General features: G+C 63.0%; 199 protein-coding genes, 2 tRNA genes and 2 pseudogenes (1 of these 203 running past the window's edge). 85 read left to right on the forward strand and 118 right to left on the reverse strand.

The genetic code is table 11. From position 1 onward, the window contains the following. The 9 genes and pseudogenes from GGQ99_RS08175 to GGQ99_RS08215 all read right to left on the reverse strand — a co-directional run. On the reverse strand, nt 1-1,038 hold the 5' portion of the coding sequence (locus GGQ99_RS08175) for a site-specific DNA-methyltransferase (protein WP_183261907.1). 828 nt of this gene lie to the left of the window's left edge; the window shows 1,038 of its 1,866 coding nt (coding positions 1-1,038); the start codon lies at nt 1,036-1,038; its stop codon lies off the left edge, out of view. Between the two features lie 259 nt (nt 1,039-1,297). Beyond that, entirely contained in the window at nt 1,298-2,050 is a 753-nt protein-coding gene (locus GGQ99_RS08180) for a DUF4391 domain-containing protein (protein ID WP_183261909.1), read from the reverse strand. Continuing rightward, entirely contained in the window at nt 2,047-5,337 is a 3,291-nt protein-coding gene (locus GGQ99_RS08185; protein ID WP_183261910.1) for a helicase-related protein, read from the reverse strand. Before GGQ99_RS08185 ends, GGQ99_RS08180 begins: the two co-directional genes overlap by 4 nt. A gap of 178 nt (nt 5,338-5,515) precedes the next feature. Further along, on the reverse strand, nt 5,516-7,321 hold the full coding sequence (locus tag GGQ99_RS08190; RefSeq protein ID WP_183261912.1) for a site-specific integrase: 1,806 nt from the start codon (nt 7,319-7,321) through the stop codon (nt 5,516-5,518). 722 nt (nt 7,322-8,043) lie between these two features. Continuing rightward, complete coding sequence (locus GGQ99_RS08195) at nt 8,044-9,327, reverse strand: cystathionine gamma-synthase family protein (RefSeq protein ID WP_183261914.1); 1,284 nt, start codon at nt 9,325-9,327, stop codon at nt 8,044-8,046. Nucleotides 9,328-9,399: 72 nt separating this feature from the next. Beyond that, nucleotides 9,400-10,701, reverse strand: coding sequence for a phenylacetate--CoA ligase family protein (locus tag GGQ99_RS08200; RefSeq protein WP_108608517.1), 1,302 nt, complete (start codon nt 10,699-10,701; stop codon nt 9,400-9,402). 3 nt (nt 10,702-10,704) lie between these two features. Continuing rightward, nucleotides 10,705-11,493: a citryl-CoA lyase gene (locus tag GGQ99_RS08205; RefSeq protein WP_183261916.1), complete on the reverse strand. Its 789-nt coding sequence runs from the start codon at nt 11,491-11,493 to the stop codon at nt 10,705-10,707. Between the two features lie 120 nt (nt 11,494-11,613). Next, nucleotides 11,614-11,708 (reverse strand): annotated as a pseudogene (locus GGQ99_RS08210) (IS5/IS1182 family transposase); the annotation flags it as partial. 191 nt (nt 11,709-11,899) lie between these two features. Next, a complete protein-coding gene (locus GGQ99_RS08215; protein ID WP_183261918.1) occupies nt 11,900-12,547 on the reverse strand; it encodes a hypothetical protein in 648 nt (215 codons plus the stop codon). Here GGQ99_RS08215 and GGQ99_RS08220 point away from each other — a divergent pair. The 7 genes from GGQ99_RS08220 to GGQ99_RS08250 all read left to right on the forward strand — a co-directional run bounded on the left by GGQ99_RS08220 (nt 12,515) and on the right by GGQ99_RS08250 (nt 22,617). After that, complete coding sequence (locus tag GGQ99_RS08220) at nt 12,515-14,719, forward strand: LuxR C-terminal-related transcriptional regulator (protein ID WP_183261920.1); 2,205 nt, start codon at nt 12,515-12,517, stop codon at nt 14,717-14,719. The genes GGQ99_RS08215 and GGQ99_RS08220 overlap by 33 nt on opposite strands. A 137-nt stretch (nt 14,720-14,856) precedes the next feature. Further along, nucleotides 14,857-16,539, forward strand: a complete 1,683-nt coding sequence (locus GGQ99_RS08225; protein ID WP_425486781.1) for a hydantoinase B/oxoprolinase family protein — start codon at nt 14,857-14,859, stop codon at nt 16,537-16,539. Then, nucleotides 16,536-18,590 carry a hydantoinase/oxoprolinase family protein gene (locus GGQ99_RS08230; protein ID WP_183261924.1) on the forward strand — a complete coding sequence of 685 codons (2,055 nt, stop codon included), beginning with the start codon at nt 16,536-16,538 and terminating at the stop codon, nt 18,588-18,590. Before GGQ99_RS08225 ends, GGQ99_RS08230 begins: the two co-directional genes overlap by 4 nt. Before the next feature lie 3 nt (nt 18,591-18,593). Next, nucleotides 18,594-19,688, forward strand: coding sequence for an ABC transporter ATP-binding protein (locus tag GGQ99_RS08235; RefSeq protein ID WP_183261925.1), 1,095 nt, complete (start codon nt 18,594-18,596; stop codon nt 19,686-19,688). A gap of 39 nt (nt 19,689-19,727) precedes the next feature. After that, complete coding sequence (locus GGQ99_RS08240; protein WP_246389446.1) at nt 19,728-20,900, forward strand: ABC transporter substrate-binding protein; 1,173 nt, start codon at nt 19,728-19,730, stop codon at nt 20,898-20,900. Between the two features lie 59 nt (nt 20,901-20,959). Then, entirely contained in the window at nt 20,960-21,817 is an 858-nt protein-coding gene (locus GGQ99_RS08245; RefSeq protein ID WP_183261927.1) for an ABC transporter permease, read from the forward strand. Beyond that, nucleotides 21,811-22,617: an ABC transporter permease gene (locus GGQ99_RS08250; RefSeq protein WP_183261929.1), complete on the forward strand. Its 807-nt coding sequence runs from the start codon at nt 21,811-21,813 to the stop codon at nt 22,615-22,617. The genes GGQ99_RS08245 and GGQ99_RS08250 overlap by 7 nt, the downstream gene beginning before the upstream one ends. 495 nt (nt 22,618-23,112) lie before the next feature. On the opposite strand, the gene GGQ99_RS08255 is transcribed toward GGQ99_RS08250, so the two are convergent. The 6 genes from GGQ99_RS08255 to add (GGQ99_RS08280) form a co-directional block, all read right to left on the reverse strand. Next, nucleotides 23,113-23,787 carry a helix-turn-helix domain-containing protein gene (locus GGQ99_RS08255; RefSeq protein ID WP_343061706.1) on the reverse strand — a complete coding sequence of 225 codons (675 nt, stop codon included), beginning with the start codon at nt 23,785-23,787 and terminating at the stop codon, nt 23,113-23,115. 92 nt (nt 23,788-23,879) lie between these two features. Continuing rightward, a complete protein-coding gene (locus GGQ99_RS08260) occupies nt 23,880-24,812 on the reverse strand; it encodes an ABC transporter permease (RefSeq protein ID WP_108608527.1) in 933 nt (310 codons plus the stop codon). Then, entirely contained in the window at nt 24,809-25,873 is a 1,065-nt protein-coding gene (locus tag GGQ99_RS08265) for an ABC transporter permease (RefSeq protein ID WP_183261931.1), read from the reverse strand. Before GGQ99_RS08265 ends, GGQ99_RS08260 begins: the two co-directional genes overlap by 4 nt. Next, a complete protein-coding gene (locus tag GGQ99_RS08270) occupies nt 25,870-27,450 on the reverse strand; it encodes an ABC transporter ATP-binding protein (protein WP_108608529.1) in 1,581 nt (526 codons plus the stop codon). Before GGQ99_RS08270 ends, GGQ99_RS08265 begins: the two co-directional genes overlap by 4 nt. 63 nt (nt 27,451-27,513) lie before the next feature. Next, entirely contained in the window at nt 27,514-28,545 is a 1,032-nt protein-coding gene (locus GGQ99_RS08275) for a BMP family lipoprotein (protein WP_183261933.1), read from the reverse strand. Between the two features lie 59 nt (nt 28,546-28,604). Next, nucleotides 28,605-29,663, reverse strand: coding sequence for an adenosine deaminase (gene add / locus GGQ99_RS08280; RefSeq protein WP_183261934.1), 1,059 nt, complete (start codon nt 29,661-29,663; stop codon nt 28,605-28,607). Here add (GGQ99_RS08280) and GGQ99_RS08285 point away from each other — a divergent pair. Together GGQ99_RS08285 and GGQ99_RS26365 are read left to right on the forward strand one after the other, a co-directional pair. Next, nucleotides 29,644-29,877, forward strand: a complete 234-nt coding sequence (locus GGQ99_RS08285; protein WP_183261936.1) for a hypothetical protein — start codon at nt 29,644-29,646, stop codon at nt 29,875-29,877. The genes add (GGQ99_RS08280) and GGQ99_RS08285 overlap by 20 nt on opposite strands. Nucleotides 29,878-29,925: 48 nt before the next feature. Next, on the forward strand, nt 29,926-30,759 hold the full coding sequence (locus GGQ99_RS26365) for a helix-turn-helix domain-containing protein (protein WP_159091666.1): 834 nt from the start codon (nt 29,926-29,928) through the stop codon (nt 30,757-30,759). A gap of 59 nt (nt 30,760-30,818) precedes the next feature. On the opposite strand, the gene GGQ99_RS08295 is transcribed toward GGQ99_RS26365, so the two are convergent. The 3 genes from GGQ99_RS08295 to GGQ99_RS08305 all read right to left on the reverse strand — a co-directional run bounded on the left by GGQ99_RS08295 (nt 30,819) and on the right by GGQ99_RS08305 (nt 34,279). After that, nucleotides 30,819-31,850: a BMP family lipoprotein gene (locus GGQ99_RS08295; protein ID WP_183261938.1), complete on the reverse strand. Its 1,032-nt coding sequence runs from the start codon at nt 31,848-31,850 to the stop codon at nt 30,819-30,821. Between the two features lie 84 nt (nt 31,851-31,934). Further along, nucleotides 31,935-32,948, reverse strand: coding sequence for a PDR/VanB family oxidoreductase (locus GGQ99_RS08300; RefSeq protein WP_246389448.1), 1,014 nt, complete (start codon nt 32,946-32,948; stop codon nt 31,935-31,937). A 77-nt stretch (nt 32,949-33,025) separates the two neighbouring features. Next, nucleotides 33,026-34,279 carry a Rieske 2Fe-2S domain-containing protein gene (locus tag GGQ99_RS08305; protein ID WP_183261940.1) on the reverse strand — a complete coding sequence of 418 codons (1,254 nt, stop codon included), beginning with the start codon at nt 34,277-34,279 and terminating at the stop codon, nt 33,026-33,028. Between the two features lie 19 nt (nt 34,280-34,298). Between GGQ99_RS08305 and GGQ99_RS08310 the strand changes: the two genes are divergently transcribed. After that, nucleotides 34,299-35,123 carry a helix-turn-helix domain-containing protein gene (locus GGQ99_RS08310; protein WP_183261942.1) on the forward strand — a complete coding sequence of 275 codons (825 nt, stop codon included), beginning with the start codon at nt 34,299-34,301 and terminating at the stop codon, nt 35,121-35,123. Nucleotides 35,124-35,238: 115 nt separating this feature from the next. On the opposite strand, the gene add (GGQ99_RS08315) is transcribed toward GGQ99_RS08310, so the two are convergent. Continuing rightward, complete coding sequence (gene add, locus GGQ99_RS08315) at nt 35,239-36,273, reverse strand: adenosine deaminase (protein WP_183261944.1); 1,035 nt, start codon at nt 36,271-36,273, stop codon at nt 35,239-35,241. A 272-nt stretch (nt 36,274-36,545) separates the two neighbouring features. Here add (GGQ99_RS08315) and GGQ99_RS08320 point away from each other — a divergent pair, with 272 nt between their 5' ends. Continuing rightward, nucleotides 36,546-37,361: a helix-turn-helix domain-containing protein gene (locus GGQ99_RS08320; protein ID WP_183261946.1), complete on the forward strand. Its 816-nt coding sequence runs from the start codon at nt 36,546-36,548 to the stop codon at nt 37,359-37,361. 16 nt (nt 37,362-37,377) lie between these two features. Here GGQ99_RS08320 and GGQ99_RS08325 read toward each other — a convergent pair whose 3' ends face one another. From GGQ99_RS08325 to GGQ99_RS08380, 12 genes are all read right to left on the reverse strand, one after another. Beyond that, nucleotides 37,378-38,310: an ABC transporter permease gene (locus GGQ99_RS08325; RefSeq protein WP_183261948.1), complete on the reverse strand. Its 933-nt coding sequence runs from the start codon at nt 38,308-38,310 to the stop codon at nt 37,378-37,380. Further along, nucleotides 38,303-39,385, reverse strand: coding sequence for an ABC transporter permease (locus GGQ99_RS08330; RefSeq protein WP_108608540.1), 1,083 nt, complete (start codon nt 39,383-39,385; stop codon nt 38,303-38,305). Before GGQ99_RS08330 ends, GGQ99_RS08325 begins: the two co-directional genes overlap by 8 nt. Further along, nucleotides 39,382-40,941, reverse strand: coding sequence for an ABC transporter ATP-binding protein (locus GGQ99_RS08335; RefSeq protein WP_245439428.1), 1,560 nt, complete (start codon nt 40,939-40,941; stop codon nt 39,382-39,384). The genes GGQ99_RS08330 and GGQ99_RS08335 overlap by 4 nt, the downstream gene beginning before the upstream one ends. After that, nucleotides 40,938-41,957: a BMP family lipoprotein gene (locus GGQ99_RS08340; protein ID WP_183261949.1), complete on the reverse strand. Its 1,020-nt coding sequence runs from the start codon at nt 41,955-41,957 to the stop codon at nt 40,938-40,940. Before GGQ99_RS08340 ends, GGQ99_RS08335 begins: the two co-directional genes overlap by 4 nt. Nucleotides 41,958-42,198: 241 nt before the next feature. Then, complete coding sequence (locus GGQ99_RS08345; protein ID WP_183261951.1) at nt 42,199-43,068, reverse strand: aromatic ring-hydroxylating oxygenase subunit alpha; 870 nt, start codon at nt 43,066-43,068, stop codon at nt 42,199-42,201. A gap of 295 nt (nt 43,069-43,363) precedes the next feature. Further along, nucleotides 43,364-44,155 (reverse strand): helix-turn-helix domain-containing protein, encoded by a 792-nt coding sequence (locus tag GGQ99_RS08350; protein ID WP_183261953.1) that lies wholly within the window; start codon nt 44,153-44,155, stop codon nt 43,364-43,366. 129 nt (nt 44,156-44,284) lie between these two features. Beyond that, the gene (locus tag GGQ99_RS08355; RefSeq protein WP_183261955.1) at nt 44,285-45,325 is read right to left on the reverse strand and encodes a porin; all 1,041 of its coding nucleotides are present in this window, start codon (nt 45,323-45,325) and stop codon (nt 44,285-44,287) included. Between the two features lie 331 nt (nt 45,326-45,656). Then, nucleotides 45,657-46,931 carry a serine hydroxymethyltransferase gene (gene glyA / locus GGQ99_RS08360; RefSeq protein ID WP_183261956.1) on the reverse strand — a complete coding sequence of 425 codons (1,275 nt, stop codon included), beginning with the start codon at nt 46,929-46,931 and terminating at the stop codon, nt 45,657-45,659. 81 nt (nt 46,932-47,012) lie between these two features. Beyond that, nucleotides 47,013-47,972 (reverse strand): 2-hydroxyacid dehydrogenase, encoded by a 960-nt coding sequence (locus GGQ99_RS08365; RefSeq protein WP_183261958.1) that lies wholly within the window; start codon nt 47,970-47,972, stop codon nt 47,013-47,015. Nucleotides 47,973-47,981: 9 nt separating this feature from the next. After that, nucleotides 47,982-49,187, reverse strand: coding sequence for an aminotransferase class V-fold PLP-dependent enzyme (locus GGQ99_RS08370; RefSeq protein WP_183261960.1), 1,206 nt, complete (start codon nt 49,185-49,187; stop codon nt 47,982-47,984). Between the two features lie 285 nt (nt 49,188-49,472). Further along, nucleotides 49,473-50,357 (reverse strand): methylenetetrahydrofolate reductase, encoded by an 885-nt coding sequence (locus GGQ99_RS08375; RefSeq protein WP_183261962.1) that lies wholly within the window; start codon nt 50,355-50,357, stop codon nt 49,473-49,475. Nucleotides 50,358-50,486: 129 nt separating this feature from the next. Continuing rightward, a complete protein-coding gene (locus tag GGQ99_RS08380; protein WP_183261964.1) occupies nt 50,487-51,743 on the reverse strand; it encodes an aminomethyl transferase family protein in 1,257 nt (418 codons plus the stop codon). A gap of 501 nt (nt 51,744-52,244) precedes the next feature. Between GGQ99_RS08380 and GGQ99_RS26095 the strand changes: the two are divergent. The 8 genes and pseudogenes from GGQ99_RS26095 to GGQ99_RS08415 all read left to right on the forward strand — a co-directional run. Beyond that, nucleotides 52,245-52,406: pseudogene (locus tag GGQ99_RS26095) on the forward strand (oxidoreductase); the annotation flags it as partial. Nucleotides 52,407-52,709: 303 nt separating this feature from the next. Then, a complete protein-coding gene (locus GGQ99_RS08385) occupies nt 52,710-55,610 on the forward strand; it encodes a monovalent cation/H+ antiporter subunit A (protein ID WP_425486793.1) in 2,901 nt (966 codons plus the stop codon). Further along, a complete protein-coding gene (locus GGQ99_RS08390) occupies nt 55,610-55,948 on the forward strand; it encodes a Na+/H+ antiporter subunit C (RefSeq protein ID WP_183261967.1) in 339 nt (112 codons plus the stop codon). Before GGQ99_RS08385 ends, GGQ99_RS08390 begins: the two co-directional genes overlap by 1 nt. Then, nucleotides 55,945-57,588 carry a monovalent cation/H+ antiporter subunit D gene (locus GGQ99_RS08395; RefSeq protein WP_183261969.1) on the forward strand — a complete coding sequence of 548 codons (1,644 nt, stop codon included), beginning with the start codon at nt 55,945-55,947 and terminating at the stop codon, nt 57,586-57,588. The genes GGQ99_RS08390 and GGQ99_RS08395 overlap by 4 nt, the downstream gene beginning before the upstream one ends. Beyond that, entirely contained in the window at nt 57,585-58,070 is a 486-nt protein-coding gene (locus GGQ99_RS08400) for a Na+/H+ antiporter subunit E (protein WP_108608553.1), read from the forward strand. Before GGQ99_RS08395 ends, GGQ99_RS08400 begins: the two co-directional genes overlap by 4 nt. Then, nucleotides 58,067-58,348 carry a K+/H+ antiporter subunit F gene (locus tag GGQ99_RS08405; protein WP_183261971.1) on the forward strand — a complete coding sequence of 94 codons (282 nt, stop codon included), beginning with the start codon at nt 58,067-58,069 and terminating at the stop codon, nt 58,346-58,348. The genes GGQ99_RS08400 and GGQ99_RS08405 overlap by 4 nt, the downstream gene beginning before the upstream one ends. Next, complete coding sequence (mnhG, locus tag GGQ99_RS08410) at nt 58,345-58,713, forward strand: monovalent cation/H(+) antiporter subunit G (RefSeq protein WP_183261973.1); 369 nt, start codon at nt 58,345-58,347, stop codon at nt 58,711-58,713. Before GGQ99_RS08405 ends, mnhG begins: the two co-directional genes overlap by 4 nt. A gap of 113 nt (nt 58,714-58,826) precedes the next feature. Beyond that, nucleotides 58,827-60,158, forward strand: coding sequence for a sensor histidine kinase (locus tag GGQ99_RS08415; protein ID WP_183261975.1), 1,332 nt, complete (start codon nt 58,827-58,829; stop codon nt 60,156-60,158). Between the two features lie 43 nt (nt 60,159-60,201). Here the strand turns inward: GGQ99_RS08415 and nadE are convergent, their stop codons facing one another. From nadE to asnB, 4 genes are read right to left on the reverse strand one after another with little or no spacing between them, the layout of a single operon-like run. Next, entirely contained in the window at nt 60,202-61,203 is a 1,002-nt protein-coding gene (gene nadE / locus GGQ99_RS08420; RefSeq protein ID WP_183261977.1) for an NAD(+) synthase, read from the reverse strand. Next, on the reverse strand, nt 61,200-62,741 hold the full coding sequence (locus GGQ99_RS08425; RefSeq protein ID WP_183261979.1) for a class I adenylate-forming enzyme family protein: 1,542 nt from the start codon (nt 62,739-62,741) through the stop codon (nt 61,200-61,202). The genes nadE and GGQ99_RS08425 overlap by 4 nt, the downstream gene beginning before the upstream one ends. Nucleotides 62,742-62,759: 18 nt before the next feature. After that, nucleotides 62,760-63,047, reverse strand: a complete 288-nt coding sequence (locus tag GGQ99_RS08430; protein ID WP_183261981.1) for an acyl carrier protein — start codon at nt 63,045-63,047, stop codon at nt 62,760-62,762. Between the two features lie 22 nt (nt 63,048-63,069). Then, on the reverse strand, nt 63,070-65,013 hold the full coding sequence (gene asnB, locus GGQ99_RS08435) for an asparagine synthase (glutamine-hydrolyzing) (protein WP_183261983.1): 1,944 nt from the start codon (nt 65,011-65,013) through the stop codon (nt 63,070-63,072). Between the two features lie 278 nt (nt 65,014-65,291). Here asnB and GGQ99_RS08440 point away from each other — a divergent pair, with 278 nt between their 5' ends. Together GGQ99_RS08440 and GGQ99_RS08445 are read left to right on the forward strand one after the other, a co-directional pair. Continuing rightward, nucleotides 65,292-65,975, forward strand: coding sequence for a N5-glutamine methyltransferase family protein (locus tag GGQ99_RS08440; protein ID WP_246389450.1), 684 nt, complete (start codon nt 65,292-65,294; stop codon nt 65,973-65,975). Between the two features lie 81 nt (nt 65,976-66,056). After that, a complete protein-coding gene (locus tag GGQ99_RS08445; RefSeq protein WP_183261986.1) occupies nt 66,057-67,172 on the forward strand; it encodes a hypothetical protein in 1,116 nt (371 codons plus the stop codon). Nucleotides 67,173-67,181: 9 nt separating this feature from the next. Here GGQ99_RS08445 and GGQ99_RS08450 read toward each other — a convergent pair whose 3' ends face one another. From GGQ99_RS08450 to GGQ99_RS08470, 5 genes are all read right to left on the reverse strand, one after another. Next, entirely contained in the window at nt 67,182-69,527 is a 2,346-nt protein-coding gene (locus GGQ99_RS08450; protein WP_183261988.1) for an SEL1-like repeat protein, read from the reverse strand. A 32-nt stretch (nt 69,528-69,559) separates the two neighbouring features. Beyond that, nucleotides 69,560-71,728, reverse strand: coding sequence for a tetratricopeptide repeat protein (locus GGQ99_RS08455; protein ID WP_183261990.1), 2,169 nt, complete (start codon nt 71,726-71,728; stop codon nt 69,560-69,562). A 168-nt stretch (nt 71,729-71,896) separates the two neighbouring features. After that, the gene (locus GGQ99_RS08460; protein WP_183261992.1) at nt 71,897-73,795 is read right to left on the reverse strand and encodes a hypothetical protein; all 1,899 of its coding nucleotides are present in this window, start codon (nt 73,793-73,795) and stop codon (nt 71,897-71,899) included. Continuing rightward, the gene (locus tag GGQ99_RS08465; protein WP_183261994.1) at nt 73,792-76,260 is read right to left on the reverse strand and encodes a phosphotransferase; all 2,469 of its coding nucleotides are present in this window, start codon (nt 76,258-76,260) and stop codon (nt 73,792-73,794) included. Before GGQ99_RS08465 ends, GGQ99_RS08460 begins: the two co-directional genes overlap by 4 nt. Next, entirely contained in the window at nt 76,257-77,102 is an 846-nt protein-coding gene (locus GGQ99_RS08470) for a glycoside hydrolase family 16 protein (protein WP_183261996.1), read from the reverse strand. The genes GGQ99_RS08465 and GGQ99_RS08470 overlap by 4 nt, the downstream gene beginning before the upstream one ends. Before the next feature lie 508 nt (nt 77,103-77,610). On the opposite strand from GGQ99_RS08470, the gene GGQ99_RS08475 reads away from it, so the two are divergent. After that, nucleotides 77,611-78,693: a GNAT family N-acetyltransferase gene (locus GGQ99_RS08475; protein WP_183261998.1), complete on the forward strand. Its 1,083-nt coding sequence runs from the start codon at nt 77,611-77,613 to the stop codon at nt 78,691-78,693. 9 nt (nt 78,694-78,702) lie between these two features. On the opposite strand, the gene GGQ99_RS08480 is transcribed toward GGQ99_RS08475, so the two are convergent. Next, nucleotides 78,703-79,737, reverse strand: a complete 1,035-nt coding sequence (locus tag GGQ99_RS08480; RefSeq protein ID WP_183262001.1) for a BamA/TamA family outer membrane protein — start codon at nt 79,735-79,737, stop codon at nt 78,703-78,705. 272 nt (nt 79,738-80,009) lie between these two features. On the opposite strand from GGQ99_RS08480, the gene GGQ99_RS08485 reads away from it, so the two are divergent. Beyond that, complete coding sequence (locus tag GGQ99_RS08485) at nt 80,010-82,634, forward strand: DNA translocase FtsK (protein ID WP_183262003.1); 2,625 nt, start codon at nt 80,010-80,012, stop codon at nt 82,632-82,634. Nucleotides 82,635-82,736: 102 nt separating this feature from the next. Here GGQ99_RS08485 and GGQ99_RS08490 read toward each other — a convergent pair whose 3' ends face one another. Beyond that, entirely contained in the window at nt 82,737-83,954 is a 1,218-nt protein-coding gene (locus GGQ99_RS08490) for an ROK family protein (protein WP_183262006.1), read from the reverse strand. Between the two features lie 240 nt (nt 83,955-84,194). On the opposite strand from GGQ99_RS08490, the gene GGQ99_RS08495 reads away from it, so the two are divergent. From GGQ99_RS08495 to GGQ99_RS08525, 7 genes are all read left to right on the forward strand, one after another. After that, nucleotides 84,195-85,433 (forward strand): extracellular solute-binding protein, encoded by a 1,239-nt coding sequence (locus GGQ99_RS08495; RefSeq protein ID WP_183262010.1) that lies wholly within the window; start codon nt 84,195-84,197, stop codon nt 85,431-85,433. Nucleotides 85,434-85,504: 71 nt separating this feature from the next. Further along, entirely contained in the window at nt 85,505-86,389 is an 885-nt protein-coding gene (locus GGQ99_RS08500) for a carbohydrate ABC transporter permease (protein WP_183262012.1), read from the forward strand. Further along, nucleotides 86,389-87,234 (forward strand): carbohydrate ABC transporter permease, encoded by an 846-nt coding sequence (locus GGQ99_RS08505; protein ID WP_108608572.1) that lies wholly within the window; start codon nt 86,389-86,391, stop codon nt 87,232-87,234. Before GGQ99_RS08500 ends, GGQ99_RS08505 begins: the two co-directional genes overlap by 1 nt. Then, nucleotides 87,231-88,253, forward strand: coding sequence for an SIS domain-containing protein (locus GGQ99_RS08510; protein WP_108608573.1), 1,023 nt, complete (start codon nt 87,231-87,233; stop codon nt 88,251-88,253). The genes GGQ99_RS08505 and GGQ99_RS08510 overlap by 4 nt, the downstream gene beginning before the upstream one ends. Beyond that, nucleotides 88,254-89,183 (forward strand): carbohydrate kinase family protein, encoded by a 930-nt coding sequence (locus GGQ99_RS08515; protein WP_183262014.1) that lies wholly within the window; start codon nt 88,254-88,256, stop codon nt 89,181-89,183. After that, nucleotides 89,180-90,265 (forward strand): ABC transporter ATP-binding protein, encoded by a 1,086-nt coding sequence (locus tag GGQ99_RS08520; protein WP_183262016.1) that lies wholly within the window; start codon nt 89,180-89,182, stop codon nt 90,263-90,265. The genes GGQ99_RS08515 and GGQ99_RS08520 overlap by 4 nt, the downstream gene beginning before the upstream one ends. Nucleotides 90,266-90,591: 326 nt before the next feature. Further along, on the forward strand, nt 90,592-91,884 hold the full coding sequence (locus GGQ99_RS08525) for an NCS2 family permease (RefSeq protein ID WP_108608576.1): 1,293 nt from the start codon (nt 90,592-90,594) through the stop codon (nt 91,882-91,884). A gap of 81 nt (nt 91,885-91,965) precedes the next feature. Here GGQ99_RS08525 and GGQ99_RS08530 read toward each other — a convergent pair whose 3' ends face one another. After that, a complete protein-coding gene (locus tag GGQ99_RS08530) occupies nt 91,966-92,487 on the reverse strand; it encodes a c-type cytochrome (protein ID WP_108608577.1) in 522 nt (173 codons plus the stop codon). A 131-nt stretch (nt 92,488-92,618) separates the two neighbouring features. On the opposite strand from GGQ99_RS08530, the gene GGQ99_RS08535 reads away from it, so the two are divergent. From GGQ99_RS08535 to glpK, 9 genes are all read left to right on the forward strand, one after another. Beyond that, nucleotides 92,619-92,942 carry a hypothetical protein gene (locus GGQ99_RS08535; RefSeq protein ID WP_183262018.1) on the forward strand — a complete coding sequence of 108 codons (324 nt, stop codon included), beginning with the start codon at nt 92,619-92,621 and terminating at the stop codon, nt 92,940-92,942. Further along, the gene (glpD, locus tag GGQ99_RS08540; RefSeq protein WP_425486782.1) at nt 92,939-94,468 is read left to right on the forward strand and encodes a glycerol-3-phosphate dehydrogenase; all 1,530 of its coding nucleotides are present in this window, start codon (nt 92,939-92,941) and stop codon (nt 94,466-94,468) included. The genes GGQ99_RS08535 and glpD overlap by 4 nt, the downstream gene beginning before the upstream one ends. Before the next feature lie 38 nt (nt 94,469-94,506). After that, on the forward strand, nt 94,507-95,589 hold the full coding sequence (locus tag GGQ99_RS08545; RefSeq protein ID WP_183262022.1) for an ABC transporter ATP-binding protein: 1,083 nt from the start codon (nt 94,507-94,509) through the stop codon (nt 95,587-95,589). Between the two features lie 9 nt (nt 95,590-95,598). After that, nucleotides 95,599-96,666, forward strand: a complete 1,068-nt coding sequence (locus tag GGQ99_RS08550) for an ABC transporter ATP-binding protein (protein ID WP_108608581.1) — start codon at nt 95,599-95,601, stop codon at nt 96,664-96,666. A 2-nt stretch (nt 96,667-96,668) separates the two neighbouring features. Next, nucleotides 96,669-97,535: a carbohydrate ABC transporter permease gene (locus GGQ99_RS08555; protein ID WP_183262024.1), complete on the forward strand. Its 867-nt coding sequence runs from the start codon at nt 96,669-96,671 to the stop codon at nt 97,533-97,535. Nucleotides 97,536-97,653: 118 nt separating this feature from the next. Beyond that, nucleotides 97,654-98,472: a carbohydrate ABC transporter permease gene (locus GGQ99_RS08560; protein ID WP_183262396.1), complete on the forward strand. Its 819-nt coding sequence runs from the start codon at nt 97,654-97,656 to the stop codon at nt 98,470-98,472. Nucleotides 98,473-98,485: 13 nt separating this feature from the next. Then, complete coding sequence (locus tag GGQ99_RS08565) at nt 98,486-98,767, forward strand: DUF2160 domain-containing protein (RefSeq protein ID WP_055979040.1); 282 nt, start codon at nt 98,486-98,488, stop codon at nt 98,765-98,767. Between the two features lie 74 nt (nt 98,768-98,841). Further along, entirely contained in the window at nt 98,842-100,566 is a 1,725-nt protein-coding gene (locus GGQ99_RS08570) for an ABC transporter substrate-binding protein (RefSeq protein WP_108608582.1), read from the forward strand. A gap of 90 nt (nt 100,567-100,656) precedes the next feature. Next, nucleotides 100,657-102,150: a glycerol kinase GlpK gene (gene glpK, locus GGQ99_RS08575; RefSeq protein ID WP_183262026.1), complete on the forward strand. Its 1,494-nt coding sequence runs from the start codon at nt 100,657-100,659 to the stop codon at nt 102,148-102,150. Nucleotides 102,151-102,170: 20 nt separating this feature from the next. Here glpK and GGQ99_RS08580 read toward each other — a convergent pair whose 3' ends face one another. From GGQ99_RS08580 to hutI, 10 genes are all read right to left on the reverse strand, one after another. Further along, nucleotides 102,171-103,247 (reverse strand): NAD(P)H-dependent flavin oxidoreductase, encoded by a 1,077-nt coding sequence (locus tag GGQ99_RS08580; protein WP_183262028.1) that lies wholly within the window; start codon nt 103,245-103,247, stop codon nt 102,171-102,173. Nucleotides 103,248-103,274: 27 nt separating this feature from the next. Continuing rightward, on the reverse strand, nt 103,275-104,039 hold the full coding sequence (locus tag GGQ99_RS08585) for a heme ABC transporter permease (protein ID WP_108609954.1): 765 nt from the start codon (nt 104,037-104,039) through the stop codon (nt 103,275-103,277). Nucleotides 104,040-104,172: 133 nt separating this feature from the next. After that, nucleotides 104,173-105,939, reverse strand: a complete 1,767-nt coding sequence (locus GGQ99_RS08590) for a glucan ABC transporter ATP-binding protein/ permease (protein WP_108608585.1) — start codon at nt 105,937-105,939, stop codon at nt 104,173-104,175. A 243-nt stretch (nt 105,940-106,182) separates the two neighbouring features. After that, entirely contained in the window at nt 106,183-114,738 is an 8,556-nt protein-coding gene (locus tag GGQ99_RS08595; protein ID WP_183262030.1) for a glycoside hydrolase family 94 protein, read from the reverse strand. Nucleotides 114,739-115,111: 373 nt separating this feature from the next. Then, nucleotides 115,112-115,684 carry an NADPH-dependent FMN reductase gene (locus GGQ99_RS08600; RefSeq protein WP_183262032.1) on the reverse strand — a complete coding sequence of 191 codons (573 nt, stop codon included), beginning with the start codon at nt 115,682-115,684 and terminating at the stop codon, nt 115,112-115,114. A gap of 113 nt (nt 115,685-115,797) precedes the next feature. Further along, nucleotides 115,798-116,361, reverse strand: coding sequence for a HutD/Ves family protein (locus GGQ99_RS08605; protein WP_183262034.1), 564 nt, complete (start codon nt 116,359-116,361; stop codon nt 115,798-115,800). A 2-nt stretch (nt 116,362-116,363) separates the two neighbouring features. Continuing rightward, nucleotides 116,364-118,040 (reverse strand): urocanate hydratase, encoded by a 1,677-nt coding sequence (gene hutU / locus GGQ99_RS08610; RefSeq protein ID WP_183262038.1) that lies wholly within the window; start codon nt 118,038-118,040, stop codon nt 116,364-116,366. Nucleotides 118,041-118,051: 11 nt separating this feature from the next. After that, a complete protein-coding gene (gene hutG / locus GGQ99_RS08615; protein ID WP_183262040.1) occupies nt 118,052-118,879 on the reverse strand; it encodes an N-formylglutamate deformylase in 828 nt (275 codons plus the stop codon). Then, the gene (gene hutH / locus GGQ99_RS08620) at nt 118,876-120,420 is read right to left on the reverse strand and encodes a histidine ammonia-lyase (protein ID WP_108608591.1); all 1,545 of its coding nucleotides are present in this window, start codon (nt 120,418-120,420) and stop codon (nt 118,876-118,878) included. The genes hutG and hutH overlap by 4 nt, the downstream gene beginning before the upstream one ends. Further along, the gene (gene hutI, locus GGQ99_RS08625; RefSeq protein WP_183262042.1) at nt 120,417-121,646 is read right to left on the reverse strand and encodes an imidazolonepropionase; all 1,230 of its coding nucleotides are present in this window, start codon (nt 121,644-121,646) and stop codon (nt 120,417-120,419) included. Before hutI ends, hutH begins: the two co-directional genes overlap by 4 nt. Nucleotides 121,647-121,744: 98 nt before the next feature. Between hutI and GGQ99_RS08630 the strand changes: the two genes are divergently transcribed. After that, nucleotides 121,745-123,097 (forward strand): formimidoylglutamate deiminase, encoded by a 1,353-nt coding sequence (locus GGQ99_RS08630; protein WP_183262043.1) that lies wholly within the window; start codon nt 121,745-121,747, stop codon nt 123,095-123,097. 16 nt (nt 123,098-123,113) lie between these two features. Then, complete coding sequence (gene hutC / locus GGQ99_RS08635; RefSeq protein WP_343061696.1) at nt 123,114-123,872, forward strand: histidine utilization transcriptional repressor HutC; 759 nt, start codon at nt 123,114-123,116, stop codon at nt 123,870-123,872. A gap of 71 nt (nt 123,873-123,943) precedes the next feature. Here the strand turns inward: hutC and GGQ99_RS08640 are convergent, their stop codons facing one another. Next, entirely contained in the window at nt 123,944-124,288 is a 345-nt protein-coding gene (locus GGQ99_RS08640; RefSeq protein WP_055979001.1) for a RidA family protein, read from the reverse strand. Between the two features lie 205 nt (nt 124,289-124,493). Between GGQ99_RS08640 and aztA the strand changes: the two genes are divergently transcribed. From aztA to GGQ99_RS08675, 7 genes are all read left to right on the forward strand, one after another. Continuing rightward, nucleotides 124,494-125,327 (forward strand): zinc ABC transporter ATP-binding protein AztA, encoded by an 834-nt coding sequence (gene aztA / locus GGQ99_RS08645; RefSeq protein ID WP_183262045.1) that lies wholly within the window; start codon nt 124,494-124,496, stop codon nt 125,325-125,327. A 2-nt stretch (nt 125,328-125,329) separates the two neighbouring features. Next, a complete protein-coding gene (gene aztB, locus GGQ99_RS08650) occupies nt 125,330-126,196 on the forward strand; it encodes a zinc ABC transporter permease AztB (protein WP_183262047.1) in 867 nt (288 codons plus the stop codon). Nucleotides 126,197-126,219: 23 nt separating this feature from the next. Next, nucleotides 126,220-127,155, forward strand: a complete 936-nt coding sequence (aztC, locus tag GGQ99_RS08655; protein ID WP_183262049.1) for a zinc ABC transporter substrate-binding protein AztC — start codon at nt 126,220-126,222, stop codon at nt 127,153-127,155. A gap of 141 nt (nt 127,156-127,296) precedes the next feature. Beyond that, nucleotides 127,297-128,493 (forward strand): zinc metallochaperone AztD, encoded by a 1,197-nt coding sequence (aztD, locus tag GGQ99_RS08660; protein WP_183262051.1) that lies wholly within the window; start codon nt 127,297-127,299, stop codon nt 128,491-128,493. A gap of 138 nt (nt 128,494-128,631) precedes the next feature. Beyond that, nucleotides 128,632-128,970 carry a protein tyrosine phosphatase family protein gene (locus tag GGQ99_RS08665; RefSeq protein ID WP_108608596.1) on the forward strand — a complete coding sequence of 113 codons (339 nt, stop codon included), beginning with the start codon at nt 128,632-128,634 and terminating at the stop codon, nt 128,968-128,970. A 77-nt stretch (nt 128,971-129,047) separates the two neighbouring features. After that, entirely contained in the window at nt 129,048-129,275 is a 228-nt protein-coding gene (locus GGQ99_RS08670; RefSeq protein ID WP_183262052.1) for a type II toxin-antitoxin system Phd/YefM family antitoxin, read from the forward strand. Then, a complete protein-coding gene (locus GGQ99_RS08675) occupies nt 129,272-129,649 on the forward strand; it encodes a PIN domain-containing protein (protein ID WP_183262054.1) in 378 nt (125 codons plus the stop codon). Before GGQ99_RS08670 ends, GGQ99_RS08675 begins: the two co-directional genes overlap by 4 nt. Here GGQ99_RS08675 and GGQ99_RS08680 read toward each other — a convergent pair. The 7 genes from GGQ99_RS08680 to GGQ99_RS08710 all read right to left on the reverse strand — a co-directional run bounded on the left by GGQ99_RS08680 (nt 129,628) and on the right by GGQ99_RS08710 (nt 135,420). Continuing rightward, complete coding sequence (locus GGQ99_RS08680; protein ID WP_183262056.1) at nt 129,628-130,182, reverse strand: DinB family protein; 555 nt, start codon at nt 130,180-130,182, stop codon at nt 129,628-129,630. The two genes, GGQ99_RS08675 and GGQ99_RS08680, sit on opposite strands and share 22 nt — an antisense overlap. Nucleotides 130,183-130,189: 7 nt before the next feature. Further along, nucleotides 130,190-130,936, reverse strand: a complete 747-nt coding sequence (locus GGQ99_RS08685) for a fumarylacetoacetate hydrolase family protein (protein WP_108608600.1) — start codon at nt 130,934-130,936, stop codon at nt 130,190-130,192. Further along, nucleotides 130,902-131,819: an MBL fold metallo-hydrolase gene (locus GGQ99_RS08690; RefSeq protein ID WP_183262058.1), complete on the reverse strand. Its 918-nt coding sequence runs from the start codon at nt 131,817-131,819 to the stop codon at nt 130,902-130,904. Before GGQ99_RS08690 ends, GGQ99_RS08685 begins: the two co-directional genes overlap by 35 nt. A 110-nt stretch (nt 131,820-131,929) precedes the next feature. Next, nucleotides 131,930-132,463 carry an HPP family protein gene (locus GGQ99_RS08695; protein WP_318762060.1) on the reverse strand — a complete coding sequence of 178 codons (534 nt, stop codon included), beginning with the start codon at nt 132,461-132,463 and terminating at the stop codon, nt 131,930-131,932. Nucleotides 132,464-132,540: 77 nt separating this feature from the next. Further along, nucleotides 132,541-133,575 (reverse strand): L-threonine 3-dehydrogenase, encoded by a 1,035-nt coding sequence (gene tdh, locus GGQ99_RS08700; RefSeq protein WP_183262060.1) that lies wholly within the window; start codon nt 133,573-133,575, stop codon nt 132,541-132,543. 54 nt (nt 133,576-133,629) lie between these two features. After that, entirely contained in the window at nt 133,630-134,817 is a 1,188-nt protein-coding gene (locus tag GGQ99_RS08705) for a glycine C-acetyltransferase (protein WP_183262061.1), read from the reverse strand. Nucleotides 134,818-134,940: 123 nt separating this feature from the next. Beyond that, entirely contained in the window at nt 134,941-135,420 is a 480-nt protein-coding gene (locus GGQ99_RS08710; RefSeq protein WP_183262063.1) for a cupin domain-containing protein, read from the reverse strand. A 251-nt stretch (nt 135,421-135,671) separates the two neighbouring features. On the opposite strand from GGQ99_RS08710, the gene GGQ99_RS08715 reads away from it, so the two are divergent. Further along, the gene (locus GGQ99_RS08715; protein ID WP_183262065.1) at nt 135,672-136,787 is read left to right on the forward strand and encodes a mandelate racemase/muconate lactonizing enzyme family protein; all 1,116 of its coding nucleotides are present in this window, start codon (nt 135,672-135,674) and stop codon (nt 136,785-136,787) included. A gap of 51 nt (nt 136,788-136,838) precedes the next feature. Here GGQ99_RS08715 and GGQ99_RS08720 read toward each other — a convergent pair whose 3' ends face one another. Both GGQ99_RS08720 and GGQ99_RS08725 read right to left on the reverse strand, forming a co-directional pair. Beyond that, nucleotides 136,839-137,396 carry a cupin domain-containing protein gene (locus GGQ99_RS08720; protein WP_183262067.1) on the reverse strand — a complete coding sequence of 186 codons (558 nt, stop codon included), beginning with the start codon at nt 137,394-137,396 and terminating at the stop codon, nt 136,839-136,841. A 154-nt stretch (nt 137,397-137,550) separates the two neighbouring features. Next, the gene (locus GGQ99_RS08725; protein ID WP_183262069.1) at nt 137,551-138,753 is read right to left on the reverse strand and encodes an acyl-CoA dehydrogenase; all 1,203 of its coding nucleotides are present in this window, start codon (nt 138,751-138,753) and stop codon (nt 137,551-137,553) included. A 117-nt stretch (nt 138,754-138,870) separates the two neighbouring features. On the opposite strand from GGQ99_RS08725, the gene GGQ99_RS08730 reads away from it, so the two are divergent. Further along, on the forward strand, nt 138,871-139,776 hold the full coding sequence (locus GGQ99_RS08730) for a LysR family transcriptional regulator (RefSeq protein ID WP_183262071.1): 906 nt from the start codon (nt 138,871-138,873) through the stop codon (nt 139,774-139,776). On the opposite strand, the gene GGQ99_RS08735 is transcribed toward GGQ99_RS08730, so the two are convergent. Further along, on the reverse strand, nt 139,766-141,811 hold the full coding sequence (locus tag GGQ99_RS08735) for an oxidoreductase (protein WP_183262073.1): 2,046 nt from the start codon (nt 141,809-141,811) through the stop codon (nt 139,766-139,768). The two genes, GGQ99_RS08730 and GGQ99_RS08735, sit on opposite strands and share 11 nt — an antisense overlap. Before the next feature lie 123 nt (nt 141,812-141,934). On the opposite strand from GGQ99_RS08735, the gene queF reads away from it, so the two are divergent. Then, complete coding sequence (gene queF, locus GGQ99_RS08740) at nt 141,935-142,396, forward strand: preQ(1) synthase (protein WP_108608610.1); 462 nt, start codon at nt 141,935-141,937, stop codon at nt 142,394-142,396. 41 nt (nt 142,397-142,437) lie between these two features. Here the strand turns inward: queF and GGQ99_RS08745 are convergent, their stop codons facing one another. Genes GGQ99_RS08745 through GGQ99_RS08755 form a run of 3 tightly spaced genes read right to left on the reverse strand, consistent with a single transcriptional unit; the run spans nt 142,438 to nt 144,581 of the window. After that, nucleotides 142,438-142,737 carry a type II toxin-antitoxin system RelE/ParE family toxin gene (locus tag GGQ99_RS08745; RefSeq protein WP_108608611.1) on the reverse strand — a complete coding sequence of 100 codons (300 nt, stop codon included), beginning with the start codon at nt 142,735-142,737 and terminating at the stop codon, nt 142,438-142,440. After that, nucleotides 142,734-142,964 (reverse strand): hypothetical protein, encoded by a 231-nt coding sequence (locus GGQ99_RS08750; protein WP_108608612.1) that lies wholly within the window; start codon nt 142,962-142,964, stop codon nt 142,734-142,736. The genes GGQ99_RS08745 and GGQ99_RS08750 overlap by 4 nt, the downstream gene beginning before the upstream one ends. Before the next feature lie 51 nt (nt 142,965-143,015). Further along, complete coding sequence (locus GGQ99_RS08755; protein WP_183262075.1) at nt 143,016-144,581, reverse strand: trimethylamine methyltransferase family protein; 1,566 nt, start codon at nt 144,579-144,581, stop codon at nt 143,016-143,018. Between the two features lie 91 nt (nt 144,582-144,672). On the opposite strand from GGQ99_RS08755, the gene GGQ99_RS08760 reads away from it, so the two are divergent. From GGQ99_RS08760 to GGQ99_RS08770, 3 genes are all read left to right on the forward strand, one after another. Continuing rightward, nucleotides 144,673-145,575, forward strand: a complete 903-nt coding sequence (locus GGQ99_RS08760; RefSeq protein WP_183262077.1) for a LysR substrate-binding domain-containing protein — start codon at nt 144,673-144,675, stop codon at nt 145,573-145,575. Between the two features lie 86 nt (nt 145,576-145,661). Beyond that, nucleotides 145,662-147,506: a DNA mismatch repair endonuclease MutL gene (gene mutL / locus GGQ99_RS08765; protein ID WP_183262080.1), complete on the forward strand. Its 1,845-nt coding sequence runs from the start codon at nt 145,662-145,664 to the stop codon at nt 147,504-147,506. 91 nt (nt 147,507-147,597) lie between these two features. Continuing rightward, complete coding sequence (locus GGQ99_RS08770) at nt 147,598-147,831, forward strand: DUF2093 domain-containing protein (RefSeq protein ID WP_108608616.1); 234 nt, start codon at nt 147,598-147,600, stop codon at nt 147,829-147,831. 6 nt (nt 147,832-147,837) lie between these two features. Here the strand turns inward: GGQ99_RS08770 and lpxK are convergent, their stop codons facing one another. The 6 genes from lpxK to GGQ99_RS08800 form a co-directional block, all read right to left on the reverse strand. After that, the gene (gene lpxK / locus GGQ99_RS08775; RefSeq protein ID WP_183262398.1) at nt 147,838-148,863 is read right to left on the reverse strand and encodes a tetraacyldisaccharide 4'-kinase; all 1,026 of its coding nucleotides are present in this window, start codon (nt 148,861-148,863) and stop codon (nt 147,838-147,840) included. A gap of 2 nt (nt 148,864-148,865) precedes the next feature. Continuing rightward, entirely contained in the window at nt 148,866-150,182 is a 1,317-nt protein-coding gene (gene waaA / locus GGQ99_RS08780; protein WP_183262082.1) for a lipid IV(A) 3-deoxy-D-manno-octulosonic acid transferase, read from the reverse strand. Continuing rightward, on the reverse strand, nt 150,179-150,970 hold the full coding sequence (locus GGQ99_RS08785; protein ID WP_108608619.1) for a lysophospholipid acyltransferase family protein: 792 nt from the start codon (nt 150,968-150,970) through the stop codon (nt 150,179-150,181). Before GGQ99_RS08785 ends, waaA begins: the two co-directional genes overlap by 4 nt. Then, nucleotides 150,970-151,221: a DUF4170 domain-containing protein gene (locus GGQ99_RS08790; protein WP_108608620.1), complete on the reverse strand. Its 252-nt coding sequence runs from the start codon at nt 151,219-151,221 to the stop codon at nt 150,970-150,972. Before GGQ99_RS08790 ends, GGQ99_RS08785 begins: the two co-directional genes overlap by 1 nt. A 77-nt stretch (nt 151,222-151,298) precedes the next feature. Next, the gene (locus tag GGQ99_RS08795) at nt 151,299-152,105 is read right to left on the reverse strand and encodes a 3'(2'),5'-bisphosphate nucleotidase CysQ (RefSeq protein ID WP_183262084.1); all 807 of its coding nucleotides are present in this window, start codon (nt 152,103-152,105) and stop codon (nt 151,299-151,301) included. Beyond that, a complete protein-coding gene (locus GGQ99_RS08800) occupies nt 152,092-153,435 on the reverse strand; it encodes a TldD/PmbA family protein (protein WP_183262086.1) in 1,344 nt (447 codons plus the stop codon). Before GGQ99_RS08800 ends, GGQ99_RS08795 begins: the two co-directional genes overlap by 14 nt. 140 nt (nt 153,436-153,575) lie before the next feature. On the opposite strand from GGQ99_RS08800, the gene GGQ99_RS08805 reads away from it, so the two are divergent. Then, entirely contained in the window at nt 153,576-155,000 is a 1,425-nt protein-coding gene (locus tag GGQ99_RS08805) for an MATE family efflux transporter (protein ID WP_108608623.1), read from the forward strand. Between the two features lie 19 nt (nt 155,001-155,019). Here the strand turns inward: GGQ99_RS08805 and GGQ99_RS08810 are convergent, their stop codons facing one another. The 3 genes from GGQ99_RS08810 to GGQ99_RS08820 are packed head-to-tail and all read right to left on the reverse strand — an operon-like array spanning nt 155,020 to nt 158,574. Beyond that, complete coding sequence (locus GGQ99_RS08810; protein WP_183262088.1) at nt 155,020-155,841, reverse strand: patatin-like phospholipase family protein; 822 nt, start codon at nt 155,839-155,841, stop codon at nt 155,020-155,022. Next, a complete protein-coding gene (locus GGQ99_RS08815) occupies nt 155,838-157,196 on the reverse strand; it encodes a M16 family metallopeptidase (RefSeq protein ID WP_183262090.1) in 1,359 nt (452 codons plus the stop codon). The genes GGQ99_RS08810 and GGQ99_RS08815 overlap by 4 nt, the downstream gene beginning before the upstream one ends. A 4-nt stretch (nt 157,197-157,200) precedes the next feature. After that, nucleotides 157,201-158,574 carry a M16 family metallopeptidase gene (locus GGQ99_RS08820; RefSeq protein ID WP_108608625.1) on the reverse strand — a complete coding sequence of 458 codons (1,374 nt, stop codon included), beginning with the start codon at nt 158,572-158,574 and terminating at the stop codon, nt 157,201-157,203. A 267-nt stretch (nt 158,575-158,841) separates the two neighbouring features. On the opposite strand from GGQ99_RS08820, the gene GGQ99_RS08825 reads away from it, so the two are divergent. Next, nucleotides 158,842-159,240: a cupin domain-containing protein gene (locus GGQ99_RS08825; RefSeq protein ID WP_183262092.1), complete on the forward strand. Its 399-nt coding sequence runs from the start codon at nt 158,842-158,844 to the stop codon at nt 159,238-159,240. Nucleotides 159,241-159,253: 13 nt separating this feature from the next. Here GGQ99_RS08825 and rsmD read toward each other — a convergent pair whose 3' ends face one another. Continuing rightward, entirely contained in the window at nt 159,254-159,808 is a 555-nt protein-coding gene (gene rsmD / locus GGQ99_RS08830) for a 16S rRNA (guanine(966)-N(2))-methyltransferase RsmD (protein WP_183262094.1), read from the reverse strand. Beyond that, complete coding sequence (locus tag GGQ99_RS08835) at nt 159,808-162,018, reverse strand: pseudouridine synthase (protein ID WP_183262096.1); 2,211 nt, start codon at nt 162,016-162,018, stop codon at nt 159,808-159,810. The genes rsmD and GGQ99_RS08835 overlap by 1 nt, the downstream gene beginning before the upstream one ends. 76 nt (nt 162,019-162,094) lie before the next feature. Here GGQ99_RS08835 and GGQ99_RS08840 point away from each other — a divergent pair, with 76 nt between their 5' ends. Beyond that, a complete protein-coding gene (locus tag GGQ99_RS08840) occupies nt 162,095-162,547 on the forward strand; it encodes a deaminase (RefSeq protein WP_183262098.1) in 453 nt (150 codons plus the stop codon). A 25-nt stretch (nt 162,548-162,572) separates the two neighbouring features. Here GGQ99_RS08840 and GGQ99_RS08845 read toward each other — a convergent pair whose 3' ends face one another. The 3 genes from GGQ99_RS08845 to GGQ99_RS08855 form a co-directional block, all read right to left on the reverse strand. After that, complete coding sequence (locus GGQ99_RS08845; protein ID WP_183262100.1) at nt 162,573-163,190, reverse strand: hypothetical protein; 618 nt, start codon at nt 163,188-163,190, stop codon at nt 162,573-162,575. A 189-nt stretch (nt 163,191-163,379) separates the two neighbouring features. Further along, nucleotides 163,380-166,301 (reverse strand): isoleucine--tRNA ligase, encoded by a 2,922-nt coding sequence (gene ileS / locus GGQ99_RS08850; RefSeq protein ID WP_108608630.1) that lies wholly within the window; start codon nt 166,299-166,301, stop codon nt 163,380-163,382. Nucleotides 166,302-166,533: 232 nt separating this feature from the next. Beyond that, nucleotides 166,534-167,337 carry a MipA/OmpV family protein gene (locus GGQ99_RS08855; RefSeq protein ID WP_183262103.1) on the reverse strand — a complete coding sequence of 268 codons (804 nt, stop codon included), beginning with the start codon at nt 167,335-167,337 and terminating at the stop codon, nt 166,534-166,536. A gap of 213 nt (nt 167,338-167,550) precedes the next feature. On the opposite strand from GGQ99_RS08855, the gene GGQ99_RS08860 reads away from it, so the two are divergent. Next, the gene (locus tag GGQ99_RS08860) at nt 167,551-168,114 is read left to right on the forward strand and encodes an HdeD family acid-resistance protein (RefSeq protein WP_183262105.1); all 564 of its coding nucleotides are present in this window, start codon (nt 167,551-167,553) and stop codon (nt 168,112-168,114) included. On the opposite strand, the gene GGQ99_RS08865 is transcribed toward GGQ99_RS08860, so the two are convergent. Then, nucleotides 168,111-169,094 carry a bifunctional riboflavin kinase/FAD synthetase gene (locus GGQ99_RS08865; RefSeq protein WP_183262107.1) on the reverse strand — a complete coding sequence of 328 codons (984 nt, stop codon included), beginning with the start codon at nt 169,092-169,094 and terminating at the stop codon, nt 168,111-168,113. The two genes, GGQ99_RS08860 and GGQ99_RS08865, sit on opposite strands and share 4 nt — an antisense overlap. Before the next feature lie 8 nt (nt 169,095-169,102). Beyond that, nucleotides 169,103-169,963, reverse strand: coding sequence for a TIGR01459 family HAD-type hydrolase (locus GGQ99_RS08870; RefSeq protein WP_183262109.1), 861 nt, complete (start codon nt 169,961-169,963; stop codon nt 169,103-169,105). Between the two features lie 254 nt (nt 169,964-170,217). Here GGQ99_RS08870 and GGQ99_RS08875 point away from each other — a divergent pair, with 254 nt between their 5' ends. After that, complete coding sequence (locus GGQ99_RS08875) at nt 170,218-172,185, forward strand: TadE/TadG family type IV pilus assembly protein (protein WP_108608635.1); 1,968 nt, start codon at nt 170,218-170,220, stop codon at nt 172,183-172,185. 60 nt (nt 172,186-172,245) lie between these two features. Here the strand turns inward: GGQ99_RS08875 and GGQ99_RS08880 are convergent, their stop codons facing one another. The 3 genes from GGQ99_RS08880 to GGQ99_RS08890 all read right to left on the reverse strand — a co-directional run bounded on the left by GGQ99_RS08880 (nt 172,246) and on the right by GGQ99_RS08890 (nt 175,501). Further along, complete coding sequence (locus GGQ99_RS08880; RefSeq protein WP_183262112.1) at nt 172,246-173,784, reverse strand: DHA2 family efflux MFS transporter permease subunit; 1,539 nt, start codon at nt 173,782-173,784, stop codon at nt 172,246-172,248. Nucleotides 173,785-173,897: 113 nt separating this feature from the next. After that, complete coding sequence (locus tag GGQ99_RS08885; protein WP_108608637.1) at nt 173,898-175,034, reverse strand: HlyD family secretion protein; 1,137 nt, start codon at nt 175,032-175,034, stop codon at nt 173,898-173,900. Beyond that, nucleotides 175,031-175,501, reverse strand: a complete 471-nt coding sequence (locus tag GGQ99_RS08890) for a MarR family winged helix-turn-helix transcriptional regulator (RefSeq protein WP_183262399.1) — start codon at nt 175,499-175,501, stop codon at nt 175,031-175,033. Before GGQ99_RS08890 ends, GGQ99_RS08885 begins: the two co-directional genes overlap by 4 nt. Nucleotides 175,502-175,642: 141 nt before the next feature. Between GGQ99_RS08890 and GGQ99_RS08895 the strand changes: the two genes are divergently transcribed. From GGQ99_RS08895 to groL, 3 genes are all read left to right on the forward strand, one after another. After that, nucleotides 175,643-176,257 carry a thioredoxin domain-containing protein gene (locus GGQ99_RS08895; RefSeq protein ID WP_108608639.1) on the forward strand — a complete coding sequence of 205 codons (615 nt, stop codon included), beginning with the start codon at nt 175,643-175,645 and terminating at the stop codon, nt 176,255-176,257. A 157-nt stretch (nt 176,258-176,414) separates the two neighbouring features. Next, entirely contained in the window at nt 176,415-176,711 is a 297-nt protein-coding gene (groES, locus tag GGQ99_RS08900; RefSeq protein WP_018427182.1) for a co-chaperone GroES, read from the forward strand. A 64-nt stretch (nt 176,712-176,775) separates the two neighbouring features. Beyond that, nucleotides 176,776-178,431 carry a chaperonin GroEL gene (groL, locus tag GGQ99_RS08905; protein ID WP_108608640.1) on the forward strand — a complete coding sequence of 552 codons (1,656 nt, stop codon included), beginning with the start codon at nt 176,776-176,778 and terminating at the stop codon, nt 178,429-178,431. Nucleotides 178,432-178,687: 256 nt separating this feature from the next. Here the strand turns inward: groL and GGQ99_RS08910 are convergent, their stop codons facing one another. Beyond that, nucleotides 178,688-180,136, reverse strand: coding sequence for a patatin-like phospholipase family protein (locus GGQ99_RS08910; RefSeq protein ID WP_108608641.1), 1,449 nt, complete (start codon nt 180,134-180,136; stop codon nt 178,688-178,690). Between the two features lie 129 nt (nt 180,137-180,265). Here GGQ99_RS08910 and GGQ99_RS08915 point away from each other — a divergent pair, with 129 nt between their 5' ends. The 4 genes from GGQ99_RS08915 (at nt 180,266) to GGQ99_RS08930 (ending at nt 183,111) form a co-directional block, all read left to right on the forward strand. Continuing rightward, the gene (locus GGQ99_RS08915) at nt 180,266-180,445 is read left to right on the forward strand and encodes a CsbD family protein (protein WP_183262114.1); all 180 of its coding nucleotides are present in this window, start codon (nt 180,266-180,268) and stop codon (nt 180,443-180,445) included. Between the two features lie 181 nt (nt 180,446-180,626). Next, a complete protein-coding gene (gene fumC / locus GGQ99_RS08920; protein WP_055978863.1) occupies nt 180,627-182,024 on the forward strand; it encodes a class II fumarate hydratase in 1,398 nt (465 codons plus the stop codon). A 117-nt stretch (nt 182,025-182,141) separates the two neighbouring features. Then, nucleotides 182,142-182,564 (forward strand): DoxX family protein, encoded by a 423-nt coding sequence (locus tag GGQ99_RS08925; RefSeq protein ID WP_108608643.1) that lies wholly within the window; start codon nt 182,142-182,144, stop codon nt 182,562-182,564. A gap of 133 nt (nt 182,565-182,697) precedes the next feature. Then, nucleotides 182,698-183,111 carry a DoxX family protein gene (locus GGQ99_RS08930; RefSeq protein WP_183262116.1) on the forward strand — a complete coding sequence of 138 codons (414 nt, stop codon included), beginning with the start codon at nt 182,698-182,700 and terminating at the stop codon, nt 183,109-183,111. Here GGQ99_RS08930 and ppx read toward each other — a convergent pair. Both ppx and GGQ99_RS08940 read right to left on the reverse strand, forming a co-directional pair. Then, the gene (gene ppx, locus GGQ99_RS08935) at nt 183,104-184,639 is read right to left on the reverse strand and encodes an exopolyphosphatase (RefSeq protein WP_183262117.1); all 1,536 of its coding nucleotides are present in this window, start codon (nt 184,637-184,639) and stop codon (nt 183,104-183,106) included. The genes GGQ99_RS08930 and ppx overlap by 8 nt on opposite strands. Further along, the gene (locus GGQ99_RS08940; protein WP_108608646.1) at nt 184,639-186,846 is read right to left on the reverse strand and encodes an RNA degradosome polyphosphate kinase; all 2,208 of its coding nucleotides are present in this window, start codon (nt 186,844-186,846) and stop codon (nt 184,639-184,641) included. Before GGQ99_RS08940 ends, ppx begins: the two co-directional genes overlap by 1 nt. Nucleotides 186,847-187,052: 206 nt before the next feature. Between GGQ99_RS08940 and GGQ99_RS08945 the strand changes: the two genes are divergently transcribed. Both GGQ99_RS08945 and GGQ99_RS08950 read left to right on the forward strand, forming a co-directional pair. Next, nucleotides 187,053-187,301, forward strand: coding sequence for a zinc-finger domain-containing protein (locus tag GGQ99_RS08945; protein WP_055978849.1), 249 nt, complete (start codon nt 187,053-187,055; stop codon nt 187,299-187,301). 16 nt (nt 187,302-187,317) lie between these two features. Then, complete coding sequence (locus tag GGQ99_RS08950) at nt 187,318-188,541, forward strand: FAD-dependent monooxygenase (protein ID WP_183262120.1); 1,224 nt, start codon at nt 187,318-187,320, stop codon at nt 188,539-188,541. Here GGQ99_RS08950 and GGQ99_RS08955 read toward each other — a convergent pair. The 6 genes from GGQ99_RS08955 to GGQ99_RS08980 form a co-directional block, all read right to left on the reverse strand. Beyond that, nucleotides 188,496-189,173 carry a TIGR02117 family protein gene (locus GGQ99_RS08955; protein ID WP_108608649.1) on the reverse strand — a complete coding sequence of 226 codons (678 nt, stop codon included), beginning with the start codon at nt 189,171-189,173 and terminating at the stop codon, nt 188,496-188,498. The genes GGQ99_RS08950 and GGQ99_RS08955 overlap by 46 nt on opposite strands. Nucleotides 189,174-189,289: 116 nt before the next feature. Further along, nucleotides 189,290-190,093: an amino acid ABC transporter ATP-binding protein gene (locus GGQ99_RS08960; RefSeq protein WP_055978835.1), complete on the reverse strand. Its 804-nt coding sequence runs from the start codon at nt 190,091-190,093 to the stop codon at nt 189,290-189,292. Nucleotides 190,094-190,116: 23 nt separating this feature from the next. Beyond that, a complete protein-coding gene (locus GGQ99_RS08965) occupies nt 190,117-191,271 on the reverse strand; it encodes an amino acid ABC transporter permease (protein WP_108608650.1) in 1,155 nt (384 codons plus the stop codon). 9 nt (nt 191,272-191,280) lie between these two features. After that, nucleotides 191,281-192,471, reverse strand: a complete 1,191-nt coding sequence (locus GGQ99_RS08970; protein ID WP_183262122.1) for an amino acid ABC transporter permease — start codon at nt 192,469-192,471, stop codon at nt 191,281-191,283. Between the two features lie 63 nt (nt 192,472-192,534). Then, nucleotides 192,535-193,563, reverse strand: coding sequence for an amino acid ABC transporter substrate-binding protein (locus GGQ99_RS08975; RefSeq protein WP_055979263.1), 1,029 nt, complete (start codon nt 193,561-193,563; stop codon nt 192,535-192,537). Nucleotides 193,564-193,820: 257 nt separating this feature from the next. Continuing rightward, on the reverse strand, nt 193,821-194,531 hold the full coding sequence (locus GGQ99_RS08980) for a phosphatase PAP2 family protein (protein ID WP_183262124.1): 711 nt from the start codon (nt 194,529-194,531) through the stop codon (nt 193,821-193,823). A 169-nt stretch (nt 194,532-194,700) separates the two neighbouring features. On the opposite strand from GGQ99_RS08980, the gene GGQ99_RS08985 reads away from it, so the two are divergent. Further along, nucleotides 194,701-195,873 (forward strand): cystathionine beta-lyase, encoded by a 1,173-nt coding sequence (locus GGQ99_RS08985; protein ID WP_183262127.1) that lies wholly within the window; start codon nt 194,701-194,703, stop codon nt 195,871-195,873. Between the two features lie 90 nt (nt 195,874-195,963). After that, complete coding sequence (locus tag GGQ99_RS08990) at nt 195,964-196,473, forward strand: cupin domain-containing protein (RefSeq protein ID WP_183262129.1); 510 nt, start codon at nt 195,964-195,966, stop codon at nt 196,471-196,473. 73 nt (nt 196,474-196,546) lie between these two features. On the opposite strand, the gene GGQ99_RS08995 is transcribed toward GGQ99_RS08990, so the two are convergent. From GGQ99_RS08995 to GGQ99_RS09015, 5 genes are all read right to left on the reverse strand, one after another. Beyond that, nucleotides 196,547-197,170, reverse strand: a complete 624-nt coding sequence (locus GGQ99_RS08995) for a helix-turn-helix domain-containing protein (RefSeq protein WP_183262130.1) — start codon at nt 197,168-197,170, stop codon at nt 196,547-196,549. 161 nt (nt 197,171-197,331) lie between these two features. Continuing rightward, nucleotides 197,332-197,571, reverse strand: coding sequence for a hypothetical protein (locus GGQ99_RS09000; RefSeq protein ID WP_108608656.1), 240 nt, complete (start codon nt 197,569-197,571; stop codon nt 197,332-197,334). A gap of 29 nt (nt 197,572-197,600) precedes the next feature. Further along, entirely contained in the window at nt 197,601-199,022 is a 1,422-nt protein-coding gene (locus tag GGQ99_RS09005) for an ammonium transporter (protein WP_108608657.1), read from the reverse strand. A 626-nt stretch (nt 199,023-199,648) separates the two neighbouring features. Next, nucleotides 199,649-199,725: transfer RNA gene (locus GGQ99_RS09010), tRNA-Arg, on the reverse strand. A 44-nt stretch (nt 199,726-199,769) separates the two neighbouring features. Then, nucleotides 199,770-200,075, reverse strand: coding sequence for an ETC complex I subunit (locus tag GGQ99_RS09015; RefSeq protein ID WP_183262132.1), 306 nt, complete (start codon nt 200,073-200,075; stop codon nt 199,770-199,772). Nucleotides 200,076-200,233: 158 nt separating this feature from the next. On the opposite strand from GGQ99_RS09015, the gene GGQ99_RS09020 reads away from it, so the two are divergent. Continuing rightward, a tRNA-Pro gene (locus tag GGQ99_RS09020) sits at nt 200,234-200,310 on the forward strand. A 173-nt stretch (nt 200,311-200,483) separates the two neighbouring features. Here GGQ99_RS09020 and GGQ99_RS09025 read toward each other — a convergent pair. From GGQ99_RS09025 to araD, 3 genes are all read right to left on the reverse strand, one after another. Next, on the reverse strand, nt 200,484-201,197 hold the full coding sequence (locus tag GGQ99_RS09025; protein ID WP_159091672.1) for a FadR/GntR family transcriptional regulator: 714 nt from the start codon (nt 201,195-201,197) through the stop codon (nt 200,484-200,486). A 115-nt stretch (nt 201,198-201,312) separates the two neighbouring features. Beyond that, complete coding sequence (locus tag GGQ99_RS09030) at nt 201,313-202,230, reverse strand: dihydrodipicolinate synthase family protein (RefSeq protein ID WP_183262134.1); 918 nt, start codon at nt 202,228-202,230, stop codon at nt 201,313-201,315. Between the two features lie 11 nt (nt 202,231-202,241). After that, nucleotides 202,242-204,023, reverse strand: coding sequence for an L-arabinonate dehydratase (araD, locus tag GGQ99_RS09035; RefSeq protein WP_183262136.1), 1,782 nt, complete (start codon nt 204,021-204,023; stop codon nt 202,242-202,244). A gap of 209 nt (nt 204,024-204,232) precedes the next feature. Between araD and GGQ99_RS09040 the strand changes: the two genes are divergently transcribed. The 8 genes from GGQ99_RS09040 (at nt 204,233) to GGQ99_RS09075 (ending at nt 210,711) form a co-directional block, all read left to right on the forward strand. After that, nucleotides 204,233-204,406: a hypothetical protein gene (locus GGQ99_RS09040; protein ID WP_183262138.1), complete on the forward strand. Its 174-nt coding sequence runs from the start codon at nt 204,233-204,235 to the stop codon at nt 204,404-204,406. 74 nt (nt 204,407-204,480) lie between these two features. Then, nucleotides 204,481-205,485: a TRAP transporter substrate-binding protein gene (locus GGQ99_RS09045; RefSeq protein ID WP_183262140.1), complete on the forward strand. Its 1,005-nt coding sequence runs from the start codon at nt 204,481-204,483 to the stop codon at nt 205,483-205,485. An 82-nt stretch (nt 205,486-205,567) separates the two neighbouring features. Beyond that, nucleotides 205,568-206,113: a TRAP transporter small permease gene (locus tag GGQ99_RS09050; RefSeq protein ID WP_108608662.1), complete on the forward strand. Its 546-nt coding sequence runs from the start codon at nt 205,568-205,570 to the stop codon at nt 206,111-206,113. Continuing rightward, on the forward strand, nt 206,110-207,390 hold the full coding sequence (locus GGQ99_RS09055) for a TRAP transporter large permease (RefSeq protein ID WP_108608663.1): 1,281 nt from the start codon (nt 206,110-206,112) through the stop codon (nt 207,388-207,390). Before GGQ99_RS09050 ends, GGQ99_RS09055 begins: the two co-directional genes overlap by 4 nt. A gap of 43 nt (nt 207,391-207,433) precedes the next feature. After that, a complete protein-coding gene (locus tag GGQ99_RS09060; protein WP_108608664.1) occupies nt 207,434-208,384 on the forward strand; it encodes a 2-dehydro-3-deoxygalactonokinase in 951 nt (316 codons plus the stop codon). 12 nt (nt 208,385-208,396) lie between these two features. After that, on the forward strand, nt 208,397-209,035 hold the full coding sequence (locus GGQ99_RS09065; RefSeq protein WP_108608665.1) for a 2-dehydro-3-deoxy-6-phosphogalactonate aldolase: 639 nt from the start codon (nt 208,397-208,399) through the stop codon (nt 209,033-209,035). 226 nt (nt 209,036-209,261) lie between these two features. After that, the gene (locus GGQ99_RS09070) at nt 209,262-210,371 is read left to right on the forward strand and encodes a helix-turn-helix transcriptional regulator (RefSeq protein WP_159097877.1); all 1,110 of its coding nucleotides are present in this window, start codon (nt 209,262-209,264) and stop codon (nt 210,369-210,371) included. 61 nt (nt 210,372-210,432) lie between these two features. Beyond that, nucleotides 210,433-210,711, forward strand: coding sequence for a hypothetical protein (locus GGQ99_RS09075; RefSeq protein WP_108608667.1), 279 nt, complete (start codon nt 210,433-210,435; stop codon nt 210,709-210,711). Between the two features lie 3 nt (nt 210,712-210,714). Here GGQ99_RS09075 and hdaA read toward each other — a convergent pair whose 3' ends face one another. Genes hdaA through GGQ99_RS09090 form a run of 3 tightly spaced genes read right to left on the reverse strand, consistent with a single transcriptional unit; the run spans nt 210,715 to nt 213,114 of the window. Continuing rightward, a complete protein-coding gene (gene hdaA / locus GGQ99_RS09080; RefSeq protein ID WP_245439440.1) occupies nt 210,715-211,416 on the reverse strand; it encodes a DnaA regulatory inactivator HdaA in 702 nt (233 codons plus the stop codon). 2 nt (nt 211,417-211,418) lie between these two features. After that, on the reverse strand, nt 211,419-212,585 hold the full coding sequence (locus GGQ99_RS09085) for an AI-2E family transporter (protein ID WP_108608669.1): 1,167 nt from the start codon (nt 212,583-212,585) through the stop codon (nt 211,419-211,421). Continuing rightward, the gene (locus GGQ99_RS09090; RefSeq protein WP_108609962.1) at nt 212,557-213,114 is read right to left on the reverse strand and encodes a CDP-alcohol phosphatidyltransferase family protein; all 558 of its coding nucleotides are present in this window, start codon (nt 213,112-213,114) and stop codon (nt 212,557-212,559) included. The genes GGQ99_RS09085 and GGQ99_RS09090 overlap by 29 nt, the downstream gene beginning before the upstream one ends. 181 nt (nt 213,115-213,295) lie before the next feature. Here GGQ99_RS09090 and purM point away from each other — a divergent pair, with 181 nt between their 5' ends. From purM to GGQ99_RS09105, 3 genes are read left to right on the forward strand one after another with little or no spacing between them, the layout of a single operon-like run. Next, nucleotides 213,296-214,360, forward strand: a complete 1,065-nt coding sequence (gene purM / locus GGQ99_RS09095; protein WP_108608670.1) for a phosphoribosylformylglycinamidine cyclo-ligase — start codon at nt 213,296-213,298, stop codon at nt 214,358-214,360. Then, nucleotides 214,357-215,064 (forward strand): phosphoribosylglycinamide formyltransferase, encoded by a 708-nt coding sequence (gene purN / locus GGQ99_RS09100; RefSeq protein ID WP_108608671.1) that lies wholly within the window; start codon nt 214,357-214,359, stop codon nt 215,062-215,064. The genes purM and purN overlap by 4 nt, the downstream gene beginning before the upstream one ends. A gap of 14 nt (nt 215,065-215,078) precedes the next feature. Continuing rightward, nucleotides 215,079-215,606 (forward strand): SixA phosphatase family protein, encoded by a 528-nt coding sequence (locus tag GGQ99_RS09105; protein ID WP_108608672.1) that lies wholly within the window; start codon nt 215,079-215,081, stop codon nt 215,604-215,606. Nucleotides 215,607-215,614: 8 nt separating this feature from the next. On the opposite strand, the gene GGQ99_RS09110 is transcribed toward GGQ99_RS09105, so the two are convergent. The 5 genes from GGQ99_RS09110 to GGQ99_RS09130 form a co-directional block, all read right to left on the reverse strand. Then, complete coding sequence (locus tag GGQ99_RS09110) at nt 215,615-216,508, reverse strand: cation diffusion facilitator family transporter (protein ID WP_108608673.1); 894 nt, start codon at nt 216,506-216,508, stop codon at nt 215,615-215,617. Between the two features lie 25 nt (nt 216,509-216,533). Beyond that, complete coding sequence (locus tag GGQ99_RS09115) at nt 216,534-218,642, reverse strand: molybdopterin-containing oxidoreductase family protein (protein WP_183262141.1); 2,109 nt, start codon at nt 218,640-218,642, stop codon at nt 216,534-216,536. Between the two features lie 195 nt (nt 218,643-218,837). Beyond that, the gene (locus tag GGQ99_RS09120; protein ID WP_183262143.1) at nt 218,838-220,715 is read right to left on the reverse strand and encodes an ABC-F family ATP-binding cassette domain-containing protein; all 1,878 of its coding nucleotides are present in this window, start codon (nt 220,713-220,715) and stop codon (nt 218,838-218,840) included. A gap of 258 nt (nt 220,716-220,973) precedes the next feature. Continuing rightward, nucleotides 220,974-221,603 carry a hypothetical protein gene (locus GGQ99_RS09125; RefSeq protein ID WP_183262145.1) on the reverse strand — a complete coding sequence of 210 codons (630 nt, stop codon included), beginning with the start codon at nt 221,601-221,603 and terminating at the stop codon, nt 220,974-220,976. 232 nt (nt 221,604-221,835) lie between these two features. Beyond that, nucleotides 221,836-222,348: a DinB family protein gene (locus tag GGQ99_RS09130; protein WP_183262401.1), complete on the reverse strand. Its 513-nt coding sequence runs from the start codon at nt 222,346-222,348 to the stop codon at nt 221,836-221,838. Between the two features lie 59 nt (nt 222,349-222,407). Between GGQ99_RS09130 and GGQ99_RS09135 the strand changes: the two genes are divergently transcribed. Next, nucleotides 222,408-223,100: a glutathione S-transferase family protein gene (locus tag GGQ99_RS09135; RefSeq protein WP_183262147.1), complete on the forward strand. Its 693-nt coding sequence runs from the start codon at nt 222,408-222,410 to the stop codon at nt 223,098-223,100. A gap of 73 nt (nt 223,101-223,173) precedes the next feature. Further along, nucleotides 223,174-223,596, forward strand: a complete 423-nt coding sequence (ndk, locus tag GGQ99_RS09140) for a nucleoside-diphosphate kinase (protein ID WP_018427138.1) — start codon at nt 223,174-223,176, stop codon at nt 223,594-223,596. A 146-nt stretch (nt 223,597-223,742) separates the two neighbouring features. On the opposite strand, the gene GGQ99_RS09145 is transcribed toward ndk, so the two are convergent. The 6 genes from GGQ99_RS09145 to GGQ99_RS09170 form a co-directional block, all read right to left on the reverse strand. Continuing rightward, nucleotides 223,743-224,507, reverse strand: a complete 765-nt coding sequence (locus GGQ99_RS09145) for a YbaY family lipoprotein (RefSeq protein ID WP_183262149.1) — start codon at nt 224,505-224,507, stop codon at nt 223,743-223,745. 122 nt (nt 224,508-224,629) lie between these two features. Beyond that, nucleotides 224,630-225,103, reverse strand: coding sequence for a molybdenum cofactor biosynthesis protein MoaE (locus GGQ99_RS09150; RefSeq protein WP_183262151.1), 474 nt, complete (start codon nt 225,101-225,103; stop codon nt 224,630-224,632). A gap of 3 nt (nt 225,104-225,106) precedes the next feature. Beyond that, the gene (gene moaD / locus GGQ99_RS09155) at nt 225,107-225,361 is read right to left on the reverse strand and encodes a molybdopterin converting factor subunit 1 (RefSeq protein WP_055978740.1); all 255 of its coding nucleotides are present in this window, start codon (nt 225,359-225,361) and stop codon (nt 225,107-225,109) included. A 5-nt stretch (nt 225,362-225,366) separates the two neighbouring features. Beyond that, nucleotides 225,367-225,963 (reverse strand): CDP-diacylglycerol--glycerol-3-phosphate 3-phosphatidyltransferase, encoded by a 597-nt coding sequence (gene pgsA, locus GGQ99_RS09160; RefSeq protein WP_108608681.1) that lies wholly within the window; start codon nt 225,961-225,963, stop codon nt 225,367-225,369. Between the two features lie 106 nt (nt 225,964-226,069). Next, complete coding sequence (gene uvrC / locus GGQ99_RS09165) at nt 226,070-228,133, reverse strand: excinuclease ABC subunit UvrC (RefSeq protein WP_183262153.1); 2,064 nt, start codon at nt 228,131-228,133, stop codon at nt 226,070-226,072. After that, nucleotides 228,130-228,894 carry an SDR family oxidoreductase gene (locus GGQ99_RS09170; protein WP_183262154.1) on the reverse strand — a complete coding sequence of 255 codons (765 nt, stop codon included), beginning with the start codon at nt 228,892-228,894 and terminating at the stop codon, nt 228,130-228,132. The genes uvrC and GGQ99_RS09170 overlap by 4 nt, the downstream gene beginning before the upstream one ends. A gap of 420 nt (nt 228,895-229,314) precedes the next feature. Here GGQ99_RS09170 and GGQ99_RS09175 point away from each other — a divergent pair, with 420 nt between their 5' ends. Next, nucleotides 229,315-229,974 (forward strand): outer membrane protein, encoded by a 660-nt coding sequence (locus GGQ99_RS09175; protein ID WP_183262156.1) that lies wholly within the window; start codon nt 229,315-229,317, stop codon nt 229,972-229,974. Between the two features lie 66 nt (nt 229,975-230,040). On the opposite strand, the gene GGQ99_RS09180 is transcribed toward GGQ99_RS09175, so the two are convergent. Beyond that, on the reverse strand, nt 230,041-230,640 hold the full coding sequence (locus GGQ99_RS09180) for a glutathione S-transferase (RefSeq protein WP_183262157.1): 600 nt from the start codon (nt 230,638-230,640) through the stop codon (nt 230,041-230,043). Nucleotides 230,641-230,686 lie beyond the last annotated feature (46 nt).

Here is a 230,686-nt window from a genome sequence, read left to right on the forward strand (position 1 = left end):
GGAGTTGCTTCCATCTTTTCCCCACCAAATTCGATTGTCTGCATCGAGCTCCAAGAATTTCTCTTTGCTGATGCGCCAGTAGGTTCCAGTTGGCGGTCCGGCAATTACCCTGCCGGATGGTGTTGTAAGAGAATAGACGCCCGCATCGTAAGGGTTGCGCGCGGTCATGTTCTCGGCCTTCCACGGCCCGCGAGGGTCGTTGTCCAAGTTCTTGTAGCGCGCCTCCATCTCGTCCGTGCGAGGTAGAGGGTTGGGGAACCAAACCTCCTTATTCTTCGCGAACACCAGGATGAAATCATGATCTTCTGAGAACCACTTCGCGGAGTTCTTCGGTGCATAGACCTTCTGCCAGATGATTGTAGCGACAAAATTCGAGTCGCCAAAAATCTCGCTTCCCATCTTCCTCAAGCTATCGACCTCGTTGTCGTCGATCGAGACAAAGACGACGCCGTCGTCTGCGAGAAGGTTCTTGGCCAAGCGCAACCTAGGATACAGCATGGAAAGCCAATCCGAATGGAAACGACCGTTTGCCTCGGTGTTGGCCACGAGCCGCCTGCCGCCCTCATCCGCCTGCCCAGACAGATTCAGGTAATCCCCTGTTCCCTGTGAGTAATCATCGTCGTAGATGAAATCTCTGCCGGTGTTGTAGGGTGGGTCGATGTAGATCAATTTCACTCGACCAAGAAGCGACTCTTGAATGACCTTTAGAACCTCAAGGTTGTCGCCTTCGATCAGAAGGTTGTTCGACGCATCGAAGTCAATGCTCTGGTCTCGGACGGGCCGCAATGTCTTGGCAATCGGCGAATTAGCGGCCAACGCGGCTTCCCGCTTCCCCGGCCAATCCAGCCTGTATCGCTCCTGCGGTCCCTCCACGATGCTGTCGCTCAATTCCTGCCGAAGCTGATCGAAATCCACGGCCAGACGCAGCTTGCCGGTCACCTCGTCGCGTGCCTCGGTCACGCAGCCGGGAAACAGGTCGCGGATCTTGGCGATGTTCTCCTGGCTCAGGTCAGGGCTGTGCATCTTCAGCTTTTCCATAAATCAATTCTTCCCAAGTTCTACGACGTCGTACTTCCAGCCTAAATAGCTATAGAGAAAGTCACCCGATCCTTCACGGTCGGTCAGCTTCGCGTGTATCTTAAATACCGTTCCCACGGGATAATTGCGGCTCTTCGAACATTCAACATGCATCGTGGTTTGAAAACCCTGTCCGGGGCGAGGGCGGATGTGGACGTCTCCATGCAGACCAGACGAGCTTTGGGGCCTATAACTCTCGACCAGCGCCATCTGATAAGGTTCATTCGACTTCCCCGTCACCACCCCCCATCAACCTTCTCAACTCTTCCCTTGCAGCGCGCAGCTCAGCATTAATCCCCACGCGCTTGTTGAATTGCTTCTCGCGGAACAGCCGAACCTTGATCCGTTCGACCTCGCGGGTCGCTGTCTTGATTGCCTCCGCCTGGGCGATCCTTTCCTCCAGTGACAGCGGATGCACCACTGGCGCCGCTGCGAACGAAGCCTGCGGGGCTTCCCCAAAGCCGGCTATGGCACCGGGCACCAGCCGGACGGTCTGCTCCTCGACCAGGGGGCCGAGAAGCTGTTCGTACAGCGCGCCCATCGTTAGCGCCACGGGGAGCGCTACACGCGGCGCATCATCTTTCAGCCATTCGCTATCGAAATAATCGCCCAACACCCATTTCGTGCTATCGGCTTCGCTTGGCCGTTTATAGGCCGCGGCGAGCTTGACCTTGCCGTCATGCGCCAGTTCGAACAGCAATGGAAACGGGATAGCACGATCGATAGCGCGCAGCGCGTCAATGCTAAGGGATTTTCCCCGTTGGGTTATCCGGAACACCTGGATTTCGGTCACCGCCTTCGTCGCGGGCAGATTGATCGTCTCCGGCGCCAGCTTGTGAGACCAGACGATCTGATCGACCTCCCGCACGAACAGGTCCTTGAGCGCGGCATTGGCGCCCGCATGCTCATAGATCTTGTTCTTGGGGATAACCCGCCCGAAGGCGCTGGCGCGCGGCCAGTCGTAGAGGGTCACGAGGCACCTCCGTCAACGCGCGGGCCTCCTTCGACGCGCAGGAAGGCGATCAGCTCGAAATCATCCAGCCCCTTGATCGTGTGCGTCAGCGCGGTCGTGCGGCCGCCGCTGAACAGGCTGTCGATGTCCTTTTCTTCCTTGACCTCGATCATCGAACGGATCGCCTGGCTGAGCAGATCGGAATAGCGCCCCATCTGGCGGCCGTCTTCGGTCCGCTCGTTGAACAGGCGGCAGACATCCGGGATCGGCTCGGCGCGCCCCTTGCAACTGCTGCGGATCAGATCAAGCAGCCGCTTCACCTCGGTATGGTCTGCGACGATCTCGCCTTCGTCATCGATATAGACTAGGTAGAAGGGATGCAGGCGGTTCTGCTGATTGATGTTGACGCTATGGTGCACGTTCTTCAGCGCGAAGATTACGCCGGGCCGCAGTCCAAGCTCGTCGGCCGCCGGCACGACAGCGTGCATGCCAAACGGCGCGGTTTCCAGGTCACCATGTTCCTTGACGTAGTTGAGCAGGTCCATACGAAAATCGTTAAGGCCAAGGTCGGTGATCGAGATGCCGGCCTTCACGTCTTCCAGCTCGATCACCTCTTCCTGCATCCGCTTGAGCTGTTCCTTGCGATAGGCAATGTCGCTGGACTTGGCGGTCAGCACATTGTCGTCGCCGGTCGCCGTGACGTCGGCGATCACCATGCGGTTTTCAACACGCTCCTTGAGATTGATATATTCGTCCAGCGTGATGTCCGGCCAGTAGTTGACGAGCTGGATCTGGTCATTGGGCGAACCGATACGGTCGATACGCCCGAAACGCTGAATGATCCTCACTGGGTTCCAGTGGATGTCGTAGTTGACCAGAAAGTCGCAGTCCTGCAGGTTCTGGCCTTCTGAGATGCAATCCGTACCGATCAGGATATCCAGCTCGGCCGTCTCGTGGGCCAGAACGACAGCCTTTTCCTTCGAGCGTGGCGAAAACAGCGTCAGCACGCTCTGAAAGTCGTAAGCCTTTTTGAGCGTGGTTTTCGGAGCACTCGAGCCTGTGACCTGGCCCACATGCAGCCCAAGACCATGGGCAAATGGCACTAGGTTCTCGTAGAGGTAATTGGCAGTGTCGGCAAAGGCCGTGAACACGATGACCTTGCGATTACCGGGATTGAGCGGTTCCGCGACCTTCTGCTCAAGAAGCGAGATCAGGTGCTGAAGTTTGGCGTCGTCTCCCGGCGCCACCTTGTCCATCGACGCGATCAGGGCTTCGATCAGGGCATGGTCCGCTGCGAGATCGTGCTTCCAGGACGGCAGGTCCATGTCGCCAAGGCTGATCTGCACCTTCTTGCCAACGGTAAACTCATCGAGCCCGGAGAGGTCATCATCCTCCGGGTCGAAATCGCCCATATCCTCCAGGTGGTCACTGATGCTGCCACCACGCCCGGTTGTCTCATACTCGGCAATGGCATCGAGCGCCCGCGCTATGTTGCCGTCCAAAGCTCGCAAGGTGAGGCGGAAGGCTTCCACGGAGCTTTCGAGGCGCTTGAGGAGGTTCGTCGTCATCAGCGCCTGGAGGCTGCGCTCGCGGTCGGCCTGCCGGAGTTTGCCACGGCCGCCTTCGACCTGGGTGTCGTAGATCTCCTCGTACTTCCGGAGCCGGCTTGGCAGGATGTAGCTGATCGGCGCATAGACCGCGAGCTTCAACACCGATAACTGGCCGAAGATCTCATTCAGACCCATCACATCCGGTCGCTGTGTGATCGGGCAATGGAACGACAGTGGCTTGCGGCGCTGGGGAAACTTGCCGATGTCCCTCGTGTCGTAGAAGGTCTCGATATGCTTGCGCGACCGGGCAATAGTCACGGCATCCAGTAGTTCGAAGAAGTCGAAGTCCAGCGTCTTTAGGATTGTGGCAGCGGTTCGCTCGTCTGGCGGCAGCGCCGACCATTCGTTAAATGCCTTCTGGGCGCGCCGAAAGATCTCCTCAATGCTGGTCTGCGATTTCAGGCTCTTGCTGAGTGTGTCCGACTGCCCTTCATAGGCGAGAGCGAGCTGATTACGTAGATCGTTGAAGCGGTTGTTCACCGGCGTCGCCGAGAGCATCAGCACCTTGGTCTTCACGCCCGCGCGGATGACCTTGTTCATCAGCTTCTGGTAACGGGTCTCGCGATCCTTGAAGACGTCGTTGTTCCGGAAATTGTGGGATTCATCGATCACCACGAGATCGTAATTGCCCCAGTTAACCCGGTTCAGCGGAATTCCGAACGATTCACCCGACGTGCGCGACAAATCGGTATGGCAGAGCACGTCATAATTGAAGCGATCCTTGGCGAAGATGTTGGTGGTGAGATTGGTGTTGTAGTTCCGCCAGTTGTCGGCCAGCTTCTTCGGGCAAAGCACCAGCACCGACTTGTTGCGTAGTTCGTAATATTTGACGACGGCAAGGGCTGTGAACGTCTTTCCAAGACCTACCGAGTCCGCCAGGATGCAACCGTTATAGGTCTCCAACTTGTTGATGATCCCCGTCGCCGCGTCCCGCTGGTAGTTGAACAGCTTGTTCCAGACGATGCTCTCCTGATAGCCGGTCAGGTCGTTCGGCAGGACGTCCTCGCTGATGTCCTCGAGGAACTCGCGGAAGATATTGTAGAGCATCAGAAAATAGACGCGTTCCGGAGCATTTTCCTGGTAGACAGCCTCGATGTGGTCGCGGATGTCGTCCGTGACGTCCTTCAGCTTGTCGGCGTCATTCCAGATTTGATTGAAAAGCTGAAGATAGACCCCGGCATGGACCGGCTCATCCATCCGGGTCACAAAGTTTGAGACAGCGTTGCCTTTCTGATAGCCAAGGTCGACGGCCGTGAATCCGCTGATCGGCATATAGGCAACGGCCGCAGCGCCGTTGTCCACATGGGCAAACGGCTGCATAGCTGCCTGCGTCGCGTTAGACTTAAACCGCGCCTTCTTCCGGATCCATTCCGCGCACTCCCGCGCCACAGCACGCTGGGTCAGTTTGTTGCGGAGTTTGATCTCGAACTCGGTGCCATATAGGCTGCTCTCCAGGCTGGCCTTCGGGATGAAGAACTCACGTTTCTCCTTCCGCAGTCGATCCGTTGCATCCGTCGCGACAAAAGTGGGCGACGTAAAAATGAACTGCAGACTATCTATCTTCGAAAGTTCAGACTTCAGCGCCTCGAAAGCGTAAATCGAGAAGCAGGACGCGGCAATTTTGACGCGCGAGCCGCGAGTAAGCGTTTCCTTCAGGTCATCACCAAGCAGTCGCGAAGTGTTGTCGAGAATCTTCATAAGGACCCGTATGGACGCTGTTAAAGCTCAAAAGTAATCAGGTATCATTGCCTAACTGCATCGACGATTTGTGTCTACATTGCCAGCTGATTAAGGTCTCCCTAAAAGCACTCCCGACCAACTCCAGGCCCTAAAGAAGATCGTTAACGGTGATAAGCGATAAAGAAAAAGGCACACGTCAACCTGCTCCGATTTCGGTCCTTAAATGATCCAGCGTTAATCCGGGATAGGCAATCGAGTTGATGAGTTCGACCCTTTGATCAAGCATGCCCTGCGGCAACGTACCGTAACGCTGGGTCATCGTGCCTGCGGTATGTCCTAGAATGAAGCCAAACTGCTCGTCCAAGTAGCCCGCGCGTCGCAGGGCGTCTGCTGCCCCGTGCCGAAAACTGTATAGGGAAAGACCGCGGCCTTCCTTTAACCCGATCTTCGTCAGATAACGGGGAAAATCGCGACTGAAATCAGCGATCATCTGCCCGCGCTCGTTGCGCCCGGCACTTGGGAAAAGCCGCATTTCTCCACCTTGCTTCATTTCAGCCTGGTAACGCAGGAAACCAAGCTGCACGAGCTCGGGGTGGATAGGAACCACTCGCATAGATCCATCAGTCTTGACGCTTTTGTCCCCATCCCCTTCGGTAGTGATGTGCATGATCCAGTGCCCATGTTCCTGACGTACATCATCAATGGCGAGCTGAGCGACCTCCCCCGGCCGAGCCCCGGAGAAGAGCATAACAAGCGGCACCCAGTAACGATGGTCGCGGATTTGCATGTTTCCGGACTTGCTCCAAAAGCGAGGGGCCTCATGCGATTGACACCCAGTAAAGAACGGGGATCTAAAAAGCGCGTTCATCTCTTCGACGGTGAACGGCTTCGTTGTCTTATCCTTCGATTTCTTCAAAAACATGTCTGACGCTGGATTCTGATTCAGATAGCCGTGATTCGTCATCCACGTGCAAAACGCGCTGAAACCGGAGAGGTAGCGATTGACGGTCGTGGAGCTGATCACAGGCTTTTTGATCGTCTTGTTATGCTCGACGATCTGCATAATCGTCATCCCCTGAAACGCTTTCGTTTCCGTCGCCTTAACAGGATACTGCAGCAGAAGAGCTTTCCACTCCCGAGCTGCCTTCTTGTCGATCCGGTGAGCGGGGAATGTGGAGCCGACGTACTCGACAAACAATCCAACGTCGCGGCGAGCCTGCGCCAGTGTGTCCTGCTTGATCTGGTTCGGGTTCTCACGAGCGTAAGATTCGAAGAGTTCCATGATCGTTTCTCCAGGAGGAGCGGCTTCATGGACCGGGCGGCTGACAGGCTTGACGATAGGATCCTTTGGCGCCCCGGAAAAATCTCCCTTATCGTGCTCAAGAGTTCGCTGCAAACCTTCGATCTCAGCGCGAGCCATCGATGCACACAGATCGCGGTATTGATCGGAGTCCGGTTCAACGAGAAGGTTGTTTTGCTTAAGGAAGCTCCCAACCGCCGGCTCGACGAGCCGAATGTCTCCCGAACCGACAGCTGCCTTAAGGGCAGTCAGGCGACGCGACCGTAGGTTCGCGTCGTCGTCACGCGCCCGGAGCATCAGCTCGTAGTCGACATAAGCATTGATCATGGCATAAGGATTGTCGCCAGTGATCTTTCCCCGGTCGATCAAGTCGTAGAGCCTCCGCAACTCCGCCTCTGTCTGGGCGCGTGTTGGCATGCTCTGTTGCTTTCGATCATACCGTTCGATCGTCTTCTCGTAATGCTGCCAAACAGCAAGCCCGCTATCGTCGGCGGTGATCTCGCGGCGGGCGCGAACCTCGTCAAACTCAGCACGCCAGCTCTCGATGACGGGCCAGAGCCGCTTCTTCGCCTCGTTCTCGTCCTTGGTGCGCAGAGACTTCTTGCGCGTCGTCGTGCCGTAATGGCTTACCAGGTCAAGCGGGACATCCAGTCTCGCGTAGTAGGTAGCGCCACGTCGTTCGAGATATGTAACCCTTGCCAATTTCGCCCATCCGTAACACAATTCCGGAACATAAAACCGGAACAGCTCTAGAAAATAAGCCTTTTATTTGCAATAGGTTGTTACGCATCAATGGCTTGAACAAAGTTGGATTACTGTCCAGGTTCCCCAGCCAACTCGCCTCCCAGAAGCTTTGAAATCCGCGGGATCCATGGCCGTTGATCAGGTCATCGTTTCACGTCGAATCGGCCTTCCACAAGTGGTGCCCACAACTGATGTCCAGAGCTGGTGTCCATCCGGCCTGGACGAGCGGAGCACGGGTGGATGGGGATTGCGCAGGCATCAGATCGAAAACTTCGTTCTCAGGGTCCCGTCTTCTATTGGCGGGCCCGCATTCCCGTCGGATTCGCGTCGGCGACAGGCAACGGCAGGCTTTCAGTGAGCCTTAGGCTCTCGGACCGTAAGAAGGCGTCTGTGGTGGCGCGGCGGCTCAATGCCCTGCTGTTGCATCTCGAACTGATGCCGATTGCGAGGATGGCGACGAAAGAACAGCTGACCAAGATCTTTGCGCTCGAGATCGACGCCATGCGCGACGAGATCGATGCGCTGGACCGCTCTGCCAAACGTAGGGGCACACTCCGCGATCCAGTGCTTCGGGCAGCAGTCCGGGGGAATAAGCGTCGAGCAAGTGCTGCTGTTACGCGCTGGCGCGGAGATTGGCGGCTTGCTTGTCCAGCGCGTCGATGCCGCGCTTTGGTAACACGTCAGGCGTCAGCTAACGCCTGCGCGAGGTCGGCGACAAGGTCGTCGGGATGCTCGACGCCGATCGACAGCCTTATTGTCGAGTCAAGAACGCCTATCCGTTCCCGGACGTCTCTGGGCACACCGGAATGGGTCATAGCGGCTGGGTGGCTCGCCAGCGATTCTGTGCCGCCGAGGCTGACCGCAAGCTTGAAAATCTGCAAGGCGTTGAGAAAGGCGAATGCTGCGGCCTGACCACCGACAATGTCGAACGAGAACGTCGACCCGGCGCCTGTGCATTGCGTTCTGAAGGCATGTGCAGCCGGGGTGTCTTCGCCGAGGAACGGCAGATAGGCCACCCTTGCGACCTTGGGATGCTCGGCCAGGAATTCGGCGGCGATGCGGGCGTTGGCGTTGGCCTTCTCCATGCGAATGCTCAGAGTTTCCAGCGAGCGGCCGAGCATCCAGCAAGAATGGGGATCAAGTTGTGTACCAATCGCTCCTCTGAGTGCCTTGATCGGTTTGGTGATGGCCTTGCTGCCGAGGGCCGCGCCGGCGATCAGATCGGAATGGCCGCCGACATATTTGGTCAGGGAATAGACCGAAATGTCGACACCGTGGTCGAGTGGACGCTGGAACACCGGTCCGAGCAACGTGTTGTCGCACACGATGACCGGGCGATGGCCCTGTTTGGCGGCGATCTCATCGGCGATGCGGCCGACAGCCAGAAAATCGACCAACGTGTTGGTCGGATTCGAGGGCGTTTCGATAAAGATCACTGAGACGCGGCCTCGCTCGCAGCCTTCATCGGCAGCAGCGCGAATGGCGGTTTCATCAACACCGTCGGAGAAACCCACAGAGCCAATGCCGAAATTGGCCAGCGTCTTGGCAAACAACGTTTCGGTGCCGCCATAAAGCGGCTGTGAATGCACGACGGCATCACCCGGGCGCGCGAAGGCAAGCAAAGTGGTCGCAATAGCCGACATGCCGGACGAGAACAGGATACAGGCCTCCGCACCTTCATAGATTGCCAGGCGATCCTCGACGATTTCGCTGTTGGGATGATTGAAGCGCGAGTAGACGAGTCCGGCTCCGGTTCCGCTTGGCGGCTCCTTGCGGCCGGAGACGAAATCGAAGAAATCGCGCCCCTCTTCGGCTGATTTGAACACGAAGGTCGAGGTGAGAAACACCGGCGGCTTCACCGCTCCTTCCGACAGTTGCGGATCAAAGCCGTAGCTCAGCATTAACGTTTCCGGATGCAGCCGATGGTTTCCGATGTGTGTCTTGGACGGTCTGGGCGCAGTCATGATGATCCCCCGGTTTGAGAGGCAATGTGGGTTTGCCGTATCCTTCGCGTCGATTCTCTTCCGCAGTTGCGTCTAGCGCTGAACTAGCTTTGACTTGTATTCGCTGCGCTGGAGCGTGCCCCACGGCACCAGATCGACCTGCGCGGTGAAGACGAGCATATCGCGGAACCGCTTCTGAATTCTCGCTGCAAGTTCCGGATCGGCAGCGGAATCCTTCGCCAGTTCGACCACCACCGGCACAGGTGGTTCTTGCCGTACGCCCGGGTCCTGCGGCTTGACCAGGATCATGCCACTCACCTCCGGCATGAACTGATTGACCACCTCGCGAATGGCCGATGGGAAAACATTGACGCCGCGCACGAGAAGCATGTCGTCAGTGCGGCCGATGCAGCGGACCCGAGGCGCGGTGCGGCCGCACCGGCAGGGCGAACTCCAGACCTGGACATGATCGCGCGTCCGGAACCGCAGCAGCGGCGCAGCCTGATGGCGCAGATGGGTCAATACAAGTTCGCCGCGCGCACCGTCCTCCATTGCAATCGGTGCGCCGCTTTCCGGATCGACCAGCTCGGGATGGACGAAGCCGCGGCCGCCGAGATGCATGCCGCATTGCTCTTCGCATTCGCCCCACAGCGAAACCCCGATGTCGCCGATCCCCATGGCCTCCGTCACCTTGGCGCGCCATGCCTCTTCGAGGCGCGCGCGCAGGGCCGGTTCGCCGCCGCCGGGCTCGCCAGCGACCAGAACGCGCTTCACGCTGGACCCCTTGAGGTCGAAGCGCCGCTCTTCCGCCCATTCTGCGAGGTAGGCCGCGTAGGAGGGCGTCATCACCACCGCCGCCGGCTTCAGGAGGCGGATGGCGGTTATCAAGCGCTCGGTATTGCCCGTACCCACGGGAACGTGGGTCATGCCGAGCCGATCGAAGGCGCCGAGCGCCGCGCCCGCCACGAAAGGTCCGGCATTGTAGGTCGAGACGATCGCTTCGCCCGGACTGATGCCCGAAGCCGAATAGCTCCGGGCTGAGGTCACGACCCAGTTTTCGAGATCCTGCGCCGTGAGAGGAATGTAACTGGGAGTACCGGTTGTGCCGCTTGTAGAGAAGATGCGCACGATCTCTTCCCTGCGGACCGCCAGATGCGTGCCGATCGGATGATTCTCGCTGCATGACGCCCTGATCTCGTCCTTCTCGGTGAACGGCAGCTTCTCGATCGAATCCAGACCGCCGATCTCTTCCGCGGTGGCAAAGCCGGCCTGCTTCAGCTTGCTGTGGTAGAAGGCCGAGTGGGCGAGGAGATATCCGACCTGCCGGCGGTACTGAGCGTCGTCCTGCCTGACCTGATCGCGCCAGGGGTTGGTTTCCACCTCCGGGTCGAACATGGCTCAGGTCCTGTTATTGGCACCGTAGGAAACGGCCGCTTCCGCATGGCCGGCGAGGACAAAGCCGATGGGGTTTTGCTGTTCTTCCGCAAGATGAGCAAGGAGGCCGCCGGTGCGGGCAAGCAGCGGGATCGCCTTGAGAAATGCGGGAGGGAAGTCGAGATCGAGCAGGACTGCGGCAATCGGCATCGAGACGTTCAAGACGAGCTGCTTCCCCCATACCTGCGCCACCGCTTCGCGCATGCGCCGCGCCAGATCGACATGCGGGCCGCTGACGCCGCGCTGGTCGGCAAGTTCCAGGATGCGCTCGGCGCGCGGGTCGAGCGGCCGATGCACGGGATGCCCGAAGCCCGGCGCCTTTCCGCCCGCTTCACGGATTTCGCGAGCCAACTCCAGGACGACCTCGTCGGCATCCCCGCCCTCGGTCACCCGGGCACGCGCCTTTAGGAGAAGCGCGCCGCAGAGTTCGGAGGTACCAAGGATTACGGGGCCGCAGCCGAGAACACCCGCGGCCAACGCGCCCTGTAGTGCATTGGGATCGGAGGCGAGAGTCATCCGCGCCGCCTGGACAGTGGGCATCATCCCGTGTTCGGCGATCGCAACGAGCAAGAGGTCCAGGAAGTAGCGCTGATCTTCAGTCGGCTCGCGCCCGGTCAAGAGCAGATAGAAATACGCAGTGAAGCTCAGCCGACCCATAAGATCGCCGCAGAGATCCCTGCCTCGCACTTCGACTGCGTCTGCTACCGCAATACAGATTTCAGTAGTGGCTGTGCGCGCTTTACCGATCTGCATGGGCTGCGTTTCCGTCGGAACGGTTCAGTATCTGTGGCACTCGGATGCTAGACTGACGATGGAGATCACACAACAGCGGACGGCGCACAGGCAGTGACGGCGGCGATCTTCGGAAAAGCAAAGCCTTCCGAGCATGAGGCGAATGGACGCCAGTTGAGGAAGGCGAGCGCGTTATGTGAGAGGTTCTCGAAGTCCTTGGCCAGCCTGCGGCATCGAGAGGACTACTGAGCGCGCCGCTGGCATCATCCACCGGCCCCGGCGTGGTTGGTGGCGTGCTGGGTGCCGCATTGTTTTGCGATGGTGAAGCGTTTTGAATGCGGTCGGCATGGGCGATAGTGGCAAGCCGGTGGGCGATGACAAGCGTGGTCAGGCGTCTTCACAGGCACGAAGCGCATGGTCGGCCGGGTCACCGCCTCGCAGATGGCCATCCGCAGCACATAGGCTGCCCCCGGATGGCCTCAAGGTGTACATGTTCGCGCGGCTCATGATATCGGCATGTTGATTGATCCTGGATTCTGACAGAATGGTGGCGCCCAAGCGCATCTCTGAAGGTGAGGCCGATGCGCGCATGGCGCAGGTCAGGCGCGTCCGGACGCTGAGGCTGCTCGACGATGCCGGCGACCGGCGCCTGACGTTGGTCATAGCACCTGCCGGCTTCGGCAAGTCCTCGTTGATGAACCAGCGTTACGAGGATCTGCGCAAGCAAGGCCACCAGGCAGCCTGGGCCGCGCTGGATGGCGACGATCGCGACGGCACCCACTTCCTCCTCGGACTGCTCGGAGTTCTCACCGCAGCACACGTCTTTCCCGCTGCGGCGCAGGATTATTCCAGTCTGTCGCAGCAGCATGTTCTGGGCGTCATCCTGACCCAGTTGCAACGGCTGCGCCGCCCCCTGTACCTGTTCCTCGACGACTATCATTTCGCCCAGAGCGATGAAAACGACGCGACGCTGGCGCGGCTCCTGTTTTCGCCGCAGGCACGAAACCTCAGGCTGCTGATCATCTCCAGGTCGGAGCCGAGGTTGGCGATCTCGGCGATGCAGCTGAATGGCCAACTCACCTATCTGAAGGCCAGCGATCTGCGTTTCTCGCCCGGAGAGGCTCAGAACCTGCTCGCCATGGCCGGGGTAAAGCTCGATAAATCGCAGATCGAAGCCCTGGTCCAGAAGACCCAGGGCTGGGCCGTGGCGCTGCAGCTTGCTCGGGTGCTGTTGCGTGACGGGGCCGTGACCGACAGGGACCTGCTTGAATTCAGCGGCACCCAGTTGGATATGGCACGCTACCTGTCCGAACAGGTCTTTTCGTCGCTCTCGGTCCATATGCAGTCGGCGCTGGTCGGCGTTGCGGCCCTGCCCTATTTCAGCGCCGAGCTGGCGAGCGCGGTCGTCAGCCCTGCCGCCGCCGCCGAACTGACCTCCGACATCGCAATCGGAGGCTTGCCGATCGAGGCGTTCGATGATGGGCACAAGCAGTTCAAACTGCATGCGGTGTTCCAGGAATACCTGATGCAGGAAGCCCTCGCGCGCGGGCTGGACATCAACCAGATCAGGCGCAGTGCCGCACACTGGTATGCAGCCCGGCGCGACTGGGCGAGTGCCATCCGCCACGCCTTGCATGCGGAAGACTTCCGCCTTGCCGGGGAATTCTCCGAAAACGCGGGGGGATGGCGACAGGTCTATGCCGGCGCCCGCGGGCTGCTGCAGCAGTTTCATGCGCTGGCGGCGGTGCTGCCCGAACCGGAAGCCGCAAAGTTTCCACGCAGCTTTCTCGGACTGGCCGTCGCCGCGGCCAAGGGCGGGAACCTGGCACTGGCGACTCATTATTTCGAGTTGGTCGATCGGACCATCGACCGTTCCGACAATATCCTGGTCAACGAGGTCCGCCTGATCGGCGCGCTCATGGCGCTGTACCGGGACGATCGCATCGAAGCCCTCGACCTGTCGCTTCTCGAGCGCGATCTGACGCTGCTTGAGCTGGTGGAACCCGTGCAGCGCGCACTGACCTACAATCTGCTGTGCTTCCAGTATCTGGAGCGCAGCGAGTTCGAGCGCGCCGAGCGCCACGGCAACCTGGCGATCCAGTCCTTTACCCAGGCAGGAGCGCTTTTCGGGGCGATGCATCTCCATGTCCATGTCGGGCAGGCACAGTTCTTTCGCGGCGACATGGAAGGCGCGAGTGCGGCCTACGAGCGCCTGGCCAGCGACGCGCAGAATGCCATTGGCAAGGGTTGCGACCTCGACGCGATCGCCCAGGTCCTGCTGGCCGAGACGCTGTCGGAGCGTGGTCTTCATGATGGCGCCGAGCGCATCCTTGAATGGTCGCTGCCGCATCTGGAGAAGAACGACTGTTGGTTCGACCTGTTGGCCGCAGCCTATCTGTCCCGCATTCGCGCAAGAATGGTCAGGAACGATTTTGACGGCGTGGACGCCGTGCTCGAACAGGCAAGGCGCACCGCACAGCGCCGTGGCTTTCCTCGCCTGCAAAGGCTGGTAGCACGAGAGCAGATGCGCTCTCTCATCCACTTCGGCGACATCCAGGGCGCAAAGCGTTTCGCCGACCGTTTCGATCTCGGCGCGGAAACGGCGTTCGACATCGAGCGCAACCGGCTTTCGTTCCGGCTACGCGGCGAGGTACCCGCAACGCTGTGGGTACGGATCTGGATACAGGAAGGCCAGACGGAGCGCGCACTCGACATGCTGCAGCGCCTGGAGGTGGCCCAGGAACGTCCCTTCAGTGTGCCGAGAATGCTCCGGATGCGCCTGCTGGCGGTGCTGGCCGGCATGAAGACCGGCAAGGTAGAACGCACCGCTTCCGTGCTAGACGAAATCCTACTGACCCTGCCCAGCGCAACCTATCGCGCGGCCTTTTTCGAGGAGGGTCCCGACATGCTCGCCTTGCTGCGCCGGCGCGCGCAGGAAGCCGGCCCTGACAGCCTTATCGCCCGGCGCGTCGGCCAGATCTTTGCGCCGGCAGATGCGTCAGTTCCAGGAGAAGGTTCGGCAGAAACGGCGGCGGATTCCTCGAGCGCACCGCATACGCTGACCCAGCAGGAACTGAAGGTCATTTCATTGATCTGCGGCGGCTTCTCCAACAAGGAGATAGCGAGGCATATGGACGTCAGCGAAAACACCGTGAAGTTTCACGTCCGAAATGTCTTCTCAAAGCTCAATGTCCACTCGCGCACTGCGGCCATCTCGGTCGCGCGAGAGCTAGGACTATTAGCCTAACCGTCATTTTGGGTAGGTACGCAATCAGCCTGCCCACCCGATCGGTCGGGTATGCAAGTCCCCTCCTCGATGCAACCTTTCCGCATGGGCAGCAGATACACGCGCTGCAGTCATAAAGGTGCGGAATGGAGCAGCAGGTGCGAACCGTCGATCCCGTGACCCAGGAGATCATCCAGGGCAAGCTACTGTCGATGGTCGACGAGATGGGCATCGTGATGGCGCGGACCAGCATGAGCCCCGTCATCTACGAGGTTCTGGATTTCGCCTGCGGCATCTGCACCCGCGACTGCGACCTGATCGCCCAGACCAACGGCATCACGCTGTTCACCGGCACCTTCGCCACCCAGGTTCGCAGCCTCGTCGAGCGGTTCGCCGACGACATGGCGCCGGGCGACGTGCTGGTGACCAACGACCCCTATGCCGGCGGTACGCATTCCTGCGACCTGGCGATCATGCGTCCGATCTTTGCCGAAGGCCGCATCATCGCATTTGCCATCAATGTCGCCCACTGGCTGGACGTCGGCGGTGCGGTGCCCGGCAGCCTGCCGCCGGACGCCAATTCGGTTTTCCAGGAGGGCCTTCGCCTGCCCTGCGTCCGCATTGCCCGCGACGACAAGCTGCTGCCTGACATGGTCCGTATCATCAGCGAGAATGTCCGCCTTCCGGAAGTGGCGTTGGGCGACCTCAATGCGCAGCTTGCCACTGTGCGCATCGCCGAGCGCCGCATCCTGGAGATGGTCGAAAAGTACGGTGCGGCCACGATCCAGGACGCCTTCGACCACCTCCTCGACGTCAGCGAGCGGCGTAGCCAGGACGTCATAGCGGCACTGCCGGACGGCATCTACGAGGCAACCGACATCATCGATGGCGATGGCATTACCACCGACCCCATCGAAGTGAAGGTCGCCATCCGGATCGAGGGCGGCCGCATGGAGGTGGATTTCACCGGCTGCCCACCAGCCGCGGCAGGCCCGATCAACTGCGCGCGCGGGGCACTCAGCTCGGCAGTGAAGACCATCTTCAAGGCGCTGGTGGCGCCACAGGAGCCGTCCAACGAAGGGTGGTTCCGGCCGCTTTCGGTGATCGCTCCCGATGGAACGGTCTTCACGGCGCAGAAACCCTCGCCGACAGGCTGGTACTACGAAGGCTCCGTCCATGCCTCCGAACTGGTATGGAAGGCGCTTGCACCGCTGATGCCGGAACGTTTCTCCGCCGGCTCCTATTCCAGCCTGTGCGTGACATACATCAATGGCCGGACCGCCGACGGCGAAGAGTTCATCCACATCGAGCCGCAGCATGGCGGCTGGGGTGGAACGCCCGGTCGCGACGGCGCCAGTGCGGTGATCGCCCTGACCGACGGCGATACCTACAATTACTCGGTGGAGCTGATCGAAGCCAAATTTCCGCTCCACGTTCGGCGCTACGCGCTCAATGTCGAGGGCGGAGCCGGCGCAGGCCAGTGGCGCGGCGGCTTCGGGGTCGTGCGCGAATACGAGATCCTGTCCGGAGAGGCCGACATCCACAGCGGCTTCGGCCGCTCGAGGACGCCGCCCTGGGGCATGGACGGCGGCGGCGCGGGCAGTCTCAACCGGCTCGATGTCGTGGACAAGGAGGCGGCGAACACCACCTCCTATGGGCGCCTGTCTCACCGCCGCGTCGTCAAAGGCGACTTGCTGCGTATCGCCACTGGCGGCGGCGGCGGCTGGGGCGATCCAACCAAGAGAAACAAGGATGCGATCGCCGAGGACATCAGCGCCGGCTACATCAGCGCGGAACGCGCGGCATCGGAATACAACCACCGGGGCACGACGACGAAATGATCAGACTTGCAACCGATGTCGGCGGCACCTTCACCGATCTCGTCGGATATGACGAGAAGACGGGCAAGGTATTCACCTCGAAGAGCCTGACCACACCCCAGGACCAGTCCATCGGCGTGCTCGACGTGATCGACCGCGCAGAGAGTGCCGGCGGCCTGGACCCCGACAAGGTCCGGTTCTTTGCCCATGGCGGAACGACGGTGATCAACGCGATCACCGAACGCAAGGGCGTCAGGACCGCCCTGGTGACCACTGCCGGGTTTCGCGACGTCCTCGAGATCGGCCGCGGCAACCGCCCCGACCTCTACAATCTCCAGTTCCACAGCCCCGAACCGTTCATCCCCAGGAAGCTGCGTACAGAGGTCCGCGAACGGGTCGGCGCGGACGGAAGGATCATCGAACCGCTCAACGAGGACGATGTTCGCCAGGCCGCGCGCCTGTTTCAGGACGAGGGAGTTGAGGCCGTAGCGGTCATCTTCCTGCACAGCTACGCCCATCCGGATCACGAGAAGCGCTGCGCAGCGCTGCTGCGCGACCTGCTGCCGGGCGTCACCGTCTGCGCCAGCTACGAGATCTCGCGCCAATGGCGCGAATATGAGCGCACCAACACCGTTGCCCTCAACGCCTATGTACAGCCGATCATCCAACGTTATTTCGCCAATCTCGAAAAGGCGCTTGCCGCCAAGGGCGTGTACTCAGCCTATTATGCGATGCTTTCGAATGGCGGAGTCGCGACGTTCTCGCAAGCCGTCGCCAGTCCGCTGACCCTTGTGGAATCCGGCCCTTCGGGCGGTGCGGCTGGTGCCGCCAGGATCGGCGCGATCCTCGGCGAAAAGGATGTCCTTTATCTCGACGTTGGCGGCACGACGGCAAAATGCACGCTCATTCGCGACGGCAAGCCAAATCTCGACGCCGAATACAAGTTGGAATGGGCCCGCACCTTCCCCGGCTATCCGGTCCAGGTGCCGGTGGTCGACATCGTCGAGATCGGCTCGGGCGGAGGTTCGATCGCATGGATCGACGCCGCCGGCGGCCTGCGGGTGGGACCGAAAAGTGCCGGGTCTTCGCCCGGACCGGCCTGCTACGGGCTTGGCGGAACCGAACCGACGGTCACTGACGCCAAGGTGGCCATCGGACTGCTTGATCCTGCCGCATTTGCCGAAGGCGCGATGACCCTCGACGTCGAACTCGCGCGCCAGGCCATCACCAGGCTGGCCGGACCGCTCGGTCTGTCCGTCGACGACGCTGCCCAGGCCATCATCGACGTCGCCGAATCCAACATGATCAACGCCCTGAAACTGGTCACCGTCCAGCGCGGCCACGATCCGCGCGACCTTGCGCTGATCGTAAGCGGCGGCGCCGGGCCGATGCTGGGCGCCCGCCTCGGCCGCGAACTCAACGCCAAGTCGATCATCATCCCACCGCATTCGGGCATCTTCTCGGCCTGGGGCATGCTGGCAGCCCATCCGCGCGCGGACATTCGCAAAACCTGGTTCTCGCCGCTGGCCGCCTCGTCGCTTGGCGAACTGGCCGACCTGTTCAGCGGCATGGAAGATGAGGCACTGTCCTATTTCGATCTCGACGGCAAGGGCGACATCGCCTTCAGCTACACCGTCGAAATGCGCTATCGCGGACAGGAGCATAGCGTGTCGACGCGGTTCTCGCCGTCGATGCAACTCGTCGATTTCGCCGAGGCCTTCCATCTTGCTCACGAGACCGCCTACTCGTTCCGCCTGCCCGATGCACGCATCGAGGTGACGAACCTGCATCTTCAGGCCGAGATTGCCGGCAATGTCATCGACTGCCCTCTGATCGACGATAATGGTCGTACTGTCGCCAAGGCGCGCAAGGGCGAACGCAAAGTCTATTTCGGCAACGATGGCGGCTGGAAATTCTGCGCCGTCTATGATCGTAACGGTCTGCCCTGCGGCGAGCGGCTAAGTGGCCCGCTGCTTGTCGAGGAGCCAACCACGACAACGCTTGTTCATGCAGGGCAAGTCCTGGAAATCACTGACCGGGGCATCATGGTAATCACGGAAGAGGTCCGCTAGCCCATGGCCATCGCGATTGGAATTGACAACGTAACCAGGACCTTTGGCACCGTCAAAGCCCTGGAGCGCGTGGGTATAAAGATCGGGGCCGGCGAATTCTTCACATTGCTCGGTTCGTCGGGCTCCGGAAAAAGTACGCTACTAAAGCTGATCGGCGGCTTTGACCGTCCCACCACCGGGCGGGTCCTGTTCGATGGCCAGGACGTCACCGACATGCCGGCAAACCGCCGCCCGTCAAACACCGTCTTCCAGGATCTCGCCCTGTTTCCTCACATGACAGTGGGAGAGAACGTCGCCTACGGACTGAAGGTGAAGGGCGTAGCCGCCTCTGAACGCAAGAAGCGCGTAGACAGCACGCTCGCTCTGGTCGATCTGGCAGGATTTGCCGAGCGCAACGTCAATGTTCTCTCTGGTGGACAGCGGCAACGGGTCGCCCTGGCGCGCGCACTTGTCATGGAGCCGGGCATCCTGCTTCTCGACGAGCCGTTGACCGGACTCGACGAAAGGCTGCGCCAGCAGATGCGCGACGAGTTCGGCAGGCTGCATCAGCGGACCGGGTCGACCTTCGTGCTGGTCACCCACAATCAGGACGAGGCGCTGAGCCTCAGCGACCGCATGGCCATCATGCACAAGGGCAGGATCGAGCAGGTGGGACGGCCGGCCGACTTCTTTGCCAATCCCGCCAATGATTTCGTCGCACGTTTCGTTGGCATGGAACGCGTCCTCAAGCCCGAAAGGCTGGAACGCAGCGGCGGCGACACGGTCGCCATCATAGCCGGTGAGCGGCTGGTTCTGCCAGGCGCTCGCGACGTTGGGGAAATGGGACTCCTGGCGGTTCGTCCCGACCGAATTTCGCTCGCGAACGGGCATGCAGCGCCCGGCAGTTCACTCAGAGCTACCGTGGCCGGGCGCCAGTTTCGAGGCCGGTTCTTCGACTTCTATCTCGAACTTGGCGACGGCCAGAAGCTCGACGCCGAGATCCCGGTCGAGTTCGCCGACGCCTGGCCCGAACCGGGCAATCCAGTGCGGCTCGAATTCGCCGGCGGCGCCTTGGTACCCGTGCCCGCATCGGGAACTGCGCCGAACCGTGACACCTGATCATCCTGAAGAAATCTCATAAAAAGAAGGGGTAACACGATGACAAATCACATTAATCCTTTGAACAATCCGATGGCGAGCAACTTCAACCGACGCCAGTTGCTCAAGACCCTCGGGGCCGGCGGTGCGGCACTGGCGGGCGGAACCCTGTTTCGGCCAATGGCGGCACTGGCTGCGAGCGATCTGGCATTCTGGGCGACCGGTACGCTCGACGTCGGCGATGCCTGGTCTCGGGCAGCCGACGACGCGGGCCTGAACGTTGCCTTCACCGACAATGGCAACGACCCGGGTCCGGCTGTCGCCCGCTTGGTCGCCGGCAACGCCAACGACCTCTTCGATATCGGTGGCCTGCAGGGCGGGGCCGAGAAGGAACTGGCGGTCCAGGGCGCAATCGTTCCCTGGGATATGTCGAAGATCCCCAACTACGAAAACGTCTGGCAATGGGCGAAGGATATTCCCTACCTGCACCATGACGGAAAGCAGTATGGCCTGCCGGCTGTCATCAACGCAGACTCGATCATCTATCGCCCCGACAAGCTGGGCAAGGTCGACAGCTATGGCGTCATCTTCGATCCGAAGCTGAAGGGCCAGGTGGCGATGGAAGACGCCTGGATCAACAGCGCGGTCTTTGCCGCCATGTATCTGAAGGAGTCGGAAAACCAGAAGATCGGCAATCCAGGCAACCTGACCGCGGACGAGCTTGGCCTGGTGATGGAGTTCCTCATCAAGCACAAGCGGGACGGCCAGTTCCGCACCTTCTGGAGCGGCTGGGAACAGGGCGTGCAGCTCGTCGGCGACGGCGAAGTGCTCGCGATGACTGGGTGGGAGCCCATCGTCTATGAAGGTCGCAAGCGCGGCCTGCAGGTCGAGTATGCTGCGCCTGTCGAAGGCTACGAAGGCTGGGGCAACAACCTGGTGCTGCTCAAGGGTGCGGTCGACCGTGGCCTAGGCGATGACGCCCACAAGTTCGCGAACTGGCTGTTCGACGGGTTCTATGGCTGTACGCTTGGCGAACAGCGCGGTTACGTCGTGCCTAGCGATCGCAATGTCGCCTACGCCGAGGCGCACGCAAGCGAATTCGACCCGGCGAAGGTCAAGGCGCTGGCAGAGCACGTCAAGGCCAAGTTCAGCGGCAAGGTCGCCTGGCAGAATACCCGGCCGGACAATTTCCAGCTCTACGAAGAATGGTGGCAGAAGCTGCGTAACGCCTGATTGCGACCAACAGCGGCGGGAGCGGTTCGCGCTCCCACCGCACTTTTTCTGGAAACCAGATGAAATCGCCCGGTCTTTTGCTTGCACTCCCGACCGCACTCATCGTGCTGTTGCTCGGGTTCGTTCCCCTGATCGTCATTCTGGTCTGGAGTTTCTGGACCTGGGACCCCGCGACCTATTGGATCAGGCCGGAGTTCAGCCTGGCCGGTTATGCAGCGATCCTCGAGGCCGGGCGATGGAGCGTCATCGTCGGATCGCTGGGCAAGGCATTCCTGACCGCCGCAATTTGCGTGGTCATCGGCTATCCCGCGGCAATGGCGGTGCATTTTCTGGCAAGCAGGCGAACGGCACTCCTGCTCATGGCGCTGTTCACCATCCCGTTCTTTACCTCGTACATGATCCGCGCCTTTTCCTGGCGGCTGGTGCTGGGCCGCAACGGCCTGATCAATGGCTGGCTGATGGATCTCGGGATCGTCGACCAGCCGCTCGACTGGCTCCTGTTTTCCAATTTTGCCGTCAATGTCGGCCTGGTCGCCTCCTACCTGCCATTCGTCATCTTTCCGCTGATCCTGTCGATGCAACGCGTCGAGCCGTCGCTGCTCGCCGCCAGCCAGGACCTTGGCGCGAGCTTCTGGCGCACCTTCCGCTCGGTTCTGCTGCCGCTCACGCAAGCCGGCATATTCGCCGGATTTCTCTTCGTCTTCGTCATGGCGGCAGGGTCGGCGACCGAAGTGCAGATGCTTGGCGGCGCAGCCGCATCGATGATCTCGGTGATGATCAACGACGTCATGCGGGTCGTGAACTTCCCGCTGGCCTTCGCAATCTCGACCGTGGTGCTGATCATCCTGTTCGGGCTGATATTCATCGGCAACCGTCTGTTCAAGCTGACCAGACTGTTCGAGGGTTTCACATGGTAGCCAGTTTCGAAAGCCGCCCGCTGAAGGCCGCCATCTGGTTGATGACAGCCATAGGTTTGGCAATCATCTACCTGCCGCCGCTTTATCTGGTTGCAGTGTCATTCAACCCGGCATTGCAGCCGGCCCTGCCGGCGCTCTCCGATGTCAGCCTGACCTGGTATTTCGCGCTCGCCAAGGAACGCACCCTCATCAGTGCATTGCAGGAATCCCTGCTGGTCGCGACCATTACCGCGCTGGTGGCAACCGGCCTCGCGCTATTGTCGGCGCTCGCTTACATGGACCTCGGCAAATGGCGCTCGCGCTGGTTCATGTTTGTGTTGCTGCCAATGTTCGTTCCCGGCATCATCCAGGGGCTGTCGCTTTCGGTGATCTTCGGACGCATCGGTCTCAAGCCATTTTGGGGCACAGTGGCGGCGAGCCACCTTTTGTGGGCGCTACCATTCGCCTTCACCGTCATCCTGACCAGCATGGCAGCCGTCAGGCGTTCCTACCTGCTTGCGGCGTCCGATCTCGGCGCCTCCTGGTGGCGCCAGCTGGTGGATGTGACATTGCCACTGATCAAGCCAGGCCTGGTGGCCGCTTTCATCTTCTCATTCCTGCTGTCGCTGAATGAATTCGGCCGAGCCTTCTATCTGGTCGGACGGCAAAACACGCTGCCACTGGCGATGTTCGGCAAGATGAACTCGGGCGCGTCGCCAACGATCTATGCCCTGTCAGGCTCGATTTTTCTGGCTTCAATACTGGCGGTATCGTTCGTGCTTCTGGCAGCACGGGCCAACAACCGAAAACTTCGTCGATAGGGAGCCTCTCACCTCATTTTTGTCCGGTTGGGACAGCACTCTTCGACGCTCCAGAAAATCACTGCCGCATCGAAGGTGGCCTCGGCGTCAGATACGATCAGTCGATACCACTCGCCTGCCCCGATCGGTTGATGTCGACGCAGCGGCAACCGCCTCCGCCATGATCGCCGACGCGACGACTGCTCGTTCCTGGCTGTCGATCGACTCGGCGTCCGCGCCGTCGGTCGTCGATGACGGCAATCTGGTGACTGGTTGATCTTGCGGGGGACAGTTCTCGCGGCCGCCGCTATCTTGAGCGAGTGTGTCAAGCACTTGGCAATGGATTCGACGAGTTGCGGCACAAAGGATCCCGCCTGATTGAGCGAAAAGCTAAGCGCCAGTAGATTCCGTCAAGCTATCGTCGACATCCTTCGGTGATGGAGTGACGCCGCCCGACAAACTTATGCCACCATGCCTTCCGGCAGGTTCCATAGGCCAACGTAGGACCCAAAACACTCAATCCTCCCCACCGCCAACGCCATATGAGATGACCGACAGGAAGCGGATGGGGAGTTTGATCAGTTCGTCTGGTCCGTGTGGCGCGTCGGCGTCGAAGAACAGGCTGTCGCCCGGCAGCAGCCGGTAGACTGATGTGCCATGGCGGTAGTTGACCTCGCCTTCGAGCAGGTAAAGCAATTCCATCCCGGAATGCTGAAACAACGGGAAGGTATCAGTGTCCTTGGTCAGCGTGATGAGATAGGGCTCGACGAAGATGCCACCCGTGTTGGAGCCGATGTAACCCAGAAGGTTGTATTGATGACCGGCCCGCGTGCCGCGCCGCCCGACCTCGACACCTGTTCCTGCCTTCACGAAGACGGCGGTGCGCTCCTGTTCGAAGCGCCTGAGCAAGGACGAGAGCGGCACGGCCAAAGCCTGGGCGAGCGCCTGCAACGTGGCCAGTGACGGCGAGATGTGCCCGTTTTCGATCTTGGACATCATGCCGAGCGACACGCTTGCGGCGTCGGCAAGCTCGGCGAGGGTCATGCCATGACGCTTTCGGCAGAAGCGTACTTCGCGCCCGATCGCGGTCTGCAGGCGGTTCTCGCCGCTGTCGCGCGTCGAATGCGGATTCTGGCAAAGGCTGGCGGGTTGCTCCACCAGATCGTTCTGCTGCTCGCGAGCGTCCGCCACGAGGGCGAAATGTGCTTCTTCCACTGTCTTTGACCTCCCGCTCAGAGTTGCTGGAAAAGGCTTCGCTCGAACTACACCCGCTGTCGCCCGCGTCACTCGCGCGAATACGGGAAACCGAGCATTGCCGGCTGGCCGGTCCGGAAGCGAACCCCCATCAACAGGATGATCGAAGCGAGATAAGGCAGCGCGAGCAACAGCTGGCGCGGCACGCCGACGCCGACAACCTGGGCATGAGTGGCGATAGCTTCCAGCAAGGCAAAGGCCACCACCGCCATCAGCACACCCTTGGGCTTCCAGTTTCCAGCGATGAGCGCGACAACCACGATCCAGCCGCGGCCGGCCGAGAAATCAGCGATGAAGCGATCAGAGAAAGCGAGCATCAGGAAACCACCGCCGAGCCCGGTCATGGCGCTGCCGAACATCACCGCGCCATATTGGCGGACAGGTACGCTCAGCCCCTTGACGTCGAGCGCCTTCGGATTCTCGCCAAGGCACCGCAGCTCCAGGCCATAACGCGTACGATAAAGCAGGAACCAGATCGCCGGAACGATGAAGAGCGCTGCGTAGGTCAACAGCCGCTGCGAGAACAGCACGGGGCCGATGAAGGGGATGTCCGACAGGAAGGGCAACGGCACGTCCTCGAAGCCGGCGAAGGAGGGTTGCGGGCCACCGCGAACGTAGCTTTGAAACCAGTACAGTGTGATACCGCCGGCAAACAGGTTGAGGCCGAGGCCGGTGACGAAGTGGTCGACGCGCATCGTCGCCGTCATGAAGGCGATGATCAGGCCCATGACGGCGCCAGCCAGGATCGCTGCGAGCACCGCCAGCCACAAGGAGCCGGTCGACGTCGCCACGAAATAGGCGATGAACGAGCCCATCAGCATCGTGCCCTCGACACCCATGTTCCAGATCCCGGCGCGCTGGGTCACGAGTTCGCCCATGGCCGAAAACAGCAGCGGCGTCATCGTCCGCAAAGTCGCTGCGAAAATGCTGATGAGGATGGCTTCCTGAAACAATCCGCTCATGACGCGGTACCCCTGACGATCTTGTAACGCGCCATCACGCTGGCACAGAGGACGAAAAGCAGGATGATGCCTTGCATGGCTGGCACGAGAGACGCCGGGATGTCGCTGACCACCCGCATCGACACGGCACCACTTGCCAGCCCGCCAAACAGCAGTCCCGCAAGCACAGTGCCCAGCGGCCGCAAGCCGCCGATCATGCCGACGATGATACCGGCGTAGCCAAGTCCGACCAGGTTGTCGGCCTTCAGCCGGTGCCCGACGCCGTAGAGTTCGATGACCCCGGCAAGGGCTGCGAGTCCACCGCTGATGCACATCACCGCAATGATGGTCCTGGCGATATTGGTGCCCTTGTGGCCAAGCGCGACAGGATTGGTTCCCAGTGCCTTTATCTCGTAGCCGAGTGCGGTCCGGTCGAGCATGACGGCACAGCAAATCGCAGCGACGAAGGGCAACAGCACGCCGATATGGAGCTTGGTTCCAAACAGCAGCGGCAATTGCTCCGCGGCCGGAAGCGGCACCGACTGCTGATAAGAAGCGCCATCGCCGATTTCGGCCCAGGGTCCTCCCGCCAGAAGGTAAGACAACAGGTAGATTGCAAGGTAGTTGGTCATCACAGTCGAAACGATCTCGTTGACGCCAAAGCGTGTCTTGAGGATCGCGCAGGCTCCGCCCAGCAGCAGCCCGCCGGCGACGCCGAACAGGATCACCCCGGGAAAGAACAGCAGCGGCGGCAGGCCAGCCAGGATCTGGCTGCCGAGATAGCCGGCCATCGCGCCGGCGAAGACCTGGCCTTCCTGGCCGATGCTCCATATCTGCGCGCGAAAGGCGATGACGGTTGCCAATCCCGTCAGGATCAGCGGCGTCGACTTGATGAGGGTGGTCATCACCGCTTTCTGCGAGCCAAAGGCACCGAAGAACAAAGTCCTGAACGCCTCGAAGGGATCAGCGCCGGCCGTCGCCACGATGAGTGCGGAGGCAAGCATGCCAGCGGCCAGTGCGGCCACCAGCGTGCCGGCTGTCCACCATGGATTGGCGTCGATGCGCCGTTCGATCCGGATCATCGTCCAGCCTCCATCCTGCGTCCGGCCATCAGCATGCCGACCTCTTCCACTGTCGCTGTCTTGGGATCTACGACACCGACGATCTCGCCCTTGAACATCACCGCTATGCGGTCGGCGAGATTGAACAGGTCGCTGAGCTCTTCGGAGGCGAGCAGGATCGCGAAACCCTCTTCGCGCTTCTGGAGCAATTGGGCGTAGACATATTCGATGACGCCGATGTCGAGGCCGCGCGTCGGCTGGTTGGCGAGCAGCAGCCCCGACGAATGCAGGAACTCGCGCGCCAGGATGACCTTCTGGGCGTTGCCACCGGAGAGGTTTTCGACCGGCACCTCGTCGTCGCGCGCGGCGATCTGGTAGCGGGCCATCATCGTCTTCGACAGCGCTGCGATCTTGCCGCGGTCCAGAAACAGGCCGCTGCGATACTTGGCGTTGCGCTGCCAGCCGAGGATGAGGTTTTCGGCGATGCTGAACGGCCCGACCAGACCCTCACGAAAACGGTCGTCGGGAATGTGTCCCACGCCCCTGTCCATCATCGCGCGCGGCGTGAGCCGGCTGACGTCCTCGCCGTTCAGCCTGATCGTGCCTTCGCGTGACCAGCGCACACCCGAAAGAACCTCGAAAAGCTCCTTCTGGCCATTGCCCGCGACACCGGCGATGCCGAGGATTTCGTGCCGCGCGATCGACAGCGACACCTGGTTCAGCACCGCCTCGTTCCAGTAGCCCCTGGCGCCGAGGCCGCTGACCTCGAGCACCGTATCACCGGGCGCAACTGTCGACTTGTTGACCGAAAACGACACCTCGCGGCCAACCATGAGCCGCGCCAGTTCCTCAGGCGAGGTGTCCTTGGTCTGAACGGTGGCGACTGCCTTGCCCTTGCGCAGAACGGTGACGCGGTTCGACTGCATCACTTCGGCGACCTTGTGGGTGATCAGGATGATCGACATGCCGTTGGCGCACATCTTGCGCATGATGGCGAACAGGCGCGCGGACTCATCAGGTGTCAGCACCGCCGTCGGTTCGTCGAGAATGAGGATCTGGACGTCGAGGTAGAGCGCCTTGAGAATCTCGACCCATTGCTGGCGCCCGACCGCCAGTTCCCAGACATAGGCGTCGAGATCGATCTCGATGCCGTAGGCGTCGCACAGGCTCTTCAGCTTTTGCCTGGCTGCTCTGTCGTCCAGCCGCCACCCGGATTTCTGGGTTCCGACAATGATATTTTCCAGCACGGTAAATTCGGGCACCAGCACGAAATGCTGATGCACCATGCCGATGCCGAGCTTGATCGCGTCCCTTGGCGAGTGCATCTCGACTGGTTGGCCGCGTACGACGATCTGCCCGGCGTCCGGCGTGCAGAAACCGAAGATGCAGGCCGACAAGGTCGACTTGCCCGCGCCATTTTCACCGAACAGGCAGTGGATCTCGCCGACCTCCAGCTCGAAGTCGACGCCGTCATTGGCCGTCACGCCGGCGAAGCGCTTGGTCAGACCTTCAACGCGCAGAGCCAGAGGTGTTTCCTCAGTACCCGCCTTTCTGGCATTCGCCGGCGTCGGTTCTTTGATGCTCGGTAAGAGCGACATGGTGGTTCCTTGATCAAGTTCACTCAAAAAACTGCGCAAGCAGCAGTGGAGGTGGCGCAGCGGCTAATCTGACTTCGGTTCCGATAGGTCGACTGGAATTTCGAGTTCACCTGAGGCGATCTTTGCCTTTAGCGTCTCAACTTCCGTCCGCACGTCCACTGGCAGGCTCGCTTCCAGATCATGGTAGGGAGCAAACGCGGCTCCGCCATCCTTCATGCCGAACCAATGCTCCTTGAGGTTGCCGCCGTAAGGCTTGCCTTCTGCCTTGTGGCTCCACCAGTTTTCGATGATCCACATCAAATCAGGGTCCCACACGGCTACGGTGCTGCTGAGGATCGTGGCCGGCGAAAAGTTGCTTTCATCCTGGAAACTGCCGAAGCACAGGATTTTCGCGGCCTCGCACGGCTTGAAATTGCCGGACAGCTGGAAAATCACATCGGCTCCGGCCGCAATCTGAGCGCCGGCATATTCAGCCGCCTTGGCAGGGTCATACCAGGATCCGACAAACGCTACTTTCCGGGCGATCGCCGGATTGACTGCCCGCGCACCGGCGAAAAATGCGTTGATCGAGTCATTGATGTCTTCGATGAAAAAGGGCGCGACTACGCCAAGCACATCGGATTTGGTCATCCGTCCTGCCAAAACGCCAAGCAGATAGGCAGGTTCGTGGAGACGCTTATAGACCCAATACTGATTGTCACCGAGACCTTCATTGCCGGCACCGACGACAACGAAGAGAATTTCCGGAAACTCGTCCTTCAGCTTCTTGACCTGGTCGGAATAGGTGCTATGGGCCCAGATGATGTCGTAGTCACCGCTTTCGGCGAACAGGCGCATCGCATCGCCGGCGTCGTCGCCCCAAAGCGGCTCGGTCGACTTCCACTCGATGTCGAGACCATGTGGCTTTGCTTGCTTGACGCGTTCGAGCGACTTGATCAGCGTTGCATCGAAGCCATGGTCCAGACCAGCCGACAAGATGACCGCGATGCGGAGCTTTTCGGGTGAGCCCGCGTACGTGCCGTTCGTGTGTCCGAAAACGACGAATAAAGTCAGCACCCAGATGGCTAGTAATCGTCTTGATAATTGACCTAACATTCCATTGCTCCCATTCGTTTTCCGACGGCGCTTCTGTTTTTTATTGCGCCGTCGCTGCCTTATGCAGACGTGAGTGCATCACTGTTTTCCGCATCCAGAAGAGCAATCTGCTCATCGATTTCGCGTGACCATGATGCGCGCCAGTCCCGCTTGACGGACTCGTCGAGCCACGACGCCTCGAGGGAATTGAGCGCAAGCGTCTTCAATGCTGCGGCATCGAGATTCATATTCGTGGCAAGCATCTGATACTCGTTTGCCAGATCGGTCTCGAACATTGGCGGATCATCCGCTGCCACAACGATCGTCAGTCCGGCTTCGATCATTTGCCGAATAGGATGATCCTTCGCGGCAAGATCGCGCCAGATCGTCACCCCAACGGTTGAACTCGGGCAGATGGTGAAGACGGTCCGGTCAGCGCGACAGCGGGCGACCAGATCGAGATCCTCCATCACACGATAACCGTGGTCGATGCGCTCGACCTTCAGCAAATCCAGCGAGTCCCGCACGTTGGACGCCGGGCCGCCCTCTCCGGCATGAGCAGTGCGATGAAGTCCCGCCTGGCGTGCCCGATCGAAAAGCGGCTTGAATTGTGCCGGCGGGAAAGGTGTTTCGTCAAAATCGAGACCGATGCCGATCACCTTGTCGGTTCGGTGGGCAAGCACCATGTCCAGAAACTCGAAACCCCGCTCGAGCCCAAGTTCGCGATTGTGCGCGGGTATCAGCCTCGAAATCAGCCCGAAGTCCGTCTCGATGTCATCCATCGCGCGGAACATGCCGGCAAGCATGGTCTGATAGGCCACGCCGCATTCCAGATGAACATGTGGACTGAAGAAGAACTCGACGTAACGGGCGCCGCTGTTGGCACAAGCTTGCAGCATCTCGTAGGTGATGAGATGGAAATCGTCGGCATCTATCACCGATCTGGATGCCATATTGTAAACCTTTAGGAAATCCAGAAGATTATCGTATTGATAAATTTCAGACACATTCTTATGATCTGGAACTTCTAGTTTATTTTTCCTAGATAATTTAAGAAATGTCTCTGGATTTATTGCGCCTTCCAAGTGAAGATGGATTTCTGTTTTCGGGATATTTCTTATGAACGCTTCCAGAGCCACCGATCTTCTCCATCTTTATCGCCGCTCAAGACCCCTGTCGCGCGAACGTCGCACGAGCGAGTACCGACCCCGTGCGATAGTCATTTTTGCCGACAATCACGGATGGATTTCCATCATCGATCAAGCCGAGCTGTCTATTCGCTGTGACCGGATTGTCGTGCATCGCGGCGCCAAGCGGAATATCGCCGCCGATCCGAAGCATGTCTTGAATTAAGATTACGCCGAGCTAATGTTTGGAATGCCCGAAGGGTGGAGGGAGCCAGTGGACAGTGTTGTAGATCCCGAACACGGCTTCTCGTTTGGGGAAGCCGACTACTCAACCGGAGGGGTCTACGGACCACTGACCAGACGCTACGTTACGTTGCTGATGATGCACGAAGGCAGCGCAAAGGTGACATGCGATGGGGAAGTCACCATCGTCGAAAACGGGCAATGCGGCTTCATCCTGTGCGAAGGCGTTTCGCTGTTCGAATATGAGAAAGGCCAGCGCGACAGGGTAAGCTGGTGTGAGGGATTTCCGGCCAGCCTGCCGGAGTCCGTTGTCTTGCGCCTGCGCGATGTGCCGTCTCAAATTCCCATTACCGACCGGCTGGCAACACTTGTGCGCCTGGGTCTGGAACTGGGCTCAGGGACCGGGGCCTACGTCAACATGCTCCGGAACAATTTGGGGCAGTCGCTGTTCACCGCCTATTTCCATGAAGCACAGGTCTCGGAGCTGGAGCGCCACATCCCCCGTTCGATTCATCAAGCCCGGCGCTATCTGGAGGACAATTTCGAAAAGGAGATGACTGTCGGCCATGTGGCGGATGTGGTGGCCGTCACGCCCCAACATCTGATCTCATCGTTCCGAAAACACATAGGAGTAACGCCTGTCCGCTATCTCTGGCAGATACGGGCGAACCGTGGCAAGCAACGCCTCTTGCATACCGGTTTGACGATCTCAGAAATCGCGTATCAATGCGGCTACAAGAATCCCTTTCATTTCTCGCGGCAGATCAAGCTGCATTTCGGCATGTCGCCTACGGAACTGCGTGCCAATATGGATTACCGCAAACCAAGTCGTGTCGCCGAAAACGCAGTGAACATGGTCTTTTGACTGACGACCGAGTCCCGCCTACTGCCGGACCGACTTCTCGGCCCGGCAGGAGCGTTGTCTCAATTGGGCTTGGGGGCTGATACATCGAGCGGTACCTGGAACTCGCCTGAGATGATCTTGGCCTTCAGCGCCTCGACCTCTGATATCACCGGTTGCGGCAGCGTTGCTTCGAAGCCGTGATAGGGAGCCATGCCGGCACCGCCATCCTTCATGCCGCGCCAAATCCGCTCCGTGCTGCCGGCAAAAGGCTTTCCCTCGACCTTATGCTGCCACCAGGCATCGACGACATGGGTGATGTCCGGATCCCAACGGATCACGGTGCTGCTGACGATGGTGGTCGGGGAGAAGCTGGACTGATCCTGATTGCTGCCGAAGCAGATGATCTTAGCAGCCTCGCATTCCTTGAAGTTGTCGGTCTGCTGGAAGATGACGTCGGCGCCGGTGGCGATCTGCGCATGGGTGTATTCGGCCGACTTGGCTGGGTCATACCAGGACTCGATGAAAACGACCCTTTCCTTGATCGACGGATTTACCGACCTCGCCCCGGCAAAGAAGGCGTTGATCGAGTCGTTCACGTCGTCGGCGGGAAATGTGCCCACCGTGCCAAGCACGTTGGTCTTGGTCATGCGGCCTGCGATGACACCAAGCAGGTAGGCAGGTTCGTGGACACGCTTGTAGAGCATGTACTGGTTGCCGCCCAAGCCTTCGTTCCCCGAACCCGTGACGACGAAGAGTACCTCGGGGAATTCGTCCTTCAGCTTCTTGACCTGGTCGGAATAGGTGCTGTGCGCCCAGATGACGTCATACTGGCCACTTTCGGCGAACAGCCGCATGGCGTCGCCCGCATCGTCGCCCCATAGCGGGTCGGTGTATTTCCAGCTCAGCTCAAGCCCATGCGGCTTCGCCGCCTTCACCCGCTCGAGCGATTCAATCAGTGTTCCGTCCCAGCCGCTTTCCACGCCGGAAGCCAGAATGACCGCGATGCGGAGCTTGTCCGGATTTTCGGCGCGCGACACCGACGAAAGCGCAACCAGCGCAAGCACAGCCATTGCCAAGGAGGCAACCAGCCTGCCGGTCAATCGTCCAATCATGATTTCTAACTCCCATTGGTTGTCTGGCCCAGTTTGGTCCGGCCCTGCTTTGCCCGGTGTTTGTCCACCGGTGCTTTCCCTCGTTCACAAATCCAGCACGACGATTTCCGACAGCGCCCGCGAACAGCACGGCGTCATTAGGTCATTGGCTGCATGTTCGGCATCGGTCAGATAGAGGTCGCGGTGGTCGGGCAGCCCGGCAAGCACGCGGGTTACGCAGGTTCCGCAGATGCCTTGCTCGCAAGATACCGGGATCTCGATACCGTTGGTGCCGAGCACCGAGACGACGCTTTCGCCTGCTGGAACGGCAAAGACCTGGCCCGTGCTGGCAATCTGGACGGCAAACGGCCTGTCATCGCTTGATCCGACATCAGCGATCTTGCCGAAATACTCGCGGTGAATGGTTTCCTTCGGCCACGACCGTTCGGCTTCGCCGATGACGGCGTCCATGAAACCGCGTGGTCCGCAAACATAGAGATGCGTGCCCTTTGGGCTCGACTGCAACAATTCCGCGATGCTCAATTTCTGCTCGGGTGGTCCGTCATCGAGGTGAAAATGAACCTGCGTCTTGAACGGACCCGTCTCTAGCTCGGCCCGGAAAGCCATCCGGTCGAGGTTTCTGGCGCAGTAATGCAGCGCGAAGTCCTGTCCCAGGGCCGATAGCCTGTGGGCCATCGACAGGATCGGCGTCACGCCAATCCCTCCGGCCAGCAGCAGTGACGATGACGCCTGTTCATTCAGCGGAAAGGCGTTGCGTGGGTGGCTGATCTCGATCACATCGCCTGACTTCAGCATATCGTGCATGAAGATCGAGCCGCCAGCGCCCTGCTGATCACGCAGCACACCCAGGCGGTAGCGGTGGCGCTCACTGGGATTGTTGCGAAGCGAATATTGGCGAACAAGCCCGTTGGCCATGAAGACATCGACATGCGACCCCGCCGTGAAAGCCGGCAGGTCCTCGCCACTCCAATCGACCAGTTCGAAGCCGGCAATATCCTGGGCTTCGGTGGTTTTGGCAGCGACCCGGACTTGCAGGCGCGCAGAACGGTTGACCTGGTGGATCATAGCATTTCCATGGGCAGACAGCGCGATGTTCATGCTCGGCTCCTTCCTGGCCTGTCAGGCAAAACGTGGAACTTTGCGGCTACGGTTCCGATTTCGCTGAATTGGCCGGCTCAACTCGCGATCGGCGCGCCGAGCCCGAATTTCTTGGCGAGCGCACGCCGGTATTCAAGCGACAGGCGATCGCAGGGAACGTGGATTTCTTCAGTCAGATCGAGTGGCAGGTCTTCCGGGCGCTGTTCTTCGACCATCGACTTGTCTTCGTCGTTGATCAGCATCTGGAACTTCTTCCAGTACTCGCCGTCCGGATTGCCGGTGGTGTCAGTGAGCAGCTGGAAAATGCGGGTTTCGCGGGCTGAAACCGGACACACCGTATCCGCCAGATATTGCACGTAATCCGAGCCTTCCGGATCGATGATGATGATCGTCGAAAACGGATAGGTCAGCTCATAGCTGTAGACGACGTTGCGCTCGGTGCCCTCGACGCCGTCAGGGTAATAGTTGGCGCCGTTCGGGTATGGATAAGAAAAACGCAGTCCGAACTCCGCATGATCGACCGTATATTGCGGAATAGGAACCGCTGTCGCCGAGCCAAAGCTTTCGGCATGAACCCATGGAAAATGGGCGACATCATTGAAGTTTTCGACATGGCGGCTCGCCGCCGCGTTCCACGTATCCTTGGGCAGATAGACCGTCTTCCAGTCCGCGTTGGAAAGTCCAGGCCATTGCGGGATCGGCCAGATCGGCTCGCCCTTGAGGCATACCCAGATTATGCCGTAGCGCTCCTCTGAAAGCACGGTCAGCAGCCTGAGCCTGGGCGGTATCTTTGCCGTCGGATCGGTCATCGACGGAATCTTGGTGCACTGTCCGCCATGGTCGAAATGCAAGCCATGCATCGGGCAGACGATCTGGCCGTCGGCCATCCAGCCGGAGCTGATCCTGGTGCCGCGGTGGGGACAGATGTCGCGGGCGACGGCCACGCCCTGCGACGTCCTGTAGAGCACAAGGTCGACATCCAGGAGGCGGGCCCGCACGGGCTTTTCGCCAACTTCGTGAGCATATTCCACGGGATGCCAGAACGAGGAGAGGATATGCCAGTCGCTTTCCGCGAATGTGCATCCGGGCGGCAGCTCGCTCTTCGTCTTCGAGTTGTCGACGGGCAAAAACATAAGTTCAGCTCCCTGGAGCCCGGCCCGATTTGCCATATCTGGTTCGTCGGATCGGCTTTGATTTTCGTAGCTGGATAGTCGGCGAACAGAGGTTTTTGAGGAATGTCCTTGCCGATCCAATGGATATCTTGAATGAAGATCGCGATGGACCGCCGCTTGAAATGCCGGGACAGCGAGGTACGTTACGTGCTCATCCACTGCCGGTTGGAGCCAGCCAATGCAGACAATCGTCGACCCGGAGCACGGCTTCACTTTCGGTGAGGCGCTGTACAATGTGGGAGGGGTTTATGGCCCACTTCGTAATCGTTACGTGACGCTGCTGCTGGTCCACGAAGGAACAGCCAAGGTGACCTGCGACGACGAAGTGACGATCGTGGAGAGTGGCGAATGCGGCGTCTTTCGCAACGAACAATACGTTTTGTTCGAATATGATCGCGGCCGGGTGAGCTGGTGCGAAGGCTCACCGGGAACCTTGACGGAGTCGATTGCGCAGCGTCTGCGCGAAGTGCCCGCCAAGATTCCGATATCCGAGCCGCTTGAAGCACTTCAGCGCCTTGGCGTCGAACTGGGCTCCGGATCCACGGCCAATCTCAACATGCTGCGCAACGCCCTGGGGCAGACACTCTACGCAGTCTATTTTCACGAAGCCCACGTTTCAGAGCGGGATCGGCATATTCCCCGACCCGTCCATCGCGCCAGAAACTACATCGAGGAAAATTCCGAGAAGGACGTCACGATCAACAGTCTGGCAGATCTGGTGGCGCGAACGCCGCAGCACCTCATTCTGTCGTTCCGCAAACATATCGGCGTCACACCGGCCCGCTATCTCTGGCAGGTACGCGGAAAACGGGCGCGTCATCTGCTCTTGCACAGCGGCCTGACGATAGCGGAAATCGCATATCAATGCGGCTACAAGAACCCCTACCATTTCTCGCGTCAGATCAAGCAGCTTTTCGGTATGTCGCCAACTGAAGTGCGCGCGAATATGGGCTACCACAAGCCAAGCGAAGTTGCCGAAGATACGGTCGATATCGCGTACTGAGCGGTGTGGAATTTTCGTGGTCTGTCAGCCGGGCCGCGACAAGGCAAGCCCGGCTGATCTTAAGTGATATGGCCGCAACCGGATCGCGCCGTTGTCGACCGCCCGAACGCCGTACCTAGTTGGGCGACAACGCCGTCATCAGCCCGTCGATCTCTTCCGACCATTCCTGCAGCCACCGACGCTTTGTCGTTGCATCAAGCCAGGAGCCGTCGATGCCGGCCAGGATGGCGTCCCGGATGTCGCGCGGCGTGAATTTCAGCTGGTCGACCGCCTTGACGTATTCGTTCTCGAGGTCGGTGAAAAACATCGGTGGATCGTCGCTGTGGATCGAAAGTGTCAGTCCGAAATCGAGCATCTGGCGAATGGCGTGATCTGGCGCCGACAGATCGTGCCACGCCGAAGTGACCGCTGCGGTTGAGGGGCATACGGTGAAGAGCACACCCTCATCCTTGCAGCGCTGCATTAGTTGTGGGTCATTGACGACATTATAGCCATGATCGATGCGCTCGACCTTCAAGGCGTCAAGCGAGCCTCTGATGTAGGCGGCCGGCCCCGTTTCGCCGGCATGTGCGGTCACATGCAGCCCGGACTTGCGCGCATGGGCAAAGACGTCGCCGAAGGGCTCGGGCGGAAATGGCGCCTCGTTGAAGTCCAGGCCGATACCGATCACTTCGTCGGTTCGATGCGCGAGGATCAGTTCGACCATCTCTTGTCCTGCCGCCGGCCCGCGTTCGCGGTTGATGCCGGGCACGATGCGGCTGACAACGCGAAAATCCGTCTCGGCGTCCTTCATGCCGCTCAGGATGCCCTTGAGCTGCGTTTCATACGCTACCCCGCAATCAAGATGTGCGTGCGGGCTGAAGAAGAACTCGACGTAGCGCGCGCCGCTGCGGGCACAGCGCTCGAGCATCTCGTAGGTGATGCGCCTGAAATCGTCGACGTCGACGACGCTTGCCGACACTGCGGAGTAGATGACGAGGAAATCCTCGAGGCTCTTGAAACGATAGAGGTCCTTCGCGTCGTCGACTGGTGGCAGATGCACGCCATTCTTCCTGGCCAGATCCAGTGCGGTTTGCGGGTAAATGGCTCCCTCCAGATGAAGGTGAAGCTCGGTTTTTGGGACTTTCCGGATGAATTCTTGGATATTCACTGGTCTTCTCCACTGCCAACGTAGCTCGCAACTTGTATTGCGCGGACGCCAGGTGGGCGATTTCTGGCCACATCGAGCTTCACAACGGCATTTGGCGGTTGTCGCCGGCTGCGCCTCATCGTCTCATCGCAATGGCCAAAGTGTCATGCATCAACGCAGCAAACGAAATATCGGCGACGCTCCGAAGCATATCGTGAATGAAGATAGCGATGAGCCAACGTTGCGGGCCTGAGGGCTATCACGCAGAATGCAGCGGCTATCGGGGCGAGTAGATGAAGATCGTCGTTGACCAGGAGGACGGTTTTTCCTTTGGCGAGGCCGTGTATCCCGTGGGGGGAGTGTACGGGCCGCTAACCGGCAACTATGTCGCGCTGCTGCTGGTGCATGAAGGCACCGCCAAGGCGACATGCGACGGCAAGATCACCATCGTCGAAGCCGGCGAGTGCGGCTTGTTTCTGGGTGAGCAGCTGTCCGTGTTTGAGTACGAGAAAGGCACACGCAACAAGGTAGGCTGGTGCGAGGCGTTTCCTGCGAACCTCCCGGACTCTGCCGCGCTAAGCTTGCGCAACGCGACCAGCAAGATCCCGATCTCCGCACGGATCGAGACTCTCCAGCGACTGGGTTTGGGGCTGACGCAGGGTTCTGACGCGGATACCAACATCCTTTGCGAAACATTGGGGCAGTCGCTGCTCGCCGCTTACTTCCATGAGGCGCAGATATCGGAGCGAGAACGGCACACGCCCCGCTCCATCCACCGCGCCCGTCGTTATCTCGAAGAAAACTTTGCAAAGGAACTGACGCTTGGCCAACTGGCCGACATGCTTGCGCTCACCCCCCAGCATCTGGTCTCGTCGTTCCGCAAGCATATTGGTGTCACGCCAGTTCGCTATCTCTGGCAGATACGGGCGAACCATGGCCGGCAACTGCTGCTTCACAGCGAACTACCGGTGATGGAAATAGCCGAACGGTGCGGCTACAAGAATCCCTATCACTTCTCGCGTCAGATCAGACTGCATTTTGGCATGTCGCCGACGGAGCTTCGCGCCCAGGCGGCTCATGGGATCTCCAGGGAGCCTACGGCATCATAGCCGCAAGCGGGATCGCTCACTCTCTGCTGTAGGGCACGCCGAGCGCTTCAGGCTGGTGCGTGCGCGACCTGAGCCCTGCCAGCAATACCAGCGAGGCGACATAGGGCAGGATCAGGAAGAAGTGGTGGGGGATGGAAACTCCGACCACCTGGGCATGGATCGCAACCGCCTCGAGCAGGGCGAAGATGAAGATCGCACCGACCACACGGAACGGCATCCAGTTGCCGGCAATGATGGCGACGACGACCAGCCAGCCACGACCGGCGATGAGATCGGGTACGAAGCGGTCGGAATAGCCAAGCATGAGGAAGGCGCCGCCGAAGCCCGACATCAGGCTGCCGAACATGATTGCCAGGCACTGGCGCCAGCCGACGCTCAAACCCTTGACGTCAAGCGCCTTGGGGTTCTCGCCGACGCAGCGGATCTCGAGGCCGTATTTGGTGCGGTAGAGAAAGAACCACACTGCGACCGGCAGCAAAAACGCGACATAGGTCAACAGGCGCTGCGAGAACAGGATCGAGCCGAGGAACGGAATATCCGACAGCAACGGAATGTCGACCTGATCGAAACCGGCGAACTTCGGCGGCTCGCGGCCGATGACATAGGTCTGGAACCAGAACAGGGTGAGGCCCGAAGCCAGGAGGTTCAGCGCCAGGCCGGCAACGAACTGTTCCGCCTTCAGGACGATCGTGACAAAGGACATGATCAGGCTGATCAGGGCACAAGCGAGCACGGCTGCAAGCAGCGCCAGCCACGGCGAGCCGGTGGTCGAAGCGACGACATAGGCGACCACCGCTCCCAGCAGCATCGTGCCTTCGACCGAGATGTTCCAGATGCCGGCGCGCTGGGTAACCAGCTCGCCCATGGCCGAGAACAAGAGCGGTGTCGCGATCCGGACCATGCCGGCCAGGATGCTGATCAGCAGCGGACCTTGCAGCAACTCAAGCATGGACTTTCTCCTCGACGCGCACCAACTGAAGCTTTGTCGCGACTGCGGCACAGAGGAAGAAAAGCAGCACCAGCCCTTCCATCGCCGAAACCAGGCCCGCCGGCGTTCCGCTTTTCAATCGCATGTAGATGGCACCGCTCTTCAGCGCGCCGAAGAAAAGTGCGGCCAGCATCACACCGCTCGGCCGCAGGCCGCCGACCATGGCAACAACAATGCCGGAGCTGCCGATGCCAAGCAGCGTCTCGGCGCGCAGGCGGTGCGAGGTGCCGAACAATTCGCCAGCACCGGCAAGACCGGCGAGCGCACCCGACAGCAGCATCACGACCAGCAACAGCCGCCGGATGTTGGTGCCGCGGAAACGCAGCGCGGTCGGGTTGGAGCCGAAGGCGCGAATCTCGTAGCCGAGCGACGTTTTCTCGAGGAGCACGGCGCAGAAGGCAGCAGCGGCAAGCGCCAGGATGAAGCCGATATGCATCTTGCCCGAGCCCTGGCCAAGCAGGATCGGCCATTCGAGCAGCGGGTTGACCGGCGACGACTGGTGATAGGCAACAGTCAGCCCACTCTCCATCCACGGGCCGCCATCGAGAAGATAGGCGAGGATGTAGATGACGATGTAGTTCAGCATCACGGTCGAGATGACCTCGCTGGTGCCGAAGCGGACCTTGAGATAGCCGGCAAGCAGGCCGAGCACGCCGCCGCCGACAAGCCCGGCAATGGCAATCAGCAGCCATGCCAGCCAGTACGGCAACGGCGCCACCCAAAGGCTCATCCAGTAGGCGGCCATCGCACCGGCGAAGACCTGGCCCTCCTGGCCGATGTTCCAGATCTTGGCGCGGAAGGCGATGACCGTGCCGAGCCCGACAAGCAAAAGCGGGGTCGCTTTTGCCAGCGAGCCATAGAGAGCGTTCTGGCTGCCGAAGGCGCCTGTCAGCAGCGCCGAGAACGCCTTCGCAGGGTCACCGCCCGAAAAGGCCAGCAAAGCTGCCGACGTCAGGAATGCACATATCATCGCTGCGGAGTAACAGGCGACATTCCAGCTCAGGCTGCTGCCCGAGCGTCGTTGAACTGAAATCATTGGACTGTCCGTTCAGGCTCTTTGGCGTCTCCCGCCATCATCATTCCGAGGTCGAGCAATGAGGTTTCTTCAGGACGTACGATGCCCATGATCCGCCCTTTGAAGATCACCGCGATGCGGTCGCAGAGGCGCAGCAAATCATCGAGTTCCTCCGAGGCCAGCAGCACGGCGAAACCGGCAGCGCGCTTCTCCAGGATCTTTTCGTAGACGAATTCGGAAGCCGCGACGTCGAGCCCGCGCGTCGGCTGGTTGGCGAGCAGCAGCCCGCGCGCATGTAGGAATTCACGCGCCAGGATGACGCGTTGCGCGTTGCCGCCGGACAGCCTTTCGACCGGCAGTTCGGCTGATGCCGTCACCACCTTGAATTCCTCGATCTTCTTGCGGGCGAGCACGCCGAGCTTGCGCCGGTCGAGGAACGGCCCACGGCGATATTCGGGCGCGCGCTGCCAGCCAAGCACGAGATTCTCGGCGGTGCCGAATTCCGGGATCAACCCTTCGCGAAAGCGGTCGTCGGGCACGAAGCCGACACCACGGTCCAGCATTTCGCGTGATGTCGGTGCGACGATTGCTTCGCCATCGAGCGAAAAGCCACCGGAGCTCGCCGCGCGCACGCCCATCAGGACTTCGAATAGCTCCTTCTGGCCGTTGCCGGCCACGCCTGCCAGGCCAAGGACTTCGTGTTTGGCGATGTCGAAGCTGACATCCTTGAGTACATCCTCGGCCCAGTCGCCCTTGGCGCAGACATTGCGCACGGAAAGGAAATCGCCAGCCGGCGTAACGGTCCGGTCGCGGACGTGCTTTGTCACCTTGTGGCCGACCATCAGCGCGGTGATCGCCTCCGCCGTGCTACCGGCCGTTTCGACGGTGGCCACGACCTTGCCCTTGCGCAGAATGGTGACGCGGTCAGATTGCATCACCTCGCGCAGCTTGTGGCTGATCAGGATGATCGACAGGCCGCGGCTACGCATGCCCGAGATGATCCTGAACAGCTGGTCCGACTGCTGCGGGGTCAAAACCGCGGTGGGCTCGTCGAGGATCAGCAATTCGGCGCCGAAATAGAGCGCCTTGAGGATTTCCACCCATTGCTGCTCGCCGACCGAAAGCTGCCAGATCTCGCGATCCAGGTCGATGTCGATGCCGCACTCCTGGCAAAGGGCAACCACCTTGCGGCGGGCTTCCGACTTGTTGAGGAAGACGCCGACGTCGGAGCTGCCGACGATGATGTTTTCAAGAACCGTGAAGTTGGAGACCAGCACGAAATGCTGGTGCACCATGCCGATGCCGAGGCGGAGCGCGTCGGCGGGCGAATTCAGTTCGGCGGTCTTGCCCTTGAACACGATCTCTCCGCTGTCGGCGCGGTAATAGCCGTACAGACAGGCCGAGAGCGTCGACTTGCCGGCACCGTTCTCGCCGAAGAGGCAGTGAATCTCGCCCTTGCGCACGTCGAGGCTAACGCCGTCATTGGCGGCGACCGCGCCAAAGCGCTTGGTGAGATTCTGGACCTTGAGCAGCTCTTCCACCACGACAGGCCGCACCATTTGCGCCGTGCAGTTCACTTCACTTCCGCCGTGTTCACTGCAACGACGAGTTCACGCGAAAGGATCTTCTGCCGGGTCGCGGCAATTTCCTGCTTCACAGCATCAGGCAACTTGGCTTCGAACTCATGGAAGGGCGCGATGTCGGTGCCGCCATCGGCCATGGAGAACCATTTCGGTTCCGCGTTGCCGCTAAACTGGCCACCGGCCTTGTGCTTCTGCCACTCGCCGACAAGCCATTTGAGGTCGGGCTCCCAGTTGATGACCGCGCTGGAAGCAAGCGCTGTCGGTGCATTCTTGCTCTGATCGCTGATGTTGGCGAAGCACATTATGTTGTGCTCTTCGCAAGGCTTGAAGTTGTCGGTCAGCATGAACACGACGTCTGCACCGGAAGCGATCTGTACATTGGCATGCTCGGCGGCCAGCGCATTGTCCGACCACGAGCCGATGAACGACACGCGATGCTGGATGTCGGAGCGGACCGAGCGCGCTCCCTCGAGATAAGCGTTGATCTGGTCGTTGACGTCGTCGGCGGCAAAGGTGCCGACCAGTCCGATGACACCGGACTTCGTCGTCCGTCCGGCGAGCATGCCAAGCAGATAGGACGGCTCATGCAGGCGCTTGTAGAGCCAGTACTGGTTGGCGCCGATCGGCGCATTGCCGGAGCCGGCCACCACGAACATGATGTCGGGGAATTCGGTGTTCAGCTTCTTGATCTGGTCGGAATAGCGGCCATGGCCCCAGATGATGTCGTATTCGCCGCTCTCGGCGTAGAGACGCATCGCATTCTCGGCGTCCTCGTTCCACAGCGGATCGGTGTATTCCCAGGAAAGGTCGACGGTCGGTGCGATCTCGCCCTTAATCTTGTTGAGCGAGTCGAGAAGCGTGCTGCACCAGCCGACATCGACGCGGCTCTCCATGATGATGGCAATCTTCAGTTTGGTCGGCTCGGCCGCGAATGTGCGGGCAAAGCCCGCCAGCAGGATTGCTCCCGCAGAGCCGAGAAGTGCCGCGCGACGGGTGATGTTCGGTGCCATGTAAGGTTCCTCCATTCCAGCTCGAAAACTGTCCCATTCCGCCTGACTGCTCGCGCTCAGCCTGCACAGGGCAGGCCGCGCAAAGCGGCGGAATTCCTGCACCAACGACGTTCCCCTTGGTCTTATCTGTCGTCGGTTTTCGGTCTTGCAACCATTAGCTCAAGCTTTCATGCCGGCTTGGGCGCAACAATGGCTGCTATTTCAGTCAGGCATATCCCTGGTTAAACACAACGGCTGCACTTCATGCGGCGCGGCTGGTGTTGCCCAAGATGACGCCGTAACGAAGCCCGCGGTCGCGAAGCCAGCGGCGATAGGCAGCAGAGGCCGCGTCCGCGCGGATCGGCACTTCTGCGCGCGTGTCGAGCGGCAACCGCTTCGGCACCTGGTTTTCAAGGATCGGCTTGTCCTGGCCGAGAATGGTCTGGTGGAAGCTGCGCATCGCAGCGAGGTTGGTTACATCGTCGACAAGGCAGATGACGATATGGACCAGCACGCATTCTTCGCTGACCGGCTGGCCAAACAAGGCAATGACGTCGCGGCGCTTGGCGTCCGTCGAGCCTGTCTTGTAGAGTACCGCGCAAAACGGATGCGGGATGCGGTAGACATATTCCGTATCCACGCCGCTATCAGAACCGGCATTGGCCTGCGGCTGGTAGAACTCGCATTCGGTGACCAGAATTTCCGGCGGCTCCGGATAGACGGTGACCTTATAGGGCTTGACCTCGGTGTGCGGCTCTTCGCCGAGGATGCCGGTGTGAACGAAGGGAAAATGCCCCATGTCGAGAAAGTTCTCGACGGCGCGCGGTGCCGACACGGCGACGCGCGTGACGCCCTGGACGATCACATTGCGGTCGGGTTCGTTGAACTCGACGATCTCGAACAGGTCGCGCGGAGGATTGCCCAGCGTCGTCCACAGATAGCCGAAGCGTTCGATCAAAGGCAGCATTTGATCGCCCCGCCATACGCCGAGCACGTCATCACGCCGCCCGACCTGGATCGCCTGGCCAAGCAGGATCGTCGAGATCGTCGCGTGAGCGGGCAACTCGTCGAGAGATGCCACGACATGCCACTCGTCGAGAGCGACCGGATCTATCGAAGCGAGGTTTCCCATACTGGCCATCCGCAATACTCGTTCAGCACATTGCAGCCTCGAAACAGGCCGCAGGCGATAGTCGTTCGGTTCAGCGATTTCGGAGCGATTGCGGGCGGCATTTGCCCGGCGCCATATCTGGCGAGCACCTGAGTGCCTTATGCAGTCGTTCCTCCGCTGCCGGTCTGGCTGGTGTCTTGGCCCAGTTCGGATCGGCAGGTGAAGAATTCCACGGATGACGCCCAATCCGCCATGCATGCGGTTGGCAATCGCATATCGCCAGTTCACCCCGCGGCAAGCATGCGTCGGCTTGCGACTAGGCGCTGCGCGCCTGCTCGCGCAGCTCCGTCGGGGAACAGTCGAACGCCAGCTTCACCTGGCGCGAGAAATGATAGGGATTCTTGTAGCCGACCTTGTAGGCAATCTCGCTGATCGACAGCCCGGTCCGCTGCAAAAGGTGGGCGCCATAGTCGACACGGCAGCGCCAGAGATAACGCGCCGGCGTCATGCCCATATGCTTCTTGAAAGCCGAGACCAGATACTGCGGGCTGACCCGCACCTGTTCTGCAACATGTTCGATGGTGAGGTCGCCGGCGAAGTGCTCGTCGAGGTAGCGCCTGGCGCGCAGGATCGTCTGCGGCACCGGCTTTTCCGCTGCCAGGACCCCTGCCTCGTAGATGTAAGCGTTGAGCAGCGCGTTTGTCAGCGCCTCGCGCAGTCCGCTGCGGCTGTCGCGGTCACCGATGCCAAGGTCGACGCCAAGTTGCATGAGCGCCTGGACTTGAGGCGTTGCGTCGATGAAAGGCGCGATCTTGCCGGCCTCCTGGTAGAGCCAGCCGGCGTTCTGCGGGCGGCCGTCGCACCAACTGACATGCGAGAAGACCCCCTCCTGCGCGATGTAGTTGTAACGGTCGTGCGTCAGCGAGAAAGCGCACTGCCCGGCCTCGAGCCGGGTGACCCTGTCATCAGCCTCGATCGTGGCGCTGCCGATATGGACGACGATGAAGGCGAGGTAATCGCCCATGATCGGCCCATACTGGCCGCCGGTCTCATAGGTCAGTTCCCCGAAGGTGTTTTCGCGGCTGAGATCGATCGGGGGCAGACGCATACTGATCTTTCGCAATGTTCACGGACGCGAGCCAGAGCTCACCCCTGCCCTGATGTACTGTGCGCATGATCATCGGGGCATTGCTCCGCCGGCGCAAGCCGACGGAGCCGCGTCTACTCGCAAGACGCGCTAGAACGATGCCTCCATGCGCACGAAGCCGCCGATCATATCGGCGCCGTCGACGGCAAAATTGTCGTAGAAGCCGATCTCCGGCGTGACCATCAGATCCGGCACGACCTGATATGCGACATTGGCAACCGCGGCAAAGTTCTCGTCTTCGTCATAGGACAGCTGGAAGTTCACCGAGGCTTTGTCGGAAGCCTTGATCGTGGCGCCGCCCCACACGGCCCACCGGCCGCCCCAGATACCGTAGAACTGGGAATAGGGTGCGCTGTCGTCGCTCTTGAGTCCTGCCATTGCGAATGCGGAAACTGTATCGCTGAAGGTGGCATCGAGGCGCAGCTTGCCTGACCACTCCTCCGAAACCGAGTCATAGGCAGCAACCAAGGCCACGGCACCCCAGGATTGCGCGTAGGACAGGCCTGCCACGACATGCGGCATGTAGCTGTCGACGACGAACGGGTCGTAGCCGGTTTCGAGCGAAACGGCCGCGGTGAAGCCGTTTTCGTTCTTGTAGGTGTAGGCGATCTGCGGCGTGGCGAATGGGCCGTAGCCGATCACGTCGTCCTTGGAGACATAACCTGCATAGTTGACGAAGGTGATGAACAGCGAGTCGTTCACGCCGATGCGCAAGCCACCCAGCTCGATGATGGCACTCTCGATTTCCATCGCTTCGTGACCGCCGTCAGAGTCGATGTCATGCTGGAAGTTGATGTGCATGTAGCGGCGCAACGTGCCGAGTTCAGTCTCCGAGCGGGCATCGATCTTCAACGCCGCGCGGGCACGCTTGAAATAGGTGTCGCCCCGGCCGTCGTCGTCACGGTCCGCGCCAAAAAGGTCGCCCACACCGATCTCGTAGCGAATGTAGCCGCCGACGCGCAGGCAGGTTTCAGTCCCCGGCAGATAGTAGAAGCCGGCACCGTAGGTATCGCAGACGCGGACATAGCCGATCGGCTCCGGTTCGGCGACGACCACGGCATCAGCGGCCTGGGCGCCATAGGGCGCACCGATTGCCAGCGCGCAGCCAAGCGCAGTTTTCCTGTAATTCATTGTCCCGGTTCCCTCCCGATTTGTAGCTGTTCTGGTTTTCATGCCGGGGTGGACATCCCGCATGCAGGCGGCAATCGTCGCGATCCAGGCGTTCCTCCCCGTCAGCGTCAGGCAGCATGCGTCGCCCCCCATCGCGTGACGGAGGTGCATGCTGCCTGCCGATCAACGACCGGCCTGGATGTTGGTGTGTGCGGCGATTGCGTTGCGACGTTAGGACAGGCGTGGCACCGTCCGAATGGCCGAGATACGCAAAACCATATCTGCAGGTAATGCGAAAAAGAGCCAATGCAGCAGCGGCCAAGCTGCTGCATTGGCGGTCAGCCGCCCAAGGTCAGATTGAACGGCCTTCGTAGATCGGGAATGCTGCGCACAGCCACTCCACCGTCGAATGAACTGCACGTTCCTGCTCAGTGGCACGATCGGTGCCGACGGCGTCGAGCACGTCGGCGATCAGCGTGCCGACCTGGGCGAACTCCGCCTCGCGAAAGCCACGCGTGGTGGCAGCCGGCGTGCCCAGCCGAATCCCTGAGGTAACCGCGGGTGGCGCTGGATCGAACGGGATGCCGTTCTTGTTGCAGGTCAGCCCGGCCCGGCCGAGTGCCTCTTCGGCGTCCTTGCCGGAGATACCCTTGCTGCGCAGGTCGACCAGCATCAGATGCGTGTCGGTGCCACCTGAAACGATATCGAAACCGCGCGCCGAAAGTGTCGTGGCAAGCGTGCGCGCATTGGCCACCATCTGCCTGGCATATTCCTTGAAGCCATCCTCAAGCGCCTCACCCAAGGCAACCGCCTTGGCGGCGATGACATGCATCAGCGGACCGCCTTGCAGGCCAGGAAAGACCGCCGAGTTCAGCTTCTTGGCGATGTCGGCATTGTTGGTGAGGATCATGCCGCCGCGCGGACCACGCAGCGTCTTGTGCGTGGTCGTAGTCACGATGTCGGCGACTTCCAGTGGGTTGGGATGCACGCCGCCGGCAACCAGTCCGGCGAAATGCGCCATGTCGACCATCATCAGCGCGCCGACGCTGTCGGCGATCGCCCGGATGCGCTTGAAATCGATGATGCGCGGATAGGCCGAGCCCCCGGCGATGATCAGCTTCGGCCGCGTTTCGAGCGCCTTGGCCTCCAGTTCGTCGTAGTCGATCAGGCTGTCACTCTGGCGCACACCATACTGCACCGCGTTGAACCACTTGCCCGACAGCGTCGGCCTAGCACCATGAGTCAGGTGCCCACCGGCGGCAAGCGACAAGCCCATGAAGGTGTCGCCGGGCTTCAGCATGGCAAGCATGACCGCGCCATTGGCTTGGGCGCCCGAGTGCGGCTGCACGTTGACATGGGCCGCGCCGAACAGCCGGCTCGCCCGCTCGATTGCTGCGGCTTCTGCCAGATCGACATACTGACAGCCACCATAATAGCGGTGGCCGGGGTAGCCCTCGGCATATTTGTTGGTCAGCACCGAGCCTTGCGCTTCAAGCACGGCGGGCGAGACGATGTTCTCGGAGGCGATCAGTTCGATCTCCGACCGCTGGCGGGCGGTTTCACGTGCGATCGCATCCGCGATCACCGGATCCTGGCGCTTCAAGTCGCGTTGAAAAAAGCCGGACATGCTTTGTTGTCTCCTGGCGGCAAGGGGCAGACGCCGTTTGGCGCCCGCCCTTGGCTTGGTGTTGGAAAATTGAAACGGGGACTAGCTGACGGCGTCGGGCGGTGATCGGCCTTCGAAAAAGGCGGTGAGGTTGTCGATCACCCGCATGCCCATGGCGATACGCGTCTCGTTGGTGGCGCTGCCGAGATGCGGCAACAGCACGACATCGTCGCGCTCCGTCAGCGAGCGCGGCACCACCGGCTCGGTTTCGAACACGTCGAGCCCGGCACCGGCAATGCGCCCTTCGTCGAGTGCATTGACCAGGGCGCGTTCGTCGACGACATCGCCACGCGCCGTGTTGATCAGGAAGGCAGATTTTTTCATGTTGCCGAGACGACGGCTGTTGATCAGATAGTGGTTCTCGCCACCGCCTGGACAATGCAGCGACACGAAATCGGCCACCGCCAGCACGTCGTCGACGGTCGTCAGCTGGCGCGCCGGCATGCCGGGGTCGGCAACCGGCTGGCTGTCGTAGAAGACGACGTCCATGCCGAAACCGTAATGGCAGCGCCGTGCCATGGCCTGGCCGATGCGACCCATGCCGACGATGCCGATGGTCTTGCCGGTGACGTGGGTGCCGCAGAGATGGGTCGGCCGCCAGCCGGTCCATTTTCCGGAGCGCAGTTCACGCTCGCCTTCCCGGGCGCGGCGGGCGCACATCAACAGCAGCGTCATGGCAAGATCGGCGGTAGCGTCGGTAAGCACCGCAGGCGTATTGGTGACCACGACGCCAGCTGTCTTCGCCGCCGCAACATCGATGTGGTTGTAGCCGACGCCAAAATTGCCGAGGATTTTTGCCTGGACACCATCCGTAAACAGCTCGGCGCCAAGCCTGTCCGACACAGTGGGCAGCACCGCATCGGCTTCCCGCAGCGCCAGGCGCAATTCACTTCGATTGTACGGGCGGTCGGTTTCGTTGAGCCTGACGTCGAACTGGCTGGCCAGCCGCTCCTCGACTTCGAGCGGCCAGCGACGGGTGACGATTACCTTCGGTCTGGTCATCCCATCCCCTCAAGCTGCGCGGTCTTGCTGCGGCTGCAGATTGCCGGTGACCTCGGCGCGGTACCATTCCTGGGCCGCGGCGACGCCGGAACCGGCTTCAACCTTGGCGCCGGCATCGCGCAACGACATTTCCGCCGAGGCCAAAGCGGCAAGGCACATCACCTCGTTGAGATCGCCGAGGTGGCCGATGCGGAAGACACGGCCCGCGACCCTGCTCAGCCCGGCGCCGAACGAGGTGCGATATCTCGAATAGCCGTTGGCGATGACATGCCGGGCATCGATGTCGTCAGGCACGACGATCGCCGAAACGGTGTTTGACCACCACTTCTCTTCCTTGGCGCAGAGCCTGAGACCCCAGGCATGCACGCCGCGGCGCACGCCCTCGGCGAGGCGATGGTGCCGCGCGATGATGTTGTCGAGCCCCTCGGCGAAGATCAGGTCGAGAGATGCACGCAGCCCATGCAGCAACTGGGTCGGCGGCGTGTAGGGGAAGAAGCCGGTCGACGATGACGCCTTCATGTCTTCGAAGCTGAAATAGCAGCGTTCCATGCGGGACTGCTTGTGCGCTTCGAGCGCCTTCTCGCTGACGGCAAGGATGCCGAGGCCGGCAGGCAGCATCAGCCCTTTCTGCGAGCCGGTGACGGCGAGGTCGACGCCCCATTCGTCCATGCGAAAATCGATCGAGCCGATCGAGCTGACGCCGTCGACGAACAGCAGCGCGCCATGGCCGGCTGCGTCGAGGGCCGTGCGTACACCGGCGACATCTGACGTGACGCCCGTGGCCGTTTCATTATGCGTGGCAAACACCGCCTTGATACGGCCGTGCTTGTCATCGCTCAGCCGCCGCTGGTATTCCTCGACCGGAATCCCCTCGCCCCACTCGACGTCGATGCAGTCAACCTTGAGGCCCAGCCTCTGGGCCATGTCGACCCACAGATGCGAGAACTGACCGAAGCGCGACATCAGCACGCGGTCGCCGCGGTTCAGCGTATTGGAGATGGCCGCTTCCCAGGCACCCGTGCCTGAGCCGGGATAGATGAAAACGGTACCCGCCTCGGTCTTGAACACCTTCTTGAGATCGGCAAACAGCGGCAGCGTCAATTCCGGATAGTCCGGTGCGCGCATGTCCTGCATCGAGACATTCATCGCCCGCCGAACGGCATCGGGGATGTTCGTCGGTCCAGGCACGAAAAGATGCGTGGTTCCATTCTTCATCGGATGTTCCTCCTGTTTGATGTCGGCGCGCGACGACCTGCGATCATCCCTCGCATCGGCGCCCGATTGGCGGGCTTGCCTGCACTGGTTCTGGTGGCTCCTCGCGCATAGGCGAACACGACCATCTGGCGTCCGTTCAACATGGCGAGGCACGCGCAAGCATGCGGCTTTGCTGTCGCGGCCAGAGGCCGCGAAGTCCTGCACGCTCATCACATGCGTCACACGCTCGGTTTCCTGTTCGATGGCCGGGTCAGGTGACATGGCGGGCCGTTACGGCCCGGCTCATCAGTCGCCGGGGCGCAGCCGACGGGCTCCCCGATGTTCGCTGTACCAGGCCAGCGTCTTTTCCCAGCCGCCGAAGGGGAAGAAGTGCAAATGCAGCGGTCCCACCGGTTGCGGATAGCTCGTTGACATTGCTTCAATCACATCGGCCGGATTGCGGTCGGCAATGACGTTGAACAGCCCGCTCGCCGAACGCTTCAGCGCCGCGATCGAAGGCCCTACCCCGCACATCATGGCGAACTTGACCAACTTGGCCAGGCTGGTCACGCCCGCAAGCCCGACATGCACGGGAAGTCCTGGATACTGTTCGTGCAAGCCTCGCGCCCAGGCACCCATGGCAGCACCGTCGAAAGCGAATTGCGAGACGACCCTGGCATCGATGGAGCGGTCATCGCAGATCTCGAGCTTGCGCCGAAGCGCGTCGGCAAGATCGGCATCGCCAATGTTCGGATGTCCCTCGGGGTAGCCCGCGACAAAGGCCGTACGAATGGTCGAGTCGCGAAGCACGGGATGTGCCAGCAGTTGCGCAGATTCACTCATCGGCCCCGGAAAAAGTGCCGGATTGCCGCCCAGAAACAGCGCTTCAGTAATGCCGTTGCGGCTGTGCGCAGCGACGAGATCGACAAAGTCCTTCTCGGTCTTGAAGTTGCGCGCGCCGAGATGCGGCACGGCGATGTAGCCCTTTTCCCTGATACGCAGAGCCGCTTCAACCTGCATCGCCTCGGGCTTGCCGGTGAGATGGGTCAGGAACACGCGCGAACCCAGCGGGAAGTGCGAGACCTCGGGCGCAAAGCTGCGCGCCTGCTCCGGCGCGAGCTCGATCGACATGGCAGGCCCGACAGCACGGGCAGATGGCCTATCGGCAACGGCTTCACTTGTTTCGGTCATGTCTGCCCTTGGTCGATTGCGACCAGCCTGCGGCGTTCGCCGCCATGGCTGGCGCCGCCGATTGTCCAGGGTTGCCGGGCGGAACATGCCGCCCGGCGGTTCTTCGGGGAGGATGCGACGCTTGCTGCGTCAGCCTTTGGCGCGCTTGAGCGACAGGAACGGCAGCTCGATGACGCGCGCATTGACGTCGATCGTCTCGCCGTCCTTGTTCCAGCGCAGTGTCAGCTGCGAGCCAATTTCGGCTGCCTTGCCGCGCAGATGACCGAAGCCGATCATCTTGCCGATCGACGGTGCCCAGGCGACGCTCGAGGCATGCCCCACTTCAGCCCCGTCATGGAAGGCCGGCACCGGGTACCAGCGCACGCGCCGGAGATTGCCCGGCGTGCCGCCGTCGAGGCCCTTGCCGCCGGCAGCCTGCGACCAGTCGATGTCGAGTCCGACGAGTTGGCGGTGGTCGCCCGCTTCCGACATGCGCTGCAGCGCGGCCTTGCCGACGAAGTCGCTCTTGCGCAGGTCGATCAGCCGGCCAAGACCCAGATCGTAAGGCGAAGCCCGGAACTTGCCGGCTGCCTGGATACCGGCGCCACCGTGATCGGGGCCGGCGCTGGTGTAGTCGTAACCGACGATCAGCAGGCCGGCTTCGAGCCGGGCCAAATCGAGCGCCCAGGCACCCGCGGGCAGGATGCCGAAAGGCTGGCCCGCTTCCTGTACCGCATCCCAGACGGCTGCGCCGTCGGCGGCCCTGACCCAGAGCTCATAACCATGCTCGCCGGTGAAGCCCTGGCGCAATATCTCGACCTGCCGGCCGGCGATGGTGACGAAACCTAGCCGCGAAAACGGCAGTTCATCGAAGGCATTGCCGGTCACAGCGCGTAGCACTTCCCGTGAGCGCGGCCCCTGCAGGGTGAGGATGCCATAGTCATCGGTGATGTCGGTCACCACGACGTCGAGGCCCTCGGCATGGCTCTTCCACCAGGTGAAGCCGGGATCGGCCGAGACACGAAAGGTGGTTTCGTCCATGCGGAAGACGAGGCCGTCGCCGACGACGTGGCCGTTCTCGTCACACCATGGCGCATAATATATCTGGCCGACCTTCAGCTTGGTAATGTCGCGCGGGATCAGGCTGTCCATCAGCCTTTCCGCATCAGGCCCAGTGATGACGTATTTCGACAGCGGCGACATGTCGCCCATGGCGACCCGATTGCGGATCGCAGCCAGTTCCTCGACCATGTCGGAATAGGCGTCGACGACCATGTTCCTGTCCCAGCGCATCCACAAGGCGTTCTGGTTCAGCGGCGCCGTACGCTCGACGAACGGTGTGCCGCGGAATGCAACCCGGGCATCGGCCGCGGCGCTCAGGCCGGTGATGAATTTGACGTCGTCCATAGAAGTCTTTCCTCCACGCGCCCCACGAGCGGGGCAGCAATTGCCGATGTCGATGCACCGGTTTCCCCGACACGATCAAATTCACCTCAGCCATGGAAGAATCGGAGCTGGCACATGCCCGGCACTATTCCATCGCTGCTTTGTTGAGGCCCTTCAACAGGCCTTTTCAATCGCATCTATTGCTGTCGAGATTTTCACGGAGGAACGAAATTCGGAATGCCCGGAGTTGCCGGACGCATACCTGAGGTTCAAGTGGCCGCACGAGTGGCCCAGCGTCCACGAAGATGGTTCGAGGCAGGACGCGGCGACCAAAGGCCAACCCTGCCCGGCCGGCGTCTGCCCGCGGGAGAAGTCAGAAAAGATGCCAGATGAGTAAGCGCCAAGGCAAATATTGCTTGCTGATGGGCGGCGCATACGTCAGCTCGCGTCAGAAGCATCCATTCTTCGCACCCGTCCCTAAAGTCGCATTTGGTGAAAGGTTTCGGGTGCCATAAGGCCTACGAAAGCCTCAGCGATTCCACAGCACGGGATGCAATGAATGCCTGGCGGGCGATCTGCATCAGTCCAGAAGCAATTGCCGCTTCGATTGCCTACGCCATCGGACAGCCGGAGGATGTGGACGTCGGCGAGATCATCGTGCGCCCGACTGCCAGCCCTCATTAAGGGGGCGCTTCTCCGGCGCTCCAAACATTGCATTTGCACCTGACCCGATGGTCGTTCTTTGCAGTCAATAAATTTCTGGGCGATTCTGTCGCGTTTGTGGAACATCACGACAACGAGGATCATTCGCTTCGGATGACCCGCGGTCGGCTTCCCCTCGTCATTCATCGTGCTCGACCGTGCACAACCGGGCGATAACCGTAAGGCACACAGATCATCGCGGCTGCCATGGCTTTGGCAATTGTCACGACAGCCATCGATGGTTAGTGAGGTAGGGAGCCGAGCGACAAAGGGAGCACCGAGATACTGATGCCGGACAACAGCTTGCTGACGTTACTTATTGTGCTGCCGTTCCTGGGAAGCCTGGTAACCGTCATGCTGGCATCGACGTCGCGAAACCTCGCCGGTGGCATTGCAGGTGCTGTGGCGCTTGCCTGCCATCTACTGGCCTGGCTCCTCTATGTCCCCGTCCGGGACAACCAAGTGGTCCACGCGGTGTACGAATGGGTGCCCAGCCTCGGCCTGACCGTGTCGCTGCGGCTGGACGGCTTCGCCTGGCTCTTTGCGCTGCTGGTCAGCGGAATCGGGGTGCTCGTCGTCCTCTACGCCCGCTACTACATGTCGGCGGAAGATCCGGTGCCGCGTTTCTTCTCTTTCTTCCAGGCCTTCATGGGAGCAATGCTCGGCATCGTCGTCTCCGGCAACCTGATCCTGCTGGTCGTGTTCTGGGAGCTGACCAGCATCACCTCCTTCCTGCTCATCGGCTACTGGCACCACAACCAGGCAGCGCGCGACGGCGCCCGCATGTCGCTGACCGTCACCGCGATCGGCGGGCTCGGCCTCCTGGCCGGCGTGATGGTGATCGGGCACATCGTCGGAAGCTACGACCTCGACCGGGTGCTGGCATCCGGCGACCTGATCCGCGCCCACCCGCTCTACGTTCCGGCCTTGCTGCTGGTTTTGCTCGGGGCGCTGACCAAGAGCGCCCAGTTTCCGTTCCACTTCTGGCTGCCGAACGCGATGGCCGCGCCAACGCCGGTCTCCGCCTACCTGCATTCGGCCACCATGGTGAAGGCCGGGGTGTTCCTGATGGCACGCCTCTGGCCGGTGCTTTCGGGCACGCCGGAATGGTTCATGATCGTCGGCCTGGCCGGCATGGCCTCGCTCGTCTTCGGCGCTTACGTCGCCATGTTCCAGCAGGACCTGAAGGGCCTGCTCGCCTATTCGACCATCAGCCACCTCGGCCTGATCACCCTGCTCCTCAGCCTCGGCAGCCCGCTCGCGCTGGTCGCAGCCATCTTCCACATGATGAACCATGCGACCTTCAAGGCGTCGCTGTTCATGGCGGCCGGCATCATCGACCACGAGACCGGCACGCGCGACCTCAGGAAACTGAGCGGGCTTTTCCGCTTCATGCCCATCACCGGAACGCTAGTGATGGTGGCAAGTGCCGCCATGGCCGGCGTCCCGCTGCTCAACGGCTTCCTGTCGAAGGAGATGTTCTTCGCCGAAGCCGTGGAGACGCATGCCGATTCCTGGCTCGACACAGTAGCGCCCTATGCCGCCGTGCTGGCCAGCGCGCTGGCGGTGACCTATTCGATGCGCCTGATCCACTCGATCTTCCTCGGCAAGCCGCCCGAGAGCTTTCCGCGCGAACCGCACGAGCCACCCTTCTTCATGCGCCTTCCGGTCACGCTGCTGGTATTCGCATGCCTGGTGGTCGGCATCGTTCCAGGGCTGACGATCGGACCGTATCTGCACATCGCGGTCACATCGGTGCTGGGGGCTGCGACGCCGGAATACAGCCTCGCTGTCTGGCACGGCTTCACGGTGCCCCTGATCATGAGCCTGGTCGCACTGGTCGGCGGCGCCCTGCTCTATCTCGTCATCGGCGACTATCTCGAGCGCGCCGAAGGGGTGTTCCTGCTGCGCCGCTTCCAGGCCCAGCGCATCTTCGAGCAGGTCATGGTCACCGTCTCATGGCGGTGGGCACGCTTCATCGAGACCAATCTCGGCACGCGACGCCTGCAACCGCAGTTGCGCCTGCTTGTGTTCGTTGCATTCGCCGCGGCCCTGCTTTCGCTGTTCGGCAGCGACATCGGGCTGGCGCCGGTGCAGTTGGCAGGCACGGACTGGGTTTTCACCGGCATGTGGGCCGTGGGCGTGACCTGTGCGATTGCGGCCGCCCACCAGGCCAAATTCCATCGCCTGGCAGCGCTTGCCCTGCTCGGCGGCACAGGCCTCGTCACCTGCATGACCTTCGTCTGGCTGTCGGCCCCCGACCTCGCGGTGACGCAGCTGGTCGTCGAGATCGTGACAACCATTCTCATCCTGCTCGGCCTGCGCTGGCTGCCGAAGCGCTCGCAGGCGCTCAGCGAACCGCTGGGGCCGATGGCGCGCCTGCGCCGCCTGCGCGACCTGACGATGGCCGTCGCCGCAGGCTTGGGCATGACCGTCATCGCCTATGCTGTGATGACACGCCCGGCTCCCGACACCATCGCCGATTTCTTCCTCGAGAAGGCCTACAGCGAGGGCGGCGGACGCAACGTGGTCAATGTGATCCTCGTCGATTTCCGCGGCTTCGACACGCTCGGCGAGATCACCGTGCTCGGCATCGTGGCGCTCACGGTGTTTGCGCTGCTGCGCCGGTTCCGGCCCGCACCCGACAGCGTCGAGCGGCCGGAACAGCAGCGCATCCAAGGCGCTTATGACGAGGCACAACCGGATCGCCAGGCGGGCGCAACCGCCGCCGACTACCTGTTCGTGCCGTCGGTGATCATGCAGTGGATGTTCCCTGTCATCATCATGTTCTCGGCCTATCTGTTCCTGCGCGGACACGATTCGCCGGGCGGCGGCTTCGCCGCCGGCGTGGCAATGGCTGCCGGCTTCATCCTGCAGTACATGGCGGCGGGAACCATCTGGGTGGAGGACAGGCTTCGCATCCTGCCGGTGACCTGGATCGGCGGCGGCCTGCTCCTGGCCCTTTCCACAGGAATCGGCGCCTGGGTGTTCGGCAAGCCCTTCCTGACCTCACACGCGCAGTATGTCGACCTGCCTCTCATCGGCAAGGTACCACTGGCGACGGCGGCACTGTTCGACCTCGGGGTGCTGACGCTGGTCGTTGGTGCGACCGTGCTGATGCTCATTGCGCTTGCCCACCAATCCGTCCGCAGGCTGCGGGCTTCGCGCATCGAGGAGCAACAGTGATGGAACTGACGCTCGCAATCGCCATCGGCTGCTTGACGGGATCGGGTGTGTGGCTGCTGCTGCGTCCGCGCACCTACCAGGTTGTCATCGGGCTTTCGCTGCTGTCCTATGCCGTGAACCTCTTCATCTTCAGCATGGGCAGGCTTCGCGTCGGGGCCGCGCCAGTGCTGGAAGGCAGCGGCGCCGTCAATCCGGCAGACTATGCCGATCCGATCCCGCAAGCCCTGGTGCTGACGGCCATCGTGATCGGCTTTGCCACCACGGCACTATTCCTCGTCGTGCTGCTCGCCGCGCGCGGCTTGACCGGCAGCGACCATGTCGACGGGCGGGAGCCATGATGGGTTTCTCGCAGCACCTGCTGATCCTGCCGATCCTACTGCCGATGGCCGCGGGAGCAATCCTGCTGTTGTTCGAAGAGCGGCGCCACAGTCTTAAGGCCGGCATCAACATCGCCGCCACGGCCCTACTCCTGGGCCTGGCTTTCGCACTACTCCGCCTCGCCGACACCGGAGATGCGGCAGGTGGTGCTGTGACACACACGTATCGGCTGGGCGACTGGACCCCGCCGTTCGGCATCGTGCTGGTCCTCGATCGGCTGTCGGCCCTGATGCTGGTGCTGGCTTCGGTGCTTGCCGCCGCAACGCTGGTCTTTTCCTTGGCGCGCTGGCACAAGGCGGGCCCGCATTTCCACACCCTGTTCCAGTTCCTGCTGATGGGCGTGAACGGTGCCTTCCTCACAGGCGACCTTTTTAATCTCTTCGTCTTCTTCGAGGTCCTGCTGGCTGCCTCCTACGGCCTGATGCTGCATGGTTCGGGCGCCTTCCGTGTACGCGCCGGCCTGCACTACATCGCCATCAACCTGGCTGCTTCGCTGCTGTTCCTGATCGGCGTCAGCCTGATCTACGGCGTGACCGGCACCCTCAACATGGCCGACCTTGCCATGCGCATCCCTGAGGTCGCGCCGGAAAACCAGGCCTTGCTCGCAGCAGGCGCCGCCGTTCTCGGGATCGCGTTCCTGGTCAAGGCCGGCATGTGGCCCCTGTGTTTCTGGCTGCCGTCGGCCTATATGGCGGCCTCGGCGCCGGCATCGGCGCTCTTTGCCATCCTGAGCAAGGTTGGCTTCTATGTGCTGCTGCGGCTCACCTTGCTGTTGTTCGGCGCAGATGCTGGCCCGCTCGCCGGCTTCGGCAGCCAGGTGCTGTTGATCGGTGGCATGGCGACGATCGCCTTCGGCGCGTTCGGCGTGCTTGCATCACAATCGCTTGGCCGGCTCGCCGGATACAGCATTCTGGTGTCGTCCGGCACTCTGCTCGCCGCCGTTGGACTTGGCGACCAGGCCGTGGTCTCCGGCGCGATGTTCTATGTCGTTAGTTCGACGATCACCGTCAGTGCGCTGTTCCTGATGATCGAGCTCGTAGAGCGGGCGCAGGAGCCTGCCGCAAACCTTCTGACTGTCACCATGGAAGCCTATGGAGACGATATCGAACCCGAAGAGGAGGACGAGGAAGAAGTCGGCGTGGTGATGCCGGGAGCGCTTGCGATCCTTGGCGTCTGCTTCGGCTGCCTTGGCCTGCTGCTCGCTGGCCTGCCGCCTCTGTCCGGCTTCATCGGCAAATTCGCGCTGATCAATGCCATCTTCAATCCCCAAGGTCTCGGCACTGCGGCCGGCGGTCCGGATAGCGTCGGATGGATCCTTACGGCGCTTCTGATCCTGTCGGGTCTTGCCGCCCTGCTCGCCATGATGCGAACCGGCATCCGCACCTTCTGGGCACCATTGGAGGTCATCGTGCCCAGGGTGCTGGTGGTCGAGATCGTGCCGATCATCCTGCTCATCGGGCTTTGCTTCCTGCTGACGGTCCAGGCCGGGGCTGTCATGCGCTACACCGATGCCGCAGCGCAGGCGCTGCACGAACCGCGTTCCTACATCGAAGGCGTTCTGCCCGGATCCGAGTCGGCAAGCGGGGTGTCGACACAATGAGACGCATCCTGCCGTATCCCGTTCTCACCGCATCGCTCGTCATCGTATGGATGCTGCTCAACGCATTTTCCCTGGGCCATTTCCTGCTCGGACTGGTCGTGGCGATCGGTGCCTCGCGTGCCATGATGCAGCTTGAGCCGTCCAAGCCGCGTCTGCGGCGCTGGCAGCTCATCCCGTATTTGTGCGGCATCGTCCTGCTGGACATCGCGCGCTCCAACATTGCCGTCGCCACCATCATCCTCCAGGGTGGCCGGCGCGGTCGCACTGCGGGTTTTGTTTCGATCCCGCTCGACCTTCGCGACCGTACCGGGCTTGCAGTACTTGCCTGCATCGTGACCAGCACGCCCGGCACCGCCTGGGTGGAATACAATTCCGCTTCGGGCGTCCTGCTCATCCATGTCCTCGACCTCGTCGACGAGCAGGAATGGATCGACCTGATCAAGACACGCTACGAAGCGACCCTGCGGGAGATTTTCGAATGACCTCCGCCATCCTCGCCTGGTCGGTGACCGCAGCCCAGCTCATGCTGGTCGCCGCCATGGCCTGCAACACCTACCGGCTCATTGTTGGGCCGCGCGCCCAGGATCGCGTGCTCTGCCTGGACGCGCTCTATGTCAACGCAATGCTGCTGGTTCTGACCTTCGGCATCCGCACCGGCAATGCGCTCTATTTCGAGGCGGCACTGGTGATCTCGCTGCTCGGCTTCATCTCGACGGTGGCTCTTGCCAAGTTCCTGATGCGTGGCGAGGTGATCGAATGACCCATGCCGAAAACCTGCCCGCATGGGCGGCACTTCTGGTGGCGTTGCTGGTGCTGGCCGGTGCCGGCCTGACCCTGATCGGGGCGATCGGCACGTTGCGTTTCCGCAGCTTCTTCGAACGGGTCCACGCGCCGACCCTGGGCACGAGCTGGGGCACGGGCGCGATCGTGCTCGCATCGATGATCCTGTTCTCGGTGCTCGGTTCGCGACCGGTGCTGTACGAAATCCTCATCGGCGTCTTCATCAGCATCACCACGCCGGTGACGCTGATGCTGCTTGCACGCGCGGCACTCTATCGCGACCGTTCGGAAGGCGGTTCCGAGGAGCCGCCGGATCATCTCGCCGACACGCCGGATGGGCGATAACCATCGTTCACCGCGGGGCACTCGATCGAGGATTGGGTGTATCTGTAGCGTAAACGGAACTCCCGGGACTGTTGCCCGTTAAAGCTTACCGGAATTCGAAGCGGCGGGCGTTGATGACTACCAGTGAACATCTACTCGGCCCGCTGCCTGCCGCAGCCTACACGACCGATGCCAACGGTCGGATCACCTACTTCAATGATGCGGCAGCCGAGCTCTGGGGGCACACACCGGAAATCGGCAAAGATGAATGGTGCGGTTCCTGGCGACTAAGGACGGCCGACGGCGAGCCCCTTGCGCATAGCGACTGCCCGATGGCGCTGGCGCTCAGGGAAGGCCGCGCGATCCGCGGTGCCGAAGCGATCGCCGAGCGGCCCGACGGAACGCTCGTGCCGTTCCTGGCATTCCCCGCACCGCTGCGCGACGCATCGGGCAACGTCACGGGCGCCATCAACCTGCTGATCGACATCTCGGTGCAAAAGCAGGCGGAAGTGCAGACGATGCGCTTGGCGTCGATCGTCGAATCTTCGGACGACGCCATCATCAGCAAGAACCTGTGTGGCATCATCGAGAGCTGGAACGCCAGCGCGACCCGGCTTTTCGGCTACTCTGCGGACGAGGCCATCGGAAAGCACATCATGATGCTGATCCCTGCCGACCGGCGGGACGAAGAAGACCTCATCATCGGCAAAGTTCGGAAGGGCGAGCGCGTCGACCATTTCGACACGATCAGAAGGCGCAAGGACGGCCGGGAGGTGGCGATTTCGCTGACCGTCTCGCCCGTGCGCAGCCCTTCCGGCAAGGTCATCGGCGCCTCCAAGATCGCCAGGGACGTCACCGAGCGCAAGGAAAGCGAAAACCGCATCCGCATGCTGATGCGTGAGGTCAACCATCGCGTGAAGAACCAGTTCGCCGTGATCCTTTCGATGATCCGCGAGACGGGCAAACACACGACGACGATTGCCGAGTTCGAGAAGCAGATCCGCAACCGCATCATGGCACTGTCGCGGTCCCAAGACCTGCTCGTCGACGGCGACTGGCGCGGCGCGAACCTCGCCGACCTGGTCGATAACCAGATCCGGCCATTCGCGGCGGAGCATCGTGTCAAGATCTCGGGCGAGCCGATCATCCTGTCGACCGTCGCAGTCCAGAACCTCGGCATGGCGTTTCACGAACTCGCAACCAATTCGGCCAAGCATGGCGCGCTTTCGTCGCCCGGTGGAACCGTCGAGGTCGGCTGGACAACGTCCGGTCGCTTCCGCCTGACCTGGAAGGAAAGCAATGGGCCGACGGTCGAAAAGGCGTCACGAGCCGGTTTTGGCAAGATCGTGCTCGAGCGGATCGCGCCGCTGGCACTGAACGGCGTCGGTCATCTCAACTTTGAACCGAATGGCATCACCTGGACGCTGGACGCACCTGTCGACCTGATCCGGAACGCCGCCCCGTAGCCGCCCTACCCAACCAGACAAGCAGCCCCAACTGCTGCCTGGTTCAAATCTCGGGAACCGGATCGACGAGCAGCGGCCCGCTGTGCAGATAACGTGTCGTCTTGCGCTTCGATGCAATATCCGTCCACACCCGCCCGACCTGCTCCACAGTCAGGCCCGTAGCACGACCGACTTCTTCTGCCGGCACGCCATGATTGAGCCCGTAGAGGCACAGGTCCATGCGGTCATAGGGCAAGGAGAAATAGAACTCCTCCTGCGTCTGCTGCAGCGAATAGGTGTCGGTCGTCGGCGGCCGCCGACGGATTTCCTCCGGCACGCCGAGGTACTCCGCAAGCTGGTAGACCTGCGACTTGTAAAGATGCGCGATCGGCTTGACGTCGGCGGCGCCGTCGCCGTTCTTGACGAAGAAGCCCTGGTCGTATTCCAGCCGGTTCGGCGTGCCGATCACCGCGTAGTTGAGACGGTCGGCGTGGAAATACTCGACCTGCTTGCGCGTGCGCTGCTTCATGTTGGTGGACGCGACGATGCCGAGATAAACCTGTGGCGGCATGCGCAGCTTGGTCTGCTTGCCGTCGGGATCCTGCACCACCAGCGAGGAGATGTTGTAGCCCTCATTGGTCAGCGCATTGGCAATCACGATCTTGCAGGCCCAGCCGGGCCCGTATTCGGGTACAAGCTGGCGGATGAAGGCGTCGCGGCGCTCGTAGCAGCCCATCGCCTTCAGGGTAGGGCCAATATTCTCGACAACCGCCGCGATGCCGAAAGTTTCGGCGACGAGGCGTCCGAGTCGCAGGCTCTCCGGGTCGGAATCGTCTTCCGGCATGAACAGGGCGAACACGTTCTTGGCCCCGACCGCACGTACCGCCAGGGCAGCGCTGACACTGGAATCGACGCCACCGGACAGGCCCAGGACAAGCCCTCGCCGGCGCAGCGTGCCGGTCAACTGGTTGCGCAGGGCCGCCGCAATCCTTGCGGCTTCGGCCTCGGGATCGATCGCCAGCGTCGCTGCGCTGAAGCTTCCGGCTTGGGCCACAGTCATGTTCATCCCGTCGGTTCCATGGATTCGGCGGCCAGACGCCGGCTCACCTTGCCAGTATCGGTCCTCGGCAACTCGGATCGAAACTCGATGATTTTCGGTACCATGAAATCCTCGAGATGCGCCTGGCAGTGGCGCAGGATTTCACGCTGGGTCACGCCGGGATCGGACAGCACGACGAGCGCTCCGATGGCATGGCCGAGAATGGGGTCCGGCACGCCGATCACCACGGCCTCGGCAATGCCGGGACAGGCGTGCAGCACGGCCTCGACCTCCTTGGGCGCGACCTTTTCGCCGCGCGTCTTGATGATGTCGTCCTTGCGCCCGACGAAATAGAGGAAGCCCTCAGCATCACGGCTGAACAGGTCGCCGGTGTAGAGCAGCTTTTCCCACGGATTTTTCCCCGGGCGCAGCATGCGGTTCGTCGCCTCTGCGTTCTCCCAATAGCCCTGCATGACATGTGGCCCGCGGATGACCAGCTCGCCGGGCGTATCCGGCGACACCGGATTACCGTCGTCGTCGAGCACGAAGGCTTCCGTGTTGGGGATGGCGATGCCGACCGAGCCGGGGCGCCGGTCGAGTTCCGCCGGCGGCAGGTAGGTGCAGCGCTTGCACTCGGTCAGGCCATACATCGAGTAGAGCCTGACCCCGGTGAAGAGCTCGCGCAGCCTGGCTATATGCGCGGGCGGCAGCGCCGCCGCCGTGTTGGTGACATAGCGCAGGCTCGGCAAGAACCCCGGCTTGATGTCGCGCATCTGCAGGATCAGCGCGGCCATCGTCGGAACGAGCGGGAAGCCGGTGACGCTTTCGGCGCGAATGACATCGAAGATCGCCTGCGGGAACGAAAATGACTTCTCCAGCACCAGCGTCGCGCCCATCTTGACCGACATTATCAGTTGGTAGAGGCCATAGTCGAAGGCCAGCGGCAGGACGTTGAGAATGATGTCGTCGGGCGTGTTCTCAAGATAGGTGGTGATCGAGCCGGCCGCGGCCTCGATGTTGCGGTGGGTCATCATCACGCCCTTGGGCCGGCCCGTCGAACCCGAGGTGTAGATCAGCATGGCAAGGTCGACATCTATGCCGCCATGGTTGGCCGGCGGCGCGTCACTTGCGAGGCATTGCTCGAACGAGACAGCCCCCTTCGGTGCAACGCCCCCGGCTGCGGTCGAGACCACCAGCAAGTCGTTGTCGCCGGCGGCCAGCGCCTCGCTGACGACGGGCAAAAGCCTGGCCTGGGTCAGCACGGCACCCGCCCGGCAGTTGCCGATGATGAAGTCGAGCTTGTCAGCCTTGGTCGACGGGTTGATCGGGCTGAAGACCGCTCCCGCCTTGGCAATGGCGAAGACCGACACCGCGGCTTCCCAGCAATTGTCCATGAAGACCAGCACGCGGTCGCCGCGTCCGATGCCGCGATCGCCAAGCGCTGCGGCAAGCCGATCAGACAGGCTGTCGAGTTCAGCATAGGACAGGCGCGCGTCGCGCGCAATCAGAGCAATCTTGTCGCCCCGCAAGCGCGCGCTGTCGCGCAAGAATTGCTCCAGTCGCATTGCCCTCTCCCGACGCCCTCAGGCGGCGCCTGCTGCCTGCTCCGCGGGCTGCACCTTTGCCGTCTTGGTCTCGATAAAGGCCGCGATGCACGCCAGCGAGTCGAGATTGGCTGGAACGATATCGGAATCCGCCATCTCGAGCCCGAACTGGTCCTCGATGAAGGTGACAAGTTCAAGCACGCCGGTGGAATCGACCACGCCGCTTTCGATCAGCGAAACGTCATCGTCCAATGCATAGGAAGTATCCCCGAACAGGAAATTTTCGATGATGAAGGCTTTGACGGTGTCCTTGATCTGCTGCGTCATGCTCTCTTCCTCTGGTCCATCCTCAGGCAGCCTCGGTGGCGCCCGCCCTCTTCCCGGCAAATGACCGGTTCCACAACTGCGTCGACAGGATGCCGACGAAGGCGGCATTGTCCCGGAAACCGGTCACCGCCTGATGCCGGCACTTTTCCGTCAGCTTCCGTACCGTCGAAACGTCAAAGAATCCCGAATCCGCGATCGCTTCCGGGCTCATCGCCTCGCGCATCCACTCCTGTTCGCCTGCGCCGACGAAAGACTGCGAATCCGGGGCGCGGTAAGGCTGCTTGACCCGCCGGCCGATTGATGCCGGCAGGAGGTCCTTGGTCGCTTCCCGCAGGATGTGCTTTTCCACCAGCCCCTTGAGCTTCATCGAAGGCGGCAGCCGGCTGGCAAACTCCACCAGGCGATGATCGAGGAACGGGAAGCGCCCCTCGATGCCATGCGCCATCGCCATGCGGTCGCCCTGGCTCGACAGGATGTAGCCCGGCAGCAGGTAGCGGCTTTCGAGATATTGCGCCTGGTGCAACGGGTGCCAGCGGGAGAACCGCTCCGGCAGGGACGCAGCAAGTTCGGCGGCAGCATCGTATGGAGCAAGCCTGGCCCGCAGGTCGGCCGAGAAGAACAGCTTTGCCGCCGCGGTGTTGCGCATCCGGGGACGATGCGAATAGAGCGGGTCGTCGAGGCTGTCCTTGCCGGCGCCGAAGAACGCCGCGAGATAGGCCGCCGACTGTTTCTGCAGCCCGGGCAGATAGGGATAGAGCTTGCGGAAAAGATGCGGCCTGCCTGTCGAACCAGGCTGGCGGTCGCAGAACCGCCGCACCAGCGTCTCCTTGAAGATGTCGTAGCCGGCGAAGACCTCGTCGGCCCCTTCGCCCGTCAGCACGACCTTGATGCCCCTGGCGCGGACAAGGCCGGACAGCTGGTAGAGCGGCGCCGGCGCCGTGCGGATGACCGGCCTTTCAGTGGCATCGATCACCTTAGGGAACACCGACGCGATGTCGCCCGGTCCGACATTCACCGCGCTGTGATGCGAACCGATGGCAAGGGCCATTTCCTCCTGGAATTCGCTTTCGTCATGCTCGGCACTGTCGAACGTCACCGAAAAGGTGCGCAGCCCTCCTGCCGCCATCGGTGCGGCCAGCGCCGAGACGATCGAGGAATCCAGGCCGCCCGAGAGGTAGGAGCCGACCGTCACGTCGGCGCGCATGCGTATGCGCGTCGCATCGGTCAGCAGCGCCCTGAGTTCCTCCGCCGCGCGGACTTCGTCACGCGGTTCGCGGCTCGCTTCGGCGTCGGGGAAATCGAGCCGCCAGTACGGACGCGTGGCAAGCCCGCCCTTGTCGGCGATCATGATGTGCGCGGGCTCGAGCTCGTAGACGTTCTTGAACGCCGTACGCGGGGCGATCGGCGCCCAGAGCGTGAATATCTGGTCGAGCGCAATCTCGTCGAGCTCGGCCGCAAAGCCGGGAACCTGCAGCAACGCCTTTACTTCGGAGGCGAAATACAAGGTGCCGCGCACTTCGGTGTAGAAGAGCGGCCGCACGCCCATCCTGTCACGGGCAAAAAACATGCGCTGGCGCGGCCCGTCCCAGATGGCGAAGGCGAAGTCGCCGTTCATCACATCGACGCAATCGGGGCCCATCTCCTCATAGAGATGCAAGATCACCTCGGTGTCGCTTCCGGTTCGGAACCGGCGCCCTCGCGCCTTCAGTTCGTCGCGCAACTCGACATAGTTGAATATCTCGCCGTTGAAGGCGATGTGGAGATCGCCCGAGGCACTGGCCATCGGCTGCTGCCCGTCGCCAAGTCCGACGACCGACAGGCGCGCGTGGCCAAGCCCGGCCCCGGGTGAAACATACACGCCCTGCTCGTCAGGTCCCCGATGCGCGATGCTGTCGGTCATCCGGCGCAGCAACTTTTCAGCTGCAGCTGGCTCGACATCGCCAAGGTACCCAACAAACCCACACATACGCCAAACCCTGATCCGCTAGCGCGACGAACGCACTTGTTATAGCGCAGGTTAATCAATGATAGGAAAGCACACTTCGGTTCCCAAGACACATCACAATGGCGACAGTCTTGGCCTTCCGGGCGCTCGACATCCCAGGAACGAAGCCTCACCATGTAAGCAATTGTATGAACAAGTCATGTTGATGGTCATCCTTGCCGGCGAATGCATTGATCAGTTGACGATCTTGGCCGCAGCAGGTTGTGATGGACGTCGCGAAAGACTTGGCGAGGGCAACAATGCATATCGTTAAGGGCGACGGCGACAATATTCGCCTCCACCGCTTCATGGGGATCGAGCTGGAGCTTGGACCCGGCGTACTCGTGCCGCGCGAGGAGACCGAGATATTGGGCAATGCCGCGATCGCTATCCTGGGCGGACGCGCGGCAGGCGCGCGCGTGATCGACATGTGTTGCGGCTCAGGCAATTTGGGCCTGGCGGTCGCCACCAAGGTACCAAGCGCCGAGGTCTGGAGCGCCGATCTGACGGACGCAACCGTGGCAGTAGCCCGCCGTAATGTCGAGCGTCTCGGGCTGGCCGATCGGGTGACAATTGCACAAGGCGACCTGTTCGGTGCGTTTGACGGGCTGGACCTCGCCGGAACCGTGGATCTCGTCGTCTGCAATCCGCCCTACATTTCGTCTGCCCGACTGGAGGGCGAACGCAGAGAATTGCTCGCGTCCGAGCCGCGCGAAGCCTTCGATGGCGGCCCCTACGGCCTGTCGATCCACCAGCGGCTGATCCGCGATGCGGCAGCATTCCTCAAGCCGGGGGGATGGCTGGCGTTCGAATTCGGCGAAGGCCAGGACCGCCAGGTCGCGGCCCTAGTTGCCAGGGGGCGCGCCTACGCGCCGGTGGAGTTTGCCACCGACGCAGCACGGTTGCCGCGCGTCGCAATCGCCCGGAAGCTCGCCCCAGCGTGAACCGAATTCGAATTTCGAAACGCTTCCTAGATATTTCCACCCTAAGCCATTGCTGTCGCGAAATGACCGAGGCTTCGCCCGATGCCTGAAATTCGTCCATTGCAGGCTGACGACCTCCCAGTCGTCGCCGACATGTTCCAGCGCGTGCTGCGCAAACGACGCACGCCGACGCCTGCGTCGCTGGCCGGCTACCTGCAGCGCCTCTATCTCGATGCCACCGACGGCAACGCCGGATCGCCGTCGCTTGTCCACGTCGCCGACAACGGTCGCGTTTCAGGCTTCGTCGGCGTTACGTCGCTGCCCATGCGCTTTGCGGAAACCAAGCTGAACGCCTCGATCTGCGGGTCGCTGATGGTCGACGAGGACCAGCGCAACGACCTTTCCGGGGCCAGGCTTCTCAAGGCATTCCTTGCCGGGCCGCAGGACATTTCCTTCAGCGAGACGGCAAGCGATGTCACCGCCAACATGTGGACGACGCTGCGCGGCACGATCCTGCCGCAATACAGCCTCGACTGGATCAAGGTCATCAAACCCGCGAGCTTCACCGTCGCGGGGGCCAAAGCCCGCGTACCGATCGCCCGTTTTGCCGCACCAATTGCCCGTGCCGCGGACGCCGGCCTGCGGCTCCGTCGCAGCGGCGAGTTCTCGCGCTGGTTCGGTGCCCGCGACGCCGCGGCGACACTCGGTCGCTACACGGTCTCCGACATCGACCAGGACGGATTTTCAAGGCTGCTCGGCAAATTCACGTCAAGGTTCGCGGTCCATCCGGAATGGAACGATGCCTTGCTCTCGCGCATCATGGCGGACGCCTCGGCCAAGAAGGACTTCGGTGCGGCTATCCGATGCACCGTGTCGACCCGAACCGGTGCCGTCATCGGCGCCTTCATGTATTTTGGGCAGGCTGGCGAAATAGGCCACGTCCTCCAGGTCTTGGCCCTGCCCGGCCAGGCCGGAGCAGTGATCGATTGCCTGATTGCTCATGCGGCAACAGCGGGCCTCGCAGCCGTCAGGGGACGAACCCAGCCTGCATTGCTGGAAGCGATGCTCGGTCGACAAATAATCTTCATCAACGTCAATTCGACCGTGGTGCACGCCCGCGATCCGGAACTCGTCCGGCAGTTCCAGGCCGGCAACGGCTTCTTCAACGGGTTGGTGGGCGAACACTGGAGCCGGATATTCGGCGACAGGTTCGACTGAACCACCGGCCTAGAAAGCGTAGGACAGAATATCTCCGGCCTGGCTGCTCATCGGTCCGTAGCGGCAGGCGCCCCGCATCGATTTCGACACGCAAAACCGGTTGACCGCGCGCGTCGTGGTTCCACTGAGCACGCCGTTTACCGGACCATTGTAGAAACCGGCCTGCTTGAGCTGGTGCTGGGCCAGGTAGATGTAGGCATTGGGATGGGTGGTGCGCATCATGCGGATGAGCGATTGGCGCGACTCCGCCGAGAGCTCATGCATGCGCGCTGCGATCTGCTGGTAGTCCCCCCGCCCTGAAGCGTCAGCGGAGAACAACATTTCCTCGACAAGCCGGTCACCGCGCGACAGCCAAGGCGACAGCCCGGCGAACAACTGCCGGGCGCGCTTCGGATCGGCCTTGATGAAGGTCGTGCGTCCGTAACGACGGCCGTCACGATAATAGCTGATCAGGTGGCGCGCAGCCGCGATGTTGCCGCTGGCGGCTGCTCGCTCAAGAATAGCCACCGCAGCCTTGGCGTCGCGTTTCGTGCCCATGCCGTAGAGCATGGCGTCGGCTAGCGGGACGACCGCATCGTTCAGGCCCATCGTCTCGGCCTGGCGCAGCGCCGCAACGCCGTCGGCCGGTTTGCCGGCGTTGCGCAGCAGGCTTTCCGACACTGCGGAGCCGAGAATGAGCAGACCGTAGGCGTCGCCAGCCTCGGCCGCCTGGCGGTAATATCCCGCGGCACGCCGACCATTGCTCTGCAGCAGTTTGCCTTCGCGGTAGAGATCGCCGAGCCTTATCAGGCCCTGCGTCCAGCCGAGCGACGCGGCTTCAGCATATTCCCGCATCGCCGCCGATATATCGGGCGGGCCTCCATCGCCTCGGGTCAGCAAATCGCCCATGACGACATGCGCCTCGCCTTCGCCGCTTTCTGTGGCCTTCCTAACCATGGCGCGACCTGCCGCGACGTCCTGCGTGGTGCCCTGTCCTCGCGCCGTCATCGCGCCAGCCCGAACCGCGCCGACAACGTTGCTGCGCGCCGCAGCCTGGCGGTAATAATCGAGCGCCTTCGGCAGATCGACCGCCTCAGTCATGCCATCGCTGTAGAAGTCACCGAGCCGCACCAGTGCGTCCGCGTCGTCGAGATCGGCCGCGCGCTTGTAGGCTGCAACGGCGCCTTCGCCGTCGACATCGCCCGATTGCGGCTCCCGCAGCAGATCGCCCAGGCTTATCAGCGCCACCGGATTGCCTGCATCGGCGATCCGCCGAACGATGCTGCGCCCGCCCTCGACGTCGCGCGCCGTACCAAGTCCGTGCGCCGTCAGTTCGCCCACCCGCAGGGCGGCGCGGATGTTGCCGGCGTCGGCCGCCTGCTTGTAGTAGGCGAGTGCTGCGGGGAAGTCGGTTGCCGGCAGTCCCGGTGTCACAACGCTATAGATGTCGCCAAGCAATGACAGTGCCTCGGCATCGCCGGTACCGGCGATGGTCTTTATCGAGGACAATCCTCCCTCGACATCCCGTCTCGTGCCCAGCCCGCGGAACGTCAGCTCGGCGACACGCAGCTTGCCGAGTTGCTGTCCGGCCCTCGCCGCCTTGTCGTAAAATTCAAACGCCTTGGCAAAGTCCGGTTTGCCGGCGCGGCCACTGCCATAGAGGTCGCCGAGCCGCAGCGACGCATCGAGATGGCCAAGGGCAACCGCCTTGGTGTAGGCCGTCTCCGCCTCCTGAATGTCGAGCGGGCCGACATTGCTGTCGCTCATGATGTCGCCCAGCGAAACGAGCGCGTGCAAATTGCCGCGATCGGCAAGCGAACGCACCAGCGCGCGGCCGGCCGTGCTGTCCTTTTCAGGGCCCTGGCCGCGCGCCAGCATTTCGCCGCTGCGCAGAATGCCTGTTTCGTTCCCAGCCGCCGCGGCGCGGCGGAAATAGCCGTAGGCGCGCGTCAGATCGACTGAGAGTCCGTGGATGCCGGGACGGCTGTAAAGATCACCCAGCAAGGCAAGGGCAGCGCCATCGCCAGCGGAAGCGACCTCTTCGATGGCGGCAAGGCCTGCCTCGACATCGCTTTCAGTGCCTTCGCCAAGCACACGCATTTCCCCGACGCGAAGCCTGGCGGGGGTGCTGCCGGCCTCGGCAGCCTGACGATAGTAGTCGAATGCCTTTGATAGATCGCGATTCGTGTTTGCTGAATCACTGTAGAGATCGCCAAGGCGCAACAGCGCGTCGGCATTGACGATGCGGCCGGGCGTCGCGGCATCGCCCGAGCCTGCAGATCCGCCCGTCTCCGGTGCGATTTGTGCCGACGATGCGGTACCCGCCAGGAGGATCGCGACAACAGCCGATAACGCGACATGACTTATACGAGACAAAGCCAACTCCCCAGCCACAACACCCGTGCTGTTCAGTAACGGACGCCTTCACCCGGCGCCGTTGCCGTCGGATCTTCTGCGTCGACCGCCTTCAGATAGTACTCCGCCGCCTTTTTGCCGTCCGCCGGCACGCCCCTGCCGTCGCGATAGAGGTCGCCGAGCCGGAGCAAGGCATCCGCCCGCCCCTGCCGCGCGGCACTCTCGTAGGCCGCCACCGCGGCCGGACCATCGATGGACCCAATGGCCCCCGAAAGATGAAGGTCGCCGAGAACGACATAGGCGTAGGGGTCACCGGCGGCGCCGACCTGCCTGACAAGGTCGAGACCCGCCGCGATGTCCTGGGATGTACCTTCGCCGCGCGCGGTCATCTCGCCCTGCCGCAGTCGGCCGGTCTCATCTCCGGCCAGCCCGGCCCTGCGGTAGAACTCGAATGCCTTGCCCGGATCGACAGGGATAGGTCCGCCCACCCGATAGATGTCGCCGATGCGCACCAGCGCATCGGGTCGACCGAGAACTGCCGCCTTCTCATAGGCACGCACGGCCTCCGGCGCATCGAACGCGCCTGTCGACCCGTCCGCCATTAGTGTTCCCAACGACATCAGCGCTTCGCTGCTGCCGGCATCTGCCGCCGCCCGCACCAGCGCCAGGCCATCGACAACGTTCTTGGTTGTGCCCTGGCCGCGCACCATCATCTCACCGGCGCGCACGCTGCCGATCACGTTGCCGGCATCAGCCGACTTGCTGAAATAGCCGTATGCCCGGGCCGGGTCGGCCTGCAGAAGCCCCCCTATGCCATGCTGGTAAAGCGCCCCGAGCAGGTTCAGCGCTTCGGGGTCTCCGTCGTCTGCGAGCGCATTCATCTGAGCCAGCCCCGCGTCGACGTCGCGGTTCGTGCCGCGCCCGAGCAGGGTCATCTCACCGACCCGTAGCTTGCCGACGATATTTCCAGCCTGAGAAGCCCTGACGTAGTAGGAGAACGCCCTGGGCAGCTCCGACGCCACCGAGCCGTTGCGGCTGTAGAGATCGCCAAGCCTGACCAGTGCATCAGAATGGCCGAGCGAAGCCGCCTTGTCGTAGGAGGCTACAGCTGCAGGGAGGTCGACAGGCGCCACAGTCGGGTCGCTGAGCAGATCGCCAAGCGCGATCAGCGCGAAGGTATCGCCGTGGTCGGCAAGGCCGGCCAGCATTGCGCGCCCCGCCTGGTAGGACTGGCCAATGCCTCGTCCGCGAGCCAGCATCTCGCCGGTCCGCAGGATCCCGGTCTCGTCGCCGCTGTCGGCGGCGCGGCGGAAATAGCCGAACGCCTTGGCAAAATCGATCGAGATGACACCGCCGTCGGTTCGGCTGTAGAGCGAACCCAAAAGCACGAGCCCGGCAGGATTGCGGGTGCGGGCAACCACTTCCTCGATCATCGCGATCCCGGCGTTGACGTCCTTGGCGACGCCCTGGCCGATGGCCGTCATTTCGCCAATCCGAAGCTTGGCGGCATCGTAGCCAAGCGCAACGGCCTTTCGGTAGAAGTCGAACGCCTTGGCCGGATCCATGGCCACCATGCCCGGGCCGCCCGGTCTATATAGATCGCCCAGCAGCACCAGCGCCTCGGCGTTGCCGCTGTCGGCGAGCGCGGCGATGATGGCCAATCCCTTGCCGGTATCGCGGGACACGCCCTGCCCGCGGGCCAGCATCTCGCCAACCCGTAGCTTGGCATCGTCGCTGCCGGCCTTGGCTGCCTGGTCATAGAAGATGTAGGCGCGTTTCGGGTCGGCGGCCACCACCCTGCCCTCGCGGTAGAGATCGCCAAGCCGCATCAGCGCCTCGGCGCTGCCCATCGCCGCGGCCTGCAGGTAGAGTTCGGTCGCTGCGAATGGATCGGCCGGAGCATCCTCGGAGGTTCCCATCAGGTCGGATGGTGAAATGATCGCGTAGATGGCGTCGGGCCGGCCCGGGTTGGCCAGGCCGCGATAATAAGCGAGCGCCGCCTCGGCACCACCGACCGTCGTCTTGCCATCACGATAGAGGTCGCCGAGCGCCATGTAGGAGGAAGCAACGGCCTTGATGAAGCCGTCGGGCCGCGCCAACTGGCGGCTTTGCAGGACTGGCGGCTTGACTGCAGGTGACGACTGAGCCTGCGCGTCGGGGCTGGCTTCAGCCGCGATTCCCGACATCATGACGCTGGCAAGACATAACCAGCCGATACGCATGGGCCCAAGCTCCCGACAGCGCGATGGCTGCATTCAAGCAAATGCAGCAACGCTAATATGAAACAATCATTGCACTTTCCCGGCAAGAACAATTTCGACCTGCAGTGTCAGCCGCGCCTGTCCGCGCAGGCTGGCTTTCCAAGGTACGGCACCAAAGGCGGCACGGTCCTACTTGACCCATTCGCCCATCCTTATGCCTGCATCATCCGGAACGAAGACACTGGCGTCTGCTGTCGCCCTCACCAACCGGAACCGCGCCGAGGCCCGCAATGCTGTTTCGATGGCGTCAAGCGAGCCTTTCGGCATGACCCCGAGGTCGTCGATGTAGGCCTTCTGGCTTCGGGTGATGATGACGAAAGCCGTGCCCGGCGGCCGGCCGCGCAGCCAACCCGACAGCTCCGCCGCGGGGTCGGCGAGTACCGCGGCGATGGACTGCTTGCTCTCGGTCGAGATCGGCACATAGGTGAAATTCTCGTAATTCATGAACTGCTGGGGGTAGTTAGGCGCGCCCTCGACCAGGATAGAACCGGCCGGCGCATTGGCATAAAGCCATTGCGATGCCTCAACCTCGGCCTGGGTGAAGCTGTACTGCCTGTCCTTGCCGTTGTTGGCGAGGACGAAGGCCACCGACAGAACTGCGCCCAGCGTTCCCAGGGCATAGCGCGCGATCGCATCACGCTGCGTACCCGACCAAGGGAAAAACAAGGCCGCAGCGAAAAATGCGAGGAAAGGCAGGGCAAACAGGTAGACGCGGAAGGCGATCTCGCCGCCGTAAGACGTCGCGACCAAGAGGAAAGCAGGGGCAAGCGTCAGCACGACCGCCGGCCCGTCGCGGAAGCCCGCCACGAGCCGCCGCAAGCCGCCCATCATCGCGGCCAGCGCGATGATGCCCGTCAGCGCGCGCGACGCCCATGACACCACCACCTGTCCAGGGCTTACGATGGAGGTGTCGACCAGACGTTCGCCAATCTCGGTCGATGTATCGCCGAAGCGCTGGACCAGTTCCGGCAAGATCGTCGCCATGTAGCCGTCGGCGTAGAACAGCAGCCAGGCGGCCTCGACCAGAACGGCAAGAACCAGATAGCCCAAACTGAGCTGTCCCAGGAACCACAGGCCGCCTAGCGCCACCATGACCACCATCGGCGTCAGAGGGTGGGTCGCCACGATGGCGGCGATCAGCACCATGGCCAGCACCGAGGCCAGCACGCGCACATGCGGCGCGACGCCAAGCGTCATCAAGGGCTGGCCGCGCGAAACCAGGGTGAAATAGCGACCAGCGAGCCCGGCGAGACCACGCCCGTCAGGATCGCCCCAGCTATGCTCGATGCGAAGCGGGCCGACACACAGCGCGATGAGCATCAAGTAGAAAAGGAAGGCGACGCCCTGCGGCGAGTAGTAGTCCTGGCCGATCCAGTTTCCGACCGCGAAGAGCCAGACAGCACCCCAGACAAGCCTGGGGTCGGCCGTGAAGCGGCGATAGATGAGCGGCAACACGAGGATGTAGAGGAGATTGAGCACCGGCGGCGAAAACCGCGCTATGTTGGCGAGCTGGATCGGCTTGATGTCGAACAGGTTGGCGATTGCGGCGCTGACGACGAACAGCCCAGGCCAGTTGCTGTAGGCTGCCAGGAAGGGGGCCGTCGGATCGATCTGGCCATGCCGCTGCACGTAGTCGACGACCCCGACATGCTTCCAGGCCCAGGCATAACGCAAGGTATCGTAGACGATCGCGGGCGTGCCATGCAGCAGCAAGACCAGCATGGCGATGTGCAGCAGCGGAATGCGGGTCTCGCATACGCCACGCCTCAGACTGAGCGCGAAGCCGACGCCAACCGCAGCGTATGCCTCCCAGATGGTGGGGGGCATAACCGAAAACAGGCCATAGTCGTCCACACCTGCGGGGTCGGTGAGATACAGGCTGAACACCCAAAGCGCGAACGCCAGCCCGAGGCAACCTAGGGATAGAACGGCCGAGCGGCCCAAAGTCCGGTCGTCCCTTGCGGCAAGCGGCTGGCCGATTGCCGGCCTGGCAAGCGCGAGACGAGACTCGGTGACGATCACATTCATATCGAGCCTCCATTGGAGGATACGACACGCAGCACGCGATCGACATTGGAAGCCATCCAGAGCCGGCCGATGCCCTCCGGATCGGGGTGCCGCATCCGCTCGCTGACCTGGTGGAGCCACACCAGAGAGACCATTGCCCGGGTCGCACCGGCGTCGTCGCTCCAATGGGGGGCGTCGCCAGGGCCGGCGGCAAGCCAGGTCCGTTCATCCGCATGCCATTCCGACACCCACAGGAGATCTGAGACGACAGCGCCGAGTGGCTCCGCCGAAGCGGTCATGCGCATGGCGATTGCCAGCCCACACGCATCGAAGCCGTCCGGAGCATTGGATCGGGCATTGCCCCACTCCAGGATGCTCGCGAGGGAGACGATATCGCCGCCAGCCCTGGCAAAGCGGAGGTTGCGCAATTGCAGATCGCCGTGGCACCAGCCGAGACGCTCGTCTCGGCCCAACCAGTACCTGCGTTGCTCCGCCACGAACATGTCGAGCGCCTGCTTTCGCCTGGCGGACGACATCATCGAGCCCGGCAGATGCAGCAACTGTGCTGCGGGGCGCTCAACCCATTCCCGGAACCAGACCTCGTCAATGCTGCGTTGCGACGCCGTCCGACCATGCACGAGCGCTGCGGCGCGGCCAGCAGCCACCAGCCCGGATTGCAGTTGTGCCGGATTTCGCAGCAAGCCGCGCCCATCCTCGCCTTCAACCACTGTCTCAATGCAGTCGACAGCGCCTTCTGTCCGCCTGACCGCCAGCCGGGAGGGCAGTACCGTCGAGAGCCCTTCAAGCCGCGGGTCAGCCTGCAGCAGGTCGAGATTGTCGATCATCCGCTCGAGATAGGCAGCGGCAATGGGATCGTGTCCGCTGCGAAGAATGGCCTTGGTCTCTGTCTCGTGCACGACCGCTCCATCGGCCGCGTGATCGCCGAGGTAGATGACGCTCGTCCCTTCAGGCCCTGGCTCTGCAGCGAGAGCCCGCCAGTTCGACGCATCAGGCCTGGCGGTGAACGCCAGTATTGGACGAAGGTCCGCTTCGACGGGAAGCGCCGGTCCGGGGCGGCACCCGAAGGGCAGGAATTGCGACGACAGCCTCTTCAGCGATGCCGCCACTGCCATGCCCCAGTCGTGCACGCTGTGGCGGCGATTGGTGACAAGGGCGAGCACGCCAATGCCGCATGTGACCACAAGCATGGCCAGCAGCCACGCATGGGCCATACCGATCGGCCCCTGGAGGGGGACGAGGACGGCACCGGCGCCCAGCGCCAGCACCATCAACGAAACCTCGACGGCAGCCACCGACCGCATCCACCCCTTGGTGCGGGCGATCGAGAGGTAGATCGACAGTACGGCGGAGATGACGCTGGTGATCGTGAAGACACGCAGAATGGACGCACCTTCGGCGGCATAGGCAGCGCCGAACACCGACATGACCGGGTGCGCGAATACCAGCATCAATACCACGAGGCCGAGTAGCGGCAGCACCGACATGACGGCGGCATCCGCGGCGAGCGAGCGCAGCCGGCCGCTGTCGCTGGCCCCTTCGGCGAGCAGCGAAAGCCCCATCGAACTGCCAACGTAATAGAGGGACGTGAAGATCGTCCACGCGACGAAGAAGCTGGCGCTCTCGGCAGCACCGACAAAGTTGAGCACGATCAGGGGTGTCGCAGTCCAGGCCACCATCATCGACACGGAGCCGATATAGTCCCAGCCGAAGAAGCGGGCCATGGCGCGGCGGTCGAGCAGGTGCAGATCCCCTGGTCCGGCCTTTGGCAAAAGACGTCTGAAGATCAGCAGATTGACGGCCAGGACAAAGACCACGACCGGTACCGTCCAGGACAGCGCTATCGCCTCCCAACCCAGGCCGACGAGCGCGAGCGGCACCAGCATCGCGATCTTGACGACCTGATAGATCGTCTTGGAGACGGGAACCCATATCGACTGCCGCAGGCCCGACAGCGCGCTGTCCTGCAGCGCAAAGACCGACCATATGGCGACCGTCACCACGAACCATGCAATGACGCCGGCGCTGTCTGTCAGCACTCCAAGCTTCGGCATGAAGGCGCCGACGACCAAAAGGAAGCCTGCCGCCACGACCACCGAGGCAACCACCGATGTCGCATAGGCAAACAGGACCAGCCTTCCGGCACGCCCCCCTATCGTCGGAACGAAGCGGACGAGCAGGTTGCCGAAATTGAGCTGCGCGGCATTGGAGAGGTTGACGATGGTCGCCGTGATCGCACCACCGAGACCAATCGCCTCCTGCGAGCAATAGCGGGCCGCCAAAAACCAGAATGCCAAGCCCAGCACGGCGCTCAGCCCGCTGTTGGCGATGAGCGCGTAGCCGTTGCGCAGCAGCGACGACGCCATCAATCCCGACGGCACAAGCGATTTCCAGCCCCGCCGGCGCCTGCCGCTGACCGGCATGTGTGCCGGTCCGGGATGCCGCAGGCTGGGCGGGTGGGCGGTCATTCGCCCACCCGCCGCCAGACACGGACATAGTCGATCAGGAAATCGGCGGGGAACTCCGTCCTGGCATCGGGCGAGCCTGGCCAATTCCCGCCCACCGCCAGGTTGATGAGCAGGTACATCGGCTCCTGGGAAATGCCCTCCGGATTGGTGTAGCGCCACATCTCCTTGCCATCGAGATACCAAATGACGGCGTCCTTCCGCCACTCCAGGCCATAGACGTGCCAGTTGTCGGCAAGGTCGACCGTCCTGGCATTCTTGCCGGCGCTCTTCCAGTTCTTCTGCTTATCGAGGTAGTGCAGGTGCATCTCATAAGTGCTGGTCGCGTGGCCGAGCACTTCGAGAATGTCGATCTCAGGACGCGGTTCCTGCGTCGACGGCAGCAGCCAGATGGCCGGCCACAGGCCCTTGCCGCGCGGTACCTTGGCCCGGATTTCGAAGTAGCCGTATTTCGTGGCAAAACGGTCGGGCCGCGCCCGCTCGAGATAATCTCGTCCCGTCGTCACCATGCCAGAAGTGTAGTTGAAGGTTCGGCCCTCATGGCCGGCGACCTTCTCAGGCCGTGCCGTCAGGCGCAGGTGGCCGTTGGCAACACTGACGTTGTCGGGCATGTACCACTGCAGTTCCTTGTTGGCGAGGTTGGTGCAGCCGCCCTTGTCCCACCAATAGCAGCGGGTCCACTTGCTGCGGTCCAGCCTTGGCCGGTTGAACTCCTCGGTGAAGATTCGTTCCCATTGCCCCTTGATGAGCGGCGGCTCGAGCTCTTGAGCGAAAGCACCCGCCTGCGTGAACCACCCGACGCACGCCAGCCCTACCAGCGCCGCACCCCAAGATCCCATACCCATGCAACAACCCAATAGGTCCGATTACATTGGCCCGCCGTAGAACATACCAGACTGCGGTTACCTGCGTGGTTCCGCAAGATGGATCGCGCGCATTTGCCAACGGTGACAGGCAGTTCGACGCTTACGATCTGTTAACTAGGACCGACCGGGGTACGGTTCGTCAAGCAATTTCGCCTCCCGCGCTAAATGACACCGGCGTTCCGGCGCACATGCCAAGGTCACCGAAACCGAAAACGATCACGTCATTTTGAGCAACCGAACTATCTCTGTGCTCTCACAATAGATCGAATGATTTACTTACACGCTGAATTTACAGACTATAATCCATATCGTGGCGATCCAATAATAAGTTACTGATAGAAAATCTCTATCAACTCAGATTGTCGACGCTTCTTGATAAACACGAAACTGTGAAAGTAACTTTCACCCGCGCGATAGTGCAGTTTTGCAGAACCTGTGACATTGGCCGGCAAAACGGGAGGGGTTCACGGACCCGATTGATTTCACGATGACCGAGAACCCGCTCGCCGCGGCAGTCGCGCAATCGCGCGGGTTCGTCGTGCAAAGCCCTGCGCCGCGCGAAGTCTGGCGGCGCCTGATGCTGCTCGATCACGAAGCCCTTCCCTATCAATCGCCGGCCTGGCTCGACAGTCTTTGCGCACTCGGCAAGCACAAGGATGCGAGCCGCGCCTATCGCTTCGACGGCGGCCACCAATACATCCTGCCGATGGTCAGTCGCAGGGGATTGCCGGAACGGCTGTCGGTGGCAGAGTCGATGCCCTATGCCTGGGGCCGCGGCGGGGTCATCTCTTCGGCTCCACCTCGGGTAGAGCACCTGCGCGCCATTTTCGAAGATCTGGCCGGCCTGCCCTATCTCAGGATTGCAGTGCGACCCAACCCGCGCCACGCCCATCTGTGGTCGGCCGCGGCGCCCTCGTCTGTCACCGTCGTACCGGGCCTTGCCCACGTACTCGACCTGAGTGGCGGATTCGAGGAGGTATGGTCGAGGCGCTTCAAGAAGACGACACGTACACGCGTCCGCAAGGCCGAACGCACCAGCATCGTCGTCGAACGCGATACCACCGGAAGACTGGTGCCGGTGTTCCATCAGTTGCTTCGCTCATCCTTCAACCGATGGGCCGACAAGCAGCACGAGCCACGGCTACTCGCAAACCTGCGCGGCGGCCGACGCGACCCGATGATCAAGTTCAGCTCGATTGCTAGGCACTTCGGCGAGGCATGCCACGTCTGGATCGCGTGGGTGGAGGGTAAGCCGGCAGCTGCCGCATTCGTGCTTCAATACGGTAACGTCAACGACGCCCGCGGCGCCATAGACCGACAGGCGCTCGGCACGTCCGGCGCCAACGACCTGATCCAGAAACTGTCGATCGAGGAAGCCTGTCGCAGCGGATGCCGGTATTATCATTTCGGCGAGACCGGCGCTTCCACTTCTCTTGCACACTACAAGCAGCGCTTTGGCGCCACCCCCCACCCGCATGCGGAGTATTTCCTGGAGAAGCTGCCGATCACGGCTGCGGACGGTCACCTGCGAAGGGCGGCGAAATGGACGATCGGCTTCAAGGATACCTGAAGAAACGCATCATCCCGGCACCGCCAGCAACACCAGTCGCTGCGCGCCGAAAAAGAAGGCCGCTGCGAGCAGCACCATGGCTGCAGCCTCGAGCCACCAGGGCCAATGCGTGCGACCGGGCCGCAAGCTCGCGACCGATATCTGGCGAAAGGCCAGCACCGCGATGGCGGATGCCACGGCAAGGACACCATTGGGATAGCCGCCAGCACCATCACCAACTCGCAACTGTTCCTCGCCGATCTCGGCCTTGAGCTGCACTTGGCCGTTGCCGTCAACGCCGTCGGCGCTCAGTACCCTTGCGGTCCTGATCGAGGGATGAGCGATCAGCGCATCGCGAAAACGATCCAGCACCAGCGGATCATAGGCATCGCCGGGCTTGAATGGCTGCAGGCGGATCAAATCCTCTTCCTTGAGGCCAACGAGCCCGCTGTAGGTGACGGTACCAAATGTGGCCACCGCGCCGGGATCGACTGTCATGCGAACCATCGCCAGGTGCCTGCCCGGCATCGACTGCATTTGGCGATCGGCAATGTGGACAAAAGGATACGAAGCGCTGCGCACGCGCCAAAGTACCTCATCCTCCAGGGTCGCCAGGACCTCGCCACTGACCGGCTCGCCGGTGGCGGTGGCCAACTGCCGTGAAAGGTCGTCGCGGACCGCCTGCGAAAGGCCGCCGACACCATCGACCTCGATCATGCCGACACGGTAGAGCGGGCCGGGGTGCGGCTTGAACATGACCTTTGGCGGCGCGTCATCTTGCGAATAGCCGGAGACGTCGATGCGTGCGTCGCGATAGCCTCGGCCCCGCATCAGTTCTTCCAGACGGTGGCGCTCGGCTTCGACAAGCGGCTTCCAGGAGCCCTGCTGATCAGTGCCTGCCCTCGACCGCTCCAGTTCCGGCGCGTTCAGGCTCGCCCGCAAGGCCTTGTCTAGATCGGCATTCGAGGTCGACTCAAGCGCGATTGCCGGAAAGTCGGCAGCAAAACCAATTCCGGCCAGCCACGACAGAATTGCCGCGCAAGCCATCAGGACGATGGCCGGCAATGACCTTGCTCTTGGCATGTCTCTCGCTGTCACACCTCATTCATACACCCCACCTTCCTGGAGTGAAAATAGCCCCGAACAGATTCCATCTCGCAGGGAATGGCGCCATCCTCGAGCCACGCTGCATCCTGCCTCGCAATCGGGCGGCGAAGAGAGCGTCTCCTATCCGCCACACGGACCCCGCTGCGGCAAAAGCAGAGCCCGGCGGGAAGGAACTGTTAACCACTCGCTTCCTATTGCTCGGGGGTACGTTTCATCGGCGAGTCTTGAGTATGGCATACACGCGTTATCCTCGAACCAATCCTTCGAACCCAACCTCGCCCGACAGCTCCGAGCAGCCGGGGGACGCCGCCGGCTATTCCGGTCGCGTCGTCAATCTCTATGGCAACGAGCAGTCCTACATGAAGCCCAGGGGCAACACCCCGGCCGGCAATGCCTCTCCAAAACTCAGCGGAATGGAAGGCCCAGCCTGGCAGGATTATTTCTTCCTGGCACCTAATGTGCGCTTCACCCGTACGCCCGACTACGAGGCGGCGAAACGTTCGCCACGAGATAGCGAGAGCGATGTCGAAGGCACGACGGAGGACAAAAGCTCGGCGCAGCAGGCGGCAGTCGAAGCCGCTGCACCCATGGTCTCCCAGGCATCTTCAGCCAGCCAGTCACAGGTGAACAATCGGATCACCTCGCAGCCAACGTCCGGCAACAAGACACAGCCGTCGCGGGCCATGGCGCCCGGTCCGCTGCAGCGTGTCGTGGAAAAAGCGCAGGTTCTGCAATCGGCGGCTCCGGCTGCGGCCACTACGGGGAGCGCTGCTGCCCAGCAAGCAGTTTCCCGGCATACCGACGCGCCGAACGAGACAGCCAACCGTAAGGAGACCCGCTGGTCGTATCTTTCCGACCATGCCTTCTTCGAGTTCATGGCGCCCTACGTGGTCGAGAGCACGACGGGCGCCGTGCCTTCGCAGCCTGCCCCGGCTCGCGTGGCGCCGGCCGTGACGACCCCGGTTGCACCAGCTCCAATTGCCGTCAGGCGCGTAGACGTCCGCCCGGCGCCCTCGGTCGACGTCACCTCGCTGTTCCGCGTCATCGAGCGCCCGTCAAAGGCGCAGACAGCGGCCGCCCCGACTGCCGCAAGCGAGAAGGCCGCCGTAGCAACCGAGGCCCAGGCCAACGAGACTCCAACGGCCAAGCCGGTGCCGCAGGAACCAGCCATCGCACCACTCGTCGCAGCAAACGATGCGGTTCCGGCGCCGGCGGCCAAAAGCGTGGAAATCACCATGCCGGTTCCAGTGGCGCGACCGGCCTCGCCCCTGCCTCCGATCACTGCCCTCATTCATTCCGGGGCGGGCGAGGCTTACGAGCTTCCCTCCGAGGAGCTGTTGCAGCAGCCGCCAGAGGGCCAGGGCTTCTACATGTCGCAGGAGCGGCTGGAGCAGAATGCCGACCTTCTGGAAAGCGTGCTCGAGGATTTCGGCGTGCGCGGCGAGATCATCCATGTCCGCCCGGGGCCGGTCGTCACCCTCTACGAATTCGAGCCGGCGCCAGGCGTCAAATCCTCCCGCGTCATCGGCCTTGCCGACGACATCGCCCGCTCCATGTCGGCGATCTCGGCGCGCGTCGCCGTCGTGCCCGGCCGCAACGTCATCGGCATCGAGCTGCCCAACGAGACGCGCGAGACCGTCTATTTCCGCGAGTTGATCGAGTCCGGCGATTTCCGCAACACGAGCTGCAAGCTGGCGCTCTGCCTGGGCAAGACGATAGGCGGCGAGCCTGTGATCGCCGAACTCGCCAAGATGCCCCACCTGCTCGTCGCCGGCACCACCGGCTCGGGCAAGTCGGTCGCCATCAACACCATGATCCTGTCGCTGCTCTACCGGCTGAAGCCGGAGGAATGCCGCCTTATCATGGTCGACCCCAAGATGCTGGAGCTATCGGTCTATGACGGTATCCCGCACCTCCTGACCCCCGTCGTCACCGACCCCAAGAAAGCGGTCACCGCATTGAAATGGGCGGTGCGCGAGATGGAGGACCGCTATCGCAAGATGGCGCGGCTCGGCGTGCGCAACATCGACGGCTACAACCAGCGCGCGGCGATCGCCCGCGACAAGGGCGAGACTGTCGTGATGCAGGTGCAGACCGGCTTCGAGAAGGGCACCGGCGCTCCGTTGTTCGAGGAGCAGGAGATCGACCTCGCGCCGATGCCCTACATCGTCGTTATCGTCGACGAGATGGCCGACCTGATGATGGTCGCCGGCAAGGAGATCGAGGGCGCCATCCAGCGCCTCGCCCAGATGGCGCGCGCCGCCGGCATCCACCTGATCATGGCGACCCAGCGCCCATCGGTCGACGTCATCACCGGCACCATCAAGGCCAACTTCCCGACCCGCATCTCATTCCAGGTGACGTCGAAGATCGACAGCCGCACCATCCTTGGCGAACAGGGCGCCGAACAGCTGCTCGGCCAGGGCGACATGCTGCACATGGCCGGCGGCGGCCGTATCGCCCGCGTCCACGGCCCGTTCGTCTCCGACGCCGAGGTCGAGCAGGTCGTAGCCCACCTCAAGTCGCAGGGACGGCCCGAATATCTCGAGACCGTCACGGCGGACGAGGAAGACGAGGTGCCGGAAGCCGACGACAGCCCCGTCTTCGACAAGGGATCGGTCGCTGCCGAAGACGGCGACAATATCTACGACGAGGCGGTCAAGGTGGTGCTGCGCGACAAGAAGTGCTCGACCTCCTACATCCAGCGCCGGCTCGGCATCGGCTACAACCGCGCCGCCTCGCTGGTCGAGCGCATGGAAAAGGAAGGCATCGTCGGCGCGCCCAACCATGTCGGCAAGCGCGAGATCATGCTCGGCAGGCGCGAGCCGGTAAACGCGCCTGACGAGATGGATTGACAGCCGCCGCTAGGCGTGGAGCTTCAGGGCAAGATGCCCAAGGCGGTCCCCGCCATGGGCATTTCTTTTTGATTGGCAAGGCGGGAGTGTGCTCCCGATGATCTACCCTGCGCCGACCCGGTTCTTCAGGATCGCCGAAAAGCGCGGATCGAACGCCCGGCTGATCGGCTCCGAAGCGGCCCCGAGCGCGATCGACCACGGGTCGGTGATGCCTAGCTGCAGGCGCGGCAAGGTTCGATCCGGCCGGGCAGCGATCGACTGCAGCAGTGGATGCATTGCCTGCAAGATGAGGCGGGCCAGCGCCTCGGGCGCGCCACTGGTCAAGATGACCGTCTGCGGATCGAAAAGCGTTTCGATGAGTTGCACGCTCCAGCGCAGGTCCTGGGCGGCGGCATCGACCCAGGCCAGCAGCTCCGGGTCCCCGGCCATGGCCAGGGCGTCGACATGTTCGTAAATGCCGGCATCGGAGGGGTCGAGATCCAGATGCTGATAAAGCGAGGCGAGCGACGCCCGGTGTTCAAGCACCGTGCCGTCGGCGCCACGCGGCGACAGCAGTGCCATGCCGATCTCGCCGGCATTGCCATTGCCGCCGCGGTAGAGTTCGCCATTGAGGATGAGGCCGGCGCCGATACCATAGCCGACATAGAGGCAGACGGCGTGGTCGACGCCATGTGCCGCCCCCACTAGGCGCTCGGCCGTGGCGCAGGCGGCGGCGTCGTTCTGCAGGCCGACTTCCAGCCCCGTGCCGGCGGCAAGCGTCTCGAGTAGCGGAAATTTCTGCCAGGCCGGCATCATCCATTTGTTGTCGCCGAACTCTGCCAGCCCGAACGGGCCCGGCATGGCGACGCCGAGGCCGACCAGGCGCTTTTCCGACTGTGCCGAGATGCGCGAAAGCTCCGTCCGGATGCCTTCGATCAGGCCGAGAATGACCCTGACACCGCCCGCGGGATCGTCGGGTGGCAGGTTCGCCTCTGAACGGACCAGGACGGTGCCGACGAGGTCGACCGCAACCGCGCGGGTCAGGTGGCGGTCGATCTGGAGGCCGATGGCGAAGGCGCCTTCCGGCACCAGCCTGTAAGGCGTCGACGGCTGCCCCCTGCCCTTTCTCACCGCCTCCAGAGGCACCACGAAGCCGTCGCGCTCGAGCTCGTCGATGATGTTGGACACGGCCTGCTTGGTGAGTTGCGTCGCCCGAGCCAGGTCGGCACGCGACAGAGGTCCATTGAGCCGCAACGCGTCGATCATGACGCGGCGGTTGTGCGCGCTCGCGCCTTCCTGATTGGTGCCGCTGGTGGCTCGGATCGGCCTGATATCGTTCACCACTGTTTCCCCTCTTGACTCCAATAGATAATTGCAGAAGTAATAAGTCAAGTCAGTTGACTTAATAAGGAACCGTGAGAGTTCCGGGGAATGAAGACGGCTGGAGCCGTCGTGTTTTTCGACTGTGACACCGCCTGGGAAAGAACGCCGGGACCTTCGTGCGACGCCTTTCCGAAGCGAGATGGCGGCGCGTGGCGCCGGCATCACAGGATTTGCCAACGTCAGATAATGGAGGATGCAATGTTGAAATCGTTTAGCAGGGCGCTGCTGGGTGCCACTCTCATTGGCGCAGCTTTCGTGCCCCAGGCTTTCGCCGAAACGTCGATCAATGCGCTGTTCATGGCGCAGGCCGCCTACAGCGAGGCGGACGTGCGGGCCATGACCGAGGCCTTCACCAAGGCCAATCCCGACATCAAGGTCAACCTCGAATTCGTGCCCTACGAGGGTCTGCACGACAAGACCGTGCTCGCCCAGGGTTCGGGCGGCGGCTACGACGTGGTGCTGTTCGACGTCATCTGGCCGGCCGAATATGCCAGCAACAACGTGCTGGTCGACGTCTCCTCGCGCATTACCGACGACATGAAGAAGGGCGTCCTGCCCGGCGCCTGGACCACCGTCAACTATGACGGCAAGTCCTACGGCATGCCTTGGATTCTCGACACCAAGTATCTGTTCTACAACAAGGAAATCCTTGAGAAGGCCGGCATCAAGAACCCGCCCAAGACCTGGGACGAACTGGCCGAGCAGGCCAAGATCATCAAGGACAAGGGCCTTCTGGCAACACCGATCTCGTGGAGCTGGTCGCAGGCCGAAGCCGCGATCTGCGACTACACCACGCTGGTCAGTGCCTATGGCGGCGAGTTCCTCAAGGACGGCAAGCCGGCGTTCCAGAGCGGCGGCGGGCTCGACGCCCTGAACTACATGGTGACCAGCTACACCTCCGGCTTGACCAACCCGAACTCCAAGGAATTCCTCGAAGAGGACGTGCGCAAGGTCTTCCAGAACGGCGAAGCGGCCTTCGCACTCAACTGGACCTATATGTACAACATGGCCAACGACCCCAAGGACAGCAAGGTCGCGGGCAAGGTCGGTGTCGTTCCCGCCCCCGGCGTCGCCGGCAAGAGCGAGGTTTCAGCCGTCAACGGTTCGATGGGCCTCGGCATCACCTCTGCCAGCAAGAACCCCGACGAGGCATGGAAGTTCATCACCTTCATGACCTCGCAGGCGACGCAGAACCAGTATGCCAAGCTGAGCCTGCCGATCTGGGCTTCGTCCTACGAGGATCCGGCCGTCACCAAGGGACAGGAAGAGCTGATCGCCGCAGCCAAGATCGGCCTGGCCGCGATGTATCCGCGCCCGACGACGCCGAAATACCAGGAATTGTCGACGGCGCTGCAGCAGGCAATCCAGGAATCCCTGCTCGGCCAGGCCAAGCCGGAAGACGCCTTGAAGGGTGCCGCCGAAAACAGCGGCCTCTAGGTTTTACTGCCCCAACTCTCCGGGCGGCTTCGGCCGCCCGGCCCTTTCGGTTCCGGTGAAAGAGTCTCCTCATGTCGGGCTCATGGATGACGACCCGCGCATGGCTGCTGATGCTGCCCTTGCTCGTGGTCATGATATCAGTCATCGGCTGGCCCCTCGTCGACACCGTCCGCCTGTCGTTCACCGATGCCAAGCTCGTCGGCACCCAGGGCAATTTCGTCGGCTTCGACAACTACGCAAAGATGCTGTCAGGCTCGAATTTCCAGCGTACGCTAATAACCACGACGTGGTTCGCGGTCATCTCCGTCGCAGCGGAAATGGTACTGGGCGTCCTTGCCGCCCTCTTGCTGAACCAGCAGTTTCGTGGCCGCGCGCTTTTGCGCGCCCTGATGATCCTGCCCTGGGCACTGCCGACCGTGGTCAACGCCACGCTGTGGCGGCTGATCTACAATCCCGAATATGGCGCCTTGAACGCCGCACTGACGCAGATCGGCCTGCTTGAAGCCTACCGTTCCTGGCTCGGCGAACCCAATACCGCGCTCACAGCCCTGATCGTTGCCGACTGCTGGAAGAATTTCCCGCTCGTCGCACTCATCGCACTGGCTGCCCTGCAGGCCGTACCGCGCGACATCACCGCGGCATCGCTCGTCGATGGCGCCGGACCAATCAACCGCTTCCGCTTCGTCATCCTGCCCTATCTGGCCGGACCGCTGATGGTGGCACTGGTGCTGCGCACGATCGAGGCGTTCAAGGTCTTCGACATCATCTGGGTGATGACCCGCGGCGGGCCTGCCAATTCGACGCGGACGCTGTCGATCCTTGTCTACCAGGAGGCATTCTCGTTCCAGCGCGCCGGTTCCGGCGCATCGCTGGCGCTGATCGTCACCTTGCTGGTCACGGTCCTGGCCGTTGCCTATGCCGCTTTGGTCAGGAAAGTCGCGGGGAGCACCGCCTGATGGAACGCAAGGGCCTCGTTTTCACTGTCTTCATCTACGCGTCGGCACTTCTGCTGGCGGTGTTGATCCTGGCACCCGTGCTGTGGCTGTTCATCATGAGCATCTCGCCTGCCGCGGACCTGTCGGCCAAGCCGCTGCGCTGGTGGCCGCAGGAGGTCGACTTCTCGCGCTACCGGATGCTGCTGTCGACGGTCGAAAACAGCGCGGGGGCTGCCTTTGTCGCCTCGCTCTACAACAGCTTGAGGATCGCCGGCATGGCAACAGTCGCTGCGATCGCGCTGGCCATCCCCGCCGGCTGGGCGGTGTCACGCACGCCGACGGTGGGCTGGTCGCTTTCGATGGTGATCGCCACCTACATGCTGCCGCCGGTGGCGCTGGCCGTGCCGCTGTACATGGGCCTTGCCTGGCTCGGCCTGCTCAACAACATCTTCGGCCTGGCGCTCGTCTACCTGACCATCCTTGCGCCGTTCACGACGTGGCTGATGAAGTCGGGCTTCGATTCCATCCCGAGGGAAATCGAGTCCGCGGCGATGATCGACGGCGCCAGCCTGTTCCAGACACTACGCATCATCACCCTGCCGCTGGCAGCGCCGGTGGTGGCGACGTCAGCGCTGTTTGCGCTGCTGCTTGCGTGGGACGAATTCTTCTATGCACTGTTGTTCACGTCGGACCTGCGCGCCAAGACGCTGACGGTGGCCATTGCCGATCTCGCTGGCGGGCGCGTTTCCGACTACGGACTGATCGCCACCGCGGGCGTTCTCGCCGCACTTCCCCCGGTGCTGATCGGCCTCGTCATGCAACGCGCCCTGATTTCGGGGCTGACCAGCGGCGGCGTGAAAGGATGACCATGACGCAACAAGAGACCAGGCCTGCCGGGCTCGTGGCGATCGACCGCGAAATGGCGCGCCAGTACGGCGATGCACTGGCATCGTTCGCAGAATCCGCGGAAATGGCCGCCAGGGTTGCCGCCTCGCTGGCCAGCACGGGGCAGTTGCTGCTACTCGGCATGGGTGGTTCGCATGCTGTCGGACGCGCGGTCGAGCCGCTCTATCGCGCGCTCGGTATCGATGCCATCGCACTGCCATTATCGGAACAGCTCGGCCAGCCGCTGGCGCTCGATGGCCGCACGGTGCTGATGACCTCGCAATCGGGTGAAAGCGCCGAGGTCTTGCGCTGGTTCGCCGAGGCCGGCGGAAATTCCGAGACATTCGGGCTGACGCTGGAGGCCGGCTCATTCCTGGCTCGCACCGCGCCGTCGCTGGTCGGCATCGGCGGCACCGAGCTCGCCTTTGCGGCAACGCGAAGCCTGACCGTCACCCTGGCCTTGCATCTCGCCATCCTGGCCGCACTTGGCGAACACCCGAGCGGGGCGCTCGTCGCGCTCCAGGCACCCGAAGTCGTCGACATCCGCCCCGCACTCGCCGCATTGGAGAACGTCGCCACCGTCGTCACCTCGGGGCGTCGCCTGCAAGGCGTTGCCGAAGCCCTCGCCCTCGGTCTGACTGAGCTGTCGCGGCGTCCGTGCTTCTCGCTCGAAGGCGGGCAGCTTCGTCATGGACCGATGGAAATGCTCGGCCCCGACATCGGCGTCGTGCTGTTTCGCGGCGACGACCCGACAGCCTCTCTCGTCACGGCAATGGCGTTGTCGGCCATCGAGACAGGAGCACCGGTCGTCATCTTCGATTCGTCCGGCGTGGCACCCGTTGCCGGCGCCGTCACGCTTCGGTTCAAGCGGGCCACCGGCATGGCCGCCATCTTTGCGATGCTGCCGACGGCACAGCGCCTGATGATCGCCTTCGCCGATGCCCGCGTCGACAATGCCGGCACGCCGGTGCGCTCGACCAAGATTACCCGGAGCGAATGAATGCGGCCTCTAGCGGTGATCGGCAACGTCAATGTCGACCTCATTCTCGGACCGACGGCCCCCTGGCCCAAGGCCGGTACTGAGATCATCGTCGACCACGACGAGTTGCGCGTCGGCGGCCAGGCGGGCAACTCTGCCCTTGCCTGGGAGGCGCTCGGCGTCGATTTCGAGATCGCCGCCAATGTCGGCAACGACCAGTTCGGCTTATGGCTGCGCACAGCCTTTGGCCGCCGCGCGGCGAAGTGGGCCATTTCTTCGGAGCGCACGACGCTGTCGGTCGGCATCACCCACCCCGACGGCGAACGCACGTTCTTCACCACGCACGGCCACCTGCCCCGCTTCAGCCTTGCCGACACGCTTTCAGTACTCGACGGCAAACGGCTCGCCGGCGGCTATGCTCTGCTTTGTGGCTCGTTCCTGACCACTGACCTCGCCCGCGAATACGAGGCCTTCTTCGACTGGGCGCATGGCCACGACATCTCGGTCGTTCTCGATACGGGCTGGCCGCCGGACGGCTGGACCGCGGCGAACTGCGCAACGACCCGCGCCTGGCTTTCACGTTGCGATTGCGCGCTCTTGAACGAGGTCGAAACGACGACGCTGGCCGGCCGCGACGATCCCGCCGAGGCGGCACAGGCGATCTGGTCCAGCATGCGCAAGGGCGCCATCGTCGTGGTCAAGTGCGGACCGGATGGCGCCATCGCCATCGATGCCGATGCCAAGCTGGCATCGGCAACCGCCCCGCAAGTGAAGGTCGTCGACACGATCGGCGCCGGCGACGTCTTCAATTCGGCCTTTCTCGCGGCCCTTGCCAAGTACCAGCCCCTCGCCGCGTGCCTGGCTGCGGGAACGCAGGTGGCATCGCGCGCAATCTCCACCCTGCCCCGCAGCTACGGCAGCCTGCCGGATTTCAGGAACGGTATTGCATGAGTGCGCTTGAAATCCAGAACATCCGCAAGAGCTACGGGGCCATCGAAACACTGAAGGGTATCGATATCGCCCTGCAAAGCGGCGAGTTCCTGGTGCTGCTCGGCTCGTCGGGTTGTGGAAAGTCCACCCTGCTCAACATCATCGCCGGGCTGGCCGAGGCGACAAGCGGCGACATCAGGATCGGCGACCGCTCGATCCTCGGCGTCCACCCCAAGGACCGCGACATCGCCATGGTGTTCCAGTCCTACGCCCTCTACCCCAATCTCAGCGTCCGCCGGAACATCGGCTTCGGGCTCGAGATGCGCAAGGTGCCAGTCGCAGAGCGCGACAAGGCCGTGCAGGAAGCGGCCCGGCTGCTGCAGATCGAAGCGCTGCTCGACCGCAAGCCGAACCAGCTCTCCGGCGGCCAGCGCCAGCGCGTTGCCATCGGCCGGGCGCTGGTGCGCAAACCACAGGTGTTCCTGTTCGACGAACCGCTTTCCAACCTCGATGCCAAGCTGCGGCTGGAGATGCGCACCGAACTCAAGCGCCTGCACCAGATGCTGAGGACGACCGTGGTCTATGTCACGCACGACCAGATCGAAGCGATGACGCTGGCCACCCGGATCGCGGTGATGAAGGACGGCCGGATCGAGCAACTGGGAACCCCGGAAGAGATCTACAACCGCCCGGCCACGCTCTATGTCGCGGGCTTTGTCGGCGCGCCGCCGATGAACATCCTTGACGTCACCGTGCGCGGAGGCGCGCTCGAGGTGGCAGGATCTGATGTGGCGATCCCGCTGCCGGCGCGATACGCTGCGATCGGCGATGGGGCCAGGCTTTCGCTTGGCATACGCCCCGAGGCGCTACGGCTCGCAACCGAAAACGTCGCCGGGCTGTCGTTGCCGGCAACGGTCGAAGTCGTCGAACTGACCGGTCCGGAATTGATCACGACAGCGCGGATCGGCGGGCAGAAGCTGATTGCGTGCCTTGCGCCACGCGCGCGGATCAGCGAAGGGGAAAACCACAGATTTGCGTTCGATGAAGAAGCATTGCGTCTTTTCGATCCCAAGACCGGAAAGGCTTGCGAAGTATCGTCGTAAGACAAGTCACTGGGTATAAGTCGGCCGGCAATTCCTCCCCAAAAACGCGAAACTGCTTCTCACAGAATTAGCTGTGTGGCCTCTTGTGCCATCAATGCAACCAGCAGAAGTTAATCCGGTTTGCGCAGACAGCCATGTCTTGCGCTGGATTATGGGCCACAGTCGGCTGGGATGGACACGCTGGAACAGCGTCAAAGCCGACGGCGTGAGGAGCAGCAACGCTCGGCAAGGCCACGGGGTTCTTCGATCCGTTCGGGATCATGGACCATCGACGCCTTGCGCGTGGCGGACGGCTGCTCCCCGCACCGCATGGGAGGAAGCAAAGAGTGCTCGAGAAGTATTTCAACCTGAAGGAACAAGGGACGACGGTTCGCACCGAAGTGATCGCCGGCGTCACGACCTTCCTGACGATGGCCTACATCATCTTCGTCAACCCAGAGATCCTGTCTTCGACGGGCATGGACCGCAACGCCGTGTTCGTGGCGACCTGTCTTGCCGCGGCACTCGGCTCGCTGATCATGGGCCTGGTGGCAAAATGGCCGATCGGCATGGCGCCGGGCATGGGCCTCAACGCCTTCTTCGCCTTCACCGTGGTCGGCGCCATGGGCTTTTCCTGGCAGCAGGCTCTGGGTGCCGTCTTCATTTCGGGCGTCATCTTCCTGTTGCTGACCGTCAGCGGCGTGCGCAGCTGGCTGATCGCCGGCATCCCGCAATCGATGCGCAGCGCGATCGCCGCCGGTATCGGCCTGTTCCTCGGCATCATCGCGCTGAAAAGCTCGGGCATCGTCGTTGCCAGCCCGGCAACCCTGGTGACGCTCGGCGACCTCAGCCAGACCGGAACGCTGCTGGCCATCGCCGGCTTCTTCATCATCGCGGCACTCGACGCGCTCAAGGTGCGCGGCGCGATCCTGATCGGTATCCTGGTGATCACCATCGCCTCCATGGCGCTCGGTGTCAGCCAGTTCAACGGCATCGTCTCGATGCCGCCATCCATCCTGCCGACCTTCCTGCAGCTCGACGTCGTTGGCGCGCTGCATGCAGGCCTGGTGCACGTCATCCTGGTGTTCGTCCTGGTCGAGGTGTTCGATGCAACCGGCACGCTGATCGGCGTCGCCAAGCGCGCCGGCCTGATCGAGCCGGGCAAGCCGAACCGCCTCGGACGCGCGCTTCTGGCCGACAGCACGGCAATCGTTGCCGGCTCGCTGCTCGGCACCAGCAGCACCACCGCCTATGTCGAAAGCGCCTCGGGCGTGCAGGCCGGCGGCCGCACCGGCCTCACCGCACTGGTCATAGCCGTGCTGTTCCTCGCAGCGCTTTTCTTCTCGCCGCTGGCCAGCTCGGTGCCGGCTTATGCGACGGCCCCTGCCCTGCTCTACGTCGCCTGCCTGATGATGCGCGAACTCGTTGAGGTCGAATGGGCCGACATCACCGAGGCAGCGCCTGCAGCGCTGACCGCGCTGATGATGCCGCTCACCTATTCGATCGCCAACGGCCTGGCCTTCGGCTTCGTCAGCTACGCAGCACTCAAGCTCCTGACCGGACGGCCCGGCGAGGTGCACATGGCAACGTGGCTGGTGGCAGCGCTGTTCATCATCCGCTTCGCTTTCTTCCCGCACTGAAGCTCCACAACAGCATCGCCGGAGGCTGTGTCAGCAGCCTCCGGCGATTTTCGTTTCAGCCCAGCCGTACGGACGACTGCCTCACTTGGGCGCCGCTGCCGCGGTCTCGCCCGGCGGCAAGATCCGGAACGTGAAGGTCGATACCTTTTCGCCCGGCTTGAACGGCCCCGGCACGGCATTGCTGACCGGCTTCACGCTCTGGAGAAAGGCAGCAATCGCGCCCACATCTTCGGGGGTGAGTTGGGCCAGGGCACGCCACGGCATGATCGGAGCCAATTCCCGCCCGTCCGGCCTTTGGCCGGTCTGGAGCGCGGTGACGATCTGCTCGGTCGTCCAGTTGCCGATGCCCGTCTCCTTGTCTGGCGTGATGTTGCGGCCAACGAAGACACCCAAACCCGGAATCTCAAAACCGACATCCGAGCCGCCGAGAAACTTTGAATCATCGGGTTTGCCCAAGAGATAGCCCGGCGTGTGGCAGTCGGTGCAGCCGCCCATCGTCACGAGATATTCGCCTCGTGCCACCTGCGCCTCGTCGGCAATAGCTGCCGAAGACATGGCAAATGTTGCGGCCCACAATGCAAGTCCAATCGGCGTTCGAAACATCGCTTCACCCCTGACGTTGCCTGTTTCTGCTCCCTCGCATTCCGCCGCCTGTTTCCCCCGCCCTGGCATAGACGCGGGTCACCCAATTCTCGCACCCTTGCGGGACGCTGACCAGCAACGATCACTCCATCGTGGCCGCGATCGGCGATGCAAATCGCGATGGCCGCGGCCTTTCGTTTTTGTACGGCATCGTGGAAAACGAACATCGCAACCGGCAATTGCCATGCAATCCCCACGCCGAATCCGGTTCGCGGGTTCAAGAACAGAAGATTCAACGCATCTCAGGCAAAAATCGTCGCAAATTTGGCGAAATCAGCCATGCTACGTTACGTAAAGTCGAGCGACCCGATCATCGGTATATTTCGTTTGACATTCATTTCCAGTTCGAAATAATCGAAATTGAGCTTCGAAATATCCTGAAATTGCTGCAGTGCGAAAAGGCGACGAAGGCGTGAGCATGCCCGAGATACACGACATCTTCGTCATCGGCGGCGGCATCAACGGCTGCGGGATCGCACGCGACGCAGCTGGCCGCGGCTACTCCGTCTACCTCGCCGAAATGAGTGATCTGGCCAGCGGCACGTCTTCTTATTCGACCAAGCTGATCCATGGCGGCCTGCGTTATCTCGAGCACTACGAGTTCAGGCTGGTTCGCGAAGCGCTGATGGAACGCGAAGTGCTGTGGCGCAATGCGCCGCACATCATCTGGCCGATGCGCTTCGTCCTGCCCTACGCCAAGGGCCTGCGTCCGGCCTGGTTGATCCGGCTCGGGCTGTTTCTCTACGACCATATCGGTGGCCGCAAGCTTCTGCCCGCAACCCGCACGCTCGACATGCGCAGCGACGCCGCCGGCAAGCCGCTCAAGCCGATGTTCTTGCGTGCCTTCGAATATTCGGACGGCTGGGTCAACGACGCCCGTCTTGTGGTGCTCAACGCCCGCGACGCGGCTGACCGCGGGGCCGTCATCCGCACCCGCACCAAGGTGACGAGCGCGCGACGTGACAACGGTCATTGGAACATCCTCGTCGAAGATCTCGGCAGCGGTCAGATCGAAGAGGTCAAGGCGCGGCTGATCGTCAACGCTGCCGGCCCGTGGATCGACCATGTCCTGACCGAGACCGTCGGGCAGAACAACGTCCACAATGTGCGCCTGGTCCAGGGCAGCCACATCGTGGTTGCGAAGAAGTTCGACGACCCGCGCGCCTATTTCTTCCAGAACAAGGACGGGCGGATCATCTTCGCCATTCCCTATGAGGAAGACTTCACTCTCATCGGCACCACCGACCAGGACTATGACGGCGACCCGCGCCAGGCAAAGATCAGCCAGGCCGAGATCGACTACCTCTGCAACGCGGCGAGTGAATACTTCGCTGAACCGGTCAGGCCCGAGCATATCGTCTGGACCTATTCCGGCGTCCGGCCGCTCTACGACGACGGCGCCAGCAAGGCCCAGGAAGCGACGCGCGACTACGTGCTGAAGTCCGATGGTCGCGACGGCCAGGCCCCGATCGTCAACATCTTCGGCGGCAAGATCACAACCTACCGGCGCCTGGCCGAGTCGATGCTGGAAATCATCGAAAAGCACCTGGGCAAGAAGGGCAAATCCTGGACCGCGACGGCTGCCCTGCCAGGTGGCGAGTTCGAGGCGACAGCCTTCGATACGGAAGTGGTGAAGCTCAAGGCCGCCTACCCGTTTCTCGACATGCGTCTGGCACGGCGCCTGACCCGTCTCTACGGCACGCGCGCCAAGGCGTTGCTTGGCCTTGCCAGATCGGAGACGGACCTCGGGCGCAATTTCGGTGCCGATCTTTACGAGGCAGAAGTTCGCTACCTCGCCGACAACGAATGGGCGGTGACGGCAGAGGATGTTCTTTGGCGACGCACCAAGCGCGGTCTCAAGCTTGGCAAGGAGCAGGCCGCGTCGCTTGACGAATTCATGCATGGAATACGCCCGGGCGTGCACAACGCCGCGGCGGAATAGGCGCCACCGCCTGACATCTGCCTCTGGGAGGAGGGGAAATGCTGGAATTACGCAATGTAACCAAGACCGTAGCCGGCGCGGATCATATCCGCGACGTCTCGCTCAAGCTGCAGCACGGCAGCCTGAACGTGCTGCTGGGGCCGACGCTGTCCGGCAAGACCAGCCTGATGCGGCTGATGGCCGGGCTCGACAAGCCGACCTCCGGCTCGGTCTGGTTCGATGGCGTGGATGTCACCGGCGTGCCGGTGCAAAAGCGCAACATCGCCATGGTCTACCAGCAGTTCATCAATTATCCGGCGATGACGGTGTACGAGAACATCGCCTCGCCGCTGCGCGTTGCCGGCGCCGACAAGGCCAGGATCGACCAGGAGGTCAAGCGCGCCGCCGAATTGCTCAAGCTGACGCCCTATCTCGACCGCACCCCGCTCAATCTCTCCGGCGGCCAGCAGCAGCGCACAGCACTTGCCCGCGCCATCGTCAAGAATGCCAGGCTGGTGCTGCTCGACGAGCCGCTGGCCAATCTCGACTACAAGCTGCGCGAGGAACTGCGCGCCGAACTTCCGAAGATCTTCGCCGAGACCGGCGCGATCTTCGTCTATGCGACGACCGAACCGCATGAGGCGCTGCTGCTCGGCGGCAATGTCGCGACGCTGTCGGAAGGCCACATCACGCAGTTCGGTCCGACGATCGAGGTGTTCCGCAAGCCGAACGACCTGGTCACGGCGCGGACCTTTGCCGACCCGCCGCTCAACACGATCGTGCTGAAGAAGAGCGGTCGCAGTTTCCAGCTTGATGGTGGGGTGGACCTCCCGGTGCCGGCAGACCTCGCCGGCATTGCCGACGCCAGCTATACGATCGGCTTCCAACCCCACCATCTTTCTTTCGAAAAGCGCACCGCAGATGCGGTTGGCGTGAAGGCCAAGGTGACGGTGACCGAGATTACCGGCTCTGAAAGCTTCGTTCATCTCAACTACGCAGATGCGCGATGGGTGATGCTCGCCCATGGCATCCGCCAGTTCGAGCCGGACGAGACCATCGAGGTCTTCATCGATCCGCGCCACGTCATGGTGTTCGACGCGAACGGCCGTTCGGCCGCCTCGCCATCGCAACTGGCAGCATAGGAGGGCGAGATGGCACGCATCGACCTGAACCACATCCGCCACGCCTACGGCGCCAACCCGAAATCCGACAAGGACTATGCGCTGAGGGAGGTGCATCACAGCTTCGACGATGGCGGCGCCTATGCGCTGCTCGGCCCGTCCGGCTGTGGCAAGACCACGCTGCTCAACATCATTTCGGGGCTGCTGCACGCCTCGCACGGGCAGCTTCTGTTCGACGGCAAGGACGTGACCCGGCTGTCGACGCAGGAGCGCAACATCGCCCAGGTGTTCCAGTTCCCGGTCATCTACGACACCATGACGGTCTACGACAATCTCGCCTTCCCGCTGCGCAACCGTGGCGTCGCCGAGGCCGATGTCGACCGAAAGGTGCGCGAGACGCTCGAGATGATCGACCTCGCCAGCTGGGCCAAGCGCAAGGCGCGCGGGCTGACCGCCGACCAGAAGCAGAAAATCTCGCTCGGCCGCGGACTGGTACGCTCGGACGTCAACGCCATCCTGTTCGACGAGCCGCTGACCGTCATCGACCCGCACATGAAGTGGGTACTGCGTTCGCAGCTCAAGCAGCTTCACCGCCGCTTTGGCTACACCATGATTTACGTCACCCACGACCAGACCGAAGCACTGACCTTCGCCGAAAAGGTGGTGGTGATGTATGACGGCGAGATCGTCCAGATCGGCACACCGGCCGAACTGTTCGAGCGCCCCAAGCACACCTTCGTCGGCTATTTCATCGGCTCGCCCGGCATGAACGTCATGCCGGTGGCAGTTGATGGCAGGCGCGCCCGGCTCGGCGAGCAAGTAATCGACCTGCCCGGCGCGCCCAAGGCCGAAGGCAACGGCATCGAACTCGGCATCCGCCCCGAATACGTACGGCTGGGCGCCAAGGGCATGCCCGTCACCGTGCGCAAGGTCGAGGATATCGGCCGGCACAAGGTGGTGCGCGCCAGCCTCGAAGGCCGCGAGATCGCGGCGATCCTGGGCGAAGACGACAACGTGCCAGCCGATCCGCACGTCACCTTCGATCCCGCCGGCATCAACCTCTACGACAAGTCCTGGCGCGTCGAGATGGGAGCGTAACCATGGAAAAGACCTGGAACAACAAAGCCTGGTTCATGGTGCTGCCGGTGCTCGTGCTGGTGGCGTTCTCGGCGGTCATCCCGCTGATGACGGTGGTCAACTATTCGGTGCAGGACACGTTCGGCGGCAACCAGTTCTTCTGGGCCGGCGCCGAATGGTTCGAGGAGATGCTGCACTCCGACCGCTTCTGGGCCGCGATGGGCCGCAACCTGATCTTCTCGGCGATCATCCTGTCGATCCAGATCCCGCTCGGCATCTTCATCGCGCTCAACATGCCCAGGAAAGGCTGGGGCGTGCCCGTATGCCTGGTGCTGATGGCGCTGCCGCTGCTCATTCCGTGGAATGTCGTCGGCACCATCTGGCAGGTTTTCGGGCGCATCGACATCGGCCTGCTCGGCTACACACTGCACGCGCTCGGCTTCGACTACAACTACGTCAACGACCCGTTCGACGCCTGGGTGACGGTCATCGTCATGGACGTCTGGCACTGGACCAGCCTCGTCGTGCTGCTCTGCTACGCCGGGCTGGTGTCGATCCCCGACGCGTTCTACCAGGCGGCCAAGATCGACGGCGCCTCGCGCTGGGCGGTGTTCCGCTACATCCAGCTGCCGAAAATGCAGCGCGTGCTTCTGATCGCCGTGCTGCTGCGCTTCATGGACAGTTTCATGATCTACACCGAACCCTTCGTCGTCACCGGCGGCGGGCCCGGCAATTCGACGACCTTCCTGTCGATCGACCTCGTCAAGATGGCGGTCGGCCAGTTCGACCTCGGCCCGGCGGCGGCGATGTCGATCATCTACTTCCTGATCGTACTGCTGCTGTCATGGGTCTTCTACACCGTCATGACCAACTACGACGTGGAGAAGTGAGATGGCGGGGACAAGGGACGCCGTCGTGAACGCCGACAAAGACCAGATGATGCGCAATGCGCCGGCTGCGGAACGCACCGCCCATGGCGGCCTTGCGGACGCGGCGCTCGCCAGACGGATGCGGCGGCGCGGCGAAGAATCGCGCTTCTGGTGGGTGGTGCCGACGATCTACATCATCTTCTTGATGCTGCCGATCTATTGGCTGATCAACATGAGCTTCAAGTCAAACCAGGAAATCCTGGGCGCCTTCTCGCTCTGGCCGCAAAACCCGACGCTGCGCAACTACAGCGTGATCTTCACCGATCCGTCGTGGTACAAGGGTTACATCAACTCGATCATCTACGTGGTCATGAACACGGTGATTTCGATCTCCGTCGCCCTGCCTGCGGCCTATGCCTTCTCGCGCTATCGCTTCTTGGGCGACAAGCACCTGTTCTTCTGGCTTCTGACCAACCGCATGGCCCCGCCGGCGGTGTTCGCCCTGCCCTTCTTCCAGCTCTATTCCGCCTTTGGCCTGATCGACACGCATATCGCCGTCGCGCTCGCCCATTGCCTGTTCAACGTGCCCCTGGCGGTGTGGATCCTCGAAGGTTTCATGTCGGGCGTACCCAAGGAGATCGACGAGACCGCCTACATCGACGGCTACTCGTTCCCGCGCTTTTTCGTGAAGATCTTCGTGCCGCTGATCGCAAGCGGCATCGGGGTCGCGGCGTTCTTCACCTTCATGTTCTCCTGGGTCGAACTGTTGATCGCCCGCACCCTGACTACCACCGACGCCAAGCCGATCGCCGCCATCATGACGCGCACGGTCTCGGCCTCGGGCATGGACTGGGGCGTGCTTGCCGCGGCGGGTGTCTTGACCATCATCCCGGGCGCGCTCGTCATCTGGTTTGTCCGCAACTACATCGCCAAGGGCTTTGCCCTGGGCCGCGTCTGAGGGAGCGTTTGTGATGGACTTTTCCTGGATGGCCTGGACGCTGCCGACGGCGGCGTTCTTCATCACCATCTTCCTCATGCTGGTTGGCATGGGCGTGTGGGAGTATTTTTCGCCCGGCGGCAATCCGCGCGTCGGCATCCTCAGGTTCGAGACGACCCGGGGAGACAGGCTTTTCGTTTCGCTGCTTGGCAGCGCCTTCATTCATCTCGCATGGCTGGGCCTGATCGGGCCCAACCTGTGGTGGGCTCTCGCTCTCGCAGTGGTCTACGCCATCGGCGTATTCCGCTTCGTCTAGAGGGGGAAATGTTGGGCCGCCGCAAGCCCGCGGCGGCGCCAAATGGCAATGCAACCTTGTTTGGGAGGAAATTAATGCGACGCCATATTCTAGCATCAACGAGTGTGATCGCCCTGCTTTTGGGCGCAGGCAATGCCTTTGCCGGCATGGAGGAAGCGAAAACCTTCCTCGATACCGAGATCAAGGACATGTCGGCGCTCGACCGCGCCGGCCAGGAAGCCGAAATGCAGTGGTTCATCGATGCGGCGAAACCTTTCGCCGGCATGGACATCAAGGTCGTTTCGGAAACCATCACCACGCACGAATATGAATCGAAGACGCTCGCCAAGGCGTTCTCGGACATCACCGGCATCAAGATCACGCACGACCTCATCGGCGAGGGCGACGTCATCGAAAAGCTGCAGACGCAGATGCAGTCGGGCGAAAACATCTATGACGCCTATGTCAACGATTCCGACCTGATCGGCACCCACTGGCGCTATCTGCAGGCGCGCAGCCTGACCGACTGGATGGCCAACGAAGGCAAGGACGTCACCAATCCGAACCTCGACATCGCCGACTTCATCGGCAGCAAGTTCACGACCGCCCCGGACGGCAAGCTCTACCAGCTTCCCGACCAGCAGTTCGCGAACCTGTACTGGTTCCGCTACGACTGGTTCAACGACGAGAAGAACAAGGCCGATTTCAAGGCAAAATACGGCTACGACCTCGGCGTTCCGGTCAACTGGTCAGCTTACGAGGATATCGCCGAGTTCTTCACCGGCCGCGATATCAACGGCCAGAAGGTCTATGGCCACATGGACTACGGCAAGAAGGACCCCTCGCTCGGCTGGCGCTTCACCGATGCCTGGCTGTCGATGGCCGGCAACGGCGACAAGGGCCTGCCAAACGGCCTGCCGGTCGACGAATGGGGCATCAAGGTCAACGAGAAGTCACAGCCGGTCGGCTCGTGCGTAGCCCGCGGCGGTGACACAAACGGCCCGGCCTCGGTCTACTCGATCGTCAAGTATCTCGACTGGCTCAAAGCCTACGCTCCGCCGGAAGCGCAGGGCATGACCTTCTCCGAATCCGGCCCGGTTCCGGCTCAGGGCGCGGTTGCCCAGCAGATCTTCTGGTACACCGCCTTCACCGCCGACATGGTCAAGCCAGGCCTGCCGGTGATGAACGAGGACGGCACGCCGAAATGGCGCATGGCGCCCTCGCCGCACGGTGTCTACTGGAAGGACGGCATGAAGCTCGGCTACCAGGACGTCGGCTCGTGGACGATCCTGAAATCCACGCCCGACGACCGTGCCAAGGCCGCCTGGCTCTACGCGCAGTTCGTGACGTCGAAGACCGTGGACGTGAAGAAGAGCCATGTCGGCCTGACCTTCATCCGCCAGTCGACCCTCGACCACAAGAGCTTCAGCGATCGTGCGCCGCAGCTCGGCGGCCTGGTCGAGTTCTACCGTTCGCCGGCCCGCGTCCAGTGGTCGCCGACCGGCACCAACGTGCCCGACTATCCGAAGCTGGCCCAGCTGTGGTGGCAGGCGATCGGCGATGCTTCGTCGGGTGCCAAGACGGCCCAGGAGGCCATGGACTCGCTTTGCGCCGAGCAGGAAAAGGTGATGGAACGCCTCGAGCGCGCCGGCATCCAGGGCGATATCGGTCCGAAGCTGGCGGAAGAGCATGATCTCGCCTACTGGAACGCGGAAGCGGTCAAGGCAGGTAATCTTGCACCTCAGCTGAAGATCGAGAACGAGAAGGAAAAGCCGATCACCGTCAATTACGACGAACTGGTGAAGAGTTGGAGCAAGTAAGGGTTCAGGCGGAATTTCCGCCTGGCAGGACCTGGGGAGACGGCACAATGCCGTCTCCCCTATTTTTGCAAGTGACTGCAGGAGACGGAAATGAGCGGTTTCGTTCTGGCGATCGATCAGGGCACCACGTCCAGCCGGGCGATCGTGTTCGATCAGGCAATGAGCGTTGTCGGCATCGGCCAGAAGGAATTCACCCAGCATTTCCCAGCGTCGGGCTGGGTCGAACATGATCCGGAAGAAATCTGGGACAGCGTGGTTTCGACCTGCAAGACTGCATTGAAGAAGGCCGGCAAGGACGCCGCCGACATCGCCGCGATCGGCATCACCAACCAGCGCGAAACCGTGGTCATCTGGGACAAAGCCACAGGCAAGCCGATCCACAACGCGATCGTCTGGCAGGACCGGCGCACCGCGCCGCTGTGCGCCAAGCTCAAGAAGCAAGGGCTGGAGCCGCGCTTCACCAAGAAGACCGGCCTGCTGCTGGACCCCTATTTCTCCGGCACCAAGATCGCCTGGCTGCTCGACAAGGTGACGGGCGCGCGCAAACGTGCAGAGCGCGGCGAACTGCTGACCGGGACCATCGACTCGTTCCTGATCTGGCGGCTTACCGGCGGCAAGATGCACGCGACGGACGCTACCAACGCCTCGCGCACGCTGGTCTACAACATCGAAAAGAATGCCTGGGACGCCGAACTGCTCGACATCCTGCGCATCCCGGCCGCGATGCTGCCCGAGGTCAAGGATTGCGCCGCAGACTTCGGCGTCACGGAGAAAGCGTTGTTCGGCGCCGAGATCCCGATCCTGGGCGTGGCCGGCGACCAGCAGGCGGCAACCATCGGCCAGGCCTGTTTCGAGCCAGGCATGATGAAATCCACCTACGGCACCGGCTGCTTTGCCATCCTCAATACCGGCAGCGATATCGTGCGTTCGAAGAACCGGCTGCTCACCACCATCGCCTACCGGCTCGACGGCAAGACGACCTATGCACTCGAAGGCTCGATCTTCATCGCAGGTGCTGCGGTGCAGTGGCTGCGCGACGGCATCAAGGTGATCGGCAAGGCCGAGCACAGTGGCGCGATGGCGGCCCAAGCCGACGACAGACAGAGCGTCTATCTCGTGCCTGCCTTCGTAGGCCTCGGCGCGCCGCACTGGGATGCCGAGGCACGCGGCGCCATTTACGGGCTGACCCGCAATACCGGCCCTGAAGAATTCGCCCGGGCGGCGCTGGAGTCCGTCGCCTACCAGACCCGCGATCTGCTCGACGCGATGAAGAAGGACTGGAAGACCAGGAACGGCAAGACGGTGCTGCGCGTCGACGGCGGCATGGTCGCCTCCGACTGGACGATGCAGCGCCTCGCCGACATCCTCGACGCGCCGGTCGACCGACCGACCGTGCTCGAAACAACAGCTCTCGGCGCTGCCTGGCTTGCCGGTTCGCGGGCGGGCGTGTGGCCAAAGGCCAAGGATTTCGCCAAGGCCTGGGCGCTCGACCGGCAGTTCAGGCCCGAGATGCAACCGGCCGTGCGCGCGGCCAAGCTGAAGGGCTGGCACGACGCGGTACGCCGGACGCTGACGCCAAAATAGCCTGTCGCTGCGATAATCCCCTACCTGGCAAATTTGGCCAGCAGCGCCTGCGCCTCTTCGGCGAGGGTTCGCGTCAGTTCACCCGCCGGCATTTCGCGGCCGAGGCGCGCGGCCTGTCCTGACCACAACGACATGAAGTCGCCCGAACCCTGCGGCTCGGACTTCGCCCGCAGCGGCGCCAGCGCGCCGCCGGCAAGCGGAAAAGCGGGCGCCAGGTCGGACAGCGGGCCGACTTCGCGCATGATGCGGTTGACGATGCCGCGCGCCGGCCGGCCGGTGAAGACATTGGTCAGAGCGGTATGATCGTCCTTGGCGGTGCGCAGCACTGCCTTGTGAGGGGCCGCCACCTTGGCTTCCGGGCAGAACAGATAGGCGGTGCCGATCTGCACCGCCGAGGCTCCAAGCACGAAGGCCGCAACGATACCGCGTGCATCGGCGATGCCGCCGGCTGCGATGACCGGCACCTTGACCGCGTCGACCACCTGCGGCACCAGCGCGAAGGTGCCTGCCTGATTGGCGACGTCGTCGGTGAGGAAAATGCCGCGATGGCCACCGGCCTCGGCCCCTTGCGCGATGATGGCATCGCAGCCGTGCTGCTCCAGCCACACCGCTTCGTCGGCTGTCGTCGCCGACGACAGCACCTTGGCGCCGGTCGCCTTGACCCGGTCGAGCAGGCCAGCGTCGGGCAGGCCGAAATGGAAGCTTACCACCTCGGGGCGGAACTCCTGGACGATCTCGCAGAACTCGGCATCGAAAGGCGCTCGCGCCGAGCGTGGTGTGGGTGCTGCAGGATCGAGTCCGAGTTCAAGGTAAAATGGTTCTAGGCGGCGTTTCCACGCGGATTCGCGGGCGAGGTCTTCCTCGGGCTGCCTGTGGCAGAAGAAATTGACGCTGATCGGCCGCGAGGTGCGCTGGCGGATGATGCCGAGTTCGGTGCGCGTCTTCTCAGGGGTCATCAGCGCACAGGGCAAGCCGCCCAGTCCGCCAACTTCGGAAACGGCAATCACCATCTCGGAATCGACAGGCCCGGCCATCGGCGCCTGCAAGATCGGAAGGTCGAGGCCCAGGAGATCAAGAGTTCGACGATCGGGCCACATGTTGGCTTCCTTCCTGGGTTTGGCCGCTCAGTGACGCTGGCGCTCGGCCTTCCGGGCAGCGATCTGGCGCATGGCCATCACACGGCGCCGCAATATCTCGGTGCGCATCGCCATTAGATGCAGAGTGAAGAACAGAAGGGTAAAGCCAAGCGCCATCACAAGCAGGGGCCAGAGCAGGCTGGGATGGATCGTCGGGCCATCGAGGCGGAACACCGAAGCCGGCTGGTGCAGCGTGTTCCACCATTCGACCGAAAACTTGATGATCGGGATATTGACGAAGCCGACCAGCGTGATGACCGCCGCGGCACGCGCCGAGCGCGCAGGGTCGTCGAGCGCGCGCGTCAGCGCGATGATGCCGAGATACATCAGGAAAAGCACGAAGACCGAGGTCAGCCGCGCGTCCCACACCCACCAGGTGCCCCACATCGGCTTGCCCCAGATCGAGCCTGTAAGCAGCGCCAGGGCGGTGAACACGGCACCAACCGGTGCTGCCGACTTCAGTGCCACGTCGGCGAGCGGGTGGCGCCAGACAAGCGTTCCCAGTGCCGCAATTGCCATCACGGAGTAGCACATCATGGCGAGCCAGGCGAAGGGCACGTGGATGTACATGATGCGGACGGTAATGCCCTGCTGGAAATCACCGGGCGCGGCAAAGCCGAGATACAGGCCTGCAGCGAGCACCAGCGCCGAAGCGCCGGCGAGCCAAGGGACAACCTTGTCCACCAGCGCGATGAAGCGGGTCGGGTTGGCCAGGTCGCTGAAACGCCAAGCCTGCGAACTCGTCTGTGTCATGGACGCTAAATAGCCGTGGCCGGCCTTCTTCGCAATCAGTTCCAACGTCGCGGCCCGCCAACGCAAACGGGGCGCCGAAGCGCCCCGCAGACAAAAACCAGATCGGCCTCAGGCCGCCGCCTCGAGGACAGCGTCAGGCCGCTGCCTCGACATGGGTGACGCGGCGGACCTCTTCGTCGTTGAGCAGGCCACCGGCGCGCAGCAGCGAGGCAAAGCGCCCGTTGCGAGCCGAAAGCTCGCCAAAGCCGCCCATCTCGACGACACGGCCGTGATCCATGAACACGACGAGGTCGGCGTCGCGAACAGTGCTCAGGCGGTGGGCGATGATGAACGTCGTGCGGCCATCGCGCAGCATGTCGATCGCGTCCTTGACGCGGTTCTCTGTCTCGACGTCGAGCGCGCTGGTCGCCTCGTCCAGCACCAGGATCGGCGCGCTCTTGAGGATGGCGCGGGCAATCGCGATGCGTTGGCGCTCGCCGCCGGACAACTGCCCACCGCGCTCGCCGACATTGGTGTCATAGCCTTCGCTCTTCGACAGGATGAAGTCCTGCGCTGCCGCGGCGCTGGCTGCGGCGTGCACTTCCTCATAGCTGGCGCTGGCGCGGCCGACGCGGATGTTGGCCTCGATCGAGCGGTTGAGCATGCCGGCATCCTGGAACACGGTGGCGATCGAATGGCGCAGCGACTTCTTGGTCACGCTGCGCGTATCGATACCGTCGATCAGGATACGGCCATGCTCCGGCGCATGAACGCGTTGCAGGAGGTTGATAAGCGTGGTCTTGCCCGCGCCGGTCGGGCCGACGATGGCAACGGTCTGGCCGGCGCTGACCTCGAAGGAAACGTCGCTCACGCCCTGCCCCGAATTCGGAAACTCGAAGCTGACATTTTCGAAGCGGACATGGCCGGTAACGTTTTCCAACTCACGCAGGCCCTCGGGCTCGCGATGGTCGGCGGCGGTATCCTCGAGACGATAGAACTCCTCCAGCTTCGAACGGGCGTCGAATATCTGGTTGGCGAAATTCGAAACCTGGTCGAGGCGGCTGATCAGCAAGGCGGCAAAGCCGGTGAAGGCAACGATATCGCCGATCCGCAACTGGCCCTGGGTGACGAGATAGGCACCGATGAGCAGCACCACCATCATCGAGATCGTCGAGGCGAGCCGATGCATGGCGGAAGCCAGCGCCCACCAATCGAGGACCGGGTTCTGCGTGGTGATCAGCGCCTTGACGTAATCGCGCAGCGATTCCGTCTCCTGGCCGATACGGTTGTAGCTCTGCAGCACCGCCACGTTGCTGACCGAGTCGGAGACGTGGGAGAAAACCTTGTGATAGTGGCGCTCGACCGAAGCCTGGCCTTCCTTGGTCTTGCGCATCACCAGCCGGCCGATCATCAGATAGAGCGCACCGAGGCCGATCAGCACCAGCGACATGCGGACGTCCATCGCGAAGGCCGTCGGGATGAGCAGCGTCAGCGCCACGGCGGTCGACAGGTGGGTGCGCATGAATTCGAGCCACAGGCTGAACAGCGCCTCTACCGCGCGCAGCAGCGTGTGCAGCGAGTGCGACGTGCCACGCTGCTGGTGCCAGGCCAGCGGCATGGTGATGACGCGTTCGAACGACTGGCAGAGAACTTCGCCGCGCCGCGCATGGGCCAGGCGGTCGGCGCCACGCGCCACCAGAACGAAAGCGACAATGTTGAACGCGCCGAAGCTGGCCCACAGCGCCATCGTGGGAACGACTTCCGTCTTTCCGGCAATGGCATCGATGATGCGTCCGAACAGAATCGGCTCGGCAATAGTGACGATGGCCAACACGACGTTGGCTGCGCAAATCAGCCCGACCTTCTTGCCGTCTGCGGCAAGATAGCGAAGGGCTCTCCAATAAACCTCAAGCAACGACACTTTGGTACCCCTTGAGTCCCGTTCGTCCCTTTATTGTGCACTGCACCATGGCCGACAAATAGCGACCTCGGGTCCGCAAGACAATGCGCAGATAACCTCTGAGTTCAAAAAAATCGAACAACACATAGCTACGCTCGGTAATCTCGTGTGATCCGATAAGGAATTGAGAACTAACGAAAAAAGGCATCGTTGCGGCGAAATGATGACGAAGATGACGGACAAGTTAACGCAGGGGCATTCCGGTCAGGCCGGAATGCGCACCACCACCTCGATCTCGCCACGATCGCGCATGGCAAAAGACGCATCCTTGCCCTTCACGCCATCGACATCGGCCTTCGCAGCCTTAGTGGTTTTGTCTCTCACCACCCGCAACCTATAGACAGCTCCACCCAAGCGCAGGGTCGCAGCGTAGCCCTCCCAATGCTTGGGGATGGCTGGCGAAACCACAAGGCGGTCGCCGCGCCGGCTGATGCCGAGGATGCTTTCGACCGCCGCGCGATAGAGCCAGCCGGCCGAACCTGTGTACCAGGTCCAGCCACCGCGCCCTGCCTTGGATGCGTCGGCATAGACATCGGCCGCCACGACATAGGGTTCGACCCGGTAGGTCTCCGCCGAATGCTCGTCGAGCGCATGGTTGACCGGGTTGAGCATGGAGAAGCAGCGGTAGGCCTCGTCGACCTGCCCCATTTCCGCCAGCGCGATGACAAACCACGTCGCCGCATGGGTGTACTGGCCACCGTTCTCGCGCACGCCTGGCGGATAGGACTTGATGTAGCCGGGTTCCTTCTCCGTCTCGGAGAACGGCGGCGTGAACAGCCTGATGAGCTGCATCTCGTCATCGACCAGCATCTTGGTCGCCTGCGCCATGGCGGTGCGCGAACGGGCAGGATCTCCCTCGCCCGAGATCACGCTCCACGACTGGGCGATCGAATCGATCTTGCATTCGTCGGAATTGCGCGAGCCGAGCGGCGTGCCATCGTCGAAACTGCCGCGACGATACCACTCGCCGTCCCAGGCGGCATTCTCCAGCGCCCGCTTCAGGGCATTGGCATGCTTATCCCAGGCATTGGCGCGCTTGGAGTCGCCCTCCGCCTTGGCCAGGGGCGCAAACTCGCCCAGCGTCTTCAGCAGGAACCAGCCGAGCCAGACGCTGTCGCCCTTGCCCTCCTCGCCGACGCGGTTCATGCCGTCGTTCCAGTCGCCACCGAGGATCAGCGGCAGTCCGTTCTTGGCGGTCCGCTTGATGGCGAGGTCGAGCGCGCGGGCGCAATGCTCGTAGAGCGAAGCCTTCTTCTTCGACGCCTCGGGCGTGAAGAAGGCATCATGCTCGCCAGGGTTGAGCTGCTGTCCTTCGATGAAGGGCAATTGCTCGGCCAGGATCGCGGCGTCGCCGGTCACGGTGACATAGCGCGCCGTGGCGCTGGCCAGCCAGACGACGTCGTCGGAGATCATCGTGCGCACGCCGGCACCGGTGCGCGGCAGCCACCAGTGCTGCACGTCGCCTTCGGCAAATTGCCGGCCAGCCGCATTCAATATCTGTGCACGGGCCAGGCTTGCGTCATGCATCAGCAACGCAAGCGTGTCCTGCAACTGGTCGCGGAAACCGAACGCCCCGCTCGCCTGATAGAAGGCCGAGCGCGCACGGATGCGGCAAGCAAGGCTTTGATAGGGCAGCCAGTGGTTGACCATCGCGTCGAGCGCCTTGTCCGGCGTGTCGACTTCGATCGTGCCGAGGAACGAGCGCCAGTCATCCGCATTGTCGGCAAGCCGCTTGTCGAAATCGACCTTGAGATGACGGGCAACAAGTGCGCTCGCCTCTTCGTCGGAGCCGGCATCGCCGAGCAGCCACAGCAGCGACACCGAGCCGCCAGCCGGCACCTCGACGTCCCGCGCAATCGCGGCACAAGGATCGACGCCGGCTTCCACGCGGCCGGTCAGTTCAACACCGAGCGTCACCGCGCGCGGCGCCTCGACCGTTCCTCCCGTGCCAATGAACTCGAGACGATCGGCGGTGACCGAACCGGCCTTGCCGTCCATCGCCATGAAGGCGACGCGCTCGCCGAAATCGAGACCATAGGTGTTGCGCGCCAACAGTGCGCCGGTCGCCGGATCGAGCGAGGGAACGATGTTCGGCGCGGTCTTGGCCCGCCCGGTGCCGAGCACCCACTCGGCATAGGCATAGACCCTGAGCTTGGCCGCCACGGCGCCGGAATTCTCGATGCGCAGTCGCGAAACACGGACAGGATCCGCCGGGTCTACAAGGTGGGTCAACTCGGTCGTCAGCGTGCCGCGCTTGGAGCGGAAGGTCGAGAAGCCCTGACCGTGACGCGCCTCGTAGGAAGCGCTCGCATCACGCGCGACAGCGGCAATCGGCGAGTAGGTCCTGCCGCTGGTGCGGTCGAAGACGTAGATCGCCTCGCCCGGCCGGTTGGTGACCGGGTCGTTCGACCACGGCGTCAGCTGGTAATCGCGGCTGTTGCGGCTCCAAGTGAAGGAAGCGCCCTCGGCCGAACTGTGGAAGCCGAAGCCGGCATTGGCAACGACGTTGATCCAGGGCTGCGGCGTGGCACGCATGCCGTTGAGGCGCACGACATAGTCGCGGCCGCCAGCGTCGAAACCGCCAAATCCGTTCCAGTGGGAAAGTCCGTCGCCGGCGGCCTTGCGCGCGTTCCGCGAAGGCAAAGCTGCCGTTGCCGTCGATTCCGGGCGGTCCGTTGCCTGAGCCGTCGCCAGCGCGTCACGCGCCTGAAGAGCGGCGGCCTCGGCGCGCTCGATCTGGTCGAAGATGGTGCCGTTGCGGGTGTGCAGGCAGACCCGCGCGACAGCGAGCAGCGTGCGATAGGACGCTTCGTCCATCAGGTCGCGGCGCACGGCGAAGATGTGCTGGCGCGGGCCGAGTTCCTTGCCGCGCAGGCGGCTGTTCTCGCACAGATGCTCGATGGCCTGCTGCAGATCCTGCACATAGGACGAAGCCTGCTCGTTGACGATGACGAGATCGGCGACCAGGCCGCGAGCCCGCATGTACTCCTGGAACCTCAGCGCCTGGGCGACGATCTCGATATCGGCAATGTCGCCGATCCGGATCGCCAGGATCGGGAAATCGCCGGAAATCGCCATCGGCCACAGCGCCGACTGCCGGCCGAGGCCGGAGGCGATCGCGTCTGCCGAAAGGCGCAGGAACGGATCGGGATAGATCAGATAGCGCGCCAGCTTCTGCACATTGGCGGCATCGGCGAGATTGAGGCCGAGGTGGCGTGTCTGAACCTGCGAACGCGTCCAGGACAGCATGGCCTGGCGCGGGAAACCCTCGGGATGGTCGAGCCGGGCTACCGTCTCCTCGACTTCCTCGCGGGTCGAACCGACGACGGTCCAGAACGTCAGCGAGACCTTCTTGTTGGCCGGCACGCGGACGCGGCGGCGAAGTGCCGCTACAGGGTCGAGGGTGAAGCCGGCACTGCCCGAAAGCTTGGCGCCCGCGTCGAAGGCTGCCGGATCGGCGATCGTACGGCCGCGGCCGATGAAGGCGCGGCGGTCGGTCTCGGCTTCGGTATCGCGTGCAAAGCCAGACTGATCGGTGACGAAGTGCGCGGCCACGACCGAGGGCTCATTGGCCGCCCGCTTCTGCCGGGTCGCCAGGATCGCGCTGCCGTTGTGGGTGATCTCGGTTTCGACGAACATCTTCGAGAACGCCGGGTGGGCGTTGTCGTTGGCCTCGGGTGCAAGCACCAGCTCGGCAAAAGACGTCACCTCGATGTGACGATCGACGGCGGCATCGTTCCAGATGACGATGCGCCGGGCCTCACCATTGCCTTCGGAAACGACGATGCACTCGACCTCGCTGCGCAGCGTGCCGACAGTCTTGATGAAGCTCGCCTTATCGTCACAGAACAGCGTCTGGGTCTGCTCGCCGGTGGCGCGCTTGGGTTCGGCGGTCGCCGACCACCAGTCACCGGTATCGGTATCGCGCAGGAACAGGTAGGTGCCCAGCCGATCCTCGGTCGGGTCCGGCTGCCAGCGCGTGATCGCCATGTCGTTCCAGCGGCTGTAGCCGGAACCGGTGGCGGACACCATCACCGAATAGCGGCCGTTCGACATCAGGTTGGTCGAGCGCAACGCCCGCATCGGATTGAGCACCAGGCGCGTGTCGGCGCTGTGGTCAGTGGTCTCGTCCTTGGTGTGCTCGGCAACCTCCGTGCGAACGGTTGCGACTGGGATGTCGCGCGGCGCCTTCTCCTGCAACAGAAGCTCGGCAGCCTCGATCACCTGGTCGCTGTGGAACCGGTCGCGCATCCGGCCTTCGAAGATGGCGTTGGCAATCGATACGATCGACATGCCCTGGTGGTGGGCCATGTAGTTGTAGACGATGGCATGATCGGCGCCTTCCGGCACGCGCTGCGGCGTGTAGTCGACGGCGTCGTAGTAGCCGTAGCGACCGAGCGCGCCAATCTTGCGCAAACGTCGGAGGTTTGCGGTCGCCTCGCTCGGCATGAACTGGGCTGCCAGCACGGTCGCATAGGGCGCGATCACCGTATTCTGGCCAAGGCCACGCTTGAGGCCGAGTCCCGGCACGCCGAAATTGGTGTACTGGTAGGTCAGTTCGCGGTCGCGCCCATTGTAGGCCGCTTCCGAAATGCCCCACGGAATACCCTTCGAGCGGCCATACTGTATCTGCCGGCGAATGATGAGCTTGTTGGTCTGATTGAGAATGCCGCCCTGCGGCTCTTTCATGACCAGCGGCGGCATCAGGTATTCGAACATCGAGCCCGACCACGACATCAGCGCGCCCTGGAAACCGATCTCGACGATCGGCCGGCCGAGCCGGAACCAGTGCTCGGTCGGAATGTCGCCCTTGGCGATGCCGAACAGGCTGGTCAGACGTGCCTCCGAGGCCAGCAGGTCGTAGCAGCTTTCGTCGAGTTGATGTTCCTCGACTCGATAGCCGATGGACAGCAACTTGCGCTCATTGCGCATCAGGAACGAGAAATTCATCTCGAAAGCGAACTTGCGGGTGCGCTCGCGCAGTTCCATCAGCTTGGCTCGCAGGGCGGCGACGGCCTGGTCGTCGCTGTGCGCGTCATGGACATGCGCCTCGCAGGTGACCTCGAGCGTCCGCGCCCAATCGGACAGGACTTCGCTCTTGGTCGATACCGCCTCCGTATGGATGGCGCCCGCCAGCTTGCGGATCTCGCCCGACAAGACCGCCAGGTTGATGGTGCGAATCGAGGCCATTTCGGGCTGCGACTTGATCGTCTCCACCGCGCGGCGCATGCCGTCGATGCGGTCGATGAGCCGCTGGCGCAGCGGCCTCAACTGCCGGCGATCGTCCGGCAGGTCGGCTACGCTTTCCTCGATGATCGAGACTATATCGAGAATGCCTTCGAAATCGCCCTGCAGATGGACCGAGGGCGCTTCCGCCCATTCAGAACAGGCCGTGGCGACCGCCACGAGATGGCCGGCGAGATTGCCGCTGTCGACGCTTGAGACATAAAGCGGATAGAGCGGACGCAGGTTGGTGGTGTCGTACCAGTTGTAGAGATGCCCCCTGTAGCGCTCCATCTTCTCGATGGTCGAAACCGTGGCGTCGATGCGCGCAACCGCATCCGCAAGGCTGATCCAGCCGAAATCCCGGGCCGACACCACCGACAGCAGGTAGACGCCAATATTGGTCGGCGACGTACGTGTGGCGATGACGCCGGTCGGGTTTTCCTGGAAATTGTCCGGCGGCAGGTGGTTCTGCTCGGGCGTCACGAAAGTTTCGAAGTAGTGCCAGGTGCGGCGGGCCACCGTGCGCAGCGTATGCACATCCCAAGGCATGACGTGCAGCCGGTCCTCGGTCTCGGCCGAGCGGCTGATCAGCCAGGCGAAGGCGGGCGAGCCGGCCCAGAAGACGGCGAATGCGAAGGCAACGAACGCGCCGGTCGAATCCGCGAAAACCGGCACTGCCAGGCCGATGACGGCAATAATCACCGCGCCATACATCATCCTGTAGTAGGCAGCGAGGTCGTTGCCGCCTGATTTGTGCGCCTGCGAGGCGGTGCGCCACTCCAACAGGTCCTTGCGGCTTACGAACAGGCGGTAGAGCGTGCGGACGATGGCGTCGCCCATCATCCAGGCGAGATGCGCCATGAGCACGATCTTCAACGCCACCATCGCCGTGCCGAATGCCAGGTCGCGGCCAAGCGCGCTGAAATGGCCTCGCGGCGTGGCGTCGCGGTTCTTCGGCAGGATGGCGTCGATGATGTCGAAGGTCGGCGCCATGAACAGGCTGAGGATCAACAGCGCCTGCCATTGCGCGGCCTGGGTGAAGGGCAGCAGCGTCCAGCCGGCAATCGCCGCCAAGACCCAGAAGATGGGGGTCAGCGAGCGCCTGAGATTGTCGACCATCTTCCAGCGCGACAGCGCCGGAACGCCCGATTTCGGATCGAAGATGAAGCCGAGCAGTTGCCAGTCGCCACGCGCCCAGCGGTGCTGGCGCGAGGCGTCGACCGAATAACGGGTCGGGTAGTCCTCGACGACCTCGACATCGGTGACGAGCGCCGAGCGCGCGAGCGCACCTTCGAGCAGATCGTGGCTGAGCACGGTGTTTTCGGCGATACGGCCCTTGAGCGCAGCCTCTATCGCGTCGACATGATACAGCCCCTTACCGGTGAAGGTGCCTTCTCCGAACACGTCCTGGTAGAGATCGGAAACGGCAAAGACGTAAGGGTCGAGGCCGCGGTGGGCCGAGAAGACGCGCTGGAAGAAAGAGGCTTCATCGCCCGTCGTCAGTGACGGCGTCACGCGCGGCTGCAAGATTGCATAACCAGCCGTCACCAGGCGCTTTTCGGTGTCGAACTCCGGCCGGTTGAGCGGGTGGCACATCTTGCCCACCAGCTTGGTGACCACGCCGCGCGTCATGCGCGTATCGGCGTCGAGCGTCATGACGTGAACGATGTTGTCGGGCAGCGCCACGTCCGTCGGCATGAAGGTGGTGTCGCCGTCGCCGCGCAGCAAAAGGTTCAGTTCGTGCAGCTTGCCGCGCTTGCGCTCCCAGCCCATCCAACAGCCTTGCGCCGGATTGTAGAGCCGGCGGCGGTGCAGCAGATAGAACCGCGGCGCGCCCTCGCTCGGATAGCGCTGGTTGAGCTTGGCGATCTCGCGGCGGGCGTAATCGTAGATTTCGCGGTCGCCGGCCGAAATCTCGGCCTGGCTGTCGGGCCAGTCGGAGAGCACGGCGAAATGAAGTTCACCCGACATGTTGGCGAGATAATGCACCTCGATATTGCGGATGTTTTCCTCGACATCGTCGCGCGAGCCGATCAGCGACGGCACCACCACGAGCGTTCGGGCTTCAGCCGGCACGCCGTGCTTGAACTCGTAGCCGATGAGCCGGGTCGGCTCCAGGAACTTGAGCACGATGGTGTTGAAGAAAGCGAGTGCGCCTTCACTTGCCGGAACAGCAAACAGCGTCAGCATCAGCGCGATCGCTGCCGTCGGCAGGCCAAGGGCCGCGAGCGCGTTGCCGGCGAGCAAAAGCAGGACCACGGTCAGCGCAAAGACCGGAAGGGCTATGCCCAGCCAGTTGGTCTTGCGGAAGGCACGATTGATGACGCGGCCGATCGTCGGGCGATAGCCGATCGCCTGCTCCAGTTCCTGCCGGCGCGGGCCGACAAGGAAGAAACCGACGTCCGAACATTCCTTCTGCAGATCGTCCCGATCCGCAAGCGGCGCAGGCTTTTCCGTGTGGGCGAAATCGGTCGCACGCTCGGCGACCTGAAATTCGGAAAGCTTGGAGTGGCGGGCCAGATCCTCGATCGCGGTGCGATACTGGTCGCGCGAGGCGAAATCGAGCGCCGCAAAATTGGTGCGCTCGCGCAGCAGCGTGTCGACGCGGCTGACATCCTCGAACCAGACCGTCCAGTCCTGGTCGTTGATGAGGCGAAGGCCACGGATGATGTTGCCGGTTGTGACGTTGCCGCTCGACAGCGTGTGGTGCTCGCCGATGATGATCTCTTCGGCGTCGCTGCCGGACTTCTCAAGCTCGTTTTCAAGCCAGATCAATGCCTTGCCGGCATTTTGCGAGCCATCGCGCAAACGATAGAGCAGTTGTGTCGCAAAGGTCGTGTCACGGGCATGCGCCGCATAGGCCCTGAGCAAGGCCAGGCCGTCATCCTGTTCCTGCACACCCTGCAGGCGATCGGCGACGTCGTTGGCAATCGCTCGCATCTCGCGGGCGCGATTGACCCGCACGGCGATACGGCGAAGGTTCTCGACCAGCACGAAGCGCAGGAGTGAAGGCAGCGCCCAGAGTTCGCCGATGTGCAGCGGCTCGACGGACTGGTAGCCCTCGACTATCGACTTGAACATCTGCGCCGACACGGTGCTGTCGGAGTGGGCGACGTAGATCCAGGCGATGGCGAGCGCGCGCGGGACCTGCTGTCCTTCACCCAGTTCGATGGTCGGCAATTCGCGGTAGAAGCGGCGCGGCAGGTCGCGCTTGACCTGATAGATCGTCTCCTCGACAAGATAGTTATTGTCGAGCAGCCATTGCGCGGCGGGCGTGATCGGCTCGCCCCTGCCCTGCGCGGCGTTGGTGTCGCGATAGACCTGGAGAATCTTCTTGGCGCTCTCGCGAATGCGGGCGTGGAAGTCGAACGCTTCGAGACCGGCATAGGAGCGCAACTCCTTGCGGGCCAGACTTTCGCCCGTCGCCCTAAGCCGGTCCTCATGGAGCACCGTGGCCCTTATCGGCTGTTCTGCCACAGCCGGAAAACTAGGCACTACATCTTTGATCCGGCGCGGGTCGGTCTGAATATTCATCTACAGCATTTCCGTCTGACAGAAAGTCCGCCACGCCTTTCGGCGCCGCGGACCTGTCGCATAAACCGTTTCAAACAAGAATTGGTTGCATGGCAACACAACAGGTCGATTGATCGCTCTTGCACCGCGATTGAGTGAAAATATGGCGCCGTCATCACCCACGTCGCCAGGCGCCTCATAGCAGTGCCGGGTAGAGACCGGAACGGAAGGATTCAGGCTTTTTCGTGTTCGATGCTCGAATTTGGCCATATTTCAGGCAGTGCCCGTCAAAGGAACTCGCTTTGGCAATTGCGAGGCACGAATCGCCTTGCTCCGCGCCCGGATCCTTCTTGTGCCGGACGAATTTCCGCCCCGCCAAGTCGTCGGGCGAAGGTCATCCGCCGCGCGGCAATACGGTGTAGACCCTGACGACAAAGGCGTGGAATTCGGCCATGTAATTCCTGAGGAATTCGGCGGTATCCTCATTTGTCACCTCGCCTTCATCGGTGATCAGTCCCGGCTTGAACTGGATGTAGGCTTCCGGCGCATTCATTTGCGGCGAATTGCAAAAGCTCAGCACGCTGCGCAGGCTTTGTTGCGCGACCGCCGTGCCGATCGCACCCGGCGACGTTCCGATGACGGCCGAAGGCTTGCGGGTGAACGAATTGTTGCCATAGGGCCGGCTCGCCCAGTCGATGGCGTTCTTCAGGCCGCCGGGGATGGACCGGTTGTATTCGGGCGTAACGAACAGGATGGCGTCGACACCAGCAAGCGCCTGCTTGAACGCGCGGGCGGGCGGCGGAAAATCGGCGTCATAGTCGTAGCTGTAGAGCGGCAGGTCCCGAAACGAGATTTCCTCCATTTCGAGATGCTTGGGTGCGAGCCTGACAAGCGCCTTGGCGAGCTTGCGGTTGATCGAGCCTGCGGCAAGGCTGCCTATGAAATAACCGACCTTGTAGGTGTCCATGGCACATTCTCCATTTCGCCGTGCGATATCGGTCGCCGACCTGACCTACCCACCCCGATGGGATAGTTTGCCAGTTCCGGCCGGATGTCACGACGATTTTGGAGATTACGCGCTTATTGGCGGCGAATGGAGACGAGCAGGAGCGATACCGCTTCGCTAAGCTCTATTTCCAGCACAACTGGGCCAGCTTCGATATGCAGCGTGTCCAGCGCGGCGATTTTCTCATTGCCGATACGCGCCGAGCCCGAGGCGAAGAAAACCAGGCTGGTCCCCTCACCCACGCCAATCCTGGTCGGCTCTGAAATTTCCAGCCGCTGGACCGAGTGGCTGATGCGGCCCCGCCGGGTCATGACGTTGAAATCGAGAACCGGGCCGTCGATGAGCTTCGCCTCGGTGCTGACATCGCCCGGGAAAATGTAAGGCTCTGACCGTGGAGACAGTGCCACCGGCGCCGCATCGCCCGCCGCGAGCTCCATGCTGCCGGCCAGGACCGTCAGCGTCCGGTCGATGCCGGCGAAGACGGAAAACGGTCCGCCGCTTGCGACTTGCGCCATCGAGATGCGCCAGTCGAAGTCGTCGAGCCCGGCCGCGGGCGGCCAGGCCATGATTTCGGTCGTCACGCCGCCGCCGTTCTTCCACGGCATGGGGCGGCAGTCGGCGTGACGAATGATGCGCATGGTCAGCCCAGGATGCCCGGCAGGTTGAGGCCCTTGTCCCTGGCACAGTCGAGGGCGATGTCGTAGCCGGCATCGGCGTGGCGCATGACGCCGGTCGCGGGGTCGTTCCACAGCACGCGCTCCAGGCGGCGTGCTGCGTCCTCGGTGCCGTCGGCACAGATGACCACGCCCGAATGCTGCGAGAAGCCCATGCCGACGCCGCCGCCATGGTGCAGCGACACCCAAGTGGCGCCGGAGGCGGTGTTGAGCAGCGCGTTGAGCAGCGGCCAGTCGGACACAGCATCCGATCCGTCCTTCATCGCCTCGGTCTCGCGGTTCGGCGACGCGACCGAGCCCGAGTCCAGGTGATCGCGGCCAATGACGACAGGCGCCTTGAGCTCGCCCCTGGCGACCATCTCGTTGAAGGCGAGGCCGAGGCGGTGGCGGTCACCGAGGCCGACCCAGCAGATGCGCGCCGGCAAGCCCTGGAAGTGGATCCGCTTTGCCGCCATGTCGAGCCAGTTGTGCAGGTGCGTGTTGCCGGGGGTGAGTTCCTTCACCTTGGCGTCGGTCTTGTAGATATCCTCCGGGTCGCCAGACAGCGCCGCCCAGCGAAACGGGCCGATGCCGCGGCAGAACAGCGGACGGATATAGGCCGGGACGAAACCGGGGAAGTCGAACGCGTTCTCCACGCCCTCTTCCAGCGCCATCTGGCGGATGTTGTTGCCATAGTCGACGGTCGGAATGCCCATCTTGTGGAAGTCAAGCATCGCCTTGACGTGCACGGCCATTGAGGCGCGCGCGGCTTTCGCCACCGCCTTGGGATCCCGCTGGCGCTTGTCTTCCCACTCTGCGACCGTCCAGCCCTGAGGCAGGTAACCGTTGACGGGGTCATGCGCCGAGGTCTGGTCTGTCACCGCGTCCGGCTTGACGCCACGCTTGACGAGTTCGGGGAAGACGTCGGCGGCATTGCCGAGCAGGGCGACGGAAATCGCCTTCTTTTCCTTGCTTGCCTTGTCGATGATTGCCAAAGCGTCGTCGAGGTCCTTGGCCTGGACGTCGACATAGCCGGTCTTCAGCCGCATCTCGATGCGGCTCGGCTGACATTCGACGGCAAGACAGGAGGCTCCAGCCATGGTGGCGGCCAGCGGCTGCGCGCCGCCCATGCCGCCGAGGCCGGCCGTCAGGATCCATCGGCCAGCCAAGTCGCCGCCAAAATGCTGGCGGCCCATCTCGACGAAGGTCTCGTAGGTGCCCTGAACGATTCCCTGGCTGCCGATATAGATCCACGAGCCGGCAGTCATCTGGCCGTACATCATCAGGCCCTTCTTATCGAGGGCGTTAAAATGATCCCAGTTGGCCCAGTGCGGCACGAGGTTGGAGTTGGCGAGCAGGACGCGCGGCGCATCCTTGTGGGTGCGGAACACGCCGACCGGCTTGCCCGACTGGATGAGCAGCGTCTCGTCCGCCTCGAGCTTGCGCAAGGCGGCTACGATGCGGTCGAAGCTCTCCCAATCGCGCGCGGCGCGGCCGATGCCGCCATAGACCACGAGTTCGCTCGGCTTTTCGGCGACCATCGGGTCGAGATTGTTCATCAGCATGCGCAGCGGCGCTTCGGTGAGCCAGCTCTTTGCGGTGAGTTCCGTGCCGGTGGCGGCGCGGATGACGCGGTCATTGTCGATGCGGGAATGTTGGGTCATGCGTAAGCCTCCTAGGAGTGTCGGCTGCCCGCCCAAGCGAGCGCGGTTTCGAAAATCTTGGTCAGCGTCGCACGCATCGGCGCGGCGAAGGCGGGGTCGTAGCGGCTCGGCCAGTTGGACGGTTCGATCTTGCCCTCCGGCTCGAGCATGTAGCCGCGGCAGGAAAGCTCCATCTGCAGAGCATGGACACCCTGCTCCGGGCGGCCGTGGTGGCGGGTGATCCAGCCGCCCTTGAAACGGCCATTGACGACAGAAGGCCGGCCCGTCGCGGCCATCAGCGCGGCGACCTGTTCCTGCAAGGCAGGGTCGGCGCTGTTGCCGGAATTGGTGCCGAGATTGAACAGCGGCAGTTTGCCCTCGAAGAGCCTGGGGATGACCGACCGGATCGAATGGCAATCGTAAAGCACGACGTGGGGATGCAGCGCACGCAGGCGGGCAATCTCACCCTCCAGCGCCGCGTGGTATGGTTCGAAATAAGCCGCGCGGCGCCGGGCCACCTCGTCGGCGTCGGGCACCTGCCCTTCCCTGTACAACGCCTCGCCGTCAAAGGTCGTGGTCGGGCAAAGCTCCGTCGTCGCCTGGCCGGGATAAAGCGAGGCGCCCGAGGGATCGCGGTTGACGTCGATGATCGAGCGCGAAACCGAGGTGCGGACGACGGTCGCGCCCAGATCACCGGCAAAGTCGTAAAGCTGCTCGATCCACCAGTCGGTGTCACGCCGGGCCAGCCAGGGCGAAACGAAGCCGTCGTCGCGCCCAGCAAGATCGGTACCGGTGTGGGGGATACTGACAAGCAGCGGGGCGTCGCCCTGCTGGACCGTCAGCCAGGACCTATCGCTCATGCCTGAGCCCCTGAAATCTGCGGCAAGGAAACGGCGCCAGCCGCTTCGACGATCGCCCCGTTGCGGACCAAAGCGATGGCCTTTTCCATGTCGGGATGGAAATGGCGGTCGTCATCGAGATGCGGCACCTGCGCCCGGACCAGCTTGCGCACCGCTTCGAGCGCCCCACTCGATGCCAGCGGGGCATGGAAATCGCAGCCTTGGGCAGCAGCCAGCAGTTCGATGCCGATAACGCCATTGGCGTTTTCGATCATCGACAGCAGCCGGCGCGCGCCGTGGGCAGCCATCGAGACATGATCTTCCTGGTTGGCGGAAGTCGGGATGGAATCGACGGATGCCGGGTAGGCCCTCTGCTTGTTCTCGGAAACCAGTGCTGCAGCCGTGACCTGCGGGATCATGAAACCGGAATTGAGGCCCGGCTTCGGCGTCAGGAAAGCCGGCATGCCGGACAATGCGGGGTCGACCAGCATGGCGATGCGGCGCTCGGACAGCGAGCCGATCTCGCAAACCGCGAGCGCGATCATGTCGGCAGCAAAGGCAACCGGCTCGGCGTGGAAATTGCCGCCGGAAAGAGCCGTATCGTCCTCTGTGAAGATCAGCGGGTTGTCAGTGACACCATTGGCCTCGGTGCCAAGCGTGTCGGCCGCCTGGCGCAGCAAGGTCAGGGCTGCGCCCATCACCTGCGGCTGGCAGCGCAGGCAATACGGGTCCTGGACACGTTCGTCGCCGACACGGTGGCTCTCGCGGATGGCGCTGCCGGCCATCAGGTTGCGCAGCGCATCCGCCGTTTCCATCTGGCCGCGATGTTTTCTCAAGAGATGGATACGCGGATCGAACGGCGCGTCCGAACCCTTGGCCGCGTCGGTCGACAGCGCGCCGGTGACAAGCGCCGACTTGTACAGAACCTCGGCATCGAACAGGGCCGCAAGCGCATAGGCGGTCGAAAACTGGGTACCGTTGAGCAGCGCCAGGCCTTCCTTGGCGCCGAGGGTGATCTGCTCGAGTTCGTGGGTGACGAAGGCGACCTTGGCCGGCACGATGCCATGCGGCGTATGGCAATCACCGACGCCGATCATCGTCGCGGTCATGTGCGACAGCGGCGCCAGATCGCCCGATGCGCCGACCGAGCCCTGGGCCGGCACGACCGGAATGACACCCTTGGCAAGCATGGCCTGCAGCAGGTCGATGGTCTGTTCGCGCACGCCGGAGGCACCCTGTGCCAGGCTTGCAAGCTTCAGAGCCATCATCAGGCGAGTCACCGCGACCGGCATGGCCTCGCCGACGCCCGCGGCATGGGAAAGCACGATGTTGCGCTGCAGGGTTTCCAGGTCGTCCGCCGGGATGCGGACGCTGGCCAGCTTACCGAAGCCGGTGTTGATACCGTAGACCGGCTCGCCCTTGGCGACGATCCTTGCCACCGTTTCGGCGCTGGCCCTGATCCTGGGGCGGCAGGCCGGATCGAGTTCGGGCACGGCGCCGCGATAGATGGCGCGCCATTCGGCCAGCGTTGCGTTACCGGGCTTCAGAACGAGCGTAGTCATTTACCTCTCCAGATACGGGCATGGAGCGGATTGAACCCCATGCGATAGACAAGTTCGGCCGGGCTTTCGATGTCCCAGATGGCAAGGTCGGCCCATTTGCCGGCTTCGAGCGTGCCGGTCTCGGCCTGCAGGCCGAGCGCACGCGCCGCTTCGCGGGTGACGCCAGCAATGCATTCGTCGACGGTCATGGCAAACAGGGTGGCGGCCATGTTCATGGTCAGAAGCAGCGAGGTCAGCGGCGAGGTGCCGGGATTGTTGTCGGTGGCGACGGCCATCTTGACGCCGTGCTTGCGGAACAAGTCGAGCGGCGGCTTTTTGGTCTCGCGAATGAAGTAAAAGGCGCCCGGCAGGATGACCGCGACCGTACCGGCCTTTGCCATCGCGGCAGAGCCGGCCTCGTCAGTGTATTCGAGATGGTCGGCCGATAGCGCACCATAGCGCGCGGCCAATGCCGCGCCACCGAGATTGGACAACTGGTCGGCATGGAGCTTAACCGGCAGGCCGCGCTCTGTAGCCGCATCGAAAACACGTGCCATCTGATCGGGCGAGAAGGCGATACCCTCACAGAAGCCGTCGACTGCGTTGGCAAGGCCTTCATCAGCTATTTTCGCCAGCATCGGACCGGCAACGAGGTCGATATAGGCATCCTTGTCGCCGTTGGCTTCCGGCGGCAGCGCATGGGCGCCGAGGAAAGTCGTGCGCACTGTCACAGGCCGCAGCCCGGCCAGTTGCCGCGCTGCGCGCAGCGACTTGGCTTCATTGTCGAGGTCGAGCCCGTAGCCCGACTTGATCTCAACCGTGGTCACACCTTCGGCGATCAGTGCATCGAGGCGCGGCAAGGTCTGCGCCACGAGGTCTGCCTCGCTCGCCGCACGCAACGACTTGACCGACGAGACGATGCCGCCCCCTGCCCGTGCCACCTCTTCATAGGTGGCACCGGCCAGACGCATCTCAAACTCGTTGGCACGATTTCCGGCGTGAACAAGATGGGTGTGGCAGTCGATCAGGCCCGGCGTGATCCAGCGACCATGGCAATCCACAACCTCGGCACCCGACAGCAGCCCGGCCGGCATGTCAGCCTCAGCACCGGCATAGACGATGCGGCCGTCTCGTGTTGCGACCGCGCCTGCATCGACAATGCCAAGGCCGGCCTTGCTTTCAGCCAGCGTCGCCAGCCGCGCATTGCGCCAAACCCTTGCCGATCCTGTCGTTTGCGCTCCAGCCATGATCTTTTTCGTTTCCTCCACTTTCAATTATGTATATACATATCTAAGCACGATGCAAGTGCTATCGTGCGGTTCGCGACAGTGGTGAGGAGATTATGGTGGCAACAATCTTTGCGGAACAGGCGCTTCTGGCCGATGGCTGGCAACGAGATGTGAGGCTGACGCTGGCCGGCGGACGCATCGATCAGGTGGAAGCCGGAGCCGTCACCGCCTCGAACGACGAGCGCCACGCCATCGTGCTGCCGGGCATGCCAAACCTGCACAGTCACGCCTTCCAGCGCGGCATGGCCGGCCTCGCCGAAATCCGCGGCCCGTCGTCCGACAGCTTCTGGTCGTGGCGCGAGGTGATGTACCGTTTCGCCCTGTCGATGACGCCGGACCAGGTCGAGGGGGTGGCGGCGCAGCTTTATGTCGAAATGCTGGAGGCGGGATTTTCGCGCGTCGGCGAGTTCCACTATCTCCACCACGACCGCGACGGCAGCCCCTACGCCAACATCGCCGAGATGGCCGAACGCATCGCGTCAGCTTCGGTCGACACCGGCATCGGGCTCACCCTTCTACCGGTTTTCTACGCCCACTCCGGTTTCGGCGGCACTCCGGCAAATGAAGGTCAGCGGCGATTCATCAACGATACGAATCGCTTCGCACAGCTTTTTGAGAAGTGCGGCGAAGCGGTTGCCGGCATCGACGGCGCGGTGCTCGGACTTGCGCCCCACAGCCTGCGCGCGGCGACCCCGGATGAATTGCCGGTTGTCACAGCCATGACCACCGGGCCGATCCACATCCACATCGCCGAACAGGTGAAAGAAGTCGAAGACTGCGTCGCCTGGTCAGGGGCCCGGCCCGTCGAGTGGCTGTTGCGCAACGCTGATGTCGACAGGCGCTGGTGCCTGATCCACGCCACGCACATGACCGAGGCCGAGACGATCGCCATGGCTCGGTCGGGAGCGGTCGCCGGCCTGTGCCCGATCACCGAGGCCAATCTCGGCGACGGCGTCTTTTCTGCGCCGCTGTTCGTCGAACACGGCGGCAGATACGGCGTCGGCTCGGATTCGAATGTCGAGATCGGCGTCGGCGGCGAACTGCGCATGCTCGAGTACTCGCAGCGGCTGGCACACCGGGCCCGCAATGTGCTTGCGACATCAGGCCAATCGACCGGCCGCGCACTTTTCGACCGGGCACTCGAAGGCGGAGCACAAGCGCTCGGCGCAGGGAACGCCGCAATTTCCGCGGGTGCGCCGGCCGACTTCATCTCGCTCGACGCAGGCCACCCGACCCTCGCAGGGAAAACCGGCGACGCCATTCTCGACGCCTGGATCTTCGCGCGCGGCGGCAAGGTCGATTGTGCCTGGGTCCGGGGACGCAAAGTCGTGTCGGGCGGCCAACATTTCCGCCGCGATGCTATTGCGGCGCGGTTCCGGAGCGTGATGATGCAACTGACGGCGGCGTAAAGGCGAGGAAATCCTGGTGCCTGATTCGATAGCGGACCTAGTTGAAGCGCCGGAGAGCGGCGATGCATCGACATCGCTCTACCAGCGCATCCTCAACGACATCCGCGATCGCATCGTTTCGGGCGAATGGGAGCCGGGGTACCGAATCCCCTTCGAACACGAACTGACCGAAGAGTATGGCTGTTCGCGCATGACCGTGAACAAGGCGCTGTCGCAACTCGCCAAAGCCGGGCTGATCGAACGGCGTCGGCGCTCCGGCAGCTTCGTGCGCAGGCCGCAGTCGCAGGCAGCCGTGCTCGAAATCCACGACATCCGCATCGAGGTCGAAGCGCTCGGCCTGCCCTACCGCTACGAACTGATCTCGCAGCTCAAGCGGCGTGCAGGCGCGGCTGACCGTGACAGGCTGGGGGCCGGCGTTTCGGGCCAGCTTCTGGCGTTGAAATGCCGCCACTATGCCGGTGCGCGGCCGTTTTGCACGGAAGACCGGCTGATCAATCTCGCTGCCGTGCCCGAGGCTGCGGACGAGGAGTTCCTTGAAACTGCCCCCGGCCCCTGGCTGATCGGACAAGTGCCCTGGAGTGCGGCAGAACACGTCATACGCGCGGCGGCGGCCGATGCCGAGATCGCCGTGGACCTTGGCCTTGCCGCAGGGGCGCCCTGCCTTGTCATCGAAAGGCGGACATGGAGCGCCGAGCGCCCGGTCACGCATGTGCGCTTCACCTATCCGGCGAACGCCCATGCGGTGGTCGCCCGCTTCACGCCTTCCGACAGCTAGCCAAAAAGCAAAAACGCCGCGCATCCCGGGGACGCGCGGCGTTTCGTTGGACTTGAAGCCTAAGGCTATCGTCAGGCAGCAGCCGTGACGATGATCTCGACCTTGTATTCCGGACCGGCGAGCTTGGCTTCACCGGTTGCACGTGCAGGCGTGTTGCCCTGAGGCACCCAGCCATCCCAGACCGAGTTCATTTCGGCGAAGGTCGACATGTCGTCGAGCCAGATGATCGCCTGCAGGATCTTGGTCTTGTCGGTGCCGGCCTTGGCCAGCAGGGCGTCGATCTCGGCCAGGATGGCCTTGGTCTGCGCGGCAACGCTTTCGCCCGGGGCGCCAACCTGGCCAGCCAGGTAAACGGTGTTGTTGTGGATGACGATCTGGCTCATGCGAGGGCCGACATCGATACGACGAACGCTCATGGTGGTCTCCTTCCGTTATAGGTGGCGCCTTCTTAGATTTTGCTGCCCCATCGGCGCAAGGCCGCAATGGTCAAATTCCGTGGGCCAGTCCTGTCAGTTGCGGCCCTATGGGGAAAATGCACCGCTTTGTCGCACCGCCTCGTTGACTAATGTAATAACATCACATATCCAGAGTTCGAACGAGCGGCCGCCTGTGGACAGACCGATGACCGACGCCTGCCTGACATTCAAGGACCTGACGCTGGGCTACAGCAGCCATCCAGCGGTCCACCATCTCAACGGCTCGATCAAGGCCGGTTCGTTGACGGCGGTGGTCGGCGCCAATGGCTCGGGCAAATCCACCCTGATGAAGGGCATCGTCGGCGTGTTGAAGCCGATGGCCGGCTCCTGCACCGTCGCTCCGGGAAAACGCATCGCCTATCTGCCGCAGCAGTCGGAACTCGACCGCAGCTTTCCCGCCCGCGTGATCGATCTCGTTTCGCTCGGCCTGTGGCCTAGGCGTGGCCTGCTCGGCCGCTACACCAAAGAGGATCGCGAGGCCGTCAGCCACGCATTGATGGCCGTCGGGCTGGAGGGCTTCGAAAAGCGGCCTATCGACACCCTTTCGGGCGGACAGCTGCAGCGTGCGCTGTTTGCCCGCGTGCTGGTCCAGGACGCCGACATCATCCTGCTCGACGAGCCGTTCAACGCGGTCGACGCCAAGACGGTCGGCGACCTGATCCGGCTGATCAAGCGCTGGCACGGCGAAAACCGCACGGTGATGGTGGTCGCCCACGATCTCGAGCTGGTGCGCGCCCATTTTCCCAACACCCTGCTGCTCGCCCGCCAGCCGGTTGCGTGGGGCGAAACCATCGAGACGCTGCGCCCGGAAAACCTCCTGAGAGCCCGGCGCTTCGACGAAGCCTGGCATGACGATGCGCCATGGTGCGAACCGGAACCAGGCCATGTCCACGCGCACAGCCATGACGATCATCACCATCATGAGCACGGCGAGGTCCACGGCCATCCCGACCACGAATCCGGCCCGCGGGCAGCCTGAACATGTATGATTTCCTGATCGCTCCGTTCGTCGAATTCGGCTTCATGCAGCGCGCGCTTGCCGGCTCGCTGATGTTGGCCCTGGGCGCCTGCCCGGTCGGCGTGTTCCTGATGCTGAGGCGCATGAGCCTGACCGGCGACGCCATGGCGCATGCCATCCTGCCGGGTGCCGCCGCAGGCTTCCTGCTCTATGGGCTGCAGATCGTGCCGATGACCATCGGCGGGCTGATTGCCGGCGTCATCGTGGCGCTTGGCGCGGGTGCCGTGTCGCGCTTCACCGTCCAGCGCGAGGACGCGTCGATGGCGGCGTTCTACCTGATTTCGCTGGCGCTCGGCGTGCTCATCGTGTCGCTGCGCGGCTCGAGCGTCGATCTCATGCATGTGCTGTTCGGCACGGTGCTGGCGCTCAACAACGACGCGCTGACGCTGATCGCGCTGATTTCAGGATTCACGTTGCTGACGCTTGCCATCTTCTGGCGCGCATTGGTCGCCGAATGCCTCGACCCGCTGTTCCTGCGCTCGGTCAGCCGGCTCGGTACGCCGGTCCACTTCATCTTCCTCGGCCTCGTCGTGCTCAATCTCGTCGGCGGCTTCCAGGCGCTAGGCACCCTGCTCTCCGTCGGCCTGATGATGCTGCCGGCTGCAGCCGCCCGCTTCTGGACGGCGCGGGTCGAGCCGATGTGTGCGCTGGCCTTCGGTTTTGGCGCGATTTCCTGCGTCGCCGGGCTGCTGGTGTCCTACCACGCCTCCCTGCCCTCGGGCCCGGCCATCATCCTTTCGGCAGGGGCGATTTACCTCGCTTCCATTCTTTTCGGTACGCGCGGCGTCTTCAACACCAAGCTTCGCCGCCACCGCCACCGCACCGCCTGATCCGCTTCAACATGGAGAGACATATGCTCAGGACAATTGGCTTCGCCTCGCTTATGAGTGTTATAACATTAACCTCGCTCGGAACGACTTCGGCCTCTGCCGAACCGCTCAAGGTCGTGGCAAGCTTCTCGATCATCGGCGACTTCGCCCGGAATGTCGGCGGTGACCGCATCGAACTGACCACGCTGGTCGGACCGGACGGCGACGCCCATGTCTACGAGCCCTCGCCCGCCGACGCGGTGACCATGTCCAAGGCCAATGTCGTCCTGGTCAACGGCCTGCAGTTCGAAGGCTTCCTGCAACGCCTTGTCGAGGCCAGCGCCACCAAGGCTTCGGTGGTCGAACTGACCAAGGGCGTGTTGCCGATCAAGATGAAGCAAGGGCATGAGCACACTGCCGAGGCAGGCAGCGACGATCACAACCACGGCGACCTCGATCCGCACGCCTTCCAGTCGATCGCCAACGCCAGGATCTATGTGAAGAACATCGCCGACGCCTTCTGCGCCGCCGACGCCACCGGCTGCGACAGCTACAAGGCAAACGCCGAAGTCTATACCGCCAAACTCGACGCGGCCGATGCCGAGGTCAAGGTGGCGGTGGCGGCAATCCCCGAGGACAAGCGCATCGTCATCACCTCGCACGATGCCTTCGGCTATTTCGAGAACGCCTACGGCCTGACCTTCCTGGCGCCGGAGGGTATTTCGACCGAAGCGGAGGCCTCGGCGGCCGATGTCGCGGCGCTGATCTCGCAGGTGCGCGGCGACAAGGCATCGGCGATCTTTCTGGAAAACATCACAAATCCGCGCCTGATCGAGCAGATCTCCTCGGAAACCGGCGTCAAAGTCGGTGGAACGCTCTATTCCGACGCGCTGTCCAAGGCCGACGGCCCGGCCGCGACCTACATCGACATGATGAAGACCAACATCGCCACCATCAAGGGCGCGATCCTCGGCAGCTAACCAGATATCGCCAAGCGGCCAGCAGGCCGCCTTTTGGCCCCACAATCCGATCTGACTAACCAGCCGGCATGAGGCGGGGCCCAAAACCTCGCCTTTTTCTCAAACTCCACCTGTTATGTAATAACATTTTATGAGGAACGTATGAAACATCTGCTCGCCTCCACGCCTGCGCTTGCCGTTCTGCTCGGTTTCGCCACTGCTTCTGCCTTCGCGGAGGAACAAACCGCATGGCGGCTGTTCGTTTCCGATCACGCCCAACCGATCGTCCACGCCATCGACATGGAGACCGGCCAGAAGATCGACACGTTCAACGTCAGGGCACCGACCAGCCTCTACCGCTCCGCCAGCGGCCGCACCGTCTTTGCCGTGCAGGGCAAGGGCGATGTGATCTCGGTGCTTTCGAGCGGCATTTCTTTCGGCGACCATGGCGATCACGGCGACATCAGCATGGAGGCGCCAAAGCTTCTTGATGTCAGCTTCGAGGGCAAGAAGCCGTCGCATTTCGTCGACCATGAGGGCGACATCGCCCTGTTCTTCGACGGAGAGGGGAAGACGCGGGTCACACGAGAGGCTGACATTCTCGAGGGCAAGCCGGCCATTCGCGAAGTGACTACCGACGCGCCGCATCACGGCGTGGCCATCGCCCTGGGCGACCACGTGTTTGTGTCGGAGCCGAACCTGGAAAAACCCGATGAGTTGCCCATCGGCATTCGCGTGGTCGACCGTTCGGGAGCGTCCGTCGGGGGCCTGCACGATTGCCCGGACCTGCACGGCGAGGCGTCATCGGGCAACCTTGTTGCGGTTGCCTGCGCCAAAGGCCTACTCATCACTTCGACAGGCACAGGTGCCCCTGCGATCAACCTGCTGCCCTACGCCGACCTTCCCGAAGGCAAATCGACGACGCTGGTGGGCGGTCGCGGCCTGCAATACTTCCTCGGCAATTATGGTCCCAGCGCCGTCGTCCTGATCGATCCGAAGTCCGATGACGCCTTCAGGCTGATCGAACTGCCGACACGCCGCGTGCATTTCACCGTCGATCCTGTGCGGGCGAAGTTCGCCTATGTCTTCACCGAAGACGGCCAATTGCACCGGATCGACGTGGTGGCGGGCAAGGTGGATGCCTCGCTCAAGCTGACCGAGCCCTACAGCATGGACGGCCACTGGAGCGACCCGCGTCCGCGCATCGCCGTCGCCGGCGATCGCATCGTGGTCTCGGACCCGCTGAAAGGCGTCCTGCATACCGTCGATGCCACGACCTTTACGCCGACTGAGGAGATTTCCGTCGAAGGCAAGCCGTTCAACCTCGTTGCCGTCGGCGGATCCGGAGAAGCCCATTGAAATGACGGGGGAGCCGGACACACCGGCTCCCCCGTCCTGCATCTGCTACCTGCAGACGGTTGCCCCGGGGCGCCAGCAGTGGCAAGACTGGCGCCGACCGGCCGCGACTGCGGCCCACGAACCCTTGCGAGGACGAACATGGAAATTCGCCAGATCACCGACGATTACTCGGTTTCCGGCCAGATCACGCCGGACGAAGTTGCCGCCGTCAAGGCCGCTGGCTTCAAGAGCGTGATCTGCAACCGGCCCGACGACGAGCAGCCCGGCCAGCCTTCCGCAGGCAGCGTCAAGGCAGCAGTCGAGGCAGCCGGCCTTGCTTTCCGCCATATCCCCGTCATCAGCGGCCAGATGACCGGCGACAATGTTGCCGACATGGCCGATGCGCTCGACGAGATGGAAGGTCCGGTCTTCGCCTATTGCCGCTCGGGCGCCCGCTGCACCAACCTCTACATGGCAATCCAGCAGAGCAAGGGTTGATTGGAGCGGCAGCGGACGCGCTTCGATTTGCAGGACCACCAATTATGACCTAAATTATGGTCATAAGGATTGTGCCCATGAACGTTTCCGTCGCCGAGGCCAAAGCCAAGTTCTCCGAACTCATCAAGCGGGCTGAAGCCGGCGAGGAGATTGTCGTCACGCGCCACGGCAAGGCCGTGGCGCGCGTCATGCCGCCGGAGCCAGAACGGGAATTGCTTCCCCGGATCGGTGCGCTCAAGGGCAAGATCTGGATCGCTGAGGATTTTGACGCGCCGCTTGATGACTTCAAGGACTACATGAAGTGACCGGCGAGGCCTTTCTCGCCGACACGCATATCATCCTGTGGTCGATCAACGACGACCCACGACTGAGGCCAGCACACCGGAAGATTCTCGCCTCTTCGACGATTGTCTATGCCAGCGCGGCGAGCGTCTGGGAGATTGCGATCAAGCAGAACATCGGAAAGTTGGACGCGCCGATCAATCTCGACGTCCTCCTTCCTAGAATGCAGTTTACGCCGCTTGCCATCACCATCGAGCACGCACAGCGCGTGGCCGGATTGCCTCGCCATCACGGCGACCCGTTCGACCGTCTCCTGATCGCACAAGCGCAGACCGAGAACCTGTCGATCCTCACCGCCGATCCATTGTTCTCGCACTACGACGTCGCACTCGCCTGAAGCCCCAGCCGCTCGACCTCTTCGCTGCGGAACTGCAGATCGTAGTCGAGGAAGAACTCGTCGAGTTGCGGCGGGGCGGCGGAAGTGCCCGACAACATCGCATGCACCTGACCACGATGGTGGATCTGGTGGATGTAGAGATGCGCAAGCAGATCGCCGATGCGCTCGGGTATCTGCCCCGCCTCGCCGCGGTCGGAGAGCACCGGCCTGTCGAGATCGGCCTCCGTCAGCCGGTCGCAACAGCCGATCAGCCGGCGGTCGAACTCCGCTTGAGCTCTTGCCAACGCCACCGCGTCGTCGAAATCGACAAAACGGTCGAACACCCTTCGCCCCTCACCGCCCTCTTCGATCATGTCGAGATAATAGATATCGACTGACAGGATATGGTTGAGCGTCTCCTTGAGGGACGGAAAGAAACTGGTCCGCACAGCCTCGAATTCGCCCGGCCTCAAGGCCTGCACGGCGCGGTAGATGCGGTCGTTCGACCACAGATTGTTCCGCGCCATGCAGCGAAAGTGGCTCGTCAAGTCCATGGCGGCCTCAGGCCGGCTCGAAGCGGCCGACCTGGCGTTCGATCGCGCCGAAGATGGAGTGGCCGGACTTGTCCTTCATTTCGACGCGCAGCGTGTCGCCGAGCGAAACCGACAACGTCTCAACCGCGCCCCTGACAATGGCACCGGTGCCCAGCGGTCTGGTCGCCGCCGCATCGGCAATCAGCTTGGGAAAGCTGGTCCAGCCGACCGAGGCAATGCTTCGCGTGCCTGCCAGCAGCGGCAGATGCACCGCACCGTCCCAGGCATCGCCAAGTTCGTCCGGCGTCACCGCAACAGGCGACAGCGCCGACGTTCCGCTCTGCCCGGCATCGAGGTCCGTATCGGCCGAAAGCACGACAAGGGCAATGGCGTCCTTGGCGCTGTCTGCTGTCGCCGCCATCGCAACGTCCGCGACGATCACGGCGACGGCCGCCTCGATCTTGGCGTCGCGTGTCTTGCCGGCGAGTTCGATCGGGTCGCGCGGGCCAACAAAGGCATCGCCGCCGCCCAGGCGCTGGTAGGCGCGAGGCAGGGGCGAATGGGCGTCATGCTCATGGAAGCGCGACGAAGGCACCGAGCCTATTTCCAGCGAATCGGCCAATGCTGTGAGATGCGGGAAAATCCGGCGCCAGTCGTCCAGCGCCGCCTGCAAATTCGGCGCCAGGAAGGAGGCATCGGTGTATCGCGTCAGGTCGCGCGAGACGATGACCAGTTTCCCGTCACGCGAACCGTTCTTCAGCGTCGCCAGTTTCATGCAGGTCCTCCCGATTGCGGGCGTCATCGCCCTCGACCACCACAACAAGCCCGTCGCGGCCGATCGTCAAGGGACCATTCCATGTTTTCCTGACAGCCTCGATCCAGTCGGCTTCGCCGATCTCGGTATCATCGGCTGGAATGAGGTGGTTGAGCACCAGCCGTCCAACCCCGGCCCTGGCAGCAATGGTGCCAGCTTCCCCTGCCAGGCTATGGCTTGCCATCAGGTGCTGCCTCAGGCGGACGCCATTGCCGGTACGCGCCACCAGCCGTTCGACGCCCTCCTCCAGCATTGCTTCGTGGAGCAGTATTGCGGCGCCTCGAGCGAAATCGGCGAGCGGTGGAAAGAAGGCCGTGTCGGCAGAAAATACGATGCTCTTGCCCGCATGCTCGAAGCGAAGGGCGAAACACTCGGTCACTGGCGGGTGGTCAACACGCAGGGCGGTGACGCCAAGTGCACCGTCGCGCAGCACATCCCCTTCACTGAGCTCCACAACTTCGACCATCCTGCGCAGGTCGGGACGGCCCTCATCGTCGATCCGGGTTTCGATGTCGAATTCAAGCGCTTGCACGAAACTTTGCCAGTATCGATTCAACCCGATGGGGCCAAACAGCCGGACCGGTGTCGCGAGCCCGGCCGTCCACGCGGTATGGATCAACGCTCCCAGTTCAAGCACATGGTCGGAATGAAGATGGGTAATGAAGATGAGATCGAGCGCTTTCAGGCTCAGGCCCGCGTCGGTCAGGCCGCGCGTCACGCCGAGCCCGCAATCGACGACGATGGTGCGGCCGCCGAGTTCGAGAAGTGTGGAAGTCGGCCAGGGCCCACCGGGTCGGATCGCCGGACCACCCTTGGTGCCGAGCAGAACGAGACGATCGCTCATGCGCTTCTGCCCCGCGCCGAGCCTGTCGCTCCGATATCCTGATTCATGCCACACCTCGCTGCAGGCGCCCAAGCTAAAGCGCCGTCAAGGTTCGTGGCAAGGCGAAAGCGTCAGTCGACGCGGCGTGGATATTGCGCCCGCGGCGGAATCCAGTGGTGAACCAATGCCAGCACCAGAAGGCTGACGCAACCGAGCAGAATGACAACGAAGAGCGTGCCGCCCTGATAGGGCGAAGCGGTTGCCACGAGCGGGATCGCGCCCGCCGGCGGATGCGTTACGCGGAACATCAGCATCAGCGCGATCGAAACGCCGACAGCGACCGCCGACACTTCCCACAGCCCCGGGAAAGTCATAGCCGCGGCCACGCCGATCAAGGTTGCGATGAAATAGCCGGCGAAAATATTGATCGGCTGTGCCAGTGGGCTCGCTGGCTGGCCAAACAGGAGAACCGCAGTCGCGCCCAACGGTGCAATCAGCATCGGCAAGCCAGTGACCGAGGCTAAACCACCCACGGTCGCCATGCCCACGACCGCCCCCGACCCCGACTTGAGGTGCGAAAGGAATTGCCCTTGCGGTTCGTGCCGGGCGGTAAGCGTGCGAATATGGCGGCGCATCGTCGGTTCCAGGCGAACGGTCTGCTCCAATAGCAAATCGCCTATTCGCTTGGCAACGCCGGTTTGTTCGAAAAATTCACCTTATAGTGAAAAAACTTTCCTGTGGCTCACCAATCCATGACCACCTTGCCGGAATTTCCGCTGCGCATGGCATCGAACCCGGCCTGGTAGTCGTCGATGCCGATGCGGTGGGTGATGAGACCCGTCACGTCGAGCGGCCCCTGCACCAACGCGATCATCTTGTACCAGGTCTCGAACATCTCGCGACCATAGATGCCCTTGAGGTGCAGCATCTTGAAGATGACCTTGTTCCAATCGATCTCGAAGCCGGTCGGCGCGATGCCGAGGATGGCGATCTTGCCTCCATTGTTCATGGTGTCGATCATGTCGCGGAAGGCGACCGCCGAGCCTGACATCTCAAGCCCGATATCGAACCCTTCGGTCATGCCCTCGTCGCGCATCACGTCGCGCAGCTTTTCCCGGGAGGCATCGACCACATGATGGACGCCCAGCTTTTTCGCCAGCGCCAGGCGGACAGGGTTGATGTCGGTGATGACGACCTTTCTCGCGCCAACACATTGCGCCACCAAAGCACCCATGATGCCGATCGGGCCGGCGCCCGTCACCAGCACATCCTCGCCGACCAGGTCGAAGGACAGGGCCGTATGCACGGCGTTGCCGAGCGGGTCGAAGATCGCGGCGATCTCGTCGGACACGTCGTCGGGGATCGGCACGACATTATGCTGGGGAATGGCGACATATTCAGCGAAGGAGCCCGGGCGATTGACGCCGACGCCCAGCGTGTTGCGGCAGAGATGCCCTCGCCCGGCGCGGCAATTGCGGCAATGGCCGCAAACGATATGGCCCTCGCCCGAGACCCGCTGGCCGACCTTGTAGTCCTTCACGCCGGCGCCGAAATCGGCAACCGTGCCGACGAACTCGTGTCCTGTGACCATCGGCACCGGCACGGTCTTCTGTGCCCACTGGTCCCAATTGTAGATGTGGACGTCAGTGCCGCAGATCGCCGACTTCCTAACCTTGATCAGCACGTCGTTGGGACCGACCTCGGGCACCGGCACCTCTTCCATCCAGATGCCGGGTTCGGCCTTGGCCTTCACCAGAGCGCGCATCATGTTCGACATTGTCTTCTCCTGCGAATCCCTTGATCCAGAATCGCTTTTGGCGCCGCTGGCAGCTTACGAAACGACGCCCAACTCTCGTCCGACTTCGCCGAAAGCGGCCACCGCCCGGTCAATGTCGGCAGCCGAATGTGCCGCCGACATCTGGGTGCGGATGCGCGCCTGCCCCTTGGGCACGACCGGGAATGAGAAACCGATGACGTAGATGCCGCGCTTGAGCATCCGTGCCGCCATCTCCTGGGCGAGGGCGGCGTCGCCCAGCATGACAGGAATGATGGGATGGTCGGCACCGGCAAGCGTGAAGCCAAGCTTGCCCATGCCCGAACGGAAGCGCTCGGCATTGGCATAGAGCTTTTCGAGCAAGGCGCCGCCTGAGGCGATCATGTCGAGCACCTTGATCGACGCTCCCGCGATCGAGGGCGCAAGCGTGTTGGAAAACAAGTAGGGGCGCGACCGCTGGCGTAGCCAGTCGACAACTTCGCGCTTACCTGCGGTATAGCCACCCGAGGCGCCGCCCAGCGCCTTGCCCAGCGTACCAGTGATGATGTCGACCCTGCCCTCGACGCCGCAATGTTCCGGCGTGCCGCGGCCGTGCTTGCCGACAAAGCCGACGGCATGGCTGTCGTCGACCATCACCATCGCCCCGTATTCTTCAGCCAGGTCGCAGACGCCGCCGAGATTGGCGATGATGCCATCCATCGAGAACACGCCGTCGGTAGCGATCAGCTTGAAGCGGCTGCCTTCGGCCTTCTTCAGTTCCTCCTCGAGCGCTGCCATGTCGTTGTTGGCGTAGCGGAAGCGCTTGGCCTTGGACAGCCGCACGCCGTCGATGATCGAGGCGTGGTTGAGCGCATCGGAAATGATGGCGTCGTCCTCAGAAAGCAATGTTTCGAACAGGCCGGCATTGGCGTCGAAACAGGAGGAATAGAGGATCGTGTCCTCCATGCCGAGGAACGCCGACAGCTTCGCCTCCAGTTGCTTGTGCTCTTCCTGGGTGCCGCAGATGAAGCGCACCGAGGCCATGCCATAGCCGTAGCGGTCGAGCGCCTTCTTGGCGGCGTCGCGCAACTCATGGCTATCGGCGAGGCCGAGATAGTTGTTTGCACAGAAGTTCAGCACCTTTTCGCCGCCGACCTCGATCTCGGCGCTCTGCGTGGAGGTGATGACGCGCTCGGACTTGTAGAGCCCTGCCGACTTCAGCCCCTCCAGTTCGGAGGAAAGATGGGACAAAAACGCGTTGCTCATGGCCAGCTTGCCGCCTCGAATTGGAGTGCATCTGGGCAAGTGTCGCGCCTGGCAAGGTGAAAATCCATCACAAAAGCGACGGCGGGACGAATGGACGCCATCCGCCCCGCCACCCCAGTCACGTCAGCTCAACGGCGCGCCGATGATGTCGATGCCGTTGCGGGCGCAAGCCTCGCTCAGCATGGCAATAACTTCGGGCGTCGGCGCTTCCTGCGGTGGGATCTCCGCCCTGGGAGCCGGAATGCTGACTTCGCGCACCATGCGCTCGAAGTCGCCGCCTGTGGTGATGGTCAGGCAGCGGGCGCCCTCGGCGGATTCGACGCGATAGCTGTGCGGAATGCCCTTCGGCGCCAGCAGGGTCTGGCCGGCGCGGCCGTAGAGATCCTTGCCACCGACGTTGAAACGCACCACGCCCTCGAGGATGTGGAAGACCTCGTCCTCGTTGTGGTGAATATGGAGCGGCGGCGACGATCCGTATGGCATCAGGTGTTCGATGACGCTGATGGTGTCGGCTCCCGCCTGACCCGAAACCCGGATGGTTGCAAGCGTGCCGTTGAACCACAGCAGTTCGCCGTCATTCTCGGTCTTTGCATGAATGGTCACTGTGTTTTCCTTTCGAACAAGCGCGGCGCCGGGCCGCGGTGGCCTTGATCTAAGGGGCGAGCGTATCCGTTCGAATTCAGCAAAACCGAAAGCTGTATCTGCAACCTGAAACATTTCGCGCCCGATATGAACCAAGACGCCGAGACAAGCCTGTCAGGAATACGACCCCCGCACGCGCCGCTTCCTTGACCGCAGCGGGGCGTCGGCCACGCTATCCTTGGCGCACATCAAGCCTGCGCCTTGGGGACAGCATGACCGACGCGACGATTTCGAGCATTCGCATCTTCCGGCAATGGCAGCCGTTTCGCGACGGCACCTATCGCTGCTCGGGCGGGCGCAGTGCGGAAGGCTTCGATTCGACCATCGTCGAGATCACCAGTCGCGACGGCACCACCGGATACGGAGAAATGGCGCCGCTGGGCAGCTTCTACGACCCGGCATTTGCCGCCGGCGCGCGCGAAGCGATGCGGGAACTGGCACCGCAAATGCTGGGCTGCGACGCATCGGGTATCGAGGCCCTGAACCGACGCATGGACCTGCTGCTCAAGGGCCATCCCTATGCGAAGTCGGCGCTCGACATGGCGCTGTGGGACCTTGCCGGCAAACGCTCGGGGCTGTCTCTAGCCGCGATGAGCGGCGGCGCGGAGGGATCGGCGCTGGCGCTTTATCGCTCCATCGCCCAACAGGCTCCCGACGCGATGGCCATGCGAGCGCAAAAGTACATCGACGAGGGCTACCGCCGCCTACAGGTCAAGGTCGGGCTTGACGTCAACGAGGATATTGCCCGGCTCGAGGCGGTACGGGCAAGCGTTCCGGCCGACACCGTTCTGTTTTGCGATGCAAATGCAAGCTGGGGTACGGCAGAGACACGCCGCTTCCTGTTGGCGACGCGCAATCTCGACTACACACTGGAGCAACCTTGCGCGAGCTACGAAGAGAACCTCGCCATCCGCCGCGCCACCGACCGGCCTCTTGTGCTCGACGAAACCATCGACGGTGTTGACGTGCTGGTCCGCGCCATATCCGACGGGCTGGTCGACGGCATCACCATCAAGCTGGCGCGTGTCGGCGGCCTGAGCAAGGCAAGACTTTTGCGCGACATCGCGATTGCCAAAAATCTCAAGGTCACCATCGAGGATACGGGCGGCGCCCAGATCGACACGGCCGCCTATTCCGGCCTGCTATTGTCGACACCGGAGCATCTCAGACAACACACCGTCGACTTCCACAACTGGGTGACGGTATCGAACGCACGCGGCGACTTTGCCATCGCCGACGGCATGATGCGCCTGCCCGGCGGCCCAGGGCTTGGCCTCGACGTCGGTGCTCACGCCTTTGGCGAGCCAATCTTCAGCTGCTCTACCTGAGGGGATGGCTGGACGGACACGCCCCCGCACCCGTCCAGCCCAGCATCGGCGCTATGGTAGCGGGGCGCCGACGACCTCGATGGAACTGTTCACGCGATTGTCCGGGAAAGATTCTCTCGAAACGGAAGGAGCCGGACGGCTCATCTGGCGAACCATCTGCTCAAACTCCCCACCCTGGGTGACGATGAGACAGGTCGCGCCATCGGCGGACAGTATCTGAAAATCGTGAGGAATCCCCTTCGGCGCCATGACGGTCTGCCCGACATGGGCGAGGAAAACCGTGTCGCCAACCTGGAAACGCATCATGCCTTCGAGAATATGGATGAGTTCGTCGCCGCTCAAGGTCACCTGCAGCGGCGACGAGCCGCCTGCGGGCATGCGGCATTCGATGATGCTGATCTGGTCGTTTTCGACGCTTGCGGCTGTGCGGATCGTCATGACGTTGTCGCCGAACCACAGGATCTGGCCGGCATTCTCGAACTTGGTCTGGGCGTTCATCGACAATATCCCCTCTGCCCGTCCGGCGAAAAACTGCCGGACGCCCTTGGGGATTATCGACGCCATGTATCCGCCTGACGTCGAGAAGCAGGCGGTGTGTTTCAAAGTCATGAAACAATTCGCGCTATAGGCGAACTGTAATCGCACCAGCTAAACTACAAAGCGAACCATGGACGCACCGTAGCGACTTGTGCCTGCCAACAAGAAAACGGCCGCATGGCGTGTCCATGCGGCCGTTGCGACCTTCAGCGTGTCAATCGAAGGCCTAGAAGAAAGCCTGCAGACCTGTCTGGGCGCGGCCCAAAATCAGCGCATGCACGTCATGAGTGCCTTCGTAGGTGTTCACGGTCTCGAGGTTCTGCGCGTGGCGCATGACGTGGTAACCGATCTGGATGCCGTTGCCGCCATGCATGTCGCGGGCCTGGCGGGCGATGTCGAGCGCCTTGCCGCAGTTGTTGCGCTTGACGAGGCTGATCATCTCGGGCGCGAACTTGTGCTCGTCCATCAGGCGGCCGACGCGCAACGAGCCCTGGAGGCCGAGCGCGATCTCGGTCTGCATGTCGGCCAGCTTCTTCTGGTAGAGCTGCATGCCGGCGAGCGGCTTGTTGAACTGCTTGCGGTCGAGGCCGTACTGACGGGCACGGTGCCAGCAATCCTCGGCGGCGCCCATGACGCCCCAGGAAATGCCGTAGCGGGCGCGGTTGAGGCAACCGAACGGACCCTTGAGGCCCGAAACGTTCGGCAGCAGCGCATCTTCGCCGACTTCCACGCCTTCCATGACGATCTCGCCGGTGATCGAGGCGCGCAGCGACAGCTTGCCGCCGATCTTCGGCGCCGACAGGCCCTTCATGCCCTTTTCGAGCACGAAACCGCGGATCTGGTTGTCGTGGGCCGCCGACTTGGCCCAGACGACGAAGACGTCGGCGATTGGCGCGTTGGAGATCCACATCTTCGAGCCGCTGATCTTGTAGCCATTCGCGGTCTTTTCAGCGCGGGTCTTCATGCCGCCGGGATCGGAACCTGCATCCGGCTCGGTCAGGCCGAAGCAGCCGATCCACTCGCCCGAGGCAAGCTTGGGCAGGTACTTCTTGCGCTGCTCCTCGGAGCCATAGGCATAGATCGGGTACATCACCAGCGACGACTGCACCGACATCATCGATCGGTAGCCCGAATCGACGCGTTCGACTTCGCGGGCGACAAGGCCGTAGGTGACGTAGCCGGCGCCCAGGCCACCATATTCCTCGGGAACTGTGATGCCGAGCAGCCCGGCTTCGCCCATCTCGCGGAAGATCGCCGGATCGGTCTTCTCGTCGAGATAGGCTTCCTCGATGCGCGGCGCGAGCTTGTCGGCAGCAAAGGCGGCCGCGCCGTCGCGTACCATGCGCTCGTCTTCGGACAGTTGGTCTTCGATCAGGAAAGGGTCGGCCCAGACAAAGCTGCCGCCGCCGGCCGGTGTGGATGCGCTCATGGTTCCTCCGGAGAATGGTGATTTTCCGTCATTCTAGACCGCTTCAGCACTTTTCGCTAACAAGTAATCTCGTAAGGTTTATGCGTAAATTCGATCAACTCAAGACCAGGCCCGACGATGCGCCGCAGCTATGTCCCCACGATTGCAGAGCTTGAGGCCTTCCGCGCCTGCGCCGGCCTCGGCACGACAATTCGCGCCGCCGATCACCTCGGCCTGACCCAGAGTTCGGTCAGCCGCTCGATCGGCCAGCTCGAAGACCGGCTGGGCGTGGCGCTGTTCCATCGGGTCCGCCAGCGGCTGGCGCTTTCCGATGCCGGCCGCCGCTTCGCTCGCGATGCCGAAACTATCCTCGACAGCCTGCATGAGGCGGCGGTGCGTACCATGGCCTTCGGCGGCCAGTCCGACGTGCTGAGCATCGCGGTGCTGCCGACATTGGCCGACCGCTGGCTGATCCCAAGACTCGCGGGCTTCCACGCCGCCCATCCGCATGTCGCCATCGACCTTGCGGTGCGGCTGGAGACCGTCGACCTAGAAACAGAAACTTTCGACGCCGCCATCCAGCGCGGTCCGGCAGAGCCGGGACAAACAGGTATCGTCAGATTGTTCGACGAGGAACTTGTGGTGGTGGCTTCACCGGCTTTGCTGGACGGGCGCGCCGCCCTCGACGACGCCGAGCTTGCCGCACTACCGCTGCTGCAGCAGTCGACCCGACCGACGCTCTGGCTGCGATGGTTCCAGGCCGCTGGCATCGATCCACGCACCACTTTGCGCGGCCACCGTTTCGAACAATTCTCCATGGTGGTCGAGGCGGCGGTCGCCGGGCTCGGCGTGGCCCTGGTGCCGGAAGTGTTGGCAGAGCGCGAACTCGCCGCCGGCAGACTGGTACTGGCCTCACCCAACCGCATTGCCGGAGAGGTGCCCTACCGGCTCGCTTTTCGCCCCGGCGGCGAGGATCGGCCGGGATTGCGCGAATTCGTCCGCTGGCTGACGGCCGAGGCGGCGGACCAGCCGGTCAGATCCTGAGTCCAAACCTGATGCCGTCATAGATGGCGGCGTGGATGTTGCGGGCCTGCACGGCATCACCGATGCGCAAGAGCAGGAAGCGGCCATCCGGGTTCTTGGCCGGGAAGATGTCGCCGCCATGGATCAGGCGCTCGTAGTCGATGGCGCCGCCATTTTTCGACAGCGGCTTGAGCTCGAGATAGAGCTCGTCGAGCGGCAACGTGCCATGCTCGACCACCACCTGGTCGACGCGGCGCTCCTCGTGCCAACCCTTGGCGTAGTCGGAAGAAAGGGTAGCAACCAACTGATTCCCTTCGCGCCTGACCGACTTCAGCCGCGTGTTGATGGTGATTTTCACGCCGGAGCGATGAAACGCCTCCATGTAGGGCACGTGGTTCATGCCGCCGATCTCAGGGGCAAAGAAGCGCTCCGGCGTCAGCAGTTCGAGCTTACTGCCTGCCTTGCCGATCAGTTCGGCAGCCGTCATGCCCTGGTGGCCGCCATTGTCGTCATAGAGCAGCACATTCTCGGCCGGCTTGACGCTGCCGGCGATGATATCCCAGCTCGACGTGACCACATCGTCGCCCGCATCGAGCGGCGGGCTCTGCGGCAGGCCGCCGGTGGCAATCACCACGGCATCCGGGTCGAGCGCCAGCACGTCGTCCACACCCGCCCAGATGTCGTAGCGGATCTCTACGCCGAGCCGCTCCAGCTCGGCCAGCCGCCAGTCGACGATGCCGATCAGCTCGCGCCTCCGCGGATTCTGCGCCGCAAGCCGCACCTGGCCGCCGGCCTGGCTCGATGCCTCCAGCACGATCACCTTGTGCCCGCGCTCGGCCAGCACGCGCGCAGCCTCGAGGCCGGCAGCACCGGCACCGACCACGGCGACACTGCGCAGCGGGCCGTCGGTGCGGGAAATGACATGGGGGATCGTCGCCTCGCGGCCGGTGGCGGCATTGTGGATGCAGAGCGCGCCGCCGCCCTCGTAAATGCGGTCGAGGCAGTAGGTTGCGCCGACGCACGGCCTGATCTGGTGCTCACGGCCTTCCATCACCTTCTTGACGATATGCGGCTCGGCGATGTGGGCGCGCGTCATGCCAACCATGTCGAGCTTGCCGGCGGCGATGGCGTGGCGGGCCGTGGCGACATCCGATATGCGCGCGGCGTGGAAGACCGGGAATTTGGTCGCCGCCCTGACCTCGCCGGCGAAATCGAGATGCGGCGACGACGGCATGCCGTGCAGCGGGATGACACCGGTCAGTGCTGCGTCCGTGTCGATATGGCCGCGGATGATGTTGAGGAAGTCGAATTTTCCCGACGACGCCAGGCGTCGCGCGATCTCGATGCCCTCCTCCTTCGACAGGCCCTTGTCGAAGTCCTCGTCGGCGACCATGCGGATGCCGACGACGAAATCGGGACCGACAGCAGCGCGCACGGCATCGATCACCCGCCAGGTGAAGCGCAGCCGGTTGTCGAGCGAGCCGCCATAATCGTCGTCGCGGTGGTTGGTCGCCTGAGACCAGAAGCCGTCCATCAAATGGCCGTAGGCCTCGAACTCGATGCCATCGAGCCCGGCCGCCTGCATGCGCTGGGCGGCCGAGGCATAGTCGGCGACGATACGCTCGATGTCCCAGTCTTCGATGGTCTTGGGGAAGGTGCGGTGGGCGGCTTCGCGCACCGGGGAAGCGCTGAGCACCGGCAGCCAGTCGGCCTTGTTCCAGTTGGTGCGGCGGCCAAGGTGGGTGATCTGGATCATCACCTTGCAGTCGTGCTCGTGACAGTCGTCGACGAGTTCGCGCAGCCAAGGCACGATCGCGTCGTCATAGGCGTGGAGATTGCCGAATGCGGCCGGGCTGTCGCGCGAGACGATGGCCGAGCCCGCCGTCATGGTCAGCGCCATGCCGCCCTTGGCCTTCTCGGCATGGTAGAGCCGGTAGCGCTCCTTGGGCATGCCGTCCTCGGAGTATGCCGGTTCGTGGCTCGTCGACATGACGCGGTTCTTCAGTGTCAGGTGCTTGAGCCGGTATAGCTGGAGAAGCGGGTCGTTGCTGGTCATTGCCTTCCTGCATTATCCGGCGCTAATACACGCCACTCGAAAACCGATGCCGGCGCGGCAACGCGACTTTTCGCGGACAATCGCGCCGATGCAATGAGCCAAGCCCAGCCCAAGAGCCGCCCAATGACCATCACCGATACCCTCACCCAGCTCGGCACCAAGGTCGAAACGCCGACCTCGCCGGAAACCGCAGTGCTCGAAACCGTGCCCTACACCCGCGTCGAAGGCCCGCCGGCCATCGTGCGCTTCACCTGCCCGGAATTCACTTCGCTCTGCCCGGTGACCGGCCAGCCCGACTTCGCGCACATCGTCATCGATTATGCGCCGGACAAGATGCTGGTCGAATCCAAGTCGCTGAAGCTGTTCATGGTGTCGTTCCGCAATCACGGCGCCTTCCACGAGGATTGCACGGTCATGATCGGCCGCCGCGTCGTCGAAGCGACAAAGCCGCTGTGGCTGCGCATCGCCGGCTACTGGTATCCGCGCGGCGGCATCCCGATCGACGTGTTCTGGCAGACCGGCACGCCGCCGGAGGGATCGTGGCTGCCCGAAACGGGTGTTGCGCCCTATCGCGGCCGCGGCTGAGCCGGGAATTTCGAGCACGTTGCTGGCAACGCGGCGGAGTGTCACGAACCGCCATATCCCTGCATGTCAGCTGGATCGCGTGCACCGTGGCGCACCGCGTGAATGACAACCTCGTCGCCTCCGTGTTCATAAAAGATCAAATATGGATAAGGTCTTGTGTTGATCCGCCGGATGCCGTCTTCGTCGGTCAACCGGCCGACCTCGGGATGACGCTGCAGCAATTCCGTAATCACCTTGATGCGCTTTGCCACCTTTTTGGCCGCAGACGGCGATTCAGCCGCGATGTGATCGAGTATCCCCTCAAGATCGGCAAGTGCCGGAAGGGTGTAGCGCAATCTCATGCGCCGTGCTTCGCCCAGACCGCCGCGACATTTTTCTCCGAAGCAAATTCACCACGAAGGGCAGCCGCGCGGGATCTTTCGATGGCAACTCGCTCGTCAGCCGTCAGCAGAACAGGCGCCACAGCACCAGCACCTACGAGCTCAAAGATCGCGCGGGCAATCTCGTCCTGGTCATCCCTGGAGAGCTTTCGAGCTGCCTCCAATGCCTGTTCGAGTAGCTTGGTCATGTCTCATCCTCGCATATGTGGAGACAATATTTCGCTCCCGCGAGTCCTCCGTCAATACCACGCGTCTTCCATCGACGTCTTCTTGCGCGTCATGAAGTCCTGCAGCGCCTCGTCGATGCCGGGGTCGAGCGGCGGCGCCTCGTATTCGGCGAGCATCGTCTTCCAGCGCTTGTTGGCGCGGGTGGCAGCGTCGACCGAGCCTGCCGCCTGCCACTTCTCATAAGGCTCGTTGTCGGCGATGGCCGAATCCCAGAAGGCCGTCTCGTAATTGGCCATGGTGTGGGCGCAGCCAAAGAAGTGGCTGCCGGGGCCGACCTCGCGGAAGGCGTCGAGCGCCAACTGGTTGTTGTCGATCCTGACGCCGTCGAGATAGGTGTGCAGCGCGCCGCAGAAATCGGCGTCCATGACGAACTTCTCGTAGGACATCGACAATAGCCCGTCGAGGAAGCCGGCGGAATGCAGGATGAAGTTGGCACCGCAATGCACGGCGGCCAGCATCGACATGGTGCCTTCGTTCATGGCGTGGGCGTCGGGCAGCTTCGATGTGGTGAAGTTGCCGGAGCATCTGAGGGGGAGATCAAGTCTCCGCGCAAGCTGCCCGATGACCATCGAGCCGATGGCCGGCTCGGGCGTGCCGAAAGTCGGCGAGCCCGAGCGGAGCGACATCGACGACAGGAAGTTGCCGAAGATGACAGGCGCGCCGGGCCGCTCGAGCTGGGTCAGCGCACAGCCGGCCATGGTCTCGGCCAGCGACTGGGCGATCGCGCCGGCATTGGTGACCGGGCCCATGGCACCGCCGAGGATGAAGGGCACCACAACCGCCGCCTGGTTGGCGCGGGCATAGGCGCGCAGGGCGGTGGTCATGGTCGCGTCCCAGACCAGCGGCGAATTGACGTTGACGTTGCCGAGAATGACGCAGTTCCGGTCGGTGAATTCCTCGCCGAAGACGATGCGCGCCATGTCGATGGAGTCTTCAGCCCGGCTCTCCGAGGTCACCGAGCCCATGAAGCCGCGGTCGGAATAGCGGATATGGCTGTAGACCATGTCGAGATGGCGCTTGTTGACCGGCACGTCGACCGGCTCGCAGATCGTGCCGCCGGAATGATGGAGCCAGGGCGAAGACTGCGCCAGTTTCACGAAGTTGCGGAAGTCCTCGATAGTGCCGTAGCGGCGGCCGTTGTCGAGATCCATGACAAAGGGCGAGCCGTAGGCCGGCGAAAACACCACGCTCTTGCCACCAATCTCGACCGAACGCTCGGGATTGCGGGCATGCTGGGTGAAGGTCGCGGGCGCCGTCTTGAGCACTTCGCGCAACAGGCCGGGCTCGAACTTGACCAACACGCCCTCGACCTTGGCCCCTGCCCGTTTCCAGTGATCGAGCGCTGCCGGATCGTCGCGGAACTCGATGCCGATCTCGGCGAGGATGCGGTCGGCCGTCTCCTCGATGCGGATCAGGTTCTCCTCGGACAGGATGTCGTAGGTCGGGATGTTGCGGAGGATGTAGGGTCGGCCATGCGCTTCGGGCCCGTGCGAGCGCTGTTCGCGACGGGCGTTGCGGCCGCCGCGCTCACGGCGTTTGGCAGGCTCTGCCTGGGTTTCGGGGGCAACGACGTTCATGCAGGGCTCCTGAACATTCCAGCATGAAGCTAGCCTTTGGCAGCGCGGCTGTAACGCTTGAAAATCCTGATTGTTTGCATAAGCTGTATTTATGCAAAGCCTGCGCCATCTGCTGCCATCCGCCGGCAGCCTCATCGTCTTCGAAGCGGCAGGACGGCTGGCGAGCTTCACCGCCGCCGGCCGCGAGCTCGGCATGACCCAAGCGGCGGTCTCCTATGCGATCCGCGGACTGGAGGACCAGTTCGGCGCCAAGCTGTTCCAGCGCCGCCACAGGCAGGTGCTGCTGACGGAGGCCGGCGAGCGTTTCCATGCCGACGTCACGCTCGGCCTGTCGCATATCCGCAAGTCGGCGGAGGAGCTCAGGGCACGGTCCGGCGGTATGCATGTCACGCTGTCGGCCTCGACCGCCTTCGCCTCGTTCTGGATGATGCCGCGGCTGCAGAAGTTCCGCGACGACCTTCCGGGCATCGACCTGCGCATCCAGACCGCCGACCGCGACCTTGATCTCGTCGCCGAGGGCATTCCCTTGGGCATCCGCGGCGGCGACGCCACCGACTGGCCGGACTATGAGCTGCTGCAGATCGCCGACGAGGAGGTCTATCCGGTCGCCGGCCCGTCCTATCTGGCGCGCGCCGGCACGCCAACGACACCGGCGGAGATGACCCTGCATCACCTGATCCATCTCGAAGAACCCTATCGCCCGGCCGCGACCTGGAACGAGTGGTTCCAGTCGGCCGGCCTGAATGGCGCCGTTGCCAAGCGCGGGCTGGTCATCAACGACTATGTGCTCGTCATCCAGGCTGTCATGGAAGGCCAGGGCATCGCGCTCGGCTGGCGCCATCTCACCGACCGGCTGATCGCGGCGGGGCTGCTGGTCCGGCTTTCCGACCACGTGATGACGACCGGCAAGGGTTTTCACGTTGCTTGGCCGAAGAACCGTCCGCTCAGCGAGAGCGCGGAGAAGGTGCGCGACTGGTTGGCCGCTCAGGCTTAAGGCTGGCTTCTTTTATTGACAGGTGTTTCCGCCAACTATGCAACTCGGCCTGTCCGTGCCGAACCGAATCCAGCTATGATACCAAGATGCCCATTCGCCAGCTTTCTGAAACGATGATCAACCAGATCGCCGCCGGCGAGGTCGTCGAGCGACCTGCCAGCGTGGTCAAGGAACTGGTCGAGAACGCGCTCGACGCGGGTGCCTCGCGCATCGAGGTCGCCACGGCAGGCGGCGGGCTCAACCTGATCCGCGTCGTCGACGACGGCTCGGGCATGCCGGAGGAGGAACTGGCACTGGCGATTTCGCGCCACTGCACTTCAAAGCTCGGCGACGACATCCTCGACATCCGCTCTCTCGGCTTCCGAGGCGAAGCGCTGCCTTCGATCGGCTCGGTATCGAAACTCGCCATCCGCTCGCGCACGCGCCAGGCCGACAGCGGCGCCGAGATTGCGGTCGAGGGCGGGCGCGTCTCATCCGTGCGGCCGGCACCGACCAACCGCGGTACATCGGTCGAGGTGCGCGACCTGTTCTTCGCCACTCCGGCCCGGCTCAAATTCATGAAGACCGAGCGCGCCGAGGCGACGGCCATCGCCGACGTCATCAAGCGCATCGCCATCGCCTTCCCGGCCGTGCGCTTCAGCCTGTCCGGCACGGACCGCTCGACGCTGGAGCTGTCCGCGACATCGGACGACGTCGAAGGCAGGCTCGCCCGCATCGCCCAGGTGATGGGCACCGACTTCCCCGACAATTCGATCGTCATCGATGCCGCGCGGGAGAGCGTTCGACTGGAAGGCCATGTCTCGATCCCGTCCTACACCCGCGGCAACGCGCTGCAGCAATATGCCTATGTCAACGGCCGGCCGGTGCGCGACAAGCTGATCGCCTCGGCGATACGCGGCGCCTATGCCGACGTCCTGCCGCGCGACCGCCATGCGGTGACGGTGCTGTTCCTGTCGCTCGACCCGGCCTTTGTCGACGTCAACGTACATCCGGCCAAGGCCGACGTGCGCTTCCGCGATCCGGGGCTAGTGCGCGGCCTGATCGTCGGCGCGATCCGCCAGGCGCTGGCCGGCGCGGGCATCCGCCCGGCAACAACAGGCACGCAGGCGATGATGGGGGCTTTCCGGCCGGGAACCACCAGCTACGGCCACCCCGGCCCGGCCAACGGCCATCGCGCCTACAATCCCGACTTCAGAGCGGCAACCTCGGCAGGATACGAGCCGCAACGCTCGCCGTTCCGGCCACTCGATGCCGGCTTCGCCGAGGCGGCACAGGCGAGCTTCGACACGGGTCCGCTGCACAGCGCCGATGCCCGCGCCGGGCTGACTGAAGTGGCGGAGGTGCTGCTGCAGACCGAACTAGGCGCCGCCCGGGCACAGGTGCACGAAAACTACATCGTCGCGCAAACGCGGGATTCCCTTGTCATCGTCGACCAGCACGCGGCTCACGAGCGGCTGGTCTATGAGGCGCTTAAGAACGCCCTGCATTCGCGCCCGGTGCCGGCACAGATGCTTTTGATGCCGGAGATCGTCGACCTGCCGGAAGAAGACGCCGAGCGGCTGGCGCTGCATGCGGAAACGCTGGCCCGCTTCGGCCTCGGCATCGAGCGCTTCGGTCCGGGCGCAGTCGCCGTGCGCGAGACGCCGGCCATGCTTGGCGAGACCGACGTCACCCAACTGGTGCGCGACCTCGCCGACGAGATCGCCGACAGCGACACGTCGGATACGCTCAAGGAGCGGCTCGACGCCATTGCCGCGACTATGGCCTGCCATGGCTCCGTGCGATCCGGACGGCGGTTGCGGCCTGAGGAGATGAACGCGCTGCTGCGCCAGATGGAAGCGACGCCGGGTTCCGGCACCTGCAACCACGGCCGGCCGACCTATATCGAACTCAAGCTCGCGGACATCGAAAAGCTGTTCGGCCGGCGCTGACGCATTTCGCCGCCCACCGCCCAAAGGCGGCAGCTTGACCTCGGGCATTTGGTAGCCTTAAAAGCCGAGCAAGGAAGTTGAGCACAAAGCGATGATGAACCGTTTCGAAGGCCCCGGCGCACGCGAAGCCCGCATCCGCTATCTCGACGGCGATTTCCAGGTGACGAGCCCCGGTTCCTTCGTGCGCTGTGCGGTGACGTCCGACTCGATCCCGCTCGACGAGCTCAAATACTGGAGCGTCGCCCGCCAGGAGCCCTATCGCGACGCGGCGGTCTCGCTGGCACGCGAGATCGATATGAACCCGGATCTGCGCAAGCGCCGCTAACGGCCCTCAGCCAGCAATCTTCCGCCGGCGCCAGGCATCGAGCGTTTCGTCGACGATGCGCTCGGCCGAAAGTTCGATGTCGAACACCGCATCGATCTCCAGCACGTTGAGGCGCTCGAGGAATTCCGGCGATGCCGCGCCGTGGCGCAGGCGTGCCGCGTCCTTGGACGTCGTGAGCAGTTCCAGTTCGCCGGCGTCGGCCGCTGCCACCAGATCGTCCAGTTCGTCCGGAAGATAGAAATGATGGTCGGCGAAGGCATGCGCCAGAACCACGGTGCCGCCGGCCTTGCCAACCGTGTCGAAGAATTTCTCAGGATGGCCGATGCCGGCAAAGGCAAGGAAGCGCCGCCCTGCGAAGGCCTTCTTGCCGCGCGGCCGAGCCGTCGCCGAAAAGACCGGTTTTCCGGCCCTCGCTGCCTGGCGCACGATGGGATCGGCCCTTTCACCCTCGCCCATCTTGAGGATGGCATCGGCAAACCGGAGCTGGTCGATCAGCCGGGCGCGCATCGGACCGCCTGGAATGACGTGGCCGTTGCCCAGCCCGAAACGCGCATCGACCACGATCAGCGCATAGTCGATATGGATGCGCGCGCTCTGAAAGCCGTCGTCCATGATCAGGAAATTGCAGCCCCGCTCGATGAGCAGGCGTGCGCCGGCCGCCCGGTTGGCGGAGACGGCAACCAGCGCGTGCTCGGCGAGCAGCAACGGCTCGTCGCCGACATGCTTGGCGCTGTCATGGTGGGTGTCGACGACATGCGGCTCGGCGAAGCTGCCGCCATGGCCACGCGACAGGAAGCCGGGCACCAGTTGCATGCGCTTGGCCTGCCTGGCGAGCGCGATCGCAATCGGGGTTTTGCCGGTACCGCCGACGGTGAAGTTGCCGACGCAAAGCACGGGAGCGTCCATCTTCTCCCGGCGGGCCGATTTCATGCGCCGGCCGGCAACGAAGGCATAGAGCGACGACACCGGGTAAAGCGCGTAGGCGCGCCAATCCGGTTTTTCCCACCAGAAAGGAGGCGCTTCGCTGGCCAGCTCTACCTCCCGCCCGCGCCCTTGAGGCGCGACTGAACGATCAGCGGATGGATGAATGGCTCCAGCGACTTCAGCGTGCGGGCAAGCGCGCCGCGCATTTCCTCGACCGTCAAGGCGCCAGCCGCCATCATGTCGTGCCGCGCGATCTCGTTGCCGAGGAGGAAGTTGACCGCGCCTGCGAGCATGTCGCGGTCGCGCACGATCTTGGCGCCGCCGCGGTCGATCAGCCGCTGATAGGTGTCGCGGAAGTTCTGCACATTGCGCCCGGCAAGCACCGCAGTGTCGAGCATTGCCGGCTCGAGCGGGTTCTGGCCGCCCTGCGAGGTCATGGAACGGCCGACAAAGGCGATCTCGGTCAGGCGCAGATACAGCCCCATCTCGCCGATCGTATCGCCGAGAAGGATGTCGGTGTCGGGCAGGATGTGGTCGCCGCTGCTGCGACGAGCGACCTTGAGGCCCATGCCCGTCAGTTCCGCCATCAAGGCGACGGCACGATCGGGGTGACGCGGCACGATGATGGTCAGCAGATTGCGGTGGCGGTTGCGCAGCATGGCGTGCACTTCCGCCGCCATGACCTCCTCGCCGTCATGGGTGGAGATGGCGGCCCAGGTCGGCCGGCGGCCGATCTGGCGCTGGACCGAATGCAGCGCGCGCTCATCCGCCGGCGGCGGCGACGTATCGACCTTGAGATTGCCGGAAACGGTAACGGGACGCGCGCCGAGAGCGCGAAAACGCTCGCCGTCGACCTCCGACTGGGCGACCACATGGGCCATGTTTTCGAACAGCGCCTCGGCGATGTTGGCGCGCCTCTTCCACGAAGCGAACGACCGGTCGGAAAGCCGTCCGTTGACCAGGATCTGCGGCACGCGCCGTGCGCCGAGTTCGAGGATGGTCATCGGCCAGATTTCAGATTCGGCGATGATCGCGAGGTCCGGATGCCAATGATCGAGGAAACGGCTGACCGCCGGCTTGAGGTCGAGCGGTACGTATTGATGGATGACGCGATCGCCCAGGCGCTCTTCCACGACCTGCGCGGAGGTAACCGTGCCGGTCGTCAGCACGACATGGATGCCGTAGCCCAGTATGGCCTCGATCAGCGGCACCACCGCGATCGTCTCGCCGACGCTCGCCGCGTGGAACCAGATCAGCGGACCCTCGGGCCTTTCGCGGCTCGGCACGCCATAGCGCTCGCGCCGGCGATTGCGGTCCTCCTTGCCCTTGGAGGCACGCCAGGCAACGTAACCGCCGACCATCGGATAGGCTGCGGCGCCCGCATAGCGATAGGCTCCCAGAAATGCGCGGGCCCAGCGTTCGCTCATCGGGGACCGTCCACAAGACCATAGGCCTTTTCTGTCGCCCGATTGAGCGCGGCGGTCACCTCGACGCGGATCCGTTCCATCTCGGCATCGTCGGCATCGGCAGGCACTTGGATCAACGGCTCGACGATCACCGCGCATCCGCCGAAAGGCAGGCTGATCGTGGTCTTGTCCCAGGTCTTCTCCAGCACCTTGCGCCGGCTCGTGGCAATCGCGATCGGCGCGATCGGCCGACCCGACAGGCGGGCCAAAAGGACGATGCCCATGCCCGATTCACGCGGAGTGCCATGCGGGATGTCTGCAATCATGGCAACGTTCTTGCCGGCATCAAGCGCCTTTTTCAGGGCAATCAGCGCGGTCGCGCCGCCCTTTTTGAGCCTGCTCTTGCTTTCCCGCCCGCCAGAGCCGCGCACGGCCTCGATGCCGAATTTCTCGACCACCTGAGCGTTGAGCTCGGCATCAGCGCTGCGCGAGACCATCGCCACCAGACCGCGCTTGTTTGGATAGATGGCCGGCGCCAGCAGGTGCTGGCCGTGCCACATTCCGAATACAAGCGGCTCGCTATCGGCGTAGGCATAGGAGGCGAGATCAACGGAGCCCTCGACCAGAGGGTTGGTCCGGCGAATGAAACTCAGGCCATAGGCAAACAGGTTGGTGATCGCGGCCTTGGCGAAACGCGACTGAGCGAGCGGTTCGCGAATGCGCCGCCAGAACGTCTTAGGTGCCTTTCTGGCACGCTTTTTCTTCGCCGCAGGCCTCGCGGCCGGCGGCGCCATGCCAGGTTGCTCCATCAGTTCTGACCGGTCGCCTTCGTATCCGGCTCCAGCAGCCGATGCAGGTGGACAACGAAGTAGCGCATATGGGCGTTGTCGACGCTCCCTTGCGCCTTCGCCTTCCAGGCAAGCTCGGCCGACTTGTAGTCGGGATAGACGCCAACGATGTCGAGCGCGTCGAGATCGCGGAACTCGGTTCCGCCGAGTTTCGTCAGCTCGCCGCCGAACACCAGATGCAAGAGCTGCTTTTTTCCGTCTTCTTCGGACATCTTCTTCCTTGATTCATCATCTCAGGGCCCGCCTGATCTAGACCAAACCGGGCCGTTTTGGAACAGTTTGCAGTTCGTCAGCCTTCTTGACCGGCAAGCACCCCTGCCATGACGTCGAGCATCGCCCCGCTGCCAGCCATCAGCGCGCCATGGACGATCTCCCTGCCAGCAAAGGCCGGCAGGCCGCCGTGGCTGTCGAGCAGCTTTCCGCCGGCCTCGGCCAATATCAATTCCGCTGCGGCAATGTCCCAGTCGTGTGCGTTCGGCTTGACGAAAGTTGCATCGAGCGCGCCGCTGGCGATCATCGCCAGACGATAGGCGAGCGAAGGAATATACGCCTCGCGATCCAGCCTGCCCTGCCATTCCTCCGGCATCCGGTCGATCATCGACTTAGGGCCGGCAATGCGCACGCGCTCGCCCGCATCACGCACCCTGATCGAGGCATCGTTGAGGAAAGCGCCCCCGCCCGCGACCGCCCAATAGGTCTCTTCGCGCGCCGGGCATTCGAGCACGCCGGCCAGCGAGCGGCCGTTTTCGACGACGGCAACGCTGACGCACCAGGCCGTGCGGCCTTCGACGAAGCCGCGTGTGCCGTCAATCGGGTCGACCACAAAGGTGCGGCGCGCGCCAAGCCGGTCGAGATTGTCTGCGGTTTCTTCCGACAGCCAGCCATAGTCCGGCCGCGCCGCCATCAGCGTTTCGCGTAAGTAGCGATCGGCGGCGTAGTCGGCCTCGCTGACCGGCGAATTGCCACCCTTGAACCAGACTTCCGGGCTTTGGCGGAAATAGCTCATGGCAATACGCCCGGCCTCGGTGGCTGCCGTACGCAGCAGCTCGAGTTCGGCTCGAAGCTCCGCCTGGTCTATGATCTCAGTCTCCGGCAAGGGTCATGCCTTCGATCAGCAGGGTCGGCGCGGCGGTGCCGAAATTGCGGTCGAGGTCGCTCGCCGGCACCATGCGCATGAACATGTCTTTAAGGTTCGAAGCGATCGTCACTTCCGACACTGCCCAGGCAAGCTCGCCATTCTCGATCCAGAAGCCCGAGGCGCCGCGGCTGTATTCGCCGGTGACCATGTCGACGCCCTGGCCGAACACTTCGGTGACGTAGAACCCGCGCTTCAGCGAGCGGATCAGCTCTTCGGGCGATTTCTCGCCGGGCTCGATGGCAAAATTGGTCGAGGATGGCGACACGGACGAGCCGCCACGCGCACCGCGACCGTTGGTGACCAGTCCCAGTTCTCGCGCCGCCGAAGTCGACAGGAACCAATGGTTGAGCACGCCCTTGTCGACCATCTTGAGCGTGGCACCTTCGATGCCCTCGCCGTCGAAGGGACGCGATGCCTGGCCGCGCCGCTTGAGCGGCTCGTCGATCGCGGTGATGGCGGCGGATGCCACCTGCTTGCCCATCATGTCACGCAGGAAGCTGGTCTTGCGGGCCACCGAAGCGCCGTTGATGGCGCCGGCAAGGTGCCCGGCAATGCCGCGCGCGACGCGAGGATCGAAGACGACATCGACCGGCCCTGTCGCCGCCTTGCGCGCATTGAGCCTCTTGACCGCGCGTTCGCCGGCATTGCGGCCGATGTCGGCCGCGGGATCGAGATCGACGAAATGCAGCCGCGAGGAATAGTCGTAATCGCGCTCCATCGACGTGCCCTCGCCGGCGATGACGCTGGCCGAGCGCGAGAAACGCGAACCGACATAGTGGCCGACGAAGCCATGCGACGTGGCGAGCACCAGGCCGCCAAGCCCCGCGGCAGCACCGGCGCCAGCCGAGTTGGTCACGCCCTTGACGGCAAGTGCGGCCTCTTCGGCGGCAAGCGCGTCTTCCCTCAGCCGCTCGGCCGACACCTCGGTGTCGTCGAAGAGATCGAGATCGCGCGGCGATTGGGCCAAAAGCGCCGCATCGGCGAGACCCTGATACGGATCTTCCGGCGACACCTTAGCCATTGCGACAGCGCGTTCTGCGAGGGTCTTGGGGTCGGACGCGGCGGTGGCCGATACGCTGGCAACCCGCTGGCCAACGAACACGCGAAGCGACATGTCCTCGCTCTCGGACGCCTCGGTGCCCTCGACCTTGCCCAGTCGCACCGAAACGCTGGTCGAACGCCCGCGCACGGCAACCGCATCGGCGGCATCGGCGCCAGCCCGTTTTGCCGCCTCGACGAGGCTCGCCACCCGGTCGGCCAGTTTCGCGGCGTCGTTGGTATCGTTCATTGGCATGTTCCGATTGCTTGCCGCATGGGTCACGGCCCGTCCCCTCCATCTATTGTCCCCGACCCGCTTGTGCAATGGGCGGGTGCATGGTCAAACGACCCTAGCCAGGCACATCGCCGCACAAATCTTCGGGAATTCGCATGTCCGCACAGGCCCAGGCACCGGCAAAATTCACCACCGGCTCGACCATGCGCCATGTCGTGGTCATGACCGGCACCGGGTCGATCGGGTTGATTGCGATCTTCATCGTCGACGCGCTCAACCTGTTCTACATTTCGTTGCTCGGCATCGAGGAACTGGCTGCAGCAATCGGCTTTGCCTCGACGCTGCTGTTCTTCACGCTTTCGATCTCGATCGGCTTCACCATCGCCTGCGGCGCACTGGTGGCCCGCTGCCTCGGGCGCGGCCAGCGCGAAGAGGCCGCGCGCATGGGTGGCGCCTCAATGGTCTTCATGGGGCTCGCCACGCTGGTGATGACACTGGCTGCAATGCCGTTCCTGCGACCCCTGGTTGCGCTTCTCGGAGCGACTGGCGAAACGCTCGAGCTGTCGACACGTTTCCTGCAGATCGTGCTGCCGTCGTTTCCGATCATGGCGCTCGGCATGTGCACGACGGGCATCCTGCGCGGCGTCGGCGACGCGCGGCGGGCAATGTATGTGACGCTGGGCAGCGGTATTGCTGCGGCGATCCTCGACCCGATCCTCATCTTCGGCTTCGATCTCGGCCTCGACGGCGCGGCGATCTCGACGGTGCTGACGCGCTTCGTGATGCTCGCCATCGGTTTGCACGGCGCCCATGTCGTGCACAGACTGATCCGGCTTCCAAACCTGAGCGGCTTGCGCGACGCGGTGCGGCCGTTCTTCGCGATCGGTGTTCCGGCGATGCTGACCCAGGTCGCCACACCCGTCGGCAATGCCTATGTCACGATCGAAATGGCCGCCTTCGGCGACCAGGCCGTCGCCGGCTGGGCGATCATCGGCCGCCTCGTGCCGGTCGCATTCGGCGTCATCTTCGCGCTCTCGGGAGCGGTCGGACCGATCCTTGGCCAGAATTACGGCGCCCGCAAATTCGACCGGCTGACGACGACGATGCGCGACAGCCTGCTGTTCACCATCGTCTACGTTCTGGCTGTATGGGCGCTGCTGGCAATCTTCGCCAATCCTATCGCCAGCGCGTTCGGCGCCGATGGCATTGCGCGCGACCTGATCGTGTTCTTCTGCCACTTCGCCGCCGGCAGCTTCCTGTTCAACGGCGCGATCTTCGTCTCCAGCGCCGCCTTCAACAATCTGGGCTATCCGACCTATTCGACCGTCTTCAACTGGGGCCGCTCAACCCTCGGCGTCATTCCCTTCGTCTGGGCCGGCGCGCATTACTGGGGCGCCATCGGCGTCATCGCCGGCTGGGGCCTCGGGGCGGTGGTGTTCGGCGTCGCGTCGATGATCGTCTGCTTCCGCGTCGTCAAGGCGATCGCCAACGAGCCGCAGCATCAGGACGAAGCCGTGCCGACACCGCCGCCGGCCGCACAATCGCCGTTCTCCACCGGCAAGGCATCGACGCTGCAATAGGTGTGTGCGCCGCAGCGAACTACTGCAGGATCTCGTCGACAGCGCGCTTGAGTTCGTCCTTGATCGCCACCGTCTCGGCCATGACCTGGTCGATCTTGAGGAAATCGAGCGCCCTGAAGCGCGACACGGGCGGTCGCAAGAAAATGTCGGGTGGGTTCTGGCTCAGCTTGTTGGCGATGATCGACTGCATCATCAGCTGGCTGGCACCGAACATCAGGTCGATCGAATTGGGCTGCTTGCGGCCGTTTTCAAACGGTGCGCCGACGACATCGATGGCGATGGTGAAATCGGCCACGCCATCGAGCAGATCGAACGGCACAGGGTTGTAGATGCCGCCGTCGATATAGAGCGTGTTGCCGCGCAATACCGGCTTGAAGACAGCCGGAATCGCCGCCGATGCGGCGAGCGCCGAGAACAGCTCGCCTTCCTCGAACACCGACAGGCAATGGCCGTAGTAGTCAGTCGCCGTCACCTTGAGCGGCAGCTTGAGTTCTTCGAACGTCGCCGGCACGCCCTCGGGCAGGAATGCCTTGAGAATGCGCTCGACATTGAACTGGGTCACCCTGATGCCGCTTTCGACCATTTCGGAAAGCGTGCCAGGCCGCGCCCGCCACATGCGGCTGGCGACTTCGGCAGGCCGGCCGAGCACGGCCCGAGAATGCTCGTGGATCTCGCGGCCGCTCAGGCCGGCAGCCATGCCTGCCCCCATGACGGCGCCGATGGACGAGCCGGCGATCGCCACCGGCTTGATGCCGAGTTCGTCGAGTGCCTCGATGACGTGGATATGGGCAAGCCCGCGTGCGCCGCCGCCGCCGAGCGCAAGGGCGAAGGTCGCGCTCATCCCTTGCTCGTTTCTGCAAATTTCGGGCCGAGGATCATCACTGCCGGCTCGACCGTCAGGAGCTTGCGCGCAGCAGCCTTCACCTGATCGAGCGTCACCGCATTGATCAGGTCGATCCGCCGCTGCATGTAGTCGATGCCGAGCTTGTCGGTCTGCAGGTCGACCAGCGTGCTGGCAATGGCGCCAGAGGAGTCGAGATTGTTGATCGCATAGGCGCCAAGCATGTACTTCTTGGCCGCCTCGAGTTCGGCCTCGGTGGGGCCTTCTTCCGCCATCTTGCCAATCACATCGCGAATGACGGCCAAGGTCTCCGCAGCCCTGTCGGAACGGGTTGCCGTGCCGATGATCAGCGACGAGGCGTGTTCCTGGTTGATCAGCGCGGAACTGACGCTATAGGCCAGCCCACGCTTCTCGCGCACTTCGTCGAACAGACGCGACGAGAAGGTGCCGCCGCCAAGGATGTGCTCCATCAGCGCGGCTGCAAGGAAGTCCGGCGCTTCGCGCGGCACGCCGGGGTAAATCAGTTGCAGCGAGGTCTGCGGCAACGGGTACTCGATATGCATCGTCTGGCGCAGCTTGGGCTCGACGCGCTCGACGGCGCGCAGCTCCGCCTTTTCCGGCAAGCCGCCGAAGACCTGGTCCAGCCGCTTCTTCAGCGTCTCGGCATCGATCGCGCCGACTACCGCGACATGAATGTTCTGGCGGGTGAAATTGGCCTTGTGGAAAGCGCGCAGGTCGTCGGCGGTGATTGTAGCGAGCGACTTTTCCGTGCCTTGGTCGGGCCGGGCATAGGGATGTTCGCCATAAACCGCCTCGGCCCATTTGCGCGCCGCCTGTGCTTCGGGATCGCGGGCGTTGGCGACGATGCCGGAAACGATCTGCGAGCGGATGCGGTCGATCGGGGCCTGGTCGAAACGCGGTTTCTCGACCGCCAGCTTGAGCAGTTCGAACGCCTCGTCCTGCCTGTCGGCCAACATGCGCATGCCGCCGCCGACCGCGTCGTTGCTTTCGTTGAAACCCATTTCGGCGCCGGCTTCGTCGAGCCTGATCTGGAAGGCATCGCTGTCGAGGTCGCCGGCGCCTTCGTCAAAGAGACCGGTCATCAGATTGGCAAGTCCCTCCTTGCCGACCGGATCCTGGGTGCTGCCGCCATCGAACAGGAACTTGATGGCGATGATCGGCACCGAATAATCCTCGACCAGCCAGGCGGTGATGCCTTTGTCCGACTTGACCTCCTGGATACGCACCTCGGCGCGCGCGGCAACCACCGCCGGCAGCACCAGAAACACCAGCGCCAGCATCAGCGTCAGCGCCGACATCGAAATCCTGAAACGCATTGCCGTAAGCGTGATCATCAAATCATTTCTCGACAGATTTCGCCGGCAGCAGATAGCCGGCAACCGAATGGTCGGGATTGAGGTATTTGGCGGCAACCGCCTTGATCTGGTCGGCGCTGACCGCCCGTATCCTGTCCGGCCACTGCCTGATGTCGTCGACGGTGCCGCCGGTGGCCAGCGTACTGCCATAGATATTGGCCATGCTCGCCTGGTTGTCGCGCGCAAAGATCATCGAGCGGACAAAACGGTCCTTGGCCTTTTCAAGCTCGTCCGATGTCACGCCATCCTTGATGATGCGGCGGATTTCGACGTCGACCGCGGATTCGACCTGCTGCAGTCCGGCCTCGCCACGCGGTGCGCCATAGACGGTGAAGCTGGTGTCGTCGACCATCGTCCCCTCGAAGAAGGCACCGGCGGACGAGGCAATGCCATCCTTGACGACCAGCGCCTGATAAAGCCGGCTGCGGTTGCCGCCGCCCAGTATCTCCGAAAGCAGGTCCAGCGCCTCGGCCTCGCCGGCTTCGGCGGTCTGGTAGGATGGCACCACCCAGGCCTTGGAGAAGCTGGGCACGCTCACCCGCTCGTCGGTAAGCTCGACCGTGCGCTTGGTGTTCTGCTCCGGCTCCGTCGGGCGGATACGCGGCGGAAGCTCGGGGCCACGCGCGACCTGGCCGTAGGTCTTCTCGGCAAGCGCCTTGACGTTTTCAGGCTCGACATCGCCGGCGACGATCAGGATCGCGTTGTTGGGCGCGTAATACCTGTCGTAGAAGGCGGTCGCATCGAGCCGGTTCAGCTTCTCGATCTCGTGCATCCAGCCGATGACCGGCGTGCGGTAGGGCTGGTTCTGGAACAGCGTCGCGTCGACTTCCTCGTTGAGCAGAGCGCCGGGATTGTTTTCGATGCGCGAGCGGCGTTCCTCGAGGATGACGTCTCGCTCGGGGCCGATCACCGCGTCGGTCAGGACCAGGTTGCGCATCCGGTCGGCCTCGAAGCCCATCATGGTTTCGAGCGCGCCGGGGGTCACCGTCTGGTGGTAGGCCGTGTAATCGTAGGTGGTGAAGGCGTTCTCGCTGCCGCCGATCTCGGCGACCTTTTGGCCAAACTCGCCAGCCTTGTGGTTGGTCGTGCCCTTGAACATCAGATGTTCGAAGAAGTGAGCGATGCCGGACTTTCCCGGCATCTCGTCCGCGCTGCCGACCTTGTACCAGACCATGTGGGTGACGATCGGCGCGCGATGATCGGGGATGACCACCACCTGCATGCCGTTGTCGAGCGTGAAGCTGGTGACGTCCCAGTCGCCGCGCGGCGCTTCGGCCAGAACCGGTCCTGCCCACGCCAGGCCCAAGGCGAGCGCGGCCGGCAGCGAGCCCTTCGACCGCAAGAATCCCAAAATCATCAACTGCCTCTGAATGTGAACGTGCTGCCTTATAGGCGTTGGCACAAAGCGGCGGGAAGTGAATTGTTCGTAATGAAGCCCGAACAAGGCCACACTCGGGCGGCAAGCGCGCCAATTTTGCGAAGTGGATCTGGCGGCCGACAACATTTTCGCCAGATCAGGACTGCCAAGTCATTGGAACAGTTGGTATTATAGCGACAGGGAACGGCGAACGCTGGTCCTCTTCGCAAGTCTCGTGAATGGAGAGCAAAAACAGGAGGAACGGCGATGACTGTAGTTGCGCATGCGGACCAACTGCGCGAAGAGTGGCGGGCGGGGGTCATCAGCCGGATGCAGATCTCGGCCCTCAACGGCGCAACTCAGCTTTGCATTTTCGAACAATGGCTGCAGCCAGAAGCCGGACCTCCCACGCATTGGCACCCTGTCGAGGAGGTGCTCACCGTACTCTCAGGCGAAGCCGAGATGTGGATCGACGAAAAACACGTTGTCCTCGCCGGCGGACAGTCGCTCATTGTTGCAGCCCGTCAAAAACACGGTTTCCGAAACGTCGGCTCTGGAACACTCCACGTGCATGCGGTGCTTGCAGCGCCAATCTTCGAGGCGACCTTTGACGGCTCCGCCGAGCCGGTGCGGCGCTGGATCCCGCGGCAGCCAGGCCCGAATTAAGCGATTGGATCGATCAGGCAGCTTCGATGAAGCGGATCACGGTCTCGCCATAGGAGCGTTCGTCGACGACGGAAAAGCCGGGGCCTGGCTCGAATGGAGCCGATGCCACTTCTTCAACCACGCACAGCGCGCCCGGCGCGAGCCAACCGCCGGCTTGGGCGGAACGTAACGCGCCTTCGCCCAGTCCCTTGCCATAGGGCGGGTCGGCAAAGACCAGGCCAAACGGTCCCAGCGTGCCGGCATCGCCGAGACCGGTCGCGTCGCGACGGAAGATCTTCGTCCGTCCGGTCAGTCCGAAGCTTTCGACATTGGTGCGGATGAGCCCGCGGCCCTCCGCGGACTCCTCGATGAACACGCAATAGGAAGCACCGCGCGACAGCGCCTCGATGCCGAGCGCGCCGGTGCCGGCAAAAAGATCGAGCACGCGCGCGCCATCGAGCCTGCCGCCAAAGCGATGGGCGAGCATGTTGAACACCGCCTCGCGGGTGCGATCGGTGGTCGGGCGGATGGCGTTGTCACGCGGCGTGGCCAACGGCCTTCCGCGCAATTCGCCACCGACAACCCGCATCAGCCGCGATCCTTGCGCGGACCGCCCGGCCGGCCGCCACGCGGACCATCGCCCTTGGGCTTGTCGAAGCGGGGCTTGTCCGGGCGAGGCTTATCAAAGCGCGGCTTGTCGCGCGGCGGCCTCGCGGCTGCTTCGGCCTTGGCCTTTTCGCTCTGCGGACGCGCGCCCGGTGCCATCCAGACATTGGCCTTGCGCGCACCAGGGGTTTCGAACGGCTTCTTCTCGCGCTCGTCGCCCTTCCTGCCGCCAGACCGGGGCTTATCACCGAACTTCGGCTTGTCGCCAAACTTGGGCCGATCACCGAATTTCGGCTTGTCGCCAAACTTTGGCTTGTCACCAAAACTCGGTTTGTCGCCGAAGGTGGGGCGCTCGGTCGACAGGCGTCCCAGTACGTCTTCGCGGTGACGTTCATTGGAACGCTTGCGGTTCTTGATCAGGCCGCCCTCGCCGATACGGCCGCGTTCGCCGTCGCGCTGGAACTTCGGACGTGCCGGTTCTTCCTCGCGCGGCTCGCGGGCGCGCACCGTGGGCTTGTTGGAGAAGGGGTTGACGATGTCGGCATCGAAATTCGCACCGGCTTCCTCGATCAGCCGCTCGCCCAGCTGGTCGCGCAGCATCTTGCCCTTGATCTCCTGGACGTGCCCCTCGGGCAGTTCGCCAAGCTGGAACGGGCCGTAGGAGATGCGGATCAGCCGGTTCACTTCCAGGCCGAGCGCGCCGAGGATGTTTTTGACCTCGCGGTTCTTGCCTTCGCGAAGGCCGATGGTGATCCAGGCATTGGTGCCCTGCTCGCGGTCGAGGGTCGCCTCAATCGAGCCGTAGAACACGCCCTCGACGGCGATGCCATCCTTGAGGCCGTCGAGCGTCTTCTGCTCGACCTTGCCATGGACGCGCACGCGGTAGCGCCGCAGCCAGCCGGTCGCCGGCAGCTCGAGCACGCGCGACAGCCCGCCGTCATTGGTCAGCAGAAGCAGCCCTTCGGTGTTGATGTCGAGACGGCCGATGGTCATCAGCCGCGGCAATTCGGCCGGCAGAACGTCGAAGACGGTCTTGCGGCCTTCGGGATCGCGGTTGGTCGTCACCAAGCCGGCCGGCTTGTGGAACAGGAACAGTCGGGTGCGCTCGATCGGCGGAATCTCGGTGCCGTCGAGGAAGATGACGTCGTTCGGCATGACGTTGAACGCCGGCGACGACAGCACCTGGCCGTTGACCCTGACGCGGCCAGCAGCGATCAATTCCTCGGCGTCGCGACGCGAGGCGATGCCAGCGCGTGCAAGGCGCTTGGCGATGCGCTCGCCCGGCTCGACTGCCTCCTCGGGACCGCGTGGACGCGGCTTGAAGCCGTCGTCCTTAGGACGATGGTCGCCTTGCGGCCTTGGACGGAACGTCCTCGCCTCGCCGCCTTCGCGCTTCTCATAAGGCCTGCCGCCCTCGGGGCGCGGGCCTGAGCGGAACGGGCGGTCGCCACTTGCAGGACGCGCCTCGCCGTCGCGTGGACGGAATTCGCGGTGCGGACGCTCGCCGCCTTCAGCAGGACGCGCACGATACGGCTTGTCACCACCAAAGGAGCGGCCGCCCTCGCGCTTCTCGTAGGGCTTGCCCTCGGGGCGCGGGCCCTTGTGGAATGAGCGCTCGCCGCCGGCAGGACGCGCCTCGCCGTCGCGCGGACGGAATTCGCGGTGCGGACGATCGCCGCCTTCAGCAGGACGCGCACGATACGGCTTGTCACCACCAAAGGAGCGGCCGCCCTCGCGCTTTTCGTAGGGCTTGCCCTCGGGGCGCGGGCCCTTGTGGAAAGGACGTTCGCCGCTTGTCGGCCGCGCCTCGCCGTCGCGCGGACGGAATTCGCGCTTGGGACGTTCGCCGCCCTCTGCGCCCTCGGCGGGACGCGCACGATAAGGCTTGTCGCCGCCAAAGGAGCGGCCGCCTTCGCGCTTCTCGTAAGGCTTGCCCTCAGGGCGCGGGCCTTTGCGGAATGGCGTTGCCGAACGTTCGGGACGCGCAGCACCGTCGCGCGGAGCGAAGTCGCGCTTTGGACGCTCGCCGCCCTCGGCACCTTCAGCACGCTTCACAAAAGGTTTCTTGGCAAACGGCTTGGCGCCGCCTTCGGTGCGTGGCTTGCCGAATTTCTTCGCGCCGCCATCGCGGCCACCTGCGCCACCCGGCTTGGAGCCGCCCTTGCGCGGGAATTTCTTACGATCGTCGTCCATGGTGGCCTTTGCCCTTTTCGGCGGCTAGATAACAGGAAGCTCGGGGGTTAGCGAGGGGTAACAGGATGGTTGAGGCGTGAAACGGCCCGATTACATGGCATTGGCGTTCGCGGAAGCAGAAGCTGCCGCCAAACGCGGCGAGGTGCCGATCGGCGCAGTCATCGTCCGTGGCAGTGAAATCGTCGGCCGCGCAGGCAACCGCACGCGCGAACTGAACGACGCCACGGCCCATGCCGAGGTGCTGGCGATCCGCGAGGCGTCGGAGAAGTTCGGCTCCGAGCGGCTCACCGGCCACGACCTCTATGTCACGCTGGAACCCTGCACCATGTGCGCGGCCGCCATATCGTTTGCGCGGCTGAGGCGGCTCTACTTCGGCGCGGTCGACGACAAAGGCGGCGCTGTGGTCAGCGGCGTGCGCTTTTTCGCCGCGCCGACCTGCCACCACGCTCCTGACGTCTATCCGGGGATAGGCGAAACGCGGTCCGCCGAAATACTGAAAGGCTTCTTCAAGGACCGACGCGACCTATAGGTGGCCGCGACGCGTCAGCGATCGATCAGAACGGCCACCAGCTGCTGCCCTTCTTGGCAAGCTTCTTCTTGCGGCGTTCCTTCTTGATCTCGTCTTCGCCGAGTTCATCCTGCGCAGCACTTGCTGCGGCCTCGCGATACACCAGCGGCGGCTCGCTCAGATACTTGCGCGTGCTGGCACTGCCCTGCTTGTTCTCGCGCAGGCGGCGTTCGATCTCTACCTTGCGCTGCGCGGGCGTCCACTTGCTCATATCCGGGCCGTTCAGCGACGTCATGTCGTTGACGACCTGAGGCTCAAAGTTCGGATTGTCGCGATTCTTGGTCGCATCGTCGCGGATGCGGGCACGACGTGCCTCCGGCGATTCGGGCCAATCGGCGCTGGCCGTGCTGACGATGTTGTCCTGCGGCGCCGGAAGTGCTGCCTGCGCCCCGGTCTTGGGCTTCACCAGTTCAGGGCGCGGCTTGTAATCGATGCTGTTGGTCTTGGGCTTCATCGAGAACATGTTGGTGACGTCGCCAGCAAGCTGCTCGGTCGCTGTCTTGTCGGTGCCATAGGTGGGCGCGCTCATGCAGCCCGTCAGCGCCAGGCCGGAAACGGCGAGCGACGCAAGCAAAGCTCCACGCGCGCTGATGCGGTCCGTCATGCCAGTAATTTTCACTCGAACGCCTCTCGCTAGATGCCGGCCTTGAGCCGGGTCCCGATCCGTTTGCTCATCCGACGGAAATCCGGCGACAATTTGTCTGCCGAAGTTTCGCGCTTTTACCTTAATGGGCCGTCAAGGGCAACGACCGGCGGGAGATGTCCAACCGGTCGTTGCATTTCGGCAACCAGCCTAGAGCCGGCCCAGGGCCTGCAGTTCGTGCAGCGCAGCTGCGTCGCGGGCCGATACATCGGCAAATGCAGCGTCCGAGCCGACATCTCCGGTGTAGCGCCACGAACGTGCGCACTTGACCAGCCCGCGGCCATCCGCCTTCTCCACGACCACCGCCACGCCGGGAACCTCGCGCAAGGCGAAGGCATCAGCCGGAACGTCGCCGTGCGAGATGACGAGATCGCTGGTGATGCTGATCTCGGCCAGATCGATACCGGTCAGTGCCTCTTCGAGCACCGCATCGGTCATGTAGACGACCGGCACGGCCTCCAGGGACGAGCCGATGGTCTTCTTGGCACGCTCAAGCTCCAAAGCACCGGTCACCACGCTGCGAACCTGGCGGATCTTGCGCCATTTCTCGGCCAGCGCCTCGTCGCGCCAGGCAGCCGGCACGTCGGGGAACTGGTCGAGGTGCACCGACTCGGACTGCGGGTTGCGCTCGAGCCACGCCTCTTCGGTGGTGAAGGGAAGCATCGGCGCCAGCCACTTGACCAGGCAGTTGAACAGTTCGCGCACGACATGGACGGCGGCCTTGCGACGCACGCTCGATGGCGCGTCGCAATAAAGCACGTCCTTGCGGATGTCGAAGTAGAAGGCCGACAGCTCGACGACCATGAAGTCGATCAGCGCACGCGTGATGCGCTTGAACTCGAAGTCGTCATAGCCCTTGCGCACCAGTGCATCGAGTTCGGCAAGCCGGTGCAGCATCAGCCGCTCCAGTTCCGGCATTTCGGCAAGTGCGATCTCCTCGCCTTCGTCATGGGCGAGCGTGCCGAGCATCCAGCGGATGGTGTTGCGCAGCTTGCGGTAGGCGTCGATGTTGGTCTGCAGCACGTTCTTGCCGAGGCGCTGGTCTTCCCAATAGTCGGTCGTCATCACCCACAGGCGCAGAATATCGGCGCCCGACTGCTTCATGACATCCTGCGGCACGACCGTGTTGCCGAGCGACTTCGACATCTTGCGGCCTTCCTCGTCCATGGTGAAACCATGGGTGACGACCGCCTTGTAGGGCGCACGGCCGCGGGTGCCGCAGCTTTCGAGCAGCGACGAATGGAACCAGCCGCGATGCTGGTCGGAACCCTCGAGGTAGACGTCGGCCGGCCACTTCATGTCCGGACGGTCTTCCAGCGTAAACACATGCGTCGAGCCCGAATCGAACCAGACGTCGAGGATGTCCATCACCTGCTTCCACGGCTCATTGGCGCGCGAACCCAGGAAACGCTCGCGCGCTCCTTCGGCAAACCAGGCGTCGGCACCTTCCTTTTCGAAGGCCTCGACGATGCGGGCATTGACCGCCTCGTCCTTCAGCACCTTGCCGTCGGCGTCGGCGAAGATGGCGATCGGCACGCCCCAGGCGCGCTGGCGCGACAGCACCCAGTCGGGGCGATCCTCGATCATCGCGCGCAGGCGGGTCTGGCCGGCGGCGGGCACGAAGCGCGTGTCGTCGATGGCCTGAAGCGCGCGGCTGCGCAGCGTCGTGCCGTCGCCGAGCTGCTTGTCCATGTAGACAAACCACTGGGGCGTGTTGCGGAAGATGATGGGCTTCTTCGAACGCCAGCTATGCGGATAGCTGTGCTTGAGACGACCCCGCGCGAACAGTGCCTTGCGCTTGATCAGCTCTTCGATCACCGCCTTGTTGGCGTCGCCCTTCTTGCCGTGATCGTCGATGACGCGGACTGCACCACCCTCACGATCGGGCCCGAAGCCCGGGGCGTCCTTGGTCAGGAAGCCGGCATCGTCGACGGTGAAAGGGATCGCCGGGTCGATGCCGCGCTTCTCCAGCTCGGCAACCGCGTCCATCCACGCGTCGAAATCCTCGCGGCCGTGGCCGGGTGCGGTGTGCACGAAGCCGGTGCCGGCGTCGTCGGTAACGTGGTCGCCCGACAGCATCGGCACGGGGAATTCGTAGCCGCCGCCAAGACCTTCGAGCGGATGAGAAAGCACAAGCTTTCCAAACTCTTCACCAGAAACGCTGCGAAGCAGATTCAACGTCACCTTGGCCTTGGCCGCAGCTTCTTCGGCCAGCGCTTCGGCAAAGATGAGCTTCTCGCCCGGCTGGGGGCCGAAATCGTTCTCGGCAGCTGTGACCTCGTACAGGCCATAACCGATGCGCGGCGAGTAGTTCACCGCACGATTGCCGGGGATAGTCCAGGGCGTGGTCGTCCAGATGACGACGTGGGCGCCGGCCAAGGCATCCGAGCCGGAAGCCACCGGGAATTTCACCCAGATCGTGTCGCTCTCGTAGTCCTGGTATTCGACCTCGGCCTCGGCGAGCGCGGTACGCTCGACCACCGACCACATCACTGGCTTGGAGCCGCGATAGAGCTGGCCCGACATGGCGAACTTCAGGAGTTCACCGGCGATGCGCGCCTCGGCGTGGAAATTCATGGTCGTGTATGGATTGTCGAAATCGCCGATGACGCCGAGCCGCTGGAATTCCTCGCCCTGGACCTTGATCCAGCCTGCGGCGAACTCACGGCATTCCTTGCGGAACTCGTTGATCTCGACTTCGTCCTTATTCTTGCCGGCGGCGCGGTACTTCTCCTCGATCTTCCACTCGATCGGCAGGCCATGGCAGTCCCAGCCCGGCACGTAATTCGAGTCGTAGCCGCGCATCTGGAACGAGCGGGTGATGACGTCCTTGAGGATCTTGTTCAGCGCATGGCCGATGTGGATGTTGCCGTTGGCATAGGGCGGGCCGTCGTGGAGCACATACTTCTCGCGCCCGGCAGCGCTTTCGCGCAGGCGCTTGTAGAGGCCCATCTTCTGCCAGCGAGCGACCGTCACCGGCTCCTTCTCAGGCAGGCCGGCGCGCATCGGAAACTCCGTCTGCGGCAGGTAGAGGGTCTTGGAATAGTCGATCTTTTCGGACGTATCGGTCATCTGTCTTGCCATCTTGCCCGGCAAAGCTGCCACGGGCGTTCAACTGTCGTGATCTGGAAAAGGCGCCCTACGGCGCGCACGCAAAGTCGTCCCGGACTTGCGGACGCGTCAAAGCGTCCGGAAGGCCGGGCCCATAATTCGTATCGAAGTCGCGAAGATAGGCGCGAGAAATCTCATGGCCGCGCTTTTAGCGGAGGCGCGACGCGGAATAAAGCGTCTAATTCGCCCGAATTCAAAGGTTGAAGTCGAAGCGGTAGCTGGTCGAGACGCCAACCGTCAGCTGATCGCGCGAACCACGCTCCTTGACGATGGTCGAATCTGCCGCCGGCCCCATCAGTCGCGAATACTCGGTGAACAGGCTGGCGGTTATGTTGTCGGTCGCCTTCCAGGTGATCGCGCCGCCGACGCCCGCCGACTTCATGCCGCTGCCCGGATCATACTGGCTGATGCCTGATGCCACCGCTTCTTGCGCGCTGACCCCGTAGTAGGTGTCGAAATAGTCGTCAGTGGCAAAAGAAACGCGCGGCCCGCCGGAAACACGGATCGTCGGCGTCACATCGTGGAAGGCATCGACAGCAACGTCGGCGACAATGCCGCTATGAGCGCGGATGCCGTGGCGCACTTCGGCCCGGGCACGCACCCAGTCGGTCGGATAGAACTCGAAGAAGCCGCCGACTTCGCCGCCCCAGCGAACATCGTGGAGCCCCTGGAGCTCGTCCTCGGCATCGCGGCCGAAGATGATCTTGCCGTTGAGACCGGCACGCACGCCGCCGCCGTCGATCAAGGCCAGGGAAATATTGTCATTGCGCGAGGAAAAGCGCGTCTCGCTGCCAGCCTTGCCGAGCGAGATGATCGGCTGGGCGGAGAACATGTATTTCTTGGAGCCTTCGAAGCTGGGCGCGACCATGCCAGTGGCGCCGAGCGTCAGGTACCAGTCGCCGGAAAGGAAGCCGAAAGCGCCCTCGCCGGCCATCGCCGGTCCATTGACCAAGGCAAGAACGGAAACCGCTGCCGAAATACGACCGATAGACCTCATCACAACCCCGCGTACGCTACGAAACCAATCGCCAGGAACAATCGGTGTGACGCCAACAACGTAAAATTTGAATTAAGTTCGTTCGTTCGCACTGACGTTTATTTCCCTCCCAGGTTGCCCGCCACTGGACCGACTCGGTTGCCAAGACTAGCCTCCGAAACCGGCACGACGCCACCGTTGTTGAAAATTGTTCAATTCAAGGAGACGGGATCGATGGCAACTTCCGATCAAATGCCCCAGGGCAACCTCGCCGAAATGCGCTCGAAATGGGGCTGGTTCGTCGCGCTTGGCGTGCTCGTGCTGGCGCTCGGCATCATTGCGGCCGGCAACCTTCTGGTCGCCACCGTAGTGTCGGTATTCTTCGTCGGATCGCTGATGATCGTGGCGGGCGTGATCGAGATCATCCACGCGTTCGGCGTGAAGAGCTGGGGCAGCTTCTTCTGGTGGCTGCTTGGCGGCGTCCTCTATGTCGTCGCCGGCTGGCTCGCCTTCGTCAACCCGGTGCTGACCTCGGCCATCCTGACACTGCTGCTTGCCGCCAGCCTCGTCGCCTCGGGACTGATGCGAATCTGGATGGGCATCAAGGGCAAGTCGGCTCTGGCCAGTTGGGGCTGGATCGTCGCAGCCGGTGTCGTCACCGTGCTGGCAGGCCTTGTCATCGCCGCAGGCTGGCCGGTCAACAGCCTCATCATCCTCGGCATCTTCCTGGCCGTCGACCTGATGTTCCAGGGAATCACCTACATCGCCTTCGGCCTGGGGCTGAGGAAAGGCGCCTAGAAGGCGATCGCCCGATCAAGCTCCGAGAGAGGGCGCACGCCGGAGAGCAGCGCCCTCGCCTCGGCTTCGTCGCGCTTCATCTGGACAACCAGTGCGTCGAGGCCTTCGAATTTCACCTCGCCCCTGAGGTAGCCGAAGAACGACACCGAGGCGATCTCACCATAGAGATCGCCGGTGAAGTCGAAGACAAAGGTTTCCAGCAGCGGCGCGCCATGGTCATCGACAGTCGGGCGGCGGCCGAAGCTGGCAACGCCGTCATGTAGCGTGCCATCGGCACAGCGGAAGCGAACGGCATAGATGCCTTCCTTGAGCCCGGCCTCGGACGACAGCCGCATGTTGGCTGTCGGAAATCCCAGCGTGCGGCCCAATTTCGCGCCGCCCACGACCTCGGCCTCGACCGTGTAGCGATAGCCGAGCAAGCCGGCCGCCTCCGCCGCCTCGCCTTCGGCCAGCAGTTCGCGGATACGGCTTGACGATATGATCTCGGTGCCCTCGTCGCGAAAGGCGTCGACCAGCGTCACCCCAAAACCGTGGCGTTCGCCCGCTGCCATCAGGAAGGCCGGGCCGCCCTGGCGGTTCTTGCCGAAGTGGAAATCGAAGCCGGTCACCGCGTGGCTGATACCAAGCTGCTGCTCCAGTATGGCGATGACGAAGTCCTCGGCGGAGAGGCCGGAAAATTCGCGCGTGAAAGGCCGCTCGATGACCCCGGCGAAGCCAAGCGCCTCGATCAGCCGCGCCTTGACATGCGGCGGCGTCAGCACGAACAGCGGCACATCAGGCCGGAAGACCTTTCGCGGGTGCGGTTCGAAAGTCAGCACCAGTGCCGGCACGCCGCGCTGGCGCGCCTCTTCCAGCGCGCGTTCCAGCACCGCCTGGTGGCCGCGATGGATGCCGTCGAAATTGCCTATGGCAACGACGCCGCCGCGCAGCCAATCCGGCACTGCTTCCTCACCTGACACGCGAAGAAAGGCCTGTTCCATCGTTTCGCCTACCGAAGCCTTGGAATGGTGGCCACCGGTGCGTAACCATGCTTGTCGAGAAACGCTGCAAGCTTGTCGGCATCGGGTGCCAGTGGATCGCCATAGTCGCGGGCGTGAATGCCGCCCGAGACATAAAGAACGTCGACGCCGTTGTCGGCGGCACCCTTGACGTCGGTGAACATGCCGTCGCCGATGGCAAGCGCTTCGGATGCCTTGACCTCGCGGCCGAGTACTTCGCCGGCAGCGGCGAGTGCCGCCTCATAGATCGGCCGGTGCGGCTTGCCCGAAACCAGCGTACGACCGCCAAGCTGGCCATAGTCACGCGCCAGCGCTCCAGCGCACCAGATCAGTTCGTGACCACGCTCGACCACGATATCAGGGTTGGCGCAGATGAACGGCAGGTTGCGGGCCCGCAGGCGCCGCAGCATCTCGGCATAGTCGTCGGGCGTTTCGGTCTCGTCGTCGAAAAGCCCGGTGCAGACCACGACGGACGCCTCGAACTCCTCGACCAGATCGACATCGAGACCGTCATAGATCGGGAAGTCGCGCTCAGGCCCGATATGGAAGACGCGGCGCGGCCCGGAGCTGATCAGGTCGCGCGTCACGTCACCCGAGGTGACGACGCGATCCCAAGCGGAAGTCGGCACGCCGAGGTTCGCCAGTTGTACGATGACACCGTCGCGCGGGCGCGGTGCGTTGGTGATGAGCACGACGGCCACACCCTTCGCGCGTGCCGCCTCAAGCGCTGCCGCTGCTTCCGGGAAAGCGTGCACACCATTGTGGATGACGCCCCAGACGTCGCACAGCAGGGCCGAGTAGCGGCCCGTGAGGGCTTCGAGCGACGCGATTGATTGCGGCAAACCCGCCATTGTCTGTCCTTCGATCGTTCCCAAAGGGGGAGTTTTGGCCGAGCGGCCAGGAAGCCCGGAATTATCCGAACCAGCCCTGCCTGTCACCAGCTTTCGCGGCATGACGTCCCAACACCGACGAAACCGCAGTTCGCCCGCAGGCACATTGGTTATCGCTTTACTAAGCAATCACTCATATTTCTCGCGATTTCGAGAACCGCAAATTTAAGGATTTCATGAGATCGTCCCTAGGTTGAGCTTGGGGAAGCAATCCAATGATCCGCAAATTCCTGAAGGATACGCGCGGCAGCTATGCCATTCTGACGGTCGCAGCGATGGTGCCGATCATGGGCGCGCTGGCGCTTGCCATCGATTACGCGGAAGTGTCGCGACAGCGCGAGGTGGTGCGCAACGCACTCGATGCTGCCGGCATGGCGGTTGCGCGGCGAATTCTCGATGGCAAGCCGGGCGAACAGCCGACGGACGACCAATTGAAGGCTTATGCCACCGATTTCTTCAACAACAATCTCGGCTCGGTCAAACCTGCCAACGCCCCGCTGAAGGTGACGCTTCCGAACGCCGAATTCGGCGGCGGAACCTTGGAAATGGAGTCCACGCTCAAATATGAGCCATATTTCCTGCCTGCTGCAGCCGCGCTGATAGGCAAGTCCAGCAGTGACATTGACCTGAACTTTGTCGTCCGATCGGGCATCCGCCTGAAGAACACGCTGGAAGTAGCTCTGGTGCTCGATAACTCGGGATCGATGAGCTACCTCGGATCTGGCACCGGCCAGAAACGCATCGACTTGCTGAAAAACGCATCCAAGCAGCTTGTCGACACTCTGGCTATGCAAGCCCTGCAGATGAAACAGATCGACAAGCCGGTTCAATTTGGGCTTGTGCCCTTTGCGGCCTCGGTCAATGTCAGCCCCACCAATGCGAACCAGTCATGGATGGATGTCGACGGAATCTCGCCGGTCCATCACGAGAATTTCGACTGGTCTACATTGAACGCATCAAACAAGTACGCCGAAAAGACGGGCGATGTCTGGTACAAGCGGGGCAACGGCTGGGGTGAAACAGAGGACACCCCGCTGACACGGTTTTCGCTTTACATGGACACCGAGAAAGTCGTGGCGCGCGAGTTCGTCGAGACCAGCCGCGAATGGGTCTGCGTGAAGAAGAAAAACGGCAAATGCCAGACATATGACTGGAAGATCGAGGGATACAACGTCGATATTCCCGGGCCTTTCGCGACCTGGCAAGGCTGTGTCGAGGCGCGGCCAGCCCCCTACAACAACAACGATGTCACTCCCAGCACGAGCAATGCTGCGACACTCTTCGTGCCGATGTTCGCGACCGACGAGCCTGGCGACAATTGGGCAACCGAGACGGACAGCACCCCAGACGACCGCAACGCGGTCAACAATTGGTGGAACGATGGCATCGAGGGTTCCGACACACTGACCAACAATCGCTCCCGTCAAAAGAACATGACGAAGTACTTCGATATTCGTCCCTTCGATGCCGACCCTCCCAAGAAGGGCAACGGGCCAAATTACTCCTGCACGACAAACCCGATCACCCCGTTGCGGGATGTCAGCAAGGCGGACGAGAAGCAGCAGATCAAGGCCGCGATCGACGAGATGACGCCAAGCGGCAACACCAACGTGCCTGAAGGCACTGCTTGGGGCTGGCGTGTTGTCTCGAGCGGAGCCCCCTTCACCGAAGGCAGGGCGGACGGTGAGAGGGGAAATGACAAGGTCGTCATCGTGCTCACCGACGGCGCCAATACCTATGGCGACCTTGGAAGTGCCGATCCTGCCGGCAACAAATCGACATATGCGGCATATGGCTACACGGGCAAGGGCTACAATGGCAGCGGCACCAGCCGCATCTTCATGGACACCAGTTCCGCTGTCGGCAAGTCCACCTACACCAGCGAGAACTACCAAGCCGCGATGGACGAGCAGATGCAGCAGGTCTGCACCAAAGCCAAGGGAACAAGTGCCCGCAATGACCAAGGCGAAGGCAACGACAGCATTATCGTCATGACCGTCTCCCTGGATCTCACCGAAGCCAAGAGCGATGAGAAGAAGGCTATCGCCGCTCTCAAGAATTGTGCGTCCTATTCCCGCACGACGGTTGGGAAGAAGCTGTATTGGAATGCCACCGGCGACACCCTGATGCAGGTCTTCAAGGAAATCGCGGACGAGCTGTCCAACCTGCGCATCGTCAGCTGACGCAGACTGTCACCGACGGACAAAAGGCGCCCTCCCTCGCGGACGGGCGCCTTTTTCATGTCAGTCCATATGTGCAGCCGGTGCACCGGCGGCGGCCTGCGCCTTCGGCTTGCGTAGCAGCAACGCCAGGGGGATGGCGCAGAGCGAGACGATCATCATCAGCTTGAAATCGTCGATGTAGGAAATCATCAGCGACTGGATGTTGACTAGGCCGTCGACCTGCGACAAGGCGGCCGGGTTGCCGGCGGCAGCGCCCGGCGACAGCGCCATCAGGTTGGGGTTGAAGAGCGTGATGTTGGCCGACAGCTCGGCGTGGTTGATCTGAACGTTACGCGTCAACAGCACCGTGACAATCGAGATGCCGATCGAGGAGCCGATGTTGCGGACGAGGCTGAACAGGCTCGCGGCATCGGTCCGATGTCGCGGCTCCAGCGTCGCGAATGCCACCGTCGACAACGGCACGAACACCAGGCCCAGCCCAAGCCCCTGGATCACGCCGGTCGAGACGATCAGGAAGGCATCCATCTGCGGCGTGAAACCGGTCATGTAATAGAGCGAGATCGCCGTCAGCAGCAGGCCCGCGACAACCAGGTAGCGGTTGTCGACCAGCCGTACCAGCCGCCCGACGAGCAGCATCGCGACCATCGTACCGACGCCGCGCGGCGCCATGACCAGGCCGGTGGTGATGGTGGGATAGCCATAGATGCGCGTCAGCATCGGCGGCAAAAGCGCCAGGCTGGCGAGCAGGATGACACCAATGACAAAGATGAACACCAGCCCGGTCACGAAATTGCGGTCGGTGAATATCTTGGGGTCGAGGAACGTATTCTTGGACGTCGCCATGTGCACGGCGAAGACCCAGAAACCGGTGATGGCGAGCCCAAGCTCGATCCATATCTCGACAGCCGAGAACCAGTCGACTTCGCCGCCACGGTCGAGCATGAGCTGGAACGCGCCAACGCCGAGCGACAGCATGGCGAAGCCGAAGAAATCGAAACCGCGCAGGCGTTTGACCACTGCCGGCAGATAGGCGGCCGAGCCCATGAAGGCGACGATGCCCACCGGCAGGTTGATGAAGAACACCCAGCGCCAGTTGAAGCTCTCGGTCAGCCAGCCGCCAAGCGTCGGGCCGATGATCGGGCCGACCATGATGCCGGCGCCCCACATGGCCATTGCCTGGCCGTGGCGTTCCTTGGGGTTGATGTCGAGCAGGAAGGTCTGGCTGAGCGGCACGATCGCCGCGCCGAACACGCCCTGCAGGACGCGGAACAGCACCATCGACTCCAGGCTCCAGGCTACGCCGCAGAGCATCGACATGATGGTGAAGCCGACCACCGAAACGAGGAACAGTTCCTTGCGGCCGAAGCGATCCGACATCCAGCCGGTCAGCGGCGTCATGATGGCGGCGGCGACGATGTAGGACGTCAGCACCCAGTTGATCGTGTCCTGGGAGGCGCCGAGGTCGCCGACCATCGAGGGCAGCGCGACGTTGGCGATGGTGGTGTCGAGCACCTGCATCACCGTCGCAAGCATGATGGCGACGGTGATCAATCCGCGATGCGGCACATCGGTGAGAGACTTTGCGGCTGCCTGGCTCATTCGACCAACCTTTGGGACCTTGTGGTCGTCAAGCGGCGACCGGAAAACCGGAGGGCCGGCCGCATATGGCGGCCGGCTCGATCCTGGACTTTATGCGCACCCTTGGTGGGGTGTTATTCCGCTGCCACCGCGTGGCCGAAGATGCTGCCAAAGCCGCGCGAGACACCGGTGTCGATCGACACGGTTGCGCTCATGCCCGTGCGCATGGCCAGCCCGCCGTCGGCGGTATCGACCTTGACGCGCACCGGAATGCGCTGGGTCACCTTGACCCAGTTGCCGGTGGCGTTCTGTGCCGGCAGCAGCGAGAATTCCGCGCCGGTGCCCGCGCCGATCGCCTCGACCGTGCCCCGGAAGGTACGGTCCGGATAGGTGTCGAGCACGATCTCCGCCTCCTGGCCCGGCTTGATATGGGTCAGCTGCGTTTCCTTGAAATTGGCCTCTACCCAGGTGTCGCCGGTCTCGACCAGGCTGAACAGTGCGGTTCCGGCGCCGACATACTGGCCGATCTTGAAGGATGCTGCCTGCGAGACCACGCCATCCGCGGGAGCACGCACCGTCGTCTGGGCCAGATCGAAAGCTGCCTTGTCGCGTGCTGCCAGCGACGACAGCACCGTGGGATGCTGGTCGGCCTCGATGTCCGGGTTGCCGCCGAGCGCCGCCTTGGCGCTGACGATGCCCTGCACGGCAGCGCTGTGCTGTTCCTGGGCCTTGTCGAGGTCCATGCGGGCCTCGTCCAGGGACGACTTGGTGTTCACGCCCTTGGTGACGAGCCCGTTGCTGCGATCGAACTGCGCCTGGGCGTAATCGAGACCGCTGGCCGCTACACGCTCCTGTGCCACGGCCTGGCTATAGCCGGCACGAAGCTGCTCGACATTGAGCCGTGCAGCCGCAAGTGCGGCATCGGCCTGGGCCAGCGCGATCCGGTAAGGCTCGGGATCGACCTGGAACAGCTCGTCGCCAGCCTTCACGGCAGTATTGTCGGCGACGTCGACCTTGACGATCCGACCGGCCGCCTCCGAGGCAATGTTCACCCTGGCCTGGCGCAGATTGGCGTTTTCGGTTTCCTGATAGCGGCCGCCGGTCACCCAGAAATAGCCGCCACCGACCACCAAGGCCAATGGCAGTGCAGCCATCAGCATCAAGCGTCCACGCTTCTTCGGCGCCGGTGCGGGCGCTGCCGGCGGAAGCTGGCTTGCCGCCGCGAGTTCGACCTTTGCGCTGTCTTCGTTCACTTTCGCCACCGCGTTCATTTCGTCTTCTCTCTCAAACAATTCGCATCGGCGGGTTCGCCCGCGGAAAGGTTGTCGACTATGGTACGCAAGGCATGGACCGTGGCGAGGCGCTCTTCGTCGGAAAGTCCGCTCAGCGCTCGCTCGTAGACCTCACCCGCAACGGCCTTGACCTTGGAAAAGGCCTCAAGTGCCCTTTCGGTAGGGAAAATCATGCGCACACGCCTATCGGAGGCGCCTTGCCGGCGCTCGATCCAGCCGCCCGCCTCCATGCGGTCCAGCAGCCGCGACACGCTGATCGGCTCGATTTCGAGAAGTTCGGCAAGGCGCGCCTGCGCCACACCCTCATCCTTGACCAGCCTGACGAGCAGTCGCCATTGCGCTGCCGACAGCCCGAACTCACTGCCGCGCTGCTCGAAATTGCGCCGTATCAGGCGCGCCGCGTCATGGATGAGGAAACCCAGCCTTTCGGTACCGTCATTTTTCATGAGCGGCATATATTATAAGCATGCTTACCATTCAAGGACTAATGTTACGCCTGGCATAGGCGCCCGCGCGACGATTAGGCCCCTGTTAATCACGGCCGCACATCGTTTACGAAAAGGACCACACGCCACGGGACCGATTGCATGCAAAACCCGCCGCCGAACCGGCGCTATCTCCTGAAAGCCCTTGCCGGCATGGGCGTCTTGGCACCCTTGCCGCTCTGGGCCGCGCCTCTGCCGACGGTGGAGGAAGTCGCCTTCGACCCCGACATCCCTGCGCTGGGCAATCCGGATGGCAACGTCACCGTAGTCGAGTATACGGACTACCAGTGCCCCTACTGCAAGCTGAGTTACATCGAACTGTCGAAAGTAATGGCCGAGGACGGCAACATTCGACTCGTGCTCCGCGACTGGCCGATCTTCGGGCAGGTTTCCCGCAACGCAGCGCTCCTGACGCTGGCGTCGCACAGCCAGGGGCGTTACGCCGAGGCCGTGAAGACGCTGATGACGGCCAACGAGCGCCTGACCTTTCGCAGCACCGCCAATCTTCTCAGCGATGCCGGCATCGACGTCGAGTTGGCCCGGAACGAACTCGGCGCGCGACAGGATATCTTCGTCAGCCTGCTGACGCGAACCGAAGAGCAGGCCAAAGCCTTCCAGCTCAAGGGCACCCCTGGCTTCCTGATCGGCAAGTCGCTGTACAAGCGTGGCATGACGGCCGACGACTTCCGCAAGGCCATCGCCCAGGCACGCGCCTAATTCGCCGAAATCTGGCTGTCGTGAAGCTGTCGTTCCCTTGACAGTAAAAGGGCGACAGACTATCTCACCGTCACGTTAGCACTCGCCTGAAGTGAGTGCTAACCAAGTCCGGCCAGACCGGACCGAGGGTTCTCAACAGTCCACCGAGGAAGTTCAAATGGCAAAGTCGAAGTTCCGCCCGCTTCATGACCGCGTGGTCGTTCGCCGGGTCGAATCCGAATCCAAGACCGCCGGCGGGATCATCATCCCCGATACGGCCAAGGAAAAGCCGCAGGAAGGCGAAATCGTCGCCGTCGGCTCTGGCGCGCGCGATGAAGCCGGCAAGCTCGTTCCGCTGGACGTCAAGGCTGGCGACCGCGTGCTGTTCGGCAAGTGGTCGGGCACCGAAGTGAAGCTCAATGGCGAAGACCTTCTGATCATGAAGGAATCCGACATCATGGGCATCATCGGCTAATCGCCACCCATCCGCACCATCCAATCTGAAATTCGGGCCTCCAAGGCCCATCGAGGAGCTTAAAATGGCTGCCAAGGAAGTAAAATTCTCCCGCGACGCCCGCGAGCGCATGCTGCGCGGTGTCAACATCCTCGCCGACGCGGTCAAGGTGACCCTCGGCCCCAAGGGCCGCAACGTCGTCATCGACAAGTCGTTCGGCGCCCCGCGCATCACCAAGGACGGCGTCACCGTCGCCAAGGAAATCGAGCTTGAAGACAAGTTCGAGAACATGGGCGCGCAGATGGTCCGCGAAGTTGCTTCGAAGACCAACGACATTGCCGGCGACGGCACCACGACCGCGACCGTTCTGGCCCAGTCGATCGTTCAGGAAGGCCACAAGGCCGTTGCCGCCGGCATGAACCCGATGGACCTGAAGCGCGGCATCGACCTGGCCGTGGCTGAAGTCGTCACCCACCTCGTCAAGAGCTCGAAGAAGATCAAGACTTCGGAAGAAGTCGCGCAGGTCGGCACCATCTCGGCAAACGGCGAGAAGGAAATCGGCTCGATGATCGCGGAAGCGATGCAGAAGGTCGGCAACGAAGGCGTCATCACGGTTGAAGAAGCCAAGACCGCCGAGACCGAGCTTGAAGTCGTCGAAGGCATGCAGTTCGACCGCGGCTACCTCAGCCCCTACTTCGTCACCAACCCCGACAAGATGGTTGCTGACCTCGAAGACGCCTACATCCTCCTGCACGAGAAGAAGCTGTCGAACCTCCAGGCCATGCTGCCGGTCCTCGAGGCCGTCGTGCAGACCTCGAAGCCGCTGCTCATCATCTCGGAAGACGTCGAAGGCGAGGCTCTGGCCACGCTCGTCGTCAACAAGCTGCGTGGCGGCCTGAAGATCGCTGCCGTCAAGGCTCCGGGCTTCGGCGATCGCCGCAAGGCCATGCTGGAAGACATCGCCATCCTGACCGGTGGCCAGGTCATCTCCGAAGACCTCGGCATCAAGCTCGAGAACGTCGGCCTCAACATGCTCGGCCGCGCCAAGAAGGTGTCGATCTCCAAGGAGAACACCACCATCGTCGACGGCGCCGGCAAGAAGGCAGAGATCCAGGGCCGCGTCGCCCAGATCAAGCAGCAGATCGAAGAGACCACGTCGGACTACGACAAGGAGAAGCTGCAGGAACGTCTCGCCAAGCTGGCAGGCGGCGTTGCCGTCATCCGCGTCGGCGGTGCGACCGAGATCGAGGTCAAGGAGCGCAAGGACCGCGTCGACGACGCGCTGAACGCAACCCGCGCCGCTGTTGAAGAAGGCATCGTTCCTGGCGGTGGCGTGGCTCTGCTGCGCGCTTCGCTCGCCATCAAGGCGACCGGCGAGAACTCCGACCAGGCCGCCGGCATCAACATCGTCCGTCGCGCTCTGCAGGCTCCGGCCCGCCAGATCGCTTCGAACGCTGGTGCCGAGGCTTCGATCGTTGCCGGCAAGATCCTCGAGAACAAGACGGCTACCTTCGGCTACAACGCCCAGACCGGCGAATACGGCGACATGATCGCCTTCGGTATCGTCGATCCGGTCAAGGTCGTTCGTACCGCTCTGCAGGACGCAGCTTCGGTTGCCGGCCTGCTCGTCACCACCGAAGCCATGATCGCCGAAGCTCCGAAGAAGGACTCGGCTGGCGGCGGCATGCCTGGCGGCATGGGCGGCGGCGGCATGGGCGGCATGGGCGGCATGGATTTCTAATCCAGCCATCTGGCTCAAGCTTACGGAAAGGGCGCCTTCGGGCGCCCTTTTTCTTTGCGTCAAAGATTCCAGAAGAAATTTACAATCAGGCGGAACCTTTTCCGGATGTCGACGTTTTGAACCTGTCCGAGGCACGTCCGGATGGAGCAATCCTGAAGGAAAACCAAAGGACAAATAGGACGCCTCCAGCACTTCAACAGGTGCGGGAGGCGTTCTCTATTGTGCCTGTGAACGGCCAGCTTTGTGCCTGGAGCGATCAGCGCGTGCCAGATGCCATCGCCAGCGGTTCGCGAACACCCGCCGACATGCGGATCTCGGCGACAGCCCTTTGCAGCGGGCCATTGACCCGAAGTGCCTCGCGGCCGGCCGCGATCGTCAGGTCGACCTGATCGACCGGCAAGCTCAACCGTGTCGGCACGCGGTTGAGCTTGGCCTGCTGCGACGGGTCGAGATCGCCGAACGAAAGGTGCTCGACCACCAACTGCACATCCCTGCAATTCCAGCCGGCCAAGGTGCCGCGGTGACGCCGCACCGCTTCGGCAGACAGGCCGCATCGATAACGGATGAGTTCGCCACGCCATTCGCCGACAGCGAATGTGAGCGCGTCGAGCTGGTCGCGCACCAAGGCCGCCATGGTCGTCTCGGTGACCGCTTCGAGCAGATTGCCAAGCCTTGGGCCCCTGATCGTGTCGCCCCAGTTGACCTCTGCAGCGCGGCCGGCGTCCGCCACGATGAACAGCAGCTTGCGCAGCTTGACCGCGGCAGCCGGCGAAAGCGGGCCGTAGGGCGTGCCGGCGGCTGAACGCTCGATGGTAAAGCCGGTGATGCCGAGATTGTCGGTCAGCCCGCCGTCGAGCAGCTTGACGTAATCCAGGCTGTCGGTCTCGTGGTAGGACCGGATGGCGCCGGCATAGGCCTTGAGCCTGACCGATGCATCGGGATCGGCGAGCGCCCGGCTCAGCCATTCCGGCTGGCGGTAGCCGCAATCCGGCTTGAGGGCCGAAACAACGACCGGAGCGAAGACGACGGGTACGGCGGCCGAAGCCGCAACGGCGTCGGCAAGCCGGACCTTGTCCAGATCGCTGCACAGGGCGGCGAAGGTGTCATAGGTAAACAAGAACGGCGTGCGATTGTAGATGTCGGAAGCATTGATCCAGACGATCGGGCCATCCGGCCGCCTGAAATCCTCATAGGTCGCGCCGTTGAAGAGATTGTCGTCGAGCCATTTGGCAAAGCCATTGCGGTCGTTGACCCCGCCATTGAGCGCGCGGATCAGGTTTACCGGCGACAGAGTCGACTTCCTGAGATTGGCTTCGGCATTCTGGATGAGGAATTTTTCGCGGAAGTCGCGATAGTCGTCCCTGCCCTTGTAGCCGAAATAGGATGCGGCGACCGCGCCGCCCGAGGCACCCGAAATCATGCGTATGTCGTCGGCGAGGCTGCGCCTGACCGGGGTCTCGTCGATGACCATGTCGTCGAGTTCGCGCAGCACGCCATAAGCGAAGGCCGCAGCGCGCGTGCCGCCGCCGGAGAACGCCAGCCCGACCACAGTCGAGCCGTCGTCGCCGGGATCGGGGATGAACTCCGGCGATGCAAGCCCGACCTGCGAAGTGAGGACATTTATCGGGCCGACATCGTCCGCGACGCAGCCCGCGGACAACAGACCTGCAGCGATCGCAAGGACACGACCAAATGCCAATCGCATGCAACTCCCCCTTGGCACTCGATTTCCGCCTGAACCTAACCGGATCGATATGCCCTCGCAACGGATCGGCGGCCGGAACCCTTGGCGGTTCCGGGCGTTGAAGGTCGCACCAGCCACAGGAGATGCGAAATGGTGAACAAGGACCAGGTCAAGGGCGTTGCCAAGCAGGTTGCCGGCTCCGTCAAGGAAGCAGCAGGCAAAGCCAGCGGCAACAAGGAAACCCAGGCCAAGGGCACCGCCGAGAAGATCGTCGGCAAGGTGCAGAAGGCCTATGGCGATACCAAAGAGAAGATCAAGAAGGCGCTGTGAACCACGCGCACCGATAGGAAACGAGGCGGCTGGGCCGCCTTTTTTCATGCCCGGAGCGTTACAGCTGAAATGACTTCCAACTTGAACCGATTAGCTTTCCCGACCGGACCATTCTCCGCTTGATGCCTTGGGTGCAACGCGATAGGCCGTTGCCCGCAACGACATTTTCGGAGACCTGATCGTGACAGCCCAGAAGACCAGAACCGAGACCGACACCTTCGGACCGATCGAGGTCGCTTCCGACCGCTATTGGGGCGCGCAGGCGCAGCGCTCTCTGGGCAATTTCAAGATCGGCTGGGAAAAGCAGCCGCTCTCCGTCGTGCGCGCACTGGGCATCGTCAAGCGCGCCTGCGCCGAAGCGAACATGGCGCTTGGCCGCCTCGACCCCAAGGTCGGCAACACCGTGGTGGCAGCCGCCCAGGAAGTCATCGACGGCAAGCTCAACGACCATTTCCCGCTCGTCGTCTGGCAGACCGGCTCGGGCACGCAGTCGAACATGAACGCCAACGAGGTGATCTCCAACCGCGCCATCGAAATGCTGGGCGGCGAGATGGGCTCGAAGAAGCCGGTCCATCCCAATGACCACGTCAACATGAGCCAGTCGTCGAACGACACCTACCCGACGGCCATGCATATCGCCTGCGCCGAGCGCATCGTCCACGACCTCTTGCCGGCGCTGAAGCACCTGCATGCCGCCCTCGACAAGAAGGCACGCGAATTCGACCATATCATCAAGATCGGCCGCACCCACACCCAGGATGCAACGCCACTGACGCTGGGCCAGGAATTCGGCGGCTATGCCGCGCAGGTCGCCTCGTCGATCAAGCGCATCGAACTGACACTGCCGGGCCTGCAGGAACTGGCCCAGGGCGGCACCGCGGTCGGCACAGGCCTCAACGCGCCGATCGGCTTTGCCGAGAAGGTGGCCGAGCAAATCGCGGCCATCACCGGCCTGCCTTTCGTCACAGCGCCGAACAAGTTCGAAGCGCTTGCCGCACACGACTCGATGGTCTTCTCGCACGGCGCCATCAACGCGGCCGCCGCCTCCCTGTTCAAGATCGCCAACGACATCCGCTTCCTCGGCTCGGGCCCGCGTTCGGGCCTCGGCGAGCTGGCGCTGCCCGAAAACGAACCCGGCTCGTCGATCATGCCGGGCAAGGTCAACCCGACCCAGTGCGAGGCGCTGACCCAGGTCTGCGTCCAGGTCTTCGGCAACAACGCAGCACTTACCTTTGCCGGCAGCCAGGGCCATTTCGAACTCAACGTCTACAACCCCGTCATGGCCTACAACTTCCTGCAATCGGTGCAGTTGATGGCGGACGCTGCGGTCTCGTTCACCGACAACTGCGTCGTCGGCATCGAGGCGCGCGAGGACAACATCAAGGCTGCCCTCGACCGTTCGCTGATGCTGGTCACCGCCCTGGCGCCGACCATCGGCTACGACAACGCCGCCAAGATCGCCAAGACCGCGCACAAGAACGGCACCACGCTGCGCGAGGAGGCCCTCGCCACCGGCCTGGTCAGCGCCGAGGACTACGACCGCATCGTCCGTCCTGAGGACATGACCCGGCCGGGTTGAGGTACCCAGCGCAAATTCATTCCATTAGTGAACGATCTGTCGACACATTCGCACCTTTAGTGAACAGTCGAAATCCGTTAGGTGTGGGGCATCGAAATTCAACGGAGCCCCACCCCAATGTCCAACGCTTCCATCGCTTCTGAAAAGGCCGTCAGCGGCAACGCCTCGGCCCTTATCCTGGCAGGCCGCGTCCTGCTTTCGGTCATCTTCATCCTCGCCGGCTTTGCCAAGCTGACCGCCATTTCCGGCACCGCCGGCTGGTTTGCCAGCATCGGCCTGCCCGCTCCGACCGTAACGACGGTCGTTGTCGGCCTGGTTGAACTGGTCGGTGGCATCGCCGTCCTGGTCGGCTTCCAGACCCGCATCGCCGCCATCCTGCTCGGCGTGTTCACGCTGGCCGCTACTGCTATCGCCCACACCGACTTTGCCGATCAGGTCCAGATGATGTTCCTGCAGAAGAACCTGGCGATTGCCGGCGGCCTGTTCGTGCTCGCCGCCTTCGGCGCCGGCGCCCTGTCGATCGACGGCCGTCGCAGCTAAGTTTTAGAAATTCCTCCCAAGGAATGGCCCGGGCTTGTCCCGGGCTTTTTTGTGCGCCAATACCGCCGCGGCGCGATGTGGTGACTTTGCAAGAATGCGGGCGCATTCTCGGCGGACCATCGAGGGTGCGCCAATGCTCGGGAACGCGTCGTTGCTGCTTGCGAGATTGCTGATTGCGGCACTGTTCGTACCGGCCGGCATCAGCACCTTGTCCAATGTCGCCGGCGCCGCCAGCTACTTTGCCGGACTTGGCTTTCCGCTGCCGACATTGGTCGCGTTGGGTGTCGGCCTGTTCGAGCTGATTGGCGGCGTGCTGGTCCTGGTCGGCTTCCAGACCCGCATCGCCGCGCCACTGCTTGCAGCGTTCGCGCTGTCTGCGGGTTTCATCGGCCACTACGGTCAGGGTGGCGACGACCCGGCACTGCTTTTCATGCACCAGCAGGCGCTGATGAAGGACATCGCCACGGCAGGCGGCTTGCTGGCGCTATCAGTGGCAGGCGCCGGGGCGATCTCGCTCGATCGCATGCTCCGACGCCAGGCTATTTGACCGAGGTACTTGGCCCGTCCTCGACCGCCAGCACCAGCTTGCGGCCGGTAACCTTGGCGAGTTGTGCCAGCCGGCCCGCAGGACGCTCGCCATAGAGCTGGCCAAATTCAGCGGGGATGACCAGCGCCAGCACGCCCCCGCCCCTGTCTTCCCAGCGCAGCTTGGGCATGACGCCGGGCATCGAGGCAGAGAGCAGATAAACCACGCGCATCATCGCGCCGAGGATGCGCGCCCGTTCGAGATAGCGTGGCGTCGCCAGCTCCTTCAGTTCGGGTGCGAAGCTGTCGTTGAAGACACCGTCATGGCGGAAAAGGTTGGCCAGGGCCAGAAATGCACGGCCGGGATGGTCGACTCCGATGAACGAGGCGTGCGCGATGATGTTGAGCGACTGCCGGCCGCGATATTCGGGATGCGCGCGCCAGCCGATGTCGGCAAGCAGGCAGGCGGCATGGCGATATCGCGCCTCCTCCTCGGTCTCATCGATGCCGAAGGCAGCGAATGCCTGCTTGGTCCACTCGGTCAATTCACGGGCATGGCGCACAGAACGTGCGCGCAGGACCGCCAGTTCCTCGGCCGCCGAGATCAGTGGATCGGATCGACGTACTTCCTCATCGAGCAGCGAAAACAGAAAGCCCTCGCGCACGCCCAGTGCCGACACGACAATCTTCGATGGCTCCATCGCGGCGATGATTTCCTGAAGCACCACAGCACCATAAGGGAGCAACGTGCGGCGGTTTTTCGACACGCCCTCGATGCCCTTGAGCTTTTCGACGTCGCCGCGTGCCACCTGCTTGAGAAACGGGATCATACTGGCAGGGTCGAGCTGGTAGTGATGCATCACCTCCAGCGGATAGTTGGTGACGCCCATGTGCAGCCGGGCGAGGTTTCGCCAGGTGCCGCCAACGGCATAGAAGGTCCTGCCTTGTCCGCCCTTGAGCAGTTTGGCACGCATCAGCTCGGTGCGGGCGATCTTGGCTGCCACGACGGGCGAACCTTTGGCCATGTCCTGGAGACGCAGTCCGCCCAGCGGAAGCGTGATGCCGTCGCCGATGTCCTCGCCCCTGACGTCGACCAGTTCGAGGCTGCCGCCGCCAAGATCCCCGGCGATGCCGTCGGCGGGGTGGAAGGCGGAGATCACGCCCAGCGCCGAGAAATGCGCTTCCTCGCGGCCAGTAAGCACCTGTATCTCGGTGCCGAGCACGCGCTCGGCGCGCTCGATGAAATCAGGACCGTTGATGGCCTCGCGGGCGGCAGCGGTCGCCAGCACATACATCTTCTCCGCGCCCGACTGCTCGGACAGCGCGCGAAAGCGCCGGAACTCTTCCATCGAGCGGGTCACGCCCTCCGGATCGAGCTTCCCAGTCGAGACGATGCCGCGGCCAAGGCCAGCCAGCATCTTTTCGTTGAACAGAAGGGTCGGCGAGCGCGCCAGGCCCTCATAGACGACGAGACGTATGGAGTTCGAGCCGATATCGATGATCGACAGCGGTCGGCGGTCCTTGAGCCGGCCCTGCGAAAGCTCGGCCATCAGCTGGCCGCCGCCTCCGCCTTCTTGCGACGTTTGAACTGGGCGATGCGTTTGGGTGCATGGGACTTCAGCGCGTCACCCCGTCCGGACAGGCTCGGATTGGTCATGAAATATTCCTGCGCGTTGAATGGCTCTTCGCCCTCGTCCAGCGTCACCCGGCGCGAGGTACCATCCGCCAATACTTCGAAACTTTGCTGGTTGTCCATGATGTTTCCCAGCATCACCTGGCCAAGCACCTGCTCGTGGACGGTCGAATGCGTGGCGATCGGGATCATGCATTCGACACGGCGATCAAGGTTGCGCGGCATCAGATCAGCCGAGCTGATATAGACCACGGCTTCGTCCGAAGGCAGGCCGTGGCCGTTGCCGAAGCAATAGATGCGGCTGTGCTCGAGGAAGCGGCCGACGATCGACCGGACGCGGATGTTCTCCGACAGTCCGGGCACCTGCGGCCTCAGGCAACAGATGCCGCGTACGACGAGGTCGATCTCGACGCCGCTGCGGCTCGCGTCATAAAGCGCGTCGATCACGTCAGGATCGACGAGCGAGTTCATCTTCATCCAGATCTGTGCCGGCCGGCCTGCGCGGGCATGTTCGACCTCGTCAGCGATGTGCTTGAGGATGCGGCTGCGCAGCGTATAGGGCGACAAGGCGATGCACATCTCGTCCGCCGGCTCGGCGTAGCCGGTAATGAAGTTGAAGATCTGCGCCACGTCGCGCGCGATCGCCGAATCGGTGGTGAAGAACGACAGGTCGGTGTAGATGCGCGCGGTGATCGGGTGGTAGTTGCCGGTGCCGAGATGGACGTAGTTGCGCAGGCGGCCGTCCTCGCGCCGAACCACCAGCGACATCTTGGCGTGCGTCTTGAGCTCCAGGAAGCCGAACACGACCTGCACGCCGGCGCGTTCGAGATCGCGCGCCCAGCGGATGTTGGCCTCCTCGTCGAAGCGAGCCTTGAGCTCGACCAGTGCGGTCACCGACTTGCCGGCCTCGGCGGCGTCGACAAGGGCGCGCACGATCGGGCTGTCGTTGGACGTGCGGTAGAGCGTCTGCTTGATCGCCACGACCTCGGGATCGATCGCTGCCTGGCGCAGGAACTGCACCACCACGTCGAACGATTCGTAGGGGTGGTGGACGACGAAGTCCTTCTCGCGGATCGCAGCGAAACAGTCGCCGCGATGCTCGCGGATGCGCTCGGGAAAACGCGGATTGAAGGGCGGGAACTTCAGGTCGTCGCGCGGCACGGCGACGATCTCGGAAATCTGGCTGATGGCCAGCGGGCCGCTGAGGACGCTGATGCGGCTCGCCGAAACGCCCAGTTCGCCGGCAACGAAATCGCGCAGTTGGGATGGCATCTGGCTGTCGAACTCGATGCGGATGACCGAGCCGCGCCGACGCCGCTTCAATGCGGTCTCGAACAGCCGCACAAGATCCTCGGATTCTTCCTCGACCTCGATATCGCTGTCCCGAATGATCTGGAACGTGCCCGATCCCTTGACCTCGTAGCCGGGGAAAAGCTTACCGATGAACAGGTTCACCGTCTCCTCGATCGGGATGAAACGCACCGAGCGCTTGCGGTCCGGCAGCCTGATGTAGCGCTTCAGCGCCACCGGCAGGCGCAGCAGCGCCGTCATCTCCTCGCCGCTCTTGCGATGACGCAACTGCAGCGCGATCGAGAAGCCAAGATTGGGAATGAACGGGAACGGATGTGCCGGATCGATCGACAGCGGCGTCAGTACCGGGAAGATCTGCTCCATGAAGTGGTCCTCGAGCCACTTCCTTTCGTCCTTGCCGAGATCGGCCGCCGCTATGCTCTCGATACCCTCGAGCTTGAGCAGTTCCATCAGGCTCGACAGGCTCTTCTGCTGGTCTTCCTGAAGCCGTTCGACCTCGAGCAACAGCTGATTGAGCTGCTGTTCGGGGGTGCGCCCGTCGGCACTGCGGACGGTGATGCCTTCGCGCACCTGGCCGGCAAGACCGGCGACGCGGACCATGAAGAACTCGTCGAGATTGCCGGCCGAAATCGACAGGAAGCGGACGCGCTCCAGCAACGGATGGTTCGGGTTCTGCGACTGTTCGAGCACGCGCCGGTTGAACTGCAACCAGGAGAACTCCCGATTGACGAAGCGGTCGGGGTTGCCGTCGATTGCGCCGGTCGGCGACTTGTCGTTGACGAAATCGGTATGGACCGGCTTCAACTGATTCATATGCAAACCTTCCCCACTGCCGCGTTCCGCCGCTTATCCGGCTCAACTTATCCTCTGACAGGCAATTGCGACAGTTTCATTTCAGCATCTTGCAAACCCGCTGCTTATGATACAAACGCTGTCGAATAACGGCGTCGCGCGCCCTGTGGACGCGCCGAAGACGCCATGGCATTCATGCGCGCAGTTCCTCAGAAGGGAAAAACACCATGGCCGGCGGCTCCATCCCCCACTTCCAGAACGATGCTGGACATGCCGTGATCGAAATCGGCGTGAAGGAATTCATGTGCGTGGGCGCCAACCCGCCCTTCGACCATCCGCATGTGTTCCTCGACATGGGTGCGGATGCCGAAAAGGTCTGCCCCTATTGCTCGACGCTCTATCGCTACTCGTCCAAGCTGAAGGCCACCGAGACGCTGCCGCAAGGCTGCCTCTACGTGGTCGACCGCGCAGCCTGACCCGCAAGCCGCGGTCATGCAATCGCGGCAGATAGTGGTTGCCGGAGCTGGCATTGCCGGGCTCACTGCAGCAATCGCCTTTGCAAGACACGGCTTTAGCGTTCGCGTTTTCGAACGCTCGCCGGCGCTTGAGGAAGTCGGCGCGGGGCTCCAGCTCTCCCCCAACGCAACCCGCATCCTCGACCGTCTTGGCGTGCTCGACCTGGTTAGCCCGTCGACCGTACGACCGGAGGCGGTGGTATTGCGCGATGCTGCAACCCTGAGCGAACGGGCGCGTGTGCCGCTGGGTGCTGCCGCAGAGCGCCGCTGGAAAGCCCCTTATCTGGTCGCCCACCGCGCCGACCTGCAGAGCGCGCTGCTCGCACGAGCGTCGGAAAGCCCATTGATCGAGATCGTGACGGACGCCACCGTCAGCGGGGTCGAGGCACAGGCAAGCGGCAACAGGATAACACTCACGCAAGCGGGCATCGTCTCCCACGAGCAGGCCGCGCTGCTGGTTGCAGCGGATGGCGTCTGGTCGTCGAGCCGGCGCCTTGTCGGCCCCAACGAAAAGAGCCGCTTCACCGGCGAACTGGCCTGGCGCACGACGCTTTCCGCCGATGGCGACGTCGGCCGGCATTTTGCCTCCCTGAGCTCCCCGGCCATGGTGACGACCTATCTTCACGCAGGCTTCCATCTCGTCGCCTACCCGATCCGGGCGGGGGCGGCGATCAACCTCGCCGCATTCACCCCGGGCAACTCGATAGCCGAGCAATGGTCGGGCGAGACCGATGCCAATGCGTTGAAACGCGCCATGCGCGGTACGGCTCCTGCTCTGTCCAGGCTGATCGACGAATCCGGGCCATGGACGGTCTGGCCCTTGCACGCCGTCGACCCGACCCGGCCCTGGACCGCGCCAAGCGGCATCGCCCTTATCGGCGACGCCGCACACGCGATGACGCCCTTCGCCGCCCAGGGCGCGGCTATGGCGATCGAGGATGCGTTCACCCTGGCCGACGCCGTTGCCTCTGGACCCAACACTGCCAACGCATTGTCGCAGTGGGAGATGCTGCGGAAGCCGCGCGTGCGGAAAGTGGCGCGGCGCGGCGCGCTCAACCGCCTTGCCTGGCATGCCGCCGGGCCGGTGGCGATGGCACGCAACCTGTTCCTGAAGCTCAAGTCGCCGGACAGCCTCGCAGCCGACATGGATTGGCTTTACGGCTGGACCCCGCCCGGCTGGAAAGACGACGGCCGGTTGTAGAGGCCAAGAGACCAGTTGAGCGTCGCAGGCAGCGGGTTCCACCAGCCGGTCGTCAGTCCGGCCTGGCGCAAGGCGGCGGCTGTCCAGGTGTTGCAACCGGCAAGCGCGTTGAACTTGCCGTTGGCGTCGAAGAAGCCGTCATAGGCACCGTACGCAACCCCGGGAATGCGTTGAACGCCCGCACTGCCCCGCTCGAAGCTGCCGTCGATGAAGTCGAGCAGGGAGGCAAAACCTGCCTCGCTGATGTCGAACCGGCTGACCGTGGGTTGCGGCAGCGCTATTTCGCCGGCCAGGTCGACATGCATCACCGAGTTGTCGAGCGTCAGCGCCGCAAGCACAGGCGCGGGCTTCAGCTCCGACCATGTCGGCGTGCCGATATAGAAGGCCTTGCTGCCCCAGCCGAACACCAGATAGCGCGCCGCCGGCAGGTCGGCCTGAATGCCGGCATCCAGCAGGAAGTCGAATTTTTCCAGCACGCCATCATCGATCGGCACAGCGATGTCAGTGTGGATCGGGTTGGTGAAGACGAGAATGTGGCGCGACGTTGCATCGCCTGCCGCAGCGCCGCCGAACAGCGGCCTCGGCACCAGGGTACCGAGCGCCACACCGGCGGCAACCAGCAGGGCAAGCATGCCTAGAAGACGTATTGCTCTTCGCAACGACTCTACATCCCTGCTGCTCTTTGCGGGTTCCAACAAAAAAGCCCGGCCGAAATACGACCGGGCTTCGCGGAATTTTCCAGCCGAGCCTAGTGCAGGATCTGGCTGAGGAAGAGCTTGGTGCGCTCGTGGCGCGGATTGTCGAAGAACTCGCCCGGCGTGTTCTCCTCGACGATCTGGCCCTGGTCCATGAAGATCACCCGGTTGGCGACCTTGCGGGCAAAACCCATCTCGTGGGTCACGCACAGCATGGTCATGCCCTCTTCGGCGAGGCCGACCATCGTCTCCAGCACTTCCTTGATCATTTCCGGATCGAGCGCCGAGGTCGGCTCGTCGAACAGCATGATGCGCGGGTTCATGCACAGCGACCGCGCAATCGCCACGCGCTGCTGCTGGCCGCCGGACAGCTGGCCCGGATACTTGTTGGCCTGCTCGGGGATCTTGACCCGGCGCAGGAAGTGCATCGCCTGCTCCTCGGCCTGCTTCTTCGGCGTCTTGCGCACCCAGATCGGCGCCAGCGTGCAGTTCTCGAGGATGGTCAGGTGCGGGAACAGGTTGAAGTGCTGGAACACCATGCCGACTTCGCGGCGGACCTCGTCGATCTTCTTGAGATCGTTGGTCAGTTCCTTGCCGTCGACGATGATCTTGCCCTTCTGATGCTCCTCCAGGCGGTTGATGCAGCGGATCATGGTCGACTTGCCTGAACCGGACGGACCGCAGATGACGATGCGCTCGCCGCGCATGACCCTGAGATTGATGTCCTTCAGCACGTTGAACTCGCCATACCATTTGTGCATGCCGACGATGTCGATGGCGACATCGGTGTCCGAGATATGCATCTTCGCCCGATCAACCTTGATCTCGTCGGCGCTGACTGCGTTTTCGATGGCCATGGGCCGTTCCCTTTTGTTGTTCGTTATCGCTTATGCCCGGTGTCGAGCCGGCGCTCCATGAAAATAGAATAGCGCGACATGCCGAAGCAGAATATCCAAAAGACAAGGGCTGCGAAGACAAGCCCCGAAGCCGGAGTCTGCGGCGAAGCCCAGGCCGCATCGGAGAAGTTCTGACGCACGACGCCGAGCAGGTCGAACATCGAGATGATGTAGACCAGACTGGTGTCCTTGAACATGCCGATGAAGGTATTGACGATGCCGGGAATGACCAGCTTCAACGCCTGCGGCAGCACGATCAGGCCCATCTTCTGCCAGTAGCTGAGACCGAGCGAGTCGGCGCCCTCGTACTGCCCTTTCGGTATGGCCTGCAGGCCGCCGCGCACGACTTCGGCCATGTAGGCCGACGCGAACAGCGACACCCCGATCAGCGCGCGCAGGAACTTGTCGAACGAGACGCCCGCCGGCAGGAACAGCGGCAGCATGACGCTTGCCATGAACAGCACCGTGATCAGCGGCACGCCACGCACCGTCTCGATGAAGATGACGCAGAGCATCTTCACAACCGGCATCTTGGAGCGCCGACCGAGCGCAAGCAGGATGCCGAAAGGCAGTGAGACCACGATGCCGACAAAAGACAGCGTAAGCGTCACCAGCAGACCGCCCCAGAGCGGGGTCTCGACATGCGGCAAGCCAAACACGCCACCGATCAGCAGGAAGTAGGAAACGACCGGAAGCACCAGGAAGAACAGGACAGAATTGAGCCCCTTGCGCGGGATGCGTGGAACCAGCAGCGGCACCAGCAGCGCCACGAACATGATCGCCACCAGGATGACGCGCCAGCGCTCGTCCAGGGGATAACGGCCAAACATGAACTGGCCGAACTTTGCCTTGACAAACGCCCAGCAGGCGCCCGACCAGCCGTCGGGCTGGATGCCGCCCTGCGCCACGGTGGCGCAGAACGTTCGATCGGTGCCGGTCCACTGGGCATTTACGATGGCCCAGTTGAACAGCGGCGGCACGATCATCGCCACGATGAAAAACCCCACGATCGACAACACCGAATCAAACGGGTTGGCAAACAGGTTCTTGCGCATCCAGGCCAGCGGCCCACGCTCGCGAAGCGGCGCCGGCTGTGGCAGCGCCATTTCGGTGCGGACGTATCCGATATCTTGCGACATGCCCGCCTCCTACCTTTCCACCAGCGCCATCTTGGCGTTGAACCAGTTCATGAAGGCTGACGTGATCAGGCTGAGACCGAGATAGACGACCATCCAGATGACGACGATCTCGATGGCCTGGCCCGTCTGGTTGAGCACCGTGCCGCCGACCGCAACCAGGTCCGGATAGCCGATGGCGATCGCCAGCGACGAGTTCTTGGTCAGGTTGAGGAACTGGCTGGTCAGCGGCGGAATGACAATGCGCAGAGCCTGCGGCACCACCACCAGCCTAAGCGCCTGCGCGGACCTGAGGCCAAGTGCTGCGGACGCCTCGCTCTGTCCGCTGCTGACGCCCCGGATGCCCGCGCGGACGATCTCGGCGATGAAGGCTGCGGTGTAAAACGACAAGGCAAGGTACAGCGACAGGAATTCCGGTTTGATTTGCAGGCCGCCGGTCAGGTTGAACGTCGACTTCTGCGGAAAGTCGAAGCTGAGCGGAAAGCCCGTCGCGACCAAGGCCAGGAACGGCAGGCCGACGATCAGCGCCAGCGACGTCCAAAACACGGGAAATGTCGCGCCCGTGGCCATTTGCCTTTGCTTGGCACGCCGGGCGACGAACCAGGACATGGCAAGGCCGAGCAGCAGCGCCACCGGGACCAGCATCGATCCGTCGCCCCAGACCAGCTTCGGAAAATAGAAGCCACGGCTGTTGAGGAAGGAGCCGAAGGGCAGTTCGATGCTCTCCTTCGGCAGCGGCAGCACAGAAAGCACGCCGAAATACCAGAAGAAGATGACGAGCAGCGGCGGAATGTTGCGGAACAGCTCGACATAGACCGTGCAGATCTTGCGGATCAGCCAGTTGTGCGACAGCCGGCCGATGCCGATCAGGAAGCCCAGAATCGAAGCGGTGACGATGCCGGCGGCAGCCACAACCAAGGTGTTGATGAAGCCGACAAGCAAAGCGCGCCTGTAGGTCGAATCCGAATCGAAGGCGATCAGCGTATCGCTGACGTCGAATCCGGCGCGGCCGTTGAGAAAGGCGAAACCCGAAGCAATATTGGCGCGCTTCAGGTTTTCGACGGTATTTCCAATGATCCAGTAGACGAACGCCACAAGCGCAACGATCACGAGGACCTGGAAGAAGATGCCGCGCACCTTCGGATCGTAGAAAAGCGACGCGCGGCCGCCCCCTACGTCTTGGGGTATGTCCTGCGTAGCCATCGGAAGTCCCTCTGAAAGAGTAACCGGAAGGCAGAAGATCTGCCTTCCGGACGAGACTTCGGATCAGCGGATGGGCGGCGCGTACTGCAGTCCACCCTTGGTCCAGAGCGCATTGATGCCGCGGGCGATCTTCAGCGGGCTGCCCTGGCCGACATTGCGTTCAAAGACTTCGCCGTAGTTACCCACGGCCTTTACGATGTTGACGACCCAGTCGTTGCCGAGGCCGAGATCGGTACCGATCTTGGTGTCCGCTTCAGTTCCGAGGACGCGCTTGATCTCGGGATTGCCCGATGCCTTCATCTCCTCGACATTGGCCTGGGTGATGCCCAGTTCCTCGGCGGTCAGCAGACCGAAATAGACCCACTTGACGATGTGGTACCACTTGTCGTCGCCCTGGCGCACGGCAGGTCCGAGCGGCTCCTTGGAGATGATCTCGGGCAGCACGACGTGATCGTCGGGCGAGCTGAGCTTCAGGCGGATACCATAGAGACCCGACTGGTCAGTGGTGTAGACGTCGCAACGGCCGGCGTCATAGGCAGCGTCGACTTCTTCCAGCTTCTCGAAGACGACCGGGCTGTACTCCATCTTGTTCGCCTTGAAGTAGTCGGCGAGGTTGAGTTCGGTCGTCGTGCCGGTCTGCACGCAGACGGCGGCGCCCGACAGCTGGAGAGCGGAATTCACGCCCGGCAGCTTCTTGGCGTTGATCATGAAGCCCTGGCCGTCATAATAGGTGACGCCGACGAAGTTCAGGCCAAGTGCCGTATCGCGATTGATGGTCCAGGTGGTGTTACGCGACAGCATGTCGATTTCGCCCGACTGAAGTGCCGTGAAGCGCTCCTTGGCCGAAAGTGGCGTGAACTTGACCTTGGTGCCGTCGCCAAAGATCGCAGCAGCCACGGCGCGGCAGAAATCGACGTCCAGACCCTGCCAGTCACCTTTGTCGTTCGGCGCCGAAAAACCGGCCAGGCCGGTGCTGACGCCGCATTGCAGAAACCCCTTAGCCTTGACGTCCTCGAGCGTGCCGGCCGAAGCGGCAGTCGCCATAAGGCCGAGCGCAGCAGCCCCGAGAATGCCTGAAATGATGTATTTCATGACCCACGAACCCTTTTCTGTTTTTTCCAGGCTGTTGCCTGTCTTTTTAATGTGTGAACTCAGCATCCCCTATCCGGCCCATATCCGGATTGCGCACCTTGCCGGTGCGCTTTGCTGCAGTCCGGTTCACAAATGCCATCGAAGGCGATAATTCTTGTTAGGTCAAGCAATAAAGGCCTGCCGCCGCCGGCTCCGCCTTTAGTATTAGTCCGGCCTTGTCGCGCAGCTTCAAAGCGCATTGAACAGTTGTTCAACGCTCAGGCGGCTGGCAGCCTTTTCTGCCGCATCCCGGTTGCTGCCGGCAGCATCTTTCCGGGCCTCGGCCGGAACCCGACACGGCGGGCAGCAAGAAAGCGCGCCATGACGACGGTCAGGACGAAGCCGAACAGGAAGCCCGCTACGACATCCGAGGGATAGTGGGCCGCGGCCGGCACGCGGAAGGCGGACAGCATCAGGCAGACGAGGCCGATCGGCAGCCATTGGCGCGGAAACCAGATCATCAGGACGGCGGCAACGGTGCCGAGCGTCGTCGAATGTCCGGAGGGAAAGCTCGAGAAATACTTGCTCACCACGAACGGGTCGAAATGGTAGGCACCGAGTTCGCCGAACATCGAGGGGCGCGCCCGCCCGATGACGATCTTTACCAGATTGACGGCAATGCCGGTGATGGCAATCGAGCCGAACAGGAACGCCGCCTGGCCGAACCACGAAACGAGTCTAGCCCTGACGCGATAGCCTGAGTTTCTCCAGTCTGCGGTGGCCGTCACCAGATAGACCAGCAGCGCCGGGACCAGGTACCACTCCGACTTGCCGGCCTGGCTCGCCTGTGCAAGCCAGCGTGTGAGCTGGTTGCGGTTGGACAGTATGAAGTCCATGACCCGCGCGTCGACCACGAACAGCAAGAGGGCAGCCACCGCACCGACTGACACCAGCCATGTCAGTTCGCGCGTCCATACCGGCTCGTTCAAGCCGACGGGATCCCGCCAGATCCGGCGCCAGGAAACCGACACCGTTTCAGCGAGGCGCCCGAAATGGCCAGCCGGCCAGATCTGGCCCAGCCGAACGGCGGGCCGCGGCGGTTGCGCCGGCCCAGTCGGCGCACTATGGCTGGCGTCTTCGCTGAAAGGGTGCGGATTCATGACTCGAGACAACGGCAGGATCAAAGGCGTCAACACGCGGCTCGCGCATTCCGGCCACGATCCACACGGCTTTCATGGCTTTGTCAATCCGCCGGTCGTCCACGCCTCGACGGTTCTCTATCCCAACGCTGCAACGATGGCGGCGCGTGCTCAAAAATACACATATGGCACCCGCGGAACGCCGACGACGGATGCCCTTTGCGCGGCCATCGACGAACTGGAAGGCTCGGCCGGCACCATCGCCGTGCCTTCGGGGCTTGCGGCCGTCACCATCCCCCTGCTTGGCTTCCTCTCGGCCGGCGACCACATCCTGATCACGGATTCCGTCTACCACCCGACGCGCCACTTCGCCGACACCATGCTCAAGCGTCTCGGTGTCGAGGTCGACTACTACGATCCGCATGTCGGCGCCGGCATCGCCGCCCTCATCAAGCCGAACACCAAGGTGGTGCTCACCGAATCGCCCGCCTCGAACACATTCGAGATCCAGGATATCCCCGCCATATCAAAGGCAGCCCATGCCGCCGGCGCGATCGTCATGATGGACAACACCTGGGCCACGCCGCTCTATTTCAAGGCGCTCGATTTCGGCGTCGACGTCACCATCCACGCGGCGACCAAATACCCCGCCGGCCATTCCGATGTGCTGAGCGGCACGGTTTCGGCAAACGCCGACTGCTGGCCCAGGCTTCGCGAGGCGTTCTTCACGCTTGGCTGCTGCGCCGGTCCCGACGACGTCTACCAGGTGCTGCGCGGCCTGCGCACCATGGGCGTCCGGCTCGCCCATCACGAAAAGAGCGCGCTGGACATCGCGCGCTGGCTCGAAGGCCAGCCGGGCGTGGCCCGCGTGCTGCACCCAGGGCTCGAAAGCCACCCCGACCATGAATTGTTCAAGCGCGACTTCGGCGGCTCCAGCGGCATCTTCTCCGTGGTGCTGTCCGGCGGCGGCCAGAACAAGGCACACGCTTTCCTGGACGCGCTCGAGATCTTCGGCCTGGGCTATTCCTGGGGTGGTTTCGAGAGCCTGGCTGTGCCGGTCAACCTCAGCGACCGCAAGGTGGTCACCCCTTATGAGGGCCCGATCATCCGCCTGCAGATCGGGCTTGAAGATGTCGCCGACCTCAAGGAAGATATTGCGGCCGGGCTGCAAGCCGCCAACGCGGCGGAGTGAAGCCATCAGGCTCTCGATGCCGAGCCAGCACCAGACGACAGCCTGAGGCATGACGCGACAAGGACAGATTGAAATTCCGCGAGGAAGAACATGACCACGTCCGACCGCCCCGCCGAGATCGCCCACTGGACCGAAGTCGAGCGCCCCGACGGCGAGACCTTTTCCGGTACTGACGAGTTGCGGGCCCTCGGCGCGCCGCTTGCCACTCATTTCGGCTTGCAGCGGCTTGGCATCCACCATGTCCGGCTGCCGCCGGGCCGGCGCACGTCGTTCCCTCACGCCGAAAGTCTGGAGGAGGAGTTCGTCCACGTGCTGGAGGGTGAGCCCGACGTCTGGCTCGATGGCCTCCTGCATCGCCTGAAGCCGGGCGATTCCGTCGGCTTTCCCGCGGGCACCGGACTGGCGCACAGCTTCCTTAACAACACAGATGCCGAGGTGCGGCTTCTGGTGGTCGGCGAGACCGCCAAGGCCGAAAACCGCATCGTCTATCCCGTCAATCCCGAGCGCAAGGCAATGCGCGACGACTGGTGGGACGACGCGCCTCAGCGGATCCTCGGCGACCATGACGGAGTGCCCGACCGGTGGCGGTCCAAGCGTTGAAAATTGGCCAGCGCCAAGAAAAGATGGGGGGCCAGGAACACGAACAGATCCGTACGATGCGAAGTGGCGCGCTCTATCTGTACGAAATTACGGACAGAAAACGGACCGGCAGCCGTCCCAACTGCTCCGGCCCATGTGGCGAATGGCCTGCGAAGTGCAGGCTGTCGCCGGGGCCCATGACATAACGCTTCGAGCCGATCCGGTAGGTCATCTCACCCTCCAACAGGTAGAGAAACTCCATTCCGAAATGCTCGAGCGATGGAAGGGTGTCCGTCTCCCGGTCCATGGTGAAGAGGTAGGTTTCTACCGTCAAGTTGTTCGGCTGGGAGTCAAAATAGCCAAGCAGCTTGTAGTGGTGGCCAGCACGGCTATCGCACTTTTCGACCGCAATTTCGTCCCCGGCAGGGACGAAGACGGCGTTCTCCTCGTACTCGCAACGGCGCAGAAACGTCGTGAGCGGGACATCAAGCGCCCGCGACAGCGCCTGGAGTGTGCCCAACGACGCGGAAATCACCCCGTTTTCGATTTTCGACATCATGCCGACGGAGATGCAAGCGACACCTGCGAGATCGGCTGCGGTCATGCCAAGACGCTTGCGGCAGGCGCGCACTTCCATTCCAATTGCTAGCTGCAGCCGATCCTCGCCGGGTTCATTGGCAACATCCAGGCTCTGGTCCGGCGAAACCGACGTAAACATCTTGGCATCTTTCGCTGTTGGCAATGCATAGCCTCTTTCCGCCGTGGCCTAGGCGGCCGGTCAAAAGGGTGAACTGAACCGCGAGCGCGCCGCCCGGCGGTAACGCACGCCGTTGGCGCGATACGCCCAGCAGACAATTCCGCTGGGCGTGTTTTGCTTCCTCAGACCGATTCGGGCGGCCGTCGCGGTTTGCCATCCGCCGAGATGCAGCGCGTGATGCCGTGACGGCGGTAATACTCCGCCGCTTCCCGCATTTCCCGGTCCTCATCGACGATGCAGCGATAGTGCCACCAGAGCCAGAAGCAGACGGCGGCTGCCACCAGCAGCCATTCGAACCCCTGGAAGGGGTAGAAGGCGCCGATGGTGTCGAGATTGGTCCAGTCAGTCAGTCCGGTTTCCATAGCTTGGGTCTCCTCCAATTGGTTGACAGTCAGAAACGCGCAGCTTCGTTGCGCTCAACCGCTTCGAATTCGGTGACCACGCCGGCGCCGTAGGGATAGATGTCCCGGTTATGCCAGGTGTCGGCGCCTGCCAGTTCCACTTCGAACGGTTCACGCAGGATGCCCATGCGCTGCAGCACCTTGGCCACGACCCAGGTGGCAAGAAAGCCAAACAGCCCGAAGGTCAGAATCGCACCGATGATCATGCCAATCGGATTGATCGCCGGATCTCCCGCCGGCGTCGTGCCCAGCCATCCAACCGAGCCTGCCCAGTTCTGCACATCGGGCGCGGCTGGTGCGGCGGGATAACCCCACAGGACGAAACCGCAGACAATGAGCCCCCAAACGCCCGCATAGCCGTGAACCGCAATAGCCCCGACCGGATCGTCGATGCGAAAACGGCGCTCGACATAATGATGAAGCTTGAACGCGATCGCCGCGCCCGACGCGCCGATGAACATTGCAATCAACGGATGGTAGAGATCATTGCCCGCCGAGGCAGCGATAATGCCGGCAAGACCCCCGGACAGCGTCCAGAACGGATCGCCACGGCTGACCACGTAAGCCGCCATCAGACCACCAGCCAGCGACATCAGGAAGTTGAAGGTGATGGCCGAGAGCGTCGTGGGCGTTCCATAGATCGTCGTCGCAGCGAAGCGGACAGTTTCGGCGTCGCGGCTCACATCGACGATCGGAATGTTGCACGCAGCATAGAAGCCCCAGAACCCCGTGTAGATGATGAAGAGGCCAAGGACCGACAGGAAGGAGTTGTGCGGCTTGATTTCCCGAACCTCGCCGTTTGGACCAAACTTGCCGATGCGGGGTCCCAGCACGATCGTCAAAGCCAGACAGGCACCGCCGGCGATGGCATGAATGACCCCCGATGCGTAAGCGTCGTGATAGCCGAGCAACTGCGTCGTCCAGCCCGTGGCGTTCCAGCCCCAGGACGCATGCCAGATCCAGGTGATCGATCCAACCAGGACGGACAGGATCATGAAGGCGCCGGTTCGTACCCGTTCAATCGCCACCCCGGAAAGGATGGCGCTCATCACCCACGAAAACAGCAGGAATGCCGCCCAGAAAACGCCCTGTATGTTGTCCTGGAAATTGGGGCCCATCTGCTCTGCCCAAGGCAGTGCCGCAGCCGTTGCCGCATTGGATATGACGCCGCCGAAAAGAAACGGCCCGTTGTTGAACGCCCAGTAGATCCACCAGGCAAACAGGAACCAGGTGACGGTCACAAGTGCCAGACTCATCGTGTGGCGGACCAGAGTCTGATTGAGATTCTTGGGGCGGGTCACGCCGAATTCATAGGCGAGCAGGCCGGCATGGATGAGAAACATCATGACGACCGTGACCCAATAGTAAAACTCGGTAAAAATTGTCGTTAGAGCAGTTAGTTCGTTGTTCATATGGTCCCCTGACATTTCTATTTCTATGGGCGACAGACAACAGTCGGCCCGTCGACCAAGCGCATGGCGCAATGGTCGAACAGCTCCTCCCCAGGGCGGCGGCGGACACCTGAAATGACTTATGGCTTGCTCGGCTCGATGACGCGGCCAGCCACAGCTCTATTCATGGTCATTTGACGGAAGTGATGGACGCTAGACTTCAGAAGAATGCCATCGCGAGCGAGGCATTGGACACGCACCCAAAGCGTCAGAACCGCTTCCGAACGATACGCGACGGCCTCCTTACGTCAGCGTAAGAGAAGGGCCGTCCCTTGGTGTGTATCGAGGCGCAGGTCGTCCTGCACGATAGGAAGTTTACTTTCCTATCAGTGGAAATCAACTGGTCAGTACTGATTATTTTGGAATTGGCAGGGGATGCCTACTTCGCACATCCAGAGGCAGACGGATCACGCCTTCGACGGGCTACAACACGAGCGCCAATTGCTGCTGCAGGATCGCCTCCAGGCCGGACTGCTGCCGCGCTTGAAGTGATCAACATTTTAACCTACCCGGAAATCAAGAGGCCGCCATGAAGGCGGCGATGGGCGGGCCGAAAACTTCCATGGAATCAACGGCTGAAAATAGATTGGCGATCCCGACAGGATTCGAACCTGTGACCATCGGCTTAGAAGGCCGGTGCTCTATCCAACTGAGCTACGGGACCGCTGGCCGGCCCGTGTCAGGCCGGCATGACCATGCCTCAGGTCGTCAGTGCGTCCAGGGCGTCCTGCGGTCATAGCGGAAATTGTCGGAGTAGGAAATCTGCCGGCGCTTGGCTTCCTTGGGCTCCTGCACGCGGAAGGCGATGCCTTCGCGCTCGGCGTAAGCCACCGCCTCTTCGCGGGTCTCGAAGGTCAGGCGGATCTGGCTCCTCATGTCGCCGGAGCTGGTGTAGCCCATCAGCGGATCGATCTTCTTCGGCTTCTCGGCGTCGAATTCGAGCACCCAGTGCCCGGTCTTGGCTTTGCCCGACTGCATGGCGGTCTTGGCGGGGCTGAAAATTCGCGCGGACATAATTCCCTCACTCGTGAGTCCGCAGCGTGCGCGGACATCCAGATGCGCCCGTCATTTACTGCGCAATCGTCATTGCTGCAAGGCGAAAGCCGGTTTCCGCTTTTTTGCCCTTGCCATGTCGAGCGGAAGCCACTAGGCACGGCGTCGAAATGTGATTTCGGAGTGTAGCGCAGTCTGGTAGCGCATCTGGTTTGGGACCAGAGGGTCGGGAGTTCGAATCTCTCCACTCCGACCATTCAAGACCTGCAATCCCCCCGCCATACATAGTCAACGCTCGACTGCCAGAAGGCACCGCGCGCAACAGCGCGACGCGGCTCGTCCCTAGCTCGTTGGCGATCAGCGCTGGATATGGACGGCTGCGAGTGGCGCAACGGCAGACGGGAAGGCCCAATGCGGCTCTCGCCAGCCTCAGGTCTTCGGGGACTTGAAATTGCGCTGATAGGTGTCCTGGATCAGCTTGCGCGAGGCTTCCTCCGCCCCCGCCTCATCCTTGGCCTCGATCGCGATGGCAATCGCCTCATGCATGGACAGCGAGTGGCCTATGCCACCGAAGGCGCGCATCGTCTTGGGGATACTCACGGTGAGTGCGGCGCGTATCACCGACGAAACCGGCAACAGGAAGCGGTTGTGGGCGGCCTGGATGATCTGAAGGTGAAAGGCAATGTCTGCCTCGACCGACTGCCGTTCGTCGTCATACTGGCGCGACATGGCTTCGAAAGCGCGGCGAATCCCGGCCCGGTCGGCAGCGGTCGAGCGACGCGCGGCCAAGCCGGCGGCCATCGGCTCGATGGACAGGCGAATCTCGAACAGTTCCTCGGCAAGTGTTCCGCTGCTTTCGGAATCGTCCTGCCATGACAGGACGGTGGGATCTAGCGTGTTCCACCGATCGGCCGGCAGTACTCGCGTGCCCATGCGCGGCTTGGCCTCGATGAATCCCTTGGTCGACAGGATCTTCAGCGCCTCGCGCAGCGTCGTGCGGCTGACCTGCAGGCTCGACAGCAGTTCCAGTTCCTTCGGCAGCATGTCGCCCGGCTTGAGATCGCCGCGCGTGATGCGGCGGCCGATCTCGGCGGCGATCTGCGCCGGCAAGCCGCGTTCCTGCATCAGCATTGGCTTGGTCATGGCACCCGGTCCCGACATGGATTTTCCGAAGTAACAGCCGGCACGGCACAGCGCGCCGGAAATCTCGGCGGCGCGCTGTCATAATTCACAGCATTGGCGGCAATTCAACCAGCGCTTACGCGATGGTCCTGCGTTGCAGAGGCCCGAGGTCGGCGGCGAAGCGATCGATCATCGCAAGCCCGGTCGGGTTCGGACGCAGCGCGGGGCCGCGATCGTGGACGGTCAATCCCGTGCGCAGGGCAAACAGACGCTTGCCGTAGCACAGCAGGTTCTCCAGCCCCTGCATGGTCGAGACGACAGCCGGAAGCATCCTGCGATAAGTCGCAAGCGCACCGTCTTCATCACCCGCGCGGAAGCTGTCATAGGCTGCGACCGCATAGTCGATGCAATCCGGCGCAAGGATCAGGCCACGGCAGCCGATGCGCAGATTGTCGAGCATCTCCAGCCCGGCCCGGCCGTTAAAGATCGGCAGCTTGCCGCCGGTCGCCTCGACCAGGCCGGCGATGTCGACCACCGGCCCCTCGCCTTTCACCAACTGGATGTTCGGATGCTGGCGCACGAGATCGCTGATTTCAGTCGAGCTCAGCCCGCGGCCCATGAAGGCCGGCGCATTCTGGATGGCGACGGGCAGATCGGTCGCCTCCGCCACACGGCCGAAGAAGCGGATGTATTCGGCCGCACCATATTGGCCGACCATCGGCGGCTGCAGGATCAGCCAGTCGGCACCGGCGCTTTCGGCGTGGCGGACCTGTGCGATCTGCTCGGCGACGGACGAGCCGAAGATGGTCAGCGCCAGCGGCACGCGGCCGCCGGTGTCTTCGGCGATCCAGTCCATGACGGTGCGGCGCTCGGCTTCGGTCAGCTTGGACACTTCGGTGGCAAGCCCGAGCGCCGCCATGCCGTGGACACCAGCCGACAGGCAAACCTCGACCTGACGACGCATCGCGGCACGGTCGAGCCGCTCCTGCTCATCGAACAACGCGTAGAGAATAGCGTGAATGCCGTGCATCTCGGCTACCGGAAAACGGGACATCGGCATCTCCCTCAATGACTTTCGCGCGGCACGTCGTGGCCGCGGCAGCCGACCAGGAAGTCGAGGTCCGCACCGCGGTCGGCCTGCATGACGCGCTCGACATAGAGGCTCTGATAGCCACCCTGCATGTCAGGCACCGGCGGGGTCCAGCGCTCACGGCGGCGGGCAAGTTCGTCGTCCGACACTTCGAGATGCAGACGGCGATTCTCGACGTCGAGCTCGATCATGTCGCCGTCCTCGATCAGCGCGAGCGGGCCACCGACAGCCGCTTCTGGCGCGGCGTGCAGCACGACGGTGCCGAAGGCAGTGCCCGACATGCGCGCGTCCGAAATGCGCACCATATCGCGCACGCCCTTTTCCAGTAGCTTCTGCGGCAGCGCCATGTTGCCGACCTCGGCCATGCCCGGATAACCCTTGGGGCCGCAATTCTTGAGCACCATCACACAGGTCTCGTCGATGTCGAGCGCCGGGTCGTCGACCCGTGCCTTGTAGTGCTCGATGCTCTCGAAGACGACGGCGCGGCCGCGGTGGCGCATCAATTCGGGCGACGCGGCGGAAGGCTTCAGGATCGCGCCATTGGGGGCAAGGTTGCCGCGCAGGACGGCGATGCCGCCCTGCGAAGTCAGCGCCTTGTCGCGCGGCAGGATGACCTCGTCGTTGAAATTCTCGGCGCCGGCGATGTTTTCGCCCACCGTCTTGCCGGTCACAGTCAGGGCGTCAAGATCGAGCAGGTCGGCGATTTCCTTCATCACAGCCGGCAGACCACCGGCGTAGCAAAATTCTTCCATCAGGAACTTGCCGGACGGCATCAGGTTGAGGATGGTCGGGATGTCGCGGCCGTAGCGATCCCAGTCGTCGAGCGAAAGCTCGGCACCGATGCGCCCGGCAATCGCCAGCAGGTGGACGACGGCATTGGTCGAGCCACCGATCGCACCGTTGATGCGGATCGCATTGGCGAAGGCCTTGAGCGTGAGGATCTTGGATAGGCGCAGGTCTTCCTTGACCATCTCGACGATGCGCCGCCCCGAAAGGCGGGCGAGCCGAGCGCGGTGCGCATCGACCGCCGGATAGGCGGCGTTGCCCGGCAGGGCCAGACCGAGCGATTCCACCATCGACGCCATGGTCGAGGCGGTGCCCATGGTCATGCAGTGGCCGGGCGAGCGCGACATGGCGCTCTCGGCGGCGGCGAATTCTTGCTCGGTCATGACGCCGGCGCGCACATCCTCGGAAAATTTCCAGACGTCGGTTCCAGAGCCGATGGCCTTGCCGCGGAAGCGGCCGTTGAGCATCGGCCCGCCGGAGACGACGATCGCCGGCACGTCGCAAGAAGCCGCGCCCATCACCAGCGACGGCGTGGTCTTGTCGCAGCCGGCCATCAGCACCACGCCGTCCATCGGGTTGCCGCGAATGGCTTCCTCGACATCCATCGAGGCGAGATTGCGGAACAGCATCGCGGTCGGGCGCAGGTTCGACTCACCGCAGGAGAAGACAGGGAACTCGAGCGGCAAGCCGCCGGCTTCCAGGATACCGGCCTTGACGTGCTCGACCAGCCCGCGGAAGTGGGCGTTGCAAGGCGTGAGTTCGGAGAAGGTGTTGCAGATGCCGATCACCGGGCGGCCGTCGAAGGCATCGTCCGGCAGGCCGTTGTTCTTCATCCAGCTGCGGTGGATGAAGGCATCCTTGCCGAAGCCTCCGAACCAGGCCTGAGAACGCAATTTCCGTGTCACGTCTTGTCTATCCCGTTGTTGATCGGTGCCGTGCGGCACCGATGGCTTGAACGCGCCTGCGGCCATTCTTGGCCCGCTCGCGCAGACGCCGGAACTGCGGGATGACGGCGATGGATGTCCCCGGCAAGCGTGCCGGCACTCCTCCTCGCGCTGCCCTCCCTTGAGCCGACGCATGCGACGCTCGATCCCACAAGCAGTCAAGCAATCAGTCTTGTTTTCTCTTATAATCGGAGTTATTGGGGCGTCAAGAGCATCCAGTTTGCCTGGGAGGGCGCGTGACCGAGTTCGTTTCGTGGAATGCCGGAGATGCGGCGGTCGCAGGCATTGCGGTCCGCGGCATCGGACTGTCGGCGCCCGCTGTTTCCGCCGGCCAGAATGAATACTCGACGGCTCGGGCGCGGCACACGGTCGCGCGCCGCAAGGCGCAATCGCCCAGGCCTATGAGTTGATCCAATCGGGGATGGCGCAATCCCGCCACCACCCCGGTCATCGCCCGAAATCAAAACCCAAGAGAGGAGTTAACATGCGTCTCAAAGCGCTCGCATTCACGCTGGCTGCAGCCGTCAGCCTCATCGGCCTCGCCGGCCAGGCATCGGCCGCCCGGCTCGGGCATGGCATGCCGGCAGAGCACCCGCAGGCCGTCGCCATGAAGAAGTTCGCCGAAGACGTCGCCAAGGCGACCGAAAACCGCGTCGAGATCCAGGTCTTCGACGGCGGTATCCTCGGCGGCGACGACAAGATGCTCCAGGCTGCACAGAGCGGCACGCTCGAACTCTACATCGGCGGCGTCGCGCCGCTTTCCGGCAAGATCAAGGAAGTCCAGATCTTCGACTTCCCGTTCATGTTCGCCAATCGCGAGGAAGCCGGCGCCGTGCTGAACGGCCCGATCGGCCGCAAAATGCTCGACCGCATGTCGGAAATCGGCCTGACCGGCCTCGCCTGGAGCGAATTCGGATTCCGCAACCTGACCAACGGCGAAAAGCCGATCAAGTCGGTCGAGGACATTTCGGGCCTGAAGCTGCGCGTCATGCAGAACCCGGTGGCACTCGATACCTGGAAGGCACTCGGCGCCAACGCCGTGACGATGTCGTTCTCGGAAGTCTTCTCGGCGCTCGAGACCAAGGCGCTTGACGGCCAGGAAAACCCGCTGGCCCACATCTACGCCAACCGCATCTACGAAGTGCAGAAGTACATCACGATGACCAACCACGTTTATTCGCCGGTGGCCATCGTCGCTTCCAAGACCTGGTTCGAAGGCCTGTCGGAAGCTGACCGCAAGGCTGTCATGACGGCTGCTGCCGACGCTTCGGCCTACCAGGCCAAGCTGATCGCCGAAAACGACGGCAAGATCACCGACCAGCTCAAGGCAACCGGTGTCGAGATCGATGCCATGCCGGAAGCCGAACTCGCCAAGATGCGCGAAATCGTCAAGCCGGTGGTCGACAAATACACCGCCTCGGTCGGCGCCGACTTCGTGACGGAGTTCACGGCCGCCGTCGAAGCCGCGCGCAAGGGCGCAGCCAACTGACGCACAAGCCAGGTGATGCCGCAGGCGGGAACGCCTGCGGCATCACTGCATGCGTCCCTGATCCATTCGGGAGGTCCGAACAATGCCGCGTCTGGTAGACAGATTTTTTCACCTGCTTGAAGCCGTCATGGTGGTCTGCATGGCCGGCATGTTCGTGATGGTGCTCGGCAACGTCATCTTGCGCGCCGGGTTCAACACCGGCATCGACATCTCCGAAGAGCTTCCCCGCTTCCTGTTCATCTGGCTGACCTTCATCGGGGCTGTGGTAGCGATGCGGGAGAACCGGCACCTCGGCGTCGACACCGTCGTTCTGGCGCTGCCTGTAAGGTGGAGGCGGCTATGCTGGATGATCTCCCAGATCCTGATCTTCGTCTGCAGCGTCTACATCTTCGTCGGCACCTTCATGCAGCACGAGATCAACGCCAGCACCATTTCCACCGTCATGCAGTTACCCATGAGCTGGGTCTACGACGTAACGCTCGTGACCGGCGCCCTGATGGCTGCGCTCTGCATCCACAATCTGGTTCGTTTCGCGCGCGGCCAAGTCCGCGACGACGAACTCATTCAGGTCGAGGAAGAAGGCATGCATGACGTCGATTCCAGCGTTGAGGCGGCGCGCAAGTCATGACCATCCTTATCTTCGTCGTTTCCCTGCTCGCCGCGATGGCGATCGGCATGCCGGTCGCGTTGGCCCTCATCGTCTCGGGCCTGGCCCTGATGTTCCACATGGGCATGACCGACCCCCAGATCATCGTGCAGAACATGTGGGACGGCGCCAACAGCTTCCCGCTTCTCGCCGTGCCGTTCTTCATGCTGGCGGGCGAATTCATGAACGCCGGCGGCATCACCCGGCGCATCATCCACATGGCAATGGCCTGGGTGGGACACCTGCGCGGTGGCCTGGGCTTCGTGGCGATCGGCGCTGCCGTCGTCATGGCATCGCTCTCCGGTTCGGCCGTTGCCGATACCGCAGCTCTGGCCGCGGTGCTGCTGCCGATGATGCGGCAGGCCGGCTACGATCCCTACCGTTCCGGCGGCCTGATCGCTGCCGGCGGCATCATCGCCCCCGTCATCCCGCCGTCGATCGGCATGATCCTCTACGGCGTGGCGGCCCAGGTTTCGATCTCCAAGCTGTTCCTCGCCGGCATCGTGCCTGGCATCCTGATGGGTACGTCGCTGCTGCTGACGTGGATGTACGTCGCGCGCAAGGACAAGATCGAGGTGGCTCCCAAGCCGCCACTAAGGGAGCGGCTTAGCCTCACGCTCGAGAGCTTCTGGGGCCTGATGTTGCCGGTCATCATCATCGGCGGCCTCAAGTTCGGCTTCTTCACGCCGACCGAAGCTGCAGTCGTGGCGGCCGTGTACGCCCTGATCATCGGCCTGTTCGTCAATCGCGAACTGAAGTTCGGCCAGCTCTACGGCCTCATGCTCAACGCCGCGAAAACCACCTCGGTGGTGATGTTCCTCGTGGCTGCGGCTTCGGTCTCGGCTTGGCTGATCGCGGCGGCCAACATGCCAGCCCAGATGGTCGCGCTGCTGGAGCCGATCATGGACAACCAGATGCTGCTCATCCTGGTGCTGATGGTGCTGGTGCTGATCGTCGGCAGCGCGCTCGACTTCGCGCCTACCATCCTGATCCTGACCCCGGTTCTGGTGCCGGTTCTGAAGCAGGCCGGCATCGACCCGGTCTATTTCGGCGTGCTGTTCATCATGAACAACGCGATCGGGCTGATCACCCCGCCCGTCGGCACCGTGCTCAACGTCGTGTGCGGCGTCGGCAACATGCGGATGGGCAAGCTGATGAAGGGCATCTGGCCGTTCCTGCTGGCCGAGACCGTGGTTCTGTTCCTGCTCGTGCTGTTCCCTGAACTTGTGATGGCGCCGATGCGCTGGATGAGCCAGTGACGCCGGCCGCGCTTCTTCCGAAAACATGCCGAGGGTTCCCAGCATGAGCAATGCACAAGACACAGCCATCTCATCGCCCGCGCAGCAGAAGGATGCCTTCTGCGTGGCGGTCGACTGGGGCACCAGCAGCTTCCGCGCCTGGCTTCTGGACCGGGTCGGCAGCGTGCTGGCTGAAAGCCGCGGGCCCGAAGGCATGACGCACTGCGTGACGTCGGGCTTCGAGCCGGTCCTGCAGGCGCACCTTGGCAAGTTGGCGGCACCCGCGTCCCTGCCGATCCTGATCTGCGGCATGGCCGGGGCGCGCCAAGGCTGGGTCGAGGCGCCTTATGTCGACGCGCCGACGCGGCTCAACGACTTCGCAGCCAGGGCCGTCAGCGTGCCGAACAGCTTTGCCGACATCCGCATCCTGCCTGGCGTCGCCCAGCGCGACCCGCTGGCACCGGAGGTGATGCGCGGCGAAGAGACCCAGCTTCTCGGGCTCGGCGACGGTGTCGCGCGCCAGCTCGTCTGCATGCCGGGCACCCACAGCAAATGGGTGGTGCTCGAGGATGGCTGGCTGAGACGATTTGCGACCCTGATGACAGGCGAACTCTTCGGCCTGCTCAACAAGCACTCCACCCTCGCCTTCGCGATCGATGCCGACGTCAAGTTCGGCGCCGACGCGCCGGCTTTCCTCAACGCACTCGACAAGGGTGTCGCAGATCCCTGCCTGGCTTTGAGCCGGCTTTTCGGCGTCCGCGCCGCTCAACTGCTCGGCTTCGAGGCCAAGAGCGATGGCGCAGCACACCTCTCCGGCCTGCTGATCGGAGCCGAGGTGCTGGCCGCCAGGCAGAACTTTCCCGACCACACCGATGTCACCCTGGTGGCCTCGGGGTCCGTGGCCGATCTCTATCGGGTGGCGCTCCATCGCGTCGGTCTCAACGTCAAGCACGTCGACGCCGACCACGCCGTTCGCCAGGGCCTCTATCTGGCCGCGCATTCAATCTGGGCATAAGGAAACAAAGACATGGCCTCAATCATCGCCTGGCCGCAGCTGCAGCGCTCGCTCGTCGCCATCCTGCGCGGCATCAAGCCGGAGGAAGCCGAATCGATCGTCGGCACGCTGGTCGAGGAAGGGTTCGAACTGATCGAGATCCCGCTCAATTCGCCAGATCCCTACACCTCGATCCGCAGGGCGGTTGACGCGTTCGGCAGTAAGTGCGTGATCGGCGCCGGCACCGTACTTTCCGCCGAACAGGTCGATCGGCTGGCCGATGCGGGCGGCCGCCTGGTGGTCAGCCCGAACATCGAACCGTCGGTGATTGCGCGTGCGTCGGAGCACAAGATGCTGACCATGCCCGGCGTCTTCACGCCGACCGAGGCGCTGCTTGCGGTCAAGTGCGGCTCGTCGGCGCTCAAGTTCTTCCCCGGCAGCGTGCTCGGCACAAGCGGGATCGCGGCGATCAAGACCATCCTGCCGGCCGACACCATCGTCGGTGTCGTCGGCGGCGTCTCCGAAGCGTCCTTCGCAGAGTTCTGGAAGATCGGCGTGTCGACCTTCGGCATGGGGTCGAACCTCTATGCCCCGGGTGACGGCGCAACGACTGTGCGTAACAAGGCCCGCCGGCTGATCGCGGCCTACGACCAGGCAGCAGCCAGCAACTAAGGGCCATGCACTGACGGGCGGCCGGGCATCCCGGCCCGCCTTGCTGCAACTCTCCGGCACGCGACCGTATGGCGGATGTAATCCGCAGAAATCGCGTGCCGTGCTCCCGCAAAATCCGCCGATCAAATCCGCGAATACCGGGCTTGCGACATTTGGGCACCTGTCACTGAGTTTGCCGCCAGCAAGCCTGATGCTATCGTTCTACTTGGGTGGGAGTAGTGAACGATTGCCGGAACTTTCCGAGAAATTCATCGACCAGATCTACGAGGCTTCCTTCGTACCGGAGAAATGGCCGACATTGCTCGACGGCCTCGCGCATGCCGTCGAGGGCATGGGCGGCTATCTGTTCACCATCAGCCAAGGCGCTTCGGCCTTTACCGCCTCGGAAGCGGTCGCAGCGCATGTCGAAGCGTTCATGCGCGAAGGCTGGATGGCCGTCAACGCGCGCGCCGCACGAGCGTCGGCCCTCGCCTACCCCGGTTTCATCACCGACCTCGATGCCTTTACCGAGGAGGAACTGGAGAGCGAGCCCATCTACCGCGACTTCCTGCGTCCGAGAGGCATGGGCTGGGCCGCAGGTACCCACATCCCGCTTCCAACGGGGGATGTGCTGTCCTTCAACCTGGAGCGGCGGACGGTTCGAGGTCCCTTCGAGCGGCGTTATGTCGATTCGCTCGACCGGATGCGGCCGCACCTCGCACGCGCCGCCATGGTCAGCGCCCGCATGGGTCTCGAAAAAGCACATGCCGGTGCCGACGCGCTTGAGGCCCTGGGCCTGCCGGCGGCGGTACTGGGCGCGCACGGACAACTGCTGGCCTGCAACGGACTGATGCACGAGCTGATACCGGCCACCATCCAGGACGGCACCGACCGCGCCCGGATCACGGACAAGAAGGCCGACGCGCTGCTTGAGACGGCGCTGACAGCATTGTCCGCCGGCACCCGGCGCGGCATCGTTCAGTCGTTTCCGATCACCGGCCGCGACGGCAAGCCTTCCAGCGTCGCCCATCTCCTGCCGGTGCGCGGTTCGGCGCACGATCTGTTCAGCCGCATCCACAGCATCCTCGTCATCATGCCCTTGCCCGGCCCCGGCGCGCCGCCGGCCAATGTGCTGCAAGCACTGTTCGACCTGACGCCGAGCGAGGCGCGAATCGCGTCGGCGCTCGCCGATGGCCGGTCGATCGATGCCATCAGCAACGACTTCGGCATCGCGAGGGAGACCGTGCGTTCGCATCTGCGCTCGATCTTCGCCAAATCCGGCGTTTCCAAGCAATCGGCCCTGGTCCGCCTGCTGCTCGGGGTGACGCTGCCTTGCGGCTCCGTGAAGGACGGCTAGACCATAGGCTTACTCGACAGCTGGTCGCTGACCTGCGCATCTAGTTCGGGGAGGAACAAAAGTGCCGTATCTCGACATCTATCTCGCGCAGCTCATCGACCCGTTCCGCATCGGCCTGCTGATCGCACTGGTGCTGACCGCCGCAAACACCGCGCAAACGCTAAACCGCTGGATTCCGATCGCCTTGGGCATCGTCTTCGTTGCCGTGCTGATCCCTTTCAGCATCGGTGCGAACAGCGCAGTAGATACTCCGACATCAATACTCGTCGGCCTCGCCTCAAATGCGACGATCCTCGCCGTTCTGCTCGGCGCAAAGGCGCTCTACTCGCGATTGGCCTGACGGTCAGACTTCCAGTTCGCCCTGCCCGGCATCGAACGCACCGACCGTCTCGGCGGCAAGCGTGCGCGTGATGCGGGTCTTCTGCTCCAGCGCTGCACGGTCAAGGCGGTCGACCACGCGAATGGCCGTCGACAGCGACCGCTCGATGCGCCGCACCAGGAACTGGACGACATGCGGGTCGACCTCGACCTGGCGGTCGGCGAACAGCTTGGTGATGACGCCTGCCAGCAGCAGGTCGTCCGGCTCCTCGATCTCAACCGTCGCCGCCGCTTTCAGGCGCGAGGCGAGGTCGGGAAGGGTGACACCCCAGGCGGCAGGGAAGCTGCGCGCCGTCAGCAAAAGATGGGATCCAGCGCCGCGCACGGTATTGATGAGGTGGAACAGGCCGTCCTGGTCGAGCCAGCCCTGGTCGGCGTCATCAATCAGAACCGGCGTTGCGCCGATGTCGCCGACATGGGTGGAGATGTCGGAAGCGGACAGCTCGACCGCCCCGGCATGCTCGCGCCAGATCGCGGCAAGATGCGTCTTGCCCGATCCTGCCGGACCGGCCAGCAGGACCACCGGCGCCGGCCATGCCGGCCATCGGTCGATCAGCGACGCGGCCTGGGCATTGGCCGCTGAGACGACGAGGTCGTCGCGTGAGAAGCCCGGCGAATGGCCAAGGTCGAGCGGCAACTGGCGCGGTTTCTGGGGCTCGCGCGACACGTTCATTTATCCGGGCTGGTCCCGCTCGCCTTGCGGGCCTCGACCGGCGGCTGCACCGCATGGCCGTGATAGAGCGGCGACTCGAGATAACGCGATATGGCAAAGCGGACCAGAACGGCGACGGCCGCCGCGGCGGGCACCGCAACTAGCAAGCCGACAAAGCCGAACAGCGCGCCGAACGCAAACAGCGCGAACATCAGCCAGACCGGATGCAGGCCGACGCTCTTGCCGACCAGCCGCGGCTGCAGGATGTTACCCTCGATGAACTGGCCGACGAAGAAGACCGCAGCCACGGCCACCACCATTGTCCAGTCCGGCCAGAACTGCACGAAAGCGACGCCGACCGACAGTACCAGCCCGACCATCGAGCCGACATAAGGAATGAAGCTGATCAGCCCCGCGAACAGGCCAATGAGAACGCCGAAATTCAGCCCGGTCAGCGTCAGGCCGATGGCGTACATCACGCCGAGCACCAGGCAGAGCGTGCCCTGCCCGCGGACGAAGCCCGCGGTCGCCGCGTTGATGTCGGTGGCGAGTCGGCGCACCGTCTCGACGTGGTCGCGCGGCACCCAGCTGTCGACGACGGCAACCATGCGGTCCCAGTCGAGCAGCATGTAGAAGGCCACGACAGGCGTGATGACGAACAGGCTGGCGATGGAAAACAGCGCCACGCCCGAGCTCCAGATCGACTGGAAAACGGTCGAAAGGAAGCCGAAGCCAGTGCTCAGCAGAGAGTTGAGGCCCTCGCGCAGGCCGGCCGCATCGACGCCAAAGCGCTGTTCCAGCCATTGCGGGTCGAAATTGGTGACCAGTTGCTGAAGCTTCTCGACGTATCCCGGCACCTTGGCGGCGAAATCCGCCATCTGCGAGGCCAGCACCGGGATCAGTACCACCAGCGCCAGCGTCAGCAAGACGATGAAACAGATGAGGATCACCACCGTCGCCATGATCCGCGACAGGCCAAGCCGCTGCAGCCGGTCGGCGACCGGATCGAGGAAATAGGCAAGCGCCATGCCGGCCACGAAGGGCAGCAAGATGTTGCTGAACAAATAGAGGAAACCGACGAACAGGACGGCGGTGATCAGCCAGAAACGGATCTGTTTGCGGAACGCCGCAGCGGCGGCTTCTTCGGCCGCCTCGTTATCGGTTGGGAGTTTCGCCTTCGCCATAACCGCTCATGTGCCTCAGCCAGGCCACGAGATAGGCTGCCGCGGAAGCCACGGTCAAGAGGCCGGACAGTATTATCAACGCCGGCCGAACCGGGCCAAGCTCGAGTGTAAAGGCAAGTTCGGCAAGGACAATCGCCGCCAGGACGATCTGCATCGCGGTGTTGACCTTGGACACCATGAGCGGGCGCACTTTCACCGGGTGCCCCATGATGGTCGACAACAGCACCGCGCCGACAATCAGCGCGTCGCGGGAAACGGCCAGCATGACCAGCCACAGAGGCAGGTGACCCATGATACCGAGGACCACGAAGACGCTGACCAGCAGCAGCTTGTCGGCCATAGGATCGAGATAGGCGCCAAGTTCGGAACGCTGGTTGAAATGGCGGGCAATGAAGCCGTCGACGCCGTCGGAAACACCTGCAATGACAAATCCGGCAAAGGCCCAGTCCCAGCGCGCCGAGAGCATGGCATAGATCACGCAAGGCACGAGGATGAGCCTCATGATGGTGATCATGTTGGGAATCGTCACGACCGGCATCCACCCTTTGTCTTTTTCCGATACATGGGCGACAGTTCACCTGACCGCAAGGGACAGGCCCTGTCCACGGCTTTGACAGGCGCATCCGGTCGCACCGGGCCAGTGTCGCTTGCGGGAACGGGCCGTTCATGCGAATAGCGCGCAAAAGGCGTAGGACATCAGGATTTTGACGATGAGCGAAGGCAGCAAGGGTCTCACCTACGCGCAGGCGGGCGTCGACATCGACGCCGGGAACCTGATGGTCGAGAAGATCAAACCGCTGGTGCGCTCGACGCGCCGGCCGGGTGCGGATGGCGAGATCGGCGGCTTCGGTGGCCTGTTCGACCTCAAGGCGGCGGGTTTCAGCGATCCGATCCTGGTCGCGGCCAATGACGGCGTCGGCACCAAGCTCAAGATCGCCATCGATGCCGGCAAGCACGACACCATCGGCGTCGACCTCGTCGCCATGTGCGTCAACGACATCGTCGTCCAGGGTGCCGAGCCGCTGCTGTTTCTCGACTACTTCGCCACCGGCAAGCTCGACCCCAACCAGGGCGCCGACATCGTCTCGGGTATCGCCGAGGGCTGCCGCCAGGCCGGCTGTGCGCTGATCGGCGGCGAGACCGCCGAAATGCCGGGCATGTATCACGGCAACGATTACGACCTCGCCGGCTTCGCCGTTGGTGCCGCCGAGCGCGGCCAGCTGTTGCCGACCGACGATGTCGTCGAGGGCGACGTGCTGCTCGGCCTCGCCTCTTCGGGCGTGCACTCCAATGGCTATTCGCTGGTTCGCCGCATCGTCGAGAAATCCGGCGTCAAATGGGCCGACCGCGCGCCCTTCGCCGACGGACCGACGCTGGCAGAGGCCCTGCTCGAGCCGACCCGCATCTACGTCAAGTCGTTGCTCAAGGCGATCCGCGAGACCCACGGCATCAAGGCGCTGGCCCACATCACCGGCGGCGGCTTCCCCGAAAACATTCCCAGGGTCCTGCCCAAGGAGTTCTCGGCCGAGCTCGACCTTTCTGCGATCGAAGTGCCGCGCGTGTTCTCGTGGCTGGCCGAGACCGGTGGCGTAGCGCCCGAAGAAATGATGCGCACGTTCAATTGCGGCGTCGGCATGATCGCGGTCGTGGCCGCCGGCCAGGCCGCACAGGTCGCGGCAGTGCTGCAGGAGGCAGGCGAAACGGTCACGCCGATCGGCCGCATCGTGCCCCGCCGTGACACCGGCGTGATCTACCGCGGATCGCTCGCCCTATGAATGCGCCGCGCAAACGTACCGTCATCCTGATCTCCGGCCGCGGCTCCAACATGGCCGCGTTGATCGACGCGGCGGCCGACCCGGCCTTCCCGGCCGAGATCGTCGGCGTCATTTCCGACCAGCCCAACGCGCTCGGCCTGGGCATTGCGGCCAGCCGTGGCGTCGCCACCAAGGTCATCGCCCGCGCCGACCATGCCAGCAAGGACGCGCATGACGTGGCCATCGATGCCGCGTTGGCCACTTTCGGCGCCGAGATCGTCGCCCTTGCCGGCTACATGCGGCTTTTGACCACCGAGTTCGTCGAGAAGTGGCAGGGTCGGATGATCAACATCCATCCTGCACTGCTGCCGTCGTTCAAGGGTCTCGACACACACGGCCGCGCGCTCGATGCCGGTATCCGTGTCCATGGTTGCACGGTTCATTTCGTGACGCCCGCAATGGACGACGGTCCGATCATCGCCCAGGCGGCCGTGCCCGTGCTGATCGACGACGACGAGCCGACGCTTTCGGCCCGCGTGCTCAAGGCCGAGCACAGGCTGTATCCGCTTGCGCTCAGGCTGTTCGCCGAAGGCAAGGTACGGATGGACGGCAATCGCACCGCCTTTTCGGGCTTCGCCGAGACCACCAGCCACGACACCGTCGCTGCTCCCAGCCCGGCGCGCGAAGAGGTCGACCTCGAACAGTTGGCGCGCATCACGCCCTGAACGGGAAGAACGGCATGGCGAAGATCAGGCAACTTCTGCTTCTGCGCCACGCCAAGTCGAGCTGGGACGATACCGCGCTCGCGGATTTCGACCGTCCGCTCGCACCGCGCGGGCGCAAGGCCGCACCCAGGATGGCCGAGGAAATCCTCAAGCGCGGCTGGTTGCCCGACCTCGCGCTGGTCTCGCCCTCCGTGCGCACGCGCGAGACATGGCAGTTGGCCTCGGCCCGCTGGCCGGTTCCTCAGCCTCCGGTTGCCTTCCCCGACGACCTCTACCTAGCCACTGCGCGGGAGTTGCTGGCCGAGGTGCAATCGGCATCCGATGCGGTCATGACGCTGCTTGTGGTTGCCCACAATCCGGGTCTCGAGGACTTCGCGCTTCAACTCGCCGGTTCGGGTTCGGACGACAACGCATTGAAGCTCCTTGCCGACAAGTTTTCGACTGGCGCGCTGGCCAGGCTGCAATTCGAAGGCGCATGGAATGAACTGCACTTCGGCAGCGCCCGTCTCACCCATTGCCTGCGTCCCAAGGATCTGAACTAACGCAACCGTCAGTGGATGCGCTCCAGCGGCGCACAGTTTTCGCGCTCCATCTGCAGCGTGGTGTGATGCAGGTCGAACTTCTCCTGCAGCCGGGCTTCGATCGCCCGCCGCACCATCTCGGCGTCGGCGTCGACGTCCAGCACCGCATGCGCCGTAAGCGACGCCTTGCTCTGGGTGATCGCCCACAGGTGCAGGTCGTGGACCGAAGCGACGCCCGGAACAGTGGCAATGGCCTGCTCGACCTCGGCCAGGTTCATGCCGGGCGGCACGCCTTCGAGCAGGATGTTGACGCATGCCTTGAGCAGCACCCAGGTGCGCGGGAACACCATGAAGCCGATGCCGACGGCGATCAGCGAATCCACCCACTGCCAGCCGGTGAACCAGATGACGAGCGCGCCGGCGATCACGCCGAGCGAACCCAGCATGTCGGCCCAGACTTCGAGATAGGCGCCCTTGACGTTGAGGCTCTTGTCCTTGTGACCGGTCAGCAGGCGCATGGACGTGAAATTGACGGCAAGTCCGATGACCGCGACGACGAGCATGCCGAGCGAGGCTATCTCCGTCGACTGGTACAGCCGCTCATAGGCTTCGTAGAGGATGTAGAAGGCGATGCCGAGCAGGACCAGTGCGTTGAATGCCGCCGCTAGGATCTCGAATCGGGCATAGCCGTAGGTGCGCAGGAGGTCGGCGGCGCGCCGGCCGACCTTGATGGCGATCAGCGCGATGGCGAGTGCCATGGCGTCGGTCGCCATGTGCATCGCATCGGAGATCAGCGCCAGGCTGCCGGTGACGACGCCACCGATGACCTCGGCGATCATGAAGCTGCCGGTCAGGCCGAGCGCCAGCCAGAGGCGGGACTCCGGCGTGTTCTGCATGTCGCCGTGATCGTGATCGCCGCTCATGACAAGTCTCCGACCGTATTGAGGATCAGCCGGCCGGCCGGACCCAGACCTTGTTGTCGTGAACCGCAGCACCACCATAGGGCGCCGGCGCGTCGGCACCGGTCAGCACATTGATGCCCTCGCCGCGTTCATGATCCGAATTCGGCCAGATGCCCTCGGCGATGACGACGCCGCGCCTGATCTTGTCGAACAGCCTGGCGTGCAGCACGACTTCGCCGCGTGTGTTGCCGATCTCGACCCGATCGCCATTGGCTAGGCCGAGCGCCGCTGCGTCTTCCGAATGGATCAGCAACTCCGGCCGTCCCTCCTTCTCGCGCGACACCGGCGTCTCGGCGAAGGTCGAGTTGAGGAAATTGCGCGCCGGCGACGTCGCCAGCCGGAACGGGTGCTCGGCGTCCGCCACCTCGATCAGGTCGACATGATCGGGGAATTCCGGCAACTGCGCGACTGGGCCGAAGATGCCCATGCTCTTCGGCGGCTTGTTGGGAGCGGTCCCACCGTTCCAATGCGGCTTGAAGCGGAACTTGCCGTCGGGATGGCCGAACCCCTTGAGGAAATGCGCATCCTCGAATTCCGGCTGCAGGTCGACCCATTTTTGTTCCTTGAACGTGTCGAAATCGCCGAGTCCCTTCTTCGCCAGCATGACGTCGATGTGTTCGCGCTCGGTCATGCCGAAGCCCGGCAGGTGCGCCACGCCCAGGCGCTTGCCAAGCTCCTCGACGACATAGTGGTTGGTGCGCGGACCTTCCGGCGGGTCGATCAGCTTCGGCCCGAGCGTGATGTGCTGGTTGCCACCGCCCTTGTAGATGTCGTCATGCTCGAGGAACATCGTCGCCGGCAGCACGACGTCGGCGACCTTCGCCGTGTCGGTCATGAACTGCTCGTGCACGCAGGAAAACAGATCGTCGCGCAGGAAACCCTGGCGCACCAGCCGCTGCTCGGGCGCGACGTTCATCGGATTTGTGTTCTGGACCAGCAGCGCCGTCACCGGCGGGCCGCCGTAAAGCGCGTCCTCGGCGTTGGTCAGAACCGGGCCGATGCGCGAATGGTCGAGGTAGCGGATGTCGGGATCGCGAAACTTCGTGCCCTCCAACAGCTCGCCATTGAGCTTGAAGATGCCCGAATTGGAATGAAAGGCGCCGCCGCCTTCATACTGCCAGGCACCCGTCACCGCCGGGATCGACAGCGCAGCGTGCATGTTGACCGAACCGTTGCGCTGGCGCGAGAAGCCATAACCGAGGCGAAAGAAGGTCTTCCTGGTCGTGCCGACCAGGCGGGCGAAGGCCTCGATCTCGTCGACCGACAGGCCGGTGATTTCAGCTGCCCATTCCGGCGTCCTGTCGCGCAGATGCGCCTCCAGGCCCTTGGGATCGTCGGTGTACGTCTCGAGATAGGCGCGGTCGGCAAAACCTTCGCGGAAAAGCACATGCATGACAGCGCAGGCCAGCGCTGCGTCGGTGCCGGGCTTCAGCACCAGGCCCATGTCGGCCTGCTTGAGCGTTGCCGTCTCGTAGATGTCGATGACGACGATCTTGGCGCCACGCTCCTTGCGAGCCTTGATCGCGTGGGTCATCACGTTGACCTGGGTGACGACCGCGTTGGTGCCCCAGATGACGACGCAATCGGACTTGGCCATCTCGCGCGGGTCGGAACCGCGCAGCGCACCGGTGCCCATCACATAGCCGGTCCAGGCCAGGTTGGTGCAGATCGAGCCGAAAAAACCCGAATATTTCTTGGCATGGCGCAGCCGCTCGATGCCGTCGCGCTGCACCAGCCCCATCGTGCCGGCATAAAAATAGGGCCAGACCGTCTCCGAGCCGTATTTTTCCTCCGCCGCGATGAATTTTTCCGCCACGAGGTCGAGCGCGGCCTCCCAACTCGCTTCCTTCCAGTTACCGTCGCCCTTGGCGCCGGCGCGGATCAGCGGCTTCAGCAAGCGGTCGGGATGGTGGACGCGGTCAGCATAGCGCGCAACCTTGGCGCAGACGACGCCAGCCGTATAGCTGTTGTCCTTGGCGCCGTGGACGCGACCGATGCGCTTGTCGTCGAGCAATTCGACATCGAGCGCACAGGTCGAGGGACAGTCATGCGGGCAGGCCGAATGGCCGATCCTGATCTTGGCGTGCTGGTTCATGGCGCCCTTTTACCCTGATGTCGGCGCCGAGTGTAGGGCCAGCATGGAGCACTGACTTGCCCTCCCCCTTGTGGGGAGGGTCGGGGAGCGAGGATTGCGAAGCAAGGCGAGTAAGGCGGGGGAGATCCCACGGTCGCGATACCCCACCCCAGACCTTTGGTCCGACCCTCCCCACAAGAGGGAGGGTAAACAGCCCTACTCGGCGATGCCTTCCTCATATTCGGCCGACATGGTCAGCCATTTTTCCTCATGGCCATTGAGCTGGGCGCCTAGCTGCGAGCGCTCCTTGGCAAGTTGCGTCGCCGTCGTCGGATCTTTCTCATAGAGCTTCGGGTCGGCCAGTTGATCCTCGATGCTGTCGATGCGCTTGCGGATGCGGTCCATCAGCGCCTCGGTGGCGCGGATTTCCTTGGCCAGCGGCTCCATCGCTGCCCGGCGCGCGGCAGCCTCGCGGCGCTTGTCCGCCTTGGATGCCTTGTCGGCCTCGCGCTTTTCGCGCCGGTCGCCCGACACGCCGGTCACCAGCGTCTTGTAGTCCTCGAGATCGCCGTCGTACGGGTTGACCGAGCCATCCTTGACCAGCCACAGCCGGTCGGCCGTCGCCTCGAGCAGGTGGCGATCGTGGCTGATCAGGATCACCGCGCCCGGAAAGTCGTTGAGCGCCATGATCAACGCCTCACGACTATCGATATCCAGGTGGTTGGTCGGCTCGTCGAGGATGAACAGGTTCGGCCCGTCAAAGGCGGACAGCCCCATCAACAGCCGTGCCTTTTCGCCGCCGGAGAGGTCCTTGGCGGCGGTGTTCATCTTCTCGGTGGGAAGGCCGAACTGGGCGACGCGGGCGCGCACCTTCGATTCCGGCGCCTCCGGCATCAGCCGGCGCACGTGTTCGTAGGCGTTTTCCTCAGGCCTCAGATCGTCGAGCTGGTGCTGGGCAAAGATCGCAACCTTGAGGCCTGGCGCAATCGTCACCGAACCGGTCTCGGCCTTCAACCGGCCGGCCAGGAGCTTGGCGAAAGTCGACTTGCCGTTGCCGTTGGCGCCGAGAAGCGCGATGCGGTCGTCGGCGTCGATACGCAAAGTCATCTTCTTGAGGATCGGCTTGTCGGCCTGATAGCCGACATTGACGCGATCAAGTGCTACGATCGGCGAGGCGACCGTCTTCACCGGTTCGGGGAAGCTGAACGGGCGCACATTGTCCTCCATCAGCGCCGCGATCGGTTTCATCTTCTCCAGCGCCTTGATGCGCGACTGCGCCTGTCGCGCCTTGGAAGCCTTGGCACGGAAGCGGTCGACGAATGACTGCAGATGCTTGCGCGCCGCCTCCTGCTTGACGCGGCCCTTCTCCTGCAACTCGCGCTGCTCGGCAAACTGACGCTCGAACTGATCATAGCCCCCGCGCCAGAAGGTCATCTTCTTCTGGTCGAGATGGACGATCGAATTGACCGCGCGGTTGAGCAGGTCGCGGTCGTGGCTGATCAGAAGCACGGTGTGGGGATATTTGGAGACGTAGTTCTCCAGCCACAGCGTGCCTTCGAGATCGAGATAGTTGGTCGGCTCGTCGAGCAGCAGAAGATCGGGTTCCGAAAACAGAACTGCCGCGAGCGCCACGCGCATGCGCCAGCCGCCGGAGAACGACGACGCTGGGCGGCGTTGCGCCTCATCGTCGAAGCCGAGACCGGCGAGAATGGTCGCTGCGCGCGACTCGGCCGAATGCGCATCGATGTCCGCCAGGCGAATGTGGATCTCGGCGATGCGGTGCGGGTCGGTGGCCGTCTGCTCCTCGGCGAGAAGTGCCGTTCGCTCGACATCGGCCTTGAGCACGATCTCGATCAGCGGCTCCTCGGTGCCGGGCGCTTCCTGTGCCACCTGGCCGATGCGCGTGTTCTTGGGCAGGCTGATGCTGCCGCTTTCGGAACTGAAATCGCCTGTGATCGCCTTGAACAGCGTCGTCTTGCCGGTGCCGTTGCGGCCGACGAGGCCGGCCTTGGTGCCGGCAGGCAGGGTCAGCGACGCATGGTCGAGAAGAAGGCGTCCGGCGATACGGAGGGAAAGATCATTGATAATAAGCATGGCGGCGGTTTTGGCGGAGAGTTGCAGCAATGGCAAGGGTGCGCGGCGCACGTTAGACGCAACGCATGGTCGAAAACGCGATAGCTGCGTTGCTTCAGGCGAAAGCCGGCCTTGCAGCACGGAGGAGCGCGTCGCCAGCGAGCGCAAACAAGACAGCACTGCCTGCCGACAGGATGGCGAAGAGCATGAACATGCACACCTTCGGAAAACGAAACGGCCCGCAGATCGCGGGCCGTCCGCAAAATCTGGTTGGGCGCCTCAGCGGCTGGCGGTGCGCAGCAACTTGCACAATTCGCGCAGGTCGCTTTCGAAGGCCATCGGGTTCGACAGCACCATCTTGCAGCGCTTGACGTAGGCCGCGATCTGCCCTGCCGACATGCCGTTGACTACACCGGGGTTCACACCAGGAATGCCCGGGCCTCCAGGTCCGCCGGGGCCACCAGGGCCGGCGATGCCGGGACCGCCGACATTGACACCGAGATCGAGCAGCGTATTGCCGCCCAGTCCGACATTGGTGCTGACCTTGGCCAGGCTGCCGCTGCCACCGACATTGGCGCCGAGATTGGCATTGAGCCCGCTCGAGCCGCCAACCGTGGCATTGGCCTTGGCATCGACCAGACCTTTGTTGCCGCCCACGTTCGCGCCGACATTGGCATTGATGCCCCTCGAGCCGCCGACCGAGGCGCTGACATCCGCGCCGGCAAGCCCCTTGCTGCCGCCGCTGCCCAGGCCAACGTCTGCGTTGACGCCGCCCGATCCGCCCACCGTCGCGCCGATGCCCTTGGAGTCGACCGAGACGCCTAGGCCGCCACTACGGCTGCCGATCTCGAGTGCGGTCGCAGGCAGGCTCAACGCGGCAAGGACGACGCCCCCTGCCAGAGCTTTCACCAGAGTCCTTGAACAACAATAGGCCATGTCCTTCTCCCTGTAGTTGCCAAACGTAGCAACCAGTCACCTGAAACCGGCTGCACTTCGACTAACGCTACAACCCAGGAATAAGTTTCAGCGATTTCTGATTTTCCGTAGATTTTCTCTACGTCGTCGGCCATCACTACTTGCGAGAGTAAATACTCCAATGATTTTTATATTTCATATTTAAAATATAAAATTTAGCTCTATTTCAAGCAAACGCCCTGCCATCTTCCGTTCTCTGGAATTGAATGAGGTCGAGGCCGACCGACTCCCGACCGAGAACTGTCAGGATCATATGGGCCTGTCCGCGATGGTGGGTCTGGTGATTGAAGAGGTGAACCAGCGCTGGCGCCAGCCGCTGCGAAATGGTGCGCATGTCGGTGACGGTCATGTAGGTGAAGCGGCCGGCAAATGCCGCATCGCTGAGCGAGCCGATCCATTCCACGATGCGTTGGTCCTCGGCCTTGCGTGCCACCCGCAGCCTGTCGAAGTCGGCATGGACGATCGTATCCAGCGCCGCGGGCGCATCGCCTTCGCCGGTGAAGCGCTTCATCCAGATGCGGTCAGCGACCAGGAGGTGGTTCAGCGTGCCTCTCATCGACTTGAAGAAAGCGCCGGTGTCGCGGGCGAACTGTTCTTCATCGAGGGCGGACGCGGCCTCGTAAATCCGCTCGTTGGCCCATTGATTGTAGGCGGCCAACATCATGAAATACTGCTTCATCTGATATCCTTCGGCGCTTCGCATTCAATCCCTCCTTACTACAGCCCACCGGGAACCCAATGACCATTTTGCTCTATGATCTTGTCGGCAGCGACGCCGCCCGCCCCTTCAGCCCGCACTGCTGGAAAGTGGCGATGGCATTGGCCCACAAGGGGCTCGACTATCGCGCAGTGCCGACGCGTTTCCTCGAAGTACGCGGAATAGAAGGCGGCGCGTCGTCGACCATCCCGGTCATCCGCGACGGCAACAAGGTCGTGTCCGATTCCTTCGCCATCGCGCTCCATCTCGAAGAAGCCTATCCCGACCGGCCGACGCTGTTTGGCGGCAAGGGCGGCCAGGCGCATGCACGCTTCATCGAGCGCTGGTCGCAGTTGACCATCCACCCCTATCTCGGCGTGACCGCCCTCGGTGCCCTGCACGGCATGCAGGACGAGGCCAATGCAAGCTATTTCCGCCACAGTCGCGAGGCGCGCTACGGCAAACCGCTGGAGGAGGTGACGGCAGGACGCGACGCCGGCCTCTCCGCCTTCCGTGCGTCGCTCGAACCGCTGCGCAGCATGCTGACCTATCAGCCGTGGATCGGCGGCGACGGCCCGCTGTTTGCCGACTACATCGTCTTCGGGGCATTCCAGTGGGTGCGCATCGCCACGACATTCCAATCAATCGATGCGGATGACCCCATCGCAGAGTGGTTCGGCCGCTGCCTCGATCTCCATGCGGGTCTCGGACACCGGGTGCCAGCGGCAGCCTGACCCCTTGGCAATGCGGCGGGCGGCCTGTATAGAGCCCGCCACACTGCAAATCCCCATATCACAAGGACCTACCATGGCGATCGAACGCACATTTTCGATGATCAAGCCGGACGCAACCAGGCGCAACCTGACCGGCGCCATCACCAAGATGCTTGAAGATGCCGGCCTGCGCGTCGTCGCTTCCAAGCGCGTGTGGATGAGCCGCCGCGAGGCCGAGGGCTTCTACGCCGTCCACAAGGAACGCCCCTTCTTCGGCGAGCTGGTCGAGTTCATGTCGTCGGCCCCGACGATCGTCCAGGTTCTCGAAGGCGAGAATGCGATTGCCAAGAACCGCGAAGTGATGGGTGCCACCAATCCGGCCAACGCTGCCGAAGGCACCATCCGCAAGGTCCACGCCCTGTCGATCGGCGAGAACTCGGTGCACGGCTCCGACGCTCCGGAGACCGCTGCCGAAGAGATCGCCTACTGGTTCTCGGGCACCGAGGTCGTCGGCTGATTTAGCCGCGGCTCTCAAGCCACTGACAAAGAATCAAAAAGCCGGGGTTTGCACCCCGGCTTTTTCTTTGTTTTGAAGAATACACCCCATACCGCAAGACCAGCTATTTCAACGGCTTGGAGTGAAACGCCGAGAAAACGATTCAATCAGCCGGCGACGAAACGGACGATGTCCTTGCCGTCCTTGTCGGCCAGGACCAGCTTGCCTGCCTCGATACGGAAAGCGGCGGCACGGCCAAGCGCCTCGTGGAACTTGTGCTCCTGATCCATGGCCGCCTGCTCGCACGCCATCTGCGTCGAGCCCACCTGTCCGAACTCGATCTTGCTGCCGTCGATCTTGGCGCTGCCGAAATAGCCGTTGCAGCCGCCGCGACCCGAAACCTTGCCGTCCTTGCCGATGCGCAGCGTCGACTTGGCCTTCTCGCTGACCGCTGCGCCGCCGATGTCTTGCGCCACCCAATCGCGATCGAAGATGCTTTCTTCCTCGGTAGCGCTCGACTGGCGGACCATCTTGACCATCATCGTCTGCGGGCCGGCAGTCAGCGGATCGAGCGCGTGGCGCTCGTCATTGATGAACCACAGCTGGCCATCGACGCTGATGCGTGCCTGCAAGGCATAGGTCATGTTGGTCTTGATAGCCGTTGGATCGAAGGGAATCGCAAACTTGATCGGCACCTGGCCTGCCGGATCGATCTTCTGCTCGCCGAGTATTTTGGCTGGGGCATCGGCAAGGGAGACGTCGGCAAGCTGCACCTCAAGCACCGCGTTCGGCGGCAGGGCGATGCGCTCGCGATAGAACACCTCCCCCGTGACCGAACTCTCGTCGGCCGTAGCCATGGCCGGAACCGCCAGCATGCCGATCACCAGCGGCGCGAAGCCGAAGACAAGGAATTCCGCGAGTTTGCCGATCATGGCTTTCTCCCCACTGCGTTGTTGCCGAGACGTGCCGCGCCGGGGCGCGCCGTTTCGCGATTGAAGCTACAAAGGATTGCGGTGGTTCCAAGGCCGCGAGCGCCTATCGCCGCAGCCATCCGTCAGCGCCCGGCCCAGCGGGCTGCCGCGATCTCATCGCTTTCCTTGGCGTCCACCCAGCCGCCCTCGCTGCCATCGATGCGATGTTCCTTCTTCCAGAAGGGCGCACGCGACTTGAGGTAGTCCATCAGGAAGCTCGCCGCCTCGAAGGCCGCCTGCCGATGCGTTGATGCGGCAACCACCAGCACGATGTTCTCGCCGGGTCGGATTCGGCCAAAGCGATGGATGGCGGTGATGCCGGCCAATGGCCAGCGCTCGATCGCCTCGCTTGCAATCCGCGCGATCTCGGCCTCGGCCATGCCGGGGTAGTGCTCCAGTTCGAGCGCTGAAAGCGTCCCTGCCTCGTCGCGGCAAAGGCCCGTGAACGTGACGACTGCGCCGACGTCGGCCCTGCCCTGCGTCAGCCTGGCGATCTCGGCGGCGACGTCGAAATCGGCTGCCTGGATGCGCACCATCGGCACGACAGCGGCGCTCATGGCCTAGCCGCCCGTCATGGGCGGGAACAGCGCGATCTCGCGCGCACCGGCGACAGCCTCGCGGTGGTCGACATGCTCCTGGTTGATCGCGACGCGGATCACCTCGGGATGCTGCAAGGCGCTTTCGAATTCCTCGCCGCGCGACTTCAGCCACAACAGAAGGTCCCGCACCGTCTTCACCTCGGCGGGCAAATCGATGTCTTCTTCGGTCTTGCCAATGCGCTCGCGCACCCAGGCGAAATAGATGAGCTTGGTCATGGCCTTCACTCGTCCATGATGTGCTTCAGGCCGGCACGGAAATAGTCGTAACCGGTGTATAGCGTCACCAATGCCGCGATCCACAGCAGGACAAGGCCAATCTGGGTCGTCAGCGGGAAGATCTTGTCGCCAGCCGGGCCGGCGAGGAGGAAGGCGATCGCCACCATCTGGATGGCCGTCTTCCACTTGGCAAGCTGGGTGACGGGCACGCTGACCTTGAGGGCGGCGAGATATTCGCGCAGGCCCGAGACCAGGATCTCGCGGCACAGGATGATGATCGCCGCCCACAGCGACCAGCCGGCGATGCCGCCGCGATTGTCGGTATCGGCTGCCAGGAGCAGCAGGCAGGTGGCGACCAGCAGCTTGTCGGCGATCGGGTCCAGCATCCTGCCGATGTTCGAGGTCTGCTTCCAGGCGCGGGCCAGGTAGCCATCGAGATAGTCGGTGATGCTTGCAACGACGAAGATGGCAAGCGCACTCCAGCGAGCGAAGTCGGACGACTGCAGGCGCCCTTCCAGGAAGAAGCACAATACCACCAACGGCACGGCCAGGATGCGCGCATAGGTAAGCATGTTGGGCAGGTTGAATGCGCGCTGGGCCATGGTCTCTTATGCTCTTTCGTCTGCCTTAGTGAAATCAGAAGGGCGGGCTGGGGGTCAACTGCCTATCGATAGTCCAGGCGGTCACTTGACGGCAATCCATCGTTCATCACCCATTATCGTGAAAATGGTTGTAAACAAGGCGTGCAATCGACTCCGAAATACCTTCCACCGCCATCAAGTCGTCAACCGCTGCCCGGCTTACCGCCTTGGCCGTGCCGAAGGCATGCAACAACGCGCGTTTGCGCGAGGGGCCGATTCCGCCGATCTCGTCGAGCGGGTTCTTGACCATCTCCTTCTTGCGCCGCGCCCGGTGCGAGCCGATGGCGAAGCGATGCGCCTCGTCGCGCATGCGCTGGACAAAGTAGAGCACCGGGTCGCGCACCGGCAGCGAGAACGAATCCTTGCCTTTGACGAAGAAGCGCTCGCGCCCGGCCTCTCGATCCTGCCCCTTGGCGACGCCAATCGCCACGACGCGATCCTCGACACCGAGTTCGGCAAGCATGGCGCGCACTGCGCTCATTTGCCCCTGGCCGCCGTCGATGAGGATGACGTCCGGCCAGGCCGGAAAGGCGCCGTTGCCCTCCAGGCCGTCTTCGGATTCGACGTTCTCGTCACCATGTTCCTTGAGCAGCCGCGAGAACCGCCGCGTCATCACCTCGCGCATCATGCCGAAATCGTCGCCGGGCGTGATGTCGGTCGAGCGGATGTTGAACTTGCGATACTGGTTCTTCACGAACCCTTCGGGCCCGGCCACGATCATGCCGCCGACCGCATTGGTGCCCATGATGTGCGAGTTGTCGTAGACCTCGATGCGCACCGGCGGCTTTTCCAGCCCGAAGGTCTGGGCGAAGCCATCCAGCAAGCGCGCCTGCGTCGACGTTTCGGCCAGCCGGCGCCCAAGCGCCTCGCGGGCATTCTGCAGGGCGTGATCGACGATGTCCTTCTTTTCGCCGCGCTGCGGCACCGAGATCGCCACCTTGTGCCGGCCGCGGGTAGACAGCGCCTCGGCCAACAATTCCTGTTCCTCGACCGGATGCGACAGCAGGATGGCGCGCGGCGACGGCTTGTCGTCGTAGAACTGGGCCAGGAAAGAGCCGAGCACCTCTGCCGCTTCCAGCGACGGATCGGCCTTGGGGAAATAGGCGCGGTTGCCCCAGTTCTGGCCGGTGCGGAAGAAGAACACCTGGATGCCGGTCTGGCCGCCCTCCTGATGGATGGCAAACACATCGGCCTCGTCGATGGTCTGCGGATTGATGCCCTGGTGGCTCTGCACATGCGACAGGGCGGCGAGACGGTCACGATAGACCGCGGCACGCTCGAAATCGAGTTCTTCCGCCGCCTGCTGCATCTGGCCGGAGATCTCGGTCTTCACCTTCTGGCTGCGGCCGGACAGGAAGTCCTTGGCCTCGTCGACAAGCTCGGCATAGCCCTCGCGCGAAATCTCGCCCGTACAGGGAGCCGCACAGCGCTTGATCTGGAACAGCAGGCACGGTCGCGTGCGGTTGTCATAGAAACTGTCGGTGCAACTGCGCAGAAGGAAGGCCCGCTGCAGCGAATTAATGGTGCGACCGACCGCCTGCGCCGAAGCAAACGGGCCGAAATAATCGCCGCCCTTGCGCGAGCGCGCGCCACGATGCTTGTAGATGCCCGGCGAGGTATGGTCGCTGGTCAGCATGATGTAGGGGAACGACTTGTCGTCGCGCATAAGCACGTTGAAGCGCGGGCGAAGCCGCTTGATGAGGTTTGCCTCAAGCAGCAACGCCTCGATCTCGGTGCGGGTGACGACGAACTCCATCGTCGCCGTCTCGCGCACCATCTTGCCGATGCGGTTGGTGTGGAACCGCCCCTGCGCGTAGTTGGTGACGCGCTTCTTCAGGCTGCGCGCCTTGCCAACGTACAGCACGTCGCCGGCGGCATTCATCATGCGGTAGACGCCCGGGGCATTCGGCAGGCGCTTGACCAGGGTCTGGATCACCTCGGCGCCGACCATGCCGTCGGCGTCGCCGGCATGCGCGGTCCAGTCGATCGCCGTGAACGGAAGTTCGGGCCCGCCCGGAGCAATTGCCTCCTCCACCGCTTCGTCGTCGTCGAGTTCGATGTCGGGCATGTCGTCTGTAGCCTTGCCGCCTCCTGCGGGGCTCGGCTTGCTATCGAACTGGCGAGGGCTCATTCCACCATGCCTGTCACATCCGGCGTCTGCCAGGCAAGATGCTGGCCGCCATCGAGCGCGATCATCTGGCCGGTCACCGAGCGCGCCTGCCAGAGATAACGGATGGTCTCGCCGAACTCCTGGAGGGTCGGACCGCGCTTCAGGATCAGGCCGTCGAGTTGGGCGCCAAAGGCAGCGGCGTCCTGCCGCGAACTGGGCAAGGTCGGGCCCGGGCCAATGGCGTTGACGCGGATTCGCGGCGCGAGCGCCTGCGCCATGGTCCTGGTCGCCGCCCAAAGTGTTGCCTTGGACAGCGAATAGGAGAAATACTGCGGCGTCGGCTTGAGCACACGCTGGTCGATGATGTTGACGATCAGCCCCTCCGCCCCCTCGGGCAAGGCTGCTGCAAAATTCTTGGCGAGCAGCGCGGGCGCCTTCACGTGCAGGGCAAAATGGCGGTCCCAGGTCTCCCAGCCGAAATCCGTCACCTGATCGCCTTCGAAGACGGAAGCGTTGTTGACCAGCAGGTCGATCGGCCCCAATGCGGCCTCGGCTGCGGCAAGCAAACCGTCCACGGCAGCCATGTCGGCGAGGTCGGCCTGCACCACTGCGGCGCGGCCACCATTGGCCTTGATCGTGGCGGCAAGATCATCGGCTGCCTTGCGCGCATGGTTGCAGTGGATGGCGACCCCGAAGCCGTGCGCGGCAAGGTCCTCGGTGATCGCACGACCGATGCGCTTGGCCCCACCCGTCACCAGCACGTTGCCTGCCATGTTCGCCATCCAGTATCCTTCCTCTCATGCTATCCGCCGGCTTCCTCGGAGGCAGGCGCGGTTACGTCTCGGTAACCTATGTAAAAAGCGGTTCATCGATTTGGCAGCAATGTGGCGAGAGCCTCAAATGCCACCCCAAGACCTTTCCGCGAACCATGCGGCCAAGCGAGATATAGAACGCCCAACCCCATGTACCAAGCGGCCTGCGGCAAAAGGCAGGCAAAGCTCCTGACAAGGTTGTTGTATTAGAGCAACGTCATGCTTCAGCCTCATTTGCGCCGGGCAATCACCTCACTTCAGGTTCGGTTCAGCCGCATTTCGACACGACATTCGGAACTGTTCGGCGCCCAGACCGTTTCTCCCCCCGGACGGGCTAGGGGCGCCATTTCTAAAAAGAGCCAGTGTCTAGTTGGCTTAAGGAGTAAAACAATGACTGCCATACTCAAGCACGCCCGTCCGCTCGCGGCCGCGTTCGGCCTGGTCGCGCTGGCGTCGATGCCAGCTTTCGCTGCCGACGTCGTCATGGAAGAGCCGCCGGCACCTGCCGCTCCGATGGAGCAGCCCCCGCTCAACACCTGGTCGGGCCCCTACGCTGGTGTGTTCCTCGGCTACGGCTTCAGCGGCGAGTCCGATGTCGGTGGTACCAATGTCGAAACCGATGGTTTCCTCGGCGGCGCCTTCGTCGGCTACAACTACCAGATGGACAACTTCGTGGTTGGCGCTGAAGGCGACATCGGCTACAGCGGCGTCGAAGGCGACAACGGCGGCCTGAACGTCAAGTCGGGCTTCGAAGGCTCGCTGCGCGCCCGTCTCGGCTATGCGGTTTCGCCCGACATCCTGCTCTACGGTACTGCCGGCGGCGCCGGCAAGCGTATCGAAGTCAGCGATGGCATCGCGGAAGATTCGAACACCGCGCTTGGCTGGACCGCTGGCGTCGGCACCGACGTCAAGCTGACCGAGTCGGTCTTCGGCCGCGTCGAGTATCGCTACACCGACTACGGCAGCGACGACTTCGCCCTGAGCGGCGGTTCGACCGAAGTGTCGAGCAAGGATCACCGCGTCCAGTTCGGCGTCGGCATGAAGTTCTGATCCACAAGATCAGCACCAACGGAAAAGCCGGGCTTCGTGCCCGGCTTTTTTGTTTCCCTTGGGCAATTACCCCAGCGGCACGACCGCCTTCAGTTCCGGAAACTTCTCGTCGAAGCGCGCGGCCCAGCGCTTGAGGCGCGGGCGACCCTTCTCCCACTTGCCGGCGAAGCGGAGATCCATGTAGCCGATGGTGACCCTGAGCGCGATCTGGCCGGCACTGATCGCCTTCGGCAGCTTGGGCGGGTTGGCGTTCAAGAGGTCGAGTGCGCGCGTCACCTTCGACCACTGCTTGTCGATCCACGGCTGGTGGACGATCTCCTCCGGCCGCGACCGGCGCTCGTAGACGATCGCCAGAAGGCAGTCGCAGATACCGTCGGCGAGCGCTTCGAGGCGTTCGGCATCGAGCCGCTTTTCAGCATTGCGCGGGAACAGCTTGTTGCGGGAAAGCCGGTTCAGATACTGCGTGATCACCCGGCTGTCGTAGATGCTTTCGCCTTCGTCGGTGATCCACACCGGGATCTTGCCGAGCGGGTTGGCGTCCGTCAGCACTGCCGGTTGCGGCCCGGTCTCGACGGTGACGGATTCGACCGGGATGCCGGCATAGGCGGCCGCCATGCGCACCTTGGCGCTGTAGGGTGAAGCGGGCGAGTAGAACAATTTCGGCATCGAGGGCTCCCTTTGGCGGCGGACCATATTCCGCACTATTCTTTTT

Source organism: Aminobacter niigataensis (genome assembly GCF_014200015.1).
GTDB classification, from domain to species: domain Bacteria; phylum Pseudomonadota; class Alphaproteobacteria; order Rhizobiales; family Rhizobiaceae; genus Aminobacter; species Aminobacter niigataensis.

What these genes read in the sequence shown, in the direction of transcription:
- GGQ99_RS08300 (WP_246389448.1), bottom strand. Translation starts at nt 32,948, where the DNA reads ATGAACATCGCGCTGTCTGCCCATGGAAATGCTATGATCCACCAGGTC.
- GGQ99_RS08390 (WP_183261967.1), top strand. Translation starts at nt 55,610, where the DNA reads ATGGAACTGACGCTCGCAATCGCCATCGGCTGCTTGACGGGATCGGGT.
- GGQ99_RS08195 (WP_183261914.1), bottom strand. Translation starts at nt 9,327, where the DNA reads ATGACTGCGCCCAGACCGTCCAAGACACACATCGGAAACCATCGGCTG.
- hutU (WP_183262038.1), bottom strand. Translation starts at nt 118,040, where the DNA reads ATGACCCAACATTCCCGCATCGACAATGACCGCGTCATCCGCGCCGCC.
- GGQ99_RS09000 (WP_108608656.1), bottom strand. Translation starts at nt 197,571, where the DNA reads ATGGAAACCGGACTGACTGACTGGACCAATCTCGACACCATCGGCGCC.
- GGQ99_RS08680 (WP_183262056.1), bottom strand. Translation starts at nt 130,182, where the DNA reads ATGGACTTGACGAGCCACTTTCGCTGCATGGCGCGGAACAATCTGTGG.
- GGQ99_RS08670 (WP_183262052.1), top strand. Translation starts at nt 129,048, where the DNA reads ATGAACGTTTCCGTCGCCGAGGCCAAAGCCAAGTTCTCCGAACTCATC.
- GGQ99_RS08345 (WP_183261951.1), bottom strand. Translation starts at nt 43,068, where the DNA reads ATGGGAAACCTCGCTTCGATAGATCCGGTCGCTCTCGACGAGTGGCAT.
- ppx (WP_183262117.1), bottom strand. Translation starts at nt 184,639, where the DNA reads ATGGCCGAGCTTTCGCAGGGCCGGCTCAAGGACCGCCGACCGCTGTCG.
- GGQ99_RS08735 (WP_183262073.1), bottom strand. Translation starts at nt 141,811, where the DNA reads ATGACCAGCAACGACCCGCTTCTCCAGCTATACCGGCTCAAGCACCTG.
- groES (WP_018427182.1), top strand. Translation starts at nt 176,415, where the DNA reads ATGGCAAAGTCGAAGTTCCGCCCGCTTCATGACCGCGTGGTCGTTCGC.
- GGQ99_RS08340 (WP_183261949.1), bottom strand. Translation starts at nt 41,957, where the DNA reads ATGGCACCGAACATCACCCGTCGCGCGGCACTTCTCGGCTCTGCGGGA.
- GGQ99_RS08200 (WP_108608517.1), bottom strand. Translation starts at nt 10,701, where the DNA reads ATGTTCGACCCGGAGGTGGAAACCAACCCCTGGCGCGATCAGGTCAGG.
- mutL (WP_183262080.1), top strand. Translation starts at nt 145,662, where the DNA reads ATGCCCATTCGCCAGCTTTCTGAAACGATGATCAACCAGATCGCCGCC.
- GGQ99_RS08570 (WP_108608582.1), top strand. Translation starts at nt 98,842, where the DNA reads ATGCGACGCCATATTCTAGCATCAACGAGTGTGATCGCCCTGCTTTTG.
- GGQ99_RS08415 (WP_183261975.1), top strand. Translation starts at nt 58,827, where the DNA reads ATGACTACCAGTGAACATCTACTCGGCCCGCTGCCTGCCGCAGCCTAC.
- GGQ99_RS08395 (WP_183261969.1), top strand. Translation starts at nt 55,945, where the DNA reads ATGATGGGTTTCTCGCAGCACCTGCTGATCCTGCCGATCCTACTGCCG.
- GGQ99_RS09025 (WP_159091672.1), bottom strand. Translation starts at nt 201,197, where the DNA reads ATGACCAAGCCAATGCTGATGCAGGAACGCGGCTTGCCGGCGCAGATC.
- GGQ99_RS08565 (WP_055979040.1), top strand. Translation starts at nt 98,486, where the DNA reads ATGGACTTTTCCTGGATGGCCTGGACGCTGCCGACGGCGGCGTTCTTC.
- GGQ99_RS08875 (WP_108608635.1), top strand. Translation starts at nt 170,218, where the DNA reads ATGATCCGCAAATTCCTGAAGGATACGCGCGGCAGCTATGCCATTCTG.
- GGQ99_RS09130 (WP_183262401.1), bottom strand. Translation starts at nt 222,348, where the DNA reads ATGAAGCAGTATTTCATGATGTTGGCCGCCTACAATCAATGGGCCAAC.
- GGQ99_RS08235 (WP_183261925.1), top strand. Translation starts at nt 18,594, where the DNA reads ATGGCCATCGCGATTGGAATTGACAACGTAACCAGGACCTTTGGCACC.
- GGQ99_RS08800 (WP_183262086.1), bottom strand. Translation starts at nt 153,435, where the DNA reads ATGAACGATACCAACGACGCCGCGAAACTGGCCGACCGGGTGGCGAGC.
- aztD (WP_183262051.1), top strand. Translation starts at nt 127,297, where the DNA reads ATGAAACATCTGCTCGCCTCCACGCCTGCGCTTGCCGTTCTGCTCGGT.
- GGQ99_RS08275 (WP_183261933.1), bottom strand. Translation starts at nt 28,545, where the DNA reads ATGTTAGGTCAATTATCAAGACGATTACTAGCCATCTGGGTGCTGACT.
- GGQ99_RS08560 (WP_183262396.1), top strand. Translation starts at nt 97,654, where the DNA reads ATGCGGCGGCGCGGCGAAGAATCGCGCTTCTGGTGGGTGGTGCCGACG.
- GGQ99_RS08755 (WP_183262075.1), bottom strand. Translation starts at nt 144,581, where the DNA reads ATGAACGTCGTTGCCCCCGAAACCCAGGCAGAGCCTGCCAAACGCCGT.
- GGQ99_RS09120 (WP_183262143.1), bottom strand. Translation starts at nt 220,715, where the DNA reads ATGCTTATTATCAATGATCTTTCCCTCCGTATCGCCGGACGCCTTCTT.
- ileS (WP_108608630.1), bottom strand. Translation starts at nt 166,301, where the DNA reads ATGACCGATACGTCCGAAAAGATCGACTATTCCAAGACCCTCTACCTG.
- glpK (WP_183262026.1), top strand. Translation starts at nt 100,657, where the DNA reads ATGAGCGGTTTCGTTCTGGCGATCGATCAGGGCACCACGTCCAGCCGG.
- GGQ99_RS08425 (WP_183261979.1), bottom strand. Translation starts at nt 62,741, where the DNA reads ATGCGACTGGAGCAATTCTTGCGCGACAGCGCGCGCTTGCGGGGCGAC.
- GGQ99_RS08370 (WP_183261960.1), bottom strand. Translation starts at nt 49,187, where the DNA reads ATGAAGAATGGAACCACGCATCTTTTCGTGCCTGGACCGACGAACATC.
- GGQ99_RS08665 (WP_108608596.1), top strand. Translation starts at nt 128,632, where the DNA reads ATGGAAATTCGCCAGATCACCGACGATTACTCGGTTTCCGGCCAGATC.
- GGQ99_RS08880 (WP_183262112.1), bottom strand. Translation starts at nt 173,784, where the DNA reads ATGAGCCAGGCAGCCGCAAAGTCTCTCACCGATGTGCCGCATCGCGGA.
- GGQ99_RS09055 (WP_108608663.1), top strand. Translation starts at nt 206,110, where the DNA reads ATGACCATCCTTATCTTCGTCGTTTCCCTGCTCGCCGCGATGGCGATC.
- GGQ99_RS08515 (WP_183262014.1), top strand. Translation starts at nt 88,254, where the DNA reads ATGCGGCCTCTAGCGGTGATCGGCAACGTCAATGTCGACCTCATTCTC.
- GGQ99_RS08745 (WP_108608611.1), bottom strand. Translation starts at nt 142,737, where the DNA reads ATGAGATTGCGCTACACCCTTCCGGCACTTGCCGATCTTGAGGGGATA.
- GGQ99_RS08455 (WP_183261990.1), bottom strand. Translation starts at nt 71,728, where the DNA reads ATGCGTATCGGCTGGTTATGTCTTGCCAGCGTCATGATGTCGGGAATC.
- GGQ99_RS08965 (WP_108608650.1), bottom strand. Translation starts at nt 191,271, where the DNA reads ATGTCGCAAGATATCGGATACGTCCGCACCGAAATGGCGCTGCCACAG.
- queF (WP_108608610.1), top strand. Translation starts at nt 141,935, where the DNA reads ATGACCATCACCGATACCCTCACCCAGCTCGGCACCAAGGTCGAAACG.
- GGQ99_RS08530 (WP_108608577.1), bottom strand. Translation starts at nt 92,487, where the DNA reads ATGTTTCGAACGCCGATTGGACTTGCATTGTGGGCCGCAACATTTGCC.
- araD (WP_183262136.1), bottom strand. Translation starts at nt 204,023, where the DNA reads ATGGCCGCAGGCGCGTTCAAGCCATCGGTGCCGCACGGCACCGATCAA.
- GGQ99_RS08915 (WP_183262114.1), top strand. Translation starts at nt 180,266, where the DNA reads ATGGTGAACAAGGACCAGGTCAAGGGCGTTGCCAAGCAGGTTGCCGGC.
- GGQ99_RS08805 (WP_108608623.1), top strand. Translation starts at nt 153,576, where the DNA reads ATGTCCGCACAGGCCCAGGCACCGGCAAAATTCACCACCGGCTCGACC.
- waaA (WP_183262082.1), bottom strand. Translation starts at nt 150,182, where the DNA reads ATGAGCGAACGCTGGGCCCGCGCATTTCTGGGAGCCTATCGCTATGCG.
- GGQ99_RS08470 (WP_183261996.1), bottom strand. Translation starts at nt 77,102, where the DNA reads ATGGGTATGGGATCTTGGGGTGCGGCGCTGGTAGGGCTGGCGTGCGTC.
- GGQ99_RS08945 (WP_055978849.1), top strand. Translation starts at nt 187,053, where the DNA reads ATGGCCGGCGGCTCCATCCCCCACTTCCAGAACGATGCTGGACATGCC.
- GGQ99_RS09150 (WP_183262151.1), bottom strand. Translation starts at nt 225,103, where the DNA reads ATGAGCGCCGCTGTCGTGCCGATGGTGCGCATCCAGGCAGCCGATTTC.
- GGQ99_RS08825 (WP_183262092.1), top strand. Translation starts at nt 158,842, where the DNA reads ATGACTGTAGTTGCGCATGCGGACCAACTGCGCGAAGAGTGGCGGGCG.
- GGQ99_RS08790 (WP_108608620.1), bottom strand. Translation starts at nt 151,221, where the DNA reads ATGTCCGAAGAAGACGGAAAAAAGCAGCTCTTGCATCTGGTGTTCGGC.
- aztB (WP_183262047.1), top strand. Translation starts at nt 125,330, where the DNA reads ATGTATGATTTCCTGATCGCTCCGTTCGTCGAATTCGGCTTCATGCAG.
- GGQ99_RS08475 (WP_183261998.1), top strand. Translation starts at nt 77,611, where the DNA reads ATGACCGAGAACCCGCTCGCCGCGGCAGTCGCGCAATCGCGCGGGTTC.
- GGQ99_RS08815 (WP_183262090.1), bottom strand. Translation starts at nt 157,196, where the DNA reads ATGATCACGCTTACGGCAATGCGTTTCAGGATTTCGATGTCGGCGCTG.
- GGQ99_RS08895 (WP_108608639.1), top strand. Translation starts at nt 175,643, where the DNA reads ATGCAAAACCCGCCGCCGAACCGGCGCTATCTCCTGAAAGCCCTTGCC.
- GGQ99_RS08595 (WP_183262030.1), bottom strand. Translation starts at nt 114,738, where the DNA reads ATGAATATTCAGACCGACCCGCGCCGGATCAAAGATGTAGTGCCTAGT.
- GGQ99_RS09065 (WP_108608665.1), top strand. Translation starts at nt 208,397, where the DNA reads ATGGCCTCAATCATCGCCTGGCCGCAGCTGCAGCGCTCGCTCGTCGCC.
- GGQ99_RS08205 (WP_183261916.1), bottom strand. Translation starts at nt 11,493, where the DNA reads ATGCAGATCGGTAAAGCGCGCACAGCCACTACTGAAATCTGTATTGCG.
- GGQ99_RS08990 (WP_183262129.1), top strand. Translation starts at nt 195,964, where the DNA reads ATGACCACGTCCGACCGCCCCGCCGAGATCGCCCACTGGACCGAAGTC.
- GGQ99_RS08445 (WP_183261986.1), top strand. Translation starts at nt 66,057, where the DNA reads ATGCCTGAAATTCGTCCATTGCAGGCTGACGACCTCCCAGTCGTCGCC.
- GGQ99_RS08930 (WP_183262116.1), top strand. Translation starts at nt 182,698, where the DNA reads ATGCTCGGGAACGCGTCGTTGCTGCTTGCGAGATTGCTGATTGCGGCA.
- GGQ99_RS08310 (WP_183261942.1), top strand. Translation starts at nt 34,299, where the DNA reads ATGCAGACAATCGTCGACCCGGAGCACGGCTTCACTTTCGGTGAGGCG.
- GGQ99_RS08250 (WP_183261929.1), top strand. Translation starts at nt 21,811, where the DNA reads ATGGTAGCCAGTTTCGAAAGCCGCCCGCTGAAGGCCGCCATCTGGTTG.
- GGQ99_RS08910 (WP_108608641.1), bottom strand. Translation starts at nt 180,136, where the DNA reads ATGCGATTGGCATTTGGTCGTGTCCTTGCGATCGCTGCAGGTCTGTTG.
- hutI (WP_183262042.1), bottom strand. Translation starts at nt 121,646, where the DNA reads ATGGCTGGAGCGCAAACGACAGGATCGGCAAGGGTTTGGCGCAATGCG.
- GGQ99_RS08325 (WP_183261948.1), bottom strand. Translation starts at nt 38,310, where the DNA reads ATGCTTGAGTTGCTGCAAGGTCCGCTGCTGATCAGCATCCTGGCCGGC.
- GGQ99_RS08520 (WP_183262016.1), top strand. Translation starts at nt 89,180, where the DNA reads ATGAGTGCGCTTGAAATCCAGAACATCCGCAAGAGCTACGGGGCCATC.
- GGQ99_RS08260 (WP_108608527.1), bottom strand. Translation starts at nt 24,812, where the DNA reads ATGAGCGGATTGTTTCAGGAAGCCATCCTCATCAGCATTTTCGCAGCG.
- GGQ99_RS08350 (WP_183261953.1), bottom strand. Translation starts at nt 44,155, where the DNA reads ATGCGTCTGCCCCCGATCGATCTCAGCCGCGAAAACACCTTCGGGGAA.
- GGQ99_RS08770 (WP_108608616.1), top strand. Translation starts at nt 147,598, where the DNA reads ATGATGAACCGTTTCGAAGGCCCCGGCGCACGCGAAGCCCGCATCCGC.
- GGQ99_RS08545 (WP_183262022.1), top strand. Translation starts at nt 94,507, where the DNA reads ATGCTGGAATTACGCAATGTAACCAAGACCGTAGCCGGCGCGGATCAT.
- GGQ99_RS08685 (WP_108608600.1), bottom strand. Translation starts at nt 130,936, where the DNA reads ATGAAACTGGCGACGCTGAAGAACGGTTCGCGTGACGGGAAACTGGTC.
- GGQ99_RS09145 (WP_183262149.1), bottom strand. Translation starts at nt 224,507, where the DNA reads ATGATCGGCAAACTCGCGGAATTCCTTGTCTTCGGCTTCGCGCCGCTG.
- GGQ99_RS08925 (WP_108608643.1), top strand. Translation starts at nt 182,142, where the DNA reads ATGTCCAACGCTTCCATCGCTTCTGAAAAGGCCGTCAGCGGCAACGCC.
- GGQ99_RS09030 (WP_183262134.1), bottom strand. Translation starts at nt 202,230, where the DNA reads ATGTCCCGTTTTCCGGTAGCCGAGATGCACGGCATTCACGCTATTCTC.
- GGQ99_RS08730 (WP_183262071.1), top strand. Translation starts at nt 138,871, where the DNA reads ATGCGCCGCAGCTATGTCCCCACGATTGCAGAGCTTGAGGCCTTCCGC.
- GGQ99_RS08245 (WP_183261927.1), top strand. Translation starts at nt 20,960, where the DNA reads ATGAAATCGCCCGGTCTTTTGCTTGCACTCCCGACCGCACTCATCGTG.
- GGQ99_RS08500 (WP_183262012.1), top strand. Translation starts at nt 85,505, where the DNA reads ATGTCGGGCTCATGGATGACGACCCGCGCATGGCTGCTGATGCTGCCC.
- GGQ99_RS08845 (WP_183262100.1), bottom strand. Translation starts at nt 163,190, where the DNA reads ATGACGGACCGCATCAGCGCGCGTGGAGCTTTGCTTGCGTCGCTCGCC.
- GGQ99_RS08405 (WP_183261971.1), top strand. Translation starts at nt 58,067, where the DNA reads ATGACCTCCGCCATCCTCGCCTGGTCGGTGACCGCAGCCCAGCTCATG.
- GGQ99_RS08550 (WP_108608581.1), top strand. Translation starts at nt 95,599, where the DNA reads ATGGCACGCATCGACCTGAACCACATCCGCCACGCCTACGGCGCCAAC.
- GGQ99_RS08495 (WP_183262010.1), top strand. Translation starts at nt 84,195, where the DNA reads ATGTTGAAATCGTTTAGCAGGGCGCTGCTGGGTGCCACTCTCATTGGC.
- GGQ99_RS09115 (WP_183262141.1), bottom strand. Translation starts at nt 218,642, where the DNA reads ATGAACCAGCACGCCAAGATCAGGATCGGCCATTCGGCCTGCCCGCAT.
- GGQ99_RS08865 (WP_183262107.1), bottom strand. Translation starts at nt 169,094, where the DNA reads ATGGAACAGGCCTTTCTTCGCGTGTCAGGTGAGGAAGCAGTGCCGGAT.
- GGQ99_RS08230 (WP_183261924.1), top strand. Translation starts at nt 16,536, where the DNA reads ATGATCAGACTTGCAACCGATGTCGGCGGCACCTTCACCGATCTCGTC.
- GGQ99_RS09170 (WP_183262154.1), bottom strand. Translation starts at nt 228,894, where the DNA reads ATGGCGAACATGGCAGGCAACGTGCTGGTGACGGGTGGGGCCAAGCGC.
- groL (WP_108608640.1), top strand. Translation starts at nt 176,776, where the DNA reads ATGGCTGCCAAGGAAGTAAAATTCTCCCGCGACGCCCGCGAGCGCATG.
- GGQ99_RS09015 (WP_183262132.1), bottom strand. Translation starts at nt 200,075, where the DNA reads ATGTCCGCGCGAATTTTCAGCCCCGCCAAGACCGCCATGCAGTCGGGC.
- nadE (WP_183261977.1), bottom strand. Translation starts at nt 61,203, where the DNA reads ATGAACATGACTGTGGCCCAAGCCGGAAGCTTCAGCGCAGCGACGCTG.
- rsmD (WP_183262094.1), bottom strand. Translation starts at nt 159,808, where the DNA reads ATGCGGGTTGTCGGTGGCGAATTGCGCGGAAGGCCGTTGGCCACGCCG.
- GGQ99_RS09085 (WP_108608669.1), bottom strand. Translation starts at nt 212,585, where the DNA reads ATGGCGAAGGCGAAACTCCCAACCGATAACGAGGCGGCCGAAGAAGCC.
- GGQ99_RS08975 (WP_055979263.1), bottom strand. Translation starts at nt 193,563, where the DNA reads ATGAAATACATCATTTCAGGCATTCTCGGGGCTGCTGCGCTCGGCCTT.
- GGQ99_RS08265 (WP_183261931.1), bottom strand. Translation starts at nt 25,873, where the DNA reads ATGATCCGGATCGAACGGCGCATCGACGCCAATCCATGGTGGACAGCC.
- GGQ99_RS08240 (WP_246389446.1), top strand. Translation starts at nt 19,728, where the DNA reads ATGACAAATCACATTAATCCTTTGAACAATCCGATGGCGAGCAACTTC.
- GGQ99_RS08460 (WP_183261992.1), bottom strand. Translation starts at nt 73,795, where the DNA reads ATGAATGTGATCGTCACCGAGTCTCGTCTCGCGCTTGCCAGGCCGGCA.
- GGQ99_RS08750 (WP_108608612.1), bottom strand. Translation starts at nt 142,964, where the DNA reads ATGACCAAGCTACTCGAACAGGCATTGGAGGCAGCTCGAAAGCTCTCC.
- GGQ99_RS08970 (WP_183262122.1), bottom strand. Translation starts at nt 192,471, where the DNA reads ATGGCTACGCAGGACATACCCCAAGACGTAGGGGGCGGCCGCGCGTCG.
- hutH (WP_108608591.1), bottom strand. Translation starts at nt 120,420, where the DNA reads ATGACTACGCTCGTTCTGAAGCCCGGTAACGCAACGCTGGCCGAATGG.
- GGQ99_RS08555 (WP_183262024.1), top strand. Translation starts at nt 96,669, where the DNA reads ATGGAAAAGACCTGGAACAACAAAGCCTGGTTCATGGTGCTGCCGGTG.
- GGQ99_RS08580 (WP_183262028.1), bottom strand. Translation starts at nt 103,247, where the DNA reads ATGTGGCCCGATCGTCGAACTCTTGATCTCCTGGGCCTCGACCTTCCG.
- GGQ99_RS08995 (WP_183262130.1), bottom strand. Translation starts at nt 197,170, where the DNA reads ATGTTTACGTCGGTTTCGCCGGACCAGAGCCTGGATGTTGCCAATGAA.
- purN (WP_108608671.1), top strand. Translation starts at nt 214,357, where the DNA reads ATGAATGCGCCGCGCAAACGTACCGTCATCCTGATCTCCGGCCGCGGC.
- GGQ99_RS08640 (WP_055979001.1), bottom strand. Translation starts at nt 124,288, where the DNA reads ATGAGCGTTCGTCGTATCGATGTCGGCCCTCGCATGAGCCAGATCGTC.
- asnB (WP_183261983.1), bottom strand. Translation starts at nt 65,013, where the DNA reads ATGTGTGGGTTTGTTGGGTACCTTGGCGATGTCGAGCCAGCTGCAGCT.
- GGQ99_RS08890 (WP_183262399.1), bottom strand. Translation starts at nt 175,501, where the DNA reads ATGAAAAATGACGGTACCGAAAGGCTGGGTTTCCTCATCCATGACGCG.
- GGQ99_RS08725 (WP_183262069.1), bottom strand. Translation starts at nt 138,753, where the DNA reads ATGAGCGCATCCACACCGGCCGGCGGCGGCAGCTTTGTCTGGGCCGAC.
- GGQ99_RS08720 (WP_183262067.1), bottom strand. Translation starts at nt 137,396, where the DNA reads ATGACTTTGAAACACACCGCCTGCTTCTCGACGTCAGGCGGATACATG.
- GGQ99_RS08820 (WP_108608625.1), bottom strand. Translation starts at nt 158,574, where the DNA reads ATGATTTTGGGATTCTTGCGGTCGAAGGGCTCGCTGCCGGCCGCGCTC.
- GGQ99_RS08320 (WP_183261946.1), top strand. Translation starts at nt 36,546, where the DNA reads ATGAAGATCGTCGTTGACCAGGAGGACGGTTTTTCCTTTGGCGAGGCC.
- GGQ99_RS08760 (WP_183262077.1), top strand. Translation starts at nt 144,673, where the DNA reads ATGCAAAGCCTGCGCCATCTGCTGCCATCCGCCGGCAGCCTCATCGTC.
- pgsA (WP_108608681.1), bottom strand. Translation starts at nt 225,963, where the DNA reads ATGGCCCAGCGCGCATTCAACCTGCCCAACATGCTTACCTATGCGCGC.
- GGQ99_RS08885 (WP_108608637.1), bottom strand. Translation starts at nt 175,034, where the DNA reads ATGAACGCGGTGGCGAAAGTGAACGAAGACAGCGCAAAGGTCGAACTC.
- GGQ99_RS08600 (WP_183262032.1), bottom strand. Translation starts at nt 115,684, where the DNA reads ATGGACACCTACAAGGTCGGTTATTTCATAGGCAGCCTTGCCGCAGGC.
- GGQ99_RS08585 (WP_108609954.1), bottom strand. Translation starts at nt 104,039, where the DNA reads ATGACACAGACGAGTTCGCAGGCTTGGCGTTTCAGCGACCTGGCCAAC.
- GGQ99_RS08295 (WP_183261938.1), bottom strand. Translation starts at nt 31,850, where the DNA reads ATGATTGGACGATTGACCGGCAGGCTGGTTGCCTCCTTGGCAATGGCT.
- GGQ99_RS08510 (WP_108608573.1), top strand. Translation starts at nt 87,231, where the DNA reads ATGACCATGACGCAACAAGAGACCAGGCCTGCCGGGCTCGTGGCGATC.
- ndk (WP_018427138.1), top strand. Translation starts at nt 223,174, where the DNA reads ATGGCGATCGAACGCACATTTTCGATGATCAAGCCGGACGCAACCAGG.
- GGQ99_RS08270 (WP_108608529.1), bottom strand. Translation starts at nt 27,450, where the DNA reads ATGTCGCTCTTACCGAGCATCAAAGAACCGACGCCGGCGAATGCCAGA.
- GGQ99_RS08375 (WP_183261962.1), bottom strand. Translation starts at nt 50,357, where the DNA reads ATGACCGAAACAAGTGAAGCCGTTGCCGATAGGCCATCTGCCCGTGCT.
- GGQ99_RS08330 (WP_108608540.1), bottom strand. Translation starts at nt 39,385, where the DNA reads ATGATTTCAGTTCAACGACGCTCGGGCAGCAGCCTGAGCTGGAATGTC.
- GGQ99_RS08940 (WP_108608646.1), bottom strand. Translation starts at nt 186,846, where the DNA reads ATGAATCAGTTGAAGCCGGTCCATACCGATTTCGTCAACGACAAGTCG.
- GGQ99_RS08810 (WP_183262088.1), bottom strand. Translation starts at nt 155,841, where the DNA reads ATGAGCGCGACCTTCGCCCTTGCGCTCGGCGGCGGCGGCGCACGCGGG.
- moaD (WP_055978740.1), bottom strand. Translation starts at nt 225,361, where the DNA reads ATGACCAAGCTCATCTATTTCGCCTGGGTGCGCGAGCGCATTGGCAAG.
- GGQ99_RS09135 (WP_183262147.1), top strand. Translation starts at nt 222,408, where the DNA reads ATGACCATTTTGCTCTATGATCTTGTCGGCAGCGACGCCGCCCGCCCC.
- GGQ99_RS08605 (WP_183262034.1), bottom strand. Translation starts at nt 116,361, where the DNA reads ATGCGCATCATTCGTCACGCCGACTGCCGCCCCATGCCGTGGAAGAAC.
- GGQ99_RS08785 (WP_108608619.1), bottom strand. Translation starts at nt 150,970, where the DNA reads ATGGAGCAACCTGGCATGGCGCCGCCGGCCGCGAGGCCTGCGGCGAAG.
- GGQ99_RS08355 (WP_183261955.1), bottom strand. Translation starts at nt 45,325, where the DNA reads ATGAATTACAGGAAAACTGCGCTTGGCTGCGCGCTGGCAATCGGTGCG.
- GGQ99_RS08715 (WP_183262065.1), top strand. Translation starts at nt 135,672, where the DNA reads ATGACCGACGCGACGATTTCGAGCATTCGCATCTTCCGGCAATGGCAG.
- GGQ99_RS08985 (WP_183262127.1), top strand. Translation starts at nt 194,701, where the DNA reads ATGACTCGAGACAACGGCAGGATCAAAGGCGTCAACACGCGGCTCGCG.
- GGQ99_RS08380 (WP_183261964.1), bottom strand. Translation starts at nt 51,743, where the DNA reads ATGGACGACGTCAAATTCATCACCGGCCTGAGCGCCGCGGCCGATGCC.
- GGQ99_RS08870 (WP_183262109.1), bottom strand. Translation starts at nt 169,963, where the DNA reads ATGGCGGGTTTGCCGCAATCAATCGCGTCGCTCGAAGCCCTCACGGGC.
- GGQ99_RS08365 (WP_183261958.1), bottom strand. Translation starts at nt 47,972, where the DNA reads ATGACCAGACCGAAGGTAATCGTCACCCGTCGCTGGCCGCTCGAAGTC.
- mnhG (WP_183261973.1), top strand. Translation starts at nt 58,345, where the DNA reads ATGACCCATGCCGAAAACCTGCCCGCATGGGCGGCACTTCTGGTGGCG.
- GGQ99_RS09060 (WP_108608664.1), top strand. Translation starts at nt 207,434, where the DNA reads ATGAGCAATGCACAAGACACAGCCATCTCATCGCCCGCGCAGCAGAAG.
- purM (WP_108608670.1), top strand. Translation starts at nt 213,296, where the DNA reads ATGAGCGAAGGCAGCAAGGGTCTCACCTACGCGCAGGCGGGCGTCGAC.
- hutG (WP_183262040.1), bottom strand. Translation starts at nt 118,879, where the DNA reads ATGAGCGATAGGTCCTGGCTGACGGTCCAGCAGGGCGACGCCCCGCTG.
- GGQ99_RS09110 (WP_108608673.1), bottom strand. Translation starts at nt 216,508, where the DNA reads ATGAGCGGCGATCACGATCACGGCGACATGCAGAACACGCCGGAGTCC.
- GGQ99_RS09105 (WP_108608672.1), top strand. Translation starts at nt 215,079, where the DNA reads ATGGCGAAGATCAGGCAACTTCTGCTTCTGCGCCACGCCAAGTCGAGC.
- GGQ99_RS09045 (WP_183262140.1), top strand. Translation starts at nt 204,481, where the DNA reads ATGCGTCTCAAAGCGCTCGCATTCACGCTGGCTGCAGCCGTCAGCCTC.
- GGQ99_RS08505 (WP_108608572.1), top strand. Translation starts at nt 86,389, where the DNA reads ATGGAACGCAAGGGCCTCGTTTTCACTGTCTTCATCTACGCGTCGGCA.
- GGQ99_RS08430 (WP_183261981.1), bottom strand. Translation starts at nt 63,047, where the DNA reads ATGACGCAGCAGATCAAGGACACCGTCAAAGCCTTCATCATCGAAAAT.
- aztC (WP_183262049.1), top strand. Translation starts at nt 126,220, where the DNA reads ATGCTCAGGACAATTGGCTTCGCCTCGCTTATGAGTGTTATAACATTA.
- GGQ99_RS08705 (WP_183262061.1), bottom strand. Translation starts at nt 134,817, where the DNA reads ATGAGCAACGCGTTTTTGTCCCATCTTTCCTCCGAACTGGAGGGGCTG.
- GGQ99_RS08465 (WP_183261994.1), bottom strand. Translation starts at nt 76,260, where the DNA reads ATGACCGCCCACCCGCCCAGCCTGCGGCATCCCGGACCGGCACACATG.
- GGQ99_RS08440 (WP_246389450.1), top strand. Translation starts at nt 65,292, where the DNA reads ATGCATATCGTTAAGGGCGACGGCGACAATATTCGCCTCCACCGCTTC.
- GGQ99_RS08950 (WP_183262120.1), top strand. Translation starts at nt 187,318, where the DNA reads ATGCAATCGCGGCAGATAGTGGTTGCCGGAGCTGGCATTGCCGGGCTC.
- GGQ99_RS08855 (WP_183262103.1), bottom strand. Translation starts at nt 167,337, where the DNA reads ATGAGGTCTATCGGTCGTATTTCGGCAGCGGTTTCCGTTCTTGCCTTG.
- GGQ99_RS09180 (WP_183262157.1), bottom strand. Translation starts at nt 230,640, where the DNA reads ATGCCGAAATTGTTCTACTCGCCCGCTTCACCCTACAGCGCCAAGGTG.
- GGQ99_RS09050 (WP_108608662.1), top strand. Translation starts at nt 205,568, where the DNA reads ATGCCGCGTCTGGTAGACAGATTTTTTCACCTGCTTGAAGCCGTCATG.
- uvrC (WP_183262153.1), bottom strand. Translation starts at nt 228,133, where the DNA reads ATGAGCCCTCGCCAGTTCGATAGCAAGCCGAGCCCCGCAGGAGGCGGC.
- GGQ99_RS08955 (WP_108608649.1), bottom strand. Translation starts at nt 189,173, where the DNA reads ATGCTTGCCCTGCTGGTTGCCGCCGGTGTGGCGCTCGGTACCCTGGTG.
- aztA (WP_183262045.1), top strand. Translation starts at nt 124,494, where the DNA reads ATGACCGACGCCTGCCTGACATTCAAGGACCTGACGCTGGGCTACAGC.
- GGQ99_RS08690 (WP_183262058.1), bottom strand. Translation starts at nt 131,819, where the DNA reads ATGAGCGATCGTCTCGTTCTGCTCGGCACCAAGGGTGGTCCGGCGATC.
- GGQ99_RS08185 (WP_183261910.1), bottom strand. Translation starts at nt 5,337, where the DNA reads ATGAAGATTCTCGACAACACTTCGCGACTGCTTGGTGATGACCTGAAG.
- GGQ99_RS08835 (WP_183262096.1), bottom strand. Translation starts at nt 162,018, where the DNA reads ATGGACGACGATCGTAAGAAATTCCCGCGCAAGGGCGGCTCCAAGCCG.
- GGQ99_RS08860 (WP_183262105.1), top strand. Translation starts at nt 167,551, where the DNA reads ATGGCAACTTCCGATCAAATGCCCCAGGGCAACCTCGCCGAAATGCGC.
- glyA (WP_183261956.1), bottom strand. Translation starts at nt 46,931, where the DNA reads ATGTCCGGCTTTTTTCAACGCGACTTGAAGCGCCAGGATCCGGTGATC.
- GGQ99_RS08485 (WP_183262003.1), top strand. Translation starts at nt 80,010, where the DNA reads ATGGCATACACGCGTTATCCTCGAACCAATCCTTCGAACCCAACCTCG.
- tdh (WP_183262060.1), bottom strand. Translation starts at nt 133,575, where the DNA reads ATGTCGAACATGATGCGCGCTCTGGTGAAGGCCAAGGCCGAACCCGGC.
- GGQ99_RS08960 (WP_055978835.1), bottom strand. Translation starts at nt 190,093, where the DNA reads ATGGCCATCGAAAACGCAGTCAGCGCCGACGAGATCAAGGTTGATCGG.
- GGQ99_RS08400 (WP_108608553.1), top strand. Translation starts at nt 57,585, where the DNA reads ATGAGACGCATCCTGCCGTATCCCGTTCTCACCGCATCGCTCGTCATC.
- GGQ99_RS09175 (WP_183262156.1), top strand. Translation starts at nt 229,315, where the DNA reads ATGACTGCCATACTCAAGCACGCCCGTCCGCTCGCGGCCGCGTTCGGC.
- GGQ99_RS09005 (WP_108608657.1), bottom strand. Translation starts at nt 199,022, where the DNA reads ATGAACAACGAACTAACTGCTCTAACGACAATTTTTACCGAGTTTTAC.
- GGQ99_RS08285 (WP_183261936.1), top strand. Translation starts at nt 29,644, where the DNA reads ATGAACGCTTCCAGAGCCACCGATCTTCTCCATCTTTATCGCCGCTCA.